The 228135-nt window shown below is 71.3% G+C and carries 195 protein-coding genes, 6 tRNA genes, 1 other RNA gene, 2 pseudogenes and 3 riboswitches (1 of these 207 only partly in view); of the genes and pseudogenes, 86 read left to right on the top strand and 118 right to left on the bottom strand.

All coding sequences use genetic code 11. The features are described 5' to 3' along the window. On the top strand, positions 1 to 351 hold the final stretch of the coding sequence (locus HNQ79_RS17295; protein ID WP_185032155.1) for a siderophore-interacting protein. The gene continues 480 nt to the left of window position 1, outside the view; only the last 351 of its 831 coding nucleotides appear in the window; the start codon falls outside the window, past its left edge; the stop codon is at positions 349 to 351. A 72-nt stretch (positions 352 to 423) separates the two neighbouring features. Here HNQ79_RS17295 and HNQ79_RS17290 read toward each other — a convergent pair whose 3' ends face one another. Further along, complete coding sequence (locus HNQ79_RS17290; RefSeq protein ID WP_229923125.1) at positions 424 to 2031, bottom strand: beta-N-acetylhexosaminidase; 1608 nt, start codon at positions 2029 to 2031, stop codon at positions 424 to 426. Between the two features lie 179 nt (positions 2032 to 2210). On the opposite strand from HNQ79_RS17290, the gene HNQ79_RS17285 reads away from it, so the two are divergent. From HNQ79_RS17285 to glmS, 3 genes are all read left to right on the top strand, one after another. After that, entirely contained in the window at positions 2211 to 3083 is an 873-nt protein-coding gene (locus HNQ79_RS17285; protein WP_185031958.1) for a DUF4429 domain-containing protein, read from the top strand. 98 nt (positions 3084 to 3181) lie between these two features. Continuing rightward, positions 3182 to 3469: a hypothetical protein gene (locus HNQ79_RS17280; protein WP_185031956.1), complete on the top strand. Its 288-nt coding sequence runs from the start codon at positions 3182 to 3184 to the stop codon at positions 3467 to 3469. A 55-nt stretch (positions 3470 to 3524) separates the two neighbouring features. Then, a complete protein-coding gene (glmS, locus tag HNQ79_RS17275) occupies positions 3525 to 5342 on the top strand; it encodes a glutamine--fructose-6-phosphate transaminase (isomerizing) (protein WP_185031954.1) in 1818 nt (605 codons plus the stop codon). Positions 5343 to 5532: 190 nt separating this feature from the next. On the opposite strand, the gene HNQ79_RS17270 is transcribed toward glmS, so the two are convergent. Next, complete coding sequence (locus tag HNQ79_RS17270; RefSeq protein WP_185031951.1) at positions 5533 to 6078, bottom strand: universal stress protein; 546 nt, start codon at positions 6076 to 6078, stop codon at positions 5533 to 5535. A gap of 706 nt (positions 6079 to 6784) precedes the next feature. Between HNQ79_RS17270 and HNQ79_RS17265 the strand changes: the two genes are divergently transcribed. From HNQ79_RS17265 to HNQ79_RS17230, 8 genes are all read left to right on the top strand, one after another. After that, a complete protein-coding gene (locus HNQ79_RS17265) occupies positions 6785 to 7060 on the top strand; it encodes a hypothetical protein (protein WP_185031950.1) in 276 nt (91 codons plus the stop codon). A 537-nt stretch (positions 7061 to 7597) separates the two neighbouring features. Continuing rightward, positions 7598 to 8788: a helix-turn-helix domain-containing protein gene (locus HNQ79_RS17260; protein ID WP_185031947.1), complete on the top strand. Its 1191-nt coding sequence runs from the start codon at positions 7598 to 7600 to the stop codon at positions 8786 to 8788. Between the two features lie 265 nt (positions 8789 to 9053). Continuing rightward, entirely contained in the window at positions 9054 to 9665 is a 612-nt protein-coding gene (gene orn, locus HNQ79_RS17255; RefSeq protein WP_185031945.1) for an oligoribonuclease, read from the top strand. A 104-nt stretch (positions 9666 to 9769) separates the two neighbouring features. After that, positions 9770 to 9842 (top strand) — tRNA-His (locus HNQ79_RS17250). 206 nt (positions 9843 to 10048) lie between these two features. Continuing rightward, positions 10049 to 11233: a helix-turn-helix domain-containing protein gene (locus HNQ79_RS17245; protein ID WP_185031944.1), complete on the top strand. Its 1185-nt coding sequence runs from the start codon at positions 10049 to 10051 to the stop codon at positions 11231 to 11233. A gap of 103 nt (positions 11234 to 11336) precedes the next feature. Continuing rightward, the gene (locus tag HNQ79_RS17240; protein WP_185031942.1) at positions 11337 to 11822 is read left to right on the top strand and encodes a hypothetical protein; all 486 of its coding nucleotides are present in this window, start codon (positions 11337 to 11339) and stop codon (positions 11820 to 11822) included. Further along, complete coding sequence (locus HNQ79_RS17235) at positions 11822 to 12031, top strand: hypothetical protein (RefSeq protein WP_185031940.1); 210 nt, start codon at positions 11822 to 11824, stop codon at positions 12029 to 12031. Before HNQ79_RS17240 ends, HNQ79_RS17235 begins: the two co-directional genes overlap by 1 nt. Next, positions 12028 to 12186 carry a hypothetical protein gene (locus HNQ79_RS17230; protein WP_185031938.1) on the top strand — a complete coding sequence of 53 codons (159 nt, stop codon included), beginning with the start codon at positions 12028 to 12030 and terminating at the stop codon, positions 12184 to 12186. The genes HNQ79_RS17235 and HNQ79_RS17230 overlap by 4 nt, the downstream gene beginning before the upstream one ends. 135 nt (positions 12187 to 12321) lie before the next feature. On the opposite strand, the gene HNQ79_RS17225 is transcribed toward HNQ79_RS17230, so the two are convergent. Further along, positions 12322 to 13395, bottom strand: a complete 1074-nt coding sequence (locus HNQ79_RS17225; RefSeq protein ID WP_185032152.1) for a LacI family DNA-binding transcriptional regulator — start codon at positions 13393 to 13395, stop codon at positions 12322 to 12324. Positions 13396 to 13568: 173 nt separating this feature from the next. On the opposite strand from HNQ79_RS17225, the gene HNQ79_RS17220 reads away from it, so the two are divergent. From HNQ79_RS17220 to HNQ79_RS17205, 4 genes are all read left to right on the top strand, one after another. Further along, positions 13569 to 14912 carry an ABC transporter substrate-binding protein gene (locus HNQ79_RS17220; RefSeq protein ID WP_185031936.1) on the top strand — a complete coding sequence of 448 codons (1344 nt, stop codon included), beginning with the start codon at positions 13569 to 13571 and terminating at the stop codon, positions 14910 to 14912. Positions 14913 to 14925: 13 nt separating this feature from the next. Continuing rightward, the gene (locus tag HNQ79_RS17215) at positions 14926 to 15957 is read left to right on the top strand and encodes a carbohydrate ABC transporter permease (RefSeq protein WP_185031934.1); all 1032 of its coding nucleotides are present in this window, start codon (positions 14926 to 14928) and stop codon (positions 15955 to 15957) included. Beyond that, positions 15954 to 16859, top strand: coding sequence for a carbohydrate ABC transporter permease (locus HNQ79_RS17210; protein WP_185031931.1), 906 nt, complete (start codon positions 15954 to 15956; stop codon positions 16857 to 16859). The genes HNQ79_RS17215 and HNQ79_RS17210 overlap by 4 nt, the downstream gene beginning before the upstream one ends. 89 nt (positions 16860 to 16948) lie before the next feature. Continuing rightward, entirely contained in the window at positions 16949 to 18373 is a 1425-nt protein-coding gene (locus HNQ79_RS17205) for a GH1 family beta-glucosidase (RefSeq protein ID WP_185031929.1), read from the top strand. A gap of 33 nt (positions 18374 to 18406) precedes the next feature. Here the strand turns inward: HNQ79_RS17205 and HNQ79_RS17200 are convergent, their stop codons facing one another. After that, a complete protein-coding gene (locus HNQ79_RS17200) occupies positions 18407 to 19294 on the bottom strand; it encodes an SCO4651 family lipoprotein (RefSeq protein WP_185031927.1) in 888 nt (295 codons plus the stop codon). Positions 19295 to 19486: 192 nt separating this feature from the next. Between HNQ79_RS17200 and HNQ79_RS17195 the strand changes: the two genes are divergently transcribed. After that, complete coding sequence (locus tag HNQ79_RS17195; RefSeq protein ID WP_185031924.1) at positions 19487 to 19924, top strand: SRPBCC family protein; 438 nt, start codon at positions 19487 to 19489, stop codon at positions 19922 to 19924. 16 nt (positions 19925 to 19940) lie between these two features. On the opposite strand, the gene HNQ79_RS17190 is transcribed toward HNQ79_RS17195, so the two are convergent. The 3 genes from HNQ79_RS17190 to HNQ79_RS17180 form a co-directional block, all read right to left on the bottom strand. Further along, positions 19941 to 20783, bottom strand: coding sequence for an alpha/beta fold hydrolase (locus HNQ79_RS17190; RefSeq protein ID WP_185031922.1), 843 nt, complete (start codon positions 20781 to 20783; stop codon positions 19941 to 19943). Between the two features lie 137 nt (positions 20784 to 20920). Further along, on the bottom strand, positions 20921 to 22348 hold the full coding sequence (locus tag HNQ79_RS17185) for a HAMP domain-containing sensor histidine kinase (RefSeq protein ID WP_185031920.1): 1428 nt from the start codon (positions 22346 to 22348) through the stop codon (positions 20921 to 20923). Further along, positions 22345 to 23040, bottom strand: a complete 696-nt coding sequence (locus HNQ79_RS17180) for a response regulator transcription factor (RefSeq protein ID WP_185031919.1) — start codon at positions 23038 to 23040, stop codon at positions 22345 to 22347. The genes HNQ79_RS17185 and HNQ79_RS17180 overlap by 4 nt, the downstream gene beginning before the upstream one ends. A 111-nt stretch (positions 23041 to 23151) precedes the next feature. Between HNQ79_RS17180 and HNQ79_RS17175 the strand changes: the two genes are divergently transcribed. Further along, positions 23152 to 23703 carry a hypothetical protein gene (locus HNQ79_RS17175; protein ID WP_185031917.1) on the top strand — a complete coding sequence of 184 codons (552 nt, stop codon included), beginning with the start codon at positions 23152 to 23154 and terminating at the stop codon, positions 23701 to 23703. Positions 23704 to 23739: 36 nt separating this feature from the next. On the opposite strand, the gene HNQ79_RS17170 is transcribed toward HNQ79_RS17175, so the two are convergent. Beyond that, positions 23740 to 24558 (bottom strand): spermidine synthase, encoded by an 819-nt coding sequence (locus HNQ79_RS17170; protein ID WP_229923173.1) that lies wholly within the window; start codon positions 24556 to 24558, stop codon positions 23740 to 23742. Between the two features lie 174 nt (positions 24559 to 24732). Next, positions 24733 to 25188: pseudogene (locus tag HNQ79_RS34960) on the bottom strand (hypothetical protein); the annotation flags it as partial. 560 nt (positions 25189 to 25748) lie between these two features. On the opposite strand from HNQ79_RS34960, the gene HNQ79_RS17160 reads away from it, so the two are divergent. Further along, on the top strand, positions 25749 to 27179 hold the full coding sequence (locus HNQ79_RS17160; protein WP_185031915.1) for an NsdA family TPR-like regulatory protein: 1431 nt from the start codon (positions 25749 to 25751) through the stop codon (positions 27177 to 27179). A 6-nt stretch (positions 27180 to 27185) separates the two neighbouring features. Here HNQ79_RS17160 and HNQ79_RS17155 read toward each other — a convergent pair whose 3' ends face one another. Further along, positions 27186 to 27788: a histidine phosphatase family protein gene (locus HNQ79_RS17155; protein ID WP_185031914.1), complete on the bottom strand. Its 603-nt coding sequence runs from the start codon at positions 27786 to 27788 to the stop codon at positions 27186 to 27188. A 144-nt stretch (positions 27789 to 27932) separates the two neighbouring features. Between HNQ79_RS17155 and HNQ79_RS17150 the strand changes: the two genes are divergently transcribed. The 6 genes from HNQ79_RS17150 (at position 27933) to HNQ79_RS17125 (ending at position 33518) form a co-directional block, all read left to right on the top strand. Beyond that, on the top strand, positions 27933 to 29072 hold the full coding sequence (locus HNQ79_RS17150; RefSeq protein ID WP_373312397.1) for a hypothetical protein: 1140 nt from the start codon (positions 27933 to 27935) through the stop codon (positions 29070 to 29072). Positions 29073 to 29137: 65 nt separating this feature from the next. Further along, positions 29138 to 30745, top strand: a complete 1608-nt coding sequence (locus HNQ79_RS17145) for a hypothetical protein (RefSeq protein WP_185031913.1) — start codon at positions 29138 to 29140, stop codon at positions 30743 to 30745. A gap of 166 nt (positions 30746 to 30911) precedes the next feature. Next, positions 30912 to 32270, top strand: a complete 1359-nt coding sequence (locus tag HNQ79_RS17140) for an AAA family ATPase (protein ID WP_185031912.1) — start codon at positions 30912 to 30914, stop codon at positions 32268 to 32270. A gap of 117 nt (positions 32271 to 32387) precedes the next feature. Beyond that, on the top strand, positions 32388 to 32729 hold the full coding sequence (locus HNQ79_RS17135; protein ID WP_185031911.1) for a DUF8844 domain-containing protein: 342 nt from the start codon (positions 32388 to 32390) through the stop codon (positions 32727 to 32729). 161 nt (positions 32730 to 32890) lie between these two features. Beyond that, positions 32891 to 33454 (top strand): bifunctional DNA primase/polymerase, encoded by a 564-nt coding sequence (locus HNQ79_RS17130; protein ID WP_185031910.1) that lies wholly within the window; start codon positions 32891 to 32893, stop codon positions 33452 to 33454. Continuing rightward, a tRNA-Lys gene (locus HNQ79_RS17125) sits at positions 33445 to 33518 on the top strand. Before HNQ79_RS17130 ends, HNQ79_RS17125 begins: the two co-directional genes overlap by 10 nt. Before the next feature lie 141 nt (positions 33519 to 33659). Here the strand turns inward: HNQ79_RS17125 and HNQ79_RS17120 are convergent. After that, complete coding sequence (locus HNQ79_RS17120) at positions 33660 to 35006, bottom strand: M6 family metalloprotease domain-containing protein (protein ID WP_373312396.1); 1347 nt, start codon at positions 35004 to 35006, stop codon at positions 33660 to 33662. A gap of 429 nt (positions 35007 to 35435) precedes the next feature. On the opposite strand from HNQ79_RS17120, the gene HNQ79_RS17115 reads away from it, so the two are divergent. Then, the gene (locus tag HNQ79_RS17115; RefSeq protein ID WP_185031908.1) at positions 35436 to 37274 is read left to right on the top strand and encodes a putative bifunctional diguanylate cyclase/phosphodiesterase; all 1839 of its coding nucleotides are present in this window, start codon (positions 35436 to 35438) and stop codon (positions 37272 to 37274) included. A 33-nt stretch (positions 37275 to 37307) separates the two neighbouring features. Here HNQ79_RS17115 and HNQ79_RS17110 read toward each other — a convergent pair whose 3' ends face one another. The 3 genes from HNQ79_RS17110 to HNQ79_RS17100 all read right to left on the bottom strand — a co-directional run bounded on the left by HNQ79_RS17110 (position 37308) and on the right by HNQ79_RS17100 (position 40169). Next, positions 37308 to 38396, bottom strand: a complete 1089-nt coding sequence (locus HNQ79_RS17110; protein ID WP_185031906.1) for an LLM class flavin-dependent oxidoreductase — start codon at positions 38394 to 38396, stop codon at positions 37308 to 37310. A gap of 161 nt (positions 38397 to 38557) precedes the next feature. Next, positions 38558 to 39277: a maleate cis-trans isomerase family protein gene (locus tag HNQ79_RS17105; protein WP_185031904.1), complete on the bottom strand. Its 720-nt coding sequence runs from the start codon at positions 39275 to 39277 to the stop codon at positions 38558 to 38560. Position 39278: 1 nt separating this feature from the next. Then, on the bottom strand, positions 39279 to 40169 hold the full coding sequence (locus HNQ79_RS17100) for a maleate cis-trans isomerase family protein (protein ID WP_185031902.1): 891 nt from the start codon (positions 40167 to 40169) through the stop codon (positions 39279 to 39281). Positions 40170 to 40263: 94 nt separating this feature from the next. Here HNQ79_RS17100 and HNQ79_RS17095 point away from each other — a divergent pair, with 94 nt between their 5' ends. Beyond that, a complete protein-coding gene (locus tag HNQ79_RS17095; RefSeq protein ID WP_185031900.1) occupies positions 40264 to 41262 on the top strand; it encodes a D-2-hydroxyacid dehydrogenase in 999 nt (332 codons plus the stop codon). Next, positions 41243 to 42682, top strand: a complete 1440-nt coding sequence (locus tag HNQ79_RS17090) for an amidase (protein WP_185031898.1) — start codon at positions 41243 to 41245, stop codon at positions 42680 to 42682. Before HNQ79_RS17095 ends, HNQ79_RS17090 begins: the two co-directional genes overlap by 20 nt. Positions 42683 to 42750: 68 nt before the next feature. Here the strand turns inward: HNQ79_RS17090 and HNQ79_RS17085 are convergent, their stop codons facing one another. The 3 genes from HNQ79_RS17085 to HNQ79_RS17075 form a co-directional block, all read right to left on the bottom strand. Continuing rightward, on the bottom strand, positions 42751 to 43719 hold the full coding sequence (locus HNQ79_RS17085) for a D-alanyl-D-alanine carboxypeptidase family protein (RefSeq protein WP_185031896.1): 969 nt from the start codon (positions 43717 to 43719) through the stop codon (positions 42751 to 42753). A 274-nt stretch (positions 43720 to 43993) separates the two neighbouring features. Then, a complete protein-coding gene (locus tag HNQ79_RS17080) occupies positions 43994 to 44659 on the bottom strand; it encodes a hypothetical protein (protein ID WP_185031894.1) in 666 nt (221 codons plus the stop codon). A 74-nt stretch (positions 44660 to 44733) separates the two neighbouring features. Next, a complete protein-coding gene (locus HNQ79_RS17075) occupies positions 44734 to 45240 on the bottom strand; it encodes a DUF3830 family protein (protein ID WP_185031892.1) in 507 nt (168 codons plus the stop codon). A gap of 105 nt (positions 45241 to 45345) precedes the next feature. Here HNQ79_RS17075 and ehuB point away from each other — a divergent pair, with 105 nt between their 5' ends. The 6 genes from ehuB to HNQ79_RS17045 all read left to right on the top strand — a co-directional run bounded on the left by ehuB (position 45346) and on the right by HNQ79_RS17045 (position 49531). Next, positions 45346 to 46239, top strand: coding sequence for an ectoine/hydroxyectoine ABC transporter substrate-binding protein EhuB (gene ehuB / locus HNQ79_RS17070; protein WP_185031890.1), 894 nt, complete (start codon positions 45346 to 45348; stop codon positions 46237 to 46239). Beyond that, positions 46236 to 46919, top strand: a complete 684-nt coding sequence (gene ehuC / locus HNQ79_RS17065) for an ectoine/hydroxyectoine ABC transporter permease subunit EhuC (protein WP_185031888.1) — start codon at positions 46236 to 46238, stop codon at positions 46917 to 46919. The genes ehuB and ehuC overlap by 4 nt, the downstream gene beginning before the upstream one ends. After that, positions 46916 to 47569, top strand: coding sequence for an ectoine/hydroxyectoine ABC transporter permease subunit EhuD (gene ehuD / locus HNQ79_RS17060; RefSeq protein ID WP_185031886.1), 654 nt, complete (start codon positions 46916 to 46918; stop codon positions 47567 to 47569). The genes ehuC and ehuD overlap by 4 nt, the downstream gene beginning before the upstream one ends. Next, positions 47559 to 48341 (top strand): ectoine/hydroxyectoine ABC transporter ATP-binding protein EhuA, encoded by a 783-nt coding sequence (gene ehuA, locus HNQ79_RS17055; protein ID WP_185031884.1) that lies wholly within the window; start codon positions 47559 to 47561, stop codon positions 48339 to 48341. The genes ehuD and ehuA overlap by 11 nt, the downstream gene beginning before the upstream one ends. A 250-nt stretch (positions 48342 to 48591) precedes the next feature. Continuing rightward, positions 48592 to 49362: an IclR family transcriptional regulator gene (locus HNQ79_RS17050; protein WP_185031882.1), complete on the top strand. Its 771-nt coding sequence runs from the start codon at positions 48592 to 48594 to the stop codon at positions 49360 to 49362. Positions 49363 to 49457: 95 nt separating this feature from the next. Continuing rightward, positions 49458 to 49531: transfer RNA gene (locus tag HNQ79_RS17045), tRNA-Lys, on the top strand. A gap of 67 nt (positions 49532 to 49598) precedes the next feature. Here HNQ79_RS17045 and rfbB read toward each other — a convergent pair. The 4 genes from rfbB to HNQ79_RS33805 all read right to left on the bottom strand — a co-directional run bounded on the left by rfbB (position 49599) and on the right by HNQ79_RS33805 (position 53849). After that, positions 49599 to 50558, bottom strand: a complete 960-nt coding sequence (gene rfbB / locus HNQ79_RS17040) for a dTDP-glucose 4,6-dehydratase (RefSeq protein ID WP_185031879.1) — start codon at positions 50556 to 50558, stop codon at positions 49599 to 49601. A gap of 272 nt (positions 50559 to 50830) precedes the next feature. Continuing rightward, positions 50831 to 51424, bottom strand: coding sequence for a lytic polysaccharide monooxygenase auxiliary activity family 9 protein (locus HNQ79_RS17035; protein ID WP_185031877.1), 594 nt, complete (start codon positions 51422 to 51424; stop codon positions 50831 to 50833). A gap of 299 nt (positions 51425 to 51723) precedes the next feature. After that, complete coding sequence (locus HNQ79_RS17030) at positions 51724 to 52785, bottom strand: SPFH domain-containing protein (RefSeq protein WP_185031875.1); 1062 nt, start codon at positions 52783 to 52785, stop codon at positions 51724 to 51726. Then, the gene (locus HNQ79_RS33805; protein ID WP_373312395.1) at positions 52782 to 53849 is read right to left on the bottom strand and encodes a peptidoglycan-binding protein; all 1068 of its coding nucleotides are present in this window, start codon (positions 53847 to 53849) and stop codon (positions 52782 to 52784) included. Before HNQ79_RS33805 ends, HNQ79_RS17030 begins: the two co-directional genes overlap by 4 nt. 269 nt (positions 53850 to 54118) lie before the next feature. On the opposite strand from HNQ79_RS33805, the gene HNQ79_RS17015 reads away from it, so the two are divergent. The 3 genes from HNQ79_RS17015 (at position 54119) to glxA (ending at position 58554) form a co-directional block, all read left to right on the top strand. After that, positions 54119 to 54192, top strand: a tRNA-Lys gene (locus HNQ79_RS17015). A 439-nt stretch (positions 54193 to 54631) separates the two neighbouring features. Continuing rightward, entirely contained in the window at positions 54632 to 56614 is a 1983-nt protein-coding gene (locus HNQ79_RS17010) for a glycosyltransferase family 2 protein (RefSeq protein ID WP_185031873.1), read from the top strand. Then, entirely contained in the window at positions 56611 to 58554 is a 1944-nt protein-coding gene (glxA, locus tag HNQ79_RS17005; protein ID WP_185031871.1) for a radical copper oxidase GlxA, read from the top strand. Before HNQ79_RS17010 ends, glxA begins: the two co-directional genes overlap by 4 nt. 83 nt (positions 58555 to 58637) lie before the next feature. Here the strand turns inward: glxA and HNQ79_RS17000 are convergent, their stop codons facing one another. Next, positions 58638 to 59657 carry a glycoside hydrolase family 6 protein gene (locus HNQ79_RS17000; RefSeq protein ID WP_185031869.1) on the bottom strand — a complete coding sequence of 340 codons (1020 nt, stop codon included), beginning with the start codon at positions 59655 to 59657 and terminating at the stop codon, positions 58638 to 58640. Between the two features lie 682 nt (positions 59658 to 60339). Then, a riboswitch (cobalamin riboswitch) is annotated at positions 60340 to 60458 on the top strand. Positions 60459 to 60493: 35 nt separating this feature from the next. Here HNQ79_RS17000 and HNQ79_RS16995 point away from each other — a divergent pair. Further along, a complete protein-coding gene (locus HNQ79_RS16995) occupies positions 60494 to 60712 on the top strand; it encodes a CbtB domain-containing protein (protein WP_185031867.1) in 219 nt (72 codons plus the stop codon). A gap of 17 nt (positions 60713 to 60729) precedes the next feature. Beyond that, a complete protein-coding gene (locus tag HNQ79_RS16990; RefSeq protein ID WP_185031865.1) occupies positions 60730 to 61524 on the top strand; it encodes a CbtA family protein in 795 nt (264 codons plus the stop codon). On the opposite strand, the gene HNQ79_RS16985 is transcribed toward HNQ79_RS16990, so the two are convergent. The 11 genes from HNQ79_RS16985 to HNQ79_RS16935 form a co-directional block, all read right to left on the bottom strand. Further along, positions 61479 to 62165, bottom strand: coding sequence for a class F sortase (locus HNQ79_RS16985; RefSeq protein ID WP_185031863.1), 687 nt, complete (start codon positions 62163 to 62165; stop codon positions 61479 to 61481). The two genes, HNQ79_RS16990 and HNQ79_RS16985, sit on opposite strands and share 46 nt — an antisense overlap. Before the next feature lie 42 nt (positions 62166 to 62207). After that, positions 62208 to 62771: a hypothetical protein gene (locus HNQ79_RS16980; protein ID WP_185031861.1), complete on the bottom strand. Its 564-nt coding sequence runs from the start codon at positions 62769 to 62771 to the stop codon at positions 62208 to 62210. 105 nt (positions 62772 to 62876) lie between these two features. Further along, positions 62877 to 63656 (bottom strand): HAD-IIA family hydrolase, encoded by a 780-nt coding sequence (locus HNQ79_RS16975; RefSeq protein WP_185031859.1) that lies wholly within the window; start codon positions 63654 to 63656, stop codon positions 62877 to 62879. A 177-nt stretch (positions 63657 to 63833) separates the two neighbouring features. Then, positions 63834 to 64895 (bottom strand): 2-aminoethylphosphonate ABC transporter substrate-binding protein, encoded by a 1062-nt coding sequence (locus HNQ79_RS16970; protein ID WP_185031858.1) that lies wholly within the window; start codon positions 64893 to 64895, stop codon positions 63834 to 63836. Positions 64896 to 64927: 32 nt separating this feature from the next. Then, on the bottom strand, positions 64928 to 65725 hold the full coding sequence (locus HNQ79_RS16965; RefSeq protein ID WP_185031857.1) for an ABC transporter permease: 798 nt from the start codon (positions 65723 to 65725) through the stop codon (positions 64928 to 64930). Continuing rightward, a complete protein-coding gene (locus tag HNQ79_RS16960) occupies positions 65712 to 66527 on the bottom strand; it encodes a 2-aminoethylphosphonate ABC transporter permease subunit (RefSeq protein WP_229923171.1) in 816 nt (271 codons plus the stop codon). The genes HNQ79_RS16965 and HNQ79_RS16960 overlap by 14 nt, the downstream gene beginning before the upstream one ends. Before the next feature lie 193 nt (positions 66528 to 66720). Further along, the gene (locus HNQ79_RS16955) at positions 66721 to 67782 is read right to left on the bottom strand and encodes an ABC transporter ATP-binding protein (protein ID WP_185031856.1); all 1062 of its coding nucleotides are present in this window, start codon (positions 67780 to 67782) and stop codon (positions 66721 to 66723) included. Further along, positions 67779 to 68495 carry an HAD family hydrolase gene (locus HNQ79_RS16950; RefSeq protein ID WP_185032143.1) on the bottom strand — a complete coding sequence of 239 codons (717 nt, stop codon included), beginning with the start codon at positions 68493 to 68495 and terminating at the stop codon, positions 67779 to 67781. The genes HNQ79_RS16955 and HNQ79_RS16950 overlap by 4 nt, the downstream gene beginning before the upstream one ends. A gap of 8 nt (positions 68496 to 68503) precedes the next feature. Continuing rightward, positions 68504 to 69625, bottom strand: a complete 1122-nt coding sequence (locus HNQ79_RS16945) for a TIGR03364 family FAD-dependent oxidoreductase (protein WP_185031855.1) — start codon at positions 69623 to 69625, stop codon at positions 68504 to 68506. Between the two features lie 143 nt (positions 69626 to 69768). Continuing rightward, the gene (locus tag HNQ79_RS16940) at positions 69769 to 70533 is read right to left on the bottom strand and encodes a GntR family transcriptional regulator (RefSeq protein WP_185031854.1); all 765 of its coding nucleotides are present in this window, start codon (positions 70531 to 70533) and stop codon (positions 69769 to 69771) included. A gap of 150 nt (positions 70534 to 70683) precedes the next feature. Continuing rightward, entirely contained in the window at positions 70684 to 71430 is a 747-nt protein-coding gene (locus HNQ79_RS16935; protein ID WP_185031853.1) for a hypothetical protein, read from the bottom strand. A gap of 284 nt (positions 71431 to 71714) precedes the next feature. On the opposite strand from HNQ79_RS16935, the gene HNQ79_RS16930 reads away from it, so the two are divergent. Continuing rightward, positions 71715 to 72827, top strand: a complete 1113-nt coding sequence (locus HNQ79_RS16930; RefSeq protein WP_185031852.1) for a Gfo/Idh/MocA family oxidoreductase — start codon at positions 71715 to 71717, stop codon at positions 72825 to 72827. A 148-nt stretch (positions 72828 to 72975) separates the two neighbouring features. On the opposite strand, the gene HNQ79_RS16925 is transcribed toward HNQ79_RS16930, so the two are convergent. From HNQ79_RS16925 to HNQ79_RS16915, 3 genes are all read right to left on the bottom strand, one after another. Next, positions 72976 to 73836 carry a fumarylacetoacetate hydrolase family protein gene (locus tag HNQ79_RS16925; RefSeq protein WP_185031851.1) on the bottom strand — a complete coding sequence of 287 codons (861 nt, stop codon included), beginning with the start codon at positions 73834 to 73836 and terminating at the stop codon, positions 72976 to 72978. 116 nt (positions 73837 to 73952) lie between these two features. Next, complete coding sequence (locus tag HNQ79_RS16920) at positions 73953 to 74747, bottom strand: YidC/Oxa1 family membrane protein insertase (RefSeq protein WP_229923123.1); 795 nt, start codon at positions 74745 to 74747, stop codon at positions 73953 to 73955. 150 nt (positions 74748 to 74897) lie between these two features. Continuing rightward, the gene (locus tag HNQ79_RS16915; protein ID WP_373312394.1) at positions 74898 to 75209 is read right to left on the bottom strand and encodes a DUF6412 domain-containing protein; all 312 of its coding nucleotides are present in this window, start codon (positions 75207 to 75209) and stop codon (positions 74898 to 74900) included. A 497-nt stretch (positions 75210 to 75706) separates the two neighbouring features. On the opposite strand from HNQ79_RS16915, the gene HNQ79_RS16910 reads away from it, so the two are divergent. The 4 genes from HNQ79_RS16910 (at position 75707) to HNQ79_RS16895 (ending at position 79402) form a co-directional block, all read left to right on the top strand. Further along, a complete protein-coding gene (locus HNQ79_RS16910) occupies positions 75707 to 76738 on the top strand; it encodes an SEC-C metal-binding domain-containing protein (protein ID WP_185032141.1) in 1032 nt (343 codons plus the stop codon). A 79-nt stretch (positions 76739 to 76817) separates the two neighbouring features. After that, complete coding sequence (locus HNQ79_RS16905) at positions 76818 to 77255, top strand: very short patch repair endonuclease (RefSeq protein ID WP_185032139.1); 438 nt, start codon at positions 76818 to 76820, stop codon at positions 77253 to 77255. A gap of 129 nt (positions 77256 to 77384) precedes the next feature. Further along, entirely contained in the window at positions 77385 to 78167 is a 783-nt protein-coding gene (locus tag HNQ79_RS16900; protein WP_229923122.1) for an NgoMIV family type II restriction endonuclease, read from the top strand. Between the two features lie 116 nt (positions 78168 to 78283). Beyond that, on the top strand, positions 78284 to 79402 hold the full coding sequence (locus HNQ79_RS16895) for a DNA cytosine methyltransferase (RefSeq protein ID WP_185031845.1): 1119 nt from the start codon (positions 78284 to 78286) through the stop codon (positions 79400 to 79402). Here HNQ79_RS16895 and HNQ79_RS16890 read toward each other — a convergent pair. From HNQ79_RS16890 to HNQ79_RS16880, 3 genes are read right to left on the bottom strand one after another with little or no spacing between them, the layout of a single operon-like run. Next, positions 79396 to 80361, bottom strand: a complete 966-nt coding sequence (locus HNQ79_RS16890; RefSeq protein WP_185031843.1) for a NaeI family type II restriction endonuclease — start codon at positions 80359 to 80361, stop codon at positions 79396 to 79398. The two genes, HNQ79_RS16895 and HNQ79_RS16890, sit on opposite strands and share 7 nt — an antisense overlap. Positions 80362 to 80407: 46 nt before the next feature. Then, positions 80408 to 80830 carry a hypothetical protein gene (locus HNQ79_RS16885; RefSeq protein ID WP_185031841.1) on the bottom strand — a complete coding sequence of 141 codons (423 nt, stop codon included), beginning with the start codon at positions 80828 to 80830 and terminating at the stop codon, positions 80408 to 80410. Next, positions 80827 to 81492, bottom strand: coding sequence for an ATP-binding protein (locus HNQ79_RS16880; RefSeq protein WP_308437311.1), 666 nt, complete (start codon positions 81490 to 81492; stop codon positions 80827 to 80829). The genes HNQ79_RS16885 and HNQ79_RS16880 overlap by 4 nt, the downstream gene beginning before the upstream one ends. Before the next feature lie 191 nt (positions 81493 to 81683). Here HNQ79_RS16880 and HNQ79_RS16875 point away from each other — a divergent pair, with 191 nt between their 5' ends. The 4 genes from HNQ79_RS16875 (at position 81684) to HNQ79_RS16860 (ending at position 84470) form a co-directional block, all read left to right on the top strand. Beyond that, positions 81684 to 82529: a helix-turn-helix domain-containing protein gene (locus tag HNQ79_RS16875; RefSeq protein ID WP_185032132.1), complete on the top strand. Its 846-nt coding sequence runs from the start codon at positions 81684 to 81686 to the stop codon at positions 82527 to 82529. Continuing rightward, the gene (locus tag HNQ79_RS16870) at positions 82529 to 82771 is read left to right on the top strand and encodes a DUF397 domain-containing protein (protein WP_185031839.1); all 243 of its coding nucleotides are present in this window, start codon (positions 82529 to 82531) and stop codon (positions 82769 to 82771) included. Before HNQ79_RS16875 ends, HNQ79_RS16870 begins: the two co-directional genes overlap by 1 nt. A 157-nt stretch (positions 82772 to 82928) precedes the next feature. Continuing rightward, positions 82929 to 83804, top strand: a complete 876-nt coding sequence (locus HNQ79_RS16865; protein ID WP_229923121.1) for an excalibur calcium-binding domain-containing protein — start codon at positions 82929 to 82931, stop codon at positions 83802 to 83804. A 345-nt stretch (positions 83805 to 84149) separates the two neighbouring features. Then, the gene (locus tag HNQ79_RS16860; protein WP_185031835.1) at positions 84150 to 84470 is read left to right on the top strand and encodes a hypothetical protein; all 321 of its coding nucleotides are present in this window, start codon (positions 84150 to 84152) and stop codon (positions 84468 to 84470) included. A 317-nt stretch (positions 84471 to 84787) separates the two neighbouring features. On the opposite strand, the gene HNQ79_RS16855 is transcribed toward HNQ79_RS16860, so the two are convergent. Then, positions 84788 to 86329 (bottom strand): DUF445 domain-containing protein, encoded by a 1542-nt coding sequence (locus tag HNQ79_RS16855; RefSeq protein WP_229923120.1) that lies wholly within the window; start codon positions 86327 to 86329, stop codon positions 84788 to 84790. 359 nt (positions 86330 to 86688) lie between these two features. On the opposite strand from HNQ79_RS16855, the gene HNQ79_RS16850 reads away from it, so the two are divergent. Continuing rightward, positions 86689 to 88077: an SGNH/GDSL hydrolase family protein gene (locus tag HNQ79_RS16850; protein WP_185031833.1), complete on the top strand. Its 1389-nt coding sequence runs from the start codon at positions 86689 to 86691 to the stop codon at positions 88075 to 88077. A 244-nt stretch (positions 88078 to 88321) separates the two neighbouring features. On the opposite strand, the gene HNQ79_RS16845 is transcribed toward HNQ79_RS16850, so the two are convergent. From HNQ79_RS16845 to HNQ79_RS16830, 4 genes are all read right to left on the bottom strand, one after another. Further along, positions 88322 to 88954 carry a DUF1707 SHOCT-like domain-containing protein gene (locus HNQ79_RS16845; RefSeq protein WP_185032127.1) on the bottom strand — a complete coding sequence of 211 codons (633 nt, stop codon included), beginning with the start codon at positions 88952 to 88954 and terminating at the stop codon, positions 88322 to 88324. A gap of 52 nt (positions 88955 to 89006) precedes the next feature. Continuing rightward, positions 89007 to 90026: an ABC transporter ATP-binding protein gene (locus HNQ79_RS16840; RefSeq protein ID WP_185031831.1), complete on the bottom strand. Its 1020-nt coding sequence runs from the start codon at positions 90024 to 90026 to the stop codon at positions 89007 to 89009. Positions 90027 to 90051: 25 nt separating this feature from the next. Beyond that, entirely contained in the window at positions 90052 to 90903 is an 852-nt protein-coding gene (locus HNQ79_RS16835; RefSeq protein WP_229923169.1) for an ABC transporter permease, read from the bottom strand. A 118-nt stretch (positions 90904 to 91021) separates the two neighbouring features. Next, positions 91022 to 91843, bottom strand: coding sequence for an ABC transporter permease (locus tag HNQ79_RS16830; RefSeq protein WP_185031829.1), 822 nt, complete (start codon positions 91841 to 91843; stop codon positions 91022 to 91024). A 260-nt stretch (positions 91844 to 92103) separates the two neighbouring features. On the opposite strand from HNQ79_RS16830, the gene HNQ79_RS16825 reads away from it, so the two are divergent. After that, positions 92104 to 94575 carry a transglycosylase domain-containing protein gene (locus HNQ79_RS16825; protein WP_185031827.1) on the top strand — a complete coding sequence of 824 codons (2472 nt, stop codon included), beginning with the start codon at positions 92104 to 92106 and terminating at the stop codon, positions 94573 to 94575. Between the two features lie 40 nt (positions 94576 to 94615). Here HNQ79_RS16825 and HNQ79_RS16820 read toward each other — a convergent pair whose 3' ends face one another. The 3 genes from HNQ79_RS16820 to HNQ79_RS16810 form a co-directional block, all read right to left on the bottom strand. Further along, positions 94616 to 94936, bottom strand: a complete 321-nt coding sequence (locus tag HNQ79_RS16820; protein ID WP_185031825.1) for a DMT family transporter — start codon at positions 94934 to 94936, stop codon at positions 94616 to 94618. A gap of 38 nt (positions 94937 to 94974) precedes the next feature. Further along, a riboswitch (guanidine-III (ykkC-III) riboswitch) is annotated at positions 94975 to 95061 on the bottom strand. A gap of 125 nt (positions 95062 to 95186) precedes the next feature. Continuing rightward, entirely contained in the window at positions 95187 to 95528 is a 342-nt protein-coding gene (locus HNQ79_RS16815) for a GroES family chaperonin (RefSeq protein ID WP_185031823.1), read from the bottom strand. A 194-nt stretch (positions 95529 to 95722) separates the two neighbouring features. Further along, entirely contained in the window at positions 95723 to 96043 is a 321-nt protein-coding gene (locus tag HNQ79_RS16810) for a DUF3618 domain-containing protein (protein ID WP_185031821.1), read from the bottom strand. A gap of 142 nt (positions 96044 to 96185) precedes the next feature. Here HNQ79_RS16810 and bcp point away from each other — a divergent pair, with 142 nt between their 5' ends. The 4 genes from bcp (at position 96186) to HNQ79_RS16795 (ending at position 99107) form a co-directional block, all read left to right on the top strand. Further along, positions 96186 to 96653 (top strand): thioredoxin-dependent thiol peroxidase, encoded by a 468-nt coding sequence (bcp, locus tag HNQ79_RS16805; RefSeq protein ID WP_185031819.1) that lies wholly within the window; start codon positions 96186 to 96188, stop codon positions 96651 to 96653. Between the two features lie 248 nt (positions 96654 to 96901). Continuing rightward, positions 96902 to 98398, top strand: a complete 1497-nt coding sequence (gene proP, locus HNQ79_RS16800; RefSeq protein ID WP_185031817.1) for a glycine betaine/L-proline transporter ProP — start codon at positions 96902 to 96904, stop codon at positions 98396 to 98398. Between the two features lie 316 nt (positions 98399 to 98714). Further along, positions 98715 to 98969 (top strand): zinc finger domain-containing protein, encoded by a 255-nt coding sequence (locus tag HNQ79_RS34955; protein WP_446560379.1) that lies wholly within the window; start codon positions 98715 to 98717, stop codon positions 98967 to 98969. A gap of 51 nt (positions 98970 to 99020) precedes the next feature. Further along, positions 99021 to 99107, top strand: a tRNA-Leu gene (locus HNQ79_RS16795). Positions 99108 to 99165: 58 nt separating this feature from the next. Here the strand turns inward: HNQ79_RS16795 and rdgB are convergent. From rdgB to HNQ79_RS16775, 4 genes are all read right to left on the bottom strand, one after another. Continuing rightward, entirely contained in the window at positions 99166 to 99768 is a 603-nt protein-coding gene (rdgB, locus tag HNQ79_RS16790) for an RdgB/HAM1 family non-canonical purine NTP pyrophosphatase (RefSeq protein ID WP_185031815.1), read from the bottom strand. Positions 99769 to 99881: 113 nt separating this feature from the next. Continuing rightward, positions 99882 to 100268, bottom strand: coding sequence for a hypothetical protein (locus tag HNQ79_RS16785; RefSeq protein WP_185031813.1), 387 nt, complete (start codon positions 100266 to 100268; stop codon positions 99882 to 99884). 71 nt (positions 100269 to 100339) lie between these two features. Then, the gene (rph, locus tag HNQ79_RS16780; protein ID WP_185031811.1) at positions 100340 to 101086 is read right to left on the bottom strand and encodes a ribonuclease PH; all 747 of its coding nucleotides are present in this window, start codon (positions 101084 to 101086) and stop codon (positions 100340 to 100342) included. 116 nt (positions 101087 to 101202) lie between these two features. Then, positions 101203 to 101436, bottom strand: a complete 234-nt coding sequence (locus HNQ79_RS16775) for a PTS sugar transporter subunit IIB (protein ID WP_185031809.1) — start codon at positions 101434 to 101436, stop codon at positions 101203 to 101205. A gap of 233 nt (positions 101437 to 101669) precedes the next feature. Between HNQ79_RS16775 and HNQ79_RS16770 the strand changes: the two genes are divergently transcribed. Both HNQ79_RS16770 and HNQ79_RS16765 read left to right on the top strand, forming a co-directional pair. After that, entirely contained in the window at positions 101670 to 102965 is a 1296-nt protein-coding gene (locus HNQ79_RS16770) for a PTS transporter subunit EIIC (protein ID WP_185031807.1), read from the top strand. Positions 102966 to 103256: 291 nt separating this feature from the next. Next, positions 103257 to 104537 carry a PTS transporter subunit EIIC gene (locus tag HNQ79_RS16765; RefSeq protein ID WP_185031805.1) on the top strand — a complete coding sequence of 427 codons (1281 nt, stop codon included), beginning with the start codon at positions 103257 to 103259 and terminating at the stop codon, positions 104535 to 104537. A 123-nt stretch (positions 104538 to 104660) separates the two neighbouring features. Here HNQ79_RS16765 and HNQ79_RS16760 read toward each other — a convergent pair whose 3' ends face one another. Then, a complete protein-coding gene (locus tag HNQ79_RS16760) occupies positions 104661 to 105413 on the bottom strand; it encodes an MBL fold metallo-hydrolase (protein ID WP_185031804.1) in 753 nt (250 codons plus the stop codon). Positions 105414 to 105818: 405 nt separating this feature from the next. On the opposite strand from HNQ79_RS16760, the gene HNQ79_RS16755 reads away from it, so the two are divergent. After that, on the top strand, positions 105819 to 106331 hold the full coding sequence (locus HNQ79_RS16755) for a type II toxin-antitoxin system PemK/MazF family toxin (protein WP_185031802.1): 513 nt from the start codon (positions 105819 to 105821) through the stop codon (positions 106329 to 106331). A 327-nt stretch (positions 106332 to 106658) separates the two neighbouring features. Then, complete coding sequence (locus HNQ79_RS16750; protein ID WP_185031800.1) at positions 106659 to 107888, top strand: acyltransferase family protein; 1230 nt, start codon at positions 106659 to 106661, stop codon at positions 107886 to 107888. Positions 107889 to 107968: 80 nt separating this feature from the next. Here HNQ79_RS16750 and HNQ79_RS16745 read toward each other — a convergent pair whose 3' ends face one another. The 10 genes from HNQ79_RS16745 to clpS form a co-directional block, all read right to left on the bottom strand. Then, a complete protein-coding gene (locus tag HNQ79_RS16745; protein ID WP_185031798.1) occupies positions 107969 to 108919 on the bottom strand; it encodes a PLP-dependent cysteine synthase family protein in 951 nt (316 codons plus the stop codon). Between the two features lies 1 nt (position 108920). Further along, the gene (locus HNQ79_RS16740) at positions 108921 to 109205 is read right to left on the bottom strand and encodes a MoaD/ThiS family protein (protein WP_185031796.1); all 285 of its coding nucleotides are present in this window, start codon (positions 109203 to 109205) and stop codon (positions 108921 to 108923) included. Positions 109206 to 109305: 100 nt separating this feature from the next. Next, positions 109306 to 109416 carry a putative leader peptide gene (locus tag HNQ79_RS34535; RefSeq protein ID WP_311772298.1) on the bottom strand — a complete coding sequence of 37 codons (111 nt, stop codon included), beginning with the start codon at positions 109414 to 109416 and terminating at the stop codon, positions 109306 to 109308. Positions 109417 to 109485: 69 nt separating this feature from the next. After that, positions 109486 to 110259, bottom strand: coding sequence for an ABC transporter ATP-binding protein (locus HNQ79_RS16735; protein ID WP_185031795.1), 774 nt, complete (start codon positions 110257 to 110259; stop codon positions 109486 to 109488). A gap of 28 nt (positions 110260 to 110287) precedes the next feature. Further along, entirely contained in the window at positions 110288 to 111334 is a 1047-nt protein-coding gene (locus HNQ79_RS16730; RefSeq protein ID WP_185031793.1) for a FecCD family ABC transporter permease, read from the bottom strand. A 6-nt stretch (positions 111335 to 111340) separates the two neighbouring features. Further along, complete coding sequence (locus HNQ79_RS16725) at positions 111341 to 112342, bottom strand: ABC transporter substrate-binding protein (RefSeq protein WP_185031791.1); 1002 nt, start codon at positions 112340 to 112342, stop codon at positions 111341 to 111343. 37 nt (positions 112343 to 112379) lie between these two features. Continuing rightward, a riboswitch (cobalamin riboswitch) is annotated at positions 112380 to 112494 on the bottom strand. Positions 112495 to 112653: 159 nt separating this feature from the next. After that, positions 112654 to 113070, bottom strand: coding sequence for a M67 family metallopeptidase (locus tag HNQ79_RS16720; RefSeq protein ID WP_185031789.1), 417 nt, complete (start codon positions 113068 to 113070; stop codon positions 112654 to 112656). An 89-nt stretch (positions 113071 to 113159) separates the two neighbouring features. Beyond that, positions 113160 to 114680: an alanine/glycine:cation symporter family protein gene (locus HNQ79_RS16715; RefSeq protein WP_185031787.1), complete on the bottom strand. Its 1521-nt coding sequence runs from the start codon at positions 114678 to 114680 to the stop codon at positions 113160 to 113162. Between the two features lie 417 nt (positions 114681 to 115097). Then, positions 115098 to 115697: a DUF2017 domain-containing protein gene (locus tag HNQ79_RS16710; RefSeq protein ID WP_185031785.1), complete on the bottom strand. Its 600-nt coding sequence runs from the start codon at positions 115695 to 115697 to the stop codon at positions 115098 to 115100. Continuing rightward, the gene (clpS, locus tag HNQ79_RS16705) at positions 115697 to 116011 is read right to left on the bottom strand and encodes an ATP-dependent Clp protease adapter ClpS (RefSeq protein WP_185031783.1); all 315 of its coding nucleotides are present in this window, start codon (positions 116009 to 116011) and stop codon (positions 115697 to 115699) included. The genes HNQ79_RS16710 and clpS overlap by 1 nt, the downstream gene beginning before the upstream one ends. A gap of 107 nt (positions 116012 to 116118) precedes the next feature. Between clpS and HNQ79_RS16700 the strand changes: the two genes are divergently transcribed. Next, the gene (locus HNQ79_RS16700) at positions 116119 to 117498 is read left to right on the top strand and encodes a nicotinate phosphoribosyltransferase (RefSeq protein WP_185031781.1); all 1380 of its coding nucleotides are present in this window, start codon (positions 116119 to 116121) and stop codon (positions 117496 to 117498) included. A gap of 158 nt (positions 117499 to 117656) precedes the next feature. Beyond that, positions 117657 to 118241 carry an isochorismatase family protein gene (locus HNQ79_RS16695; protein ID WP_185031779.1) on the top strand — a complete coding sequence of 195 codons (585 nt, stop codon included), beginning with the start codon at positions 117657 to 117659 and terminating at the stop codon, positions 118239 to 118241. A 74-nt stretch (positions 118242 to 118315) separates the two neighbouring features. Here the strand turns inward: HNQ79_RS16695 and HNQ79_RS16690 are convergent, their stop codons facing one another. Continuing rightward, the gene (locus HNQ79_RS16690) at positions 118316 to 118624 is read right to left on the bottom strand and encodes a hypothetical protein (protein WP_185031777.1); all 309 of its coding nucleotides are present in this window, start codon (positions 118622 to 118624) and stop codon (positions 118316 to 118318) included. Between the two features lie 156 nt (positions 118625 to 118780). After that, positions 118781 to 121261 (bottom strand): immune inhibitor A domain-containing protein, encoded by a 2481-nt coding sequence (locus HNQ79_RS16685; protein ID WP_185031774.1) that lies wholly within the window; start codon positions 121259 to 121261, stop codon positions 118781 to 118783. 394 nt (positions 121262 to 121655) lie between these two features. Between HNQ79_RS16685 and HNQ79_RS16680 the strand changes: the two genes are divergently transcribed. Next, positions 121656 to 122015: a hypothetical protein gene (locus HNQ79_RS16680; protein ID WP_185031772.1), complete on the top strand. Its 360-nt coding sequence runs from the start codon at positions 121656 to 121658 to the stop codon at positions 122013 to 122015. 23 nt (positions 122016 to 122038) lie between these two features. On the opposite strand, the gene HNQ79_RS16675 is transcribed toward HNQ79_RS16680, so the two are convergent. Beyond that, entirely contained in the window at positions 122039 to 122728 is a 690-nt protein-coding gene (locus HNQ79_RS16675; RefSeq protein WP_185031770.1) for an RDD family protein, read from the bottom strand. Between the two features lie 185 nt (positions 122729 to 122913). Further along, positions 122914 to 124593, bottom strand: a complete 1680-nt coding sequence (locus HNQ79_RS16670; RefSeq protein WP_185031768.1) for an RDD family protein — start codon at positions 124591 to 124593, stop codon at positions 122914 to 122916. 225 nt (positions 124594 to 124818) lie between these two features. On the opposite strand from HNQ79_RS16670, the gene HNQ79_RS16665 reads away from it, so the two are divergent. Then, the gene (locus HNQ79_RS16665; RefSeq protein ID WP_185031766.1) at positions 124819 to 125250 is read left to right on the top strand and encodes an SsgA family sporulation/cell division regulator; all 432 of its coding nucleotides are present in this window, start codon (positions 124819 to 124821) and stop codon (positions 125248 to 125250) included. Here HNQ79_RS16665 and HNQ79_RS16660 read toward each other — a convergent pair. Further along, positions 125247 to 125630: a VOC family protein gene (locus tag HNQ79_RS16660; protein WP_185031764.1), complete on the bottom strand. Its 384-nt coding sequence runs from the start codon at positions 125628 to 125630 to the stop codon at positions 125247 to 125249. The two genes, HNQ79_RS16665 and HNQ79_RS16660, sit on opposite strands and share 4 nt — an antisense overlap. 128 nt (positions 125631 to 125758) lie before the next feature. Continuing rightward, entirely contained in the window at positions 125759 to 127126 is a 1368-nt protein-coding gene (locus tag HNQ79_RS16655; RefSeq protein ID WP_185031762.1) for an FAD-binding oxidoreductase, read from the bottom strand. A gap of 355 nt (positions 127127 to 127481) precedes the next feature. On the opposite strand from HNQ79_RS16655, the gene HNQ79_RS16650 reads away from it, so the two are divergent. Further along, entirely contained in the window at positions 127482 to 128873 is a 1392-nt protein-coding gene (locus HNQ79_RS16650; protein ID WP_185031760.1) for a tetratricopeptide repeat protein, read from the top strand. 287 nt (positions 128874 to 129160) lie between these two features. Here HNQ79_RS16650 and hppD read toward each other — a convergent pair whose 3' ends face one another. Next, positions 129161 to 130321 carry a 4-hydroxyphenylpyruvate dioxygenase gene (gene hppD, locus HNQ79_RS16645; RefSeq protein WP_185031758.1) on the bottom strand — a complete coding sequence of 387 codons (1161 nt, stop codon included), beginning with the start codon at positions 130319 to 130321 and terminating at the stop codon, positions 129161 to 129163. Between the two features lie 122 nt (positions 130322 to 130443). Here hppD and HNQ79_RS16640 point away from each other — a divergent pair, with 122 nt between their 5' ends. The 3 genes from HNQ79_RS16640 (at position 130444) to HNQ79_RS16630 (ending at position 132069) form a co-directional block, all read left to right on the top strand. Further along, positions 130444 to 130914 (top strand): Lrp/AsnC family transcriptional regulator, encoded by a 471-nt coding sequence (locus HNQ79_RS16640; RefSeq protein WP_229923118.1) that lies wholly within the window; start codon positions 130444 to 130446, stop codon positions 130912 to 130914. A gap of 196 nt (positions 130915 to 131110) precedes the next feature. Then, positions 131111 to 131767: a helix-turn-helix domain-containing protein gene (locus tag HNQ79_RS16635; protein ID WP_185031755.1), complete on the top strand. Its 657-nt coding sequence runs from the start codon at positions 131111 to 131113 to the stop codon at positions 131765 to 131767. 77 nt (positions 131768 to 131844) lie between these two features. Then, positions 131845 to 132069: a hypothetical protein gene (locus tag HNQ79_RS16630; protein ID WP_185031753.1), complete on the top strand. Its 225-nt coding sequence runs from the start codon at positions 131845 to 131847 to the stop codon at positions 132067 to 132069. 84 nt (positions 132070 to 132153) lie between these two features. On the opposite strand, the gene HNQ79_RS16625 is transcribed toward HNQ79_RS16630, so the two are convergent. From HNQ79_RS16625 to HNQ79_RS16610, 4 genes are all read right to left on the bottom strand, one after another. Continuing rightward, positions 132154 to 132963, bottom strand: a complete 810-nt coding sequence (locus HNQ79_RS16625; RefSeq protein ID WP_185031751.1) for a hypothetical protein — start codon at positions 132961 to 132963, stop codon at positions 132154 to 132156. A gap of 278 nt (positions 132964 to 133241) precedes the next feature. Then, the gene (locus HNQ79_RS16620; protein WP_185031750.1) at positions 133242 to 133883 is read right to left on the bottom strand and encodes an IclR family transcriptional regulator; all 642 of its coding nucleotides are present in this window, start codon (positions 133881 to 133883) and stop codon (positions 133242 to 133244) included. A gap of 825 nt (positions 133884 to 134708) precedes the next feature. Further along, on the bottom strand, positions 134709 to 136490 hold the full coding sequence (locus HNQ79_RS16615) for a DEAD/DEAH box helicase (RefSeq protein ID WP_185031749.1): 1782 nt from the start codon (positions 136488 to 136490) through the stop codon (positions 134709 to 134711). Between the two features lie 207 nt (positions 136491 to 136697). Continuing rightward, positions 136698 to 138269 carry an MFS transporter gene (locus HNQ79_RS16610; protein WP_185031748.1) on the bottom strand — a complete coding sequence of 524 codons (1572 nt, stop codon included), beginning with the start codon at positions 138267 to 138269 and terminating at the stop codon, positions 136698 to 136700. Between the two features lie 128 nt (positions 138270 to 138397). Between HNQ79_RS16610 and HNQ79_RS16605 the strand changes: the two genes are divergently transcribed. Together HNQ79_RS16605 and HNQ79_RS16600 are read left to right on the top strand one after the other, a co-directional pair. After that, entirely contained in the window at positions 138398 to 139261 is an 864-nt protein-coding gene (locus HNQ79_RS16605; RefSeq protein ID WP_185031747.1) for an alpha/beta fold hydrolase, read from the top strand. 126 nt (positions 139262 to 139387) lie between these two features. Next, a tRNA-Cys gene (locus tag HNQ79_RS16600) sits at positions 139388 to 139459 on the top strand. A 197-nt stretch (positions 139460 to 139656) separates the two neighbouring features. Here the strand turns inward: HNQ79_RS16600 and HNQ79_RS16595 are convergent. From HNQ79_RS16595 to HNQ79_RS16545, 11 genes are all read right to left on the bottom strand, one after another. After that, complete coding sequence (locus tag HNQ79_RS16595) at positions 139657 to 140799, bottom strand: lactonase family protein (RefSeq protein WP_229923117.1); 1143 nt, start codon at positions 140797 to 140799, stop codon at positions 139657 to 139659. A 480-nt stretch (positions 140800 to 141279) separates the two neighbouring features. Then, positions 141280 to 141849: an AAA family ATPase gene (locus tag HNQ79_RS16590; RefSeq protein WP_185031745.1), complete on the bottom strand. Its 570-nt coding sequence runs from the start codon at positions 141847 to 141849 to the stop codon at positions 141280 to 141282. A 385-nt stretch (positions 141850 to 142234) separates the two neighbouring features. Further along, positions 142235 to 144538 carry a xanthine dehydrogenase family protein molybdopterin-binding subunit gene (locus HNQ79_RS16585; protein WP_185031744.1) on the bottom strand — a complete coding sequence of 768 codons (2304 nt, stop codon included), beginning with the start codon at positions 144536 to 144538 and terminating at the stop codon, positions 142235 to 142237. After that, positions 144535 to 147348: a 2Fe-2S iron-sulfur cluster-binding protein gene (locus HNQ79_RS16580; RefSeq protein ID WP_185031742.1), complete on the bottom strand. Its 2814-nt coding sequence runs from the start codon at positions 147346 to 147348 to the stop codon at positions 144535 to 144537. Before HNQ79_RS16580 ends, HNQ79_RS16585 begins: the two co-directional genes overlap by 4 nt. After that, complete coding sequence (locus HNQ79_RS16575; RefSeq protein WP_185031740.1) at positions 147345 to 148238, bottom strand: FAD binding domain-containing protein; 894 nt, start codon at positions 148236 to 148238, stop codon at positions 147345 to 147347. Before HNQ79_RS16575 ends, HNQ79_RS16580 begins: the two co-directional genes overlap by 4 nt. A gap of 451 nt (positions 148239 to 148689) precedes the next feature. Continuing rightward, the gene (locus tag HNQ79_RS16570; protein ID WP_185031737.1) at positions 148690 to 150339 is read right to left on the bottom strand and encodes a beta-N-acetylhexosaminidase; all 1650 of its coding nucleotides are present in this window, start codon (positions 150337 to 150339) and stop codon (positions 148690 to 148692) included. A gap of 4 nt (positions 150340 to 150343) precedes the next feature. Continuing rightward, complete coding sequence (locus HNQ79_RS16565) at positions 150344 to 151231, bottom strand: carbohydrate ABC transporter permease (RefSeq protein ID WP_373312389.1); 888 nt, start codon at positions 151229 to 151231, stop codon at positions 150344 to 150346. After that, complete coding sequence (locus HNQ79_RS16560) at positions 151228 to 152202, bottom strand: carbohydrate ABC transporter permease (RefSeq protein WP_373312387.1); 975 nt, start codon at positions 152200 to 152202, stop codon at positions 151228 to 151230. The genes HNQ79_RS16565 and HNQ79_RS16560 overlap by 4 nt, the downstream gene beginning before the upstream one ends. Before the next feature lie 232 nt (positions 152203 to 152434). Then, entirely contained in the window at positions 152435 to 153745 is a 1311-nt protein-coding gene (locus tag HNQ79_RS16555) for an extracellular solute-binding protein (protein WP_185031736.1), read from the bottom strand. A 290-nt stretch (positions 153746 to 154035) separates the two neighbouring features. Next, positions 154036 to 154335 carry a DUF3039 domain-containing protein gene (locus tag HNQ79_RS16550; RefSeq protein WP_185031735.1) on the bottom strand — a complete coding sequence of 100 codons (300 nt, stop codon included), beginning with the start codon at positions 154333 to 154335 and terminating at the stop codon, positions 154036 to 154038. A 40-nt stretch (positions 154336 to 154375) separates the two neighbouring features. Beyond that, a complete protein-coding gene (locus HNQ79_RS16545; RefSeq protein ID WP_185031734.1) occupies positions 154376 to 154972 on the bottom strand; it encodes a YqgE/AlgH family protein in 597 nt (198 codons plus the stop codon). Between the two features lie 263 nt (positions 154973 to 155235). On the opposite strand from HNQ79_RS16545, the gene murA reads away from it, so the two are divergent. After that, on the top strand, positions 155236 to 156576 hold the full coding sequence (gene murA, locus HNQ79_RS16540) for a UDP-N-acetylglucosamine 1-carboxyvinyltransferase (protein WP_185031733.1): 1341 nt from the start codon (positions 155236 to 155238) through the stop codon (positions 156574 to 156576). Positions 156577 to 156656: 80 nt separating this feature from the next. Here the strand turns inward: murA and HNQ79_RS33800 are convergent, their stop codons facing one another. The 16 genes from HNQ79_RS33800 to ftsE form a co-directional block, all read right to left on the bottom strand. Further along, on the bottom strand, positions 156657 to 157499 hold the full coding sequence (locus tag HNQ79_RS33800; protein ID WP_229923116.1) for a hypothetical protein: 843 nt from the start codon (positions 157497 to 157499) through the stop codon (positions 156657 to 156659). A gap of 1472 nt (positions 157500 to 158971) precedes the next feature. Beyond that, entirely contained in the window at positions 158972 to 159253 is a 282-nt protein-coding gene (locus HNQ79_RS16530) for an HU family DNA-binding protein (RefSeq protein WP_003954777.1), read from the bottom strand. A gap of 385 nt (positions 159254 to 159638) precedes the next feature. After that, a complete protein-coding gene (locus HNQ79_RS16525; protein ID WP_185031731.1) occupies positions 159639 to 161072 on the bottom strand; it encodes an NAD-dependent malic enzyme in 1434 nt (477 codons plus the stop codon). Positions 161073 to 161476: 404 nt separating this feature from the next. After that, entirely contained in the window at positions 161477 to 163855 is a 2379-nt protein-coding gene (locus HNQ79_RS16520) for a HelD family protein (protein ID WP_185031729.1), read from the bottom strand. Between the two features lie 61 nt (positions 163856 to 163916). Then, positions 163917 to 164705, bottom strand: coding sequence for an anti-sigma factor family protein (locus tag HNQ79_RS16515; protein ID WP_308437310.1), 789 nt, complete (start codon positions 164703 to 164705; stop codon positions 163917 to 163919). Further along, a complete protein-coding gene (locus HNQ79_RS16510; RefSeq protein WP_185031726.1) occupies positions 164702 to 165289 on the bottom strand; it encodes a sigma-70 family RNA polymerase sigma factor in 588 nt (195 codons plus the stop codon). The genes HNQ79_RS16515 and HNQ79_RS16510 overlap by 4 nt, the downstream gene beginning before the upstream one ends. Before the next feature lie 176 nt (positions 165290 to 165465). After that, the gene (locus HNQ79_RS16505) at positions 165466 to 166050 is read right to left on the bottom strand and encodes a CGNR zinc finger domain-containing protein (protein ID WP_185031724.1); all 585 of its coding nucleotides are present in this window, start codon (positions 166048 to 166050) and stop codon (positions 165466 to 165468) included. Between the two features lie 292 nt (positions 166051 to 166342). Beyond that, complete coding sequence (locus HNQ79_RS16500; protein WP_185031722.1) at positions 166343 to 166906, bottom strand: GNAT family N-acetyltransferase; 564 nt, start codon at positions 166904 to 166906, stop codon at positions 166343 to 166345. A 131-nt stretch (positions 166907 to 167037) separates the two neighbouring features. After that, positions 167038 to 168876: an acyltransferase family protein gene (locus tag HNQ79_RS16495; RefSeq protein ID WP_229923115.1), complete on the bottom strand. Its 1839-nt coding sequence runs from the start codon at positions 168874 to 168876 to the stop codon at positions 167038 to 167040. Beyond that, positions 168873 to 171098, bottom strand: coding sequence for a bifunctional polysaccharide deacetylase/glycosyltransferase family 2 protein (locus HNQ79_RS16490; RefSeq protein WP_185031721.1), 2226 nt, complete (start codon positions 171096 to 171098; stop codon positions 168873 to 168875). The genes HNQ79_RS16495 and HNQ79_RS16490 overlap by 4 nt, the downstream gene beginning before the upstream one ends. A gap of 16 nt (positions 171099 to 171114) precedes the next feature. After that, positions 171115 to 172011 carry a hypothetical protein gene (locus HNQ79_RS16485; RefSeq protein WP_185031718.1) on the bottom strand — a complete coding sequence of 299 codons (897 nt, stop codon included), beginning with the start codon at positions 172009 to 172011 and terminating at the stop codon, positions 171115 to 171117. Between the two features lie 365 nt (positions 172012 to 172376). Next, positions 172377 to 172746, bottom strand: a transfer-messenger RNA (tmRNA) gene (gene ssrA, locus HNQ79_RS16480). A 162-nt stretch (positions 172747 to 172908) separates the two neighbouring features. Continuing rightward, a complete protein-coding gene (gene smpB / locus HNQ79_RS16475) occupies positions 172909 to 173400 on the bottom strand; it encodes an SsrA-binding protein SmpB (RefSeq protein ID WP_185031716.1) in 492 nt (163 codons plus the stop codon). 18 nt (positions 173401 to 173418) lie between these two features. Further along, positions 173419 to 174585 carry a S41 family peptidase gene (locus HNQ79_RS16470; RefSeq protein ID WP_185031713.1) on the bottom strand — a complete coding sequence of 389 codons (1167 nt, stop codon included), beginning with the start codon at positions 174583 to 174585 and terminating at the stop codon, positions 173419 to 173421. A 98-nt stretch (positions 174586 to 174683) separates the two neighbouring features. Next, complete coding sequence (gene ftsX / locus HNQ79_RS16465) at positions 174684 to 175604, bottom strand: permease-like cell division protein FtsX (protein WP_185031710.1); 921 nt, start codon at positions 175602 to 175604, stop codon at positions 174684 to 174686. Between the two features lie 10 nt (positions 175605 to 175614). After that, positions 175615 to 176304 (bottom strand): cell division ATP-binding protein FtsE, encoded by a 690-nt coding sequence (gene ftsE, locus HNQ79_RS16460; protein WP_185031708.1) that lies wholly within the window; start codon positions 176302 to 176304, stop codon positions 175615 to 175617. Between the two features lie 266 nt (positions 176305 to 176570). Between ftsE and HNQ79_RS16455 the strand changes: the two genes are divergently transcribed. Beyond that, on the top strand, positions 176571 to 176765 hold the full coding sequence (locus tag HNQ79_RS16455; protein WP_185031706.1) for a hypothetical protein: 195 nt from the start codon (positions 176571 to 176573) through the stop codon (positions 176763 to 176765). Between the two features lie 195 nt (positions 176766 to 176960). Here the strand turns inward: HNQ79_RS16455 and HNQ79_RS16450 are convergent, their stop codons facing one another. The 4 genes from HNQ79_RS16450 to HNQ79_RS16435 all read right to left on the bottom strand — a co-directional run bounded on the left by HNQ79_RS16450 (position 176961) and on the right by HNQ79_RS16435 (position 182713). After that, the gene (locus tag HNQ79_RS16450) at positions 176961 to 177992 is read right to left on the bottom strand and encodes a hypothetical protein (protein ID WP_185031704.1); all 1032 of its coding nucleotides are present in this window, start codon (positions 177990 to 177992) and stop codon (positions 176961 to 176963) included. A gap of 372 nt (positions 177993 to 178364) precedes the next feature. Continuing rightward, on the bottom strand, positions 178365 to 179471 hold the full coding sequence (prfB, locus tag HNQ79_RS16445; RefSeq protein ID WP_185031702.1) for a peptide chain release factor 2: 1107 nt from the start codon (positions 179469 to 179471) through the stop codon (positions 178365 to 178367). 154 nt (positions 179472 to 179625) lie between these two features. After that, positions 179626 to 180882 (bottom strand): serine/threonine-protein kinase, encoded by a 1257-nt coding sequence (locus HNQ79_RS16440; protein ID WP_185031700.1) that lies wholly within the window; start codon positions 180880 to 180882, stop codon positions 179626 to 179628. Positions 180883 to 181054: 172 nt separating this feature from the next. Next, positions 181055 to 182713, bottom strand: coding sequence for a serine/threonine-protein kinase (locus tag HNQ79_RS16435; RefSeq protein ID WP_185031697.1), 1659 nt, complete (start codon positions 182711 to 182713; stop codon positions 181055 to 181057). Between the two features lie 490 nt (positions 182714 to 183203). On the opposite strand from HNQ79_RS16435, the gene HNQ79_RS16430 reads away from it, so the two are divergent. The 5 genes from HNQ79_RS16430 to HNQ79_RS33795 all read left to right on the top strand — a co-directional run bounded on the left by HNQ79_RS16430 (position 183204) and on the right by HNQ79_RS33795 (position 193838). Then, complete coding sequence (locus tag HNQ79_RS16430) at positions 183204 to 186965, top strand: FHA domain-containing protein (protein WP_185031695.1); 3762 nt, start codon at positions 183204 to 183206, stop codon at positions 186963 to 186965. Positions 186966 to 187153: 188 nt separating this feature from the next. Beyond that, on the top strand, positions 187154 to 188587 hold the full coding sequence (locus tag HNQ79_RS16425) for an ABC transporter substrate-binding protein (protein WP_185031693.1): 1434 nt from the start codon (positions 187154 to 187156) through the stop codon (positions 188585 to 188587). Between the two features lie 37 nt (positions 188588 to 188624). Next, positions 188625 to 189947 carry a carbohydrate ABC transporter permease gene (locus tag HNQ79_RS16420; RefSeq protein WP_229923167.1) on the top strand — a complete coding sequence of 441 codons (1323 nt, stop codon included), beginning with the start codon at positions 188625 to 188627 and terminating at the stop codon, positions 189945 to 189947. Continuing rightward, positions 189944 to 190825, top strand: coding sequence for a carbohydrate ABC transporter permease (locus tag HNQ79_RS16415; protein ID WP_185031689.1), 882 nt, complete (start codon positions 189944 to 189946; stop codon positions 190823 to 190825). The genes HNQ79_RS16420 and HNQ79_RS16415 overlap by 4 nt, the downstream gene beginning before the upstream one ends. A gap of 214 nt (positions 190826 to 191039) precedes the next feature. Continuing rightward, positions 191040 to 193838 (top strand): bifunctional glycosyltransferase/CDP-glycerol:glycerophosphate glycerophosphotransferase, encoded by a 2799-nt coding sequence (locus HNQ79_RS33795; protein WP_229923114.1) that lies wholly within the window; start codon positions 191040 to 191042, stop codon positions 193836 to 193838. Positions 193839 to 193945: 107 nt separating this feature from the next. Here the strand turns inward: HNQ79_RS33795 and HNQ79_RS16400 are convergent, their stop codons facing one another. The 3 genes from HNQ79_RS16400 to HNQ79_RS16390 form a co-directional block, all read right to left on the bottom strand. Next, positions 193946 to 194782, bottom strand: a complete 837-nt coding sequence (locus HNQ79_RS16400) for a TylF/MycF/NovP-related O-methyltransferase (protein WP_185031687.1) — start codon at positions 194780 to 194782, stop codon at positions 193946 to 193948. A gap of 516 nt (positions 194783 to 195298) precedes the next feature. After that, the gene (locus tag HNQ79_RS16395) at positions 195299 to 196027 is read right to left on the bottom strand and encodes a methyltransferase domain-containing protein (protein WP_185031685.1); all 729 of its coding nucleotides are present in this window, start codon (positions 196025 to 196027) and stop codon (positions 195299 to 195301) included. 93 nt (positions 196028 to 196120) lie between these two features. Further along, positions 196121 to 196756 (bottom strand): TetR/AcrR family transcriptional regulator, encoded by a 636-nt coding sequence (locus HNQ79_RS16390; protein ID WP_185031683.1) that lies wholly within the window; start codon positions 196754 to 196756, stop codon positions 196121 to 196123. Between the two features lie 138 nt (positions 196757 to 196894). Here HNQ79_RS16390 and HNQ79_RS16385 point away from each other — a divergent pair, with 138 nt between their 5' ends. The 3 genes from HNQ79_RS16385 to HNQ79_RS16375 all read left to right on the top strand — a co-directional run bounded on the left by HNQ79_RS16385 (position 196895) and on the right by HNQ79_RS16375 (position 200102). Continuing rightward, complete coding sequence (locus tag HNQ79_RS16385) at positions 196895 to 197848, top strand: ABC transporter permease (RefSeq protein WP_185031682.1); 954 nt, start codon at positions 196895 to 196897, stop codon at positions 197846 to 197848. Positions 197849 to 197962: 114 nt separating this feature from the next. After that, positions 197963 to 198676, top strand: a complete 714-nt coding sequence (locus HNQ79_RS16380; protein WP_185031680.1) for an ABC transporter ATP-binding protein — start codon at positions 197963 to 197965, stop codon at positions 198674 to 198676. 139 nt (positions 198677 to 198815) lie between these two features. Then, positions 198816 to 200102 carry a glycosyltransferase 87 family protein gene (locus HNQ79_RS16375; protein ID WP_185031678.1) on the top strand — a complete coding sequence of 429 codons (1287 nt, stop codon included), beginning with the start codon at positions 198816 to 198818 and terminating at the stop codon, positions 200100 to 200102. Between the two features lie 231 nt (positions 200103 to 200333). Here HNQ79_RS16375 and HNQ79_RS16370 read toward each other — a convergent pair whose 3' ends face one another. The 3 genes and pseudogenes from HNQ79_RS16370 to HNQ79_RS16360 all read right to left on the bottom strand — a co-directional run bounded on the left by HNQ79_RS16370 (position 200334) and on the right by HNQ79_RS16360 (position 207046). Continuing rightward, complete coding sequence (locus HNQ79_RS16370) at positions 200334 to 205277, bottom strand: NAD-glutamate dehydrogenase (RefSeq protein ID WP_185031676.1); 4944 nt, start codon at positions 205275 to 205277, stop codon at positions 200334 to 200336. A 451-nt stretch (positions 205278 to 205728) separates the two neighbouring features. Beyond that, positions 205729 to 206376 (bottom strand): annotated as a pseudogene (locus tag HNQ79_RS16365) (HAD family hydrolase); the annotation flags it as partial. Between the two features lie 160 nt (positions 206377 to 206536). Further along, positions 206537 to 207046: a DUF6912 family protein gene (locus HNQ79_RS16360; protein ID WP_185031672.1), complete on the bottom strand. Its 510-nt coding sequence runs from the start codon at positions 207044 to 207046 to the stop codon at positions 206537 to 206539. Positions 207047 to 207347: 301 nt separating this feature from the next. Here HNQ79_RS16360 and HNQ79_RS16355 point away from each other — a divergent pair, with 301 nt between their 5' ends. Continuing rightward, positions 207348 to 207857: an Rv3235 family protein gene (locus HNQ79_RS16355; protein WP_185031670.1), complete on the top strand. Its 510-nt coding sequence runs from the start codon at positions 207348 to 207350 to the stop codon at positions 207855 to 207857. A gap of 311 nt (positions 207858 to 208168) precedes the next feature. Here HNQ79_RS16355 and secA read toward each other — a convergent pair whose 3' ends face one another. Next, on the bottom strand, positions 208169 to 210988 hold the full coding sequence (gene secA, locus HNQ79_RS16350) for a preprotein translocase subunit SecA (RefSeq protein ID WP_185031668.1): 2820 nt from the start codon (positions 210986 to 210988) through the stop codon (positions 208169 to 208171). 275 nt (positions 210989 to 211263) lie between these two features. Here secA and HNQ79_RS16345 point away from each other — a divergent pair, with 275 nt between their 5' ends. Both HNQ79_RS16345 and HNQ79_RS16340 read left to right on the top strand, forming a co-directional pair. Further along, positions 211264 to 211899, top strand: a complete 636-nt coding sequence (locus tag HNQ79_RS16345; RefSeq protein WP_185031666.1) for a GNAT family N-acetyltransferase — start codon at positions 211264 to 211266, stop codon at positions 211897 to 211899. Further along, positions 211896 to 213080, top strand: coding sequence for a winged helix-turn-helix domain-containing protein (locus HNQ79_RS16340; protein WP_185031664.1), 1185 nt, complete (start codon positions 211896 to 211898; stop codon positions 213078 to 213080). Before HNQ79_RS16345 ends, HNQ79_RS16340 begins: the two co-directional genes overlap by 4 nt. Positions 213081 to 213139: 59 nt before the next feature. Here HNQ79_RS16340 and HNQ79_RS16335 read toward each other — a convergent pair whose 3' ends face one another. The 7 genes from HNQ79_RS16335 to mtnA all read right to left on the bottom strand — a co-directional run bounded on the left by HNQ79_RS16335 (position 213140) and on the right by mtnA (position 222274). Continuing rightward, positions 213140 to 213901: a response regulator gene (locus HNQ79_RS16335; RefSeq protein ID WP_185031662.1), complete on the bottom strand. Its 762-nt coding sequence runs from the start codon at positions 213899 to 213901 to the stop codon at positions 213140 to 213142. A 212-nt stretch (positions 213902 to 214113) separates the two neighbouring features. Beyond that, the gene (gene hpf, locus HNQ79_RS34530) at positions 214114 to 214809 is read right to left on the bottom strand and encodes a ribosome hibernation-promoting factor, HPF/YfiA family (protein WP_185031660.1); all 696 of its coding nucleotides are present in this window, start codon (positions 214807 to 214809) and stop codon (positions 214114 to 214116) included. Positions 214810 to 215122: 313 nt separating this feature from the next. Further along, the gene (locus HNQ79_RS16325) at positions 215123 to 215941 is read right to left on the bottom strand and encodes a ComF family protein (RefSeq protein ID WP_185032114.1); all 819 of its coding nucleotides are present in this window, start codon (positions 215939 to 215941) and stop codon (positions 215123 to 215125) included. A 165-nt stretch (positions 215942 to 216106) separates the two neighbouring features. After that, entirely contained in the window at positions 216107 to 218035 is a 1929-nt protein-coding gene (locus HNQ79_RS16320) for an LpqB family beta-propeller domain-containing protein (protein WP_308437309.1), read from the bottom strand. 106 nt (positions 218036 to 218141) lie between these two features. Then, positions 218142 to 220433: an MtrAB system histidine kinase MtrB gene (gene mtrB, locus HNQ79_RS16315; RefSeq protein WP_185031658.1), complete on the bottom strand. Its 2292-nt coding sequence runs from the start codon at positions 220431 to 220433 to the stop codon at positions 218142 to 218144. A 1-nt stretch (position 220434) separates the two neighbouring features. After that, positions 220435 to 221124: a two-component system response regulator MtrA gene (mtrA, locus tag HNQ79_RS16310; RefSeq protein ID WP_190012324.1), complete on the bottom strand. Its 690-nt coding sequence runs from the start codon at positions 221122 to 221124 to the stop codon at positions 220435 to 220437. Positions 221125 to 221128: 4 nt separating this feature from the next. After that, entirely contained in the window at positions 221129 to 222274 is a 1146-nt protein-coding gene (gene mtnA / locus HNQ79_RS16305) for an S-methyl-5-thioribose-1-phosphate isomerase (RefSeq protein ID WP_185031654.1), read from the bottom strand. A 149-nt stretch (positions 222275 to 222423) separates the two neighbouring features. Here mtnA and HNQ79_RS16300 point away from each other — a divergent pair, with 149 nt between their 5' ends. From HNQ79_RS16300 to HNQ79_RS16280, 5 genes are read left to right on the top strand one after another with little or no spacing between them, the layout of a single operon-like run. Beyond that, positions 222424 to 223701 carry a DUF7847 domain-containing protein gene (locus HNQ79_RS16300; RefSeq protein ID WP_185031652.1) on the top strand — a complete coding sequence of 426 codons (1278 nt, stop codon included), beginning with the start codon at positions 222424 to 222426 and terminating at the stop codon, positions 223699 to 223701. Positions 223702 to 223708: 7 nt separating this feature from the next. Beyond that, a complete protein-coding gene (locus HNQ79_RS16295) occupies positions 223709 to 224410 on the top strand; it encodes a DUF4129 domain-containing protein (protein WP_373312385.1) in 702 nt (233 codons plus the stop codon). Then, positions 224407 to 225663 carry a DUF4350 domain-containing protein gene (locus HNQ79_RS16290; RefSeq protein ID WP_185031650.1) on the top strand — a complete coding sequence of 419 codons (1257 nt, stop codon included), beginning with the start codon at positions 224407 to 224409 and terminating at the stop codon, positions 225661 to 225663. Before HNQ79_RS16295 ends, HNQ79_RS16290 begins: the two co-directional genes overlap by 4 nt. Further along, positions 225660 to 226658 carry an AAA family ATPase gene (locus HNQ79_RS16285; protein WP_185031648.1) on the top strand — a complete coding sequence of 333 codons (999 nt, stop codon included), beginning with the start codon at positions 225660 to 225662 and terminating at the stop codon, positions 226656 to 226658. Before HNQ79_RS16290 ends, HNQ79_RS16285 begins: the two co-directional genes overlap by 4 nt. 10 nt (positions 226659 to 226668) lie before the next feature. Beyond that, positions 226669 to 227985: a DUF58 domain-containing protein gene (locus HNQ79_RS16280; protein ID WP_185031646.1), complete on the top strand. Its 1317-nt coding sequence runs from the start codon at positions 226669 to 226671 to the stop codon at positions 227983 to 227985. Positions 227986 to 228135: the final 150 nt, after the last annotated feature.

Genomic DNA, 228135 nt, shown 5'->3' with positions numbered 1-228135 from the left:
GCCGCCCTGGAGCAGCTCCCCGCCGACATGCCCGTCACGGCGTGGATCACCGTGCAGCACGCGCAGGACGCGCTCGCACTGAAGGCCCCGGCAGGCGCCCGGATCACCTATCTCGTACGGGACGAGCAGGCACCCGGCCCCGCCGAGGCGCTCGCCGCCGCCGAACTCCCGGACGCGGTGGCCCCGTACGTCTGGATCGCGGGCGAGGCCTCCTGCGTCCGTGCGCTGCGCCGCCACTTCGTGAACGACCGCGGCTACGACCGCCGCCGCGTCACCTTCACCGGCTACTGGCGGCAGGGGCTGACCGAGGACGGCCTGCGCGAGGCCACCTCGGAGCACGAGGTCTCGTAGCCCGCGCCCGCCCCACGAGCAGGAGGGGGCGCGCCGACGGTCCCGGCGCGCCCCCTCCCCCCACGGGTTCGGCTACTCCTTCGCCCAGGGCACCTGCGGCGACCGGTAGAAGTCGATGCCCAGCGCGGTGAGCCGCGGCCCCTGCTGTGCGAGCCGCGTCCGGTACCCCTCCCAGTTGTGCGCGGACTCCGGGGACCAGCCCAGTTCCGCGATGCCCGGCAGGCGCGGGAAGGCCATGTACTCGATGTCCGCGGACGTCTTGAGCGTCTCGGACCAGACCGGGGCCTCGACGCCGATGACGGAGCCGGGGGCGGCGTTCTCGAAGTAGGCGCCCGGGTTCCAGTCGTACGACTTCTGCACCTCGACGAGGCCGGCCCACTTCAGGCCCAGCGAGGTGTCCTTGGTGTACTTCATGTCGAGGTAGCTGCGGTCGGCCGGGGAGACGACGACCTTCGCTCCGTTGCGGTGCGTGGCGTCGGCGACCTTCTTGCGCTCGCCGGCCTCCTTGTCGGTGCCCCAGTACTGCAGGACCGAGCCCGGGGCCGGGTCGGCGGTGGCGAGCTGGTGCCAGCCCATCACCGTCTTGCCGTACTTGCCGACGATGGCCTGCGCCCTCGCCATGAACTTCGCGTAGTCCTCGTGCGGCGTGGCGTGGGCCTCGTCGCCGCCGATGTGGATGACCTGGCCGGGCGTCATCCGGGCGATCTCGCCGATCACGTCGTCCAGGAACTTGTACGTGAGGGGCTTGTCGACGCACAGCGAACTGAAGCCGACCTCGATGCCGGTGTAGAGCGGCGGGGCGACGCCGTCGCAGTTCAGTTCGGCGTACGAGGCGAGGGCGGCGTTGGTGTGGCCCGGGACGTCGATCTCCGGGATCACTTCCATGTGGCGGTCGGCCGCGTACCGGAGGATCTCCTTGTACTGGGCCTTGGTGTAGTAGCCGCCCGGACCGCCGCCGACCTGGGTGGAGCCGCCGTACGTGGCGAGTCGGGGCCAGGAGTCGACGGCGATGCGCCAGCCCTGGTCGTCGGACAGGTGCAGATGCAGCCTGTTGATCTTGTAGAGCGCCAGCTGGTCCATGTAGCGCTTGAGCTGGCCGACGGCGAAGAAGTGGCGGGAGACGTCGACCATCGCGCCGCGGTACCCGAAGCGCGGTACGTCCTTGATCGTGCCGCCGGCGATGCGCCAGGGGCCGGGCTGCCGGGTCGTCCGCTCGACGGAGGCCGGGAGCTGCTGACGCAGGGTCTGGATGCCGTGGAAGAGACCGGCGGGCCTGCGGGCGGTGACGGTGACCCCGTGGCGGTCGGACTCCAGCTTGTAGCCCTCCTCGCCGAGGGAGGCGTCCCGGTGCTTGAGCTTGAGCCGGATGCCGTCGCGGCCGTCGGACGCGGTGACGGGCAACGCGAACCCGGTGGAGGGCCGCAGCACCTTCGCGAGCGCGTCGCCGACCTTCTTCGCGTCGGCCTGGTGGCCGACCCGGATCGCGGTGCGGGGCGTGATCGTGTAGCCGGGCCCGCTGGCGGCGACGGACGCCGGGGCGGGGACGACCTGCCCCAGCGGCCGGGGGGCGGGGGCGGGCGCGGCTTCGGGCGCGGGGGCCGCGCCGACGCCCGACACACCCACGGCGGCGACGAGGAGCAGCGGGGCGAGCAGGCGCGGAATCGTACGACGGTGTCTCACAAGCGGGTCCCTTCGAAGGGGCGGCGCAACTGTGGCGTGTACTCGGCACGTACGTGGCAGACACATGCGTACCGCCCAAGTCGCAGCGGGGTCAAGGGTGTAGACCAATCCCCCGTGCGTCCCACAGCGTCTCCCCGACGCCCCTCGATCGCACCCATCCCGGTGGGAGAATCCCCCGTATGGCGGAAATTCTCCAGAAGGACGGCACCTGGACCTTCGACGGGGAGACGGTGCGCATCGTCCCCGGCCGCGGCAGCAAGGTGCACCCCCTGCGGCAGGCGCTGGGCGAACTGGAAGTACCCCTGAGCGCGTTGGCGGGGGTGGCGTACGAGCCCGGCCGCAAGGGCGGTGGACTGCGGCTGCGCCTGCGGGAAGGGGCATGTCCCCTGCTGCTCGCCGCCAACGGCCGGCTCGGCGACAGCGCGGACCCCTACCGGCTCGCGGTCGAGCCGGACCGTACGGGCGTCGCCGAGTACTTCGTGGACGAGGTCCGCAACGCCCTGCTCCTGGACCAGGTGCCCGCCGACCCGGTGGACCGCTTCCTGCTGCCGGGGCCCTCGGTGCCGGTCTCGGGCGGCGGCGGGGACGGGACGGCCTCCTTCGACGGGGAGGCGGTGCGGCTGACGTGGAACTGGAAGGCCGAGGAGTCCAAGTCCTCGGGCGGGCCGTCCACCGTGCCGCTGTCGGACATCACCGGTGTGGAGTGGCTGCCCGCGATGGGCCTGGAGAACGGCTACCTCCGCTTCCGCACCGGCCGGCCCACCGGCAAGGTCCCGGCACCCAAGTACGACCCGTGCGCGGTGGACCTGTGGGGGCTGTCGAAGAAGGAGTACACGGCCGCACTGGTGGCCGCCGCCGTGCTCGTCCGCCTCCCGCACCCGGCGGCGCCGACCGGATCCGTACCAGTACTGGACAAGCACTCCGCCCCGGCCGCCGACGACCACGACGCGCTGCTGCGACGGCTGCGCGAGCTGGGCGAGCTGCACCGGGCGGGGGTCCTCACCGACGAGGAGTTCACGCTCGCCAAGCAGGCGGTACTGAAGCGGCTTTAGTCCAGACCAACGGCCATTCGTGGGGCGATCAAGGAGAATCCTGCCCGATATCGGGCAGGATTCTTGCATAGAGTCGCCGTCTGCCCCAGTATCAACGGGTGCTCGAACGCCGTACGTCTCCCACGTCGTCCCACGACGACCTCGTCGACCATCTGGTCCGCTCCACCGCGCTGCCGCGCGGCGAGGCGGCCCGGGTCGTGCTCGACGTACTGGCCTACTTCGACGAGACGACCGAGGACTTCGTCCGGCGCCGCCACCGCGAGCTGCAGGCCGGCGGCGCCGTGAACACGGAGATCTTCGAGCGGATCGCGGCCGAACTGCCGCACCGCGCGGTCGCACCGCCGGAGCTCTCGCTCCGGCAGCTGCGCCGCATCGTCTACGGCTGAACCTGCCGCGGTCAGGCAGCAGGCAGCACCCCACACCACTCGGAGGACAGTCTTTATGTGCGGAATCGTCGGTTACATCGGCAAGCGGGACGTCGCCCCCCTGCTCCTGGAAGGCCTCCAGCGCCTGGAGTACCGGGGATACGACTCGGCGGGCATCGTCATCACCAGCCCCAAGGCCGCCGGTCTGCGCATGGTCAAGGCCAAGGGACGGGTCCGCGACCTGGAGGCCAGGGTCCCCAAGCGTTTCGCGGGCACCACCGGCATCGCGCACACCCGCTGGGCCACCCACGGCGCCCCCTCCGACGACAACTCGCACCCGCACCTGGACACCGAGGGCAAGGTCGCCGTCGTCCACAACGGCATCATCGACAACGCCGACGACCTGCGCGCCAAGCTGACCGCCGACGGCGTCGTCTTCGCCTCCGAGACCGACACCGAGACGGTCGTCCACCTGATCGCCCGCGCCCAGGCCGAGACGCTGGAGGAGAAGGTCCGCGAGGCCCTCCGCCACGTCGAGGGCACGTACGGCCTGGCCGTCATGCACGCCGACTTCCCCGACCGCATCGTGGTCGCGCGCAACGGCTCCCCGGTCGTCCTGGGCATCGGCGAGAAGGAGATGTTCGTCGCCTCCGACGTCGCCGCGCTCGTCTCGCACACCCGCCAGATCGTCACCCTCGACGACGGCGAGATGGCCACGCTGAAGGCCGACGACTTCCGCACGTACACCACCGAGGGCTCGACCACCTCGGCGACGCCGACCACCGTGGAGTGGGAGGCCGAGTCGTACGACATGGGCGGCCACGACACGTACATGCACAAGGAGATCAGCGAGCAGGCCGACGCCGTGGACCGCGTGCTGCGCGGCCGGATCGACGACCGCTTCTCCACCGTGCACCTGGGGGGTCTCAACCTGGACGCCCGCGAGGCCCGCGGCGTGCGCCGGATCAAGATCCTGGGCTGCGGCACCTCGTACCACGCGGGTCTGATCGGCGCCGGGCTCATCGAGTCCCTGGCCCGCATCCCCGCCGACGCCGAGCCCGCCTCGGAGTTCCGCTACCGCAACCCGGTCGTGGACCCCGACACCCTGTACATCGCCGTCTCCCAGTCCGGTGAGACGTACGACGTGCTCGCCGCCGTGCAGGAGCTGAAGCGCAAGGGCGCCCGGGTGCTGGGCGTCGTCAACGTGGTCGGCTCCGCCATCGCCCGCGAGGCCGACGGCGGCGTGTACGTGCACGCGGGCCCCGAGGTCTGCGTCGTCTCCACCAAGTGCTTCACCAACACCGTCGTCGCCTTCGCGCTCCTCGCCCTGCACCTGGGCCGCATCCGCGACCTGTCCGTCTCCGACGGCAAGCGGATCATCGAGGGCCTGCGCAAGCTGCCCGAGCAGATCGCCGAGATCCTGCGGACCGAGGACCGGATCAAGGAGGTCGCGGAGGCCTACGCGGGTGCCCAGTCGATGATGTTCATCGGGCGCGTGCGCGGCTACCCGGTCGCCCTGGAGGCCTCCCTGAAGCTCAAGGAGATCTCCTACATCCACGCCGAGGCCTACCCGGCCTCCGAGCTCAAGCACGGCCCGCTGGCCCTCATCGAGCCCGCCCTGCCGACCGTGGCGATCGTCCCGGACGACGACCTGCTGGAGAAGAACCGCGCCGCCCTCGAAGAGATCAAGGCCCGCAGCGGCCGGATCCTGGCGGTCGCCCACCGCGAGCAGGAGAAGGCCGACCACACCCTCGTGGTGCCCAAGAACGAGCCGGAACTGGACCCGATCCTGATGGGCATCCCGCTCCAGCTCCTGGCCTACCACACCGCGCTGGCGATGGGCCGCGACATCGACAAGCCGCGCAACCTGGCGAAGTCCGTCACGGTCGAATAGCCCCGGGTCCCGCACCCCCGCACACGAGCAGGGCCCCGCACCGCCGCCACGGCGTGCGGGGCCCGTTCGGGCGTCAGAACATCCTTGAGGGCGCTACGGGCGCACCGGAGCGCATGACGAAACCTTGGGGGCGGCACGGAAACCCGGGCGCGTCACGGAGGCCAGGGGCCGTCGCGCCATCCCGTGGGCGTTACGGAATGACCACGACCGGGCGCTGGGCCCGCTTCGCCAGCCGGCCCGCCACCGAGCCGAAGAGCCGCCCCACGAGGCCGTGCGTGGAACCCACCACGATCGCGTCGGCCTCGTACTCCCGGCCGACCTCCTCCAGCTCGTGGCAGATGTCGCCGCCGCGCTCGACCAGGATCCAGGGCACCTCGGCGAGGTAGTCCGCGCAGGCGAGTTCGAGCCCGAGCACCTCGGTGCGGTGGTCCGGCACGTCGACGAAGACCGGCGGCTCGCAGCCCGCCCACACGGTCGTCGGCAGCCGGTTGGCGACGTGCACGATGATCAGGCCCTGACCGAGCCGCCTGGCCATGCCGATCGCGTACGCGAGGGCCCGCTCGCTGGACGTGGAGCCGTCGAAACCGACGACGACACCGTGCCGGAAGGCGGGATCGCAGGCGTGCCGCGGCTCCGGCAGCGCGTAGAGGTCGCCGCTCGGCTCGGCGCCGCGTTCGGCGCGCGGATCGGCGACCTGCTTGCGGTCCGCGGGTTCGGGAATTTCGTGACCGGCCATCGGTGTCTCGGCGTCTGGATCCTCAGAGGGCTACAACAGTGGACGTACGAACAACTGGTTGGCTTGCCCGACGACAACCCGGCGGCGGTGGAGCTGTCCGGGAATCATCTTCCCAAGGCCATACCCCCAAGGGTACGGCGGCACTCCTCCCCTGCCCAGTCCCCGCGAGCCGGTACCCGCGAACGGCGGGTTGAGGTGTGCGGGTTCCAGGGAGCATGCACGACACCGGCCCGTATCGCAATGCCCGCTGGCCTGTACAGCGGTTTTCACCTCCGCGCCACCGGACGGGCGAGCGCCGCGTGCACCACTCCCGCACGGGCTGTCGCGGCCGGCACCGAGGGGCTGCTTCCGGTGGCTCCGAACCGTCGCCACGGGGCTGCTTCGCGGCCGTCTCCGGAGGGACAGCCGGCCGTCCCTCGTGACCGTCCGGCCCGCCCGTTCGTTGATCAGGTTCCGTTCCCCGTCCGCCCCCGCCACCTCCGTCCTCCCGGGCCCGCCCGGCCGGCGTCCAGCAGGAAGGGAGAGTGCCGTGCACGGCCCCTCGCACTTCTCGTCGCCCTGCGGTGACGAGCCCCCTCAGGAACTCCAAGGCTCCCGTCCGCACCAGCAATCCCCGACGCCCCACCCGTACCAGGGCGCCCACAGGCACCACGCACCCCACGGCCACCACCGCAGCCCCTCCCTCCCGTCGCCCGCCCCTGGACCGGTGTCCGGATCGGCCGGGGACGTGGTGCGCTGGGCGGCATTCAGCTGCCTGCTCGTCCCGGGCGTCCTGATCGCCTACGGGGGCTCCCCGGGTGGCGCGGCGGTGGCGGCCGCCGGGCTGGCCGCCGTCACCGTCGTCTGCCGTCTGCTGCTGCGCCAGTCCGAGCGCACGGCCGCCCGAGACCTTCCCGAGGAACTCCGGGGCGGCGTCCACCGCGGCCGGCACAGTCGCACAGGCTCCAGGACGCACCGCGGCGGACACAGGGCGGACTCCTAGGACGGACCGGGCTCCCGGCAGGCTCCGGGCGCGTTCGCGATTCCACCCATTGCGCTCGCACGGCACTTGAACACCGCACGAACTTTGCTTGAGCCCGATCACTCACCGCAGGGTCGTGCGCCGGGTGAGTGACGGTTTCGCACACGCGCGCCCGTAGCTTTTCAGCCAACTTCCGGCTTGGCTCCGACCCTTGGGGGGTTCCCCCGCCAACCCCCCTGCCACCTGGGAAGAAAGGACCGCTCGCCGCCCGCGCACCCTACGGGGACGGGCCATGAGCGAGAGGCGCACTTCCCTGCGGGGCCCCGGAGTGGAACGCTTCCTGATCGAATGCTTCGCGCCAAGTTGCCATGTCGACATAGCGCCGGTTCCGGAACTTGTCACGGCGGCGCCACGCGACACAGTAGATTCGATCATGGGGTTATTCGACGGCGGGGGAACCGTGCAGGACCTAGGGACTGCGACTTCGAGGAGCAGTGTGCAGGAGCGACAGGCCCGTCACGAACAGGGAGCCGCGACCACCGAGGGGGGCTTAGCGCCATGAGCCAGGACTTGGCCGCACCGCCGGAGGCTGCCCGGAAGCTGTCCGGGCGACGCCGCCGGGAAATCGTAGCGGTGCTGCTTTTCAGCGGGGGACCCATTTTTGAGAGCTCCATCCCGCTCTCCGTCTTTGGTATCGACCGCCAGGACGCCGGGGTTCCGCGCTATCGACTGCTGGTGTGCGCAGGCGAGGAAGGACCACTCCGTACCACCGGAGGCCTCGAACTGACCGCACCGTACGGCCTGGAGGCGATGAGCCGCGCCGGGACGGTAGTAGTACCGGCCTGGCGGTCCATCACCTCCCCACCGCCCGCGGAGGCGTTGGACGCGCTGCGGCGCGCGCACGAGGAGGGGGCGAGGATCGTCGGACTGTGCACGGGGGCCTTCGTGCTCGCCGCCGCCGGTCTGCTCGACGGCCGGCCGGCCACCACCCACTGGATGTACGCGCCGACGCTCGCCAAGCGTTATCCGTCGGTGCACGTCGATCCGCGGGAGCTCTTCGTCGACGACGTCGACGTGCTCACGTCGGCGGGAACGGCCGCCGGGATCGACCTGTGCCTGCACATCGTGCGCACCGACCACGGCACGGAGGCGGCGGGGGCACTGGCCCGGCGGCTCGTCGTGCCGCCGCGCCGCAGCGGCGGACAGGAGCGTTATCTCGACAGGTCTTTACCTGAGGAGATCGGCGCGGATCCGCTCGCGGAGGTCGTCGCGTGGGCCCTGGAGCACCTCCACGAGCAGTTCGACGTGGAGACGCTGGCGGCGAGGGCCTACATGAGCCGCCGCACATTCGACCGCCGTTTCAGAACGCTGACTGGGAGCGCTCCACTCCAGTGGCTGATCACCCAGCGGGTGCTGCAGGCGCAGCGGCTGCTGGAGACGTCGGACTACTCGGTGGACGAGGTGGCCGGCCGGTGCGGCTTCCGCTCCCCCGTCGCGCTGCGCGGGCACTTCCGGCGGCAGCTCGGGTCGTCGCCCGCCGCCTACCGGGCGGCGTACCGCGCCCGGCGGCCCTCCGGCGACCCGGTCACCGTCGGCTCGTCCTCCGCGACCTCCCTCACGGAGGCGGTACCGCAGCAGGTACGCAGAGCGGCGGCGGCGAGTATGCCCGGGGCGGGGAGCGCGTCGGCGGCGATCCAGCCGGAGAACGGACGGCTGGGCTCGGACTACGTGCCGGGCCGGATGAGGTAGACGGTACGGGGGGCGGCGTACCGGGGGGGGCGGCGAGCCGCAAGCAGGGGCGCGGCGTCCGCCGGGGGCCGCCCCCCTGCCCGCCCCCGCCATCCCCGTGGCCGAAGAGGCTGACGTGGGGCTACGGAGCTGCCCACTCAGGGGCGCGCGGAACTGCGCGGCCAGCCGCCCCGCACCCGCAGCGACCGCACCCGGCCGGCCACCCACTCACCCACCCCCGGGACCGCAAGCTCCCAAGCGCCCCCGCACCCCATAGGGTGACCGCATGAACGATCGCATGGTGTGGATCGACTGCGAGATGACCGGGCTCTCGCTGACGGACGACGCACTTATCGAGGTGGCCGCACTGGTCACCGACTCGGAGCTCAACGTGCTCGGCGAAGGCGTGGACATCGTGATCCGCCCGCCCGACGCCGCCCTGGAGACCATGCCGGAGATCGTGCGCCAGATGCACACCTCCTCCGGCCTCCTCGACGAACTCGCGCGGGGCACGACCCTCGCCGACGCCGAGGCGCAGGTCATGGCATACATCAAGGAGCACGTGAAGGAGCCGCGGAAGGCCCCGCTGTGCGGGAACTCCGTCGGCACCGACCGCGGTTTCCTCGCCCGCGACATGCGGGAGCTGGAGAGCTATCTGCACTACCGGATCGTGGACGTGTCGTCCGTGAAGGAACTGGCCAGGCGCTGGTTCCCGCGGGCGTACTTCAACAGCCCGGACAAGAACGGCAACCACCGCGCCCTCGCCGACATCCGCGACTCGATCACCGAGCTGCGCTACTACCGCGAGGCCGTGTTCGTACCGCAGCCGGGGCCGGATTCGGAGACCGCGAAGAAGATCGCCGCCAAGCACGTCGCCCCAGCTGAGGGGGCTGATTAGCGGTCCGTCACAGGCCCTGGAGAGGCCGGCGGAAACCCTGGCGCGAGCACCCTCGCGAACCCTGTACACTTTTTCTCAGCCGGTCACGAAAAAGACCGGTCACGGTGGGTGTAGCTCAGTTGGTAGAGCACCTGGTTGTGGTCCAGGTGGCCGCGGGTTCAAGTCCCGTCACTCACCCTGAATGATCGAGGCCCGATCTGCGAAAGCAGGTCGGGCCTCGATCTGTTTCCGGACGGCTCCGACCGGCCGCCGCAGTGGACGACGGACCGACTTCCGCGCCCTGCGGGGTGCAGTTTCCGGCTCCCCGGGCCGAGTATCCAGCCGTGTACTCCCGGAGCCGCCCACGGTTACCGTTCTGCTGTCGAGTCAGAACGGAGTTCGGTATGCACGCTCTGCCCCATGACCACACCGGCGCACGCATCAAGCGGTTGCGCCTGGAACGGCACCTCACCCAGAGAGCCCTCAGCGATCTGTCGCAGGTGGCGTACAGCACCCTCACCAAGACCGAGCAAGGCGTCATCCCTGCCTCGCCCCACGTCATCGCGTCCGTCGCCCGCGCCCTTCGCGTCGACGTCGCCACGGTCACCGGCCAGCCCTACGCCACCGAGCTGCGCGCCGATGAGCTGGACATACTGATCAGGCCCATCCGGCAGTCGCTGGACGTGTATGACCTCGGTGCGGACCCGGACATCACCCCGCGCGCACATCGCCTACTCGCCGACGATGCGGAGGCGATGCTCGTCTCCGTCCGGGCGGGCGAGATCAAGCAAGTGGCCGCACAACTGCCCGGCCTAATCCTTGAGTCGACGACCGCAGCTCACACTGCACCGTGCCGGGATTCCTGGCTCCTGCTGGCCAGTACCTACCGCACGGCGTACGACGTCGCGTCCAAACTCGGATACGCGGACCTGGCCGCCATCGCACTGTCCCGCATGGACTGGGCCGCACAGCGCGGATCGGACGCAGCAGTGGGCGGCATGTACCGGTACATGCGTGCGCTCACCTACCTGCGCGAAGGCGAGTACCGGACCGGGGAGCGGCTGGTACAGCTCGGTCTTCGCACTCTGGAACAGGCCGACGCGGGACGCGAGCGCGAGGTGGTCACCGGTCAGCTGCACCTCGGTGCTGCGGTGATGGCCGGCCGGTCGAAGGACAAGGACCGCGCGGACGGGCACCTCGGTGAGGCCGAGCGCATCGCGGCCGGGACCGGCGAGGCTATCGAAGTGCACTGGCTCGCCTTCGGGCCGACGAACGTGAAGGTGCACCAGGTTTCGGTCCTCGCCGAGTTGGACGAATATGGCGCGGCGGCCGCGAAGGGGACCGGCCTCCAGCTTCCGAAATCCTGGCCGGCCTCCCGCCGCTCGCACCACTTCGCGGAGCTGGCCCGTGCGCAGATGTGGACGGGCGACATCGAGACGTCATACCGGAATCTGCTGTCGGCACGGAGGGCAGCGCCCCAGCAGGCGAGGTACCACCCGACTGTGCGGGAGACGTACGCGGGGCTGGAGGCCGCGAAGCGCCAGCTGCCGGACAGCTTCCTCTCCTTCGGCTCCTGGCTGCACGTCTGACAGGCAGTCACCCATTGGCCCCGGCTATCAACATCTGTTGATAGCCGGGGCCTGGCCGTGCGCCCACCATGTCCTCATCAGCCTCGATGACATGGAGCCGACCATGATCACACGCCTCACGGCCGGGGACGCCGCTCGCGCTGACGCAGCGAACTGGCTCGCCCATGCCCACGCCGACCCACCCACCGCCCACCACGACTGGCAAGCCCGCACCCTCACCGTGCTCCCGCTCGGCGTCCGCTTCGACGCGGTCCGTATCCCGGCCGATGTCCTGTACGCGGCGATCCTCAACGTCCGCCCGGCGGGAGTGAGCCGGCTCCTTGACCAGCTGCTCGGCGGGCCCGTGGTCCAGGACGCGGACCGCTGGTTCTACCCGCTGGTCCCGGTCGGCCGGGCGGACCGCTGGCAGTCCCGGGCAGCCAGGTACCTGGGCCGGGGCGCCTGGCTCGGCGTCCCCCAGGTGGACCAGGTCGCACCACCGGGCGCGTACTGGGCCGTCCCCATGCAGGAACCCGGCCGCCTCTGCGACCTGGCCCGGGTGGCCGAGTTGGTCGCGGTCGGCGCCGCCCGACTGACGGGGAGGCCGTGATGTTCACCGGGTTGGCGTCACCCGCGCCCGCCACCGGTCACGGGACACGATGGCCGACCGTACGGCCGACTCACGAGCAGGAGGCCGCGCACACCGCCGCGTACAGCGCGTACCTGGCCCACCTCTGGCCGTGTGCCGCCTGCATGGGGGACCGGGAGTGCGAGACCGGCAAGGGCCTGCGCCGGGCGCTGCGGGAGGCCGGCCGATGATGTGGTGCATCCACGGCGACACCGAGCACGAGCTCCCCGACGAGGGCCTGGCGTACTGCGCCGAGCGGGGCGTGACGCTGCTGTGGCACGGACCGCCGATCACCCCGGAGGACCTCACTCCCGCCACTCCCCTCCCGGTCGAGCCGGAGAAGTAGCGTTTCCTGCGCGCCCCTCAGGGGACGTCTGGCGTCCTACGGGGTCGCCGGGGTCCGCCCGCCCGCCGGGTCCGCCGGGTCCGCTGAGCCCGTCCCGTCCGCCGGGTCCGCCGGGTTCACCCGCTCCGCCCGCCGTCACGAGGACGACCGCGCCACCAGTTCCGTCGGCAGCATCAGCCGGGGCTGCGGCGGGCGCGGGATGCCCACCGGGAGGGTGGGGCGGGCGATCTCGGTGAGCAGGGTCTGGGCCATCACCCGGCCCATTTCCTCGATGGGCTGGCGGACGCTGGTGAGCGGGGGCTCCATGTGGCGGGCGATGGCGGAGTCGTCGAAGCCGACCATGGCGATGTCCTCGGGAACCCGGATGCCGCGTTCGCGCAGTACCTGGCGGGCGCCGGCGGCCATCACGTCGGAGGCGACGAACACGGCGTCGGGCAGCGGGTCCCTGGTGAGCAGGGACTCCATGGCGGCCCGGCCGCTCGCCTCGGTGAAGTCGCCGGGCACGACGAGGCTCTCGTCGACGGGCAGGCCGGCCTCGGCGAGGCCGGCGCGGTAGCCGTCCAGGCGGCACTGGGCGCCGTAGACGTCGAGGGCGCCGGTGATGGTGGCTATCCGGCGGCGGCCCCGCGCCACGAGGTGGGCGACGGCCTCGCGGGCGCCGGCCACGTTGTCGGCGTCGACCCAGGGAAGGGGTTCGTCGGCGGAGCGGCGGCCGGAGATGACGGCGGGGATGCCCAGTCCGGTGAGCAGGTCGGGGAGCGGGTCGTCGGCGCGCAGGGAGACGACGAGGACGCCGTCGACGCGGTGGCCGGCCAGGTAGTGGGCGAGACGGCCGCGTTCGCGGTCGTTGCCGACGATGGTGAGCAGGAGCTGCATGTCGGTGTCGTCGAGGGCGGCGCCCACGCCCCGCAGGATGTCGGAGAAGTACGGCTCGACGAAGAAACGGTGCTCGACCTCGGGGACGACGAGGGCTATCGCGTCCGTGCGGTTGGCGGCCAGCGCGCGAGCCGCCCGGTTGGGCACGTAGCCGAGTTCGGCCACCGCCGCCTCCACGGCGGCCCTGGTGCTCTCGCTGACTCTGGGCGAGCCGTTGACGACCCGGGACACCGTGCCCCGGCCGACGCCCGCCCGGGCGGCCACCTCTTCGAGGGTGGGGCGGCCCGCGCCGCGTCCCCCGCGGATTGGGCCCCGGCCGCCTGTTTCCCGTATCGCCAATTGAATCGACTCCTCCCAGCGCGTCCGCGCGTACGTAATCACGCTTGTGACGCCAAGTCTCGCCGTCCAGTGCCTTGACACCCCAGCGGCGAGCCGCGAACCTTCAACACATCACTCGTGGGAGCGCTCCCACCGTACCTGACCCATCGGGCTTCAGGAGAGCCGCTATGCAGATCTTCGCAGTACGCAAGACCGCAATCGCTCTGTCCACCGCTGCCGCTCTGCTGGGCGGTGCCGTTCTCTCGGGCTGTGCCTCGGACGACGCACCGGCCGGCAGCAGCAGTCCTGGGACGGACAAGACGGACGCGGACAAGAAGGGGAAGACCGTTCTCCGGATCGGCGTCTTCGGCGCCTTCGGCCTGAAGGAGGCCGGACTGTACGACGACTACATGAAGGCCAACCCGGATGTCGTCATCGAGCAGAACTCGATCGAACGCAACGAGAACTATTATCCTCAGCTGCTGAATCACCTGACCAGCGGTAGCGGCCTGTCCGACATCCAGGCCGTCGAGGTGAACAACATCGCCGAGATCACGGCCACCCAGTCGGCCCGGCTGATGGACCTGGGGAAGGCCGAGGGGGTGCAGAAGGACGCGTTCCTGCCGTGGAAGTGGGCGCAGGGCACGAGCAAGGACGGCAAGACCGTCGGCCTCGGCACGGACGTCGGGCCGATGGGCATCTGCTACCGCAAGGACCTCTTCCAGAAGGCCGGGCTGCCCACGGACCGCGAGGCGGTCGGCAAGCTGTGGGCCGGCGACTGGCGCAAGTACCTGGAGGTCGGCAAGCAGTACAAGGCGAAGGCACCCGGGGACACCAAGTTCCTCGATTCGGCGTCCGGGCTGATGGCCGCGGTCACCGGCGGAGACGAGAAGCGGTACTACGACACCGACGGCAAGGTCATCTACAAGTCGAACCCAGCGGTGAAGGAGGCCTGGGACATCGCCGCGGAGTCGGCGGCGGCCGGGCTGACGGCCAAGCACCAGCAGTTCCAGAAGGGCTGGGACCAGGGCTTCGCCAACGGTCAGTTCGCGACCGTGTCCTGTCCGCCGTGGATGCTCGGCTACATCCAGGACAAGGCCGGTGACGCGGGCAAGGGCAAGTGGGACGTGGCCGCCGCGCCGAAGCCCAGCAACTGGGGCGGGGCGTTCCTGACCGTGCCCGAGGCGGGCAAGAACAAGGAGGCCGCGGCGAAGCTGGCCGCCTGGCTGACCGCTCCGGCGCAGCAGGCGAAGCTCTTCGCCAAGCGCGGCAGCTTCCCGAGCGCCCAGGCCGCCTACTCGCTGCCCGAGGTGGCCGGGGCCAAGCACGAGTACTTCAACAACGCGCCCATCGGGACGATCTTCTCGCAGGCCGCGAAGGGGGTTCCGGTCCAGATCATCGGCCCGAAGGACCTCGTCATCGCGCAGAACCTCGCGGACATCGGGATGCTGCAGGTCGACCAGAAGGGCCGCTCCTCCGAGGAGGGCTGGAACGCGGCGGTGAAGGCGATCGACAACGCACTCGACCAGTGAGCGGACACCTCTGATGAGCAGCCCGAGCAGTCAGTCCGTCAAGGTCCCGCCCTCCCCCTCCGTCGAGGGGGCGGAGGGCGGGACCGCCGGGCCCGGCGCCGAGCCGGCCCGCAGGCCGAGCGCGTGGCGCAGCCGCCGTTACCGCTGGGACACGAAGTTCAGCCCGTACGCCTATGTCGCGCCGTTCTTCGTGTTCTTCGTCGCCTTCGGTCTCTTCCCGCTCCTGTACACCGGCTGGGCGTCCCTCCACCAGGTGGAGCTGACCGCGCCGACCGACATGAACTGGGTGGGGTTGCGCAACTTCAGCCGGCTGATGAGCGACGAGTTCTTCTGGAACGCGCTGCGCAACACCGTCACCATCGGCATCCTGTCCACCGTTCCGCAGTTGGTGATCGCCCTGGGCATCGCCCATCTGCTGCACTACAAGCTGCGCGGCTCGTCGTTCTTCCGGGTCGCCGTCCTCACCCCGTACGCCACGTCCGTGGCGGCGGCCACCCTGGTCTTCGTGCTGCTCTTCGGGCGCGACTACGGAATGTTCAACTGGGCGCTGGGGATGCTCGGCGTCGACCCGGTCGACTGGCAGAACGGCACCTTGACCTCGCAGTTCGCCGTCTCCACGATCGTCATCTGGCGCTGGACGGGTTACAACGCGCTGATCTACCTGGCAGCCATGCAGGCCATCTCCCCCGACCTGTACGAGTCGGCGGAGCTGGACGGGGCGTCGCGCTGGCAGCAGTTCCGGCACGTGACGGTCCCGTCGCTGCGGCCCACGATCCTGTTCACGGTGGTCGTCTCCACGATCGGCGCGACGCAGCTCTTCGGTGAGCCGCTGCTGTTCAGCGGCAGCGCGGGTGCCACCGGCGGCTCCGACCACCAGTTCCAGACGCTGGGGCTGTATCTGTACGAGCAGGGGTGGGTGAACCTGCACCTGGGGCGGGCCTCGGCCATCGCCTGGACGATGTTCCTGATCCTGGTGCTGATCGGGCTGGTCAACTGGCTGATCTCGCGACGGCTGACCAAGAGCGAGAAGGGGTCCCGGTCATGAGCACGACGGCCGTACGAGACGAGGTGCGGGCACCGCGGGACCTCAAGCCGGAACGTACCCGGGGGGTGCGCAAGGCGGGCCGGCAGCGGCACGCCGGGAAACTGACGTACGCGATCCTGATCGTCTTCACGGTCGGTTCGCTCTTCCCGCTGGTGTGGACGGCGATCGCCGCGTCCCGCAACAACACCCGGCTCGCGCAGACCCCGCCGCCGTTCTGGTTCGGCGGGAACCTGTTCAAGAACCTCGAAATCGCGTGGACCGACGCCAACATGGGGACGGCGCTGCTCAACACCGCGGTGGTGGCGGGCTCGGTCGCGGCGGGCACGGTGCTCTTCTCGACCTTCGCCGGGTTCGCCTTCGCCAAGCTGCGGTTCCGCTTCAAGAACCTGCTGCTCCTGCTGGTGATCGGCACGATGATGGTGCCGCCGCAGCTGAGCGTGGTGCCGCTGTACATGATGGTCGCCAAGCTCCAGTGGACCGATCAGCTGCAGTCCGTGATCCTGCCGACGCTGGTGAGCGCCTTCGGGGTGTTCTTCATGCGGCAGTACCTGATGGAGGCCCTGCCGATCGAGCTGATCGAGGCGGCGCGGATGGACGGGGCGAGCAGTATCCGGGTGATGTGGCACATCGTCTTCCCGGCGGCCCGGCCGGCGATGGCGGTCCTCGGGATGCTGACCTTCGTGATGGCCTGGAACGACTTCTTCTGGCCGATCATCGCCCTCACCCAGAACGGCAGTCCGACCGTGCAGGTGGCGCTGACCGGGCTCGGCCGGGGATTCATCCCCGACCAGTCCGTGATCATGGCGGGCGCGCTGCTGGGCACGCTGCCGCTGCTGATCGCCTTCGTGCTCTTCGGCAAGCAGATCGTCGGCGGCATCATGCAGGGCGCGGTCAAGGGCTGAGCCCTCCGCGGTCCGGGGCCGGGCCTTCCACCGGCCCCGCCCCTGCCTCCTCCCCGCCCAACAACCGATCCTTCATACGGAGTTGATCCATGCCTTCCGCCACTTCGTCCTCCGGCAGCTTTCCGCCCGGATTCCTCTGGGGCTCCGCGACCGCCGCCTACCAGATCGAGGGCGCGACCGCCGAGGACGGCCGTACGCCGTCCATCTGGGACACCTTCAGCCACACGCCGGGCCGTGTCGAGAACGGCGACACCGGCGACGTGGCCTGCGACCACTACCACCGCCGCGCCGACGACGTGCGGCTGATGGCGGACCTGAACCTGAACGCGTACCGCTTCTCGGTGTCCTGGTCGCGGGTGCAGCCGACCGGCCGGGGTCCGGCCGTGCAGCGCGGCCTGGACTTCTACCGCGGCCTCGTCGACGACCTCCTGGCGAAGGGCATCACGCCGTCGCTGACCCTCTACCACTGGGACCTCCCGCAGGAGCTGGAGGACGCGGGCGGCTGGCCGGAGCGGGACACCGCGTACCGGTTCGCCGAGTATGCGGGCATCGTCGCCGAGGCGCTCGGCGACCGCGTCGAGATGTGGACGACCTTCAACGAGCCCTGGTGCAGCGCCTTCCTGGGGTACGGGTCGGGGGTGCACGCCCCGGGCCGCACGGACCCGGTGGCCGCCCTGCGCGCCGCCCACCACCTCAACCTGGCGCACGGTCTGGGTACGCAGGCGCTGCGGTCGGCGCTGCCCGCCAGGGCCCGGATCGGCATCAGCCTCAACCCGAGCGTGGTGCGCCCGCTGACCCCGTCCGCCGAGGACGTGGACGCCGCGCGGCGCATCGACGCGCTCGCCAACCGGGTGTTCAGCGGGCCGCTGCTGCACGGCGGCTACCCGGCGGACCTGCTCGCCGACACCGCGGCGCTCACCGACTGGTCGTTCGTCGAGAGCGGTGACGAGGCGCTCGCCCACCAGCGGCTCGACTTCCTGGGCATCAACTACTACACCCCGGCCGTCGTCTCGCACACCACGGAGCCGGACGCCCCGCGCACGGACGGGCACGGCGCCAGCGCACACTCCCCCTGGCCGGGGGCGGACGCGGTGGCCTTCCACCAGCCCCCGGGCGAACGCACCGAGATGGGCTGGTCCGTCGACCCGTCCGGACTGTACGAACTCCTCGTCAGGTACGGGCGGGAGGCCCCCGGCGCCGCCCTGTACGTCACCGAGAACGGGGCCGCGTACGACGACAAGCCGGGCGCCGACGGTACGGTCCACGACCCGGAGCGGATCGCCTACCTGCACGCCCACCTCGATGCCGTGCAGCGGGCGGTCCAGGTGGGGGCCGACGTGCGCGGCTACTTCCTGTGGTCGCTGCTGGACAACTTCGAGTGGGCGTACGGGTACGGCAAGCGGTTCGGTGCGGTGTACGTCGACTTCGAGACGCAGACCCGCACACCGAAGTCGAGTGCCCGGTGGTATGCGGAGGTGGCCGGCACGGGCGCGCTGCCCGGCCTGCCGGCCTGAACCTCCGTACTCCCCCGTCCCCTCGTCGGGACGTCAGGCCTTCGTATTGGCCCCCCGGCCCGTCTTGCCCGTCATGTCGGCGGTCTCGGCGGCCGGCGGGGCCTTCGCGTCGACCTCCGTGCCGAAGTCGGACAGCTCGAAGACCGTACGGACCTTGACCTTCTTCGGGGTGCTGGAGTCCGCGCCGGTGCCCTGAGGGGCGGAGATCGTCATGTCGACCTGCTGGCGGCGCAGCCGGCCGTCGTCGTCGAGCCAGATGTCCATGGGCATCGTCGGGCCGAGCTGCTTCTTGAGCTGCTCGCCGTTGGCGAGCTTGGCGACGTCGACGGTCACCCGGTAGCGGGTGGTGTCGTCCCCGCCGACCTGCTCCTCGCCGAGCTTCTTGACGTCCTTGTCGTTGATGCCCTTGAGGTAGGCCGTGTTGTCGGCGGGGTTGGCCGCCTGGGCGTTGCCGCCCTGCTGCTGCGCGGCCTTCTTGAGGTCGATCTTGACCCAGGGCTTGTTACCGGGGACGCCGGAGCGCTGCTTGGGCGGGAGCTTCTGGTACAGCACCTGGTCGACGATGCGCTGTTCCATCTTCTCGCCCTCGGCGGACAGGTTCATGACGCTGTTGCCGCCGGCGAGGTCGATGACTCCCTCGCCGTCCACGGCGGCGGACTTGCCGTCGGCGGTGGATTGGGTGCGGAGCACCATCCGGGCGGTCTTCGCCTCGGTGGTCTTCTGGTTGACGTTGCGCACGGCCGCCGCACCGTCGTCACCCTCGGGTGCCGGCGTGTTCGCCGCTCCCGCCGCCGGGGTCTTGTCCGCCGTGCCGCCGTCCTTGTTTCCGCTATCGCTTCCGCAGGCGGTCAGCGTCGTACAGGCGAGCACTCCGGCAACGCCGACGGCAGCAACACGAAGACCGCTCTTTAAACGCAACACGTCAAATCCCTCCGCATACATGGATGTTCATGGACTTCCGGTGTACGACACAGTCACGTCTGCCCCGGGTCATTCGGATTACGCGCAGGTAATTGCCGAGGGGGTTTCGGGTAGGCGGCCCCACGACAGCAACGCGCGGAACACGCCATCCGCCGGACAAGGCCGCACGAGGCCGCAAGGAGGATCCGCACCATGTCGTCTTCGATCGTCGAGACCATTGACGTCAATGCCCCGGTGGCGGACAGCTGGGCACTGTGGAGCGACGTCACGAAGTGGCCGACCTTCCTCTCGCACGTACAGCGGGTGGACCCGGTCGACGAGCGCACCTTCACCTGGTGGCTGTCGCTGCCGGGCGCGGACAAGGCCTTCACCGCCGAACTCACCGAAGTCATGGCGGAGGAACGCATCGCGTGGAGGACGACGGCCGGGGTGCGCCACGCCGGGGTCGTGACGTTCCACCGGCTGAGCGACACCACCAGCCGGGTCGCACTGCAGATCGAGTACGAACCGCAGGGATTCGTGGAACGCCTCGGGGCGCTCACCAATCTCGACAAGACGCTGACCAATTACGACCTGGGCCAGTTCCAGCGCCTGGTCGAGGAAAACGCCGCGAACCGTCTCGCGCCCTGAGCCGTGGCGCCGTGCGTCACGACGCGAGGAATTCCAGGAGTGCCCCGGTCAGTTCGGCCGGGGCGTCTTCCTGTACGAGATGGCCCGCGCCCGGAATCGGAATGAAGGCGGCGCCCGGAATGCGGGCGGTGAGCGCGCGCCCCCGCTCAAGCGGAATCCATGTGTCGTCCTCGCCCCAGCAGACGAGCACGGGCAGGTCGAGTTCCCCGTACCGTCCCTCGATCTCGTCGGTCCACCTCTGGTCGGACTGGGCGATCTGCCGGTAGAAGGCGCCCTGCCCGGCGGGGCCGAGCCAGGGCGCGGCGAGTTCCTCCGCGACGGCGGGGTGCAGGCCGCGTGCGGACGCCGTGCCGATGTACTCGCGCACCAGGGCGGCGTGCAGATGCGGGGGAAGCTGCTCGAAGACCTCGGCGTGCTGCCCGACCAGCCGGAAGAAGGACGTCCCCCACGGGGCGAGGGCGACCGGGTCCACGAGGGCCAGCCGGTGGTAGCGGGCGCCGTGCAGCAGGTGGGCGCGCAGTGCGGTCGTGCCGCCGAAGTCGTGGGCGACGACGGCGGGCGGGGTCCTGGGCGCCCAGTGCGCGAGGAGTTCCGCGAACACCGTCCCCTGCGCACCGAGCGAGACGTCCTGCCCCTCGCGCTTCTCCGACTGCCCGTAGCCGGGCATGTCCCACACGTACACCTGGTGGCCGCGGGCGGCGAGGGTGCGGGCGACGGCCCGCCACACGTACGAGGAGAACGGCGTGCCGTGCAGCAGGACGACCGGCGGCGCCCCGGAATCCCCGAGGCGGTCCCAGCGGACTTCGCCTGCGGAGCTGGGGAAGGTGCGGGTGAGGTGCCAGTGGCCGGTGGAGGTCATGCGGGGACCCTACGTCGCCGGCATACGGGCGCAGTGACGCAGATCTCTTACGCCTGCCCGTCAAGTGGCTTTCCGGCCGGTCAACAGGACACCCCACGGGCCGCATCCCTATGGACCGGGGCGCCGGGGGCACGGCGTCAGGCCGGGCCCCCCGGGGCGGTCCGGTGCCGCGGGGGGCCGCCGGGGGCGACCGCGTCCCGCCGGCCCTTGCGGCGGCGTACGACCCGGTGGCCGCGGCGTTCCCAGCGTCCAGCGCCGTGCAGCGCCAGCCAGATCCGGACCTCCGTGCCGCCGAGCACCGAGTAGCCGATCCGCACGTCGCCGCCCGTCGACTCCGCGACGCGCCGCACGATGTCCAGGCCGAGCCCCGTCGAGCCGGTCCGCTCACCACTGTTGCCGCGTGCCATCGCCGCCTCCGGGTCCGCGATGCCCGGACCCGCGTCGGAGACGAGGACGATCACCGCGTCCTCGCCGTTGTGCACGTCCACGGAGAAGGGCGTGCCCTCCGGGGTGTGCCGGAAGACGTTCCCCAGCAACGCGTCCAGAGCAGCCGCCAGTTCGGGCCGCGCGACCGGGATCCGGACCGGCCGGTCCACTCCGGCGAGCCGTACCTCCCGCCCCTCGTCCTCGGCGAGCGCCGACCAGAACTCCATCCGTTCCCGGATGACCTCCGACGCGTCGCAGCCCGCCCCGGTGGCCGGCTGGGTCTGCGGGCGCTGCTCCCGCGCCGTCCGGATGATGGTGTCGACCTCGCGCTCCAGCTGTTCGACCGCCGCCCGGGTCTGGTCGGCGGCGGGCCCCTCCCCCAGCGAGGCGGCGTTGAGCCGCAGCACGGTCAGCGGGGTGCGCAGCCGGTGGGAGAGGTCCGCGGCCAGCTCCCTCTCGTTGGCGAGCAGTTGGACGACCTGGTCGGCCATCGAGTTGAAGGCGACGGCCGCGGACTTCAGCTCCGGCGGACCCTCCTCGGCGACCCGCACCCCGAGCTTCCCGTCCCCCAGGTCCTGCGCGGCTCCCGCCAGCCGCTGGGCGGGCTGGACCATCCGTACGCCCAGCCGGTCGGCCACCGCGACGGATCCGACGATCAGCGCCAGGCCGACCCCCGCCAGCACCAGCCAGGCCGTCGCGACGCCGTTGCTGACGTCCTCCTCGGGGACGAAGACCTCGACGATGGCGATGGCTCCGCTGCCCAGGGCGGTGGGCTGGAGGATCACGGAACCGCCGGCCGCCTGCGCGGTGTAGGCGCGGCCGATCCGCCGGGTGGCCTCCACGTCCGCGCGCGAGGCCCGTCGGGTGCCGACCTCCTGGGCGTCCTGTCCGCCGGTGCCCGGGATGTGGATGGCCATCCACCCCTTGCTGCCCGGCTCGGTGATCGCCATCGCGCGCAGGAGCTGTTCGCGGTCGGTGGTGATGGACAGCGTGGGTCCGATGGACGCCGCCTGCCGTTCCGCGCCCGAGAAGGCGCGGTCGCCGGCCATCTCCCGTATGACCAGCCCGAGCGGCACCGCGAACGCCACCACGACCATCGCCGTGACGGCCAGACAGACCTTGACCAGGGCCCATCTCATTGCTGCGGCCCCGGAGGTTCGAGCTTCACCCCGACACCCCGCAGGGTGTGCAGGTAGCGGGGACGGGCGGCGGTCTCGCCCAGTTTGCGGCGGAGCCAGGACAGATGCACGTCGATGGTCTGGTCGTCGCCGTAGCTCTGCTGCCAGACCTCGGCGAGGAGTTCCTTGCGCGGGACCACCACACCGGGCCGTCCCGCGAGGAAGGCCAGCAGGTCGAACTCCCGCCGGGTCAGGTCCAGCCGCTTCCCGTCCAGCTCGGCCTGGCGCCGCAGCGGGTCGATGGCCAGGGCGCCGACCCGCAGGACGCGCGGGGGCGGCTCCGCCCCCGCGGCGCGCGAGCGGCGCAGGACGGCGGCCATCCGGGCCGACAGGTGCTCCACCGAGAAGGGTTTCGTCAGGTAGTCGTCGGCGCCGTCGTTCAACAGCCGTACGATCTCCGCCTCGTCGTCCCGGGCAGTGGCGATGATCACCGGTACGTCGGTGATCGAGCGCAGCATCTTGAGCGCTTCGGCCCCGTCCAGGTCGGGCAGACCGAGGTCCAGGATGACCACGTCGAAGCGGAAATGGGCGACCTCGCGCAACGCCTCCAGGGCCGTACCGACGCTCCGCACGGTGTGGGAGGCCTCGGTCAGGTGCCGGATGAGGGCGGAGCGTACGAACTGGTCGTCCTCGACCACGAGCACACTTGCCATGGAACGGCACCGTACGCCATTCGGCGCATCCCCATCCCGCGGGGACCGCCCTCCGGCCTCCCCGGCAGCCCCCCGGAACGGCCGCGACGCGCGTGGGGCAGGATGACATGAATGCGACGAGGACTCATACATGCCGGGGCGTGGCTGCTGGCCACCGGCGCGGCCGTCACCCTCTCGTGGTGGGGCGTGCACACGGTGATGTCCGGGACGGTGTACGACCCGCCGCGCGCCCTGCCGATCCCGCACGTGAGCGGCGCGAGCGCCGGCCCCGCCCCGTCGGCCCGCCCGATGTCCTCCTCGACCCACCGTCCCCCGCAGGCCCCGACGCCCGCCCGCGCCCCCACGCCGGAACGGGAACCGGAACGCGGCACGAGCAGCCCCGGCAGGCCCTCGGCCTCCGCCGTCTCCCGTACCCCGGCCCGGCCCCCGCAGCCGCCCGGCGAGCTCAAGGTGGTCAACACGGACGCGGGCCGAGTCGTCCTCTCGCTGGGGAAGGACTCGGCGAAGCTGGTGTCGGCGACGCCCGCCTCCGGCTGGGCGATGCAGGTGTGGAAGGACCCGTCGTGGATCCGCGTCGAGTTCTCGGGCGGCGCGGCCAAGAAGCTGACGGTCTTCTGCACCTGGCACAACCACCCGCCGCTGGTCGAGACCGTCAAGACCTGAGCCGGACGGCCGGGCCCGGCTCCGCCGCGCCGGGACTCACTTGAACACGGCGGCCGGGGGAACCGGCGAGGGCTGCGCGTGCGCGTCCGTCACCGCCGCCGCGCCCCCGGTGAAGTCCGCCAGGTCGCGCCCGTGCTCGACCCGGCCCGGGTGCGGGTCGGTCGCCACCCGCCGGGTCCACTCGGCGACCGGCAGGGCCGCCCGCGATCCGAGCAGGACGGCGTTCCCGAAGCGCTTGCCGCGCAGTACGGCCGGATCGGCGGCGAGCGCGAGGTGCGGGAAGACGGCGGCGGCCGTGGCGATCTGCCCCCGCAGGTGCGCGAGCGGCGGCCCGTCGGCCAGGTTGGCCGCGTAGTGCCCGGCCGGCTTCAGCACCCGCCGTACGTCGGCGAGGAACTCGGCGCTGGTGAGGTGGGCCGGGGTCCTGGCACCGCTGAACACGTCGGCGATCACCAGGTCGGCCCACTCCCCGGGCAGTTTCGCGAGCCCTTCACGGGCGTCCACGCCGCGCACCCGTATCCGCGCGCCGGGGTCCAGCGGAAGCTCCCGGCGCACCAGTTGGGCGAGCGCGACGTCGATCTCGACGACCTGCTGGGTGGAGCGGGGGCGGGTGGCGGCGACGTACCGAGCCATCGTGAACGCGCCGCCGCCCAGGTGCAGCACCTGGAGCGGCTGCTTGGGCGGGGCGATCAGGTCGACGATGTGGCCGAGCCTGCGCTGGTACGCGAAGTCGAGGTGTGCGGGGTCGTCCAGGTCGACGTGCGACTGGGGTGCGCCGTCGAGGAGGAGGGTCCAGCCGCGCGGGCGGTCCCGGTCGGGAATCAGCTCGGCGAGCCCGCCGTCGACCTTCTCCACGACGGCCTCGGGGGCCGCGCTTCGCTCGCGCCGCCGGCCGCTGGTGCTTCTGGCCGCTGTCTCTGAGGTCGCCGTCCGGGATTTCTTCGCCACCTGGCCAGTATCGGGCCGTGCGGCCGGGCCGGCCCAGCGGGGCCGGGGCCGGCGCGACGGGGAGCCGGGCGGGGGGCCGGTTCAGCGGCAGCGGTCCGCCGCTTCGATCAGGCGGGCCGCCTGATCGAGGGCCCGGCGCAGTATCGCCGGGTCGGTGACCGGGCCGGTGTCGGTGGGCGGCAGCAGCCAGCCGGTGCCGGTGACGGGCGGTTGCGGCACGACGCGGGCCGCGGTCTCCCGGGAGGGCAGGGTGGTGACCGGGTCGTACTCGGGCAGGTCCGGGGCGTCGGCCGCGAAACTCGTTCCGCGCCCCAGCGTCTGCGTACAGGCGCTGCCCGGCAGGTCCCAGCAGTCGGCGGTGCCGGGCGGAACCAGGAAGCCCAGGGTGTCGCACGGGCCGTCGTGCAGGACCGGGCCGACGCCGGCCGGGGGCGCTCCCGGCGTCCCGGACCCGGCGGCTCCGGCGGCCGCCCGGCGCAGGATGTCCACCGCCTCCAGGCCCTGGCGGGCGGGGACGGTGACGAGGTCGAGCGGTTCGGCGGACCCCCCGGCGACCGGGCCCCAGGGGAGGGCGTGCGCCGGGTCGGCGTGCGCGGCGGAGACGGGCGCCGACGCGGCGGGAGCGGCGGCGGGCTCGTGGGCGGACCTGAACCGGGGGGCCGGGCTGCACTCGGGGGTCGGCCGGTGCTGGGCCGTCGTGTGCGAGGCGGCGCGGACGGGACACGCGGCCGGGGCCGACGGGGGGACGGGCGTCGTGCGTGCTGCGGACTCGTGGGCTGCGCAGGTCACTGCGGTCCCGGGAACAGCTTCCACGGTCTCCATGCCGGCCTCCAACAAGGGAACGCTCCTCGCTCGGGAGAGGGCCGCACCCCCTCCGTTCCCTGTCAACGCGCGGACGCCGTCATCGGCTACGGCTGCACACCGCCGCAAAGGATGGCAGTTCATGGCGGATCGCGGGTGGGATTTCCGTTTTGTAGGCAAACTCCGCGTGTCGGCCCCGTTACAGCCGGTACGTTTCGTGCCCGTCCGGGGTGAGAACATCCGTCCCGGCGGGAACCACGGGCACGACAGCACCACCCGCCAGAGAGGGCTCGGCCATGGCGTCGTCATCAGCTGCATTCCGGCCGTCCGGCCCGAACCTCGCCTTCCGGGCGTTGCGGGGGCACCGCTCACCGGGGGAGTTCGCGGCGGCGGTGCGCAGGGCGGCGCGCGAGATCGGTGAGCAGGTCGCCTGCGACGCCCGGTACATCGGACGGGTGGAGGCGGGCGAGATCCGCTGCCCCAACTACGCCTACGAACGGGTGTTCCTGCACATGTTCCCCGGCCGGTCCCTGCCGGACCTGGGGTTCGCCACCCGCGAGGCGGTACGGGGACGGTCGGCGCGCACCGGTGCCGACGCGCCCGCACCGCACCTCGGTACGCCCGCTCCCGCCGCGTGCGGTGCGCCCGATCGAACCATGTCCCACAGCGACGAGGAGAGCGACGTGCTGCGTCGCGCGTTCATGACGAGCGGCTCCGCCACCATGGCGACCGCTGCCACTCTCGGCACCCTGGGGGCGCTCGGCCCGCTGGGCGCCGCCTGGGCGAGCACGCCCGTCCTGCCCGGCGGCGCCCCCGTCGGGCGCGTCGGGGCGAGCGAGGCCGCCGCGGTCGAGGAAGCCGTACGGCGGATCCGGCTGCTCGACGACCGGTACGGCGCCGACGCCCTGCACCGGCACGCCGACAAGCCGCTCCAGGCCGCGTACGCCCTGCTCGACGCCGGGACGGTGCGCCGCGCGGTGTCCGACCGGCTGCACTCGGGGGCCGGCGAACTCGCCCTGTCGGTGGGCTGGCTGGCACACGACTCGGGCCACTACGAGGAGGCCCGCTCGCACTACGCGGAGGCGCTGGCCACCGCCCGGGTCTCCGCAGACGCGGGGCTGGAGGCGCACGCCTTCTGCAACACGGCGTTCCTGGCCAGGGACGCGGGCCGGCCGCGCGAGGCGCTGCGTGCGGCGCAGGCGGGGCAGCGGGCGGCCCGGGGGCTGGGGTCCATGCGGCTGATGTCGCTGCTGACCCTGCGGGAGGCGGGCGGCTGGGCGGCGCTGGGCGACCGCACGGGCTGCAGCGAGGCGCTCGTTCGGGCCAAGTCCCTGTTCCAGTGCGGGGCGTGCGACGACGACCCGGAGTGGATGTCCTTCTTCGGGCCCGCCGAGATCGCCGGGCTGGAGGCGCAGTGCTGGTCGGCGCTGGGGGACTGGCGGCGGGCCGTCCGGTACGCGCACCGCGCCGCCTCCCTCCAGGACCCGCACTTCGCCCGCAACCTGGCGCTCTACCACGCCGAACTGGCGGACGACCTGGCCCGCTCCGGCGTGCCGGACGAGGCGGCGGCGGCCGGCCAGCGGGTACTGGACCTGCTCGAACAGGTCCAGTCGTCGCGGATCCACACGATGCTCGCCGGGACGATCCGCACCCTGCTGCCGCACCGGCGCTCACCGGAGGTCGGCGCGTTCCTGGCGCGGCACGCGAACACGGTGCGGCGGCGCTGAGCGCCGTTACGGCCGGGCGTCCAGGTGGCCGGTGTCGTTCCAGCGCTCGACGGCGGGCTCGCCGTACGCCCAGCCCAGGACCGACAGCGAGGTCGGGTCGAGCCGGAGGTGGGCGCCGAAGCCGATGTCCAGGCCCAGCCAGCGGGCGCCCAGCGAACGCAGGATGTGGCCGTGCGCGAAGACGAGCACGTCGCGGTCCTCGGAGCGGACCCACTCGACGACCTCGTCGACGCGGGCGGTGACGTCCGCGAGGGTCTCGCCGTCGCGGGCTCCGTTGCGCCAGACCATCCAGCCGGGCTCCTGCGCGTGGATCTCGTCCGGCTTCAGCCCCTCGTACGCGCCGTAGTCCCACTCCATGAGGGCGTCCCAGTTCCGGGCGCGGTCGCCGAAACCGGCCAGGTCGCAGGTCTCGCGGGCGCGGCGCAGCGGGCTGGAGCGGACCTCGACGCCGGGCAGGCCGTTCCACGGGGCGCGGTGCAGTCGCTCGCCGAGCACCTTCGCGCCGTGCCGGCCCTCGTCGAGCAGCGGGATGTCCGTCCGGCCGGTGTGCCTGCCGGACAGCGACCACTCCGTCTGACCGTGCCGCGCCAGCAGGATGCGGGGTGCCATGGCGTTCTCTCCCTGGGAGCTGGGCTGTGATGTGCATATGGGGCGTTGGGCCCGGAATGGGACCGGACCGCTTTCCATCATCACCCACCGGCCGAAAGAGCGGTGACGGGGGTGTTGTCAGTGGCGGATGCGAGACTTCCGAGGGTGAACGCATCCCTGGGCAGCGGACCCGACCCCACGCCCCCGACCGCACGTGCCGACGCCGGTGTTCCGGTCCGGCAGCGGCTCGCCGAGCTGCGCGGCCCGACGCGCCCGCCGCACCCGCTGGACGCCCGCGCGCTGGCGGCGCTGGCGGCCAACCCGGGGTGCGAGCGGCGGACCCTGCTGGACGGGGCGGGCGTGGACAAGGCGGCGCTGGCGGCGGCGCTCGGCTCCCCCGCCCCGTACGGCCAGTCCCAGTTCGCGTTCATGCGCGGCAACGCCTTCGAGGCCCGGGTGAAGTCCGACGGGGGTACGGAGCTGCTGCGCCTGCTGGGCGTAGCGGACCCGGAGGCGGCGCTGACCCCGGATGTGTCGGCGGCCGGACCCGAGGGGCGCACGGCGCGCACGGCCCTGGCGCTGCGCGAGGCGACGACGGCGAAGGCGTGGACGCTGCTGGACCACCCGATGCTGGCCCTGGAGGTGGCGGGCACTCCCGCCTACCTGGAGCCCGACGCGGTGGTGGTGCACCCGGACGGGCACTGGACGGTCGTCGAGATCAAGTCCTTCCCGATGCTGGACGGTTCGGCCGACCCCGCGAAGGTGGGGGCGGCGGCCCGGCAGGCGGCGGTGTACGTGCTGGCGCTGGAGCGGGTCGCGGCGCGGGTACCGGGCGCGGAGGTCGGCCACCATGTGCTGCTGGTGTGCCCGAAGGACTTCTCGAACCTGCCGACGGGTTCGGTGGTGGACGTGCGCAAGCAACTGTCGGTTACGCGCAGGCAGTTGGCGCGGATGCGGCGGGTGGAGGAACTGGCCGCCGCGCTGCCCGGGGGGACGTCGTTCGACCCGTCGGGCAGCACCGAGGAGCTGCTGGCGTCGGTCGAGGCGGTCGGCGCGGCGTACGCGCCGGAGTGCCTGGCCGCCTGTGAACTGGCCTTCCACTGCCGGGGGAGGGCGCGCGAGGCGGGCGCCGTCGAGGCGCTCGGCCGCAGTGTCCGGGGCGAACTGGGCGGCCTGAGCACGGTCGCGGAGGTGCTCGACGCGGCGCACGGGCGGGCGGGCGACCCCGCCGACCCTGCGGTCGCGGCACTGCGGAGGGCTGCGGCGCTGCGGGCCGAGGCGCTGGCCGCGCGGGGCGGCGGGTAGGAAGGCGGCCACCGGCCCGTACACCCTCTCCGTGCACGCCCCGCCCGAAAGGCACCCGGACCCCCATGTCGCTCATCAACACCCTCGCCCGGCTGGAAGCCACCCGGTCCGGACATGCCCAGCCCCTCGCCACCACTCGCCACCGCCACCTCTCCGACCGCCCGCTGGTGCTCGTGCCGCTCACCACCGCCGGTGAGGCCGGCGCGCCGCTGGGCGCGCTCGTCGGGACGGACCGCGAGGCTCCCCGCCTCCTGGTCGTCCCCCAGCCCCGCGACCGCGACCTCCGGTTCGCCTTCCTCGCCGACCTCGCCGAGACCGTCCTGCCCCACCTGGACTCGTACGCCGACGACACCGAGCCCGCGGAACGCAACGAGACCGACCCGGAGACCGGCAAGCGCGTCAAGGTCGAGGTCGAACTGTGCCGCGACGCACCCCAGTTGATCGTCCCCAGCCGTTCCGGCATCGACTACGTACGCCTGCTCGGCCGCTCCATGCGCTTCCGCCGCACGGCCGAGCAGGACCCCGACGCCCCGTACCCGGCGCCGCCGCACATTCCGCTGCTCGGCCGCTGGCTCACCCACTACGGCGAACGCGTCCGCACTCCCGGCGCCGCCCTCCTCCTGTGCGCCACCGACCTTCTCTCCCGGCACTGGGCGACCGGTCAGAGCAGCCTCGAAGACCTGCACCTGGGCGCCCTGCTCGCCTGGATCGATCCGCCGGAGGGCGAGAGCGGGGCCGAGGCCGCGCGGCGCGCCGAGACCGGACGGGACGCGCGGGGCCAGCTGCTGTGCCCGCCCGCGGGCCCGGCCACCGATCCCGCCTTCGACAACGCGCTCCTCGCCCCGGCCATCGACGCGTACGACCTGGCCCGCAAGAATTTCGCCGGCGCCGAGGACGGCGGGAGCGCCGACGCCCGGCTCGGGGAACTCGCCGCCGCCGAGCGGCACGTCCGCGACCTGCTGTCCGCCCAGCTCCTGCCCGCCTGGCACGCCACCTGGCGCGCCCTGGACCTGGTGCGCGCCCTGCCCGAGGGGCCGCGGGCCGCCGAGCGCTGGACCCGGGACCGCTGGTCGTACACCGGCCACCGGGACCGCGTACGGGCGGGCGAGCCTCCGCAGCCGCGCCGCGACAGCGCGGTCGGCGCCGCCCAGAAGCTCGCCTCCCGGGAGACGGAGCAGGCCCGGCTCGAAGCCCAGGAAGCGCTGGACGACCCGCTGGTGATGGCGGCCCGCAGGCTGACCGGCGAGGCGTTCACGAGCGAGGTGACCGGTGTCGAGCCGGCCTGGACGGAGACCAAGCGACCAACCCCCCGCCCCCTGGTGACCGTGCGCACCGCCGATCTGCCGCAGCTCGGCGGGGGCGACGAGCAGGTCAAGGTGTACCGCTCGCTGGACGGCGGGTCGCAGAGCGCCGAGTTCGTGCGGTGGGAGGCGGCGGGCGTGCTCACGCTGCGCCTGCTCAACGCGATGGGCCGCGCCAAGGATCCCGCGCCCGGCACCGTCCCCGAGGTGGGCGACCGCATCTGCTGGACCCTCTTCCCCCACGAACAGCGCGGCGGGGCAAAACTCCCCGACCCCGAGGACACCCCGTGGACCCACGGCGGCCCCCCGGCCGTGGACGGCGACGACGCACACGAACGCCCGGACCCGATCACCCCCGACGACCTCCTGTGACCGGACGCCGCACCCCCGCACCGGTACCGCGCCCAGCACTGCGGGAGACCCCGTCCTCGCGTCGCGCCGCCGTGCCCGTACGCCCCCGGCGACCACTCGTGTCCCGTCCGTCCACCGTGCCCCCGCCGCCGCCCCGCCCGCACCCGTACTCCCCCGAGGACCGCACGTGACCCGTCCGCCCGCCGACCGCCCGGGGTTCGATCCCGGCGCCGAAGCCGCCCGCGCCACCGCCGGGATCCTGCACGACACCCTGCACGGCACGCACCGCGGAGTCGTCGTCGACTCACCGCCCGGCGCGGGCAAGTCCACCCTCGTCGTACGGGCCGCGCTCGAACTCGCTTCCGCAGGACGTCCGTTGATGGTCGTCGCGCAGACCAACGCCCAGGTGGACGACCTCGTCCTACGGCTCGCGGAGAAGCAGCCGGACCTGCCCGTCGGCCGCCTGCACAGCTCCGAGTCCGATCCGTACGACAAGGCCCTGGACGACCTCCCGCAGGTCAGGAAGTCCGCGAAGGCCGCCGACCTGGCGGGGATCGACGTCGTCCTGTCCACCGCCGCGAAGTGGGCGCACGTCAAGGGCGTCGAACCGTGGCGGCACGCGATCGTCGACGAGGCGTACCAGATGCGCTCGGACTCGCTGCTGGCCGTGGCGAGCCTCTTCGAGCAGGCGCTCTTCGTGGGCGACCCCGGCCAGCTCGACCCGTTCTCGATCGTCGGCGCGGACCAGTGGGCGGGACTGTCGTACGACCCTTCCGCGAGTGCCGTCTCCACGCTCCTGGCCCACAACCCGCAGCTGCCCCAGCACCGGCTGCCCGTGTCGTGGCGGCTCCCGGCGTCGGCGGCGCCGCTGGTCTCCGACGCGTTCTACCCGTACACGCCCTTCCGCAGCGGTACGGGCCCGGAGGACCGGCGGCTGTCCTTCGGCGTCCCCTCCTCCGGTTCGGCCCCCGACCGCGTCATCGACGAGGCCGCGGAGAGCGGCTGGGGACTGCTCGAACTGCCCGCCCGGCACACCCCCCGTACCGATCCGGAGGCGGTAGGAGCGCTCGCCCAGGTCGTCCGGCGCCTGCTCGACCGGGGAGGCGCCGCGCTCAGCGAGCGTTCCCCCGACCCCACGCCGCTGACCGCCGACCGCGTCGCGGTGGGCACCGCGCACCGCGACCAGGCGGCGGCGGTCCGGGCGGCGCTGGCCGCGCTGGGGGTGACGGGCGTCGCGGTGGACACCGCGAACCGGCTCCAGGGCCGCGAGTTCGACGTCACGGTCGTCCTGCACCCGCTCTCCGGCCGCCCCGACGCGACCGCCTTCCACCTGGAGACCGGCCGCCTCTGCGTCCTGGCCTCCCGCCACCGGCACGCGTGCATCGTCATCTGCCGGGAAGGCGTCACCGGCCTCCTCGACGAACACCCCTCGACGGAACCGGTGCAGCTGGGCGTGACGGTGAAGTTCCCGGACGGGTGGGAGGCCAATCACTCGGTGCTGGCACACCTGGCGGAACACCGGGTGCGGTGGGTACCGGGACGGTGACCACGGGGCGCGCCGGGTGGGCGCGGGCGCCGGGCAGGCCCGGATGCCCACTTGCGCGCACCCGGACAATGGAGGGTGGCCGCCTGTCCCCCGGGGGCCGTGAAAGGGAGGAAACACATGGCGGAGACCGAGCGGCCCGAGCGGCGGCTGCGCCCCGCACCGCTGCTTTTCGAGCCCGCCGAGGCGGCCGCCGACGACGAGCACTTCTTCGACCTGGAGAAGATCGAGGACCCGCGGGAGCTGCTGTCCCGGGCCACCGATCTGACGCTGGCCTTCCGGGCGGCGACGGACCGGGCGGTGGAGTTCCAGGCCCTCGCGGCGGCCCAGCTCGCGGATCCGAAGCGGTTCGACCGGCTGACGGCTGCGGACATCGCGGAGCGGGCGGCGTGGACCGAGGACTACGCGAAGAAGATGGTCGACTTCGGGCGGGACCTGCTGCGCAGCCAGCCCCCGAAGTAGCGCGCGGGGAGGGTGCCGGGGCCGGCCGTGCGTACGGCCCGTGCACCCCGGGTTCGCTGCTGGCATATGCGAGGGCCGCACGATACTCCCCAGCCACCCGATCTGTCCGCGTTTCCGGCAACACACAGAAACGGAACCCTTACCCCCCGTACACCTGGGGTATGACCACTCACGCGCCCGCCCCCCACCACACCCACTCGCTCGACCGCGTCACCCCCGCGGGCGCGGCCTGGCTCGTCTCCGCGTCCACGCACCCCCGCAGCACTCTCTCCGCGTGGGAGTCGCGTCCCGGCGCACCCGCCGTGCTCCCCTGCGGGTCGGCCTTCGACGTGGTCAACGTGCCCGCCGTCTTCGGCCGCCGGATGCTCGACGCGCTGTGGGCGCAGGGGCCGGGGTCGGGTCCGGTGGCCGGTCAGCGCGGCCGGACGCTGCTGTTCGCCGCCCCCGGTACCGCCCAGCGGCTGCCCGCCCTGCTGGCGTGGGACGCCCGCGCCGGGCAGGTGCCGCCGCTGCTGTGCCACGGCACGGGCGACGCGGTGACGGTGCCCGCGCTCGTCCCCGGGACCGGGGAGGGACCGCGCTGGGTGGTGGCGCCCGACGTGCGGCATCCCTGGCTGCCGGGGCCCGAGGTGCTGTTCTGGGCGTGCGTGCGGGCGTCCCGGTTATCGATTTTTCCTCCCGCCGATCAGGGTGCTAATGTCTACGACGTCAGCAGGCGCCGCTAGCTCAGTTGGTTAGAGCAGCTGACTCTTAATCAGCGGGTCCGGGGTTCGAGTCCCTGGCGGCGCACAGACGGAAAAGGCCCCCGAGCTTCGGCTCGGGGGCCTTTTCGTGCGGCGCCGCCCCGGTGCCCTTCCCCCGCGGGGGTGTCTTTCCCGCGGGCGCTCCGTCGGCGTCTCCGCGTGCGTGCGGGCCCGCCCGTGGGCCCCCTCAGCCCGTGGTGATCTCGACGGTCCAGCCGCCCGAGCGGGTCCGGTCGGCGACCCGTACCCGGGTCTTCTCGTCCGCCACCGTGAACGTCTCGCCGACGCCGAGCGGGGCGTCCGCGAGGGGCGGGTAGACGGAGCGGTCCGCGCAGGCCCCGGTGCGCGGGTGGGTGTCGACGACTTCGATGGGTCCGCCGCCGGAGGCCGACCCTGCCTGCACCCGGTAGATGAGGACGCCCCGCACGCAGGCGTCGCGGTCGTTGCCGTGATCGCCGCGCGCCTCGATGGCGAGGGCCGTGTGCTCCCCGGTGCGGACGACGGCGAGGCGGGTGCCGCCGCGCCGGCCGTCGCGCGGGGGCGGGGCGGCGAGGGGGCCCAGGGTGAGGCGGGTGGTGGCGCCCCAGGGCACGCAGGCGACCTGGTCGCGCTCCAGCCAGCCCAGCTTCCACTTGTGCCAGCCGAAGGGCTCGGGGGCCAGCCCGAACTGGCTGCCCATGACGTCCCAGTCGCCGACGTGGGTGTCCCAGTCCCCCTTGCCGTCGGTGGGCCGGCGGTAGAGGTCGGGCAGGTCGAAGACGTGCCCGGTCTCGTGGGCGAGAACGTTGCGGTCCGGCGGGTGCTTCTCGAAGACGGTGACGATGCGTCGGATGTCGGTGTTGTCGGCGCGCAGCGGGGTGTCGAAGTTGACGACCTTGGTGGCGTCGGAGTCGACGCCGGGCGCGTCCGGGTCCGCGACCAGGTAGACGATGTCGTACCGGGAGAAGTCCACCCGGCGGTCGGCGGCGGCCACCGCGTCGCGCAGATAGGCGCCGCGCCGCTCGGCGCTCCAGTCGCGCTGTATGGCGTACGAGGTGGAGTCGGCCGGCATTTCGATCCACTCGGGCACGGGGTGCGGCCTGAGGCGGAACTTCCCGTAGCTCGCGCGGTGGAAGAAGTCGGAGGTGGCGGGGAAGTAGTCGGCGGTCAGCTCCCGGGGCGTGGTGAGCGGCTCGGCGTCCGGGAAGGAGAGGAAGACCATGACGGCGTTCAGGGTCTTCAGCGGGCGGGGGTAGTGCCCGTTCCAGGTGTCGAGGCCCAGTGAGTGGTGGGCGGCCGTACGGGGCAGGGCGCACCGGCCGGCCGGGGACTCGTCGGCGACGGCCGGACCCGCCACGAGGCCGGCCGCGGCGAGCGCGGTCAGCGCGGTGAGCAGGGCGGCCGTGCTGCGCAGTCGCAGCAGCGAGCGGTCGGTGGCGCCGAGCGCGCCGGACTCGGGCACGCCGTTCTCCGCCGCCATTCCTCCGGGCGTCAACTGACCCTGCACTTCGACCTCCGGGTCCTCCCGGTCCTCCGGGCGCGGAATTCGGAACACCTCACCCACATTGTTCTGTTTTACATAGATATGCCCTGTTCCAGTGCGCCACTCGGGTACCCGGGGCGACACTCCGTAAGGTCACAGAAAGTCACAAGCGGTCAGGGGGAAGACAGGTCAAGGCACACCCGTGCAGAAACGATCGCTCGGGAGGAGCGGGGGCGTGCGGGACCGGCGCCGGAGCGGGGTTCCGCGGTGACGAAGCTGGATCGGCCGTCGCGGCAGCCTCTATGATCGGCACACTTTCTCGCGCGGATTCCGCCCCAGGGCAGCGGATTTCGCCCCCGTCTCCCTCCGATTCCCCGGGTTCTCCCCCGACCGGCCGACCCCCTCGTCCCTTGCCCGCCCCGACCTCAGGACCGCCAGACAGCAGGACCCGAACATCGCCCGACGACACCTGTACGACTCAATCGCCCGCGGGAGCACACGGTGAGCGGAATCCCCGAAGAGTCCGGTTCAGGCACCGACGACGTCCCAGCCGCGCCTCGCCTTCCGGCGTTCATCACGCAGCGTCATCCCGGGGGTCCCCTCCCCGCGGAGCTGCGCACCTGCGAGGGCGCGGACGCCCGCGACTACCGGGCCGCCTTCCACGCGGGCGCCCTCCCGATGGCGCTGGTCACCCCGGGCGGCACCGTGATCGCCGCGAACACCGCGCTCGGCACGCTGCTCGGCGCCGACCCGGCGCAGCTGCCCGGCGCGGAGGCCGCCCAGCTGGTGGACCTGGCCACCGACGCCCGTACCTGGAACGCGTACCGGGAGGTCCTGGACCGTCGTCGCACCCGCTTCCGCTGCACCCGCCGCCTCAAGCACCGCGACGGGCACGCCCTGTGGGTCGAGGTCTCCGTGGCCCCCGTGGCGGACAGCGAGAACGTGCTGCTGTCCGTCGCCGACATCAGCGACTGGCGGGAGCTCCAGGCCCGGCTGCGGCACCTCCAGATGCACGACCCGGTGACCCGGCTGCCCAACCGGGCGCTCTTCTTCGAGCGGCTGTCGGCCGCGCTGGAGACCTCCACGTACGAGCGGGGCGGGACCGGCCGGATCGGGCTCTGCTACCTGGACCTGGACGGCTTCAAGGCCGTCAACGACACGCTGGGCCACCGCGTCGGCGACCGGCTGCTGGCGGCGGTGGCGACCCGGCTGACCCGGTGCGCGGACCAGAGCGGGTACGGGCCGGGCGGCGGTCACCTGGTGGCGCGGCTCGGCGGTGACGAGTTCGCGCTGCTGGTGGAGGACTCGACCGGCACCGAGCAGCTCACGGAACTGGCGCAGACGGTGCTGACCGCGCTCCAGCAGCCCTTCGACCTGGCGGGGCAGCGGCTGTCCGTGTCGGCGTCGATCGGCGTGCTGGAGCGGTCGGCGGCGGGCACGACGGCGACCGGGCTGATGCAGGCCGCCGACACCACGCTGTACTGGGCGAAGGCGGACGGCAAGGGCCGCTGGACCCTCTTCGACCCGGAGCGCAACGCCCACCGGATGACCCGTCAGGCGCTGTCCTCGACGCTGCGTCCTGCGCTGGAGCGGGGCGAGTTCGTGCTGGAGTACCAGCCGTTGGTGGACCTGGAGGGCGGCCTGGTGCGCGGGGTGGAGGCCCTGGTGCGGTGGCGTCATCCGCAGTTCGGGACGCTCGCGCCGAATCGGTTCATCGGCATCGCGGAGGAGGACGGCTCCATCGTGCACCTCGGGCGGTGGGTGCTGCGCACGGCCTGCGAGCAGGCGCGCCGGTGGCAGCTGCAGCACCCGCAGGCGGAACCGCTGTTCGTATCGGTGAACGTGGCGGTGCGGCAGGTCTGGGACTCCGACCTGGTGGCCGACGTCGCCGACATCCTCGAAGAGACCGGGCTGGCCCCCGGGCTGCTGCAACTGGAGCTGACCGAGTCGGCGGTGATGGGCTCGGCGGGCCGTCCCCTGCAGGCGCTCCAGGCGCTCAGCGACATGGGGGTGCACATCGCGATCGACGACTTCGGGACCGGGTATTCGAACCTCGCCTACCTGAGCCGGCTCCCGGTGTCCGTACTGAAGCTGGACGGTTCGTTCGTACGGGGCTTCCAGGACGAGGCGCATCCCAATCCGGCCGACGAGACGATCGTCGAGGCGCTGGTGCAGCTCGCGCACCGCCTGGGCCTGACCGTCACCGCGGAGTGCGTGGAGACGGCCGGCCAGGCGGCGCGGCTGCGGCGCATCGGCTGCGACACGGGCCAGGGCTGGCTGTACTCACGGCCCGTGTCGCCGGACCGGATCTCGGTGATGCTCGGCGAACGGAGCGGCTAGCCGCAGTCGTGGGGCCGCCCGCCGCGGAGCCCGCTAGCCGCGGCGGACGGGCGTGGCGGGCAGCTCGTACGCGTCGGCGATCAGCTCGTACGAGCGGACCCGGACCGCGCCGGAGTGCGCGTTCGCGGTGAGCATCAGCTCGTCGGCGCCGGTGCGCTTGGCCAGGTCGTCCAGGCCGGTGCGGACGGCGTCGGGGGTGCCGTGCACGACGTTGGCCAGCCAGCCGTCGACGAACTCCCGCTCCAGCGAACTGAACGGGTACGCCTCCGCCTCCTCCGGCGTCGGGATGAGGCCGGGGCGCCCGCTGCGCAACCGCAGCATGTTGAGGGCGCCGGTGAGGACCTGGCGGCGGGCCTCCCCCTCGTCCTCGGTGGCCAGCGCGGAGACGCCGATGACGGCGTACGGGGCGTCGAGGGTCTCGGAGGGCCGGAAGGACTCCCGGTACAGGTCGAGCGCGGGGATCGTGTTCCGGGCGGAGAAGTGGTGCGCGAACGCGAAGGGCAGGCCGAGGGTTCCGGCGAGCCGGGCGCTGAAGCCCGAGCTGCCGAGCAGCCATACCTGGGGGGTGTTCCGGTGGCCCTGGACCGGGCCGGGAACGGCGTGGATGCGGGAGTACGGGTGGCCGTCCGGGAAGTCGTCCTCCAGGAAGCGGGTCAGCTCCGCGAGCTGGCGCGGGAACTCGTCCGCGCCCTCGTGGGGGTTGTCGCCGCGCCGCAGGGCGGCCGCCGTCGCGCCGTCGGTGCCGGGGGCGCGGCCCAGGCCGAGGTCGACGCGGCCGGGGGCCATGGCTTCCAGGGTGCCGAACTGTTCCGCGATGACGAGCGGGGCGTGGTTGGGCAGCATGACGCCGCCGGAGCCGAGACGGATGCGCTCGGTGTGCGCGGCGAGGTGCGCCAGGATCACGGCCGGGGAGGAGCTGGCCACACCGGGCATGGAGTGGTGCTCGGCCACCCAGTAGCGGTGGAAGCCGCGGGACTCGGCGAGCCGGGCGATGTCGACGCTGGTGCGCAGGGCGTCGGTGGGGGTCGCGCCGACACCGACGGTGGCCAGGTCGAGGACGGAGAGAGGGGTGGGGGCGAGGCCGGTGGCACGGGCGCGAACGGGGTGGGGGGTGGGTTCCACCGGGGGTCCTCCTGAGGGTGGGGCGTTTGATCATCCGTACGTCCCCGTAGCAACAGGAGGGACACTCCGGTTATTCCCGGCGGGGTACGGAAGCGGGGGCGGCGCCGGCACGTGGTGCGGGGGCGTGCGGCGGGTGCGGGAGGCGTGGCCCGGCCCTCCTGTCACGCCCTGTCGAACAGCGCGCCCAGCCCCTTCGCCCGCACCCGCCTGCCGGTCAGCCGCAGGCCTTCCCAGACGGTGACCTGGTTGGCGGTCAGGACGGGTTTGCCCACCTCCCGTTCCAGGTCAGGGAGGTGCGCCGCCGTGTGCAGTGCGGTGTCCGGCAGCAGGAGCGCTTCCGCCTCCGGGTGGTCACCGGCGCGGGCCAGGGCGAGGACCTCGGTGCGGCCCCAGGTGCCCACCTCGGCGGCCGTGACGATGCCGCTTCCCCGGGTCGCGACGACCTCCGCACCGGACGCCTTGAGGAAGTCGCGGAAGAGTTCCGCGACGTCCGGCGGGTAGGTGGCGGCGACCGCGACGCGGCTCGCGCCCAGCGCCCGTACCGCGCGGGCGAAGGCGAGGGACGTGGAGGAGGCGGGCAGCCCCGCGTCCCGGGCCAGCCTGCGGACCTGGTCGTGGGCGCCGTCCCAGCCGTACACGAAGCTGGCGCTCGTACAGGCCCAGACGACCGCCTCCGCGCCGGCGAGGCGCAGCTCCTCGATACCGGCGGCGAGGCGGGCCCCGGCGCCCATTTCCAGGAGGGCCTCGACCCGGTGCGCGTCGGTGCCGATGTCGGTGTGGGCCAGCGGCAACCGTACGTCGGCGCCCGCGAGCAGTGCTTCCATCCGGGGGTAGTCGTCCTCGGCGGAGTGGCCGGGGTAGAGGAATCCGATCGCCGTCATGTCAGGTCTGGCCTTTCTGCTCGGGGAACGGAGGCGGGTCCTGGAGCACCGGCGGGAGGACCGGCGGCCCGCCGGGCGGGAGCGCCTCCGAGAGGGCCCCCGACAGCACCTCCGGCAGCACCGCGTCGGCCGCCGGCTGGGGCTGCGCCGCCATCAGCAGCCGCTGGTACGGGCCGACCGCCCGCGCTCCCAGGCGGCGCAGCGCGGCCCACATGGTGACCTGGTTCGCGGAGATGACGGGCATCCGCAGCTCCGCCTCCAGTTGGGGGATCACGTCGTAGGTGGGGAGGTTGGTGCAGCTGATGAACAGGCAGTCGGCGGCGCCGGCCACCGCCTGCCGCGCCAGGTCCACCACGTCCCGGTAGGGCACCTTCCAGATGTGCCGGGTGAGGCCGAGGAACTCCCGTCCGGTGACCGCGATCCCGGCCTCGCCGAGGTAGCCCTCCAGAGCCCGGGTGACCGATTCGGTGTACGGGGTGACCAGCGCGAGGCGCCGTGCGCCCAGTTCGGCGAGGGCTTCGAGCAGGGCACCCGAGGTGGTGACCGCGGGCAGGGCGCCCGCTTCGGTCTCCCCCGCCCGGGACATCGCCTCGCACATGGCGCGTTCCCCCGCGGTGCCGTCGACGAAGCTGCCCGACGTGCAGGCGTACGCGACGACCTGCGGTCCGACGGCGATCAGCGCCCGGACCGCCTCGCGCAGCGTCTGGTGTTCGCTGATCAGCCGGGCGAGGTCGAGGCTGACCTCGACGGGGACGAAGGGCGTGCGGGTGAGGTGGAGGGAGACGCCGTCCGGCACCCAGCGCCACAGTTCCCGGTCGAGAGCGAAGTCGAAGGGGGCCACGACCCCTACGCCGCGCTGCGGCTGTGGCCCCCCGAGGAATGCGATGTCCAATGCGGCCCCCAGGGACGGGTATTGACGACCGTGGGGTGCGGGTACGAGCGTGGTCGATCCGCACCTCTGCGACGTCTCGAAACGGTTCCTCACCATGACCGACGCACACGAAGCACTGGCAGCCCCCGGGGACGACGGAATCACCCTCCTCGTGCTCGACGCCGACCCGCCGCCCCGGCTCGGCAGCCTGACCGGACGCGCCCGCATTCTGCACGGTGACGACTCGACGATCGCCCGTCAACTGCCTGTGGCAGATGTTCTGCTGGTGTGGGACTTCCTTTCGGACGCGGTACGGCGCGCCTGGCCGGGCGAGGGTGCGCGGCCGCGCTGGGTGCACACCGCGAGCGCCGGCGTGGACCACTTGATGTGCCCGGAGCTGGCCGCTTCGGACACGGTCGTCACCAACGCCAGGGGCATCTTCGAGACACCGATCGCGGAGTACGTCGCCGGGCTGGTGATCGCTTGGGCGAAGGACTTCGCGGGCACCAACGAGCTCCAGCGGCAGCGGCGTTGGCGACACCGCGAGACGCGGCGGGTGGCCGGTACGCGGGCCGTGGTGGTCGGATCGGGGCCGATCGGGCGGGCGATCGCGCGGACCCTGGAGGCGCTGGGGGTCCGGGTGGCGGTGACCGGGCGCACCGCCCGGCCCGGGGTGCACGGCCCGCAGGACCTGTTGGCGCTGGTGGCGCGGGCGGACTGGGTGGTGTGCGCGGCGCCGCTGACCGACGCGACGCGGGGCATGTTCGACGCGCGGACCTTCGACGCGATGAGCCCGGCCGCGTACTTCATCAACGTCGGCCGCGGGCAGCTCGTCGTCGAGGAGGACCTTCTGGCGGCACTGGCGAAACGCTGGATCGCCGGCGCCGCGCTCGACGTCTTCGCCCACGAACCCCTCCCGCCCGAGAGCCCCCTGTGGGACGTCCCCGGCCTGACCGTCTCGCCCCACATGAGCGGCGACGTGATCGGCTGGCGCGACGAACTGGGCTCGCAGTTCCTTGAGTTGTTCGGCATCTGGGCAAGCGGGAAGCCGCTGCCGAATGTAGTCGACAAGAATGTTGGGTACGTCCCCTCCCATGACCTCACACAGGACTGAACCCGGGACCGGACCCACCTCCCTCACCGGCTTCACCGCCCGCGGGCTGCTCGCCGCGTACGAGAAGGGCGAGGTCTCGCCCGTGGAGGCGACCCGGGCCGTACTGGAGCGGGCCGAGGCCGTGCAGGGCGCGCTCAACTGTTTCGTCCGGACGGCGGGCGAGGAGGCGCTGGCCCAGGCCGCCGCCTCGGAGGAACGGTGGCGGCGCAAGGAGCCCCGGGGGCTGCTGGACGGCGTGCCGGTGACGGTGAAGGACCTGCTGCAGACGGCCGGGATGCCGACCCTGCGCGGCTCCAGGACGGTGGTGGAAGCGGGCAGCTGGGCGGAGGACGCGCCGTCCGTGGCCAGGCTCCGCGAGCACGGCGCGGTCCTGATCGGCAAGACCACCACGCCCGAGTTCGGCTGGAAGGGGGTGACCGACTCGCCCCGCCACGGGGTGACGCGCAACCCCCACGACCCGTCGCGCACCGCGGGCGGTTCCAGCGGCGGCAGCGCGGCGGCCGTCGCGGCGGGGGCCGGGCCGCTGTCGGTCGGTACCGACGGGGGCGGCTCGGTCCGCATCCCCGCCTCCTTCTGCGGCGTCTTCGGCATGAAACCCACTTACGGCCGGATACCGCTCTACCCCTCCAGTCCCTTCGGCACCCTCGCGCACGCGGGCCCGATGGCGCGGGACGCCGCGGACGCCGCCCTGATGCTGGACGTGATGGCAGGGGAGGCGGACTGGCGGGACTGGTCGCAGTCCGCCCCGGACGACGGGACCCGGGCCGGGCTCTTCGACGGGGTGCGGGGGCTGCGCGTCGCGTACTCGCCGACGCTCGGCGGACAGGTGAAGGTCGCCCCGGACGTCGCGGCGGCGGTACGCGGCGCGGTGCAGTGCCTGGCCGAACAGGGCGCCTACGTGGAGGAGGCCGACCCGGACTTCGCGGACCCGGTGGAGGCCTTCCACACCCTGTGGTTCAGCGGGGCGGCACGGGTCGCGCAGGGGTTCGGGCGGACGCAGCGGGAGGCACTCGACCCCGGGCTGCGGGAGATCTGCGGCATCGGCGCCCGGTACGGCGCGCTGGACTACCTCGCGGCGGTCGACGCCCGGATGGCACTGGGCCGGCGGATGGGGCGCTTCCACACCGTGTACGACCTCCTGGTGACCCCGGCCCTGCCGGTCACCGCCTTCGCGGCGGGCGTCGAGACTCCCTCGGGCGCCGGCTCGGGCACGCGCCGGTGGACGGGGTGGACCCCGTTCACCTACCCCTTCAACCTCACCCAGCAGCCGGCCGCGACGCTGCCGTGCGGGACGGACCGGGCGGGACTGCCGGTCGGCGTTCAGCTGGTCGCCGCGCGGCACCGTGACGGGCTGGTGCTGCGGGCGGCGCAGGCGCTGTACGGGGCGGGCGTCCGGGGCCCGGCCCACCCCACCGGCTGAGCACCTCGGCGGTGCGGAGTCGCGGGTCGGCGCACCGGGGCCGCCGGTGCGCCGACCCGCGCGGGTGCCTACCGCTTGAACCCGTGGTCGAGCAGCCTGCCCGCGTCCTTCGCCCGGTTCACGTCCGAGGACGAGGCGAGCACGGTGCCGTACAGGGTCTTGGTGCCGCGTTTGGTGGCGAAGACCAGGCAGTACTTGGCGTTCGGGCCCGAGCCGGTCTTGATGCCGAGGGTGCCCCGGTAGCTGTTGAGCAGCGGGTTGGTGTTGGTCCACTGCATGTTCCGGTGGCCGCCCCCTTTGGTGAGCGTGCGCTGCGTGGTCGCCTTGGTGGCGACGACCTTGCGGAAGGTGTCGTTCCTCATCGCACTGACGGCGAGCCTCGTGAGGTCGCGTGCGGTGGAGTAGTTGCCGTTGCCGCCGGTTCCGTCGAACGAGTCGAAGTGGGTGTTCTTCAGGCCGAGCGAGCGCGCGGTGGCGTTCATTTTGCCGATGAAGGACTTCACGCGCGCTTCCCGCGTCGAGCCCGTGCCGAACTTGTCCGCGAGGGCGTACGCCGCGTCGCAGCCCGACGGCAGCATCATCCCGTACAGGAGCGTGCGGACGGTGACCTGGTCGCCGACGATCAGGCGGGCGGAGGACGCCGTGTTCCGCACGATGTAGTCGCTGTAGGCCTTCTGGACGGTGACCTTGGCGTCGAGGTTCAGGCCCTTGCTGTCCAGGACCACCTTCGCGGTCATGATCTTGGTGGTGGAGCCGGTGGGGAGGCGGGTGTCGGCCGCCTTGGCGAAGAGGGGCTTCCCGGCGGCGTTCATCAGGAAGGCGCCCCTGGCGGTCACGGCCGGCCCCTTGGGTGCGGCTGCCGGCGCCGAAGGGGCCGCGGCGGCGGGACGGGACGGGGCGAGCGCCTGGGCCGGACCTGCCAGGCTTCCGGCCGCCAGGACCGACCCCGCGGTGGCGGCGGTGACGGCGACCGCCGATACGCGGCGCAGATGGATGTTCTGCCTGATTCCGGCGAGTGCGTGCGTTCCGTTCTTCATGGCACATGCTCCAAATGCTCATATTCCGGTGGCCACTGTGAGAGTTGCCTACTCTCGTGACGACCGGGACGGGCAAAGGGGCACGGCCTGCGCCGAGAAATCCCACCACGCCGTCATCTTCGAGCCACCTTTCGCCGGCCGTCTTCTCCGCGGGCCCGGCGCGTGTTCCGCTGGGGCGCATGGATGACATCGGGCGGGAGGGATACGGCGGGAGCGGGCCGGGGGCGATCACCCCGGGCGGGTGCGCGGTGGAGCTGTAACGGGCCGTGCGGGCTCAGGCGTCGCCCCGCCGCGGGCCGGAGGGCGCTTCGGGACCGGCCGGACCGGGCGTCGTTTCCCCGCAGGCCGGGTCCGGCGTCCCTTCGATGCGGTCCAGGACACGCACCGCGCGGTCCCGGTTGCGCCGTACGAGGAACCCACTCGCGGTGAAACACCCGGCGGCCACGCAGTACAGGGCGGCGGCCCACCAGTTTCCTTCCACCGCCTCCATGACGACGATGAGCAGCATGACTCCGGGCACCACGAAGTACATCCACAGCGGCATGGTGTAGGACACCTGCCGACGGGCCAGGACGGCCATCGCCCTGCGGTGCCGGGGGTCCCACGGCAGCCGTTCGGCACGGATGCGCCGTACCAGCACGGGGAACCGGTCCGGCGGGATACCGGTCTCGGCGGCGAGCTTGCGCCGTACGCGGGCGCCGAACCAGATGCACCCGGCCAGGACCACCGCGTACACCGGAGCGGACCACAGGACGAATTCCAGGTCGAAGACGATCCACCAGCCGACCAGGACCAGGAGGAACGCCACGACGCCCCACACGAAGGCCAGCCACGGCGCGTCGGTCGGCTTCCGCTCCCCCGCCCAGTCCACCTCGTCGCCCAGGGCCCACTCTGCGCCGCCCGCCCAACTCCCTTGCGCGTTCTGTACGTTGTCCGCCATGCGGGCCGGGTTCCCCCACCCCCCGTACCGCATGCGCCGGGTACGGGGCTGCGGCGGTGCCGACACTACGGCCCTCAGCCCGCCGACCGCCGGAAGCTCAGCGTCTCCCCCACCGCGCCCGCCCGCCACAGGTCCTGGCAGGCGTCCGCCATGCGGTCCAGGCCGTCGACGACGGTGCCCCAGACGATGCCGGGGACCCAGCCCTGGTCGCCGTTGAGGAGGAGGTTGTTGCGTTCGTAGAAGAGGGCGAGGTCGACGATGGTGGGGCGGTCGGGGCGGACGTGGTCGGCGGAGTAGCCGTGCGAGCCGGTGGCCAGTTCCGTACCGGCGAAGGAGAAGTAGCAGAGATCGCCGGGGATGGGGGTGACGGTGGGGTTCTCCAGGGGAGGCTCGGCGGGGGCGAAGGACGGGAAGAGGGCGTAGATCTCGTTGCGGGCGTACTTCGCGTGGTAGACGTCGCCGCCGAGCGGGAGGGCGTCCCAGAGGGCGCGGCAGGTGATCGGGGCCTTGTCGTCGAGGAGCCGGGCGGTGCAGCGCACACCGCGCTTGTCGAGCGATACGTCCACGAATCGGTCGGTCATTCTCCCATCGTGCGGCGGCAGTCGCGGGCGTCAAGGCGGCATCTGTCGTGACGGCGTCCGGAATTGGCTGGAGTAGATGTGCGGCACCTGGGTAGCCGCGCGCCCATGGCTCCCACGAGAAGTGCAAGAAGTCCGAATATTGCGAGGCGCTCCCTCCTCAGAGGCGGGGCGGCACTGGGCGCGGCGGGGGCGCTCGGGGCCGCCGCGACCGGGTGCAGCAAGGTGCCGACCGGGGACACACTGGCCCGGCTGAAGTCCCAGGGAACCGTCCGGCTGGGGATCGCGGGCGAGGCGCCGTACGGCTACATCGACGACCAGGGGAACTTCACCGGGGAGGCCGTCGAACTCGCGAAGGTGATCTTCAAGCGGCTCGGCGTCGGCAAGGTGCAGCCGGTCGCGACGGACTTCTCCTCCCTGATCCCGGGCCTCAACTCCCAGCAGTTCGACGTCGTGTCGGCGGGGATGTACATCAACAAGGACCGGTGCGCGCAGGTCGTCTTCGCCGACCCCGAGTACCAGATGCTGGACTCCTTCATCGTGAAGAAGGGGAACCCGAAGAACCTCACCTCCTACGCGGACATCAAGAGGACCGGCGCCAAAATGGCCACCGGCACCGGGTACGCGGAGATCGACTACGCGATCGGCAACGGCATCCCGGAGAAGGAGATCGTGATCCTCCAGGACCCGGTGGCCGGCCTGAACGCCGTGGAGTCGGGGCGCGTCGACGTGTTCGCCGGGACCGCGCTGACCGGTCGCGAGGTCGTCCGGAAGAGCACGAAGGCGGAGGCCACCGAGCCGTTCGCGCCGCTCGTCAACGGTGAGAAGAAGGTCGACGGCGGCGGCTTCGCGTTCCGCAAGCTGGACACCGGGCTGCGCGACGCCTTCAACGTGGAGATCCACAAGATGAAGAAGAGCGGTGAACTCTTCCGGATCCTTGAGCCGTTCGGCTTCACGAAGTCGGAGATGACGACGCTCACGGCCGAGGAGTTGTGCCGATGACCGCCGGTCTGTGGCAGCACTGGATCCTGCCGGGGATCTGGACGACGCTCCAGCTCACCCTCTACAGCGCCGTGCTGGCGACCGTCGTCGCCTTCGGCATCGGCATGGCCCGCACCCATCGGCTGTGGATCGTGCGTTTCCTGGCGGGCGTCTACACGGAGGTGTTCCGGGGGACGTCCGCGCTGGTGCTGATGTTCTGGCTGTTCTTCGTGGTGCCGGGGCTGATCGGCTGGGCGTTCGTGCCCATGTGGGCGGCCGTGCTCGCGCTCGGGCTCTCCTACGGTGCGTACGGTGCGGAGGTCGTGCGCGGCGCGCTCGCCTCGGTCACTCCCGCGCAGCGCGAGGCGGGCATCGCCCTGAACTTCACCCCCTGGCAGCGGATGCGGCTGATCCTGCTGCCGCAGGCGGTGCCCGAGATGATCCCGCCGTTCAACAACCTGCTGATCGAGCTGCTGAAGGGCACCGCGCTGGTGTCGCTGCTGGGCATCGGTGACGTGTCGTTCGCCGCGTACCTGGTGCGGCTCGCCACCCAGGAAAGCGCGCAGATCTACTCCATCACCCTCGTCATCTACTTCGTGATCGCGTTCCTGCTGACGCGCGGCATGAAGGTCGTGGAGCGCAGGACCAAGGCCGGGATCGGCATCGACGTCAAGGCCCAGGCCGCCGGGGGTACGCGATGAGCAACTGGGACTGGTCCGCCGTGGCGGACTTCATGCCGCGCTTCTGGGACGGGGTGCAGCTCACCCTGCAGATCCTGGCACTCGGCTCGCTGCTGTCGTTCTCGCTGGGTCTGGTGTGGGCCTTCGGTCTGCTGTCGGCCAGCAGGTTCGTGCGGTGGCCGGTGAACGTGGTCACCGAGTTCATCCGCAACACCCCGCTGCTGGTGCAGCTGTTCTTCCTGTTTTTCGTGCTGCCGGAGTTCGGTGTGCAGTTCTCGGCGGTCACCACCGGCACGGTGGCGATCGGGCTGCACTACTCGACGTACACCGCACAGGTCTACAAGGCGGGCATCGACGCCGTACCCCTCGGGCAGTGGGAGGCGGCGACCGCGCTCAGCCTGCCCAGGCACCGCACCTGGTTCGCGGTGATCCTCCCGCAGGCGATCCGGCGCATCGTGCCGGCCCTCGGCAACTACGTCGTCTCGATGCTGAAGGACACCCCGCTGCTGGCCGGCATCAGCGTGCTGGAGCTGCTCCAGCAGGCGCGGCTGGAGAGTGCGGCCACCTTCCAGTACACCGAGCCGCTGACGGTCGTCGGCATCGCCTTCATCCTCATCGCCTACCCGGCGTCCCTTCTGCTGCGAGTCCTGGAGCGTCGTCTTGTCCGCTGAGACCGTCAAGCCCGCCGAAACACCCTCCCCCACCGCCGACCTGATCAGGTTCGACAAGGTCACGAAGCGGTTCGGGGACAACACCGTGCTGGACGACCTGTGCTTCTCGGTGAAGCCGGGCAAGCACGTGACCCTGATCGGGCCCTCCGGGTCGGGCAAGACCACCATCCTGCGGCTGCTGATGACGCTGATGAAGCCCGAGGAGGGGACGATCCACGTCAACGGGCAGCAGCTCTTCCCCTCCCGGGGCGAGAAGCAGCTGCGCGAGGTCCGCAAGAACATCGGGATGGTGTTCCAGCAGTTCAACCTCTTCCCCAACATGACCGTGCTGCGCAACATCACCGAGGCCCCGGTGCGGGTCCTGGGCCTGTCCCGCGACGAGGCCGACGAGCGGGCCCGCGAACTGCTGGACATGGTGGGCCTCGGCGAGCGCGCCGACGCCAAGCCCACCCAGCTCTCCGGCGGGCAGCAGCAGCGCGTGGCCATCGCGCGGGCGCTGGCCATGCGGCCGCAGGTGCTGCTGCTCGACGAGGTGACCTCGGCGCTGGACCCGGAGCTGGTGGCCGGTGTGCTGGACGTGCTGCGCGACATCGCCCGCACCACCGACATCACGATGCTCTGCGTGACACACGAGATGAACTTCGCCCGGGACATCTCGGACGACGTCCTGATGTTCGACGCGGGCCGGGTCATCGAGTCGGGCCCGCCGGAGAAGATCTTCGGGGATCCCGAGCACGAGCGGACCCGGGAATTCCTCGGCGCGGTGCTCTGAGGCCGCGTACGAAAGTGTGATCTGACCCTGGCATGTGCCACAGGTGGTGCGTCCCAGGTCACGGGGTCCCGGCAGGCACACCCCGGGAAGCCTTTTTTCAACCCCCGTCCCGGTGGCGGGGGTTGACGGCTATCGTGGCAGAGCGACGCACGAACGATGCAAGCCGTCACGATCCGAACCGGTCGACGCAGCCGCACGACGCAGGCCGGCCGGGGCACACCGGACGGCTCCAACCTTGCTAGGGGGACCCGTGGTGCTGAAGCCCGAACCGACCACACCGCAGCAGCCGCAGCAGTCCGTGCGGTACGCGCTGCGCGTGCTGGAGTCGGTTTCCCGGCACGCGGACGGCGTCACCGACGTCACCCTCGCCCGCGAGACCGGACTGCCCGCACACGAACTGGGCCCCCTGCTGCTGATGCTGCGCCGCGAGGGGTACGTCGCCCAGGTCGCCGACGGCGCGTACGTGGCGGGCGAGTCGCTCGACCTGGTCGGCGCCCCCGGCAGCACCCGCCGCGAACTCGTCGAGCTGCGCCTCCAGCGGACCCTGGACCAGCTGCGCGACTCGGTCGGCGCGGCGATCTACCTCAGCCGGTACGTCGACGGCGAGATCAAGGTGACCCAGGTCGCCGAGGGCCCGCTCACGCCCAAGGTCAACGAGTGGGTCGACTTCCGTTCCTCGGCGCACGCCAGCGCCATCGGCAAGTGCCTGCTCACCCAGCTCGACCGGGACGGCCGCCGCGACCACCTCTCGCGGCACAAGACCGCCCGGCTGACCTCGCGCACGATCACCAACGAGCGGGTCCTGTTCACCAAGCTGGACAGCCAGCCGCCGACGGTCCCGGTACTGGACCTCCAGGAGTACGCGCTGGGGACCGTCTGCGCCGCCGTACCGCTCACCGCGGGCGCGGCCGTCGGCTGTCTCGCCCTGTCGCTGCCCGTCGAGCAGGCGCACCGGCTGCGCCGGGCGGCGGACGCGCTGAACCGGCGGGCGACACCGATGGCCCTGTCGCTGTCCCTGTGACCGAGCCGCCGCGGGCGGACCACCCGTGAGCGGGCCGCGACCGTCCGTACCCGGTCGCGAGCACCCCCTCGGACCAGGTACGATTTACGAGTCAAGCGCCGCTAGCTCAGTTGGTTAGAGCAGCTGACTCTTAATCAGCGGGTCCGGGGTTCGAGTCCCTGGCGGCGCACTTGATGAAAGCGAAAGGGCGGCACCGGTTCACCGGTGCCGCCCTTCGTCGTGTTCGGCCCGGACGCTCAGCGGGCCTTCCACCACCGGGGGTTGTCCCGGTACCAGGCCACGGTCGCGGCCAGCCCCTCGTCGAAGGGCACCGCGGGCGCGTAGCCGAGTTCCTCGCGGATGCGGGTGTCGTCGAGCGCGTACCGCAGGTCGTGGCCCTTGCGGTCGGCGACGTGCGTCACCAGGGACGCCGGGGCGCCCGCCAGCTCCAGGAGGAGCGAGGTGAGCGCGGCGTTGGTGAGCGCGGTGCCGCCACCCACGTGGTACACGGAGCCCGCCGTCCCCTTGGTCAGGACCAGGTGCACGGCCCGGCAGTGGTCCTCCACGTGCAGCCACTCGCGGACGTTCCCGCCGGTGCCGAACAGGGGGACGCTCTCGCCCGACAGGAGCCGGGTGGTGAAGCGCGGAATCAGCTTCTCGGGGTGCTGGCGGGGACCGTAGTTGTTGGAACAGCGGGTGGTGCGGACGTCGAGGCCGTGGGTACGCCAGTAGGAGCGGGCGATCAGGTCGCCGCCCGCCTTGGACGCGGCGTACGGGGAATTGGGGGCGAGCGGAGCGTCCTCGGTCCAGGTGCCCCGCGCGATCGAGCCGTAGACCTCGTCGGTGGAGACGTTGACGACCGTGGTGACGCCGGTGCGCAGGCACGCCTCCAGGAGGGTCTGGGTGCCCACCACGTTGGTGGTGACGAACGCGTCGGCGCCCTCGATGGAACGGTCGACGTGGGACTCGGCGGCGAAGTGCACGACCGCGTCGTGGCCTGGCAGCAGGTCCAGGAGGAGTGGCAGGTCGCGGACGTCACCGCGGACGAGGTCCAGCCGGGGGTGGCCCACCGGCAGGTTGTCGGTGTTTCCGGCGTAGGTGAGGAGGTCCACCACGGTCACCCGGGCGTCTTCGTGTCCGGTCAGGCTGCCGTCCAGGAGCATCCGGACGTAGGCCGAGCCGATGAATCCGGCGCCACCGGTCACGAGGATCTTCACGCTGCACTCCGCTCGGGTGTGGTCTCCGACGACGGGCCGGTGCCGCTGCGGCACCGCGCCGACGCCGAGCCCGCGGCCCACCGCCGCTCCCGGCCGATGACCGGGCCGGCATCGAGCGTACCTCCGGCCCGCCCCGGCCGGGCCGCGGCCGGGAACCGGGCGCGCGGAACCGGGTGCTCGGACAACTGGTACCCGGTTCCGGACGCCCGGAGCCACGCGCAGGGCCTCTTCTCAGAACCCCTTTCTCAAGCCGATTGCTTGCGGCCGCGCCCTCAGAACTGCACGTCCGAGCACGCGTAGAACGCGTTGGCCGTGTCGTGCACGTTCCACACCGCCAGCACGATGTGCTTGCCGGACTTTCCGCCGGGGATCGTTCCCTGGTGGGTCAGCGTCGCGGGCGGCTGCTGGCCGCCGTACGGCACGTTCAGGAACGGCTGCGGATCGAGCGCGGCCCGGGTGAGCGGCTTGGACGGGTCCCAGCCCTGCTTGGTGATGTAGTACCGGAAGTCGGTCGTACGGTGGCGGGCGGTGAACTGCCAGCGGAACGGGTAGCTCTGTCCCGCGCTCACCTTGGTGGCCGGCCAGTTGCCGCCGCGCGGGTCGTCCAGCTGCGCGAACGGCCCGTTGCCGCCGGCACAGATACGGCCGTCGGCGGGCCCGGAGGTGGGGAATCCCTTCGGGCCCTCGACGCTCTGCGGCTCCCACTGGATGTTTCCGCAGCCGGTGACGGTGCCGTTGGCGCACAGCTTCTGCCGGCTGATCGGGGAATCGGTGTAGCCGTGGCTGCTGGCACTGCCGGTCGCGAGCACGGTGGTGCCCGCCACCGCCAGCCCGAGGACGGCAGCGCTCATTGCCTTTTTTCGCATGGCTTCGCTCCAGAGGACGTGGGGGGGATCTTCGATCTGTGAGCTGTGCTGCACGCGCGCGTGGGGAAGTACTGGGGATGTCGGTCTAGACCAACTCCCAATGTATGGACGCCGATTGAACATGTCCAGACCAATGTCCAACGTGATGGAGAGAGTGCGGGAAACCCGTACGTCCACCGCGCACCCGCCCCGCCGGTGCGGCGCCCCACCGGCACGGACCCCCGCGCCCGTCATTCCCCCCCCCCCCCCCCCCGTCTCACCCCGTCACCTCCGTCGGCGCGCGGGCCGGCCCCCCGGGGTCACGACCCGCCGAGGTAGGCCACCGTCAGCTCGCGCACCAGCGCCTTGCGCTCGTAGTCGTCCAGTTCTCCCGTCAGGCCCCGGGCCGCCAGTCGCGTCACCGTGTCCTCGACCGCGTCCACCACCGAGGCCAGAGCCTTCTCCCGCTCGCCGGCATCCAGTGCGGCGATCCGGCGCCGCCGCATGGCCTCGGCGACCTCGGGCGCGTACTCGGTGCGCACCGGCTGCACCGAGTACACCTCGATGCCCGCCCGTGCCGTCCGTGCGGCCAGCCCGCGGGTCAGCATGTCGCCGACGGTCGCCGCGTCCCGCACCGCGTCGGGCGGCACCTGCGCGAACACCCGGGCGAGCTCCGCCTCCACCTGGCCGCGCAGGTACCCCTGTGAGTCGGCCACCGCCAGCGCCGCCCGCGCGGTGTCCGCGACCCGCCACACCACGAGGACCACCACCCGCAGCGGAATCCCGTTGCGGTCCACGGCGGGCAGCGGTTCGCTCCGCCAGTGCTTCAGCCGTACGTCCACCCGGCGGCGCACCTGCAGCGGGCTCAGCCACACGAGGCCGGTGCGCCGTACGCTCCCCCGGTACGCCCCGAAGCGGACCAGCACCGACGCGTACCCCTCGCGCCCGCGCGTCAGCCCGCCGAACGCGCACAGCACGGCCGACGCCAGCAGCGCGAGCACGCTCCAGTCCACCACCCCCAGTCCGTCGTACGTCCGCAACGGCAGCCACGGCCGCGCCGGCCCGGGCAGCAGACCCGCCCGCCACAGCACCGCCCCGCACCCGGCGAGCGCCCCGAGACCGACGGTCACCGCCGCCCACCCGGCGCGCACGGCCCCGGGCCGCTCGGCGGGACCCGACGCCTCCCGGTGCACGGCGGCGAGCGGCTCCTCCACCGCACGCTCCGTCACCTTCGGCTGCTCGCCCGTCCCCCGGCGGCGCGCCACCACGGTCGTCCCGGACGGCACCGGCAACGCCCCGGCCCCGCCTCCGGCCTCGTCGCGGAACAACAGATGCACGGGGATCTCCGTCGTCGACGCGCTGCCGATCACCGGGTCCCTCATCGCCGCACCCCGTCCCCGGTCGTCGAGAACAGCCGCCGCCAGGTCTCCGGCCCCGGGTATCCGTCGGCCGCGGCGCCCCGCCAGCCCTGCGCCCGCTGGAAGTCCTCCACGTTGCGCCGGTCCGCCTCGCTCCAGCGCGGACCCGGTCCGACCTTGTAGTGCTTGCCGAATCCCCGGCTCACCAGCTGCTTGCCGAGCCTCTCCACGTGCGGTCCCGACAGGCCGGGCCGGAAGTGCCGCGCCCCCGGGAACGCGGGCACCCCGGCCGCACCCTGTGGCGCGGTGCCCTCGACCAGGCCCTTGTAGCGGTAGGCCAGGTAGCGGTCCGCGTTGTTCCAGTAGCCCGACGGGGTTGCCTGCTTGCGGGTGGTGGGGCGGGTCTGCTCGTACGCGAGGTAGTGGCTGTGCGTGTAGTCCGTCCAGCCGCCGAAGATCGTGACGTGCGAGCCGTTGTGCGGATCGGCGGTGTTGTGGAAGAGGAGGATGTCGCCCGGCTGGAGCCGGTCGCGCGGCACCTGCACGCCGAACCCGGCGAGGCTGCCCGTCCACTCGTTCCCGGCCAGGCCCCAGGCCATCGAGACGTAACCCGAGCAGTCCTGCCGGTAGCCGTCGCTCCAGTACTTGTCCATGCTGTACGGAACCTTGGCCTCGACCCACGTCTGGGCCCGCTTCACGATGTCCGCCCTGGTGGCGGGCTTGAGCTCCGGCGCGGCCGCGACGCCGGGCGGACGCACGGTCCCGGGCGCACCGGAGCCCGGAGCGGAGGAGGCCCGGCCGTACAGGGGGGCGGCCCGGCCCTGCGGGGTGGGCGCGTCCCCGTCGGCACGGTCCTCCCGCACCCGGCCTCGTACGTTGCCGCGGCCCTCCCGTGCCTGGGCACGGCTCCCCCTCCCCTCACCGCGTCCTTCACCGACGTCACCGCGGCCGTCCCGGACCTCGCCGCGGCCGTCCCCCCGCGTCTCCCGGGCCTTCTCCCTTCCGTGGTGCGCGCCGGGTACGTCGTGGTCCCCGGCCGCGGCGACTCCCCCGCCGCCCAGCACCACCCCGGCGGCGGTGACCAGCACCCACGCCCGTCGTGCGCCGCGCGCCGCGGGGTGAGCCCCGTCACGTACCGGAAGAGATCTCGTCCTGCGGGTACGACGCCGATCGGCACATCCGGCGCAGGGACAGTCGGCTGCGGGCTGAATCTCCTCGAACTGGATCACCGCCCCAGTGTCCCAACTGCCCGGACATAACGCACCTTGACGGTACGAAATATAACCAAACGGTCATGCCGGGCGACCGCTGGTTCAAACCACTCCGGGACATCCGGTAGAGTTCTCCGAGTCAGCAGGCGCCGCTAGCTCAGTTGGTTAGAGCAGCTGACTCTTAATCAGCGGGTCCGGGGTTCGAGTCCCTGGCGGCGCACGCGCAACCGAGACCCTTCCACCACCGGTGGGAGGGTCTCGGTCGTTCCCAGGTCGTCCCACGGGTCCGGGCCCTCCCCGGAACCGCCCGGGACACCCGGCAGCCTGCGATCGTCGACCCTTGCGATCATATGGCGAGTCGGGGAACCTATCCTGGAGCCAGAGGCTCCAATGGGGCGGGCGGTTCGAAGAGTTGCGGCTCGGAAAGCCGACGGGGAGACGGCCGGGCCGACAGGGTGCGCACCGCACCCCATGCGGGTGGGGGCCCCTTTCACGCACGGATGTCGGGACGGGCATCATGCAACCGGAAGGTTGTCGTCCTGTGTCTGTGCTGATGGCGGCCCGATCAAAGTTGCGTTCGAGACGGTCGAGGGGGACCGCCAGCGAGCGATTAGACCTACGAACTCACGCAGCCAGCTTTGCGTGCGGGGGGATGACTCATGACGTCGACGCCGAGCGGCGCCGGGCAGTACCACGACCCAACCCACGACCCCACCCAGACGACGCAGCTGCGGGTCCCCCCGCAGATGGCATCGGAGGGCCCGGGCCGCCGAAAGCAGAAGGCGCTGCCGAGGTACGACTACGAGCACTACAGCCGGCTGGCCGGCCCGCTGACCCAGCCGGACCCCGCGAAGCCCTACAAGGTCCAGTACCGGTCGCTGATCTCCCAGGAACCGCACCGCATCCGGGCGGCCCTGCTGCTCGGCGCGGCCCCGGTGCTCTCGCTGGCGCTGTTCATCTGGCTCATGCAGCCGGCCCACTGGACCGACCGCGACCCGAACCTGCAGGACGACCTCCTGCGCGCGCTCGACGTCGTGATGCTCGTCTCCATCGGTCTGATCGAGCTGTTCCGCACCATGAACGTGCTCTCCAACGCGCACGCCACCCTGGTCGCCCGTGACCCGATCCCGGTGGTGCCCGAGACCGGCACCAGGGTCGCCTTCATGACCTCCTTCGTGCCCGGCAAGGAGCCGCTGGAGATGGTCACCAAGACCCTGGAGGCGGCGGTCAGGATCCGCCACCGGGGCCTGCTGCACATCTGGCTGCTCGACGAGGGCGACGACCCGGCCGTGAAGGCGGTCTGCGAGCGCCTGGGCGTGCACCACTTCTCCCGCAAGGGCATCGCGAAGTGGAACCAGGCCAAGGGCCCGCACCGCGCGAAGACCAAGCACGGCAACTACAACGCGTGGCTGGACGCGCACGGCGACGACTACGACTACTTCGCCTCGGTCGACACCGACCACATTCCGCTCCCGAACTACCTGGAGCGCATGCTCGGCTACTTCCGCGACCCGGACGTCGGCTTCGTCATCGGCCCCCAGGTCTACGGCAACTACGACACCTTCGTCACGAAGGCCGCCGAGTCGCAGCAGTTCCTCTTCCACGCCCTGATCCAGCGCGCGGGCAACCGCTACGGCGCCCCGATGTTCGTCGGCACCTCCAACGCGGTCCGCATCCGCACCCTGAAGCAGATCGGCGGTCTGTACGACTCGATCACCGAGGACATGGCGACGGGCTTCGAGATCCACCGCGCCAAGAACCCGGCGACGGGCAAGAAGTGGCGTTCGGTCTACACACCGGACGTGCTGGCCGTCGGCGAGGGCCCCACCGCCTGGACCGACTTCTTCACCCAGCAGCTCCGCTGGTCGCGCGGCACCTACGAGACGATCCTCAAGCAGTACTGGAAGGGCTGGGGCACGCTGCCCCCCGGCAAGCTCTTCAACTACACGATGATGATCATCTTCTACCCGATGTCCGCCATGAACTGGATCCTGGCCGCGCTCTCCTGCGCGCTGTTCCTGGGCATGGGCGCCTCGGGTGTCCAGATCGACCCGGTCATCTGGATGATGCTGTACGGCAACGCCTCCGCGCTCCAGATCGGCCTCTACATCTGGAACCGCCGCCACAACGTCTCCCCGCACGAGCCCGAGGGCTCCGGCGGTCTGGCCGGCATGGCCATGTCCGCACTGTCCGCGCCGATCTACGCGCGCTCGCTGATGGACGCCGTACTGCGCCGCAAGTCCAGCTTCGTCGTGACGCCGAAGGGCGACTCGTCCAGCCCGGACACGCTCTTCGGGACCTTCCGGATCCACCTGTTCTTCATCGTGGTCTTCGGCGGTTCCATCACGGTTTCGTTCTTCCTCGGGCACTCGCACCCCGCGATGGTCGTCTGGGCGACGCTCGCACTGCTGATCACGGCGGCGCCGATCATCGCCTGGCGCCTGGGCATGCGCAACGAGAAGAAGAACGGCAAGCCGGCCCCGCAGCAGGGACCAGGCTCCGCGGGCGGCGGCCCGGAGTACGACGAGCAGGCCGGCCACCCCGGGCAGTACGCCGGGGACCACGCCCCGCAGGCGAGGCCGAGCTGGGCCCCGGCCGACCAGACCATGCAGATTTCATCCCTTGGGGGACGTAAGAAATGAGTTTCCGTCTGAGCCGCCGGGCCCGACGACTGTCGATCACGGGCGCGGTGGTGGTTGCTCTGGCGGCGTTCAACGGGCCTTGGCTGTACCGCTTCGGTACGGAGCAGTACCACGAGTACAAGATCAACCGGCCCGAGTACAAGGCAGAGAACGGCCACTGGGACTTCCTGAACGTCCCCTCCCAGTACAAGATCAACACGATTCACCAGGCCCTGCTGCACACCGGCAAGGTCCTGATGATCGCGGGCTCCGGCAACAACCAGAAGAACTTCGACGCGGGCAAGTTCGAGTCGATCCTCTGGGACCCGAAGACCAACGACTACAAGCTGATCCCGACGCCGAAGGACATGTTCTGCTCGGGTCACACACAGCTGGCCGACGGCAAGCTGCTGGTCGCGGGCGGCACCAAGCGGTACGAGAAGCTGGAGGGTGACGTCACCAAGGCCGGCGGCCTGATGGTGGTGCACAACGAGAACCCGGACAAGCCGATAACCCTGCCCGCGGGCACGGTCTTCAAGGGCAAGAAGAACGGCAAGACGTACGTCTCCAAGGACCCGGTCCTGGTGGAGAAGGCCAAGAAGGTCTTCGCGAAGACCGGACCCAACAAGGGTCAGTTCCTGCGCACCGAGGCCGGCCTCGGCCGCATCTACGTCGAGGCCAAGGAGTCCGGCAAACAGTACGAGTCGGGCGCCCAGGACAACTACGCCATCCCCGCGCTGACCGGCGCCGACGCCCGCAACACGTACGGCGTCGCGGAGAAGCTCGCCCTGGACAAGAAGGACTTCCAGGGCATCCGGGAGGCGTACGAGTTCGACCCGGTCGCGGAGAAGTACATCACCGTCGACCCGATGAACGAGGCCCGCTGGTACCCGTCGCTGACCACCCTCAAGGACGGCAAGGTCCTGGCGACGTCCGGTCTCGACGACATCGGCCAGATCGTCCCGGGCAAGGACGAGATCTACGACCCGAAGAAGAAGACCTGGAAGTACACGGGCTTCGAGCGGCGGCTGCCGACGTACCCGTCGCTGTTCACGCTGAACAGCGGCAAGCTCTTCTACTCCGGCTCCAACGCCGGTTACGGACCGGCCGACGTCGGCCGCGATCCCGGCATCTGGGACCTGAAGGACAACAGCTTCAAGAAGATCCCCGGGATGAGCGACCCGGACCAGCTGGAGACCTCGGCGACGGTCATGCTGCCGCCCGCCCAGGAGCAGAAGTTCCTGGTCATCGGCGGCGGTGGGGTCGGCGAGTCGGAGAAGTCGACGGAGAAGACCCGCCTCGTCGACGCCAAGCTCCCCAACCCGGTCTTCAAGGACGGTCCCTCGCTCGACAAGGGCACCCGCTACCCGAGCGCCTCGCTGCTGCCGGACGACTCCGTCCTGGTCAGCGGCGGTTCCGAGGACTACCGGGGCCGCAGCGACTCCAACATCCTGGAGGCGCGCAAGTACGACCCGAAGACGAACACCTTCAAGCGGCTCGCCGACCCGAACGTGGGGCGCAACTACCACTCGGGCACGGTGCTGCTGCCGGACGGGCGGGTGCTGAGCGCCGGTTCCGACTCGCTGTACGCGGACAAGGCCAACACCCGGCCGGGCGTCTTCGAGCAGCGCATCGAGATCTACACCCCGCCCTACCTCTACCGCGACTCGCGGCCCAAGCTCGTCGACGGGCCGAAGAAGATCGCCCGGGGCACCTCGGGCACGTTCAAGTCGCAGCAGGCCTCGTCGATCACGACGGCGCGGCTGATGCGGCCCAGCGCGGTGACGCACATGACGGACATGGACCAGCGCAGCATCGCGCTGGACCTGAAGAAGACGGCCGACGGCATCACGGTCACCGTCCCGGAGAACCAGGCGCTGGTTCCCTCCGGTTACTACATGCTCTTTGTGACGGACGATCAGGGGACGCCTTCCGAGGCGGTCTGGGTCGAGGTCCCGTAAGGGTCCCGCGTACAGCATGAGTAAGGGGCGCCCTCCTGGAGGGCGCCCCTTACTCATTTCTCATGCCGTGACTCGTGCCGGGCCTACTGCGCGTTCTTCGCCAGCTCCAGCGCGTACTCCGCGAACCACTCCCCGGCCTTGGGCTGGCCCTTGTTGCAGTCGCCGTCGGACTCACCGGGGCGCTTGACCCACAGCAGGGCGTGCACCTGCGGGTCGCCGGTCTTGGTGGTGGGCGGCTCACCGAGGGCGCGGCCGGGCGGATTGCACCAGCGCATGTCGGCCGGGCCTTCCTTCCAGGGGCCGTTGCCGTTGCGACTGGTGTCGATCACGAAGGGCTTGTTGCCGACCTTCGCGGAAAGCTCCTTGCCGTACTTCTTGCTGTCCTCGGTGGAGTAGAAGTTGGAGACGTTCACCGAGAAGCCGTCCGCCTGGTCGACTCCCGACCGCTTCAGGGGCTCGAAGATCTCGTCCGTCCTGCCCCAGCCCGCGTTGCCCGCGTCCAGGTAGACCTTGGTCGCCGGCTGCTGCTTCAGCGTCTTGATGGCGCCCTTGAGGAGGTCGTAGCGCTCCTCGTGGAACTTGTCGGGCGTGCACTTGTCGACCAGGTGCAGCACCGCGTCCGGTTCCAGGATCACCGTGGCCGGGCGGTCGCCGATGCCCTCGGCGACCTGCTGGATGAAGGCGCGGTAGGCGTTGCCGTCGGCGGCGCCGCCGGAGGAGAACTGGCCGCAGTCGCGGTGCGGGATGTTGTAGACCACCAGCAGCGCCTCGCGGTCGGCCTTGGCGGCGGCCTCGGTGAAGCCCTGGGCCTGCTCCTTGGCGTTCTCCGGGACGATCCACTCACCGGCCGGCTGCTGGGCGATCTTCTTGATCAGCTCCTGCTGCGCGCCGTCCGCCCCTTCGAGCGCCTTGGCCGCCTTGGCCTGCGGGTTGACCCAGTACGGGTCGTTGTCCTTGGGCAGCTGGGAGATCGGCGGGTTGCCTCCCGTGCCTCCGCCGGAACCGTCCCCGCCGCCGTCCGACGAGCAGCCCGACAGCAGCAGCGCGGCCCCCACCGCGACCGCTCCCACCGCACGCACACGTCCCCTGTCACTGCCGTACATCGACTCCCCCTTGGGCGCCTTGCCGAAGACCAGCCGTCGTGGCCGTCCCGAATGAGATGAGAAATTCGAGGCAGCCCCCCAGCCGCCCCTGCCCGGACACAACCGGTCGAATCCATCCTGACACACGGAACCCCGGCCCCCGTAGGCACGCCGCACTCGTCGCGAGGCCGTTGCACCGCGTACAACCTGGTCATTCGCCGACGGGAGGCCGGGAGGGGGGCTGTGCTGGTCACTGTCACGGGGCCTTTGGCACGCCCCCGGCACCCGTCGCGGACCTTTGCGGCGGAAGCGGCCGTGACGGGAGACCTTGCGGCGAGGTCGCTCCGGCCCGCGGGGAGGTCCGCGGGAAGGCCCGCGGGCACGCAACGGAAACGCGTAGCGACTTTGCTGTGACTTTCCGTCAAATGCCCTCTGGAGAACGGGGCTTGACCCCTCTACAGTGTTCTTGCGGCCCCAGCCCCCGGTTCGCGTGCCGAGTTGATTTTCCAGAGCCTCCCGCACAGACGCCGGGCTTCTCCCGCAGTCCGAGCGCGTGCGGTCGAGGACCAGCCCGGTCGGCCGCTCCGGGGGGAGCGAGCAGCCGGCCGGGCCAGGTTCCCCCGGGCGCCCCTCTTCCCGCGCGTCCGCCGCACGGGGGCCCATTGACAGTGTGTGATCAAGCTGGGACTCTCCCGGGGACAACTGCACACTTCGAGGCGACGGTGAACAGGAACTCCGGTGCGATTCCGGGACGGTCCCGCCACTGTGACCACACCGTTTGCGGTGCGGAAGTCAGGAACTGACCGTCGTCCTCCTCTTCGACGGGGCGTGGAAACCCCAGAAGGAGGCTCACCGACATGTCTTCCCATGCCGACCGGCACACGACGGCGTCGCCGTCCGCCGCCGCGACGAACCACGGCCGTGACGTGCTGATCCTGGCCGCCGCTGCGATCGTCGCCCTCATCGCGCTGTACGCCGTGTTCATGGACAACGGCCAGATCGTCGCCGCGACCGGCGACTACCTGCACGAGTTCTCGCACGACGGCCGGCACCTCTTCGGTGCCCCGTGCCACTGATCGGGGCCGTCGCCACCATGAGCGATGCGACCTCTCCCCTGCCCCTGCTCGGCCGCGCCGTCACGGCGGGCGGGGCGGCCGGTCTCGCCACCGGCCTGTTCTCCCTGCTCCTCGCCGAACCCCTGATGGACCGGGCGATCGTCCTCGAAGAGGCGCGCTCGGCGGCCGAGGAGAACGCGCACCAGGCCGCGGCGGGCGCCGCGGCCCACCACGAGGAACTGTTCTCCCGTTCCGCCCAGCACTTCGGGCTCGTCGTCACCGCGGTGGTCGCCGGTCTCGCGCTCGGCGTGCTGTTCGCGGTGGCGTACGCCCTGGTCCACCGGCGCACCGGCTACCTCGTGCGGGCCTGGCCGCGTGCGCTGGCGTTCTGTGCGGCGGCGTTCGTCGCCGTCTCGCTGCTGCCCGCGCTGCGGTATCCGGCGGCCCCGCCCGGTGTCGGCGACTCGGCGACCGTCGCGAACCGCCAGTCGCTGTGGCTGGCCGCCGTGGTCATCGGCGTCCTGGGCATGGTCCTGGCGTGGCAGGTGTACGTACGGCTGGCCGGGCGGCCGGACCCGGTGCGGCACGGCGCGGTGTTCCTGACCGGGGCGGCGACGCTCGCGGTGCTGTTCCTGCTGCCGGGCAACCCGGACGAGGTCCCCGTGCCGGCGACCCTGCTGTGGGACTTCAGGGTGGTGTCGCTGGGCTCGCACCTGCTGTGGTGGGTGGTCTTCGCGGCGGTCTTCGGCGGGCTCGGGCTGCGGGCCGCGCGCGGCCCGGCCGGGGCTCAGGACCTGGCGGTCGGCGGGCTTCCCGTGGCGCCCGTCAGGTAGGCGGAGACGACCACGTTGGCCGTGTAGGCGCGGGCTTCGTGGTCGTACGTGCCGCCGCAGGTGATCAGTCGCAGTTCGGCGCGGCCTGCCACGCGCGGGCCGTACACCTTCTTCGCGTCGAACTTGTCGCGGCTGAAGACCTGTACGTCGTCGATGGTGAACTCGGTGACCGAGCCGTCCGCCCCGGTGATCCTGATCTGCTCGCCGGGCCGGGCGGAACTCAGTCCGTAGAAGACCGCCGGTTTGCTGCGGGTGTCGACGTGCCCGACGAGCAGGGCGACGCCGCTCGCTCCGGGGCGGGCCCCGTCGCGGTACCAGCCGACGGTCCTCGGCTGTTCGTAGGGCGGCGGGTCGACGGCGCCGAAGCTGTCGAGGCCGCGCGGGCTGACGGGCGCCGCGACGCCGAGCGAGGGCACTTCGACCCGTCGGGGCCTGGCGCCCGCGACCGGGTCGTGCGCGTCGGGCAGTTCGACCTGCAGAAGCGGGCGTCCCACCGCGGCCACGTCCCCGGTGGTCGGTGCGGCGCTGCCGCCCGGCCCGTCGGTTATCTCGCGGCCCCACAGCCACAGTCCGAGGAGCAGCACCGCCCAGGCGATGCCGGTGAGCATCCGGCCCCTGCCGGACGCGTGGTCGGCGCTCATCCCCGCTCCTCCTGCCGTTGGTCCCTCGGTCGTGTGGCGGTGTCAGTGCGTGGTGCCCCGGCGTTTGCGCACGGACCGTCCGGCGATGGCGACCGCCGCGACGCCCGCGAGGCCCAGCCCGATGAGGGTGTACGGGGTGCCGGGGCCCTCGGTGTCCGCGGCCAGCGCCGCGGTGCCGCCGCCGCCCGCGCGGACGGGGGCGGTGGGCTCGACCCGGTGGTGGACGACGGTGACGTTGCCGTCGGCGCTGCCGGAGCCGTCCTCGCACTTGACGTGGATGCCGTAGTCGCGGCCCTCGGCGTCGGAGCGGATGCGGGCCTCGGCGAACATGACGCCGTCGGCGGCCGGGTGGAAGTGAGCCGGTGAGGAGAACGCCTCCGAGTGGCCGATGGCCTTCTTGCCGCCGCAGATGCCGATCCGCAGGTCCACCTCCCCGCCGGCCGCGATGGTGGACGGGGTGACGGTGACGCTGCCGTGGGACTCTTCGTTGTCCCTCACGGCACCCGGCGCGAGTGCGGCCGGGGCGAGGGCGAGGGCGGTGGGCGCGGGGACGATTACCGCCGCGAGCACCACTCCCGCACACAGAGTGAGCTGTGCTGAGCGCATTGTGAACCTCCTGGTACTTCGAAGATTCACCTGCGCGGGCGTTTTCGCATCCGCAGGGGCCCGGCACTGCGCCGTACGGGCCCCCGCGGCGATGTTGCGGACGGCTCAGATGCGGTCCACGAGGTCCGCGATGGAGTCGACGACCGACGAGGGCCGGAACGGGTACCGGTCGATGTCGTCCTTGCCGGTGAGCCCGGTGAGCACGAGGAACGTCTCCATGCCCGCCTCCAGGCCGGCCAGCACGTCGGTGTCCATCCGGTCGCCGATCATGGCGCTGGACTCGGAGTGCGCGCCGATGGCGTTGAGGCCGGTGCGCATCATCAGCGGGTTGGGCTTGCCCGCGAAGTACGGGTCCTTGCCGGTCGCCTTGGTGATCAGCGCGGCGACCGCGCCGGTCGCGGGCAGCGGGCCCTCGGCGGAGGGGCCGGTCTCGTCGGGGTTGGTGCAGATGAAGCGGGCGCCGCCGTTGATCAGACGGATCGCCTTGGTGAGGGACTCGAAGCTGTACGTGCGGGTCTCGCCGAGGACCACGTAGTCGGGCTCGTGGTCGGTGAGGACGTACCCGATGTCGTGCAGGGCGGTGGTGAGCCCGGCCTCTCCGATGACGTACGCGGTGCCGCCGGGGCGCTGGTCGTCGAGGAAGCGGGCGGTGGCGAGGGCCGAGGTCCAGATGTTCTCGACCGGCACGTCCAGGCCCATCCTGCGCAGGCGTGCGTGCAGGTCGCGGGCGGTGTAGATGGAGTTGTTGGTCAGCACCAGGAAGGGCTTCTCCGTGTCGCGGAGCTTCCTGATGAAGGCGTCGGCGCCGGGGATCGGAACGCCCTCGTGGATGAGGACTCCGTCCATGTCGGTGAGCCAGGATTCGATCGGCTTGCGCTCTGCCATCTGGTGGGACTCCCGCCGTACGTACACATGCAGCCAAAGGGGCGCGCACGACCTTGTGCGCGCCCCCAGCCTAGTCTCCGGCGGTGCGGACGACGGCGTCGCGCCTCCGGCACCGGGTGCGGTGACCGGTGGGGCGAAAGCAGCAGGGCCCGCCCGCACCGCGCCCCGGGGCGCTGGTCAGCTGCCGGTGGCGGTCTTCCAGGCGTCGACGTACTCCTTGAGGTTCTTGCCGATGTCGGCCCAGTCCGGCTCGAAGACCTCGACGCCGCTCATCAGCTTCGTGAGCGCGCGCGCGTTCGCGTCGGTCGCCTCGACGTCGGTGCGGGCGGGGAAGCCGCCGCCCACCGAACTGACCTCCCGCTGTGCTTCCTCGGCCAGCATGAAGTCGAGGAGCTTCTTGCCGTTCTCGGCGTGCGGGGCCTTGCTGACGAGCCCGGCGGCGTACGGGAGGGCGAAGGTGGTGGGCCGGCCGCCGGCCTTCGCGGGGAACCAGATGGCGAGGTTCGGGGCGGACTTGGACTGGGCGAAGTTCATCTGCACGTCGCCGTTGGCGACGAGGATCTCGCCCTTGTCGACCTTCGGCGCGAGCTTGGAGGTAGAGGAGGACGGCCCGACGTTGTTGACCTGGAGCTTCTTCAGGTACGCCATCGCCGCTTCCTTCCCGCCGAAGTCGTGCATCGCCTTGATGACGACGGCGGTGCCGTCACCGGCGACGCCCGGGGTGGAGTACTGCACCTTTCCCTTGTACGTGTCGTCCAGCAGTTCCTCCCACGTCCGGGGAGCGTCCCCGGACAGCTCCTTCTTGTTCTTGATGAAGCCGAAGTAGTTGTTGACGACCGGCGTCCACGTGCCGTCGGCGGACTTGTCGCCGCCCCGGACCTTGTCGGAGCCCTTGGGCGCGTACTTCTGGAGCAGGCCCTTGGAGTCGGCCTGCTGGATGAACGGCGGCAGCGTGACGAGGACGTCGGCCTGCGTGTGGGACTTCTCGCGGACGGCGCGCTGCACCATCTCCCCGGAACCGCCCTCCACGTACTTGACCTCGATGCCGGTCTTCGCCTCGAAGTCCTTGAAGACCTTGTCGTACCAGCCGTCTCCCTTCTCCCCCTTGAGGCCGTCGGCGCTGTAGACGGTGACGATCTTCTCGTCGGAGGAGGCGGCCGAGGAACCGCAGGCGGTGAGGGAGACGGTGAGGGCGAGGCAGCCGGTGGCGGCGGCGATCGGCTTGAGGGTGCGCTGCATGACGTTTCGTATCCCCATCTGTGGAAGGACGTTCAGCGGAAGGACGCTCTGGTGCGCAGGCGGGAGACCGCGAGCAGGACGAGCAGGGTCGTGCCCATGAGGACGACCGCGACGGCGGACCCGGTGAAGAGGGATCCCCGGTCGGTGGCGGTGAAGATCTGCACCGGAAGCGGCATCCAGTCCGGCGGGTAGAGCATCATCGTGGCGCTCAACTCGCCCATGGACAGGGCGAAGCAGAGCCCGGCGGCCGCGTTCAGGGACGGCAGCAGCAGAGGCAGCCTGACCCGCCACAGGACGTACGCGGGCCGCGCGCCGAGCGAGGCCGCGGCCTGCTCGTACACCGGGTCCAGACGTACGATCGCGGCCGACACGGACTGGTGGGCGAAGGCCGTGACGAGGACGGTGTGCGCGAGCACGACGATCCACGGCGTTCCGTTGAGGAGGAACGGCGGCCGGCTGAACGCGACGAGCACCGCCAGGCCCACCACCACCGACGGCACGGCCACCGGCAACATGAACAGCGCGTCCAGTGCCCGCTTGCCGCGCTTCCTCAGCGCGGCGGCGGCGAGCGCGGCCCAGCTCCCGAAGAGGAGCGCGAAGACACTGGCCGCGACGGCGGTGACGAGGCTGGTGGTGAGCGCCTGGAGCGACTCGCCGCGCACCGCCGCCCCGTAGTTGGCGACGGTCGGCCCGGACGGGAACACCCCGGACCAGTTCGTCGAGAACGAGGCGGCCACGATCACCAGCAGCGGAACGGCGAACAGCGGCACGAAGAGCAGAAGGAACCCCGCCCAGGTCGCCCACCTGCCTGCCCGGCTATGCACCAGCACGACGGCTCACCACCCGGTAGATCCCGTAGAGCCCGACCGAGATCGCGACGTTGACGACGGCCACCACACAGGCCGCCGGATAGTCCGACTCCAGGATCGCCTTGCTGTAGACGAGCATCGGCAGCGTCGTCACACCCTTGGCCCCGGTGAACAGCACGATCCCGAACTCGTTCAGGCACAGGACGAGCACGAGCGATCCGCCGGCGGCCAGCGCGGGCAGCGCCTCCGGGAGGATCACCTGGCGCACGATCCGCCCGGTCCGCGCCCCCAGCGAGGAGGCCACCTCCAGCTGGGAGGTGTCGATCTGCGAGAACGCGGCGAGCAGCGGCCGCATCACGAACGGCGTGAAGTACGTGATCTCCGCGAGCAGTACGCCCCACGGCGTCGTCAGGAAGTCGAACGGCCCCTCCGAGGCGCCCGTGACACCCGTCCACATCCCGTTCGCCATGCCCACGCTCCCGTAGACGAACAGCAGCGCGAGTGTGATGAGGAACGAGGGGAAGGACAGGAACACGTCGATGAACTTCGCGACGGCCTTCCCCCCGGGAAACGGCACGAACGCGATGACCAGCGCCAGCGCGAACCCCAGCACCAGACACCCGGCGGTCGCCCCCAGCGCCAGCCACACGGTGGTGCCCAGCGCCGACCGGAAAGCCTCCGAGGCGAAGACGTCCCCGTACGGCGCGAGAGAGACGTCACCGCTGTCGGTCGTGAACGACTGCTGCACGACCAGGGCGAGCGGATACAGGAACACCAGCGCGAGCACCGCCACCGGAGGCAGCGCCCACACCCACGCGGGCACCCCACGGGGCCGCGGCCCCTGCCCGGAGAACCCGCGCCCCGGGGCCGCGACCGTGCCGGCCTGACTGGTGGCCCGGTCCGTGCCCGCGGACCCGCTTTCCAGCTCTGTGGGCACGGCTTTCGGGTCCGCGCCCGTCGACGGCACGTCCTCCCTTGGCACCGTGCCTCGCGTCGCGCCTTGCGCCGCCGCCGTCTCAGCCACCGGAGCCCACCCCCGCGCCCAGCAGCACCGCGTCCTGGGACGCGAAGTGCAGCGTGACCGGGGCGCCGAGCACCGGCGTCTCCCGCAGTTCGCGGACGTCCGCCTTGACGGGGCGGCCGTCCACCTCCACGTACAGGCGGTGCGTGGAGCCTCTCCACTGCACTTCCCGGATCGTTCCGCGCAGCGCGTTGGGGCCTTCGCCGAGCCCGACCAGGTGCGGCCGTACGCACAGCGTGGCCGCGGATCCGGCCGCCGCGTCACCGGTGTCGACCTTCAGCACGGCTTCGCCGAAGCGGACGCCGCCGCCCGTTCGGACCTCCACCGGGAGCAGGTTCGCGTTGCCGACGAAGGACGCCGTGAACTCGTTCCGGGGCCGCCGGTAGAGTTCCTGCGGCGTCCCGCAGTCCTGCAGCCGCGCCTTGTCCATGACCGCGATCCGGTCCGCCAGCGTCAGCGCCTCCACCTGGTCGTGCGTGACGTAGAGCATGGACACGTCCGGCAGTTCCCGGTGCAGTCGAGCCAGTTCGGCCAGCATTCCGGACCGCAACTGGGCGTCCAGTGCCGACAACGGCTCGTCCAGCAGCAGAACGCTCGGACGTATCGCCAAAGCCCGCGCGATGGCCACCCGTTGCTGCTGTCCGCCGGACAGTTCCCGCGGATAGCGCCCCGCGTAGGCCGCCATCCCGGTCATGTCGAGCGCTTCGGCGACCCGCCCCGGGATCTCCGCCCTGGGCACGGCCTTCTGCGCCTTCAGCCCGAAAGCGACGTTCTCGGCCACCTTCAGATGCGGAAACAGCGCGTACTGCTGCACCACCATCCCGATGCCCCGCCGGTAGGGCGGCAGCTCGGTCACGTCGCGGCCCCCGAGGAACACGCGCCCGGAGACCGGCCGCACGAAACCCGCCACCGCCCGCAGTGCGGTGGTCTTGCCCGACCCGGAGGGCCCGAGGAGCGCCATCACCTCGCCGGGCTCCACCGTCAGGTCCAGCGAGTCGAGCACGACGTTCCCGCCGTACGCCACGGACACCGCGTCGAAGCGTATGCCGCTGTTCATCGGCCCAACTCCGCCAGCAGAGCGGGAAGTCCGACGACGGACTCCAGCACGTGGGTGGCTCCGTGCGCGAGCAGGGCGTCCGGCCCGTGCGCCCCGGTCCTGACCCCCGCCACCACGCCCGCGCCGGCCCGTACGCCGCTGAGCATGTCGTACGAGGTGTCGCCGACGACCGCGACGTCCTGCACTCCCGCCACCGCGCCCGTCCGCAGGAACGCGGTCAGCACCATGTCCGGGTACGGCCGCCCCCGGCCCCCCGCGTCGGCGGGGCACAGCGTCGAGGCGGCGAGCCCCTGCCACCCGAGCGCGGCGAGGATCGCGTCCTGGGTGATGCGGGCGAAGCCGGTGGTCAGCACCACCGTGCGCTCCTGCGCGGCGAGTTCCTCGATCGTCTCGCGGGCCCCCGGCACCTCCTCGATCGCACCCGCCTGGACGAGCTGTCCGTACGACTCCTCGAAGGCGGCGTTGGCGCGCTGCGCGAGGCCCTCCTCGCCGAAGAGGTGCCGGAAGACGGAGATCTTCGATTCGCCCATGGTGGCCCGGACGTAACGCAGCTTCTCCTCGTAGTCCGCGCTCCCCGCCCGTACGCCCAGCCGCTCGGCCGCGGCGGCGAAGGCCTGCTCGACGAGGCCGCCGTCGGCGACGGTGGTGCCCGCCATGTCGAGAACGACGAGTTCGATCCTGTTGTCGGTTGAGGTCCTGTTGTAGGCGCCCATGTCGGCGTTCACCAGCCCAGTTCGTTCGCGGTCTGCTCGGCTATGGCGGGCGAGCAGGTCATGCCCCGCCCACCGGGCCCGGTCACCAGCCACACGCCACCGCGCACCTGCTCGCGGTGCACCACGCGGCTCTTGTCGGTGCACTGGGCGTACACCCCGGCCCAGCGCTGCCTGATCTTCGGCAGCGGACGGCCCAAGAAGCTTTCCGCCACGGCCGCCACGTGCTCGTACGGTTCCTCCTCCACGTCGAAGCGGAACGGGTGCTCGTACTCGTGGGTGTCGCCGATGGTCAGGCCGCCGTCGTGCCGCTGCACCATCAGGAGCTGCATCTTGTGGGCGGCGGCGGTGGGGGTCTGGTCCTGTCCCGCGTTGAGTGCGTCCAGGGCCTCGCCGGCGTAGGCCGGGTAGTAGCGGAAGCTGTCGGCGTCGGCCACCGAGGTGGCCAGGGTCTCCCCGAGGGGCGCGGTCTGCATCATCTGCAACCGGACGCGCCGGACGGGGAGCCGGGGTGCCAGCTCCCGTACGAGTCCGCCCAGCCAGGCCCCTGTGCACAGCACCACGAAGTCCCCGCGGTGCACGACGCCGTGGTCGTCGCGGACTGCTCCCTCGCCGATCACCTCGCGGACTTCGCGCCCGCCGACGAAGGTGTACCGCCCGGACGACAACAGCGCTTTCTTGAGGGCGAGTTGCGCGGTCCTGGGCTCGACGGCGGCGTCCCGCTCGCACCACAGCGCGCCGAGGAACCCGCCGCGCAGCGCCGGGTTGACGGCGCGCGCCTCGTCCGCCGTCAGCAGCTTGTACCCGCGTGCGGCGGCGTCGTCGCGCGCCAACGCGGCCTCGGCGACGCCGAGTTCCAGCGCGGTGCGGACCGGGGTCAGCGACCCGTTGGCGCGGAAGCCCAGGGCCGGGACGCGCCCCGCGATGCCCTCCCACAGTTCGCGGGCCCGCAGGGCGGTGTCGAGCTCGTCGCCGCCCGCGCGCCCGCTGACCCATATCTGACCGAAGTTGCGCAGGCTTGCCCCGCGCGCCTCGTCCTCGCGCTCGATCTGTACGACCTCGTGGCCGCGTTCCACTGCCTGCCAGGCGTGCATGGTTCCCACCACGCCGGCTCCCACCACTATGACTCTCACGGCGGCCACACTTCTGGGACCGGGTGACGCGGCCGGATCCGCACAGCAACGGTGTGGTGAACAGCCCCGCAAGCCTGGCCCAGACCCGTTACGTTCTCGTGATCATAGTGCGTCGCCCGCTTCCCCGCCCTCCTGCCGCCGGCCTAGCTGTTGAGCTGCGTCGTGAAGCTGAACCTGTCCCCCCGGAACAGCATCCGCACCCGCTCCAGCGGCCGCCCCGCCACATCGTGCGACCACCGGTGCAGCAGCAGCATCGGCAGCGCGGGCGGCGTACCGATGAGCAGCGCCTCGCGCGGCGTGGCGAGCACCGTCTCGATCCGCTCCCCCGCCCGCCCGAGGCCGATTCCCACCTCTTCGCGCAGGTACGCGTAGAACGAGGAATCGGGTTCGAAGTCCACGTCGAGCCGCGGGACCCGCTCCACCGCGACGTAACTGCTCTCCAGCCCCACCCGCTCGTCGTCCGCGAGCAGCACCCGCTCCAGGTGCCATACGGGGTCACCGGCGCGCACTCCCACCTCCGGCGCGAGCCGCTCCGGGCACGGGAACCGTTCCAGGCCGATCAGGGTCCGCCCCGGGCGCCGCCCCTGTCGCCGAACGCCTTCTGTATAACTGGCCAACGCCAGGGGCTGTTCGAGCTTGGGCCCGGCCGCGACGGTCGCCCTGCCCTGCCGTCGCACCCGCCCCTCCAGGAGCAGTTCACGGATCGCCTGGCGGACGGTGTCCCGTGCGACCTCGTACCGCAGCGCGAGGTCCCGTTCCGTCGGCAGCGCCTCTCCCTCGGCCAACTCCGTCACGAGCGCGGAGAGCCGGGCCTTGACGGCGTAGTACTTCGGGATGCGGCCGTGCTCCGGAATGCCGGACCGGACGGGCGCCGAGGGGTCCTGGTGGTGCGTGTCGGGGTAGTCCACGACAGGGATCGTCGCAGATGAGCCGATACGGGTGGGGCCGCGCCCGCATGGCGGCGGAATTCCCGTCCGGGATGGTCCCGGGCCGACCGTGGCGACGCGCCCGGATGTTCCTGCCGGGTCCTCCCCCGTAGTCGCCGGTCCGTACGAAGGTCAGCGCTTCGGCAACGGCCGCAGCCTGCGCGAACCCACCACGAGAGATCCGCCGCCGAGGAGGAGCGCGACGGCGCCGGCCCCGAACCCGAGCAGCGGCCCCTGCCCCGTCCGGGCAAGCTCCAGACCTCCGGCCCCCTCCGAGTGGGCGCGCCCCCCGGTGACCTCGTCCGGGTCGACGGCGAACCGGTAGTCGCCGGACTCGCCCACCCACTCCCCGTCGTCGCCCTTGCGGTGCACGACGGCCGCGTTGGCGACGACGGTGTTGGCGCGGGCGTCCCCGGTGAATCCGAGCCGCACCTTCACGGAGAGGGTCCTGCCCGGCCCGACGGTGAACCCCGGCGTCGTCTCCTCGAAGACGCCGACGAGTTCGTCGCGGTCCGTGTGGTGGAAGCGCAGGGCGTGCCAGGCGCCGGTGCCCGCGTCCTGGAACTCGGCGCGCACGTGCTCGGGCCGGAGATGGCGGCCGTCGTCGACGAGGACGAGCACCGGGTGGATGTCGTGGCAGGCCGCGCCGGTGGTGTTGGTGAGGTCGACGTACCACTCACCGCTGTCGCCGCCCGGCTGATAGGTGTACGGCCCGCCGTGGAGACGGGTACCGAGGGGGAAGTCCGCACTGTGCGGGTCGCCGCAGGTCGGCTGCTGCTGGTCGGCGGCGACCGGGCGGGGCACCGAGGCGACGGCGGCCGGTGCGGGAGCGAGCGTGGCGACGGTGACACCCAGCACGAGTGCACGGCGAAGACGCATGGGTTGGCCTCTCCGGTCCGCGGACGGCAGCCCGACCAGCCGGACGCGATGACGGGGGACACGGTGGGACGGACGCGGGGCGACGGGGACCCGGTACGCGGACGCAACCGGCACAGCGACGGGCCGCCCGCTCCCGCCGCGGCCACGGTCCGTGACCCTGCCACGCACACCGCCGCCGACGACCGCGCCACGACGACGTACGGCCGGACAGCTCCCGAAGTCCCCCCTGTCGGCCGAGCCCCCCGCTTTTGCACTTCGCCACCTGCGTTGTTTAAGTGGCAACCATGACGCCCACAGCACCTGCAGCCGCATCAGCCCGCACTCCCGCCGCACCCCTCCGGGTAGCCCTCATCGGCTACGGACTGGCGGGTTCCGTCTTCCACGCCCCGATGATCGCCGCGACCGGGGGCCTGGTGCTCGACACGGTCGTCACGTCGAACCCGGAGCGCCGGGAGCAGGCTCTGGCCGAGTTCCCCGACGTACGGTTCGCGGACTCGCCGGACGAGGTGTGGGCACGGGCGGACGAGCTGGAACTGGTCGTCATCGCCTCCCCGAACAAGACCCACGTGGCCCTCGCCACCGCCGCCCTCGAAGCGGGCCTTGCCGTGGTCGTGGACAAGCCCCTCGCGGCGACCGCGGCCGAGGCCCGCGACCTCGCGGCCCTCGCCGCGGACCGGGGCCTGCTGCTGTCCGTCTTCCAGAACCGCCGCTGGGACAACGACTTCCTCACTCTGCGCGCACTCCTCGCCGACGGTGAGCTGGGCGACGTACAGCGTTTCGAGTCCCGTTTCGAGCGGTGGCGTCCGCAGCCGAAGGGCGGCTGGCGCGAGTCCGGCGACCCGGCGGAGATCGGCGGGCTCCTGTACGACCTGGGCAGCCACGTCGTCGACCAGGCGCTGACCCTCTTCGGCCCGGTGACGCACGTGTACGCGGAGTCCGACGTCCGCCGTCCGGGGGCCGCGGCCGACGACGACACGTTCCTCGCCCTCACGCACGCGAACGGCGTCCGCTCCCACCTCTACGTCAGCGCGACCACCGCACAGCTCGGCCCCCGCTTCCGCGTCCTGGGTTCCCGCGCGGGCTACGTGAAGTACGGCCTCGACCCGCAGGAGGCGGCCTTGCGCGAAGGCAGGCGCCCGGGGGACCCGGACACCACGTGGGGCGAGGAGCCGAAGGAGATGTGGGGCCGCCTCGGGGCCGGCGAGTCCCCCCTCTCGGGCGGCGGCACGCCCGTACCCACCCTCCACGGGGACTACCCCGCGTACTACGCCGCCGTCGCCCGGTCGCTGCGCGACGGTACGGAGCCCCCCGTCACCGCCCTCCAGGCCGCCGACGCCCTGGCCGTACTGGAGGCAGCCCGCGAGTCCGCCGCCCAGTCCACCACGATCGCCCTCTGAGCCCGACGGGCCCAGCCGTCCGCCCCCTGGGCGCAGGCATGTTCCAGGGGGCGGGCGTGGTGGTCTCCCCGCTCGGACGAAGCGAAGGGCCGGGGAGGGGGAAGCGTGGGGGTCACGCGGCGGTCCGGCTCCGAAGGCGTCCTCTCCCCTACGCCCCCTTCAGCACCTGCCGCTGCCGCCCCAAGCCCTCCACCTCCAGCTCCACCACGTCGCCCACCCGCAGGTAGGGCTTCGGCTCCGGCTGTCCCATGGCCACCCCCGCCGGCGTCCCCGTGTTGATCACGTCGCCGGGGTAGAGCGTCATGAACTGGGAGACGTACCGCACCACCTCGCCCACGCCGAAGATCTGCTGCGCGGTGGTTCCGTCCTGCTTCAGCTCCCCGTTCACCCACAGCCGCAGGCCCAGCGCCTGCGGATCGGGCACCTCGTCCGCCGTCACCAGCCACGGGCCGAGCGGGTTGAAGGTCTCGCAGTTCTTCCCCTTGTCCCAGGTGCCGCCGCGCTCGATCTGGAACGCGCGCTCGGAGACGTCGTGCGAGGTGGCGTAGCCCGCCACGCAGGCGAGTCCCTCCTCCGCGCTCCCCAGGTACCGGGCGGTCCGCCCGATGACGACGGCCAGCTCGACCTCCCAGTCCGTCTTCTCGCTGCCCCGGGGCACGAGCACGGTGTCGTGCGGCCCGACCACCGTGTCCGGCGCCTTGAAGAACAGGATCGGCTCCTCGGGCAGGGGCGCGCCGATCTCCGCCGCGTGGTCGTGGTAGTTCAGCCCGATGCACACGATCTTGCCGATCCGGCCGAGCGGCGGACCCACCCGCAGCCCGCCCGCGTCCAGCGCGGGCAGCGTTCCGGCCGCCGCGGCCTCCCGTATCCGCTCAAGAGCGGCCGGATCGGCCAGCAGGGCGCCATCGACGTCACCCACCACTCCCGACAGGTCCCGTACGGTCACCCCGTCGTCGTCGAGCAGTGCGGGACGTTCCGAACCGGCATCTCCTACACGCAGCAACTTCACAGCGATCGATCTCCTCGTGGTCGAAGGTCGCGCCCAACCCGGCCGATCGTTCGCGGCCCGGCCACCGGAGAATTGTCCGATCCTCCAAGTTCGGCGCCCGCTTCGCAAGTGCGCGTTCACTGCGTGGACGTGCGGCGCCCCAGCCATCCGCGCCCGGCACCGGCCGTCCCCTCCTCCCTGACCTCGCGGTTCCGGTGCAGCCAGGCCCGTTCCGCGACGGTCCAGGCGGTGGTGGTCGCGACGTAGAGACCGGCGGCCAGCGGCACCACGGCCGCGGTGATCAGCGTCCCGAACGACAACAGCGGCAGCCACTTCAGCAGCGCGGCCCCGGGTGCGCCCGCACCGGCCCCCGCCCCGCCGACGCCGGCACCGCCGGTCCCGGCCCACTGCGCCGTCTCCGCCACCGCCGGATTCCTGCGCGCCCGCAGGAACGACCAGGTGGCCACCCCCGCGATGACGGCGAACAACCCGAGGTAGACGATTCCCTGCGCCCCCAGGAATCCCCCCTGCCCCAGAGCGTCCGTCCACCGCGATCCCAGGGGCGCAGCGAACAGCTTGTGCCCGAGCAGTTCATTCGCCCGGCCTGCGACCTCCGCCGAGGAGAAGACGTGGTACATCACGAAAAAGACTGGCAGCTGCACCAGCATCGGCAGCATGCCCGCGAAGGGCGAGACCTTCTCCTTCGCGTGCAGCGCCAGAATCTCCTCCTTCATCCGCTCCGGCCGCTTCGCGTACTTCCTGCGCACGGCGGCGAGCTGCGGCGCCAGCGTGGCGCGGGCCTTCTCACCCCGTACGGCGGCTCGGGCCAGCGGGTGCAGGGCGACACGTACCAGCATCGTGAAGAGGACCACGGCGGCGGCGGTGGCCGAAGCGGCGAACAAGGGGTCCAGAACGGCGGAAAGCCGTTCCACCAGGGAAGCGAAAAGCGCGTACACGAAAGAGCCCTCCGAGGGTCTCGTCGTACCGAAGGAAAGAAGAAGACATCGGTATGACGACCCACGCAGGGCTGAAAACGCTCGGAGAAGAGGGTCGGGAGACTTACAGCAACCCCGGTCGTTCCCCTACGCGGCCGTCGGAGAGAGACGGCCCGGGGCTCGCGGACGGGGCCTGCCCGCCGCATCGGGATCACGCTGCGCGAGGAAGGCGGTACGCCGTTCCCGGTCGCGGATGGCTGTGCGCACCTTCGTGCGCGGTACGGCGGGGGCGGTACGTCCGCTGCTCAGCGCGCAGGCGATGAGTGCGGCACCGACGGTGGCGGTGGCGGCGAGGGCGACAGCACCGGCGAAACCGAAGCCGCCGACATCGAAGAGGACATGGGCCACCAGGAAGAACACTGCCAGCGCACAACGCGCCCGCACGACGTTCCCGATCACTCCCACTCCTCCTCCGCTGCGCTCGCCGGACTCACCGCTCTTACCCGTTCAAGGCTGAACAAACCTCAGCCTGCCACGAGTTCCCCGTTCTTGACCAGGGGACTCCCGGCCAGGGACTCGCGTCGTACCTCTCGCGGCCGAGCCGCCCCTCGTAGTCACGCGACCCACTGAAGAAGACGGTGACCGGCCCCAGAAGGTTGACCGCCAAACCAAACTTCCCCGCACGCTCTCCCCGCAACCCCTCACTCCACAACCCACCGCACCCGCACCCGCACTCGCGCACTCGCACTCGCACTCGCACTCGCACTCGCACCCGCACCCGCACCCGCACCCGCACCCACCCTGAGCGCACCCACCCTCCCCCACCACCCCCCGGTGGACGTTCCGCCCGCCGCCGACCGGGGAACGCTCCTCCCATGCAGCCCCCCGCCCCCACTCCCGCCGCGGCCGTCCCGCCCCCTCTCGCCCCCGCCCGGTCCGGCAGTACGGTGTCCACCATGCGCCCCGACACGCCTTCGCCCGCCGACCACACGACCGAAGCCGAGCGTCTGCTGCGCACCGCGGCGCAGTACCCGGAGGACCGGGAGCCCCTGCTCCTCCAGGCGGCGGCCCACCTGGAACTCGCCGGTGACCGCGCCCGAGCGGCCACCCTCTACGACCAGCTCCTCAACCACCCCGCCCCCGACAGCCCCCACCTCATCAAGGCCCTCAAGGCCGCGAACCTCTGGGAGTTCGGCCACGAGGCCGAAGCCCGCGCGATCATCGACGGCATCCGCGCGGCCGCCCCGCGCACCGCCCAGCCGTGGGCGGTCGTCGCCGAGGCCCTGGAGAACCACGACGAACTCCAGCAGGCCCACGAGGCGTACACCACCGCCCTCACCCTCCTGGTGAACCCCTCGGACTCCGAGGTCCCGTACGCCACCCGCCCGCTCCTCACCGGCCGGCACCGCGTCCGCCGGATGCTGGGCAAGGCGCACGACAGCTGGGACGCGCTCGCGGACACGGTGAACCCGGGCCCGGTCCCGCTGGACGAACTGCACGACCCGAAGCGCCTGTGGGCCCTCGGCTCCTCGGACCCCACCGAACTGCGCGCCGAAATCGAGCGGCTCCAAGCGGAGTTGGGCTCCTACCGCGCGGCCCTCTCCCGCCCGTTCCCGGTCGCCCTGCTGCACTGGCCGGCCGGGGAGTACGAGGAACTCCGCGCCACCCACCCCACCCTCGCCGCCGAGTACCCGCCCACCCACGCGGAGCACCTGGCCACGGTGGAGTCCTCCCTGCGCGAACTGGCCTCGGCGGGCACCCTGAACCTGGGCGTCGTCACCGGCTCCATCCCCTCCTACGAAGCGTTCGCCGCCTCGGAACACACCACCCCGGACTCCACGTCCCTCCTCGCCGAATACGCCACCACCCTGGCCGCCCGAGGCCGCGCCACCTTCTGGCCGCCTTCGGCCTCGGCGGCGTGCTGGTGCGGCTCGGAGGAGGCTTACCGCGACTGCCACGGTGGGGCGGCGGCCCCGACGGGGGGCTGAGCCGGTCCCGAGCGGTGCCGCGCCCCCGGACCCGGACGCCGCACCGCTCCGGCACTCGCGTCACAATTGCCGTGTGCCGATGCCCAAGCCCTCCTCCGCCTCCGTGTCCGCCCGCATGAGCCGCCAGGGCTCCCGCGACACGACTCCGGAGATGGCGGTACGGAAGCTGCTTCACGCGGCGGGCCTGCGCTACCGCGTGAACACCCGCGTGCCCGGAATGTCCCGCCGCACCATCGACATCGCCTTCGGCCCGGCCAAGGTCGCGATCTTCCTGGACGGCTGCTTCTGGCACGGCTGTCCCGAGCACGCCACCCGCCCGAAGTCCAACGCGGAATGGTGGCGCACCAAGTTGGACAGGAACATGGCGCGGGACCTCGAGACGACCGCGCATCTGGAGGCGCAGGGTTGGACGGTGCTGCGGTTCTGGGAACATCAGCTTCCGGAAGTTGTTTCGCAAACCATTATGACGAATGTCCGAAGAGGACGATCTGATCCAGCTTCGGAGTCAAAGATTTGAGCCGATGGAGAACTGTCTGTGCCTGCCCCTTTTGTTGACCAGGTCTGCGGATACCGAGAAGGCCGACCTAACACATCCGACTCCAACGACACGCAATCCAAAGAATTAGGAAAAATATTCTTCGACGCCATGGGCATCCAGGCAGATGCCCAGCCTCCGAAGGAGGCGATAGGCACCCACATGGCCAGATTGATGGTCGAGGACCTACGAACGAATTATGACGTATCGGCTCCACACCTGGTTGTACAGCCAGAGAAGCCATTCACGAGCTTCGAACAGTTCTCACACCTCAACGCCACCAAAGAGCTCGGCACAAACATGGCCAAGGAAGTAACGCGCACAGTCGACGCCCTCCGCAAGTTCTCCGCAGCGACCTCGCTTGAGGAGGAGTTCCGGGACGCTCTGGCGGAGCACTTGGACAACATCCACAGGGAGGTGCAGGTTGCGGAAAGCCGTCGCAGGGACCTACTGGACTTGCTGGGCGAGGAATCCCTCCTGAAGCTCGACGTAACCGTATCGAAGTCGATCGTCAATTCCATCAAACCGAACACGCCCCTCCAGCACCTGGTGGCAGGCTTCTCCCTGAAGTGGACGCTTCGGACGGACAGAGCCCAGGACTGCCGTAGCCAGGGGTCGAAGATGGCGGCCCTACGACGAGGTCGCATGCCGCACTTCGCCACCGTCACGATGGAGCCACGCCCCTCCATGTTGGCGCTTTTGGCCCGGGGGTCGGGTGACGTGGACTGCGTGTACCACCTGCATCTACCGGCGTTGAGCACAGCACTGGACGACTACTGCTCCGGCACCAACCGCAAGGCACGCCTGAACATCCGCGACACCTTCAGGCGCCTCTGTGACCAGCGACGCATCCGTGACTACGACGAACTACGCGATTACGTAGCGACACTGTGAGCTGTGCGGCGCCGGGTCCCGAGGGCCGGTGACAAGCCCTCGGGGCCAATCGCCGGCCACGGGCGCCCCACCGCCCTCAAGGACAACTGTCAGTCCCTCCCATTAACCTGTCGAACATGGCTAAACGCATCTCCATGATCGACCTGTTCGCAGGCTGTGGCGGCATGACTTCGGGCTTCGTGGCTGCCAAGGGTTACAAACCGGTCATGGCCGTCGAGTGGGACCTCCACGCCGCAGCAACCTATGCCGCGAACTTCGGCGAGTCCCACATGCGTTGGGGCGACATCGCGCTTGTACCGGACGACGACATCCCTCCGGCAGACGTGATCATTGGCGGGCCGCCATGCCAAGGGTTCTCCAACCTCGGCACTCGCGACGTCAACGATCCCCGCAACAAGCTCTGGAAGGAATACATCCGCTTCGTACGGCACGCCCGGCCCAAAGTCTTCGTAATCGAAAACGTCGACCGCTTCCTCACCTCTTCTGAATTCGAACTGCTGCAGCAGGAAGTACGCGAAGGGGGACTTCTCGAAGAGTACGATCTTTCCAGCGGCTTGCTGCTGGCAGCAGACTACGGCGCGCCTCAGCGCCGCAAGCGGGCCATCGTTATCGGATCTCGAATCGGAAAAATCCCCCTCCCTGAACCGACTCATGGACGTGGCAACCCCATGGGGCTTAAAACTTGGCGCAACGTGCGTGACGCGTTCAGTGGAAAGAATATCTCCGACAGGCCCGAAACCACCTCACTACCGGAATCCAAGGTCATCTACTTCGATAAGGAAGTCCCCGGACCTTTCAAGAGCGAGGATCTGCACATCGGCCGTACGCCGACAGCATTGTCGCTGCTTCGTTACTCCCACATCCCTCCGGGGGGCGGCAGATTCAACCTCCCGGAAGAACTCCTTCCGAACTGTTGGAAGAAAAAAAAGACCGGCACGACCGACGTCATGGGGCGCATGCGCTGGGAGGAACCATCCGTCACGATCCGGACGGAATTCTACAAGCCAGAGAAGGGGCAGTATCTGCACCCGCAGTGGGAGCCAGGCCCCGACGGCTACCGCGTCGACCGCCCCATCACTCATCGCGAAGCTGCCCTCCTGCAGACTTTCCCCGAGCACTTCGTATGGTGTGGCACCAAAATTCAAATTGCAAAGCAGATCGGAAACGCAGTGCCGCCGGTGCTTGCCGAGTCCATCGCCAAGCACATCAAGCCCTACATCTACAGGAGTCAGTGATTGATGGCGGGTGCCGGGCACTCGGGTTCGCCCGGCACCGCGACTGCGAAGTGGACTCCGTCGACAAGGGCGCACCGCCTACTTGAACTGTCCGAAACCGGAACAACTCTCGCCGCCACCCAAGTTCCTTTCTTCGGAACAGGGAGGCCCAGTGAAAACGCAATACGCGGACCCTCTTTTTGATGACCCAAAATAACAATCCCGGCTCCCCGCAGCCTGGAGCGCGCGTCCCGCACGCGTTTTGCAGAATCCAATTGCTTCGCAGTCGTAACCACTGCGTTCCGGTCAACAATCCGTCCGTGAACATGCCGAAACAACATATCCACTCGCCCCTGCCCAGGGGGAACCGCCATAAGAGCCCTGCGAGTGACCTCGTCCAACTCCAGCAAGAGATTGGCATCCAAGTTCCCCGCCCGGACGAGCCACTTGATGGCCGAGCGTCCCTCCCGGGAGATCCTTCGTTTCTGGTCCTGGTTGCCTCTGCCAGTAAGGAGTTCCTCCCTGATACGCACGAGCCCGACTCCGTAGGTCGCTTTCCGGTCATTCGCCGCCATGACGAGACAGATATGCCCCATCGCCTCGCGTGGGATCATCCAATCCCCAGTCAGGGAGAACTTCGAATCGACTTCGACCCCGGAGACTTGGTAGTCCATCCTGCTACCAGGGGAAAAACCAAATTCCGTACGGCAAACGATCTCTACCTTTGTCCCTAGGTATGTTTTCTCCGTTTTCTCAAGATCGTTCACGTCGTAGCGCCCCGTACGCTGACCGTCAAGCACTTCGTCGATCGACTGCCTAAAGACCCCTGAGAACCTCTGCTCCATGCGAGGCTGATCCATGAACCATTGAGCAACCTTCGCGAGATCTCGGTCACCGGACGCGGATTCATTGGCCTCAATGGCGCTTACGGCAGAAATGTCACGAAAGAGCATATCTTCTGGTGCGTCCTCTGTAGGCATGGCTACAGGATATGGATATCGCCCCAACCGCTCCAGGCCTTGGCGATCACCGACTTTCCTCTGTGCCCGTTCCTGCCTCCTGACTCTCCAGGAGCTTACGGATCTTGGACAGCTCTCCTGCAACACCGCCCCAGCCGCACACCGACACGGCTGCGCGCAGGACATGCACGCGAGCGTCGACCAGAGTCAGCACCCAGCTCACTGCGTCCTCACCCCTGACAGAGCCAGGAGGGACGAAATCGCACCGCTGGAGAACGCCCGAACTGATCGCCAAGCCTGCGTCTGCCTCCAATGTCAGCAGGAACGGCTCATCGTGCGGACCGTCAGGCGCCAGGCTGTGAAAGGCGACGCCCTGCAACAACCCGTAGCCCTGTGCGACTCGAACGAGGCGGCGGAGTTCGCTCAAATCATTGAACCCGCAGTCGTCGAACTCACGCGCGAGAGCAGAAACACCGCCAAGCCCTGTCATACGTCCTGCCCCCACTCAGCCTCGGCCTCGAAGCAGATCTGAGCCTTGTCCAGCGCTTCGTCGGGGTCACAGCCGTGCGCACGGAGCCAGTGAAGAAGATCTGCAATGAGTGCGACTGCCGAATCCCTGGCCGCTTCAGCTCCTGGCAGTCCAGAGGGACTGTGTCCAGGAACGCGCTCATACAGAGCGAGATGACTCTCCGCTCGCGTCACTTCCTCCCCGCCAACATGCCCAGTAGACGTAGTCAGTTCCGTGTCCAACTCGCACCAAACGGACTTCGCGCCCTCACGAGGTTCGACTCCCCAACGCTTCGCCAGGGCGTCGATCAGCATGATCCCGCGCCCGGACTCCGCATCGCCCATGGCCGCAAGCAACGTGGGGAGTGCCCGTCCGTCCGGGTCGCGCATTTCAATGCGGAGGTTCGTTCCCCTCATCGCAACCGCCAGCGTTGCGGGGGTTCCTGTGCCCACATGGGCAACGACGTTCGCAGCAAGTTCTGTTACGCAGGCCTGCGCAACCTCGATCAACTTCGGCAGTCCCCACATCGTGAGGTGAAGACGCATCACGCGTCGCAGACCCGCCAGCTCGCACGGTTCCGCCAGAAACGGCAACTCCCATGGCCGCCTCGTGACTTCATATCGACACCCATCCATGTCAGCCATCCCTTCAGTCACTCGAACACCGTCCTTGTATGGCGTTCCTCACACAGCCTGGCAGTGGAACTCTCGTTTTGGAACTCTCACATAGGCCGAGCGGTAGCCCGCTCGCGCGAGTGCGCCCCCGGCGTACGCGTCCTTGCTCACGCAAGTGCACGCCGTGCAGGCTCTGAGCATCAACATGAAAGGTCATGAATATGGCGATTGGGCCGACAACTCGCAGGCGACAGTTGGGGGCGGACTTGCGTCGCTTGAGGGAACGGAAAGGTTTCACGCTGGAGGATGCGGGCGCTGCCGTCGGCATCTCCAAGGCAACGCTGAGTCGCTACGAGACCAAAGAGGGCACCGTCAAATGGCCTGCGGTGGACGCCCTGTGTCGTACCTACGGTGCCTCCGCGCAGGAGCGGGAAAGCCTCGTCGAGTTGGCGAAAGGGGCGAAGATCCAGGGCTGGTGGCGCTCGCTCGCGGACCCGATTCCCGAGTCCATGAACCTCATGCTGACCCTTGAGGACGAGGTGGTGCGCGAGGACCACTACGCGTGCATGTACGTCCCCGGACTGCTCCAGACCCGCGCATACGCCGAAGCGGTTCACCGGGCGTCCGAGATGCGCTGCACCGAGCACGAGATCGCCCACATGGTGGACATCCGCATGAAGCGCCAGGAACTCCTTTCCCGGGAGGATCCGCCACACCTCTGGGCGGTGATCGACGAGGCGGTACTCCGCCGCGTCGTGGGCGGCCCCGACGTCATGCGTGAGCAGTTGCGACACCTCGCCGGCCGCGCGGAAAGTCCTCATGTGACGCTGCAGGTACTGCCGTTCGCCGGAGGGGCGCACGCGGCGGCAGTGGGAAGCTTCGTCATTCTGGGAGGACCGACCCCCGAACTCGACGTCGTCTACGTCGATCTCATCAGCGGCGGCCTCTTCATGGAGAAGCCCGCAGAACTCACGCGCTATAAGTTGGCGTTCGAATATTTGCGAGCGCAGGCGTTGAGCATTCCCGCTTCGACCGCGCTCCTGGATCGAGTCGCCAAGGAGCTTTGATGGACCACCACGACGCCCACTGGTTCAAGTCCTCGCACAGCGGCGGAAGCGGAACCGAGTGCCTGGAGGCAGCGCACCTTTCCCTCTCGACCGCGGTCCGCGACTCCAAGGCTCTCGACGGTCCTTCGATCGACGTGCCTCACGCCGCCTGGGCCGACTTCGTCCGCGCGATTCAGGACGAGGGCTTCGCTTCGAACGCGCGTATACGTCTCCCCGCGGGACAGACGTCGACCCGGAGGTAAACGGTCACTTTCGGCCAATTGCTTACTTGTTCAGTTCTGGACCTTCACAGGACTGCCATCATCAGCCCCCTCAGTTCACATTGATGCCTTGGGGGGACACATGCGGAAGAGCAGTGCGGCGCGGCGGCGGGTTGGAGTAGTGGGTGGGGCCGGGGTGATGGTGGTCGTGCTTGCCGGGTGCGGGGGGAGCGCCGTCGGGGACGGAAAGGTCGGGGACGCCAAGCCGGTCGGGGCGGGGGTAACCGGGTCGGCGTCGCCGTCCCCCACCCTCCTGGCCGGGCCGGAGCTCGTGGATGACGAGGCGAGCGGGCGGGGCGCGAAGCAGATCATCGTTGCCGCTCTGGCCAACGACAGCGTGGTCGGAGCGGGTGGTCAGGACGAAGACGCGACCCGGGCGGTCGGGGCCGGGACGTACGCGATGAGCGTGTCCGTCCAGCCGCAGCACGGGCGGGCCACCGTCAGTGGGACGAACCTCGTGTACACGCCCACCGCCGGGTACACGGGCCCGGACGAGTTCACGTACCAGGTGGCGGGGAAGGGCACCGGGGCCCTCAGTGACACGGCTGTCGTGCGGATATCCGTCAGCGCGCCGGTGCCCGTGAGCACGCCCAAGGTGCCTGCCGTACCCAAGCCCCCGAAGTCCGCCAAGCCCGCCAAGCCCGCCAAGCCTCCGGTCAGCTACGCCAACTGCTCCGCGGTACGCGCCGCGGGTGCCGCCCCCATTCGCAGCGGCCAGCCCGGGTACGGGCGCCACCTCGACCGGGACGGGGACGGGGTCGCGTGCGAGTCCTCCTCGCGGCGGTCGTCCACCGGGGGATCCACGGGAGGTTCTACGGGCGGGACGTCCGGCGGTTCCAGCGGAGGTACGAGCGGGGGCGGCAGCAGTGCGTCCGGGGGGACCTCCGGGGGCGGCAGCGTTTCCTACGCCAACTGTTCCGCCGTACGCGCCGCAGGTGCCGCGCCCATTCGCAGCGGCCAGCCCGGGTACGGACGTCACCTGGACCGGGACGGGGACGGGGTGGCCTGCGAGTAGGCCGACGGCCCGCCCGGTGCGGCGTACGTCGCTTCCCGGATGAGTGGGCCCCGGGAGCGGGAGGGGGCGGGGACGAGGGCGGGGACGGGTTCGTTTCCCCGCCCTCGTCCGTGGGTCGGCAGGGTGGGGTCCGCGACGGGGGCGGGGCCCGGGAGGCCCGGACATCGCCGTTCCTGCGGGAGGCCGATGCGGCCACATCCCGTTACCGAATGGGGACTCGGTCGGTACTCACCGTGACAGAGGGGTGCGGGTTCGTGGGTTCGAGGGGCCCGTTAGCCTCGCATCGCAGACGTACGTGCGAAACAGGATGAGTCGTACGCCGGATCTCAGCAGGAGGCAGTTGTCATGGCGAAGGTGCCCGCGTCCGTAGTCGCCGCAGCAGGGCTTGTCGGGGGGTACGGGGTGGCTCGGTGGACGGGGAAGCGTCCGCTGGGCGGGGTGGCGCTGGCGGCGGCCGGGGCCGTCGCGGCCCGGCAGTGGCAGCAGGAGGCCGGGGGGAAGGTCGCGGCCGGGCTGACCGGGCTGTACGTCGCCGGGTTCGCGGGATCGCACCCGTTGGCGAAGAAGGTCGGGGCCTGGCCCGCGGTGTTCGCGGTGGCGGGCGGGGTCGCGGCGGCTTCCTGGGCGGCCAGCGGGTGCGGCGGGCGGCGGGGCTGCTCGAAGTAGTCACTGGGGAGGCGGGCGGGGCGCGTCTGTCGGCCCGCCTTCGGAGGCGGGGGCCGTTCGAGGGAACGGCCCTCGCCTCGACCCGGGGCGCGGGACTGCGGGGCGCGGGGCCGGGGCCGCGGGTTCGTCGGGGCCTGGTCGTACGGTGACCCGCGTCCCTCTCGGCGACGGCTTCCCCTTGGTCGCCGCACGGACACCCACCTCTGGGCGGCGCCCTCCGCGCGTTCGCACGGTTCCCCCGAGCGACAACCTCCTCGGGGACGCACGTACACGCGCGTCCCGGGGCGACGGCTTCCCCCGCGCGTCCCTCGTACCGCCTACGCCCCGAACGCCTTCGACACCGTGTAGATCAGCAGGCCCACGAGCGCACCCACCACCGTTCCGTTGATGCGGATGAACTGGAGGTCGCGGCCGATGTTGGCCTCGATCTTCTTGGACGTGTGGTCGGCGTCCCAGCCGGCGACCGTGTCCGTGATCAGGGACGTGATCTCGGTGCGGTAGGTGGTGATGACGTAGACGGCCGCGCCTTCGACCCAGCCTTCGAGCTTGCGCTGGAGGCGGCCGTCGGTGGCCAGGCGGGTGCCGAGGGAGACGAGGGAGGCCCGCACGCGGAGGCGCAGTTCGGACCGGTCGTCGTCCGCGGCGGCCAGGATCATCGAGCGGACCGCCGACCAGGCGGAGGCGATGACGTCCTGGACCTCGGGGCGGTTGAGGATGTCGGACTTGAGGCGTTCGGTGCGGGCCCGCGTCTCGGAGTCGGACTGCAGATCGGTCGCGAAGTCGCTCAGGAAGCGGTCGATGGCGCCGCGGGCGGGGTGGGTGGGCATGTCGCGGATCTCGGTGACGAAGCGCAGGAGTTCCTTGTAGACGCGGTCGCCGATCTTGCGGTCCACGAAGCGCGGGGTCCAGCCGGGGGCGCCGCCCTGGACCGCGTCCATGACGGAGTCGCCGTGTTCGACGAGCCAGTCGTGGGCGCGGGTGCAGATCAGGTCCACGGCGCGGTGGTGGGCGCCGTCCGAGACCACCTTGCTGAGGGCCTTGCCGAGACCGGGAGCGATCTCGGCCGCGTCGGCGCGGCGGGTGATGGCTTCGCCGACGACCGCCTGTACGTCGGAGTCGCGCAGGACGGTGAGGGCACCTCGAAGCGCGGTGGCGAGTTCCTCGGTGACGCGGTCGGCGTGGGCGGGGTCGGCCAGCCAGGTACCCAGTCGGCCGCCCATGTTCAGCGGGGCCAGGCGGGCCTTGATGACGTCCTCGGACAGGAAGTTCTCGCCCACGAAGGCGCCCAGGGTGACGCCCAGCTGGTCCTTCTTGGTGGGAATGATCGCGGTGTGCGGGATCGGGATGCCCAACGGGTGCTTGAAGAGGGCGGTGACGGCGAACCAGTCGGCCATCGCGCCCACCATGCCCGCCTCCGCCGCTGCCGCCACGTACCCCGGCCAGCCGGTGAACCCGCTGTGCTGGGCCCATTTGGCGAGTACGTAGACGAGTGCGACGAAGAGGAGCAGCCCGGTGGCCGTCGCCTTCATCCGGCGCACGCCGCGCTGCTTCTCCTCGTCGGCCGCGCTGAAGGTGAAGGGAAGGCGCTTGGCGGCCGGTGCGGTGGGGGTGCCGGGGGCGGACTCCCGCGTGCGGGGGCCGGGGGCGGCCTTCTGCGCACCCGGGCCGTCGTCCGGGTCGGAGGCCGCCTCTCGCGTGCGGAAGGCGTCGCCCGTGCCCGGGGTCCCGTCGGGGGTTGGGGTGCTGTCCGGAGCCGGGGTGCCGTCCGGGGACGAGGTGCCGTCCGCGGCGCGGAGCCCGTCCGGGCCCGGGGTGCCCTGCCCGGCTGCCGCCGCTGCCCTGTCGTTCGTACGTTCCATCCGCTCCGCCCACTCCGTCGTTCACGTCGTTCACCCGTGCCGGTTCCGCCCCGGGTACCCGTACCCGAGCCGTTTCCCCTGCTGTGCGTGCGGTCGCCCGCGTACGGAAAGACCCGTACACCGAGTGTCCACCTGACCGTCCCGTCACCGGTCGCCGCCGTCCGGCGACCGGCCGTCGGCCGCGCTCCGGTTCGGCGCCGCTGCTCCGTTCGGGCCCTGCCTGACCTACTCCCGGAACGCGCCTGGAGTTCCCTGCGTCTCCCAAGTGAACGTCATGCCCCATCATGGTGATCAGTTCGACGTTCGTATTTCGAACGGGAGCCACCCGCTCCCCAGCGCACCGAGGAGCCCCGCACCGCATGCCCAGGCGCCATGGTTACGCCCTGCTTGCCGCTCTGGCCGCAGTGGTCGTACTGATCTCCAGCGGCATCTTCGCCCTCACAGGACCCGCGGGGCGGGACGGTACCGCGCGCAACGGGAGCGCTACGCACACCGCCGACAAGGGCGGCCGGTCCGGGAGCGGCGGTACGGGGCTGCGGCCGGCCGCGAGCGCGCAGTGGATCGGGACCTGGTCCGCGTCGCCCGTCGGGCCCGAGCCGCGCTCCGGGAAGGGGCTGGCGGGGCAGTCCATCCGCAACGTCGTACACACCAGCATCGGCGGCACCCGCGCCCGCATCACCCTCTCCAACCTCTTCGGAAACAAGCCGCTGCACATCTCCCACGCGTCGATCGCCGTCGCCGCCGCCGCCGGAGCACCGGCGGCCGAACCCGGAACCATGCGTCCCGTCACCTTCCGGGGCCGGCCGACGGTGGTCGTGCCGCCCGGCGGCCAGGCCGTCAGCGACGGAACGGCGATCAGGGTGCCGTACGACGGGGACCTCCTCGTCAGCGTCTTCTCGCAGTCGCCGAGCGGCTCGGTCACCCACCACCCGTTCTCCCGCCAGACCGGGTACAGCGCGGCCGGCGACCACACCGAGGACGTGTCCGGCGGTGCGTACAAGGCCCGTACGAAGAGCTGGCGCTACCTGACCCGGGTGGACGTCCTGAACCCCCACGCGGAGGGGGCCGTCGTCCTGTTCGGCGACTCGATCACGGACGGCATCTCCTCCAGCCTGGACGCCAACCGGCGCTGGCCCGACGTCCTCTCCGACCGGTTGCGCGCGGAACCGGGCGCGCCCCGCTACGGCGTCCTCAACCAGGGCATCAGCGGAAACCGGCTGCTCAACGACCACCGGGGGCCCAGCGGGCTCTCCCGGTTCCAGCGGGACGCGGTGAAGCAGCCGGGGGCCAGGACGATCGTGGTCCTGCTGGGGATCAACGACATCATCGCGCCGCCGAACGAGCGGGACGCCAAGCGGATCACGGACGGGCTGCGCGAGCTCGTACGGCAGGGACACGCGCGCCAGCAGCGGGTCATCGGGTCGACGCTGCTGCCGTTCGGCGGGCACCCGACGTGGACGGCGGAGCTGGAGGCGGTACGGGAACGGGTGAACACGGAGATCCGGGCGGGACGGGTGTTCGACGCGGTCATCGACTTTGACCGGGCGGTCCGGGACCCGTACGCGCCCGTGCGGATGCTGCCGGCGTACGACTCGGGCGACCACCTGCACCCCAGTGACGAGGGGTACCGGCGGATGGGGCAGTGGGTGGACCTGGGGATGCTGCGGGCGGGCGACCCGGGGGCGGCGGCCGGGGCGGCGGGATTCGCGGGGCGGGAGGGGGCGGTGGCGGCGCCGGTGCGGTTCTGAGGGGGGTCGGGGGTTGAGGTTCGGGGCGGGGCGCGGGCCCTCTCGCGGGGGTGCGGAAGTGGGTGGCGTCCGGGGCTCTGGTTAGGGCGGGGGTGGGCGTACCGGTGGGGGTGCACCTCTGGTGGGGGCCGCCCCTTGCCCACCCGTGCCGCCCCTTGGGCGGCCCTCTGCCCAAGGGGCGGGGCGTGAGGGGGCGGGCGGCCGTCTGCCCGAGGGCTGACGATGGACGGGCGGTGGGCCGGGGTCAGTCGAGTTCTTTGAGGTTTTTCAGGCGCTTCTTGTCTGCTTTGCGGAGTTTGCGTTCGACGCCCACGCCGCCCATCAGGGCGAAGCCGGTGACCCTGACGCGGGGGGAGCCCGGGGTGCCCTCGCCGGTGGCCTTGTCGTCGAAGTCGCCCATGACCCCGATGCCGGAGACCTGGACCGTCAGCTCCGGGGGGACCTTCACCACGATGCCCCCCATGATCGTGAAGCAGCGGATCACCACCTCGCGGTCCTCGAACCGTGCCTCGCGCAGGTCGATCTCGCCGCCGCCCCACATCGCGAACGCGGTGAAGTCCCGCGCCACGCTCCACGTCCCCCACCGCTTGAAGCCGCCCCAGAAGGCGAACGCCCCCCTGGAGGTCGCGGGGACGCCCACCCGGCCCGCCCAGGTGGCCGCCTGGGCGCCGGCCCCCGACCCCGCCACCGGCAGCACCGGAGGCGCCGTGCCGTGCACGGGCAGGTCTCTCACGAGCAGTTGGAGTTCACCCTGGGTGCGGGACGTGTAGGCCGCGCCCAGACGTTCGTCGAACTCCTCCATGTCGAGCCGCCCCTCGGCGACGGCGTCGCGCAGCACTTCCACGACGCGCTCACGGTCGGCGTCCGACGCCCGCAGCTCGGGAAAACTCCCGCCGCCGGCCCCCGGTCCTGGTCACTGGTCATACAACTCAGCCTATCCGCGCACCCGTTCCAGCGTCCGCCCCACCGGCGTACATCTTCGCGATCACCGCCTCGATGTCCGGCTCCCGGACCGAGAGATCCAACAGCGGGTACGCGGAGGCGAGTTCGGCCACCAGGGGCGCCGCCGACACCGACGCGGGGAAGGCGAGCCACTGACGGGGCCCCTCCACCTTGACGTTACGGGCCAACGGGGTGCGGATCGGCGGCAGTTCACGTTCGAGGTCGACGACGAGGGTGCGTTCGCTCTCGCCCACCTCGTGCAGCCCGGCGAGCGCGCCGTCGTACACGAGCCGCCCGTGGTCGATGACCATGACCCGCTTGCAGAGCTGCTCGATGTCGGTGAGGTCGTGGGTGGTGAGCAGGACGGTGGTGCCGCGTTCCGCGTTCAGATCGCGGAGGAACTCCCGGACCTTGGACTTCGACACGACGTCGAGGCCGATCGTCGGCTCGTCCAGATAGAGGACCTCGGGGTCGTGGAGCAGGGCGGCGGCGATGTCGCCGCGCATCCGCTGGCCGAGCGAGAGCTGCCGTACGGGGACGTCCAACAGCTCGCCCAGGTCCAGGAGTTCGGTGCAGCGGGCCATGTTCGCGGCGTACCGGTCGTCGGGGATGCGGTACATGCGGCGCATCAGGCGGTACGAGTCCTTGAGCGGCAGGTCCCACCACAGGGTGGTGCGCTGGCCGAACACGACACCGATGCGCTGGGCGAGCCGGGTGCGCTCCTTCGAGGGGTCGATGCCGGCGACGCGCAGCCGTCCGCCGCTGGGGGTGAGGATGCCCGTCAGCATCTTGATGGTGGTGGACTTGCCCGCACCGTTGGGCCCGATGTAGCCGACCATCTCGCCGCGCGGCACCCGGAAACTGATCCCGTCGACGGCCCTGACCTGCCGTTTCTCCCGACGCAGAAAACCCGTCTTGCGGCGCACGTCGAAGACCTTCTCGACGCCGTCCAGCTCGATGAAGTCCGCCGCGCCCCACGCCGCGTCCCCGTCGTCCGCCGTACTCATGAACTCCTCCGCTCCCATTGTCCGTTCAGCTCCCCGTGCTGCGGTACGACCGCACACCGACCCGCCACAGCAACCCCGCCACCACCCAGAACCCCACCGCCACCACCGGCGACAGGAACGCGAACCACTCGGGCACGGCGAGCGGATACGGGCGCCCCAGTACGTACATCGCCGGAATCCAGTTCACGAAGGCCAGGGGGACGAGGAAGGTCACTCCCCGCACCAGGTCCTTCGCGAACACCGTCGGCGGGTACTGCAGCAGCGCGTTCCCGCCGAACGTGAACGCCGACTGCACCTCGGCGGCGTCCTGCGCCCAGAACTGGAACGCCCCGCCCATCGTGAACACCGCCGCGAAGATCGCCCCGCCGCTCAGCAGCATCACGGGCACCATCAGCACCTTCAGCGGCGTCCACACCACCCCGTCCAACTGCACGAGGGCGTACGTGAGCACCGCCAGGCCCTGCGTGGTCCGCCCCAGCCTGCGCAGCGCGAACCGGTCCGCCGCCACCTGCGCCAGCACCGGCGCGGGACGCACCAGCAACGTGTCCAGCGTCCCGTCCCGCACCTTCTGACCCAGCCGCCCCATGGTCCCCATCGCGAGGTCGCCCAGTCCCAGGGCCGCGCCCGCCAGGCCGTACAGGAACGCCACCTCGCCCAGCGAGAACCCGCCGAGCCTCTCCACATGCTGGAACATCAGCAGCACCGCGACGAAGTCCAGGCCGGTCGCCGCGAAGCTGCCGAGCGTGGTCATCACGAACGAGGTCCGGTACGCCATCGTCGCCCGGATCCACATCGCCGCGATCAGCCCGTACGCGCGGAACCCGTCCCGCGCGAGCCGCAGCCGCCCGCCCGGCCCCCGGTCCCGTACGGACAGCAGGTCCTCCGCTGCGCGGTGCGCGTCCTCCCGTACGGGCCGCCGGTCACCCTCCGTCGCCGGCCGGCCCTCCCGTACGCCGCGCGCCCCCGAACCCGCCTCGTCCACCCGCTTCCGCGCCTCAGCCACCCTGGACCACCACCCGCCGCGTAGCGGCTCCCTGCACCAGCCGTCCCAGCGTCAACAGCGCGACCGCCCACCCCGCCTGAAAGGCGTACGCCGCCACCAGGTCCCAGCCCGTCCGCTTGCCCAGGTACACGTCCACCGGCACCTGGAGCAGCGACGACCACGGCATCGCCCGCGCCACCTCCCCCAGCAGCCCCGGGAAGAGCGTCAGCGGCAGCAGCATCCCGGAGAAGAACATCGCGGCCAGCCACGACATCTGCGCCACCCCTGTCCCGTCCATCAGCCAGAACGCGCTCAGCCCCACCATGAACCGCAGCGCGAAACTCACCACAAGCCCCAGTAGCACCGAGGCGAGGAACGCCGCCCACATCCACCACTCGGGCGGCAGCGCCACGTCGAAGGCGAGGATCCCCGCCGCCATCGGTGCCACCCCACGCCCGAGGAGGAGATACGCGCCCCGCCCCAAGTCGGCCGCGAGCCACCACAGTTGCAGGTCGGCCGGGCGGTAGAGGTCAGTGACGACCGCGCCCGTGCGGATGCGCTCCATCAGCTCGTCCTCGAAGCCGCCGCCCATCAACGAGGCGGCGGCGAGCAGGGCTTGGCCCAGCCAGACATACGCGAGGGCCTGCGCCAGGTCGTAGCCGCCGAGCCCGGGACGCTGGTCCCACAGGGCCGTGTAGGCGTACGCCAGGATGAAACCGAAGACGGTGTTGGTGAACACCCCGGCGGCCGTGGCCACCCGGTAGGTGGCGTACCGGCGGAAGCTCCCGGCCGCCACAAGTGCGTACAACCGCCAGCGCACCCGCACCCCCCGCATCCCCTCGTTCGTTGTGCCACTTGGTCCGCGGTCCACTCCGGTCCACGGCCCACGTCGGTCACGCGACGCTTCAGGCACCAAAGCGCCCGACCCTAGTCCAACCAGGTCACCATCCGCGAGCGATTACTCGCCGACCGTGAGACCGGATGAGGACAGCGGCGGAGCACGGTGTTTCATGGGGTAACAAGCGAATGCGCCCGATACGACACCGTTATGCCGGAGAGTGAACCTCTGGCCGCGTCCGAGGAGTCTCCACAGGCATGAGCGACGAGCCACAGCAGCAGCCGGGCTGGTCCCCCCGCGACCCCTCCGTCCCGGCCCCGGACCCGGCCTCCCACCCCGACGACTCCGAAGCCACCGACGAGGCGGCCGGCACCGGCAAGAAGAACAAGGAGAAGCGCCCCGGGCGCACCGGCTGGCGACGGCTCGTCCCCACCTGGCGGATGCTCCTCGGCGCCTTCCTGCTCGTCGCCCTCCTGCTCTGCGGCGCGTTCGTCGCCGGCTACACCATGGTCAAGATCCCCGCCGCGAACGACACCGCGACCGCCCAGTCCAACGTCTACCTGTACGCCGACGGCACCCCCCTCGCCCGCGACGGCGAGGTCAACCGGCAGAACGTCAGACTCGACCAGATCCCCAAGCCCGTCCAGCGCGCCGTCCTCGCCGCCGAGGACCGCGGCTTCTACGGCGAACCCGCCGTGGATCCCCAGGCCATGGTCCGCGCCGCCTGGAACACCCTCACCGGCAAGGGCAAGCAGTCCGGCTCCACCATCACCCAGCAGTACGTGAAGAACTACTACCTGGGCCAGGAACAGACCATCACCCGCAAGGTGAAGGAGTTCTTCATCGCGATCAAGCTCAACCGCGAGTCGTCCAAGGACGACATCCTGGAGGGCTACCTCAACACCAGCTACTTCGGCCGCAACGCATACGGCATCCAGGCCGCCGCCCAGGCCTACTACGGCAAGGACATCGAAGCCCTGGGCGCCCCCGAGGGGGCCTACCTCGCCTCCCTGCTCAACTCCCCCAACGCCTACGACGTCGCCACCCACCCCGAAAACCGCGGCCAGGCCCTCGCCCGCTGGAACTACGTCCTGGACGGCATGGTCAAGGAGGGCTGGCTCAAGCAGGCCGACCGCGCCAAGATCAAGTTCCCGCAGCCGCAGCAGGCCAAGCCCGCCTCCGGCCTCTCCGGCCAGCGCGGCTACATCGTCCAAGCCGTCGAGGACTACCTCACCGACAGAAACGTCATCGACGAGAAAACCCTCAGCACCGGCGGGTACCGCATCACCACCACCCTGGAGAAGCCCCGCCAGGACGCCTTCGTCAAAGCCGTCACCGACAAGGTCATGAAGAAGACCGACAAGGACAACAAGGCTGACCGCAACGTCCGCGTCGGCGGCGCCTCCATCGACCCGGCCACCGGCAACGTCGTCGCCCTGTACGGCGGCATCGACTACACCAAGCAGTACGTCTCCAACGCCACCCGCCGCGACTTCCAGGTCGGCTCCACCTTCAAGCCGTTCGTCTTCACCGCCGCGGTCGAGAACGGCTCCACCACCCAGGCCGGCGCCCCCATCACCCCCAACACCATGTACGACGGCACCAACAAGCGCCCCGTCGAAGGCTCCGCCATCCCCTTCGCCCCAGAGAACGAGGACGACCGCTCCTACGGACAGATCACCGTACGCACCGCCACGGACAGGTCCGTCAACACCGTGTACGCACAGATGGCCGTCGACGTCGGCCCGAAGAAGGTCAAGGACACCGCCGTCGCCCTCGGCATCCCCGAGAACACCCCGGAACTGAACGCCTACCCCTCGATCTCCCTGGGCGTCGCCACCGCCAGCGTCCTCGACATGACCGAGGCGTACGCCACCCTCGCCAACCACGGCAAACGCGGCGCCCACTCCCTCGTCACCAAGATCTCCAAGAACGGCACCGACCTCGCCCTCCCCCGGCAGGAGACCAAGCAGGTCGTCTCCCGCACCGCGGCCGACACCACCACCTCCATCCTCCAGAGCGTCGTCGACGGCGGCACCGGAGCCGCCGCCAAGGCGGTCGGCCGCCCCGCCGCAGGCAAGACCGGCACCGCCGAGGAGGACAAGGCCGCCTGGTTCGCCGGCTACACCCCCGACCTCGCCACCGTCGTCGCCGTCATGGGCGCCGACCCCGACACCGCCGTACAGAAACCGCTGTACGGAGCCCTGGGCCAGCGACGCGTCAACGGCGGCGGCGCACCCGCCGAAACCTGGGCCCAGTACACGGCCGACGCCCTCAAGGGCACCGAGGCCAAGACCTTCGACCTGGAAATCGAAGCGGGCGCCGAAGCCCCCGTCGACCCCCCGCCCAGCCGGGAACAGCCCGCCACCCCGCCGCAGGACGGCGCCACCGGCGGCGACCAGGACCCCGACGGCGACAACGGCGGCACGGCGACCGACGGCGGCCAACAGCAGGGCGGCCAGGCCAACACCGGCGGCACCGACACCACCGGCGGCAACCCCGCGGGCGGAACCACCGGCGACGACGCCACCACAGGCGACGCCACCACGGGCGCCACCACCGACGGCGGCGCCGACGCCACGGGAGGCACCGCCACCGGCGGCGCCGACACCACCGGCGGCATCGACAACCCCGTCGGCGGCCTCCTCGGCGGAGGCGACGGCGGGGACGGCAACACCGGAGGCGGCAACCGGCGCCCGGCGGGCAACGGAAACGCCCCGCCGAACTAGCACCCGCCGTCCCGCCGCCCGCCGTTCAGTGGGCCGACGTCTAGTGACCCGACGTCGCCTTCAGCCCCACCACGGCCACCAGCAGCAGACACACGAAGAAGATCCGGGCGGCGGTGACCGGCTCGTTCAGCACGAGCATGCCGACCACCGCCGCCCCCGCCGCACCGATACCGACCCACACGCCGTACGCCGTACCGATAGGCAGCGTCTTCGCGGCATGCGAAAGCAACAGCATGCTGGCCACGATCCCCAGACCCGTGAACACACTCGGCCACAGCCGGGTGAACCCCTCGGTGAACTTCATCCCGATCGACCAGCCGACCTCAAGCAGACCGGCCACGACCAGCAGAACCCATGCCACGACGGCACCTCCGAAACGAGAAACGCGGAATCTCACGGGGTGCGTCGTCTTTGCGAAAGGGCCCACAAGGGACCCGGAGCCCGGTACGGCGCGTCTCGTCGGGGTGCCCTCCACGGTAGCAAAGCGCACACGGAAGGGCCCGGTGACAACGGTCACCAGGCCCTTCACACACTCACCGACGCAGACTCACGGAGGCGGGAGCACCGAGGCGGGTACACGATGGGGCGGCCTCGAAGACACCGAGGCAGGCTCAGAGATACAGCCCCGTCGCGTCCTCCGACACCCGCTCCGAGGCCACCGCGTGCAGGTCCCGCTCACGCATCAGCACGTACGCGGTACCCCGCACCTCGACCTCCGCCCGGTCCTCCGGGTCGTACAGCACCCGGTCACCGGGCACCACGGACCGCACGTTCTGCCCGACCGCGACCACCTCGGCCCAGGCGAGACGCTTGCCGACGGCGGCCGTCGCCGGAATCAGGATGCCGCCGCCGGAACGGCGCTCGCCCTCCGGAGTGTCGGACCTGACCAGCACACGGTCGTGCAGCATTCGGATCGGCAGCTTGTCGTCGTGGGAATGGGTCTTTTCGCTCACGCCACGCAACCTACCCGCCCGGACCCGCGCCGCCCACGAGAGGGGTCACGGACAAGAGCGCCGGCACACTTCAGCACTCGGCCCGCAGCCGTTCGGGCTTTCAGCGCCCGGACTTCAGCGCTCGCGACGACGCGTCGAGAGCACGCCGGCCCGCTCGCACACCCGCGACGACGCGTCGACGGCACACCAGCCGCTCAGCGCCCGCGACGACGCGTCGAGAACACCAGCAGCCCCACGACCGCCACCGCCACCACGGCCACCGGCACCAGCCGCTCCATCCGCGGCGCCCCGTCCGCGTCCACGAACTGCGCCCGTACGTCCGTGACCTTGCGGTTGACGGCCACGAACGCCCGCCCGGCGGTCTCGTCCACGGCCGACTTCGCCTTGGCCTTCGCATCGCCGACGATCGTCCTCGGGTGCAGCCGCACACCGATCTCGTCCAGTGTCACCGCGAGCTGGTCGCGCCTGCGGACGATGTCCGCCTCGATCTGCGCAGGGGTCCTGGCTTCCGACACTGCGCCGCCTCCGTGGTCCGGTCCGGTAATCCGTCGTGAGCAGTCTGTCAGCTCCTGCCCGCCCACACCCATCGGCACCCCCCATTACGCTCAATGCGCACCCAGCCGCACGACCAGCGGACCGTACGCACGAAGGAGCCCCATGAGCGAGCGACTCGCCCCCGGCGACACCGCCCCCGACTTCACCCTCCCCGACGCCGACGGCAACGACGTCTCCCTCGCCTCCCACAAGGGCCGCAAGGTCATCGTCTACTTCTACCCGGCCGCCCTCACCCCCGGCTGCACCAAGCAGGCCTGCGACTTCACCGACAACCTCGACGTCCTCGCCGCCGCCGGATACGACGTCATCGGCATCTCCCCCGACAAGCCCGAGAAGCTCGCCAAGTTCCGCGAGAAGGAGTCCCTGAAGGTCACCCTCGTCGGCGACCCCGACAAGAGCGTGCTGGAGGCGTACGGCGCCTTCGGCGAGAAGAAGCTGTACGGCAAGACCGTCACCGGCGTCATCCGCTCCACGGTCGTGGTCGACGAGGACGGCAAGGTCGAGCACGCCTTCTACAACGTCAAGGCGACGGGGCACGTCGCGAAGATCATCAAGGACCTGAAGATCTGAGACCGGCCGGGCCCGGACGCAGAACGCTGGACGGCCCGGACCGGGCGCGGGACGGCCCGGACCGGGCGCGGGCTCATCCGCCGCGGATCAACCCGGTCCGGCCAGGACCGGAGCCCGGCCCTCCAGAAAGGGCCGTCCGGCCCCCGGCCACGTGACGGAAGTCCCGAATCCGCAGGACTTCCGTTTGCAACCGCCACCACGGTGCAGACGTAACCCTTGGATACGTGTCCGAGGAAAGGAACTGCACCATGGCGCCCACCGGCCCCGAGAGACTGGACGATCCCGAGGCGGTCAAGCGTCATCGCACCCTCTTCCGCACCATCCAGCGCCGCAAGAACCCGCCCCTGCGCCGCTCCGACATCACCGTCACCGACGATGCCGCGGTCAAGCGGGCCGTGAAGGCCGCCTCCCTGGGCAACGCCATGGAGTGGTTCGACTTCGGCATCTACAGCTACCTCGCCGTCACCCTCGGCCACGTCTTCTTCCCGTCCGGGAACGAAACCGCCCAGCTCCTCTCCTCCTTCGCGACCTTCGCGGTGGCCTTCCTCGTACGGCCCCTCGGCGGCATGTTCTTCGGCCCCATGGGCGACAAGATCGGCCGCAAGAAGGTCCTCGCCCTCACGATGATCCTGATGTCGATAGGCACCCTCGCCATCGGCCTCATCCCGTCGTGGGACTCCATCGGCATATGGGCCCCGATCCTGCTGATCCTTTTCCGGATGCTCCAGGGCTTCTCCACCGGAGGCGAGTACGGCGGCGCGTCCACCTTCATCGCCGAGTACGCCCCCGACAAGCGGCGCGGGTTCTTCGGCAGCTTCCTCGAATTCGGCACCCTCGCCGGTTACGTCGGCGCGGCCGGTCTCGTCACCGCACTCACCGCGTTCCTCGGCAACGATGTCATGCGCGAGTGGGGCTGGCGCATCCCCTTCCTCGTCGCCGCCCCGATGGGCCTGATCGGCCTCTACCTGCGCCTCAAGCTCGACGAGACCCCGGCCTTCCAGAAGATGGAGTCGCAGAACGCACGCGCCTCGGAGGCCGCCGACGCCGTCGAGAAGTCCACCAAGGGCGACCTCGGCCGCATCTTCCGCGACTACTGGCCGGCCCTCATCCTCTGCATCTGCCTGGTCGGCGCGTACAACATCACCGACTACATGCTGCTCTCCTACATGCCGACGTACCTCTCCAAGGAACTCGGCTACTCGGAGACCCACGGCCTCCTGATCCTCCTGGCCGTGATGGCCTTCCTGATGGTGATCATCAGCCAGGTGGGCCGCATGAGCGACCGCTACGGCCGCAAGCCCCTGCTGATGACCGGCATGGTCGGCTTCTTCGTGCTCTCCCTCCCGGCCTTCCTCCTCCTGGGCCAGGGCAGCATCCCGGCGGTCATCGCGGGCCTGCTGATGCTCGGCCTCTCCCTGGTCTGCCTGCTTGGCACGATGTCGGCGGCCCTCCCGGCCCTCTTCCCGACCTCGGTCCGGTACGGGTCGCTGTCCGTCGGCTACAACCTCTCGGCGTCGATCTTCGGCGGCACGACCCCGCTGGTCGTCACCGGCCTGATCGCCTGGACCGGCAACAACCTCATGCCGGCCTACTACTCGATGGCCGCCGCCCTGGTCGGCATCATCGCGGTCGCGTGCATGAAGGAGACGGCCCAGCAGCCCCTGGAAGGCTCGCCCCCGTCCGTCGAGACGAAGGAAGAGGCCGCCGAACTGGTCGGGGCCCAGGCCCGCGAACCGAAGTTCTGATCCCGGCTGCTTCGCGCCGTATCCGGAATGCCGTGCCCCACTCCAAGTAGGGCACGGCATTCCGTATTTCGGACGTGACTGTCCGACAACCGGTTCCTTTCTCCGTACGAGGCTGCGAACGGGCGGCCGGGAAGGGGAGAACGAACATGGCGGTCCGGTACACGCCCGAGCTGCTGGAGCGTGCGGCGCGGGAGGCGAAAAGCTGGGGTGCAAGATACGCCAACTGGACCTGGACACAACCCACTTCGCGCGACGGCCCTGGACCAAGGAGACGGTGTACAAGCCTCAGCCCGTGTCGCGCAAAATACTGGTGGTGATGCCCGGAGGCTCCGGGCGCACGAACCGCTCCCGGCTGCACCGCGCCTTACCGGAAATCGACGTTCCCTATGCATGCGCATCCTGCGGCAACTCGGGCCACTGGCTCGGCAAACCGATCACCCTCCAGATCGACCACATCGACGGCAACTGGCTCGCCAACCGCGCCGAGAACTTGCGCCACCCGTGTCCGAATTGCCACGCCCTGACGGAGACCTGGTGCCGTAGAGGCGGAGGGAGTCGAGCCGCTTCGTAGTCGTCGCACTGCCCGCCCAGCCGTCAGCCGAGTAACATGGCTGACGGCTGGGCGGCCTTGGCGCAGTTGGTTGACGCGATCGGTTTAGGTCCGATTTGTCCGTTATGGACTAGGTGGGTTCGAGTCCCACAGGCCGCACCCAGAGAAGGGCCGCCCCGGGGTCGGGGCGGCCCTTCGACGTTCATGGACGCACCTCTCAGCCCAACAGCTCCCGCAGCACCGGCACCAGCCCCCTGAACGCCTTCCCCCGGTGCGAGATCGCGTTCTTCTCGGCCGGGGACAGTTCCGCGCACGTCACCTCGTGCCCCTCCGGCTGGAGGATCGGGTCGTAGCCGAAGCCGTTGGTGCCGGCCGGGGCGTAGCGGAGGGTGCCAGGCATGGTGCCCTCGACCACGCGTTCCGTGCCGTCCGGGAGGGCGAGCGCTGCGGCGCAGGCGAAGTGGGCGGCGCGGTGTTCGGGGCCGATGTCGGCGAGTTGGGCGAGGAGCAGGTCCAGGTTGGCCTGGTCGTCGCCGTGGGTGCCGGACCAGCGGGCGGAGAAGATGCCGGGGGCGCCGTGCAGGACGTCGACGGCGAGGCCGGAGTCGTCGGCGATGGCGGGCAGGCCCGTGGCGCGTGCCATGGCGTGGGCCTTGAGGAGGGCGTTTTCGGCGAAGGTGACGCCGGTTTCCTTGACGTCGGGGATTTCCGGGTAGGCGTCGGTGCCGACCAGTTCGTAGGGGAGGTCGGCGTCGGCCAGGATCGTGCGGAGTTCGGTGATCTTGCCGGCGTTGCGGGTGGCGAGGATGAGGCGGGTCATGCCGTCCAAATTACGGGGGTGCGGGCCTCGCCGTATTGCGGGGTCCGGGCCTCGCCGGACTTACGGGGATCCCGCCGGAGTGCGGAGTGCGGACCTCGCCGGACTTGCCGGGCCTACGGGGTGCAGACCTTGCCGATCTCGCCGGCCGCGTCGGTGACGGGCGTGAGGTCGGGGTTGGGGTCGCCCGAGTCGATGGCCTTGCGGACGTTGTCGACGCCGGCGCCGAGGTCCTTGACCGCCTTGGAGAGGTCGGCGTTGTCCGTTGTGTCGTCGAGGGTCTTGAGTTCGCGGTCGATGTCGTTCAGGGCCTGTTGGGAGGCGAGGGGGTCGTTCGCGGCGTCGGAGGCCGCGGTCTGGAGGCGGTTGACGCTCGCGGCGATGGTGGTGGCGGTGCGGCCGCAGTCCATGGCCTTGTCGAGGGCTCCGCAGCCGGCGAGGGCGGTGGCGGTGAGTGCGGTGACCGCGAGGGCGAGGGCGGTGCGGCGTGCGTACGACGGCATGGTGCGGGTCCTCCCCGGGGAGCGGCGACGGTGGCCGGGCGTACGGGTGGTGTTCCGTACGCCCGTGCCCGTCAGGACGCGTCGGGGGTGTCCACGGTTGCCAGGGCGCGGGCCTGGAGGGCGGAGAGGTCGGCGCAGCCGCCGGCGGCGAGGTCGAGGAGGGCGTTGAGTTCCTTGCGGTCGAAGGGCTGGGCCTCGGCGGTGCCCTGGACTTCGACGAAGCGGCCGTCACCGGTGCAGACGACGTTCATGTCGGTGTCGGCGCGGACGTCTTCCTCGTAGCAGAGGTCGAGGAGGGGGGTGCCGTCGACGATGCCGACGGAGACGGCGGAGACGGTGCCGGTGAGGGGTTCGCGGTTGGCCTTGATGAGTTTCTTGGACTTGCCCCAGGCGATGGCGTCGGCGAGGGCGACGTAGGCGCCGGTGATGGCGGCGGTGCGGGTGCCGCCGTCGGCCTGGAGGACGTCGCAGTCCAGGACGATGGTGTTCTCGCCGAGGGCTTTGTAGTCGATGACGGCGCGGAGGGAACGGCCGATGAGGCGGCTGATTTCGTGGGTGCGGCCGCCGATCTTGCCGCGGACGGATTCGCGGTCGCCGCGGGTGTTGGTGGCGCGCGGGAGCATGGAGTACTCGCCGGTGACCCAGCCCTGGCCGCTGCCCTTGCGCCAGCGGGGGACGCCTTCGGTGAAGGAAGCGGTGCAGAAGACTTTGGTGTCGCCGAAGGAGACGAGGACGGAGCCTTCGGCGTGCTTGCTCCATCCGCGTTCGATGGTGACGGGGCGGAGCTGTTCGGGGGTGCGGCCGTCGATACGAGACATGGGTCGAGCGTAGTGGGTGGGGGGTGGGCGGTCGGCCGGGGAAGGGGTGAGGGCCCTGTTCCGGCCACGGGTGTGGCGGGTACAGGGCCCTCGGGGCCTTCGGGTGGGGCGCGTGGCTACATCATGTCTTCGATTTCGCCGGCGATGGGGTCGGCGTCGGTGCCGATGACGACCTGGATGGCGGTGCCCATCTTGACGACGCCGTGGGCGCCGGCGGCCTTGAGGGCGGCTTCGTCGACGAGGTCGGGGTTGACGACCTCGGTGCGCAGGCGCGTGATGCAGCCTTCGACCTCTTCGATGTTGTCGAGCCCGCCGAGCCCGGCGACGATCTTCTCAGCCTTGGTGGCCATGTGTTTCTCCCTGAATGTTCAAAGGTCGCTGCGTCACGCCGCGTCGGCCCAGCGTTGGCCGCTTCGTCACGTTAACCCACGGTTGGCCCATCTTCTCGGGCGCGTGGGGTGGGTGTGACGAAAGATGACGATCACCGGTAGTGCGTGGTCGTTCGTGCTCCGGGACCGTATCGCAACTGGTCTACACCAGTGTGCAACACCCGTGCCGGTCGGCTTGTTCCGGGAGGACGTCCATGAGTGTGCAGAGTTCGGCGAAGCCGTCGCCGAAGTGGTGGAACGGCCTGTTCCAGGGGCTCCAGAAGATGGGGCGGAGTCTGCAGCTGCCGATCGCGGTGCTGCCTGCCGCGGGCATCCTGAACCGGTTGGGTCAGCCGGATGTTTTCGGCAAGGACGGGCTCGGGTGGGAGAACGTCGCCAAGGTGATGTCGGGGGCGGGCGGTGCGCTGCTCGATCCGAACATCGGGTTGCCGCTGCTGTTCTGCGTGGGTGTCGCGATCGGCATGGCCAAGAAGGCGGACGGCTCGACGGCGCTGGCGGCGGTGGCGGGTTTCCTCGTGTACTTCAACGTGCTGCGCCAGTTCCCCAAGGACTGCGAGGGCGGTGGGACGCCGGTGCTGACCGGCTGCCGGGCGGCGGACGGTACGGTCTCGGCCTTCGCGTACCAGAATCCGGGCGTGTTCGGCGGCATCGTGATGGGGTTGCTGGCCGCGTACTTCTGGCAGAAGTACCACCGCACGAAGCTGGTGGACTGGCTCGGTTTCTTCAACGGCCGCCGGCTGGTGCCGATCATCATGTCGTTCGTGGCGATCGCGTTCGCGGCCCTGTGCCTGTGGGTGTGGCCGCCGGTCGGCAACGCACTGGAGAGCTTCAGTGACTGGCTGATCGGCCTGGGCGCTCTGGGGGCGGGGATCTTCGGTATCGCCAACCGCGGTCTGCTGGTGATCGGCCTGCACCAGTTCCTGAACGTGCCGATCTGGTTCCAGTTCGGCAGCTTCACCAGGCCCGACGGCACGGTGGTGCACGGTGACATCAACCGTTTCCTGGCGGGCGACCCGACGGCGGGGCAGTTCACCACCGGCTTCTTCCCGATCATGATGTTCGCGCTGCCGGCCGCGGCGCTCGCGATCACGCACTGTGCGAAGCCGCACCGGCGGAAGGCGGTGGGCGGTCTGATGCTGTCGGTGGGTCTGACGTCGTTCGTCACCGGCATCACGGAGCCGCTGGAGTACTCGTTCCTGTTCATCGCGCCGGTGCTGTACGTGATCCACGCGGTGCTGACGGGTGTCTCGATGGCGGTGACGTGGGGGCTGGGTGTCAAGGACGGCTTCAGCTTCTCGGCCGGTCTGATCGACTACGTCATCAACTGGGGGCTGGCGACGAAGCCCTGGTTGATCATTCCGATCGGGCTGTGCTTCGCGCTGGTGTACTACGTGCTGTTCCGGTTCGCGATCACCCGCTTCAACCTGCCGACTCCGGGGCGTGAGCCGGAGGAGCTGGAGGAGGAGATCGAGCGGGAGAACGTGAAGTAGCCGCCCGCCGCAACCAGCTGTATACGGCAACGGGTTAGGGGCCTCCACCCCTCCCCCGCAGGCCCTCGGACCCATGCGGTCCGGGGGCCTTTGTCCGTTGTGGGGCGCTATGTCCCGCACCACCGTTTTCGCGGGTTCCTTATCCCGCCCTCACCGTGTTACAACTGGTCTACACCACTGAGTGGTGTAGACCACGCGGGCCCGATCGTACGGCCGTGTGAACCCCCGGAGACGCCGCCGTCCCCCTCTTTTCCATGTCCTTGGCGGCGCCTTGCCCCCATGGAGGATCAGATGTCCCAGGCCAGCGCTGCCGCACCCGCGGCCGACAAGAAGAAGGGCGCAGGCGTGATGGCTGTCATGCAGCGCATCGGCCGCAGCCTGATGCTGCCGGTCGCCGTGCTGCCGGCGGGGGCGCTGCTCATCCGCCTCGGCCAGAACGACATGCTCGGCCGGGAGAACTTCCCGACGTTCATCACCAAGATCGCCGGATACATGGCGGCCGGTGGTGACGCGATCATCGGCAACATGGCGATCCTGTTCGCCGTGGGCATCGCGATCGGCTTCGCCAAGAAGTCGGACGGCTCGACGGCCCTGGCCGCCGTCACGGGTTACCTGGTCTTCCAGAAGGTGCTCGCCACCTTCACCGACAGCAACCTGCCGAAGGTCGCCGCGGTCGTCGACGGCAAGATCGTCATGAACGACGCACCGGTCAACGCCGGCGTGCTCGGTGGTGTGGTGATGGGCATCATCGTCGCCCTGCTGTACCAGAAGTTCTACCGGACGAAGCTGCCCGACTGGGCGGGCTTCTTCGGTGGCCGCCGCCTGGTCCCGATCCTCTCCGCCTTCGCGGGTCTGCTCACCGGCATCGTCTTCGGCTTCATCTGGCCGGTCCTCGGTACGGGTCTGCACAACTTCGGTGAATGGCTGGTCGGTTCGGGCGCGGTCGGCGCCGGCATCTTCGGCGTCGCCAACCGTGCGCTGATCCCCATCGGCATGCACCACCTGCTGAACTCCTTCCCCTGGTTCCAGGCGGGTTCGTGGCAGGCCGACGGCGCCACCCACTCCGGCGACATCGCGCGCTTCCTGCACGGTGACCCGAGCGCGGGTCAGTTCATGACCGGCTTCTTCCCGATCATGATGTTCGCCCTCCCGGCGGCCTGCCTCGCCATCGTTCACTGCGCCCGCCCGGAGCGTCGCAAGGTCGTCGGCGGCATGATGTTCTCGCTGGCGCTGACCGCCTTCGTGACGGGTGTGACCGAGCCCATCGAGTTCACCTTCATGTTCCTGGCCCCGGCCCTGTACGCGGTCCACGCGGTACTGACCGGTGTCTCCATGGCCCTGACCTGGGCCCTCGGCATGAAGGACGGCTTCGGCTTCTCGGCCGGCCTGATCGACTACCTGCTGAACCTCGGCAAGGCGACCAACCCGCTGGGGCTGGCGCTGGTCGGTCTCTGCTTCGCGGTGATCTACTACGTCGTCTTCCGGTTCGCCATCACCAAGTTCAACATCCCCACGCCGGGCCGCGAGTCCGACGAGGAGCTGGCCGAGCTGCAGAAGGCCGAGGCCAAGTAGGCTTCGCCGACTGACTGTTGTTTACGGGAAGGCCCCCGGAACCCTTGGGTTCCGGGGGCCTTCCCGTGTTCCGTGGCACGGGTCCTGCCGTGGGATGCGTCCTGTCGGACCGCGGTGTGCGGGTCAGACCTCGTAGACCGCGCCCCGGGCGGCCACGTCCACCGGCCCGTCGTACACCTCGCGGGCGTCGTGCACGTTGCGCTGCGCGTCGGTCCACGGCGGGATATGGGTGAGGACGAGGCGGCCGGCCTCCGCACGGGCCGCGTGCTCGCCCGCCTCGCGGCCGTTCAGGTGGAGGTCGGGCAGCTCCTCCTTGCCGTGCAGGAACGATGCCTCGCACAGAAGGAGGTCGACGTCCTGGGCGAGGGTGTGCAGGGCCTCGCAGGGGCCGGTGTCCGCGGAGTACGCGAGGGTGCGGCCCTCGTGTTCCAGGCGGATGCCGTACGTCTCGACGGGGTGGCGCATCCGCTCCGTCGTGACGGAGAAGGGGCCGATCTCGAAGGTCCCGGACTTCAGCGTGTGGAAGTCGAAGACTTTGCTCATCGAGTCGGAAGTGGGGGTGGAGCCGTGCGCCGCGGTGAGGCGTTCCTCCGTGCCCTCCGGGCCGTAGACGGGGATCGTGGGGGCCATGCCGCCGTCGTGGCGGTAGTAGCGGGTGACGAAGTAGGCCGTCATGTCGATGCAGTGGTCGGCGTGCAGGTGGCTGAGGAAGATCGCGTCCAGGTCGTACAGACCGGTGTGGCGCTGCAGCTCGCCGAGGGCGCCGTTGCCCATGTCGAGGAGCAGCCGGAAGTCGTCGGCCTCGACGAGGTAGCTCGAACAGGCCGATTCCACGGACGGGAACGACCCCGAGCAGCCGACGACGGTGAGCTTCATTGAGCGGTGACCTCCGAGTGCGGGTGCGGGGAGGGGGTGGCGTGCGCGCGGCGCGGGGCGGGGAGCGCACGGATGGGTCGAGCGTAAGGCGCGGCAGGGCCCGCCGCTCCTCGGCGGTGTGCGGTTGTGGGGGAACTCACCTGGGGTGTCACCGGATCGGGGGGCGTGCGGTGGGGCGTGAACTGGAGGTGGGGGGTGTGGGGTTGGGAGGACGAGGGGGCGGCCCGGGGTGGGGGTGCGGTGGGTGGGGCGGGAGGGCGGTTGGGGGGCGTGGGGTGCACCGTGCGGTGGGGGCCGCCCCCATGCCCGCCCGTTCCCCCCCGGGGGGCGGCCCCGCCGCCCAAGGGGGCTACGGGGGCGGGGTGCGTGGTGCTGCGGGGGTGGGGCGCCGGTACCGTCGGGCGCATGGATACCTCGTGGTGGTTGGCGCTGCTCGGTGTGGTGGTGCTGGCTCTGGTGGCGGCGCTGGCCGACGGATGGGGGCGCGGGAACCGGGCCGGGCGTACCCGTCCCTGGGGACGTACTCGCCCGCCGGGGCGGCCGACCGGTCCGCGGCGCAGGCCCGGGAGGGCGGGGAAGCCGGGGCGGGCGGGGAAGCCGTCCGGGCGTTTGCCGCAGGCCGGGGAGATCTGGTGGGCTGATGTTCCGTTCGAGGACGGGCCCGGGTCGAAGGACCGGCCGTGTCTGGTGTTGTCGGTACGTGGGGACAGTGCGCTCGTCGCGAAGATCACGAGCAAGGACCATCACGACCGTTCGCGTGTGATCGCGCTGCCGCCGGGTTCGGTGGGGGACGCCGAGGGGCGGCCGAGCTTCCTGGAGACGGACGAGTTGCGGGACGTGGCGGTGGAGGAGTTCCGCCGTCGGGTGGGGGTCGCGGATCCGACGGTGTGGGACAAGGTGCGGCATTTGGCTCAGTAAAAGCTGTCGGGGGCGGCCACTGCGGGCTGTGCGACGTGTGGGGCGCGGGTGTGTTCGTCCGCGCACTCTCCCGGGTGACGCAGGGGTACGGGGGATGCGTTGGCGCGGTGACTGAACAGCGGGATGCCGAAGCGGGGGGGTACCCCGGTGGCGGCACAGATCAAGACGGGTGCGCGGCGGGGGCCTTGGGGGCGTTAGCCTGGTGCGCCATCGGACCAGAGGGCGCTTTCAGCCCGTCAACACAACCGTTCATTCCTGGTCACGACAGAGCACGACTTGCGCACAACTTTTGCTCCTCCCCCATGTCCCCGACGTACTGAGAAGCCTGTGACTGCGACGCTCACCGCTCCCCGTCCTAGCCTCGTCCCGCCCTTTCGGTCCTCCGCGTCCCCCACGGCGCTGCCGAATCGGCTCGACTCACTCACCAGTCTGAGATTCTTCGCCGCCTTCGCGGTCTTCGCCCATCACTTCTCCGGGCACGGCAAGGGCACGGGCTACGGAACCGCGCCCGCGCTCTTCCCGTACTCGATGATCGGCGGGCACGGAGTCACCTTCTTCTTCGTGCTCTCCGGCTTCCTGCTGACCTGGGTCTTCAAGCCGCAGGAGCACCCGCTCGCGTTCTACTGGCGGCGTATGGCGCGGATCTGGCCGGCTTCCCTGGTAGCCGCCGTCCTCGGTGTGTACGCGTACTACATCGCCGCGCACGAGCACATCGACTGGCCGAGCCTGCTGGCCTCGCTGTTCCTCGTGCAGACCTGGTTCCCGGGCGTGACGCCGACGCTGCCGGGCAACGAGGTGACCTGGACGCTCAGCGTCGAGCTGCTTTTCTACGCCCTGTTCCCGCTGGCCGCGCGCATCGCGGTGCGGTACCGCACCCGGACGCTGGCGCTGGCGACCGCGGCCGGTCTGGTCGGCATGTGGGCGGTGAACTGGTGGGCGGCGGCCAACTTCTCCGGTCCCGGCGAGGGCTGGATCATGCGCAACCCGCTGGTCTACCTGCCGCAGTTCCTGCTCGGCATGACCGTCGCGCTGGCGGTGCGACGCGGCTGGCGGCTGCCGATGCGCCCCATCGTGCCGGTGCTGCTGCTCGGGGTGTTCGTGTACGGGTACTACCAGGGTCGGGCGTCGCTGCCGGATGCGGTCGTGGCGCAGCTGGACTACACGGTGCGGCCGGTGATGGCGCTGCTGTCGATGCTGATCATCGTGGCGTTCGTCCAGCGGGAGATCAACGGTCACCGGGGCGTCCTGAACCAGCCGGTACTGATCCTGCTGGGCGCCTGGAGCTACGGCTTCTACCTGCTGCACCACTCGGTGTCCCGGCTCGCGACGTACGCGTGGGGCCGGGCCGGGGACGACAACAGTGTGCTGTTCGACCTGCTGGGTGTGGGTCTGGTGGTAACCGCGATGTCCTGGGCGCTGTTCCACTACGTGGAGGAGCCCGCCGCGCAGTGGCTGAACCGGAAGCTGCCGCAGCGGCTGCGCCGCAGGTGGAACGCGTCGCCGGACGTGCCGCCGTCGGTCGAGGTGGCGGGGGCGCGGGTGCCGTCCGCGCGCTGAGTCCTGCCGTACGTGCGTGAAGGGGTCCGGCACACCGTGTGGTGTGCCGGACCCCTTCTCGTGTGCATGGCTGCCGGGGCCTAGGCCCAGAGCTGGCCCTGCAGGGTGTCGATGGCGGCCTCGGTGGTGGGGGCGGTGTAGACGCCGGTGGAGAGGTACTTCCAGCCGCCGTCGGCGACGACGAAGACGATGTCGGCGCTCTCCCCCGCCTTGAGCGCCTTCTTCCCGACGCCGATCGCCGCGTGCAGGGCGGCTCCCGTGGAGACGCCCGCGAAGATGCCCTCCTGCTGGAGGAGTTCGCGGGTGCGGGTGACGGCGTCGGCGGAGCCGACGGAGAAGCGGGTGGTGAGGACGGAGGCGTCGTACAGCTCGGGGACGAAGCCCTCGTCGAGGTTGCGCAGGCCGTACACGAGGTCGTCGTAGCGCGGTTCGGCGGCGACGATCTTCACGTCGGGCTTGTGCTCGCGGAGGTAGCGGCCGACGCCCATGAGGGTGCCGGTGGTGCCCAGGCCCGCGACGAAGTGGGTGATCGCGGGGAGGTCGGTGAGGATCTCGGGGCCGGTGGTGGCGTAGTGGGCGCCGGCGTTGTCGGGGTTGCCGTACTGGTAGAGCATCACCCAGTCGGGGTTCTTCGCGCCGAGTTCCTTGGCGACCCGTACGGCCGTGTTGGAGCCGCCCGCCGCGGGGGACGGGATGATTTCCGCACCCCACATGGTGAGCAGGTCGCGGCGTTCCCGGGAGGTGTTCTCGGGCATGACGCAGACGATGCGGTAGCCCTTGAGCCGGGCGGCCATGGCCAGGGAGATGCCGGTGTTGCCGCTGGTCGGCTCCAGGATGGTGCAGCCGGGTGTCAGCCGCCCGTCCTTCTCGGCCTGTTCGACCATGTGGAGCGCGGGGCGGTCCTTGATGGAGCCGGTCGGGTTGCGGTCCTCCAGCTTCGCCCAGATCCGTACGTCGTCGGAGGGCGAGAGGCGGGGCAGCCGTACGAGGGGGGTGTTGCCCACGGCGGCGAGCGGGGAGTCGTAGCGCATGTCAGCGGGAGCCGCCCGCGACGGCGGGCAGGATCGTCACGCTGTCGCCGTCGGCGAGCTTGGTGGAGATGCCGTCGAGGAAGCGGACGTCCTCGTCGTTGAGGTAGACGTTGACGAAGCGGCGCAGCTGGCCCTTGTCCTTCTCCACGATGCGCTCCTGGATGCCGGCGTGGCGGGTCTCCAGGTCGGCGAAGAGGTCGGCGAGGGTGTCGCCGCTGCCTTCGACGGCCTTCGCGCCGTCGGTGTGGGTGCGGAGGATGGTGGGGATGCGGACCTCGATGGCCATGGCGTGGGCTCCTGTCGGGAGGGCGTTGTACGTGCGTGAAGGGCGCGCGGCGGCTCGTCCCCCCGCGCGGGGGCATGCGTGTTCGCAGACGTGCGGTGCTTCAGGCCGTACAGATGGCGCTGTCGAGCCTGCACAGGTCGACGTGCAGGCGCGCAACAAGCAGCACGGTGCTGCTCGGCGTCGTCTTCGCTGTCACGTCATGGGCAACCATGCGGTCATCGTATAGATTCCCGGCCCGTTTCCCGGCATGTGGTCTCACATGCCGAGCAGGATGCTTCCGTTATGCGGACGGCGGGAGGTAGACGACGGTCGGCGCACCGGTCGTCGGGTGGCTGCCGACCTCGGCGTCCACGCCGTAGACCTGCCGGAGGAGGCCGGGTGTGAGGACTTCCTTGGGGGTGCCGGAGGCGACGATCCGGCCGCTGTCGAGGACGTAGAGGCGGTCGCAGTAGTACGCGGCGAGGTTGAGGTCGTGCAGGGCGAGGAGGTTGGTGGTGCCCAGGTCGCGTACGAGGGTGAGGACTTCGAGCTGGTAGCGGATGTCGAGGTGGTTGGTGGGCTCGTCGAGGACGACGAGGGCGGGTTGCTGCACCAATGCCCGCGCCACGAGGGCGCGTTGGCGTTCACCGCCGGAGAGGGAGGGGAAGGCTCGGTCGGCGAGGCCGCCGATTCCGACCCGCTCCAGGGCGTCCCGTACGAGGACCGCGTCGGCGGCGGTGTCGGCCTCCCAGAACTTCTTGTGCGGGGAGCGGCCCATCGCGACGACTTCCCGCACGGTCAGTTCGAAGACCGCCTGCCCGTCCTGCGGGACGGTCGCCAGGCGCTGGGCGCGCTTCTTGGCGCCCATGGCGTGCAGGTCCTCGCCGTCGAGGAGGGCGCGGCCGTGGGTGGGGGCGAGGGTGCCGTAGACGCAGCGCAGGAGGGTGGTCTTGCCGCTGCCGTTGGGGCCGACGAGTCCGACGGTCTCGCCCTCGCCGGCCTCGATGTCTACGGCGTCGACGAGGTGGCGGCCGTCGGTGCCGTAGCTCAGCCCTTCTGTGCGCAGGACGCTCACGCCGGTGCTCCTTCGGTGCGCAGGACGCTCATGCCGGTGCTCCTTCGGGGCGGCGGCGCAGCAGCCACAGGAAGAACGGGCCGCCGACGAGGGCGGTGAGGATGCCGACGGGGATGTCCTGGGGTTCGGCGATGACGCGGGCGCCGAGGTCGGCGAGGACGAGGAAGGCGGCTCCGGCGAGCGCGACGACGGGCAGCAGGGTGCGGTGGGAGGCGCCGACGAGCATGCGGGCGGCGTGCGGGACGAGCAGGCCGATGAAGCCGATGGCGCCGGAGACGGCGACGAGGACGCCGGTGACGAGGGAGGTGAGTACGAAGACCCAGGCCCGGAAGCGGGAGGTGTCGAGTCCGAGGACCGTCGCTCCCTCCTCTCCCACCAGCATCAGGTCCAGCGGCCTGGCGAGGGCGACGAGCAGCGCGGTTCCGGCGGCGAGGACGACGGCGGGCAGCGGCAGCATGTCCCAGCGGGCGCTGCCGAGACCGCCGAGGGTCCAGTACATGGCCTCCTGGAAGTGCTCGCGCTTCGCGGAGGTGACCATGACGAGGCTGGTGAGGGCGGACAGGATGTACGCGACGGCGACGCCGGCGAGGACGAGGCGGGTGCCGGTCATCTGTCCGCCGCGGCGGGCCAGGGTGTAAACGAGGACGAGGGCGAGCAGTGATCCGGCGAAGGCTCCGGCGGGCATGGTGACGGTGGTGGCCAGTCCCAGGGAGCTGCCGAGGCCGAAGACGATGACGAGCACGACGCCCGCCGACGCGCCGGAGGAGATGCCGAGCAGGTACGGGTCGGCGAGCGGGTTGCGTACGAGGGCCTGGAGAACCGTGCCGACGACCGCGAGTCCGGCCCCGACGACCGCTGCGAGAAGGACGCGTGGCATCCGCACGTCGAGCACGATCGTGCGGAAGGGGCTGGGTTCGGCGCCGCCGGTGACGATGCCGAGGACCTGGGCCGCGGGTATCCGGACCTGCCCGAGGGCGAGTCCGGCGACCATCGCCGCCGCGAGGGCGGCGGCGAGGACGGTGAGGACGAGGGTGTAGCGCAGCGGCCCGCGGGCGGGCGGGGTCTTGCAGCTCACGGCCGGTTACTTCTTGAGTTCGGGGTGGAGCTGGTGGGCGAGGCGTTCGATGGCGGCGGGTGCGCGGACGCCCACGACGAGTTCGGACAGGGGCATGACGGCGAACTTCTTGTTCTTGATCGCCGGGACGTCCTTGAGGGCGGGGTCGTCGAGGAGGCGCTTCTTTTTCTGCTCGACGGTCGTCGACCCGTAGTCGATGATCATGATGACGTCGGGCTTGCGGGTGACGACCTGTTCCCAGGAGGCGTCGGCGAAGGGTTTGGGGACGTCCGCCATGACGTTGGTGCCGCCCGCCCGGGTGATCATCTCGTTGGCGATGCCCTTGCCGCCGGCGGTGGAGGCGGTCTTGTCGCCGCTGTCGTAGGCGAAGACGCTGACCGGCTCGACGCCCTTGAGTGCGGCGGCGGTGTCGTCGACGGTCTTCTTCGCGGCGGCGACCCAGCTGTCGGCGCGGGCGCCGACGCCGAAGGTGCGGCCGACCTCGGTGACCTCGCGGTAGATGTCGTCGACGGCGCTGGAGCCCTCGGTGCAGTACTCGATGTTCAGCCGGGAGTCGATGCCGGACTTCTTGAGATCCTCGCGGCCGCGGCCCTGCTTGGGGTCGAAGGCGGAGGCGTAACCGCCGTACACGAAGTCGGGGTTGGCCGCCAGGAGCTTCTCCTTGGAGGGGTACTCCTTGGCGACGACGGGGATCTTCGCGTAGTCCTTCTCGTACTTCGGCAGGACCTTGTCGTCGAGGTAGGCGCTGCCGGTGACGGAGGAGGCCAGGCCCAGCTCCAGGAGGATCTCGGTGGCGTGCTGGTTCATCGCCAGGGCGCGCGCGGGGGGCTTGGTGAAGGTGGTCCTCACGCCGCAGTTCTCGACGGTGTACGGGAAGCCGGGGGCGGCCTTGGCGTCGTCCTTGGTGCCGGTGGCGTCCTGTGTGCCGCCCGCGCAGGCGGTGAGCGGGAGCAGGGTGGCGGCTGCGGCGGTCAGGACGAGCGCGGTGCGGGTACGGCGAACGGGCATGCGGGGGCCTCCTTGGGGGATGTCCTCGTCCCCTGGTGCGGATGGGAGGCGGCAGGTCAGTTCCTGGCTGGCAGACGCTCGCGTCTGGTCACAGTGGCGGGACCGCACCGGATTCGCACCGGCTTCCTGGGTCCTGCCGCCCAAGTCGGCCACAGTGTCTCACCCGGGACGTGGGCGGTCCGCACCGGCCGCGGCGGGGGGCCGGCGCGGCCAGCGCGGTCCGGTGCGGTCCGGTGCGGTCCGGGTACCGTCGTCGCGGGTCCGGGCGGGAAGGGCGCGGTGGTTGCGGGAGGGATGTCCGTGTCCGGCCGCTAGCCCACGACCTGGACCTCCTCCTCCGTGATCACTCCGTCCACGATCCGGTACGAACGGAACTGGAAGTCGCCGAGGCCGTCGGTGTCCGCGGTGGAGACCAGGACGTAGTGCGCGCCGGGCTCGTTCGCGTAGGTGACGTCCGTGCGGGAGGGGTAGGCCTCGGTCGCGGTGTGCGAGTGGTAGACGATCACCGGTTCCTCGTCCCGGTCGTCCATCTCGCGGTAGAGCTTCAGCAGGTCGCCGGAGTCGAACTCGTAGAAGGTGGGCGAGCGGGCCGCGTTGAGCATGGGGATGAACCGCTCGGGGCGGCCGGTGCCCTCGGGGCCCGCGACCATGCCGCACGCCTCGTCGGGGTGGTCGGCGCGCGCGTGGGCGACGATCTGGTCGTACAGGGTGCGGGAAAGGGTCAGCATGCGGGCCAGGATATGCAAAGGGTCCCGCCCGTACCGAGGGATGGTACGGGCGGGACCGCATGCTGGACGGCCGGGGTGCCGGCGGCGGGTTATTCGACCGGTTCGGCCGTCTTCCGCAGCGCGTCGGCCTTGCGGCCCTTCGCGTACTCCAGGAAGGAGGCCAGCTCGCGCTTGACGACCGGGGCGAGCAGGTAGAGCCCGATGATGTTGAACACGGCGAGCATGAAGAGCACCGCGTCGGCCATGTCGAACAGGGTCGACAGCGAGAGCATCGCACCGGAGGCGGCGCCGATGCTGTAGAGGACCTTGAAGGTGATCTCGCTGGCCTTGCTGCGGCCGAAGAGGTACGACCAGGCCTTGAGACCGTAGTAGCCCCAGGTGAGCACCGTGGAGAAGGCGAACAGCAGGACCGCGACGGTCAGCAGCATGGGGAACCAGGGCATCACGGTGGCGAAGGCGTCGGAGGTGATGGTGACGCCGCCGATGTCCTCCTTCGTCTCGCGGGCCTTCAGCCAGCTCGCCGGGTTGGCGACGACGATGGTCAGCGCGGTCATGGTGCAGATGACGACCGTGTCGATGAACGGCTCCAGCAGGGCGACCAGGCCCTCGCTCGCCGGGTGCTTGGTCTTTACCGCGGAGTGGGCGATCGGCGCGGAGCCGAGACCGGCCTCGTTGGAGAACGCGGCCCGCTTGAAGCCGACGATCAGTGCGCCGATGAGGCCGCCCGCGACGCCCTGGGGGTTGAACGCCTCGGTGAAGATCGTGCCGATGGCGGCGGGCACCGCGGTGACGTTGACGAGGATGACGGTCAGGCAGGCGAGCACGTACATGATCGCCATGGCGGGGACCAGGCGGCTGGTGACGGAGGCGATGGAGCGGATGCCGCCGATCAGTACGATGCCGACGAGGGCGGCGATCAGCAGGCCGAAGAAGAGGGCGCCGCTGGAGGAGCCGATGAAGCCGTCGTCGCCGCCGGTGACGGAGGCGAGCTGGGCGTAGCTCTGGTTGACCTGCAGCAGGTTGCCGCCGAAGAGACCGAAGAAGAGGATCATCACCGAGGCGAGCACGGCGAGGACCTTGCCGAGTCGGTGTCCGCCGTTGCCGAAGCGCTCCTTGAGGCCCTTGGGCAGGTAGTGCATGGGGCCGCCGGAGACGGTGCCGTCCTCGTGCACCTCGCGGTACTTCACACCGAGGGTGACCTCGACGAACTTGGTGGCCATGCCGAGCAGGCCGCAGAGGATCATCCAGAACGTCGCGCCGGGGCCGCCGATGGTGACGGCGACGGCGACACCCGCGATGTTGCCGAGGCCGACGGTGCCGGAGACGGCGGCGGTGAGCGCCTGGAAGTGGTTGACCTCGCCGGCCGAGTCCGCGTCGTCGTACTTCCCGCGCACCACGTCGAGGGCCAGCTTGAACTTGCGGAGCTGGACGAAGCCGAACCAGAACGTGAAGACCAGCCCGGCGACGACGAGCCAGGCCACGATGAGCGGCAGTTCGGTCCCGGCGACGGGCACGGAGTAGAAGACGACTTCGGTGAGCCAGGTGGAGATCGGCTCGAAGAAGCCGTTGACGGCTTTGTTGACGTCGCTGGTGATGGAGTCAAGTGACATGGGTGCTACCTCGGTGGCGCAGGACAGCCACGCTGTAGGGCGCGGCGTGCGGAAATACGGGCTTGAGCGAACGCCGTTGTCCGATCGGCGATGTCAGGGCGTACGGGAGTCCGTGGACGTCCGTGGACGTGGACAGGGGACGTCTGCGATTGCGTGGAATCCGTGCTGCCTCGGCCGTGCGCGCTGGCGGTCTGCCAGTCCTGTTCCGTCCCGGCGGGGGGTGGTGCCGGGGGCGGAGTTGTGCAGTCTTACCACGCGTTACGGCCCCGGTAATGTGACCCAGGTCACTCACTCATCGGGCGAAGGCCGTAAACGGCGCATCTCGGCTCATACGGTAATAGGATCGTTATCCGCATTTGAGCGTCCGCTGAGCGAACGCTCATATCCCAAGGGGTGGACAAGAGCAGTCGGCGTCCGCTACGGCAGCAGGGTGTCGACCAGGGTCTCCTGCAGACCGCCCAGCCACAGGTACGCCATCACCATCGGCTTGCGCGGATCGTCGTCGGGCAGCGAGTACAGCTCGTCGCTGCCGTCCTCGTCCGTGATCTCCAGCCGGGAGGCGATCGTCAGACGCAGATCGTTGAGGGTGCCGAGCCAGCGCCGCGACGCGTCCGCGTCCAGCTTCAGTACGAGACCGGGCCCGGCGCCCGCGGCGGCCGGGGCGAGTGCGTCCAGTGAGCGTACGACGGACAGCGCGTCCTCGCGCTTCCTGGTCCGCAGGTCGTTCTCCGTGAAGCGGCGGAACTCGGCGGAGGCGGCGAGCAGCTCCGCGTCCGGCTCCGAGCGGGGATCGACGTACGCCTCGGGGAAGAGGCGGGCGAGCGCGGGGTCGGCGGGCGCTTCGCTGGGCCCCTCGGCGAACAGCGCGGCGAGCGGGTCCTCGCCCTCGACCGGCTCGTCGCCCGGACCGATCATCTCCAGCAGCTGCACGGCCAGGGAGCGCAGGATGGACGTCTCGACCGGGTCCAGGGCGACGGCCGCGCCGCCGCCGGGGACGGCCTCGAAGTAGCCCGGCATCAGGTGCGGTCCTGGGAGAGGGTCGCCCACAGTCCGTACCCGTGCATCGCCTGCACGTCGCGTTCCATCTCCTCGCGGCTGCCCGCGGAGACGACCGCCCGGCCCTTGTGGTGGACGTCGAGCATCAGCTTGTTCGCCTTCTCCTTGGAGTATCCGAAGTACGTCTGGAAGACGTAGCTCACGTAACTCATGAGGTTGACCGGGTCGTTGTGGACCAGGGTCACCCAGGGGGTGTCCGGCTCCGGGACGACGGACGTCTCCTCGGCCGACTCGGGGCGTTCGATCTCTACGGGGGCGACACTCACGCTTCCCATGCTGCCACCGCAGGGGGCCGGTCGCACAAACGGCCCCCGGCCGACCGTGACCCCGACGGCCCACTAGATTTCGTCACTCTGACGAGATAGGGGGTAGCATCCGTCGTATGAACACAGCGGATCCCGGGCTGCGGGAAGAAGAAGAGGGCGAAGCTTCTGGGCAGGGCGGCGGGGGTGGGCGACGGGTAGGTGTTCCCTCGACGGCTCTCTTCACCGACCAGTACGAACTGACGATGCTCCAGGCGGCGCTGCGCGGCGGCACCGCCGACCGGCGCTCCGTCTTCGAGGTCTTCACCCGCCGCCTGCCCTCCGGGCGGCGCTACGGCGTCGTCGGCGGCACCGGGAGGGTCCTGGACGCGGTGGAGAACTTCCGCTTCGACGCGGACGTTCTCGCCTTCCTCCGCGAGCAGGGCATCGTCGACGAACCCACGCTGGAATGGCTCGCCTCCTACCGCTTCGGCGGCGACATCTGGGGCTACCCGGAGGGCGAGGTGTACTTCCCCGGTTCCCCGATCCTGCGCGTCGAGGGCAGCTTCGCGGAGTGCGTGCTGCTGGAGACGGTGATCCTCTCCATCCTCAACCACGACTCGGCGATCGCCGCCGCCGCCTCCCGCATGGCGGCCTCGGCGGGCGGCCGCCCGCTGATCGAGATGGGCGCCCGGCGCACCCACGAGCTGAGCGCGGTGGCCTCGGCCCGCGCCGCGTACGTCGGCGGTTTCGCCTCCACCTCCGACCTGGCGGCGGGCTTCCGCTACGGCATCCCCACCGTCGGCACCTCCGCCCACGCCTTCACCCTGCTGCACGACAGCGAGCGCGACGCCTTCCGGGCCCAGGTGGACTCGCTGGGCAGCGGCACCACCCTGCTCGTCGACACCTACGACGTGGCCGAGGCCGTCCGCACCGCCGTCGAGGTCGCGGGCCCGGACCTCGGAGCGGTACGGATCGACTCCGGCGACCTCCTGCTGGTCGCCCACCGGGTCCGTCAGCAGCTCGACGAGCTGGGCGCCACCAGCACGCGGATCGTCGTCACCTCCGACCTCGACGAGTACGCCATCGCCTCCCTCGCGGCCGCCCCGGTGGACGCGTACGGCGTCGGCACCCAGCTGGTCACCGGCAGCGGCCACCCCACCTGCTCGATGGTCTACAAGCTGGTGGCCCGCGCGCAGTCCGCCGACCCGAAGGCCCCGCTGGTCCCCGTCGCGAAGAAGTCGCTGGGCGCGAAGTCCTCGCGCGGCGGCCGCAAGTGGGCGGCCCGCAGGCCCGACGCGTACGGGATCGCGGAGGCGGAGGTGGTCGGCACCGGTCAGGTCCCCGCCGAACTCGCCGACCACCTGCTCCAGACCGAGCTGGTCAAGGGCGGCGAGGTCGTGGCCCACGAGCCGCTGGACGTCGCCCGCGCCCGGCACGTCCGCGCCCGCGGCGCGCTCCCGATGTCCTCGGTGCAGCTCTCCCGGGGCGAGCCGGTCATCCCGACCGAGTACGTGTGACCCACGGTCACCCCGGCCGGGTACGCGCGCCGCACCCGCACCCGTGGCCCCGCATGCCCACTCCCCCCAGGCCGCCGGAGTCTCTACCCTCGTAGGGGACGAACGGCTTCCACCGGACCGGGCCCCCTCGACGGGGCCCAGTGATTGAGGACCATGCCATGCACCGCGCCCTGATCGTCGTCGACGTGCAGAACGACTTCTGCGAAGGCGGCAGCCTCGCGGTCGCGGGCGGGGCCGACGTCGCCGCCGCGATCACCGAACTGATCGGCGACTCCCAGGCCGGCTACCGGCACGTCGTCGCCACCCGCGACCACCACATCGACCCCGGCGACCACTTCTCGCCGAACCCCGACTACGTCCGGTCCTGGCCGGTGCACTGCGTCGCCGGGACGGAGGGCGTGGGCTTCCATCCGAACTTCGCCCCGGTGGTCGCCTCCGGCGCGATCGCCGCCGTCTTCGACAAGGGCGCCCACTCGGCCGCGTACAGCGGTTTCGAGGGCTTCGACGAGAACGGCGTCACCCTCGCCGACTGGCTCCGCGCCCGGGACGTCACCGAGGTCGACGTCGTCGGTATCGCCACCGACCACTGCGTGCGCGCCACCGCACTGGACGCGGCCCGCGAGGGCCTGACCACACACGTCCTGCTGGACCTGACGGCGGGTGTCGCCGCGCCCACCACGGAGGCCGCGCTGGAGGAGCTCCGGGCGGCGGGCGTGCGGCTGAGCGGCAAGCCGGTCGTGTGAGCCGGCCCCGCGCGCAGCCGGGTGTGCGGGACCGCCCGTGGGCCGGGCGGCCGGAAGCCTTGCGGGGCGCCCGGTCAGCCCGCGGGCCGCAGGAGGGCGCGTATCGGGTGCCAGAGTTCCTGGCGGCACTGCGGGGCCGCGCGCCACAGCAGGCCGTCGGGGTGGTGCAGTACGGCGGTGATCTCGTCCGGGGTGGGCGGCTCGGCGTTCCCGCGGAGGTAGACCGCGCGCAGCCCCAGGTTCCGCAGCCTGGTCAGGGCGCGGGAGCGGTTCGCGGCGTGCACCAGGATGCGGACCCGGTCGCCCGAGGGACCGGGACGCGGCAGGTTCAGGGCCACGACGACACTCCCGTTCGGGAGCCTGTTGAAACCTCCGGCGGACATGCCTGTCACTCCCCCGTCCGACGTCCCGGATCTCCCCGTGAGACATCGCGTCAATAGCGGTTACGTAAGAGGCATCTAAACGCGATCGGCCGCCGCCCGCTAGAGGGACGACGGCCGATCATGCTCTGACCTGCAACTATGGCGGGAAAGTGACCTTTAGCGGCCGGACTTTCCGACCAGGATCGTCATCGTCCGGCCGTCCGGCGGCTGGCTCACGAGGGAGATCCGGGTGTTGGTGTCAGTTGTCTGGACGCTGCCCGTGGGGTTGTCCTTCGACCAGTAGGTGTTCTTGCGGTCGTCGAAGTACGGGACGCCGAGCCGGCCCGGGATGCGGGTGGGTTTGCCGTCCTTGTGGAGGGTGAAGCCCGGGTTCGGGTACCAGCTGAAGGCGGCGTCGTACGGCTGGATCTTGTTGGAGATCAGCTTGCCGTCGTGCGCCCACTTCAGCGGCTCGTGGTGGGCGTCGACCGGCAGCAGCAGGCCCTTGCCCGGGTGCTCGCTGACGTTGTTGTTGCGCTGCGAGGTGTCCCACTGCCAGATCATCAGGCCGGGCCGGTACGCGTAGTGCTCCACCCAGTCGGGGCGGTCGGTGCCCCGGAACCCGAAGTTGTACGGGCCTGCCTTGAGGGTCTTGTCGTACGACACGTACTGGCGGTTCTCCGCGAGGTAGTACTGCGGGAAGTCGCCGACGACCGACTCGCCGACGCGCGAGAAGCCTCGCGCGGTCCAGCCGTTGTCGCCGCCCTCGGCGTTGTCGGTGAACAGAGCGGTGCCGTCCGCCTTGACGGTGATCGCGTCCGCCGTAAAGCCCTTGCCGCCCGCGCCGCCGTCCGTCTTGTAGCGGAACCGGACGCCGATCTTCTTCCCCGCGTAGGCGTCCAGCGGGTAGACGAGCTGCTTGTGGGTGCCGGAGACACCGGTCAGGGCGGGCTTGTCGCCGCCGTCGCGGCTGATCGTCTCGCCGTCGGCGGTGCCGTCGATGGTCTGCCAGCTCGCGCCGCCGTCCGTGGACACCTGCGTGTACAGGTAGTCGTAGTCGGCCTCGATGTCCCACCAGCCGGTGAGCTCCAGGGACGCCTTGGTCCGGCCGGTGAGGTCGACGTCGCGCTCCAGCGTGGTCGACAGGTCGTCGCCGTAATCGCTCCACCACTGCTTGGTGCCCTCGGCGGGCTTCACGACCGAGGTGGCGACGTTCTTCTTGGGCGGCAGCTCGACGACAACGGCCTGCGGGTTGCGGGTGTTGTACGCCGAGACGCCCAGCTTGTGCAGGGAGGTCGTGCCCGCCTTCGCCTTCTCGTAGTCGAGCCAGCCGAGCTGGAGTTTGTCCCAGGCGGTCATGTCGCCGGGAAGGTCACCGATCTCGTTCCGGCCGGTGCCCAGCCAGGAGCCCGCCGACATCAGCGACCAGAAGCCGACCGAGTTCTCGGCGCCGTTCGTGGTGTCGTACAGGTCCGGCAGGCCCAGGTCGTGGCCGTACTCGTGGGCGAAGACGCCCAGGCCGCCGTTCTCCGGCTGCGCCGTGTAGTCGCCGACCCAGATGCCGGTGTTGCCGATCGGGGTGCCGCCGGCCTTGAAGCCCGCCGGGCCCGTGTCGCCGTCGTCGCGCGAGAAGGCGTAGCCCCGGTGCGCCCAGACCGCGTCGGTGCCCTGCGCGCCGCCGCCCGCCGAGCCGTCCTCGCCGGCGTGCACGACCTGGAAGTGGTCGATGTAGCCGTCGGGCTCGTTGAAGTTGCCGTCGTTGTCGTGGTCGGTGCGGTCCCACACGTCGTACTTCGACATGTCGGCCTTGATGTCGGCGTCGGACCTGCCGGCCGCCTTCTGCTGCGCGACCCACGCGTTGACGCCGTCGCGGACCAGGTCCTCGACGTTGGGGCAGTTGTTGCTGCCGCAGTAGTCCGAGCCGTAACGGGCCTCGTTGTACTCGACCTTGACCCAGTCGGAGACGTTGCCGGCCACCGAGTAGCGGCCGGAGGAGGTCTTCTCGAAGTACGTCTTGAGGGACTCGACGGGCTTGCCGTCCGGGCCCTTTCCGGTGCCGAAGTACAGCTGCTGGAAGTGCGCCCGGTCGTAGTCCTTCTTCCAGGCGGTGGAGTTGTTCTTCGTACGGTCCGGTTCGGCTATCCGATTGTGCAGGGGGCCGGGGGTGCCGCCGTACTTCTTGATGGGCGGCTTGGGGCCCGCGCCGTCCGGGTCGTACATGGTGGTGTCGTCGACCTTGTCGCCGAACTCGACCAGGATCGTGAAGATCTGGTCGGTGCGCTCGCGGCCGAGCTCCACGTACTTCTTGTCGTCGAGCTTGACGACCTTCGAGGAGCCGCGCTTCTCGGCCTTCTTGGTCCCCTTGAGGACCTCCTCCAGAGCGCTCTGGCGCTGCTGGGCCTGCTGGGCGCTGTGCGGGCCGTCGATGACGTGGCCCTTGTCCGCCTTGCCGTTCGGCCCGGTCGCACCGTGGACGTGGCCGGCGTGCGCGGCCCCGGGGCCGCCCGCCGGGTCCTGGTGGCCGGCCGCCGCCGGGGCCTGGTGGCCGACCGGGCCGGGGGCCGCCTGCGCGGTGGCGAAGGTCGAGGCGGCGGCAGCGGTCGCGGCGAGCGCCACGAGCACGGCCGTACCTCTGAAGGCACGTCTGTTGCTGGTCACTTGGTGGTGTCCTCCCCCGCGGCCGCCGGCCCGAAAGGTGGGGGGTCCGTCGTACGGCACGCGTCACAAGTGACGTCATTCGACCGGAGATGCAACAGAAAAGACAGACCTTGACATGAACTTGTCGTGCACGCTAGGCAGTTCATCAACTCCGCTATCCGGACTTCCTGTAGGTCACAACTTCCTTGTGGAGGCCGGGGAGCACCCACCGGGCCGCCCCCTGAGGGCGCTCGCGTCTCAAGGCGCGGACGGCGCGATGACGCCGTGCGCCCCCCATGCATCGGTACCGCGTGTGAGGTCACGCTTACCGGGCGTTCCGTGCGGGAAGCTCATGGTCGTAGGGTTCAGCCGAGACCCCGCGACCCCACCCCCGTGCTCCGAGGACGGAACTGCCATGCAGCGGACGCCCCAGACTCCGAACCGGATCCCGATCCCGGCCCCCAGCGCCGCCCAGTGCGGGTACGGGGCGGCGACCGTGGTCCTCGCCACCGTCGCCATGCTGCTGCTCTCGCAGACCGCCTCACCGGTCTGGATCGCGCTCATCGCGTGCGCGGGGCTGGCACTCGGGCTGCTGGTGGCCATGGCGGTGCCGGCGCCGCGCGTGCGCCCGGCCCCCGGGACGGCCCGCGAGACTCCCGCGGGTCCCACGCCCGTCGCCGCGCCCGCCACCGGGACGCACGACGGACTCCGGGTGCCCGGACCCCGCGCGCGTCCCTCGGCGGCCTCGGCGGGCCGGCACTCACTGCACGGCTAGCACCGGGGGGCGGCGGACCGCTGCTAGGCGACGGTGACCACGACGGTCTTCGCCGCCTTGTCGTGCACACCCTGGTGGTAGGGCTTGTCCACGGCGATCATCACCAGCGTGACGACCCACCACAGGCAGGGGCAGCAGAGCAGGGCGGGCAGCAACAGGACCGCGGCGCGTACCAGAGCGGTGTTGGCCGGCGGCAGGCTGCCGTCGTTGAGCATCGCGACCCGCAGGCCCATCAGGCGCTTGCCGAGGGTCTGGCCGGTCTTCTTCGTCATCAGCGTGTCGTAGGCGATGTAGACGACGATGGACAGCACCTGGAAGAGCAGGCTCTTGCCGCTGCTGAACTGGGTGACCGTGTCGCCGAAGTCGTCGGTCGTCTCGGTGACCTCGCGGTACGTCCCGAACGGGATGCTCAGGATCGCCAGCGGGATGCCCACCACGAGCAGGTCGATGAGCCGGGCGAGGAACCGCTTGCCGGTCGAGGCGAGCGGCGGCATACCGGCGAGCGGGTCGTTCCCGCCGAAACCGCCCGTGCCGCCGCTTCCGTAGCCGCCGTCGTACGGGCCTCCGCCGTAAGGGGGCAGCGAGCCACCGGCCCCCGCACCGCCCGGAGGCTGGTCGTAGGGGCTGCCGGCACCGCCCTGCGGGGGCGGCGGGTACTTGCGGAACGGGTCGTTCTCGGGCGGCATGCCGGGCGGCGGCTGATCGGTGCTCATACCGGGAAGTCGACTCCCGGCACCCGGGGCCCGCAAGGGCTCGGGCGCCGTTCGGGGGACGGCGGGGGCCAAGCCGGTGAACGGGCGGCGAGGACTGACTGCCGATCAGGTGACGGACCGTGGGGTCTGCGGGCGTCCGCTCCGTCGTACGCGTCCGCCGTCGGCCACCGTGAGGCGTGCGGGGCTCAGCACTTCCCCGCGACGAAGGTGCGCGCCGCCTTGTCGTGCCAGCACTGCCGCCACGGCCGGTCGAACAGGCACCACAGGACGTTGAGCACCCCGATGCCGAGGATGCCGAGCACCCCGTACACCAGCCAGCGGCGCATCGCCCCGCCGAACCCGGGCGGCTCGTGCTCCTCGATGTCGCGGACCTGGAGCCGCAGGAGCTTCTTGCCGAGGGTGCGGCCCCACTTGGCGGTCGGCACCGCCTCGTACAGGACGCCCAGGACCAGGAACGCGCCCAGGACGGCGGCGAGGATCCCGACCGTGGTGCTGTCCAGCAGGTAGACCGTCACCGTGGTACCGGACAGCTTCGCCGCGCGGATCTTCGCGTCGATGTGGTCGACGGCCCGCATGACGAGCGGCACCGCGACGGCGCCGACCGCCGCGCCCAGTACGAGGGTGTCGATCAGCCGTGCGGCGAGACGACGGCCGAGTCCGGCGGGGCGGGCGGCGGCCTGCTCGCGGGCGGCCTTGGTGAAGTGGTCCTCGACGGGCGGCTTCCACGGGGTGACGGGGCCGTCCGCGGGGACGGGGGCGGGGGCCGGCGCTGCGGTACGGGCCGGGGCCGGCACCGGGGTGCGGGCCGGGGCGGGGGGCTGAGTTGCCGCGGAGGCCCGGGCCGGGGCGGGGTTCTGCGCCGAGGCGGGCGCGGACGGGGCTTCCTGGGAGGGGAGTTGGGTGCGGGGGGCGGAGGGGGTGCGGGGTGCGGGTTTGACCGTACGGATGGACATCGTGCCGTCCGCGGGTGCCGGAGCGGAGGCGGCGACGGGTGCTGGGGCGGAGGACGCGGCCGGTGCCCGTACCGGGGAGGGGGAGCGCACGGGACCTGAGGCGCCGGGCGCCGCTCCGCGGGGGTGGCCCGGCCGGCCGTTGGGCTGGGGGGCCGGGGATTCCAGGGCCGGACGTTCACCGCGAGGGGGCAGCGCGGCGGAGCCGCCGGGCGAACGGGGGTCGGCGCTGCGGGAAGCACCCGCGCGGGTGCCGGGCGTGCGGGTGTCGGCGGACGGGGTGCGGGGCTGGGGCGGGGTGCGGCCGTGCGGCGGGGCCGGGGAGAGGGCGCCCGGGGTCGCGGCGGGCGGGGTGTGCGGCGGTGCGGGGTCGGGCGGGGAGCCGGGGGACGCCGGGGAGCCCCAGGAGACGCGGCGGTCGCGGTCGCCGCCGAAGCCGTCCTGCCGGGAGGTGTCGGCCTGCCAGGCGGGGGAGGCGGGCGCGGGGTCGGCGCGGCGGCGTACCTCCACCTCTGCTCCGGCGTGCTGCGCGCGCGCCCGCTCGGCCTCCTGCGCCCGTTCCTCCTCGTCGAAAAAGAACGGACCGGTCTCCTCCACAGGGGCGAACGGACCCGTCTCCTCCACCGGCGCGAACGGACCGGTCTCCTCCACCGGCGCGGGGGCGGGCGTGGGGGCCGGCACGGGTGCGCGGGCCGGTACGGAAGCCAGGTTCGGAAGGCCCGCGTGGGGAGTGACGACCGGGACCGCGCCGGGGGGCGGGGTGGGCATGGGCTCGCCGGGCGCGGGGGCGGGGCGGCTGGTGCCGGGCACCCACGAACTGCCGTTCCAGTACCGGACATAGCCCGGAATGGACGGATCGGGATAGAAGCCGTGGCTGGTCGCGTGGTCACCGTTGGCCGGTGTGGGGGCGCTCATCACCGTGTCCCGTATCTGTTGGGGGCCTCGTTGTCTGGATTTCCGGGGACCACATCTACCAGACGGCCGCCCACCACCGGGCCGGTCCGGCCGGATGCACCACTTTCCGGTCAATGCGGTGACGTTCGCAGAACTTCTTCGTAAGTCGCGTAATGGATTGCGACCGGCGCGCTCTCTCCTGGTACGGCCCGCCGTCGGGCCCCGTACCGGAAAGGAAGTGCAGTCATGGAGCACACCGTTGTGGAGCGCGAGCTGGAGCTCGACCTGGTCCTGTCCCCCGAGCGCGCCATCCCGGTGCCCGCCCGGTTGGTGTACCGGACCGACGACCCGTTCGCGGTGCATATCACCTTCCACATCGGCTCGGACTACCCGGTCTGCTGGACGTTCGCACGGGAACTGCTGATCGACGGGGTGTTCCGTCCGTGCGGGCACGGGGACGTCCGGATCTGGCCGACGAAGGTCGAGGGCGGTTCGGTCGTATGTGTGGCACTGACCTCGCCGGAGGGCGACGCGCTTCTGGAGGCGTCGTCGCCGGTGGTGTCGGCGTGGCTGGAGCGGACCCTGGCGATGGTGCCTCCGGGCACGGAGAGCGAGCGGCTCGGCCTGGACGACGCGCTGGCCGAGCTGCTCGCGACCTCGCAGGACGGCGAGGGCTAGTCGGTCACGTAGGTGTGCGTGAGGAATTCGAGGTTGTGGCCGTCCGGGTCGCTGAAGTAGAAGCCGCGGCCCTTGTGCTCGTGGTTGATCTGCTGGGGCGTGCGGTGGTAGGGGTCGGCCCAGTAGGGGATGGAGCGTTCCTGGATGCGGGCGAGGATCTCGTCGAACTCGGCGTCGGTGACCAGGAACGCGAAGTGCTGCGAGACGATGCGGTCGCTGTCGGCGTCCACGTAGTCGAGCGTGACGCCGTTCTCCAGCAGGACGCTCGCGAACGGTCCGAAGGGCTTGGGGTCGGGGGCGCCCATGAGTTCGGTGAGGAAGCGGGCGGAGGTGAAGCGGTCGCGGCTGTGAACGATGGTGTGGTCGAGGCGTGCGGGCACGAGTGCTCCTCGTCGGTACGGTCGGCAACTGGCCTGTGTCCGCACGCTATGCGCTCCCCGCGCCTTCGCGCATCGGACCATCGGCCCACTCCCCCGCCGACCCTGGACCTACACCGCGGGCCTCGTCCTCAGAACAGCTTGCCGGGATTGAGGATCCCCAGCGGATCGAAGGCCGCCTTGACCGAGCGCTGCAACTCCATGCCCACCGGGCCGAGTTCACGGGCCAGCCAGTCCTTTTTCAGTACGCCGACGCCGTGTTCGCCGGTGATCGTGCCGCCCAGTTCGAGCCCCAGTGCCATGATCTCGTCGAAGGACGCGCGGGCGCGCCGCGACTCGTCCTCGTCGGCGGAGTCGAAGCAGACCACCGGGTGGGTGTTGCCGTCGCCGGCGTGGGCGCAGACTCCGATGGTGAGCCCGTGCTTGGCGGCGATGGCGGCGGTGCCCCCGATCATCGCGCCGAGTTTCGAGCGGGGCACGCACACGTCGTCGATCATCGTGGCGGACTTGACCGCTTCGAGGGCGGTGAGCGACAAACGCCGCGCTTGGAGCAGGAGTTCCGACTCCGCGAAGGTCTCCGACGGCACGACCTGGGTGGCGCCGAACTCGGCGCAGACCTCGCCGACGGCGGCCAGGTCGGCCACGGGGTCCGGGGTGTCGAAAGCGGCGAGGAGCAGGGCCTCGGTCGATTCCGGGAGGCCCATCCGGGCCAGGGCGTTGACCGCGCGCAGCGTGGTGCGGTCCATGATTTCGAGCAGGGACGGGGCGTGTCCGCGTTCCATGATCGCGCAGACCGCCTCGCAGGCGGCGTCGGCGGACGGGAACTCGGCGGCCAGGGACAGTTGCTGGGGCGGCGCTGGCCGAAGGGCGAGTACGGCGCGGACGACGACGCCGAGGCTGCCTTCGGAGCCGACGAAGAGACGGGTCAGGTCGTAACCGGCGACGCCCTTGGCGGTGCGGCGGCCGGTGGTGAGGAGGCGGCCGTCCGCGAGGACGACGTCGAGCCCCAGTACGTACTCCGCCGTCACCCCGTACTTCACGCAGCACAGCCCGCCGGAGGCGGTGCCGATGTTGCCTCCGATGGTGCACGTCTCCCAGCTGGAGGGGTCCGGCGGGTAGAAGAGACCCTGCTCGGCGACGGCGCGGGAGAGGACGGCGTTGATCACGCCGGGTTCGACGACGGCGATGCGGTCGACGGTGTTGATCTCCAGGATGCGGTCCATGGCGACGAGGGACAGGACGATGCAGCCGTCCGTGGCGTTGGCGGCGCCCGACAGTCCGGTACGGGCGCCCTGCGGGACGACGGGAACGCGCAGCGCGGTGGCGGTGCGCATGACGTGCTGGACCTGCTCGACGGTGCGCGGCAGGACGACCGCGGCGGGCGCTCCGGCCGCACAGAAGCCGGCCATGTCCCGGGAGTACGCGGCCATGACGTCGGGGTCGGTGATCAGCGCCTCGTCGGGGAGGCCGGCGCGCAGCAGTTCCGCAAGATCGTCCATGGGTTCAGCCTGGCACCCGGGGGCCATCTGTGTGAACCCGTCTGCGTTCCGGATCGCGGCAGGCGGGTGTGCTCGTCGTACCGGCTCGCGCTGGCGCACAGTGAGCGCCATGGACCCCATGGAGCCCTTGCCCCCTTCCGCCGCGAAGCCGCCGGGCCCCCCGGCCGAGCCGCCGCGGCCTCCGAAGACGCCCGCGGACGGGACGGGTCCTGCGGACGGGGAGTGGGCCGGCGGGGGGCGCGGGGGCTGGAGGCGGGCAGGTGGGAAGAGGGTGGGCGGGGTGTCGCCTGCGGAGGGGATGCGGGTGGTCGGGATGCGGGCGAGCCGGAAGCGGGCGGTTCGTCGGGGGGGCCTCGTGCCGGCGGTCGCGGTGGCGGTGCTGGCCGCCGGTTCGCTGGTACTGCTGACGCGGGACGCGGACGGTGGGCGGCCCGCGGCGAAACCGGCGGCAGGGGCTCCGGGGACGGCGACCTCACTGGCCGCCCTGAACGCCCGGGTGCGGGCGAGCCCCCGGGACGACGGTGCGTGGACGGCCCTCGGGGCGGCCTTGGTCGAGCGGGGCGCGCGGGCGGCCGACTCGACGTACTACCCGAAGGCGGAAACGGCGCTGCGCCGTTCGCTGACGCTGCGGGCGGCCGGGAAGGGGAACCTGGCGGCGACGGTGGGCATGGCCCGGCTCTCGCACGCGCGCGGGGACTTCGCGGCAACCCGGCGATGGGGCGAGACCGCGCGACGGCAGGCGCCGAAGGAGTGGGCGGCGTACCCGGTCCTGATCGACGCGTACGGGCGGCTCGGCGACGCGAAGGCGGCGGGGCGGGCCGCCGAGGAGCTGCTGGAGAGGCGCGGCGGGGCGACGGCGCTGGGGTGGACCGCGCAGACGTACCGGGACAAGGGGTGGCGCGAGGACGCGGCCGCGCTGGCCGGGGAGGCCGTGGCGACCGCGGTGACCTCGGTGGAGAAGACGGAACAGTTGAACCGGGCGGCTGAACTCGCCTGGGAACGAGGTGACCTGAAGGACGCCCTGGGCTACTTCGACGCCTCGCTGTCCCTGGACCGCAGGCAGGGTGCGGCGGTCGCGGGCCGGGCCCGGGTGCTGGCGGGGGCGGGCCGCACGGCGGAGGCCGTCAAGGCGTACCGGGCGGCCCTCACCCTCGCCCCGCGTCCCGAGTACGCGGTGGAACTGGGCGAACTGATCGAGGCCGGCGGCGGCAGCGGGGAACCCCACTACCGCGTGGCCCGTGCGCGGCTCGCGCACGACGGCCGTCAGGGCGTACGCGGCGACCTCGTCCTCGGCCGGCTGGAGAGCGACCACGGCGACGCGGAAACGGCCGTGGCACTGCTGCGCGCTGAGTTCGCACGCCACCCGGGCCCGGAGGTCGCGGACGCGCTCGGCTGGGCACTGCACCGTACGGGCGACGACGAGGCCGCGTTGGAGTACGCGCGGAAGGCGACGAAGGAGGGCGCGCGGAACGCGATGTTCCTCTATCACCGGGGCGAGATCGAACGGGCCACCGGCGCCTACGGCGCGGCCCGCCGGCACCTCGCGGAGGCCTTGCGGGTCAACCCGGTGTTCTCCCCGCTGTGGGCACCGCGCGCCGACGCCTCCCTCGCCCGCCTGGGCGAACCGCCGGAGGGCGGCCCCCGCCAGGTCCGGGAACCCCGGCCCCAGAGGTCCGCGCCACGGGCGGCACCACCACGCCCCCGCGCGCACGGCCCCGTCGGCACAGCGCCGCGGAAGCGGGGGTGACACGAGCACGGCACGGAGGACGGAAAGGCCTCGTGGAGGGGGCGGGGTGCACTGCGGCCCCACGGAGCAGGTCCGTGGGGCCGCAGCGAGGAAGGGGGCGTCGGCGGGGAGGTCGCCTGCCCCGGGCGGGGCGCGGGAGGCGTGAGCGGCCTGCTCCTGAGGGCTGGAAGCGGCGTGGCAGCTCGCCCCGGAGGGGGTGGATACGGCGGCGGCTCGTCCCGGTGGGGCCGAGGTGGCCTGGCGGCCTGCCGGAGGGGAAGGCGTGAGCCGACTGCCGCCGTCGAGAATTACAGGTTTCCGCGCTTCTCCTGCTCACGCTCGATCGCCTCGAAGAGGGCCTTGAAATTGCCCTTGCCGAAGCCCATCGAACCGTGCCGCTCGATCATCTCGAAGAAGACGGTCGGGCGGTCCTGGACCGGCTTGGTGAAGATCTGCAGCAGGTAGCCGTCCTCGTCGCGGTCGACGAGGATCTTCAGCTCGCGCAGCGTCTCGACGGGCACGCGGGTCTCGCCCGCCCACTCGCCGAGGGTGTCGTAGTACGAGTCGGGGGTGTCGAGGAACTGGACTCCGGCGGCGCGCATGGTGCGTACCGTCGAGACGATGTCGTTCGTGGCGAGCGCGATGTGCTGGACGCCGGCGCCGCCGTAGAACTCCAGGTACTCGTCGATCTGCGACTTCTTCTTCGCGATGGCGGGCTCGTTGATCGGGAACTTGACCTTGAGCGTGCCGTCGGCGACCACCTTCGACATGAGGGCGGAGTACTCGGTGGCGATGTCGTCGCCCACGAACTCCTTCATGTTGGTGAAGCCCATGACCTTGTTGTAGAAGCCGACCCAGTCGTTCATCCTGCCGAGTTCGACGTTGCCGACGCAGTGGTCGATGGCCTGGAAGGTGCGCTTGGCCGGGGGCGCGACCATCGGCGACGCCGCGACGAAGCCGGGCAGGTACGGGCCGTCGTAGCCCTTGCGCTCGACGAGGGTGTGCCGGGTCTTGCCGTACGTGGCGATGGCGGCCAGGACCACGGTGCCGTGCTCGTCCTTCAGCTCGTACGGCTCGGTGAGGCCGGTGGCGCCCTGCGCGGTGGCGTACTCGTACGCGGCGCGCGCGTCCGGGACCTCGATCGCGAGGTCGACGACGCCGTCGCCGTGCTCGGCGACGTGGTCGGCGAGGAAACGGCCGCGCTCGGTGGACGGCTTGATGACGGAGGTGAGGACGAAACGGGCCCCGCCGCTGGTGAGGACGTAACTGGCGGTCTCCCGGCTGCCGTTCTCCGGTCCGGAGTAGGCGACGAGGTTCATGCCGAAGGCCGTCGAGTAGTAGTGGGCGGCCTGCTTGGCGTTGCCGACGGCGAAGACGACCGCGTCCATGCCCTTGACCGGGAAGGGGTCGGCCTTGCGCGCGGTGTCGGGGATGACGGGCTCAGTGGTCTCAGTCGTGGTCTCAGTCATATGGGGAGCGTCCCGCCACATCGCAAGGTGCGCAATAGTTCGCACATTCACTGGGCAATGCGACCAGTCGAGAGCGAGTATGGGCACGCTATCTGTACAGGATGACTACCCGGGGAGCGGCTGTGGCAGTGGACGAGCTGGACGGGCGGCTGATCGTGCTGCTGGCCCGGGAGCCCCGGATCGGGGTGCTGGAGGCGTCGCGGCGCCTCGGCGTGGCGCGCGGGACCGTACAGGCGCGGATGGACCGGCTGCAGTCGAACGGGGTCATCCGGGGCTTCGGGCCGGACGTGGATCCGGCGGCGCTCGGGTATCCGGTGACGGCGTTCGCGACGCTGGAGATCAAGCAGGGGCAGGGGGCGGACGTACGGGCACACCTGGCGACGGTGCCCGAGGTGCTGGAGCTGCACACGACGACCGGGCACGGGGACATGCTGTGCCGGCTGGTCGCCCGCTCCAACGCCGATCTGCAACGGGTGATCGACCTGGTGGTGGGTTTCGAGGGCATCGTCCGGGCCTCCACGGCGATCGTCATGGAGAACCCCGTTCCGCTGCGGATCATCCCTCTGGTGGAACAGGCGTCCGGGCTGACGTGACGGAGTGACCGGGTCGGCCGATGGGCAGCAGGGGTTCGGCCTGACAGATGTCCGGAGGTTCAGGCAGGGGGCTGGGCTCCGATGGCGGGTCGGCCTGACGGCTTTCCGGGGTCCGGCAGGGGCGAGCCGTTGCTTGCAAAGAAGTAGTTGCAAAAGAACCCTTGCAACGTTCTCTTTGCAACTCTACGATGGGGGCATGCCCGAACCCGACGCGCCGAGCCAGCCGCCCTCCGCTCCCGTGGAGGAATCCACTCCACCGACCGCGCAGGACGAGACGTCCGAGCGGTCCGTCCAGCATCTCGACGCCCGCACCCTGCGCGGACTCGCCCACCCGCTGCGCGTGCAACTCCTGCGCGCACTGCGGCGCCACGGTCCCGCCACCGCCTCCCAACTGGCGGACCGGCTCGGCGAGTCCAGCGGGGCGACCAGCTACCACCTGCGGCAGCTCGCGACCCACGGCTTCGTCGAGGACGCCCCCGAGCACGGCAAGGGCAGGGAACGCTGGTGGCGGTCGGTCCACCAGGGAACGCAACTCGGCAACTGGCTCGTCGACCATGCCGACCCGACGGTCCGCGGCGCCGCGGACCTGCTGATGCACGAGGCGGCCACGGAGCACACCCGAGAGCTCAGCACCTGGCTCGGCACCCGACGCGACTGGTCCGAGGAGTGGCGCGAGTCCTCCGAACTAAGTGACTACACCCTCACCATGACGCCGGAAATGGCCCACGAAATGATCGGCCGCGTCGAGGAACTGATCGAGGCCTACCGAGTCAAGGGCGAGGCCGTGAAGTCCGCCGACACCGCCGAGGAATACCGCGTCCACCTGCACGGATTCCCCCTCGCCAGGGACTGACGCGCCCCGGCCGCCGACAGCACGCAGTCCGTCCCCCGCCCAGGTACGAAGGACACCGACCGAGAGGAAGCACTGCCATGCCCTCCGAGCTCCACCTCCACCTGCACGCGACCCGTTCCGGCGAACTACGCGCCGAAGCCGCCGCCCACCGACTGGCCCGCTCCTCGGCCCACCGGACCGCTGCCCATCACCTCGTACGCACGCAACTCGGCTGGACACTCGTGGAGTTGGGCCTGCGCCTCATCCGCACCGCCGCCCCCGGCCCGCACGACCACCGGTTCCGCACGGTCGGCGCCCGATGAGTGGCCCGAACTCGCCGGTAGCACGCGGCAGCTCCCCAGTGGCCCGCGGCTCCACCGACCCCCTGTCGCTCCCGCCCCCCCACGTCAGCAGCTCGGGACCTTGCCTCCCCCGCCCTTCTTTCCCAGCTCGGAGAGTGCCGAGACCGCATCGGTCAGCGTGCCGACGGGAATCAGCCGCATACCGTCCGGCAGCCCGCTCTTGGCCTGCGAACACTCGTTCTTCGGTACGAGGAAGACGGTGGCCCCGTCCGCTCTCGCGCCCTTGATCTTCAGGGGCACGCCACCGACCTGACCTACGGTGCCGTCCGCGTCGATCGTCCCCGTGCCGGCGACGTCGAGACCGCCGGTCAGATCACCGCCCGCACCGTTGCCGTCGATCTTGTCGATGATCCCGAGAGTGAAGAGCAGGCCGGCGCTCGGGCCGCCGATGTCGGAGAGATGCAGGTCCACCTTGGCGCCCTTGCCCTTGTCGCCGAGGTAACCGAGGGCGGCGGAGACTGCGGCGTTCTGCGACTTGAGCATCTCCCCCTTGTTGTACTCGGAGACCTCCTTGTCGTCGCCGCCGGTCGGGTAGACGACGTCGTGCGGCATGACCGCCCGGTCCTCCCGGAACCACGCATCGGCCAGGTCGCCCACCCGATGGTCGATCGAAGGGCCCGTGGCGACGATCGTCGTCATCCGCAGCCGTCCCGTGGTCTCCCTGGTCGGCACCCCGGACACGCTGATCACCGGTTTGCCCTCCTTGTCCTTGCCGAGGACATCGGTCGCCGACCCCGGCTGGGCCACCGCGTACGGCAACGGCACGGCAGCGGCCACCCCGAACAGCGCGACGACGGGCAGGGCGCAGACGGCGATACGGCTGTTGCGGGAGAGCCTGGAGAAAAGAAGGGGCACGCCCCCAATCTAACGGCCCCCTCCACAGACCCGGCCCCTGCCACAGCCGGACCTGTCCGGGCCGCCCCGGCCGAGCACGAGCACCACCCTCCCGGACGCTCGGAACAGCTCCCGCGCCCCAGCTCCGTCCGCACAGATCCGGAGCCCTTCGGCTACCCCAGCGCGTCGACTACCGGAGCGCGTCGACCACCGCAGCGCCCTGGCACCCCAGCCGCCTCCACCCCTTCAGAACGCCGGCCGCCCTGGCTACCGGAGCGTCGGCTACCGGAGCGCTGCGGCTACCGCAGCGCGTCGGCGACCTCGCGGGCCGCGTCGACGACCCGCTGCCCCACCCGCTCGGGAACCGAGTCGGACAACATGACGACCCCCACGCTGCCCTCCACCCCGGTCACCCCTATCAGCGGTGCGGCGGCCCCGCTCGCCCCGGCCTCCAGCTCACCGTGGGTGAGGGTGTACCCGGGCTCGGCCAGCACGCTCTGCCGCGCGGCGAGGATCGCCCGGCCCGCGGCGCCACGGTCGAGCGGGTGACGGAACCCCGCCCGATACGCCACGTGGTAGTCCGTCCAGGTCGGCTCCACCACCGCGACAGCGAGGGCTTCGGCCCCGTCGACAAGCGTGAGGTGCGCCGTGGCCCCTATGTCCTCGGCAAGGGAACGGAGGGCGGGCAGCGCGGCCTCCCGCACCAGGGGGTGAACCTGGCGCCCCAGGCGCAGCACCCCGAGCCCGACCCGGGCACGACCTCCGAGGTCCCGGCGGACAAGGGCGTGCTGTTCGAGCGTGGCGAGCAGCCGGTACACCACCGTCCTGTTGACGCCGAGCTTGTTGGACAGTTCGGTGACGGTGAGGCCGTGGTCGGTATCGGCGAGCAGCTTGAGGACGCGCAGTCCTCTGTCGAGCGTCTGGGAAGTCTCCGCGGTCACGACGCCCACTCCTTGGTGGTGAGTGCCGGCGGTCCTCCTGCGCATCGTGCACGTCACCGGTTCCGTCGGTGACGCGCGCAGAGGCCGCCGGCGGGTCCTGGCACCGGCTGCGCTCCGAGGCGACGCTGCCACGGGGCGTATGCGTTGCCGGAAAGGTAGCGATCCACTCCGCTCAGCGGAAGACCTCGTCCAGAATCCGGGCGCAGACGAGAAGTTGTTCCTTCCGCAGCCGCCCGCCCCCTGCGTCGGGGCTCGGATCACGACGGGACAAAACTTCTGGGCATATGCCCGCACCCCGGCCCTCGCTGCCGTCCTGACGACGACAGTCGATCGTGGAAGCCCGCCTTCACCTGGGCTCCCGGCTGCGGACCCGTTTCCGTCCTGCCGCACACGTTCCCTTCCTGGCGCACAACCCGCCTCAGGGAGGCGGCGGGAGCCGAAGGAGGCAAGTGGGCGGCGGGCGCCGGACGGGGCCGAGCGGCTGCGTGCGCCGGTAGGGGCAGGGCGGTGGCCCCCGAAGGGGGCAAGGCGGTTGCGCGCGCCGGAGGGGCAGAGGGGCAGAGGAACCGTAAAGCTGAGCGAGCGGTGGGACGGAGGTGCGGTTCGCGGGTCCCCCGGGTCTCGGCCGGCGACCCGGGCGATCCGGGCAACCCGGGCGACCCACTGCCGAGCGGTGCCGCGCCCCGGGGCTGCCCCTCCTCGCACCCTCTCGCCGACCGACCGCCCCCGCCCGCCGGCCCGCCGGCTCCCCCACCGGCCGGCCCCGACTGTTTTTCCCTGCCCGGGGCCACCCTCGGCCCCGGGCGCCCCTTCACCGCCGTGCGCTCACCGCATCCGGGTGGCCCACTCCTGCACCTTTTTGATCCGCTCCTTGAGCTGCCCGGCCGTCGCCTCCGCGCTGGGAGGTCCGCCGCAGACGCGACGCAGCTCGGTGTGGATGACGCCGTGCGGCTTCCCGCTCTGGTGGACGTACGCGCCGACCATCGTGTTCAGCGACTTGCGCAGCTCCAGCAGCTGTTTGTGCGTGACGACCGGCCGGGCCTCCGCGGCCTTCTCCAGCAGGTCCGCCTCGGAGGCGGGCTTCTGGCGACTGTGCGCGATCTGCCGGGTCTGCCGCTTCTGGAGGAGCAACTGCACCTGGTCGGGCTCAAGGAGTCCGGGAATCCCCAGGTAGTCCTGCTCCTCCTCGCTTCCCGGGTGCGCCTGCATCCCGAACTCGGCGCCGTCGTACAGCACCCGGTCGAAGACGGCGTCGGACTCCAGCGCCTCGAACGGCAACTGGTCCTCGGTCTCCTCGTCCTCCAGCCGCTCCGCGTCCGCGAGGAGCTTGTCCTCCTCGGAGAACGGGTTCTCGTCCTCGCCGCCCTTCTTCGGCTTGTCGAGCACGTGGTCCCGTTCGACCTCCATCTCGTTCGCGAAATCGAGCAGCATCGGGATCGTGGGCACGAACACCGATGCCGTCTCGCCCCGCCGCCGCGACCGTACGAAGCGCCCGACGGCCTGTGCGAAGAACAGCGGCGTCGAGATCGTGGTCGCATACACCCCGACCGCGAGCCGGGGCACATCGACACCCTCCGACACCATTCGGACCGCCACCATCCAGCGGGAGCTGTCCGCCGCGAACTGGTCGATCCTCTTCGATGCCGCCTTCTCGTCGGAGAGGACGACGGTCGCCTTCTGCCCGGTGACCTTCTTCAGGATCTTGGCGTATTCGCGGGCCGAGTCCTGATCGGTGGCGATCACCAGCCCGCCGGCGTCCGGAATACCCTTCCGAACCTCGGTCAGCCGCTTGTCGGCGGCCGCCAGCACATTCGGAATCCACTCGCCGGTCGGCGCCAGGGCGGTCCGCCACGCCTGACCGATCGCGTCCTTGGTCATCGGCTCACCGAGCCGGGCGGCGATCTCGTCGCCCGCCTTGGTGCGCCACCGCATGTTGCCGCTGTAGCTGAGGAAGATCACCGGCCGGACGACCCCGTCGGCCAGGGCGTTGCCGTATCCGTAGGTGTAGTCGGCGGACGAACGCCGGATCCCGTCGTTCCCCTCCTCGTACTGCACGAAGGGGATCGGGTTCGTGTCGGACCGGAAGGGCGTGCCGGTCAGCGCGAGGCGGCGCGTCGCCGGATCGAAGGCCTCCTGGCAGGCCTCGCCCCACGACTTCGAGTCACCGGCGTGGTGGATCTCGTCGAGGATCACCAGCGTCTTGCGCTGTTCGCACCGGTTGCGGTGCAGCATCGGGCGCACGCCCACACCGGCGTACGTCACCGCGACGCCCTGGTACTCCTTGCTCAGCGGCCCTGCGCTGTACTCCGGGTCGAGCTTGATCCCTATCCGGGCAGCGGCCTCCGCCCACTGTTTCTTCAGGTGCTCGGTCGGCGCGACCACCGTGACCTGCTGGACCACGTGGTGGTGCAGCAGCCACGAGGCGAGCGTCAGCGCGAAGGTCGTCTTGCCCGCGCCTGGCGTCGCCACCGCGAGGAAATCGCGCGGCTGGTCCTGGATGTACTTCTCCAGCGCCCCCTGCTGCCAGGCTCGCAGCTTGTTGGCGGTGCCCCAGGGGGCACGGCCGGGGAAGGCGGGTGAGAGGTGGTGGGAGGTGGTGGTAGTCACGGTCTCCGGTCGCAGCGTCGGGTACGTGGCAGTCGCCGACAGGGCCGGCCGGGGACTCCGGCCGAGGTCTGTAGGACAACCGGGCCACCTTACCGGCGCCCCGCCCGTAACGCGGGCCGAGCACGTCCGGTCGGGCCCCGGTTGGGACCCAGCTCACAGTCGCCCGGTCGGCACCGGCAGCCGGTGCCCGGCCCGGTGCCGTTCGTCTCACCGCTCGCGCAGCCGCGTGGCCACCCAGGCCCCCGCCAGCGCCACGCACGCCATCGGCAGGAACACCGCTGCGAACGCCGCCGAGTGGGAGCCGCCGCCTGCCCCCGCGACCGTGGAGTGCGCGGCGACCGAACCGCCCCCGAGGGCCGCGAAGACCGCGCCGCCGATCGCCAGCAGCATCACGTTGGAGAGGCCGTCGGAGATCTGGAGGGCAGCGGAATTGTTGCCCGCTTCCTCCGGGGCGGAGAGCTTCAGCAGCATGACGCTGGTCGACGCGATGACCATGCCCATCCCGAAGCATCCGAAGCCCCACGCGACGCCCACCACCCATACCGGTACCGACGGCAGCAGCACGGTCGGCACCGCCGCGATGGCCGCCGCGACCAGCACCATGCCGAAGGAGACAAGGCGCTCCCGGTAGGGCTCCATGCGGGGCCTCGACTGCACGAACGACCCGAACGCCCATGTGCCTCCGCCGACCGCGAGGGAGAGTCCCGCCATCGTCGGCGACAACCCACGCTCGGTGACGAGCATCAGCGGTACGAACGACTCCGCCGCGATGAACGACCCGGCCGCCACGCCCCGCAGCAGCACCACCGACGGCAGCCCCCGCGCCGCCCGGTACGTCCCCCTGGGCAGCAGCCCGAGCACCGCCGGCACCAGCAGCGCCCCTCCCGCCACCGCGGGCAGCAGGGACAGCCAGCGCAGGTCCTGGCCCGCGTACTGGAGGAGTCCGGCGCCCAGGGAGATCGCCAGGGCCAGACGGATCCGCCTTCGGTCGAAAGGGGGTATCGGCGCGTCCGGGTCTGCCGGGCCGGACGCCATCCGCCGGATCGCCGGCAGGGCGAGCGCCAGCGGGAAGACCACCAGGACCGGGATGCCGACGAACACCCAACGCCAGCCCAGGTTCTCGGTGATGGCCCCGGAGGCAAGCGGCCCCACCACCGACGGGACCACCCAGCTCGCGGCGAACGCGGCCAGAATCGCCGGCCGGTTCTGTTCCGAGTACGCCCGGCTGATCACCACGTAGAGCGCGACGATCACCAGTCCCCCGCCGAGCCCCTGGACGGCCCTGCCGAGGATGAACAGCAGCATCGTGCTCGCCGTGCCCGAGAGCACCAGACCGGCGGCAAAGGCCACGATGCCGGCGGTGAGGGGGGCGAGAGGGCCCCGCCGGTCGGCCCACTGACCGGACAGCACCATCGCGAAGAGGCTGGTGGTGAAGTACGCCGAGAAGGCGAAGGCGTAGAGCGGGATTCCGTGCAGCTCGCGTGCGGCGACCGGCATCGCCGTGCCTACGGCCGTGGCCTCGAAGGCGATCAGCAGGACGACCGAGACGATGCCGATACTCAGGGCCCGGTGCGTCCTGCCCAGCACACCCTCCCGGGCGGGCTGGGCCTCCCCCGGTTCCGCAGCGGCCATGGACTCCGGGGCAGCCTCGGAAGCGTGCGACGCCGAGGAGACCGGGGCACCTGAACCGTCCAACGCCGCAGTGCAGCCCTTCGGCGAAGGGGGGACGGGGTTGTCGGGCGCGGCGGCATCGGGCTCGCGGGGCTCCAGGGCGGTCATGCCCTCAGAGTAAGGGGCGTTTCTCGTGTTGAACCCTGTCTCTCGACGGGCCCGGCCTCCGTCCTTGGTCGTACGCCCCGTGCAGGGTGCAACCGGTGCCCCGGCCTGTTCGGGGCAGGCGTACAGCCATGCCTCACTACCGCTCGTACGACGACGCCGCCCTCTCCTTCCGGTTGCTGGGCCCCGCCAGCAGCCCGCTGATCTGCCTGGCCGGCGGCCCCGGCCGGGATGCCGCCTACCTCGGCGGGCTGGGGGGCCTCGACCGCTCGTACCGCCTGGTGATCCCCGACGCGCGGGGAACCGGCAACTCGCCGCCGTCCGACGACCCCGACCGGTATGCGTTTCCCGCCCTGGCCCAGGACCTGGAAACGCTGCGTGCCCACCTCTGTCTGGACCGGTTCGCCCTTCTCGCCCACGGAGCGGCATCCGCCACGGCCCAGGTGTACGCGGCCTCGTACCCCGAGCGGCTGAGCCACCTCGTTCTCGTCTGTCCGGAGGGCCGCATCCAGCGTGCGCAGGGAGAGCTCCCGGACGACGCGCGGGAGATCTTCGAGTCGCGCAGCAGCGAACCGTGGTGGCCGGACGCCGCGGCAGCCGTGCGACGCCTGGCCACGGCCTCGGAGCCGGAGGAGGTTCGGACCCTGCTGGCGCAGGCCGCACCGATGGCCTACGCCCGATGGGACGCCCCGCAGCGCAGCCATGCGGCGAAGAAACACAGCCAGAACAACCCGGTTCCACGAGCGGGATTTCCGCAGGGCGTCGACGACCTGGCCCGGCTGTCCGTCCTCGACAACCTGCGAGAGGTGCTCTGTCCGGTCCTCGTGGTGACGGGTGAACTGGACACGATCACAGGTGTGCGTGTGGGGCAGACGGTCGCCGACTCCTTCCCCCGGGGCGAATGGCGGCGACTTTCCGGAGTGGGCCACTACCCGTGGGTCGACGACCCCGACCTCTTCCGGGCGTCGGTCACCTCGTTCCTCGGAGCGCTGTGAGGTTCTCCGTACCGGCGCTCTGTTAACGGGGCATGGCAGTCGTGTGGCGGGGCCCCCGGGAGCCTTGAGGGGGTCTTCCCTTTCGTTCTACCGTTTCTGGAGTTGTCAAAGACCGGACAGGTACACGGCCGTGTACCCGAGTGGTTCAGGGCCTCGCCTGCAAAGCGAGTTACGTCGGTTCGATTCCGATCACGGCCTCTTGCCTCCTTCCTTTCCCGCCTTCCACGCGGTTGCTCGAACTCCGTGCGGCCCCTTCCTCTTCCTGTGCGGCGCCCGTGCGGCTTTCCGTGCGGCTTTCCGTGCGGCTTTCCGTGCGAAAAGCTTCACGGATCGACGTACGAAAAAGACTAGACCCGACCACTGACAATCGACTTCGAGCGACTCAAATCCCCTGCTCAGAGCGGTAGTACACACATCGGGGACGGGGCCGCCAGAGCCGCTTCCACCCGTGCGAGCCGACCGGTACGGCAGTCCACGCGGAAGGTCGACACGGATCCCGACTTCTGGTTGGCGGCGAAGAGCAGCGTGCCGGTCGGGTCGAATGCGATGTGCCGCGGGTACGCACCACCCGACGGCGTCACGCCGAGCAGCCTGAGCCCAGCCCCACCGCGCCGCACGGCGAAGGCCGCGATGCTGTCGTGGCCGCGGTTGGACACGTAAACGAAGCGCCCGTCGGCCGAAACGAGGACGCTCGCGGGGTAATTGCGCTCGCCGAGGCGGACCCCCGGAGGCAGCGTGGCCTGCGGAGTCCCTGGTTCCAGCGTGCCGGTACCCGGCTGATAGCCGCACACCACCAGCGTGTTGTCCAATTCGTTGACCAGGTAGGCATACTCCCCCGACGGGTGGAAGGCCAAATGGCGCGGTCCCGCACCGGGACGGGTTGGGGCCCTTCCGCGCTCCCGGAGGATTCCCCTCCGCTCGTCCAGCCAGTAGGTGTGCACGGAGTCGGTGCCGAGGTCGACGGCCAGGACGTACCGCCCCGCCGGATCACTGATCACCATGTGGGCGTGCGGCGCCCCCTGCCGCTCCGGGTCCGGCCCCGACCCCTGGTGCCGGACGACATCCGTGGCCGCGCCGAGCGAGCCGTCGCGCCCGATGGGGTGCACGGCGATGCTGCCGCCTGTGTAGTTGGCGCTCAGCAGGAACCTTTCGCCCGGGTGCACCGAGAGGTGGCACGGATCTGCTCCGCCCGTGCTGCGACTGCCCAGCACCCTCGGCGGCCCGCCTGCGCGCAACCGGACGGCGGTGACTGCGCCTTCGGCCTGCTCGTTGACGGCGTACAGCATCCGACGGCTCGGAGAGAGCGCGAGGTACGAGGGGTTGGCGATCCCTTCGAGCACTCCGGCCACAGTGATCTCCCCGCTGCCGGGCCGGTACGAAGCGAGGCCGAGCCCCGCCCCGCCGCCCGGCCGAGAGGTGTACGTTCCGAGAAATGCGGGACGCGGCGCCGCCGACTCGGACGGGGCTCCGGGCTGCCGGGCCCTGGACCGATGGGCCGGGCGCTGGGCGGCTGCGGCGGTGGAGCCGGGGGCGATCATCGCCGCGACTCCCGCGCCTGCGAGGGCTGTGAATCTCCGGCGGGTCGTCCCGGCAGTGCTTTCCGTGGCCACGGAAGTCCCGTGCGCCTCGTCCGTCCCTTGTGTGTCACGCGTCGCGCCCATGGAGTCCCTCGCGCCTCTTCTGTCCGCTCACCAGCCGTACGGAGCTTCGCATGGTGGCCTCGAGCACTGTCCGGGGCAAGGGGGCGCGAGTGGCCGACCGGGGGACCCTGCTCGGGCCGACCGGAGGATGCCGTTCCGGCTGACCGGAGGATGCCGTTCCGGCTGACTCAACTCCTTGCGGCAGCCGGGCGGGCGCCGATTGTCAGACCCGCCTGCCACACTCTGTTCCACTCGCGGATTTCGTTTTCGCGAGCAAGTCGCGACGACGACCTGTTCCTTGGGAACTGCATAGGGATGTCAGAGCCGAGCGCCCGCAGCCCGCGCGCCCGGCCCGCACTGCCCCGAGCGCGCCCGTCCTCACACCCCGGCCGGCAGCTGACGGGCCTCGACCAGCCGCGCAAGGATTTCCGCCACGGTTTGCTCCGGGGACTGCCCCGAGGAATCCAGCCACAGCCCCGCCCTCGGAGTTTCCCGGCGCATGCCCCGGTCCATGATCTCCGGGGTCCAGCCGCCGCCGTACCCGGTCTTCGCCCGGCCGGCGTCCCTGGCGGCCAGGGTCGCGGGGTCCGGGGCGAGGACGACGACGTACATCGGTCTCGTCTGCACCAGAGCGATGTAGTCCTCCAGTTCCCTGCCGATGACGGTGTCCTGCACGACCGCGGTGAATCCCTCGGCGGCGTAGGCGTCGGCGGCAGCGGCGGAAAGCCGGTAACGGAGGGCCAGCTGGGCACGCGCGTCCTGACCCGCGTCGGGCGTCATGTCCACCCGGCCGGACACGACCATACGGCGGAAGACGTCACCCCTGACATGAGCGGCACGCGGCAGCCGCTCGGCGAGGGCCTGCGCCACGGTGGATTTCCCGGACGCCATCGCCCCTGTCACGAGCACGACGGCGGAGTCCAGTTCTGCGATTCTGGAGTCGACCATAACTGGAGTCGACCATAAAAGGACGATATCGAGAACTTCCTTATCCGGCGCAGGAGTTAGGGGGCCTGCAGCACAGGGGTTGCAGGGCCCGCAGCACAGGGGTTACGGAGCCTCTGCAACTCGGCCGAGGTGCCTGCGGGCCCGGAGCGGCGGGCCGGGTTGCCGCCGCGCTCCCGGGAATCGCGCTCCCGGGACAGCTCCGTGCGGCCCGCGGACCCTGCCGACACCCCTGTGACGCGCCTCGTGTTCTCCGTGATGTTCCGCGTGCTCCGCCAGGTACACCAGGCCCCGGAACGGATCTGGTACGGCCGCGCCGACGGCCTCGGGGCCAGCCCGCCGCCCCCCGGGCGGGGAGACTAGCTGTCCCTACGGAGCGCTCCGTACGTCAGGGGTTGCTGACGGCCGCCTGTGGTCGGATGGGCAGCCGGTTGACCGGACGTCCGGTGGCGGCCCGCACTGCCGAGGCCACCGCCGCCGGCGACGTGACGACCGGTACCGCGCTCGCCGCCTTCGCACCGAAGGGGGCGACCACGTCGCGCTCCTCCACCAGCTTGACGATGCGGATGTCGGGGGCGTCCAGCGCCGTCGGCAGGGCGTAGTGCGTCAGGTTGGGGTGGCGGACCAGACCGCGCGGGGTGCGCAGGTTCTCCGTGAGAGCCGCCCCGACGCCCTGGGTGACACCCGCCTCGATGCGGGCGGCGAGCTGGGCCGGGTTGAGGACGCGGCCGACGTCCTGGGCGACAGCCATTTCCACGACCCGGATGGAACCCAGTTCGATGTCGACGTCGACCACCGCACGGACCGCGCAGAAGGCGAGTCCCACGAAGGCGTCGCCCTGCCCGGTCTCGTCCAGGGGCTCGGTCGGGTGCGGGCGGCACTGCGCGGTGGCCCACAGTTCCTTGCCGTCCAGCGCTTCGGTGACCGTGGTGCTCAGGACGCCGTCGTAGGAAGTGATCTTGCCGTCGGCGATGGAGAGCAGTTCGGTGGACATGCCGAACTTGTGGGCCAACGGCTGGAGAAGCTGGGTGCGGACCATTTTCGCGGCCCGTTCGACCGCGCCGCCCGAGACCCAGGTGTGACGACCGTGGGTGGCCGCACCGGCGGGCGGCTGGTCGGTGTCGACCGCGGCGACGTGCACCTCGTCGATACCGAGGGTCTCCTGGACGATCTGGCGGGCGAGCGTCGAGAATCCCTGGCCGGTCTCAACCGCCGCGCAGATGACCGTGGCGACGCCGTCGTGGACCTTCACCGTGGCGGTGGACACCTCGTCGGTGCCTTCCGCACCGAGCATGTGCACCATGCCCAGGGCGTAGCCGACGCCCCGGCGCACCGCGCTGGGCTCGCCGGCGCCCTCCGGGCCGCCGGGCAGCAGCCAGCCCTCTTCCGGCGAGTCCTTCGGAAGCGTGGGAAGGGGGAAGTCCCGCACCGCGCGCAGGAGTTCGGCGACCGGTGCCGGGCAGGTGACGGTCTGGCCGGTGGGCAGCAGGTCACCGGTGGCCAGCACGTTGCGCATGCGCAACTCGGCGGGTTCCAGGCCGAGTTTGGCGGCCAGTTTGTCCATCTGCCCCTCGTAGGCAGCGCACACCTGGAGGGCGCCTTCGCCTCGGACGTGTCCGGAAGGGGGGTTGTTGGTGCGGACCGCCCAGCCCTCGATGAAGGCGTGCGGGACGACGTAGGGGCCGCACGCGAAGGAGACGGCGGCGGCGAGCGACTCGGACGAGTCGTCGGCGTAGGCGCCGGCGTCGAGAAGGATCTGGGCCTCGACCTTGACCAGGCGGCCCTCGGCGTCCGCGTGGTGGCGGTAGCGCAGCAGCGTGGGGTGGCGGTGGGCGTGCCCGAGGAAGGACTCCTCGCGGTTCGCGGCGAGCTTGACCGGGCAGCCGGTGCGCAGGGCCAGGAGACCGAGCGGGAGTTGGAAGCCCGCGTCCTCGCGGTCACCCATGGCGCCGGGCACGCCGGTGACGACGACCTTCACGCGTTCACGTTCCAGACCGAGGCTGGCAGCGGCCAGGTCGCGGTCGGTGTGCGGGTCCGTGGAAGCGGTGTAGATCTCGACGCCGCCGTCCGGGCGGGGCACGGCGAGGCCCGCTTCGGCTCCGATGGGGGCCGGGTCCTGGCGGCCGATCCGGTACAGGCCCTCGACGACGACCTCGCCGGTGACGTCGGGGTCGCCGAAGCTGAGCGGGATGTGCCGGATCAGGTTGCCGTCGGGGTGGAGGGGTTCCGCGGCGAAGGCCTGCTCCGGGTCGGTGACCGGTTCGAGGACCTCGTACTCGACGGTGATCGCGGCGGTGGCCAGCCGGGCGGTGTCCGGGTGATCGGCTGCCACTGCGGCGACCGGTTCGCCGTGGTGGCGCACCAGGCCCGAGGCGAACACCGGACGGTCGACGACTTTGCGGCCGTAGTTCGGGTCGCCGGGGACGTCGGCATGGGTGACGACGGCCCGCACGCCCGGCATGGCCTCCGCGGCGCTGGTGTCGATGGAGACGATCCGGGCGTGGGCGTGTGGGGAGCGCAGGATGGCGGCCCACAGGAGGCCTTCGGCCCAGAGATCGGCGGCGTAGGGGAAGGTGCCCTCGGTCTTGGCGCGGGTGTCGGCTGCGGGGAGTGAAGCGCCGAGGCCGTGGGCGGGCTGCTCCTGCTCCGTGCCGCCGACCGCTGCGGCGGCGGTGGCCGCGTCGTTGCTCACGCCATGCCTCCGTCGTGCGGGTGGTGGGGGGTGTGCTGGGCGCCGCCCGCGCCGGGGGGTGCCTGGTGCGGGATACGGGCCTCGTCGTGCGGAACGTGATGGGCGGTCGTGGCGTCGGCGGCGGCCTCGCGTTCGGCGACGACCTCGCGGACGGCTGCGAGTACGCCGTGGTAGCCGGAGCAGCGGCAGAGGTTGCCGCACAGGGCCTGCCGGGTCTCCAGCTCGGACGGCGCGTGGTTGCCTTCGAGGAGGTCATGGACGGTCATCGCCATACCGGGGATGCAGAAGCCGCACTGGACGGCTCCGCAGCCCGCGAGGGCGCGCTGCACGTCCGAGGGCTCCCCGTCGGTAGCGAGGCCCTCGACCGTACGGACCTCGGACCCTGCGGTGGTCGCGGCGGGAACCAGGCAGGAGGCGACGAGTCGGCCGTCGACCTGGACTGCACAGGCTCCGCATTCGCCCTGCGAGCAGCCGTCCTTGGCGCCGGCGAGGCCGAGGCGCTCGCGCAGGACGTAGAGGAGCGACTCTCCGATCCAGGCCTCGGTGACCGGCCGGTCGGCGCCGTTGACCCGCAACACGTAGGAGGCGTGCGGGTGTTCGCTCGGCTCGTCGCGGTACGGCGGAGGCTCGTGGGGAGCGGCGTACGACGGTTCGATGTCGGCCACGGCACCGGCAGCGGCCACGCCTCCGGCACCGGCACCGGCCACAACTACGGCTTCGGGGTGGAGTCCGTGCCCTTGGTCGGCTCCGTGCTCAGGTTCGAGTTCGTGTGCCGGGTCGAGTTCTTGGCCCGGGCCGGTGCCGGGGGCCGCGTCGGTATCCGGGACCCGGTCGGTGCCGGGGCCCGGGTGCGAGGCGGTGTGCGGGTCCGGGTCCGGGTGCGTGTCGGCGTCGTCGCCGCCGTCAGCTCCGTGCGTGCCGCCGACGAGCGGACCGGTCGCGGCGGCCTGGCCGGTGGAGGGCTCGGGTACGTCGGCTCGGACATCGGCCCGGACCTCGGCGGGCGGGGCAGCGGCCGCGCCGTCGGCCGGCCCTGCGGTCCCGGCTTCGTCTGACGGATTGCCGACGGGCCGGACGCCGTCGGCCGGGGCACCGGGGGACGGGTTCCCCGCGGTCGGGGTGCCGGAAACCGACGCTTCGGTGGTCGGGGCGCCATCGGGCCCGCCGTCGGCGGCCTGGGGCGCTTCGGGGTGGAGGCCGCCGACCCGCGGTGCCTCGGGGCGGAACCCGGTGGGCGGGGCCGCCGCCGTCGGGGCTTCGTCGTCGCGGGCAGCAGGGATGCCGGGCGCCTCGTCCCGGTCGCCGTCCGTTTCCGGGGCGGGGGGGGCGCTCACGTCTTCGTCGGCGTCCACGGCCGCAGCTGCCGCGGGATTCGGCTCCGGGGCGGAATCCGTGCCGGGCCCCGGTGCGCCGGCCGGGTCCTGGTACGAGCCGTCGCCCTCCGCGAAGGCAGGCCCACCCTGGCGGGGGATGCCGTTCTCCGCCCCGCCCGGGTGGGAGCCGTCACCCGACGCCAAGGCTGCCCCGCCCTGGCGGGGGCTGCCGTCGTGCGCCGGAGGTTCGACGCCGACCTCCGCAACGGGAGACGGGTGCGCGCCGCCGTCCTCGGACGGGCCGGGCTGCGGCCGCTGAGACTCAGCGCCGTCGGTGGAGTCGGTATCCATCGGCGCGGCGCCGGTGGTTACCGCGTCGCTGGACGGCGCGTCGTTGGACGAGGCGCCGGGGGCCTCTGTGGGGGCCGTGGGCTGCTCGGGCGGGAGGGCCCAGGGGGCGGAAGCGCCGCCCGGCAGGGTCGTCGGAGTTCCCGGGGCGTGCCAGGGTGCGGCCGTAGCGACGGGGAACTCACCGGAGTCGTCCGGGGACTCGTCCTCGGCGGCCGGGATCGTCCACTGCCCGGTGAGCTGGTGGGCGTGAGCGGAATCCTGCGAGGACGTGGTGGCGGCATCGGACGCGGAGGGGGCAGCGCCGAAGGCATCGGTGAAGTTCCACTGGCTCGTGGTACCCGCGTCGTGCCCTGCGACCGGCCATCCCGACGAGGACTGCTGCGGCTCGTAGGGCTGGTGCTGCTCGTGCGGCTGCTGCGCTGTTGGCTGCGGTCCGTGGCGGGGGAAGTCGTGCTGCTGCGACCCGTGCTGCGGGCCCTCGTGGGGCTGCGGCTGGTACGGCAGGGGCTGGTAGGGCTGCGGGGCCGTGTGGAGGTGAACGTTCCAGGTCCCGGTCTCCAGCGGAGCCGTGATGTGCGGGGGGACGTAGTCGTGGCCGGGGGCGGCGAGCGGGTCGCCGGTGCCGGAGAGGTCCAGGCCCTCGGGCAGCTGGACGAACGCCGTGGCGTCGGCGTCGTATTCACCGCTCTGCGGCGTCGGCCGCCAGCCGGACGGCCCGAGTCCGGAAGCCGGGCCGTACGCGGAGGGGTGGGCCGGGCCGGGGCCATGGCTGGAAGTGTGGTGGGACGCGGGGGCGCCGAAGACGGTGCCCTCGAGATGGCCGGTTTGACCGTGGTGGTCCGGGTGGCCGGACTGACCCGAGTGGCCGAAGGGGTCGGGGTGGCCGGTCTGGTCCGAGTGACCGAAGTGACCTGAATGACCTGAGGCGCCCGAGTAGTCCGCCGGCTCCGAGGGGCCGGCGGGACCGCCCTGATCCGGGCGGCGCACGCCCTCGGGGCCGACCGCGCCTCCAGGACCGCTGTCGCTGTCGGGCCCGACGGTGTCGTTGGAACCAACCGCGTTGCCGGAGCCGACCGCGCCGTCGGAATCAACCGTGTTGTCAGGGCCACCCGTGTTGTCGGTGTTGTCCATGGTGGGGTCCGTCACGACAGCGCCCTCCCCAGTGCTCGTCGGGCCAGCGCGGCGACCGTGCGCCGCAGGTGCAGTACGCCGGGGGCCAGCGCCGGGGCCTCCCCCCCGTCGTCGGGCCGGGGCGGGTCCGGGATGCAGGCGGCGGCGACGTACTCGCCGAAGGCCTCGCAGGCCTCCGGGGCGAGCCGGCGCTCTCCGTCCCAGTCGACCAGCGACGCGATCCAGGCCTCGGCCTCCAGCGGTCGCAGCGGCATCTGCGCGATCGCCCCCACCGCGCAGCGCACCGCACGCCGGGCCGGGTCCAGGACGAGGGCGACGGAGGCCGTGGCGCGGCCGGGCCCGGTGCGGCCGGTGGCCTTGAAGAAGACCTGCGGGGCGTGCAGCAGCGGGGCGCGGACGAAGGCGATGAGTTCGCCGGGCTCCAGCATCGCGCGGCCCGCGAGGAGGTGGGAGACCGGAATGTCGCGCTGCCCGCCGGGCCCGGCGACGACGAGGGTGGCTTCTAGGGCGGCCAGGACCGGCAGGGAGTCGCCGGTGGGGGCCGCGGTGACGATGTTGCCGCCGAGGGTTCCCGCGTTGCGGATCTGGGGCGGGCCGGCCGCGCGGGAGGCCGCGGCCAGGGCGGGGATGAGCGCCGCGAAGTCGGGGCGGCCCATCCGGGCGTGGGTGAGGCCGGCGCCGAGCAGGGCGTGACCGTCCTGGTACTGCCATCCACGGATCTCGCTGATCCGGCCGAGGCCGACGAGTCCGGCGGGCCTGAGGTGCCCGGAGTTCACGGCGGCCATCAAGTCGGTGCCGCCCGCGACGGGCACGGCGGCGGGCATGGCGGTCAGTGCCGCCACGGCCTCCTCCAGCGAGGCAGGCAGCGTCACGGCCTGCGCCGCCTGCGTTGCGTGCGTGGTCAACCCAGCTGCCCCTTCCCGGCGTCCCGCCCTGTTGCGCCGTACGCTACGTGCTCCCGGCCCGGACGTGGCAACTCTGGCACATCTTCGGATCCGCCCGACGCGAGGGTCCGCACCGGGACTTCCCGCTCCGGCCCGGAGGCATGAACCCACTTTCGGACTTCCTCCACGATGGGCAGCAAATGACCGGATTGCAGGCCTTTGAGTCCTTGCGACGCTGCGCGCCGACCAGGTGGTTGCTCGTGGCCGAGCGGCCCGGTCGAGGATGTTGTCCAACTTTGCACAGGACGAGGCGGCGGGGTGTGCCGGGTCGGCCACCGGCAGCCGCACCGAACCGGCATATCCCGTACATCCGGCACAGTTCCACCCGGAAAGCCCCTCCCGTCCGCCCCCGTCCGAACCGGCCCGGGGGCCGGTCACGAGCCGGGACGGCGACCCCATGTCACCGCGCGACTCACACGTTTGGGGGCAATCCCTCGATCGGGCGTCCGATCACTCCGGGTCGCCGCTGCCGCGGCAACGGGCCGCCGGGCGGCCGGTAGTCGACGCCGAGTGCGTCAAGTCGGCGGTAGTGGGACGTCATTCGGGAGGCGAAGGAGCCGAAGTCCCGTTCGGCGGGGGCGGCCAGCGTCGACCAGGCGACCTCGGCGAAGGCGGCGAGGCGCGGGAAGACCTGGTAGTCGACGCGGTCACGGTTCTCCATGACCTCGGTCCATACGTTCGCCTGGGTGCCCAGCACGTGCCGGGATTCCGCTTCCGTCAGTTCCGCGGGCACCGGTTCGAAGCGGTAGACGTCCTCCAGCGTGCGGACGTAGCCGATGGGCACCGGTTCGTCGGGGCCGCCGTGCTGACGGTGATCCAGGTACACCTGCTGCTCGGGGCACATGACGACGTCGTGGCCCGCCCGGGCGGCGGCGATGCCGCCCGCGTAGCCCCGCCAGGAGGACACGGCGGCGCCGGGTGCGAGGCCGCCCTCCAGGATCTCGTCCCAGCCGATCAGGCGCCGTCCCCGTTCGCCGAGCCAGGTGTCGAAGTGCCGGACGAACCAGGCCTGGAGCTCGTCCTCGCCCGACAGGCCGAGTTCGGCGATACGGGCCTGCGCGGCCGCGGACTGCTTCCACTGGTCCTTGGGGGCCTCGTCGCCGCCGATGTGCACGAAGCGGGACGGGAAGAGGTCGAGGACCTCCTCGAAGACCCCTTCGTAGAAGCGCAGGACGTGCTCGGCCGGGGCGAGGATGTTCGGGTTGACGCCCCAGGTGTCCCACACGCCGAGGGTGGCGGTGTCGACGACGTCGGTGTTGCCGAGTTCGGGGTACGCGGCGATGGCGGCCTGCGAGTGGCCGGGAATGTCGATCTCGGGGACGACGGTGATGTGCCGGGCAGTGGCGTACGCGACGATCTCGCGGATGTCGTCCTGGGTGTAGAAGCCGCCGTGCGGGGTGTCGTTCCACCGGTCGGACGCCCGATGGCCCCACTTGGTGCGCGGGCGCCAGGAGCCGATACCGGTGAGCCGGGGGTGGCGCTTGATCTCGATGCGCCAGCCCTGGTCGTCGGTGAGGTGGAAGTGGAAGACGTTCAGCTTGTGGGCGGCGAGCAGGTCGAGGTAGCGCAGGACGTCGGCCTTGGGCAGGAAGTGCCGGGCCACGTCGAGCATGAGGCCGCGCCAGCCGAAGCGGGGCGCGTCCTGGATCCGTACGGCGGGCAGCCGCCAGGTCCTCCCCGGCAGCGGCGCGTCGCGGTAGGCGTCGGGCCCGAGCAGTTGCCGCAGGGTTTGCACGCCCCAGAACACGCCGGCGGGCCCCCCGCCGACGACGTGCACGCCGGGCTCGTCGCCCGGCGCGGGCACGACGTCCAGCCGATACCCCTCCTCGCCGAGGTCCTCGGTCGCCGCGGGGTCCACGGAGAGCCGTACGGCGCCTGCGGCAGGGGTCCCGGCGGGCGGAAACGACAGGCCGGTGGCCGCCCCCAGCGTGCCGCGCAGCCAGTGCGCCGCCCGCTCGGTGCCGTCGCCCACCACGAGTCCGGTGGCGGCCCCGAGTTCCACGAACTCGCCGCCGTCGCCGTCGTGGCGGCTCACGTGCCGGGGTGCGGGAATCAGGTCCATGGGATCAGTCCTTGACCGCTCCGCCCAGTCCCGAGACCAGGCGTCGCTGTACGAGTACGAAGAACACCAGCACCGGAAGAGTCATCACCGTCGAGGCGGCCATGATCCCGCCCCAGTCGTTCTCGTCCGGTTTGAAGAAGACCAGCAGCGCCATGGGCAGCGTCGACTGGGAGATGTCGCTGATGATGAAGGTCTTCGCGAAGAGGAAGTCGTTCCAGGTCGAGATGAACGAGAAGACGCTCGTCGCGACCAGCCCCGGGAAGACCAGCGGGAAGAGGATCTGCCACAGGAAGCGGGTGCGTGACGCCCCGTCGATGCAGGCGGCCTCCTCCAGCGCCTCCGGGACGGCTTTCACGAACCCCCGCAGCATCCACACCGCGAAAGGCAGGGAGAAGGCGAGGTGCGGGAGGATCAGCGAGCCCAGCGTGTTGAGCTGGCCGAAGTCCCGCATCAGGAAGAACAGCGGAATCGTCAGCGCCTCCACCGGCACCATCTGCGCCACCAGGAACATGATCAGCAGCGTGGTGCGGAACTTGAACCGGAAGCGGGTCACCGCCGTCGCGGCGAGGAACGCAATCAGCGCGGACGCCACGACCACGGTCCCCGCCACCAGAAGGCTGTTGAGGAAGTAGCGCCCGAAGTCCTGCTGTTCGAAGACCCGCCGGAAGGAGTCGAGCGAGGGGGACAGCGTCCACGGCCTGGCGTCCGTCGACTGCACCTCCCCTGCCGGCTTGAAGGCGGACAGCACCATCCAGTACAGCGGGAAGGCGACCACGACCGCGACCAGCAGCGCCGACGCCTCCGCCGCCAGCCGCCACGGCCGCCGCACCCGGAGGCGCCCTGCCCGTGGCAGCGGGGAACGTACGCGCTCCGTCGTTCCGAGTGTGCTCACAGCTCTTCCCCCTGACGTCGCATCAACCGCAGGTACACGAGCGTCACCGCCAGCAGGATGAGCAGCATCACCACGCCGATCGCCGCACCGAGGCTGTACTGCGAGGAAGCGAAGGCCTGTTGGTAGGCGTACACGTTCAGCACCAGGTTCTGTCCGGCGATCCCGCCGCCGCCCGTCATGACGTAGATCTGGGTGAAGACCTTGAAGTCCCAGATGATCGACTGGATGGTGACGACGATCAGGATGGGCCGCAGCATCGGTGCCATGACCGACCGCCAGATCCGCCACTGCGAGGCCCCGTCCAGTGAGGCCGCCTCCAGCACCTCGCCCGGGATGGCCCGGATCCCGGCGTACACCGTGACCATCACGAACGGGAAGGAGCACCACACCACTTCCAGGAGTACGAGCGCGAACGCGCTGTAGCGGCCGTACGTCCAGGAGAAGTCGCCCAGCCCCAGCAGCCGGTTGACCGGCCCGTAGTCCGGGTCGAAGAGGAACACCCAGACGGTCGACCCGGTGATCGCGGGCGTCGCCCACGCACCGAGCGCCGCCATCATCAGCGCGAGCCGCGGCAGCGCCCGTATCCGCGTCAGGAGTACGGCCAGGGCGCAGCCGACCGCCAGCGTCGTGACGACGCACGCCGCGGCGAAGCAGACCGTGGCGCCCAGCACCTGCCAGAACTGCGGGTCGCCGAAGAGCGTCGCGTAGTTGCCCAGCCCTTGGAAGCTGGTGGGTTCACCACCGCTGACCTGGGCCTGGGTGTACTCCAGGAAGGAGATGAGGCCGAGTTGGTAGATGGGGTAGAGGAGCAGCGCGGCAAGGACGACGAGGGCGGGGGCGAGGTAGAGCCAGGGCGTCCAGCCGGCCCGGGAGCGCGGGGCGACACCCCGGCGACGCGCCGGCTGCCTCCCCGTGGCGGGCCGCTGCGCGCGGGGCGGCGCCGCACGGGTCTTCAGGGGTACGGAGCTCACGCCGCCTCCCCGGCGGGGGCGGGCACGGGCACGCGACGGGACGGGGACGGGCGGCCGGAGTCGGGCACGCGGCCGAATACGGGCGTGCGACCGGGGTTGGGCACGCGGGCCGGGCCGGGCACCCGGCCAGGCGCAGGCACGAGGCAAGGCACGGGCACTCGGCCGAGCACGCGCAGGCGGCCCGGTGCGGGCACGCGGCGCAGCGGCGGACAGGCGGGTGCGGGCAGGTGGCTCACTTCCCGAACGCCTCGTCCATCTTCTTCGCCGCCTCGTCGGACGCCGCCGCCACGTCCTTCTTGCCGCTGACGATCTGCTGGAACATCGTCGGCAGCACCAGCGAGGCGTCGATCTTGCCCCAGCCGGGCGACGCGGGAACGAACTCGGTGCCCGAGGCGAGCGTCTTCACGAACGGTTCGACGAAGGGTTCCTTCTTGGCGGCCGCGGCCCGCACGTCGCCGTACGTCGGCAGAAAGCCCATCGCGTCGAAGAGTTCGCCCTGCGTCTTCTTGGCCGTCAGCGACTTCATCAGTTCCACGGCGAGCGTGCGGCGCGGCGTGCTCTTCAGTACGCCGATGTTGTTGCCGCCCGCGAAGGCCGGTGCCACCGAGCCCTTCGCCACGCCGGGCAGCGGCACCACCGCGTACTTGCCCTTGACCTTGCCCGCCTCGACGGCCGCGTGGCTGAAGTCGCCGCCGATCGCCATCGCCGCCTTGCCGGACGCGAAAGCCGTGACGGTGTCGTTGCCGCCCATCTTGGCGCACTTCTGCGCGGGGCAGTTGTCGTCGCCGAACAGCGAGGTGTACGCGGCGATGCCCTTGCGGGAGGCCTCGGTGTTGATGGCGGACTTGTACGAGGAGCCGCCGCCGGTGGCGAGTTCGCCGCCGTGCGCCCACACGAAGGGCATCGCCCCGTAGGTGTAGGCGCCGCCCACGGCGAGTCCGTACAGGTCCGGCTTCGCCTTGCGCACGGCCTTCGCCGCCGCGATCAGTTCCGCCTGCGACGTGGGCACTTGGACCCCGGCGTCCTTCAGTACGTCCGTGCGGTAGTACAGCGCGCGCACGCCGACGAAGAACGGGGCCCCGTACACCTTGCCGTCGACCGTGACGGACTGCTTGGCCGTCGGGTCGGTGTCCTTCGCCTCGTTCCACGCCGCGAACTCCGCGCTGACGTCGGCGAGTCCGCCGTCCTTGACGTAGCCGGCGGTGTCGGTGTTGCCGTACTCGATCAGGTCGGGGGCGCTCGACGGGTCGTTGAACGCGGCCTTGATGCGCTGCGCCCTGGTGTCGACGGGTATGTACTCGACCTCGACCTTCGCACCCGCGTGGGCCTTCTCGAAGGCGGCGACGGCCCGGTCGACAACCTGCTCCTTGGGCTTGTTGGCCACTTCCTGGAAAAGCCACACCCGCAGCGTGCCGCTCTTCTCGTCGCCCTTGGCACCCCCGCCCCCGCCGGAGGTCTGCGGAGCGCACGAGGCGACGGCGAGGGAGGCGAACACCAGGGCCGTCACGGGCAGTCGGGTCCGAGCGAGGGCGGTGCGCTTCATGTACGGGTACCCCTGTCGAGTCAGTGCCGTTGCAACACGCGCAACGAACGTTTCGTACTGCACAACACAACAGGCAGGAGACTAGAGCCGCGCCCGCACCCGAACAAGACCCGGACGGGTCCGAAACGCGAAAGGGCCCCGCGGCACGCCGGAAACGCACCACGGGGCCCACCGCCCCGGAATCGCCCTCGCAAGGCCCTCCCGCGCGGCCGTCCACGCGAAACGGCCCCCGCGACACGCCGAAGCGCACCGCGGGGGCCGTCGCCGGACCACCCGTCAAAGGCGGAGAACTACTTCTTGTCGCCCTTGCCGTCCTTACCGCCCTTGCCACCCTTGTCGCCAAGGGATTCGAAGATCTCCTTGCACATCGGGCAGACCGGGTACTTCTTCGGGTCGCGCCCCGGCACCCACACCTTGCCGCAGAGCGCCACAACGGGAGTGCCCTCCAGGGCACTCGCCATGATCTTGTCCTTCTGGACGTAATGGGCGTACCGCTCGTGGTCCCCGTCGCCTCGCGACGTCTGAGGAACCGGCTCTACAAGTGTCCCCGTACCTGCCCCGCGCTCGGGCTCGGGCTCAAGAGTGCTCATACGAGCCAAGGGTACAAGGGACGTACGCCGACGACCTCGCCTAGTTCAGCGAAGGATCGTCCGGATAAGTCGCGATCATCGCCAGCCCGCTCCGCTGCCTGCGCAGCACCGCCCGCCACAGCCCTTCCGGCTCGGGCGAGGACACGTCCCCGGGCTCAGAATCCACGGCGTACCAGGCCCCTTCGCCCAGTTCCTCCTCCAGTTGCCCGGGGCCCCACCCGGCGTATCCGGCGAAGATCCGCAGCGAGCCGAGGGCCGCCGCCAGCAGTTCGGGCGGCGCGTCCAGGTCCACCAGCCCGATCGACCCGTGCACTCTCCGCCATCCGACGGGCTCCGCCCCGCCCGCGCCCGTCCGGGACCCGGGCGGCCGGCAGGCCCCCGGGACCACCGCCACGCCCAGCGCCGAGTCCTGCGCGACCGGCCCGCCCCGGAAGACCACCCCGGGCGCGCCCGCCAGGTCCGCCCACGGGGCGAGGATCCGGTCGACGCCGACCGCGGTGGGCCGGTTGAGCACCACGCCGAGCGAACCGGCCTCGTCGTGGTCGATGACCAGCACCACGGCCCGGTCGAAGTTCGGGTCCGCGAGTGCCGGCGTGGCGACCAGCAGCCGCCCTGTGAGCGAGGACACCTCCGTCATGCGCGACATGATCCCGCAGTTCCGTACCCGGCGGCGAGTGGGCAGGGGCGGGAAAAGGCCCCCAGCTCAGGGCGCACGGCAGCAGCGGGAGCGCGCAGAACACCACAGAAACTGACGGTAACGCTCCGCTTATACGCGCCGACCAGAGCGTGTTGTGGCGAATTCTGAACGTACGTCCACCGCGTTCTCACTTACGGAACGGGGGTACCTGCCCCTTACCCTTTCCCTTGCCCCCTGTCCGACGATTCCGGAACGCGAGATACATGACCGGCACAGACGATGTACTGCTTGTCCACGGCGGCACCCCGCTGGAGGGCGAGATCCGCGTTCGCGGCGCCAAGAACCTCGTCCCCAAGGCGATGGTCGCGGCCCTCCTCGGCAGCGGTCCGAGCAGACTGCGCAATGTGCCCGACATCCGCGACGTGCGCGTCGTACGCGGGCTCCTGCAACTGCACGGGGTGACCGTCCGTCCCGGCGACGAGCCGGGCGAGCTGATCCTCGACCCCTCGCACGTCGAGTCCGCGAACGTCGCCGACATCGACGCGCACGCGGGGTCCTCCCGCATCCCGATCCTCTTCTGCGGCCCGCTGCTGCACCGCCTCGGGCACGCCTTCATCCCCGGCCTCGGCGGCTGCGACATCGGTGGCCGCCCCATCGACTTCCACTTCGAGGTGCTGCGCAAGTTCGGCGCGACCATCGAGAAGCGCGAGGACGGCCAGTACCTGGAGGCCCCTCAGCGGCTGCGCGGCTGCAAGATCCGTCTGCCGTACCCCTCGGTCGGCTCCACCGAACAGGTGCTGCTCACCGCCGTCCTCGCCGAGGGCGTCACCGAGCTGTCCAACGCGGCCGTCGAGCCGGAGATCGAAGACCTGATCTGCGTCCTGCAGAAAATGGGCGCGATCATCTCCATGGACACCGACCGCACGATCCGCGTCACCGGCGTCGACCGGCTCGACGGCTACACGCACCGCGCGCTCCCGGACCGCCTCGAAGCGGCCTCCTGGGCCTCGGCCGCGCTCGCCACCGAGGGCAACATCTACGTGCGCGGCGCCCAGCAGCGCTCGATGATGACCTTCCTCAACACCTACCGCAAGGTCGGCGGCGCCTTCGAGATCGACGACGAGGGCATCCGGTTCTGGCACCCGGGCGGCGCGCTGAAGTCCATCGCCCTGGAGACGGACGTCCACCCCGGCTTCCAGACCGACTGGCAGCAGCCGCTGGTCGTCGCCCTCACCCAGGCGACGGGCCTGTCCATCGTCCACGAGACGGTGTACGAGTCGCGCCTCGGCTTCACCTCCGCGCTGAACCAGATGGGCGCGCAGATCCAGCTCTACCGCGAGTGCCTGGGCGGCTCCGACTGCCGGTTCGGCCAGCGCAACTTCCTGCACTCGGCCGTCGTTTCGGGCCCGACCAAGCTTGAGGGCGCCGACCTGGTCATCCCCGACCTGCGCGGCGGCTTCTCGTACCTGATCGCGGCTCTGGCCGCCCAGGGCACGAGCCGGGTGCACGGCATCGACCTGATCAACCGGGGCTACGAGAACTTCATGGAGAAGCTGGAGAAGCTCGGTGCGAAGGTCGAGCTGCCGGGCGGCGCGCTCGTCTGACCGCCGCCCCTCCCCCATGGCCCGCATGTCGCCGGGGGCGGTCACCGCACTTTCCGGTGGCCGCCCCCGGCGTCGCCGTGTCAGGGCACCCGCCCCGCTCCGGTCCCCGTCGGCCCGGGAAGCTCCGGCAGCCCCGGGAAGGTCCGCGGGGTGACGTAGGTGCACAGCGTGTAGGTGTATCCGGGCCTGACCTGCGACTCGGTGCTCGCCTCGCGGGTCACCGGCCGGCCCTGCGACTTGGACGCGAAGTAGTACGTCCCCGCGGGCAGCGACAGCGTGCGCTTCGGGTAGTTCCTGCTGCTGTCCTTGCAGGTGTTCCTGCTCGGCGTGCCACGCGGGTACGGTGCGCAGCCGGCGCACGCGGGGAGCGTGAAGGTCCCGGTGACCGGGCCCGTGTACAGCACGACGGTCTCGCGGGACGAGTCGTTGGACACGACGTAGGACATCCGCCCGCCGCCCGGTGTCCCGGTCGCGGGCAGTGCGCGCCCGGCACCCGGCTGGGCGGTCGCGATCTCCGCGGCGACGGCGACGGAACGGGCGCGCGCCGCGTTCCCGTTGCCGCCGTACCTGGCGGCGAAGGCGGACAGGGTCGCGCGCGCCTCGCCGAACTTCTTGTCGCGGAACTGGTCGAGACCGCAGGAGTACGTCCCGTTCTCGACCGCCGTGCCGGTCTCCGTGCGCAGTCCCTCGGCGTCCGCGCCGTCCCACGCCCCGACGGTGTCGCCGATCCGGCCGAGCTCGGCGACCGCCGGGCAGGGGTCCTCGCCGCCGAGCGCCTGCCGGTGCGCGCCGACCCTGGTGCGGATCGCGGGCACGACCCGCGAGGCCTGTTCGGAGTCGGGGAACGTCCTGCGCAGTTCGGCCAGTTCGCCGCCGGTGCCCGCCGAACCGCCCTGCGCCGTGCCGAGCTTGCCCAATCGCACTCGTAGAGCGACGTCGCCAGCGGCGCGTCCGGCCAGCCGGCCAGCTTGGCCGGCAGCGTCCCGCCGACCTTGTCCGGCACCGTCCGCAGGTACTGCAACGGCCGTACCGAGGCGCAGTATTCACGCTTGGCGTACGGGGCGGCCACCGCCCGGTAGAACGCGTCGAGCCGGTCCGGGACCAGTTTGGCGGCACGCGACCCGCCGTGCTCCGCGGCGAGCTGGCGGTACGCGCCCAGGGCTCTGCCGTAGCGCTCCTCGTCCTGGCTCCCGTACGACGTGCCGTCGGCCGGGAGCACCAGCGCGTCGGCCGCCGCGAGCCGGGCGAGCAGCATCTCCTCGACGGCCTCGGCCTGCGCCCCGCGGTACAGCACGACCCCGCTCGCGGGCACGGCCAGCAGGGCCACGCCCGCCACCACGGCGACGGCCGGCCGCACCGCGAGGGCCGTGCGGGCACGCAGTCCTCTCCGCGCCCCGTCGGCGGCGGCGAGCAGGAGCAGCACGGCGTAGCAGGCGACCGCCCAGCCGGGTACGCCGCGCACGTCGGCGGGCAGCGCGAGGGCGAGCAGTGCGGCGGTCGCGGCGACGCACACGGCGGCCCCGGCCCACTGGCGCAGCAGTACGTACCCGAGCCCCAGCCCGGACAGGTTCAGCAGTCCGGCGGCGACCGCCCGGCCAGGATCCGCCTCGGGCGGCGGCCCGGCGGTGGGTGGCCGTCCGGGAGGCGGCGGAGCCCCGTACGCCCCGTACGGCGGCGCACCCGTCCCCGGCGCGGTGTGCCCGCCGTGTCCCGATGTCGGCGCCGCGGGAGGTGCGGAGGGCGGCGGCCCGAAATCGAGCGGCGGGACCACGGCAGCCGGAGGAGTTGTGGGCGGCGGCGGGGTGTGGGGAGGCGGCGGCGGTCCTGGGGCGTCCGACGGCTGTTGCCGCCCCCTCTCGGCACCGGACGGCTCCTGCGCTGCGTCTCTTCGGTCGTCCGTTCCCATGCTGCCCCCCGGCCACTCCAGCACGCCCGTCCCCGCCGGTGCGTCCGTCCCGCTCGGAACGTCCCGGCCGGGTGCGGCCCGTCCCCACCTACGATCCGACACCCCGTCAGGGCCGTCAACGCCCGTGACCGCGTGCGCCACGGCGGCATCGCCGTTGATGCGGCCCGCACGCCTCCGGTGTCCCTGCGGCACCGGAGGCCCCAGGGGCCCGTTCCGCCGGTGTCGCCCCGCGGCTCTGACGGCCCCTCTGACGAGCCCGGAGCCCTCTCGGTCGCCCGAGGGGCCCCGCGGCCCGTGCGCGCGGCTTGTACGGCCGTACGGAGGTGATCACTCCGGTTCCGGACGGGAAGCCTCCGGCCCGTACCGGGAGGGATCGCGGGTTCCGGGGCGCAAAAGCCCCGGGACATGCCACAGGGGGCGGCCGCCCGGCGTGTTCCGGACGGTCGCCCCCTGTGGTTCCACCGAGGCACCTGAACGCCTCGGCGGGTGTTACTTGCCCTTGGCGGCTTCCTTGAGCTTGGAGCCCGCGGAGACCTTCACGCTGTAGCCGGCCGGGATCTGGATCGGGTCGCCGGTCTGCGGGTTACGAGCGGTACGAGCGGCACGGTGGGTGCGCTCGAAGGTCAGGAAGCCGGGGATGGTGACCTTCTCGTCGCCCTTGGCGACGATCTCGCCGACGGTCTCGGCGAGCGCGGCCAGCACGGCGTCGGCGTCCTTGCGGGTCACCTCGGCGCGGTCGGCCAGGGCGGCCACCAGCTCACTGCGGTTCATGTTGTTACTCCCGTGTTCTTCTTGCCTGTGAGGCGTGCCACGCGGCGGAGCCGCATGTTGGGCACAGCGAAGCCGATGCTGCCAGGGCTCTAGGACAGTCCCCGGACCCGGGTCTGGTGTCAGACCCTCGCGCCCGGTTACGCATCCTGCCCCCACCAGCGGCGGGAAAGCCAATCCGGCACCCGCCGGAGTCACCCGAAGGCCACTTGGAAGGCCCCTGGAGAGCGCCACTGCCTCGCCTGTGGTGGCGCTCCGTCGACTCGCTGTGTCGGACTGTTCACGGGCCGCAGCTGACCGGCGCCCCGGGGGCGCCGGGGGCTGCCGACTCATTGCCCGCCACCCTAGATGTGCCCCGGATACGCCGCGAACCGCGACGCGCCGTGCGTCAGACGGACGTGGAACCCGTCACAGTCGTCCCGGCGGCCTTCGCGGCGGTGCGCACGGCGTCCGCGACGGCTCCGGCGACCTTGTCGTTGAAGACCGAGGGGACGATGTAGTTCGGGTTCAGCTCGTCCTCGGAGACGACGTTCGCGAGGGCCGTCGCGGCGGCCAGCATCATCTCCGTGTTGACGGTGCGGGACTGCGCGTCGAGCAGGCCGCGGAAGACGCCGGGGAAGACCAGCACGTTGTTGATCTGGTTCGGGAAGTCGGAGCGGCCGGTGGCCACGACCGCCGCCGTCTGACGGGCGACCGACGGCTCGACCTCGGGGTCGGGGTTCGCGAGCGCGAACACGATCGCGCCGTCCGCCATGGCCGCCACGTCGTCCCCGTTCAGGACGTTCGGAGCGGACACGCCGATGAAGACGTCCGCACCGACGACAGCCTGCTTGAGGGTGCCCGTCATCCCTTCGGGGTTGGTGTTGTCGGCGATCCAGCGCAGCGGGGACTCGGGGTCGGCGGCCACCAGGTCCTCGCGGCCGGCGTGCACCACGCCCTGGATGTCGGCGACGACGGCGTGCTTGACGCCCGCGGCGATCAGCAGCTTGAGGATGGCCGTACCGGCCGCGCCGGCGCCGGACATGACCACCCGCACGTCACCGACGGACTTGCCCACCACCCGCAGCGCGTTCGTCAGCGCGGCGAGCACCACGATGGCCGTGCCGTGCTGGTCGTCGTGGAAGACCGGAATGTCCAGCGCCTCGCGCAGCCGGGCCTCGATCTCGAAGCAGCGGGGCGCGGAGATGTCCTCCAGGTTGATGCCCGCGAAGCCGGGGGCGATGGCCTTGACGACCTCGACGATGGCGTCGGTGTCCTGGGTGTCCAGGCAGATCGGCCAGGCGTCGATGTCGGCGAACCGCTTGAACAGGGCCGCCTTGCCCTCCATGACCGGCATGGCCGCCATCGGGCCGATGTTGCCGAGGCCGAGCACCGCGGAGCCGTCGGTGACGACCGCGACGGTGTTGCGCTTGATGGTGAGGCGGCGCGCGTCCTCGGGGTTCTCCGCGATGGCCGTGCAGACGCGGGCGACGCCCGGGGTGTAGATCATCGAGAGGTCGTCGCGGTTGCGGATGGGATGCTTGGACGACATCTCGATCTTGCCGCCGAGGTGCATCAGGAAGGTACGGTCGCTGACCTTCCCGAGCACGACTCCGTCGACGCCGCGCAGCTTCTCGACGATCTCGTCCGCGTGCGAGGTCGAGGAGGCGGCGATCGTGACGTCGATCCGCAGCTTCTCGTGCCCGGATGCGGTGACGTCGAGGCCGGTCACGGAGCCGCCGGAGGCTTCGACGGCCGAGGTGAGCTGGCTGACCGAGGTCCCGCTGGCGGGGACCTCCAGTCGGACCGTCATCGAGTACGAGACGCTGGGCGCCGTTGCCATGGCCGACTTCCTCTGCTTTCACTGGCTTCTTTGCTGCCCCGCCGTGGCCGACAGGCCCGCGGGGCAGTCCGATCGTCGCACCTACCGGCGGGTAGCAGGTAATAAGAGCCCCGCTTTTGGAAACTCTTTTCCACCATACGAGAAACCCATGGTGGAGCGGTAGCCCCGCGGAGGCCCAAACGAACAGGTCCGGAGCGCTGGGGGAGCGCTCCGGACCTGTTCGTCTTCACGTGTGGGCGACACCGGCCCGCCATGCTCGCCTCGCGGCAAGTGGTCGCTCGAAGCGACTAAGGTTGGGCCCGGGGGCTTGGATCGAGCCGGTGTCACGTTCGAGCCTAACAAACCCTCCACGGAAGTGCCCGTACTCCCTTGAAGTGACATCCGTGCGGGGAGTTGACCCGGCTTCAGTCCCGCAGCAGCGCCGGGACCCCCTGTCCGTCCGGGTCGTCCCGCTTGCCCGACACCACCGTGAGCTGCTGCGTCGCCCGCGTCAGCGCCACGTACAGCACCCGCAGTCCCGCCGGTGACTCCTCGGCGATCTCCGCCGGGGAGACGACGACCGTCGCGTCGTACTCCAGCCCCTTGGCCTCCAGGCTGCCGAGCGCCACCACCCGGTCCCCCAGCTCCGCGAGCCAGCGCGCGGCCTGAGCGCGGCGGTTCATGGCGACGACGACGCCGACGGTGCCGTCCACCCGCTCCAGGAGCCGCCGGGCCTCCTCGCGTACGGAGGACTCCAGGTCCCCGGCAGTCACGAAGCGGGGCACCACGCCCGTCGACCGCACCGCCCGCGGCGACCGCATCCCGGGAGCGGCCAGGGCCAGCACCTTGGCGGCGAGCTCGGCGATCTCGGCGGGGTTGCGGTAGTTGACCGTCAGCTCGAACTTGCGGCGGGGGCGGGAGCCCAGCGCCTCGTTGCGTGCCTCGGCGGCCTCCTCGGGGTCCGTCCAGGAGGACTGGGCGGCGTCGCCGACGATCGTCCAGGTGGCGGTGCGTCCGCGTCGGCCGACCATCCGCCACTGCATGGGCGTGAGGTCCTGCGCCTCGTCGACGATGACGTGCGCGTACTCGGTGCGCTCCGCCGCCAGCCGTTCCGCGCGCTCCCACTGGGTCTCCTCGCGCTGCGGCATCAGCTCTTCGAGCCCGGTCAGGGCGTCCAGCGGGTCGTACTCGCGCTTCTTCTTGGGGCGGGCGGGTGTGCCCAGCAGGAGCTGGAGTTCGTCGAGCAGGGCCACGTCGTGGACGGACAGCTCCTCGCGCCCCAGGGAGCGGGCCAGCTGGCGCACCTCGCGCGGGGTCAGGATGCGCCGTGCCCAGCGTCCCAGGCGCTTCTCGTCACCCATCGCGGCGAGGACGCCCCGCGGCGTCAGCTCGGGCCACCAGGCGTTCAGGAAGGCCAGGAAGGAGTCCTCGGAGGAGACGTCCTCGTCGAAGGAGGAGCGCAGCTCGGCGGCGAGTTCCGGGTCGGTGTGCCGGCCCCGGCCGCCGGACTTCGACCAGAGGGCGTCCAGCAGGAGCTTGCGGGCGCGCGGGCGCAGCAGGTTGACGGGGGCGGTGCCGCTGAGGGCGTTCTCCCGGATGCGCTGGAGCTCGGCGGCCTCCAGCTCCAGGCGGGAGCCGAAGGCGACGACGCGCAGCATGTCGGTGCGGACGGCGGGCCGGGCGCCGGGCTCGTCTCCGGGCTCGTCGAAGTCGTCGAAGTCCCCGAAGGACAGCTGCCCCTCCTCCTGCGCCACAGCCGTCACGGGTGCCTCCAGGGCCCCCCGGGCGGCCTTGCGCAGCACCTTGAGCATCCGCGAGGAGCCCTTGATGCGGGCGATGTGCGGTTCGTCGTACGAGGTGGCCTCGGCGCCGTCGACCAGCGAGCCCAGCGCACGGATCGCCACCTGGCCCTCCTCGCCGAGCGAGGGCAGCACGCCCTCGGTGTACGAGACGAGCAGCGGCGTCGGCGAGACGATCAGGATGCCGCCCGCGTACCGCCGCCGGTCCTGGTAGAGCAGGTAGGCGGCGCGGTGCAGGGCGACGGCGGTCTTGCCGGTGCCGGGGCCGCCCGCGACCTCGGTGACGGAGGCGGCGGGCGCCCGGATCACCATGTCCTGCTCAGCCTGGATGGAGGAGACGATGTCGCGCATGGTGTGGCTGCGGGCCTGCCCGAGGGCGGCCATCAGCGCGCCGTCGCCGATCACGGCGAGCTTCTCGCCGTCGAGGTGCGCGGTCAGCTCGGGCCGCATCAGGTCGTCCTCGACGCCCAGCACCTGTCTGCCCTTGGACCGGATGACCCGGCGTCGCACGACCCGGCCCGGGTCCTTGGGCGTGGAGCGGTAGAACGGCGCGGCGGCCGGGGCGCGCCAGTCGATGACCAGCGGGGCGTAGTCGGAGTCGAGCACGCCGATCCGGCCGATGTGCAGCGTCTCGCCGATCTCGGCGACCGGGGCGCCCTCCGCGTCCTCCCGTACGGCGTCGTCGGCGGGCTCCACGGAGGTGAACGCGCCGTCCGGGCCCTTCTTGCCGTCCTTGCCGTGCAGCAGGTCGATCCGGCCGAAGAGGAAGTCCTCGAACTCGTTGTTGAGACGGTTGAGGTGCACCCCCGCCCGGAAGACCTGCGCGTCGCGCTCGGCGAGCGCGCCGGGCGTACCGACCTGACCCCGCTTGGCGGCGTCGTTCATCAGGAACTCGGCCTCGTGGATCTTCTCCTCAAGACGGCGGTACACCTGATCCAGATGATCCTGTTCCACGCCGATTTCCCGGTCGCGGACCGAATCGACAGCGGCATCCTGCGCGGCCACCGAGGCCCCCTTCTGACGTGCACTGGGCAGCCGTCAACCGTACGCGAAGGGGGCGGCTATGTCAGGCGTCGACTTTCACCAGCGGTTTGCCGTCGAATGTCCGGACCTCGAACCTGTCGATGTCGCCGCGGTCCATCGCGGCGCCGCCGTGGACGTACAGCGGCTTCCTGGCTCCGCTGTGGGTGCTGCCTGGGATTCCGTACCCCCACTTCGGGACCGTCCAGCTGGTCACGACCTCCTCGTCGCCGTTCTTGGCGACGGCGATCAGGCTGCACTTCAGCGGGCCCCTGACGTTCCTCAGTTCCAGGACGGCGTGGGTGCCCCAGCCCTTGGCCTCCGTGCCGACCGCGGCGCCGACCCCGGTCGCCGGGTCGGTGGCCTCCGTTTTCCTGGTCATGTGGTGGAAGAAGGCGTCCTCGGCGGGGCTGGTGGGGCGGGGTGCGGGGAGGGCGCGGGCGGGCGGTGCGGCGCCGTCGTGCGCCGCCGCGACGACGGCCGCGCCGGAGCCGCCGATCACCACCGCCGCGGCGGCCGCGGCCAGGCGCAGACCGCGTCGCCTGCGGCGGGCGGCCCGGTCGCGCTGGGCGGCCACCTCGTCGACGAGCCCCGCGAGCAGCGCAGGTCCGGGCTTCGTCAGCGCCCGCGGCGGGCCCGGCGGTTCGGCGAGGGCGGCCAGTACGGACGCCATGCCGGCCAGGTCGTCGAGCTGGGCGGCGCAGTAGCCGCAGCCCGCGAGGTGGGTCTCGAAGGCGGCGGCCTCGTACTCGTCCAGAACGCCGAGCGAGTAGGCGGCGACGGCGTCGTGGACGGACTCCCCCTCGGGGACGTTCATGCCGTCACTCCTGCTCATGCCGTCACTCCTCGTTCCTCGAGCGCCAGCTTCATCGAGCGCAGTGCGTAGAAGACCCGGGACCGCACCGTCCCGCTGGGTACGCCGAGCACCTCGGCCGCCTCGCCGACCGTACGTCCTCTGAAGTAGGTCTCGACGAGCGCTTCCCGGTGCGCCGGGGTCAGGTCGTCCAGTGCATCGCTGAGGGTCATCAGCCACAACGCCTTGTCGATCTCGTCCTCCGCGGGCATGACCTCCAGCGGCGACGGTTCGACTTCCTGCGGCCGGGCCTGCCGGCTGCGGTGGTTGTCGATGACGATGCGACGGGCGACCGTCACCAGCCAGGGTCGGACGGAGCCGGTGGCCCGGTTGAGCGAACCGGCGTTCTTCCAGGCACGGATGAGCGTCTCCTGCACGACGTCCTCGGCGCGCTGGCGGTCACCGGCGACCAGCCGCAGCACGAAGGCGAGCAGCGGGCCCGCGTGCTCGCGGTACAGGGCCCGCATCAACTCCTCCTCCTTCGAGGGGGTTTGGGACGAACCTCGCGTGCTGCGATGCCGGGCCCTGGGCGGACGGTCATCGGCCACGGCGGCATCCTCGCGCACGGTGAACCTCCCGGTCGAGACCTTCGCGGTCTTCCTCGACCTCCCATACGCGGCGGCGGGTGCACACGACTCAGCGGGGGCGCAAGATTCTTTCCGTACGAGGTGTACGCACGCCTCGCGCGCCCGCCGCGAGCGGGTCTCCGCACCTGGTCCCGTACGCCTGTCCGGTGCCTCCGTCAGGGCTGTGCCGCCACGGCCGCGCGCCGACGGTGCCTGGCCACGCGTTCGCGGTTGCCGCACACCTCGCTGGAGCACCAGCGGCGACGGCGTCCGCGGGACGAATCGAGGTACAGGCGGCCGCAGTTGTCGCCCTCGCAGCGGCGCAGGGCGGCGCGGGCGGCGGAATCGGTCAGCAGGCTCACGGCGTCCCGGGCGACGGCGGCGAGGAGTTGCTCGCAGCGGGGCTCGCCGACCAGGACGCAGGTCAGCGAACCGTCGGGCGCGCGGACGGCGCGGGGCGCGGGCGGGGCGGCGGCGGCGAGCGCGTTCACCTGTTCCAGAGCGCCGTCCGGGCAGCGCTCCGTCTCCGTCAACTCGCGTACGCCCTCACGGAGTCGGCAGAAGCGCACCACCCATTCGGCGTCGACGCCCCGCAGCGGGGTGCCGGCCGGGGCCAGCCCCGCGCCGGTCAGCCACCCGACCAGCCGGGCCGGGCCGGTCAGCCGCTCCTCACCTCCGGTGCGCGTCGCGAGCAGGTCCAGGCAGACCCGCCCGGAGTCGAACCACCAGGTGTACGTGCCGCCCACACCGCCCGCGCCCATGCCGATGCCCTCCGGAATCGCCCTGCCCCCAGAGTGCCCGCCCCCACCCCATCCCGTAACCCCTCCACCCCCCGCCAGACCCCCGTAGCCTCCTCGGACGACGAGGCCACCCCTACGCCAGCCCCTCGGGCGGCAAGGCCACCCCTACGCCAGCCTCCTCGGGCGGCGGGGCCGCCCCCCGGGGGCGGAACGGGCGGGCAAGGGGGCGGACCCACCGGACGGTGCTCCCCCGGCCCTACGCCCCGCCACCCGCACCCCGCACACCGCACCCGCACCCGCACCCGCACCCGCCCTACTCCCCCGCACCCCCCACCAGCCCCTCCCCTTCGAAAAGCACCCGCTGGAACACCCGGTGGTCCCGCCACTCCCCGTCGATGTGCAGGTACCGCCCCGCCACCCCGATCTCCTCGAACCCGCTCTTCTCCAGCACCCGCTGCGAGGCCGCGTTGGTCAGCAGCGTGGCCGCCTCGATCCGGTGCAGCCCCGTCTCCTCCCGGGCCGCGTCGCAGACCCGCCGGACGGCGGCCGTCGCGAGACCGCGCCCCGTGCAGGATCCGTCGACCCAGTAGCCCAGGTTCGCGCTGCGGAACGGGCCGAGCACCACGTTGGTCAGGGTGAACGCGCCGACCAGGAGCCCCCGTTCGGCGTCCACGAGGACCCACGGCACCGCCCGCCCCGCGTCCCGGTCCGCGAGCAGGGACCCCAGACGGCGCGCCTGGCCCTCCTCGGTGAAGAAGGACTCGGGGCGTCGCGGCTCCCACGGCCGCAGGTGGTCGCGATTGCGCCGGAACGCCGCGGCGAGGGCGGGTACGTCGGCGGCGGTCGGGGTGCGCATCTCGATGCCGGCGGGGATCATCCCCGTACCGTACGAGAAACGCCCGTTCGCCCCGGATCCGGGGCGAACGGGCGTTTGCGCGTTGCCGGGGCCGACAGGCACCGCGGGTGCCCCGGGGACGTTGCGTTCCCGAGGTTCCCGCGAGCGCCCCGCTAGCCGCTCTTGGCCGCCGCGCTCTTCTTCTTCGCGCCGTTCGGCCAGAGCCTCGGCCTGCGTTTCGCCGCGACGTCCTCCGCCCAGCCGAACGTCGCGATCGCCACCGCGATCAGCGGCCACGCGAGGACGAACATCAGGACCTGGTACAGCTTCCCGAGGTTCGAGTTGATCATCTCGCCGATCACCGGGACCGTCCCGAGCTCCCACATCCGGTCGATGACCGGGATGGCGAGCATGATCGCCATCTCGTGCCAGAGATAGATCGTCACGGCCCGGTTGTTGGCCAGGGTGATCGGGGTGTCGAAGCCCTTGAGCTTTCCGGGGAGTTCCTGCCAGGACGGCGAGTAGTGCAGCAGGATCGCGCAGAAGCCGAGCGACCACAGGGCGTTGGCCGGGGCGATCTCGTCGAAGTTCCAGGGCACTTCGCCCGGGTGCGTGCCCGCCCACCACAGGCCGAGGGCCATCAGGACCGCCGCGAACGACGGAATCATGTACGCCTTCAGCTTCTTGAGCGTGCCCTCGTTGTGGGCGAAGCCGAGCATCCAGCAGGACGCGAAGGTGGAGAAGTCCTTGATCGCGTTGCCGGTCTCGCCGGGGATCTTGACCAGTTCCAGGCCGATGACGAGGGAGAGGCCGAGCGGTGCCAGCATCGACACCCACGGCAGCTTCTTGAACGCCTTGAGCATCAGCGGCGACAGCACCACGAACCACAGGTACGCGCGGATGTACCAGAGCGGACCCGAGGTCTGCTCCGCCCAGCCGAGGCCCAGCAGTCCGCCGTCCGAACCGACCTCGGACGGCCCGGACGGGGCGCCCACCGGCACGAACCACCAGGCGAGCTTGATCCACCACCAGATGATCGAGTCGCCGTCCTCGCCGGCGCCGGGCCTCCAGCCGCCGTTGAAGATCAGCGCGAGGGTGACGATCGAGAACACCCACACCGGCACCATCAGGCGCCGTATTCGGCTCTTGATGACGCTGCCCGCGGACCTGGCGCCGAGCGAACGTGCCATCAGCGAGCCGGCCAGGGCGAACATCACGCCCATGGACGGGAAGACGACGGTCATCCACGCCTGGTTGTAGACGTGGAAGAGCACGACGCGGACCAGCGCGATGGAACGCAGCAGGTCGAGGTAGCGGTCGCGGCCGGGCTTCTTCGGCGGGGCCTCGGCCGCCGACTCGGCGGCGGGCGCGTCGGGACCCTCGGGACCGTCCGGCCTCTCCAGTACACCGACGCCGCCCGAGGGGTCGATGAACGACATCTCGTCGTCCGCGCCGCGCCCCCAGGCGGGCTGCTGGCGGGTCGCCGCGCCGACCGCGGCACGGGCGAAGGCGGGAGTCTCCTCCTGCTGCCCGGACGGCGGCTCGTACCGTGCGGGACCGCTGTCGGGGTACGTGTCGGGGTAGCCGGAGTCGGCGTTCTGCGGGAACGCCGCGGTCGCGTCCACCGGCGGGGTGGCGTAGCCGGACTCGGCGTAGCCGCCCTGTGCGCCGTACCCCTGGCTGCCGTACGCCTGTCCGTTGTGGCCCTGCTCGGCGTACCCCGCGTTGCTCTGGCGGGGCCAGCCGCCCTGGGTGGTCTGCGGGGCGTAGCCGCCCTGCTGGGGGCCGCCCGCCTGCGGGTACTGGCTCGCCTGCGGGTAGCCGTTGCCCGGCCGGCCCTGGCCGTACATCGAGGGGCCGGGGTTGTTGCGCACCTGCGGCCAGCCCCCGCCGCCCTGCTGGGGCGCCGGCGGGACCGGGCGGCCGTCCAGGTTGCGCGGGAACCCGTCCGCGTCGTACTCGTCGTCCTCGGGGCGGCCTTCGCCGTACGCACCCGGCTGTCCGTGGCTCATCCGACGGGCCACCTCTCCTGCTCGTGCGGGACGTGGGCGTCGTTCCGCTGGCCCGGCAGGGCCCCCGGCGCCTCGACCACACCGGTCCTGCGCAGCTTCTGCCAGCGCAGGCGTCCGCCGGTCAGGGCGGTGATCCAGGACTGGAGCAGTACGACGTACATCACCTGCCGGTAAAGGATCTGCTGGAGCGGGAAGGTCAGCAGGTGCGTCATCTTCTCCTTGTCCAGCCGGAACGCGTAGGCCGCGCAGACCACTTGGAGCATCAGCACACCGAACCACGCGATGATCGTCTTCTGGGTCGGGCCGAAGACCAGACCGTAGATCAGGAAGATGTCGATCAGCGGGGCGAGCAGCGGGAAGACGATCATGAAGAGCGAGACGATCGGCAGGCCGATCCGGCCGAAGCGGCCCGAGGGGCCCTTCTCGATGAACGCGCGGCGGTGCTTCCAGATCGCCTGCATGGTGCCGTACGACCACCGGTAGCGCTGCGACCACAGCTGCTGCACGGACTCCGGCGCCTCGGTCCAGGCGCGCGCGTCCTCCGCGTAGACGACCTTCCAGCCTTCGCGGTGGAACGCCATCGTGATGTCGGTGTCCTCGGCGAGGGTGTCCTCGCTCATGCCGCCGACCCGGTGCAGGGCGTCGGCGCGGAACGCGCCGATCGCGCCGGGGATGGTCGGCATGATGCCGAGCATGTCGTACAGCCGGCGGTCCAGGTTGAAGCCCATCACGTACTCGATGTGCTGCCAGGCGCCGATCAGCGAGTCGCGGTTGCCGACCTTGGCGTTGCCCGCGACCGCGCCGACGCGCGGGTCGCCGAACGGCTGGACCAGCTCGCGCACGGTGGACGGCTCGAAGACGGTGTCGCCGTCCATCATCACGATGATGTCGTAACGGGCGTGCCGGATGCCGTTGTTGAGCGCGGCGGGCTTGCCCGAGTTCTGCTGGCGGACCACCCGGACATTGGGGATCCGCATCTGCTCGACGATGTCGGCGGTGCCGTCCGTCGAGCCGTCGTCGATGACGATGACCTCGATCGGATGGTCGCTGGACATCAGCGAGCGGACGGTGTTGGCGATGCACTCGCGCTCGTTGTACGCGGGCACCAGTACCGTGACCGGCCTGGTGATCTGCGGCCCCCAGCGGAAGTTGCGCTTCCTGACCTTGCGGGCGTGCGCGAAGGAGAGGATCAGCATCAGTCCGAAGCGGGCGATGACGAGCGAGCCGACGATGGCGAGCCCGACCGTCAGGACCTCGGTGACGTGGTCGGAGACGTAGATCGCGGCGATGAACGCCTTGGACTTCCACAGTTCGAGCCCGGTGACCGGGGTGTGCGCGGTCGGTGCGCCGAGCGCCTCGGTCAGGTTGGTGAACTTGAAGCCGCGCTTCTGCATGTCCGGCAGGAACTGGTCCAGCGCCGCCACGGTCTGCGAGCGGTCGCCGCCGGAGTCGTGCATCAGGACGACGGTGCCCTTGGTGCCCTTGGGCGTGGCCCGCTTGAGGATCTCCTTGACCCCGGGGCGCTTCCAGTCCTCGGAGTCGGTGTCGTTGACCACGGTGAGGTAACCGAGCTCGCCGACGTACTGGGCGACCGGCCAGTTGGCGTCGTCGAAGGCGCTGGCGGTGGAGGAGTACGGCGGACGGAACAGCGAGCTGTGCACACCTGCCGCTCCGGCCAGGGCGAGCTGGTTCTGGGAGAACTGCCAGTCGATGCCGTTCCTGGTCTTGTACGAGAGGTCCGGGTGGTTGAACGTGTGCAGCCCCACCTCGTGGCCCTCGTCCACCATCCGCTTGACCAGATCGGGGTAGCGGGTGGTCATGGTGCCGGTGACGAAGAAGACGCCGCGGGCGTTGTGCTCCTTCAGCTTGTCCAGGACACGCGGGGTCCACGTCGGGTCCGGGCCGTCGTCGAAGGTGATGACGATGTGCTTGTCGCGGACGTGCCGGGCGACGGGCGGCTTCTCCTTGGGCTTCGTCGCGTCGATGACGGGGCCGCCCTTGAGGATTTCCTTGGGCACCGTGAAGGAGTCGATCGCCTGGCGGACCCGCTGGTCCGAGTCGAATTCGCTGTGGACATAGCCGCGCAGCATCAGCATCGCCATCATGGCGACGAGCAGCAGCGAAGGCAGCAGGTACCGCATGGGGAACCAGCGCCGCCGCGTACGCGTACGCGCGGCAGCGCGGCGGGCGCCCTTCGAGGAACGCCTGCGAGGGTTGGACATCTACGTGCCGTGCCTTCTACTGAACCGGAGGAATGGGAGGGTCGATCGGGGTCTCGCCGCCGTCCGCGGCTCCGCTGTCCGCAGCGCCGCCGGGTGTACCGGCATCACCGGCGCCACCGGGTGTGCCCGCGTCCGCGTCACCGGCGCCACCGGGCGTGCCCGCGTCCGCGTCACCGGCGCCACCGGGCGTGCCCGCGTCTCCGGCACCGGCGCCACCGGGAGTACCCCCGCCGGGAGTACCGCCACCGGGTGTACCGCCCGGGGTGCCCGCGCCGCCGCCGGGCGCACCGCCCGCCGCGGCGCCACCGGCCGCGGCACCACCGGCCGCTGCCGCACCGGCTCCGCCCGCCGCGACGGCCCCGCCCGCGGCCTTGCCGGGGACGGTGGGGGGCTTCGTGCCGGCCGGGGAGTCCTTGGGGTCGGGCTTCTCGGCGTCGCCCGCGGGGACCTTGTCGTTGGTCCCGGGCACCAGTGCGCCGCCGGGGTCGGGCTGCTGGTCGCCGGAGACCGGGGGAATGCTGTCGGGCTTCGGTACGGACGGGTCGGGGGTGGGCTCCGACTTCACCTTGTCCGCCTTCTCCTCGGCCGTCGGTACGCCGGGGAGGAACAGTCCGGGGGCGATGGAACTGCCCCCGATCAGGGAGGCGACGAGCATCGCCGCGTAACAGGCGCAGACGGCGCCCAGAACCCAGCCGAGCCTGCGGAACTTCTTGCCGCGGCGGCCGCTCTCGTCGACGAACACGGGGCCGTCGCCGCCTTCGGCGGGCAGCTCCGGCATGACGGGCGCGTTGCCGGGGCCCTTTCCGAACTGCGGCCCGACGGAATCGAGCTGCATCGTGCGGTCGTCCGTGTCACGTATCTGGCGTATCTGGCGGGTCTGCCCGGTCTGGGCGCCCTTTTGCGTGTTGTTCACAGCTGTTCGCACATCCCCCACTGACGAATTGCATCGGTGGGCGCGCGCGACTCGCTGGACACTGCCGTCGGCCCGGGCCCCCACCCGTCCAAGCGTCCCTATCACACCGCACCCGGACGACGAATGTAGCGCACGCGGGTCGCACTGCTTCGCTTGAGTGCTCGGTTGTCACACAGCAATGACATAGCGCGCCCCGGAACCGATCATTCCGCGCCCGACTTGCCCTATTTACCCTCTATTTTTAGGGCACATAAGACGTCACGTGACGCATACGACAGTCACTGCCCCGGACGCGGACACGACGCCGCGGACACGACGAAGGCCCGACCGCCAGAGGCGGTCGGGCCTTCGCTCAACCATGGGAATTGTGGAGATGGCGGGAATCGAACCCGCGTCCAACGGTGCAGAATCAGGGCTTCTCCGTGTGCAGTCTGCTGCGATTTTCTCGGCCCCGGAGATCACGCAGACAAGTCTCCGACGGGCTCAGTCACTGTTTGATTTCCTCCCAGGTCCCGTGACCGGGCCTAGGAGTTTAGATCCCTTGATGATGCCAGGATCCGGGTCGGGATCACCCCCGGGCTGACACTTCGCAAGTCGCTACTTAGGCAGCGAGGGCGAAGGAATCGCGCTTGGTGTTGGCGATTATTGGTTGCGACATATGGTTAACGAGATCATTGCCGCTTCCTCGACACGCTTCCCCTGCTTCGACATCCGCTGTCGAAACCGATCATCCCCATGTTGATTTTTCAAAGCGGACCTGGCGGCTCACGCTGCCCTGTCCCGTGTGACCCCATCACCATGTGGGGTGCAGTAGCCATCGTACGTGACCGACGTCCGACGATGCCAACCCATTTACCCGCGGACCTCGAAACCGCCCCACGGGTACCCGCGCCCGGCCTACAGCTGCCCGCGTTCCTTGCGCTTCACCGCCGCGATCGCGCGGTTCGTCTCCCTGGTGTCCTGCTTCTCGCGGAGCGTCTGACGCTTGTCGTACTCCTTCTTGCCCTTGGCGAGCGCGATCTCGCACTTGACCCGGCCGTCCTTGAAGTACAGCGCGAGCGGCACGATGGTGTGGCCGCTCTCGTTGGACTTGGACTCCAGCTTGTCGATCTCGGCCCGGTGCATCAGCAGCTTGCGCTTGCGCCTGGCCGCGTGGTTGGTCCAGGTGCCCTGCGAGTACAGCGGCACGTGGATGTTGTGCAGCCACGCCTCGCCGCCGTCGATCTGCACGAAGCCGTCCACCAGCGACGCCCGGCCGAGCCGCAGGGACTTCACCTCGGTACCCATCAGCACCACGCCGCACTCGATGGTGTCGAGCACGGTGTAGTCGTGGCGGGCCTTCTTGTTCTGCGCGATGATCTTGCGCTTGGGGTCCTTTTCCTTAGCCATAGTGCGGTCATTTTCGCACTACGAGCCCCCCTGAAGGCCACTCAATACCGACTGGGCCCGCTCCCGGGCCCGCTGGGTGACGGCGAGGTCGGGCGTGATGCCCCGGCCGTCGAGGCTGTGCCCGGCGGGAGTGCGGTAGTGGCCGACCGTCAGCTCGGCCACCGAACCGTCGGGCAGCCGGCTCGGCTTCTGCACCGAGCCCTTGCCGAAGGTGCGCGATCCGACGGTCAGCGCCCGGCCCCGGTCCTGGAGCGCGCCCACCGCCAGCTCGGCGGCGCTCATCGTGCCGCCGTCGACGAGTGCCACCACGGGTCTCGCCGTGTCACCGCCCCTCCTGGCGTGCAGCGCCCGCTGCCTGCCCCGGTCGTCGTACGTCGCCACCAGGCCGCCGTCGAGGAACGCCGAGGTGGCGGTGACCGCCTCGCCGACCAGACCGCCCGGGTTGCCGCGCAGGTCGAGCAGGACGCCCTTGCCCTCGGGGGCCGCGCGGACCGCCCGGCGCACCTGCTCCCCGGAGCCTCTGGTGAAGGACGCCACCCGGATCAGCAGCGCCCCGCCGGCGAGGTGCTCGACGTGGACGGCCTGGGTGGCGAGGGTGGCGCGGCGCAGCGTCACGGTCCACACGCGCGTGCCGCGCTGGAGGCCGAGAGCGACCGGCGTACCCGCGCCGTCGCCCTCGCGGCCGCCGCGCAGCAGGGCGACCACCTCGGTGACCGGCCGGCCCTCGACGCGCGTGCCGTCGATGCTGCGGAGCCGGTCCCCGCGCCGCAGACCGGCCTTCGCGGCGGGCGAGCCCGGCTGCACCCTGGCGACCTGCACGCGGCCGTCGGCGGCCCCCTCGACCCACAGGCCGACACCGGTGTACCGGCCGTCCAGGGACTGGGCGAACTCCCGGTACTCGGCCGGGCCGTAGACCGCGCCCCACCGGTCGCCGCTGCGGCTGACGGCCTCCCGGGCCGCCTCCTTGCCGGACTTGCCGTCGGCGACCGCCTGGGCGGCGGCTCTGGCCGCCTCGTCGGCGGGGACGCTACGGGCCGCGGGCCGCGCGGCCGGCGGGGGCGGCTTCGCCGTGTACGAGAAGGGGTCTGTCACCGAGACGGTGGCCAGCGCCCCCGCGAAGGCCAATGTCAGGGCCGCCCCGCGACACAGCCCGCGGGGCCCGATTCCGCATACCGGACCTGGCATGGCGACGAGTGTAGGACAAAATCGTGCCCCGTACGGATGACTGCCGTACGGGGCACGGGGGGCGCGGGAGGCACGAGCGGCGCTCCGTGGGGGCGTAGCTACACCTTCAAGTACTTGCGCAGGGCGAAGAAGGCGGCCAGCGCGGGCATCAGGAGGCTGATCGCGAGGACCAGCGGAAGCTTGGTGAGGACCGCGTCCCAGCCGATGAACTGCACCAGCTCCATCTTGTCCGCCAGCGCGAGGCCGTGGTCGATGAGGAAGTACCGGCCGACGACCAGCAGCACGCAGGCGAACGCGCCGCCGATGAGTCCGGCGACCGCGGCCTCCATGATGAAGGGCGCCTGGATGTAGAAGCTCGACGCGCCCACCAGCCGCATGATGCCGGTCTCCCGCCGCCGGCTGAACGCGGACACCCGCACGGTGTTCACGATCAGCATCAGCGCAATGACGAGCATCAGGCCCATCAGGAAGAGCGCGGCGATGTTCATGCCGTCCATCAGCTCGAAGAGCTGGTCGAGGATGGAGCGCTGGTCCTCGACGGACTGCACCCCGTCACGGCCCGCGAAGGCGGTGGCCACCACCTTGTACTTCTGCGGGTCCTTGAGCTTGACGCGGAAGGACTCCTGCATCTGGTCCGGCGTGATGACGTTCGCCATCGCGGTGTCGCCGAACTGCTCCTTGTAGTGCTTGAACGCCTGGTCCGCGTCCTCGTAGAAGACGCTCTCGACGACGTCCATCTTCTTCAGGTCGGTCTCGACCTGCTTCTTCTGGTCGGCGGTGACCGCTCCCTTGCCGCACTGCGGGACGCCGGTCTCCGCGTCGTTCTTGTTGCAGAAGTAGATCGAGATGTTGACCTTGTCGTACCAGAAGCTCTTCATCTCGCTGGCCTGGTCGCGCATCAGGAGCGCGCCGCCGAACAGGGCGAGGGAGAGGGCCACGGAGACGATGACGGCAAAGGTCATCGTGAGATTCCGGCGGAGACCGACACCGATCTCCGACAGGACGAACTGGGCGCGCATCGGCGTCCTTTCAGTGCTGGTAGCCGTAGACGCCGCGAGACTGGTCGCGTACGAGACGGCCCTTCTCGAGTTCGATGACGCGCTTGCGCATCTGGTCGACGATCTGCTGGTCGTGGGTCGCCATCACCACAGTGGTGCCGGTGCGGTTGATGCGGTCCAGCAGCTTCATGATGCCGACGGAGGTCTGGGGGTCGAGGTTGCCGGTCGGCTCGTCCGCGATCAGCAGCATCGGGCGGTTGACGAAGGCCCGCGCGATGGCCACGCGCTGCTGCTCACCGCCGGAGAGCTCGCCGGGCATCCGGTCCTCCTTGCCGCCCAGGCCGACCAGGTCGAGCACCTGGGGGACGGCCTTGCGGATCTCGCCGCGCGGCTTGCCGATGACCTCCTGCGCGAAGGCGACGTTCTCGGCCACGGTCTTGTTGGGCAGCAGCCGGAAGTCCTGGAAGACGCAGCCGAGCTGGCGGCGCATCTGCGGCACTTTCCAGTTGGACAGGCGCGCGAGGTCCTTGCCCAGGACGTGCACCTGCCCCTGACTGGCGCGCTCCTCGCGCAGCAGCAGCCGGAGGAAGGTGGATTTACCGGAGCCGGAGGATCCGACCAGGAAGACGAACTCGCCCTTTTCGACCTCCAGGGAGACGTCCCGCAGCGCGGGACGGTTCTGCTTCGGGTAGGACTTGGACACGTTGTCGAATCGGATCACAGGTGCACCACGGTCGCCGGGAGTAGGTGAGCGTGACCATACGCGACCCGGCCCGGCGCCCGCAGGCGGCTGCCCTCCGGTGAGGTGTTTGCTCCGGTTTGCGGGGTGGCCGGGGGTGACGGTCCGGCCCGGCCCGCGCCGATCGGGCGGCCGGCTGGCACAGTGGAGGGGAACGGATGCGTTTCCCTCGACGTTATGGGGAGAGAACGCGAAGTGTCGAGGGCGTTGCCCGGAGTGTGCGGCCGGTGACCGGAGAAGGAGAGCGCATGACCTATGACCGGTTGGTGTGCGCGAACTGCGCGGGACCGGTGGCCGAGGGCCGCTGCCCGACGTGCCGGGCGAGCAGACAGCGCCTTGAGCAGCAGCAGAACCCGTTCTCCCAGCTCAGCCCGGCGGCACTGGTGTCGCTGCTGCTGATACTGGTGGCGGCGATGACCCTGGTGGCCCACCAGGCCGCCTAGCAGGCCTTGAGGTGTGATCACCCGGGGTTACGGGTGTACGCGGGCGGCACGGGGAGCGCGGGAACGTACGAAGAGGGGCCCGGAGCGCTGGAATGCGCTCCGGGCCCCTCCCGTCGTGCCGTGGCACTTGTCGTGCGGGTGTGCTCGCCGGACCGGGTGCCCTGAAACGGGCGCCCGGCGGGCAGATCGGGCCGGTCAGGCCGCGTTGCCGCCCCGGCCGCCCAGGAGGGGCAGGAAGCGGAAGGCGATGCCACCGGCGATCATCGTCGCGGCGCCGACCATCAGGAGCGTGGTGTCGCCCGCGCCGGTCGCGGCCAGCTCGTCCTTGGGCTTGGCCTGCTCGACGGGGCGGTTGGCGACGCTGTCGACGTCGGTGTTGTTACCACCGCCGACGGTGCCGCCGGCCAGGGCCACGTCGCCGCTTCCGCCGGAGGTTCCGGGCGTCGACGGGTCGACGGCGGGCGGCGTGGAGGGGTCGGTGCCGCCACCGGTGGCGGCACCGGCGTTCGCGGCACCACCGTTCGTGGCACCACCGTCAGCAGCGCCACCGTTCGTGGCACCACCGTCGGCAGCGCCACCGTTCGTGGCACCACCGTTCGTGGCACCACCGTCGGCAGCGCCGCCGGCCGCAGCCGCGCCACCGCCCACAGCACCACCCGTGGCGTCCGAACCACCGGCCACAGCACCACCAGTCGCAGCGCCACCACCAGTCGCAGCACCAGCGGCAGCGGCACCACCAGCGACAGCCGCACCACCAGTCGCAGCACCACCAGTCGCGGCACCACCAGCGGCGGCCGCACCACCGGCCACAGCACCGCCGGCGCCGGCCGCGCCACCAGTCGCAGCACCACCGGCGGCAGCCGCCCCGCCGCTGGTGGCCGCGCCACCGGTCTCGGCACCGCCGGCGGCAGCGGACGCGCCACCGGCCCCGGCACCACCGGCAGCAGCCGCGCCACCAGCGCCGCCGTTCACGCCGCCCGGGTCCGCGCCGCCGATTTCGCCGCCCCCGGCAGCAGCAGCGGCACCACCGGTGGCGGCGGCCCCGCCCGTCGGGTCGCCGTCCGCGACATCGATTCCGGCCTCCACCTGAACCGCGCCGAGGTCGGCCTGCACACTTCCGTCGTTGCCGACGGCCTGGGCGACGCCCGCTGCGGTCAGCGACGCTCCTGCGGCGATCACCGCTCCCGCGGCTATGCGCGCGACGCGGACCCGCATCTTGTTGGTCATCTGGTTGCTACCCCCAGTAGCTGGCTGAGCTTTCGAAAACTCGTCATTGGAGCAGCAATGCAGGGGCAACGGTCTTGGCGGGGATGTCAGTTCACGGGACCGCCTCGTCAAGAGGCCGCCCACCGGCCCCCGTTCACACCCGCCCCAGACATACGCATGCTGCCCGCCACACTCCCCCAGCCATAAGAATGACGTCAAGGTCGTTCCGACCGTGATGCCGGATTTACGATCACTTGCCCGCCCGATGTGCACAGCCTTGTGACATGTCCGATGGCCGCTCCTGGAACGGGAGCGCGCCGACGCCCCTCGGGGGGACGCCGGCGCGCTCGTCGTTGTGGGCCGCCGAACGGCGGCCGCGTGGTGCGGTCGGTCCTACTTCGCCTGCTGCTTGCGCCAGCGGATGCCGGCCTCCAGGAAGCCGTCGATCTCTCCGTCGAGGACCGACTGGGGGTTGCCGACCTCGAACTCCGTACGCAGGTCCTTGACCATCTGGTACGGGTGCAGGACGTACGAACGCATCTGGTTGCCCCAGGAGTTGCCGCCGTCGCCCTTGAGGGCGTCCATCTCGGCCTGCTCCTCCTGGCGGCGGCGCTCCAGGAGCTTCGCCTGGAGGACGTTCATGGCGCTCGCCTTGTTCTGGATCTGGGAGCGCTCGTTCTGGCAGGAGACGACGATGCCGGTCGGGATGTGCGTCAGGCGCACCGCCGAGTCGGTCGTGTTGACGCCCTGGCCACCGGGACCGGACGCGCGGTACACGTCGACCCGCAGCTCCGTCTCGTCGATGTCGATGTGGTCGGTCTTCTCGACGACCGGGAGGACCTCGACGCCCGCGAAGGACGTCTGACGGCGGCCCTGGTTGTCGAACGGCGAGATGCGCACCAGGCGGTGCGTGCCCTGCTCGACGGAGAGGGTGCCGTAGGCGTACGGGGCTTTGACGACGAACGTGGTCGACTTGATGCCGGCCTCTTCGGCGTACGACGTCTCGTAGACCTCGGTGGAGTAGTTGTGCCGCTCCGCCCAGCGGAGGTACATGCGCTGGAGGCGCTCGGCGAAGTCGGAGGCGTCGACGCCGCCCGCTTCGGCGCGGATGTTGACGAGGGCCTCGCGCTCGTCGTACTCGCCGGAGAGGAGGGTACGAACCTCCATCTCGTCCAGCGCCTTGCGTACCGAGACGAGCTCGGACTCGGCCTCGGCGAGGGCGTCCGCGTCGTCCTCGTCGGCGGCGAGCTCGAACATGAGCGCGACGTCGTCGATCCTGCCGCGCAGGGTCTCGGTCTTGCGGAGCTCGGCCTGCAGGTGGGAGAGCTTGCTGGTGATCTTCTGGGCGGCGTCGGGATCGTCCCACAGGGACGGCGCCGCGGCCTGCTCTTCGAGCACGGCGATGTCGGCCCTCATCCTGTCGAGGTCCAGGACGGCCTCGATCGACCCCATGGTCGAGGAGAGGGACTTCAGCTCTTCGGATACATCGACGACTGCCACGTGCACCAGCGTAACCGGTACGGGATCCCACCCCACCCGGGCGGTAGCCCCTGGGCAGCGGGGCCGCCCGCACGTCAGCACCTCGGGCGGCGAAGCGGCCCCGCCCCCGGTGGCCCCCTATGCCCGCCCCCGCCCCCGTACACCCGCCCGCACCTTACGGCCGCACCGGCGCCGTCCGACTCGTCCCCGGCCCCGGCTCCTGCCCGTCCTCCCCGGAGGACGACGCCACCAGCCATCCGCCCACGCCCACCGCGGCGAGCAGCCCGACTGCCAGGGTCGTCATGACCAGCCGTCGCCTGCGCACCTCGGACCGGTGCCGGGCGGACCCCGGCCGCCGGTCGTTCGGGCTGCGCGGCACCCGCGCCGTCCCCAGCGGTCCGCCGGCCAGTTCGTCCGGTGCCGGCACCCGCATCGAGGTGTGGGTGTCCCGGTTGGAGTCGGCGGTGGAGCCGGGGACGAGCGGCACGGCCCCCCGCCGCGGGGGCGCGGGCATCCCCCGGCCCTCGTCGTACGCGGGCGCCTCCTCCGGCGCGGAGCTCTCGGATCCGTTCCCGGTGTCCGGCTCGTCCACGTCCAGCGGCGGCATGCCGGCCAGCGACGGCAGCTGCTCCCGCAGTCCGGCGGCAAGCTCGGAGGCCCGCAGCCGTGACGCAGGGGCCTTGGCGAGGCACTGCACTATGAGCTGCCACAGCTCCTCCGGGATGCCCGGCAGCGGAACGACCGTCTCCGTGACGTGCCTGCGCAGCACCGCACCCGGGTGCCCCCCGCCGAACGGGGTGAACCCCGCCAACAGCTCGTACAGCACGGTCGCCAGGGCGTAGATGTCCACGGCGGCGCGCGGCGGCAGCCCCTCGACGATCTCCGGGGCCAGGTAGTCGGGCGTACCGATGATCTTCGTGGCCTTGGTGCGGCGCGGGGTGTCGATCAGCTTGGCGACGCCGAAGTCGGTGAGGAGGGCGGGGTGGGCGCCGCCGGGACCGAGCGGGCCCTGCATGTCCAGCAGGACGTTCTCGGGCTTGACGTCGCGGTGCACGATCTGGGCGGCGTGTGCCGCGGCCAGACCGTCGGCGATGTCGGCGGCGATGGCGACGGCCGCCTCGGGGGCGAGGCGGCGCTCGCGGTCGAGGCGGGTGCGCAGGTCGGTGCCCCGCACCAGGTCCATGACGAGGGCGAGGTCGTTGCCGTCGACGACGAGGTCGCGGACGGAGACGACGTGCGGGTGGTCGAGTTTGAGAAGTGCGGTGCGCTCCTGGACGAACCGTCCGACCAGTTCCTGGTCGGACGAGAGGTCCTCGCGCAGCATCTTGATGGCGACGGGGCCCTCGGGTCCCTCGCCCAGCCACACCGTGCCCGCGCTGCCTCGCCCGAGGATCTGGTGGGCGGTGTACCGGCTGCCGATTTTCCGTGCCAAGACTGCTCCCTCAGCGGCTGGCGTCGGCCCTCAAAGTACGCCGCCGACGGAGCGTTGAATGCCCAGGATGGCCCGTGCACGGCGTCATCCCGTACTTCTGGGGGCGAAATCCGTGCGGATTTCGCCCCCAGAAGTCGACTTATCGGTCTTACGGCGTACTGGCCGGAGCCGGTTAAGGGTTGGAGCCGCCCAGCCCTTCCACGAAGTTCTTGATGTCGGTGAACCAGTCGCCGATCTGCTCGAAGAAGCCCTTGGTGGTGCCGATCCACTCCTGAAGCGGCGTCAGCTCCCAGATCAGCCAGCCCGCGACGAACAGCAGAACGAGGGTGAACAGACAGCCCTTGAGGCAGCCGAGGCCGGGGATCCGCATCGGGTTGGCGCTGCGGCGGCGCGGCTCGCGGGGCGGCCGGGGCTCGCGCGGAGCGGGCGCCTGGGGCTGCGGCGGCGGGGGTGCGTACCGCTGCTGCGGGGGCGGCGGCTGCGGCCGGCGGTGCTCGGGTGCGTACTGCTGCTGCTGCCGCTGGGGCGGTCGCTGCGGCTGGGGCTGCTGGGACGGCTGCTGCGGCTGGCGCTGCGGGCGGCGGCGCAGCGGGTCCTGGCTCGGGTCCAGGTACTGCACCTGCGTCTGCTCGTTGCGGTCACGGACCTGGCGCAGTTGGTTCTGCCAGGGGTGCGGGTCCTCGGGTCCGGCCCCGGTGGGCGAGCCCGCGGGCGTGCCGGCCGGGCGCGGGGGCACCGGCGGCAGGACCGCGGTGGGATCGGCCGCGCCGTGCGGGCCGTGCCCGCCCCGGCCCTGGCCCGCGCCGGTCTGCGGCAGCACGCTGGTGGGGGCGCCCGGGTCGTACGAGCCGGCGTTGCTCGGCAGCACCTGCGTGGGGTCGGCGTCGCCGGACGCGCCGGTGTCGGGCACGGGTGCGGGAGCCGGGTCGGGGGCGAGCAGCGCGCCCACCCCCAGGGCGGCCTCGACCTGGGCGGACGTGGAGTGCACGCCGATGCCGGCGGCGACGGTGCGCAGCGCGCGGGCCAGGTTCTCGGCGCTGGGCCGCTCGTCGGGCTCCTTGCGCAGGCAGCGCTCGATGACCGTCCACAGCGGTTCGGGGACGGTGGTGGGCCGGCGCGGCTCCTCGCTGAGGTGGCGGTGCAGCACTTCGAGCGCGGTGCCGCCCGCGAACGGAGGCCTGCCGGTGAGCAGTTCGTACAGCAGGATGCCCGCGCCGTAGATGTCGACGGCGGAGGTCTGCGGCCGGCCCTCGGCGGACTCCGGCGCGACGTAGGCCGGCGTGCCGACGAACTCGTGGGTACGGGTGAGGCCCGGGGAGTCCGCGAGGCGGGCGATGCCGAAGTCGGTGAGCATCGGGTGCATCGCGCCGTCGCGCTCGTCGAGCAGGACGTTCGCGGGCTTGAGGTCGCGGTGCACGACGCCGTCCGCGTGGCTCGCGGCGAGGGCGTCGGCGATCTGCGCGGTGAGCAGGGAGGCGGCGACGGGGGTGAGGGGGCCGTTCTCGCGGAGGTAGCGGTGCAGGTCGGGGCCGTCGATCAGGTCCATGACGAGGGCGAGCAGGTCGCCCTCGACGACGAGGTCGCGGGTGCGCACGATGTTGGGGTGCGTCAGGCGCAGCAGGACGGAGCGCTCGCGCAGGAAGCGCATCACCACGTCCGCGTCGTTCGCCAGCTCCTCCTTGAGGACCTTGATCGCGACGGTCTCGCCGGGCTGTCCCGCCACGGCCGCTTCGGCTCCCGCGGTCTCCCGCTGGCGGGCGCGCCAGACGGTGCCCGTGGCTCCGCGCCCGAGCGGCTGCTCAAGCAGGTACTTGCTGCCTACCGGCCGCACGTCTGCACTCCCTGCTGGTCGGTGACTGACCCTGATCGGTGATTCTCGTTCCGGTCCGTTCCGGGGTGCCGGCCCCGGACGCTTCCGGCTGGTCGCCCAACTGTAGTGCGCCGAACGGGGCACGGGGCGGACGCGCTTCCGGGGGAAGACGCATGCCTCGTACGGATGGTTGCCGCACACCCGTGCGCGATACGTCACGGTTGTCCGCCCGTGCCCCAACCAGGCACTTTTTACGCCCATCGCCGATCATTCAAGATCACTTCATGCCGGGCGGCGGGTGAATTGTCAGTGGCAGGTGCGAGGATGCCCTCAGCACAGAACCATGGGGCGGGCGAGGCGGCTGAATTCCTCGACCCCCGCGGCGAGTGCCGACCTGTACCGGACGACGCGTCCGTGCCGGGTGGGGGGACATCGCGGGGGCGGCGGGCAGGCCGGCTCCTCCTCGGGACCCCTCCGCCGGGCGCCTCGCGCAGAAGGGACCGCTGACGCGATGCAGATCCGGCTGACCGTCCTCGCGCCGCGCAGCGGCCAGAGCAGAGGCGCCGCCCCGGGCGCGCCCGCGCCCGGAGCCACCGCGGGTACGCCCCCGGCCACTTCCGTGGTGTGCGACGTGCTCGTCACCGCCCCCGCCGGAACACCACTGGCCGCGGTCTCCTCGGGCCTGGCCGCCGCGGCCCAGGGCAAGGGCAGCCCGGAGATCACGGGCACGGTGGTGGTGTACGCCGGGCGCGAGCGCCTCGACGCACAGCGGTGCGCCCTGGGCGAGCCCCCGCTGGTGGACGGGGCGGTGCTCTCCCTCCAGCATCCGGCGGACGAGGAGGCTCCCGAGCTGTCCGACCGGGCGCAGCTCCAGGTGGTGGCGGGACCCGACGCGGGCGGTGTGCACCTGCTGCACGGCGGCCGGATCCGGATCGGGCGCTCCGCCGAGGCGGAGGTCCCGCTGGACGACCCCGACGTGTCCCGGCTGCACTGCACGGTGACGCTCACCGAGGACGGCCGGGTCACCGTCGCCGACCCCGGCTCCACGAACGGCACGACGCTGGACGGCCAGGACGTCGGCCCCCACGAGGTCCGCCTCACCCCGGGCGCACTGCTGCGGGTCGGCGAATCCGCCCTGCGCCTCACGCACCCGGGCGCGCACGAGAGCGCCCTGGCCACCGCGCCGGACGGGGAGGGGCACCTGCGGGTGAGCAGGACGCCGGCCGTGCCCGCGCCCGCCGGACGTTTCGGGGGCAGCGCCCCGCACCACCGGGTGAGCGGCCGGGCGGTCGCGGCGGGGTCCGCGCAGGGCCCCGGGACGGACCCGTCGCACGGCGGGCCGGGCCCGGCTTCGTACGGCAGCGGCGGCGCGGTGCACGGCCGTATCCCGTTGGGGCACGGAACCGGCGGTCAGCCGCCCTTCGCCGGGACCGCCGACCGCACCCACGCAGCGGGGCAGTCCTTCGGCACGGACGGCCTCGGCGGCGACGGGACCGCTCCCGGCGCGCATCCTGGCGGGCGGGGGACGGACGCCGGGCTTCCCGGCGCCACGGACACGGGCACCACCGCGCCGGAAGCGGCCAAACGGCGCAGTGGCATAGGGGGTTGGGCGCGTCGCCTGGCCGGCGGCCGGACCGGGACGACGCACGACTGCGCGGACCGGGGCACGGAGCCGCCGACCGCCCACGCCGGGAACGCCGGTCCACGCGCCGACCCACCGGCCGCTGCGCACGCGTCCCTGACGCCCCACGGGCAGGCGACCTCACCGTCGGCCGTCGCCCCGGACGCCTGGCCGGACGCGGCGACGCTGCTGCTCACCGCGCTGCTGCCGGGCCCCCGCCTGTGGGAGCGCGGCCCCGACCACCCGGAGTCCCTGGTACTGCGGCTCGGCACCGCCGACCGTCCCACACCGGACGGCGCGGGGCTGCTGCCCGCCGTGCCGGTGACGGTGGGGCTGCGCGAGGCCGGTTCGCTGGGTCTCGCCGGTCCGCGCGCCCGGCTGGCCGGACTGGCGCGTTCCGTGGTGGCGCAGCTCGCCGCCCTGCACTCCCCCACCGACCTGGAAATCGTCCTGATCAGCGCGGACCGCGCACGTCCTGTCGAGGACCGGATCCGGGAGTGGGGCTGGCTCGGCTGGCTGCCGCACCTGCGTCCGGCGCACGGCCAGGACTGCCGGCTGCTCCTCGCCCATGACCGGGAGCAGGCGTCCGCGCGCGTGGCGGAGCTGCTGCGGCGTACGGAGGAGGGCCCGCTGGAGCCGGGCGGGCCGCGCACGGTGGTGATCGTCGACGGCGACCCCGGCTCGGCGGGCCTGCGCGAGTCGGTTGCCCGCCTGGCGGCGCACGGTGCGGCACACGGCATCCACCTGCTCTGCCTCGCCGAGACGGCCGCCGCCTCCCCGCTCTCCCCGGTGGAGGCGACGTACGGAGCGGCCTGCGCGGCGGCTCCCGCGTTCCGCGAGTGCGGGGCAGCGGCGCTGCTGAGCGGTGACGTGGCCACCGCGGTACGGGTGCTGCGCACATCGGGCGGCCACAGCGCGGGGCACGGCACGCTCGCCGCGGTGGACGCGGTGTCGGCCGCGTGGGCGGAGCGCTTCGCGCGGGCGCTGGCTCCGTTGCGTACGGACGCGGCGGACGCCGGGGCCGGCATCGGTGCGGACGGCAGCCGTGCGGGTACGAGGCCGGGTCGGCTGTCGGCCGCGGTCCTGCCCCCGACGGCCCGGCTCCTGGACGAGCTGGGTCTGGCGAGGGCCACCCCCGCCTCGCTGATGGCCCGTTGGGCGGCCGCGGCCGACGACGAGCAGGTGCCGGGCGCCACGCGCGCGTGGGCCGTGCTCGGCGCGGGCCCACGCGGTCCGGTCTGCGCGGACCTGGCGACCGACGGGCCGCACCTGCTGATCGAGGGCCCCGCGGGCAGTGGCCGCACGGAACTGCTGCGTACGGCGGCGGCCTCGCTGTCCGCGGCGGCACGCCCGGACCGGCTCGGCCTGGTCCTGGTCGACGGCGCGGGCGGCGAACGCGGCGACGGGCTGCGCGCCTGCACCGAACTGCCGCACGCGTCCACCCACCTGGTGGCGTCCGACCCGGTCCGCATGCGGGAGTTCGCGCAGGCGCTGGGAGCCGAGCTGAAGCGCCGCGACGAACTTCTGGGCGGCCTGCACTTCGCCGACTGGCACGCGGGCCGCCCGGAGGACGCGGTCGCCTCCGGCGGTGCCGAGGAGGTCGCGGAACGCCTGGTGACCCAGCGCCGGGCCCCCTCCTCCGACGCCCGCCGGGCGGACGTCCCGGCGGCCCGCAGCGCCCACCCGCGCACGGGGTACGGCCCCCAGGGCACTTCGCGGACGGACCAGGCCTCCGGCGCACACCTCCTCGACAGCCCGAGCAGCAGCGCCCGCTCGGTCAACGGTGGTCACGCTGCCGGCGCCCCTGCCGCCGGGCGGCCCGGCCCGGGACAGCACCCCGCCGCCGATCCCCGGAGCCCCGAGCCCGCGGCCACCCCGTACGGGCAGAGCGGCGATCCGTACGCCGCCATCGGGACCCGGCGCGGGGAGGCACGGGAGGGCGCGGCCGGCCGCGAGAGCGGCCCGGACCGCGCCACCGGAAGCCTCCCCCGGCCCCGCACGGACCCTCGGGCCGACATCGAGGCCCCGGGCACCGGCACGCTGCGGCTGCGTCCCGCCGCCGCCCGCGAGCGGGAGCGGCAGGCAGCCGCACAGGCCGGCAGCGGACCGTCGCCGCTGCCCCGGCTGGTGGTCCTCGTCGACGACCTCGACGCGCTGGTGGCCCCGGCCCTGGGCAGTCCTGGCCGGCCCTCGGCGGGTTCGGTCGTACGGGCGCTGGAGGCCGTGGCCCGGCACGGCGAGCGGCTGGGGGTGCACCTGGTGGCCGCCTCCGCACGCCCGGACCGTACGGCCGACACCGAACTGGCACGAGGGGAGAGGCTGTTGCGGGTGGTACTCGACCCGCAGCCCGTCGCCCCCGCGCCGGAGGAGCCCGCCCCCGGCCGGGGCCGGCTGCTGCACCCGGACGGCACGGTGACGCCGTTCCAGGGCGGCCGGGTCACCGGGCGCATCCCCCGCACGGCAACCCAGCGGCCCACCGTCGTCCCGCTGGAGTGGGAGCGGATGGGCGATCCGCCGACCCGCCGTCCGGTGCGCGAGCTGGGCAACGGGCCGACCGACCTCGCCCTGCTGGCCAGCGCCCTGGACCGCGCGGCCCGTACGGTCAACGCCGCGCCCCTGCCCCCGCTCCTGACCCCGCAGGAGGTCCGCTGAGCGCGGCACGTACGGACGGTGCGGCCTTGACCCGACGTCACGAGCCCATCACAAAAGACGAGTTGACACCGAAGGCCCTATTGCGGGCCACCACCGCCGGGCATAGGACTGACCCACGGAAGGTATACGGGACAGCAAGAAGCGGCGGTCGGGCCGGTCCGTACGCGCACAGGAGAGACGGGGCAGGGATGCGCACAACTCTTCACCACCGGAGGACGTCCAACGGGAGCAGCGGGGCCGCGAGCGGCACCGGCTGGGCGGGCAGGCGGGCACGCCGGACGGCAGTCGCCTTCGCCGCGGCGGGCGCGCTCGCGCTCACCGGCTGCGGGGGCGAGGAGAAACCGGGCGGCGCCAAGGAGACGGGCGGCGCATCGGGCGCGACCAAGGCTCCCGCCGATGCCCTCCCCCTCCCCAAGCTGGACGGGGAGAGCCTCCAGGTCATCGCTGTCTGGACCGGCGCGGAGGCCGAGAACTTCAAGAAGGTGCTCAAGGAGTTCGAGAACCGCACGGGGGCCAAGGTCACCTACGTGCCGACCCAGGACGCCATGCTGACGTACCTCGGCTCGAAGATCTCCGGCGGCACCCCGCCGGACGTGGCGCTTCTTCAGCAGCCCGGCGCGCTCAAGCAGGCCGTGGCGAAGAAGTGGCTCAAGCCGCTCGACAGCACCACCCAGGCCCAGTTGGACAAGAACTACACCAAGGGCTGGAAGGACATCGCGGCCGTCGACGGCACCCAGTACGGGGTGTATTACAAGGCCGCCAACAAGTCGCTGATCTGGTACAACACCAAGGTCTTCGAGAACGCGGGCGCCACCGAGCCGAAGACCTGGCCGGAGTTCCTGAAGACCGCGGAGACGATCTCCCAGTCCGGCGTCACCCCGGTCTCGGTCGGCGGTTCGGACGGCTGGACGCTCACCGACTGGTTCGAGAACGTCTACCTCTCGCAGGCGGGGCCGGAGAAGTACGACCAGCTCGCCCAGCACAAAATCAAATGGACGGACCCCTCCGTGAAGGAGGCGCTGACCACGCTCGGCCAGCTCTTCGGCAAGGAGAACTACCTGGTCGGCGGCGCGAAGGGCGCGGTCGGCACGCCGTTCCCGAAGTCCGTGGAACAGGTCTTCACCGGTGGCGAGACCCCCAAGGGCGCCATGGTGTTCGAGGGTGACTTCGTCGCGGTGAACATCGGCCAGACCAAGGCCGAACTCGGCACCGACGCCAAGGTCTTCCCGTTCCCGGCGGTCGGCGCGGAGTCCCCGGTGGTGACCGGCGGCGACGTCGCGGTGGCGCTGAAGGACACCAAGGCGGCCAAGGCCCTGATGACGTTCCTGGCGTCGACCGACGCGGCGAAGATCTCCGCAGGGGCCGGCGGGTTCCTCTCGCCGAACAAGTCCGTGGACCCGTCCGCGTACCCCAACGACACGCTGCGCGACATCGCCAAGTCCTTGATCGACGCGGGGGACGACTTCCGTTTCGACATGTCGGACCAGGCGCCGCAGTCGTTCGGCGGGACGCCCGGCAAGGGCGAGTGGAAGATCCTCCAGGACTTCGTGCGCAACCCGAAGGACGTCGCGGGCACGCAGCAGAAGCTGGAGACCGAAGCGGCCGCGGCGTACAAGAACTGACGCCGTGAGTTCAGCGACCGCGGGGGGTGCGGCGAGCGTGACGCCGCCCCCCGCCGCACCGGAGAAACGCAAGAGCGTGACAGGCACACGCAAACTGGTCGCGATCAGCTTCCTGCTGCCCGCGCTGGTCCTGCTGGGCGCGCTCGTGGTCTACCCGATCGGGTACTCGGTCTACCGCAGCCTCTTCGACAAGTCGGGCGCGGGCTTCGTGGGCCTCGACAACTACCTCACGCTCTTCAGCGACCCCACCATCTTCACCGCCATCAAGAACAACCTGATCTGGGTGGTCGTCGCCCCGACCGTCTCCACCGCACTGGGACTGATCTTCGCCGTGCTCACCGAACGGGTGCGCTGGGGAACCGCGTTCAAGCTGATCGTGTTCATGCCGATGGCGATCTCGATGCTCGCTTCGGGCATCATCTTCCGGCTGGTGTACGAGCAGGACCCGGACCGGGGCGTGGCCAACGCGGCCTGGGTGACCGTGCACGACACGTTCGCCGAGTCCTCCGGCTTTCCCAGGGCCCGGCCGCTGCCGGTGCACCCGCTGAAGCCGGCGGGCGGCGGCGCGTACGTGACCAAGGAGCCCGTGCGGGCCGGAACCCCGGTCAGCCTGCCGCTGATCGGCGTCCCGCCCGCGCAGATGCCGAAGGACGCCGCTGTCGCCAAGGCTCCGGCCCCCGCCGCCGACCGGATCACCGGAACGGCCTGGCTGGACTTCACCAAGGGCGGCGGCGGCAAGCCGAACGCCATCGACAGCAAGGAGTCCGGACTCAAGGGCCTTGAGATCGAGGCGGTCAGGGACGGTCAGGTCGTCGAGTCCACGAAGGCGGCGGCGGACGGCACCTTCTCTTTCTCCTCGAAGGCGGAAGGGGCCGAACTGAGGCTGCCCGCGAGCAACTTCCGCGAGCAGTACAACGGCGTCAACTGGCTGGGGCCCAACGTGGTGACCCCGGCCATCATCGGCTCGTACGTCTGGATGTGGGCAGGGTTCGCGATGGTGCTGATCGCGGCGGGGCTGGCGAGCCTGCCGCGTGAACTCCTGGAGGCGGCCCGGGTGGACGGTGCCAACGAGTGGCAGGTCTTCCGCCGGATCACCGTGCCCATGCTGGCGCCGGTCCTCGCGGTCGTGACGGTCACCCTGATGATCAACGTGCTGAAGATCTTCGACCTGGTGTTCATCATCGCGCCGGGCGACTCGCTGGACGACGCGAACGTCCTCGCGCTCCAGCTCTACCAGTCGTCGTTCGGCAGCGACGCCGATCTGGGCCTCGGCAGCGCCATCGCGGTGTTCCTGCTGCTCCTGGTGATTCCGGTGATGCTCTTCAATATCCGGCGCATGCGGAAGGAGCAGGGCCGATGACATCCGCCGCCGAAACCGTGAAGGCGAAACCGTCCCTTCCCGCACGCATCGCGGCCATGGCGGGCGGCGGGCTGCTGCGGGTCGTCCTGGTCCTCGTCGGGCTGTTCTGGCTGATGCCGACCGTCGGGCTGCTGATCTCCTCGCTGCGCGACGCGTCCGACATCGCGGCGACCGGCTGGTGGAAGGTCTTCACCGCGCCCGCGGAGCTGACCGTCAAGAACTACGAGGCCGTCCTCCAGAACGACACCGTGATCAACTCCCTGCTGAGCACCGCCCTGATCACCGTGCCCGCGACGGTGCTGGTCGTGGTGATCGGCTCGCTCGCCGGGTACGCCTTCGCGTGGATGGACTTTCCGGGCCGCGACTGGTGGTTCATGGTGGTCGTGGGGCTGCTGGTGGTGCCGGTGCAGGTGGCGCTCGTGCCGGTGGCGAAGATGTTCGGCGTCATCGGCATCTTCGAGACCACGATGGGTGTGGTCCTCTTCCATGTCGCCTTCGGCCTGCCCTTCGCGATCTTCCTCCTGCGCAACTTCTTCGCGGAGATCCCCCGCGAACTCCTGGAGGCGGCCCGGCTCGACGGAGCGGGCGAGATACGCCTGTTCACCCGGGTCGTCATGCCGCTGGGCGGTCCGGCTATCGCCTCGCTGGGCATCTTCCAGTTCCTGTGGGTCTGGAACGACATGCTGATCGCGCTGATCTTCGCGGACGCCACCAGTCCGCCGATCACGGTGGCGCTCCAGCAGCAGGTCCGCCAGTTCGGCAACAACATCGACGTGCTCGCGCCGGGCGCGTTCGTGTCGATGGTGATCCCGCTGATCGTGTTCTTCGCGTTCCAGAAGCAGTTCGTGTCGGGCGTGATGGCGGGCGCGGTGAAGTAGCCGCGGCGGTGACCCGGCAACGCGGATGTGCGTGAGGGTGGTTCGGCCCGGGGCGACCGAACCACCCTTTCGTGTCGACTCTTTGACGAACTTCCCCCGTATGCCGCATTCCGCGTAACCGACTGCGCCCGCGGCCCGTTGCCGGGCATACGGCTCACCCGCCTGCCCGGTGGAGCGCCGTCACTGTCCGCGCCGACGACCCCATGGATGTGCCGTGCCCCGGTTCAGCGTGATCGTGCCCGCTTACCAGGTCCAGGAATACCTGGAGCAGTGCCTGGACTCGGTGCTGTCCCAGTCCTTCGACGACTTCGAGCTGATCGCGGTGGACGACTGTTCGCCGGACGCGTGCGGCGACCTCATCGACGAGTACGCCTCCCGGGACCCCCGTGTGCGCCCCGTGCACCTGCCGGAGAACGCCGGTCCCGGGCACGCCCGCAACCACGGCACGGGCCACGCCCGCGGCGACTACCTGCTCTTCCTGGACGGCGACGACACCCTGGCCCCCGGGGCGCTCCAATCCGTCTCCGACCGGCTCAAGGAGACGGACTCGCCGGACGTCCTGCTCTTCGACCACGTCCGTACGTTCTGGACGGGCGAGAGCGAACGCAACCGGTTCGCCGGCGAGCTGCACGAGGAAGGGCCCGCCTCCTTCACCCTCGCCGACCGGCCGGGCCTGCTGCGCGTCCCGATGGTCGCCTGGAACAAGGCATACAGCAGGGAGTTCGTCGAACGGCACGGCTTCGCCTTCCCGTCCGGCTCCTACGAGGACGCCCCCTGGACGTACTCCGTCCTGATGTCTGCGGCCTCCCTCGCCACGCTCGACGAGGTCTGCGTCCGCCACCGGCAGCGCCGCCCGGGCAACACCCTCTCCACCATCTCGCTCCAGCACTTCGATCTCTTCGACCAGTACGGCCGGGTCTTCGCCTTCCTCGACTCCCGCCCGGAGCTCGCCGGGTGGCGCCCGGTCGTCTACCGCCGGATGCTGGACCACTTCGGCACCGTCCTCACCCGTCCCGGCCGCCTCCCCCGCGGCAGCCGCGCCGAGTTCTTCCGCCGCGCCCGCGCGCACTGCCGCCAGTACCGCACCCTGGACGCGGCAGGAGCCCGCAGCCGGCTGTCCGACCACCGGCGGCGCGACGCCCCCCGCGGCGCGGCGGACACCACACCCGCCGACAGCTCCCGCACGTCCCCACAGGCCCCGGCGGGAACGCTCCCGGGGCCCTCCGGCCAGCACTCCCCCCTCGGCACACCCGTCGCCACGCCCGCCGACAGCGCCGCCGCACCCGCCGACACCACGGGCACGTCCGCCCTCCCCACCGGCGCGACCGCCGACACCGCTGAGGCGTCGGCCGTCGCCACCGCCCGCCAGGCCGCCGACACCGACCCCGGCGCCGCACGCCCCGGACGCCTGTTCCGTACCACCCGCGGTTCCCGGGGGCCCCGCCCCTCCCGGACCGCCGCACGCACCGTTCCCGGCACCGCGGCGGGCGACGCCGCCGCCCTGCGCGCCGGGGCCGCCGCCGACGCCGTTCTGCGCGCCCAGGGCCTGCTGGGCGACCCCGGCCCTCCCGCGCCCTTCGGTACGCCCGGCGCACCCGCCGTGCCCCGCTTCGCGGCGCCCTCGCCCCGCACCCGGCTGCGGCACGCCCTCGTACGGTTCGGCGGCCACCGCACGTACCGCGTTCTGGCCGCCGGTCAGGTGGGGCGCCGCGCGGTCACCCGGCGGGCCCTGGCCGCCCTGCGTACCCTGCGCGCCGCTGTCCTGCAGCTGCACTACCGCGTCCAGCGGCAGTTTCCGGTGCGCGAGGACCAGGCCGTCTTCGCCGCGTACGGGGACCGGGGGTACTCCTGCAACCCGGCCGCCATCGAGGCGAAGGTCCGCGATCTCGCCCCGCACGTCCGCACCGCGTGGATCGCCGCACCCGCCCACCAGCACACCGTCCCCCTCGGCACCCGCCGCCTGCGCCCCGGCTCGGCCGCGTACTGGAGCGCGCTGGCACGCGCCAAGTACCTGGTGAACAACGGGGACTTCGACCACCGGCTCGTCAAGCGCCCCGGCCAGGTCTTCCTCCAGACCCAGCACGGCACCCCGCTGAAGTCGATGGGCCTCGACCTCCAGGACCGCCCCGCAGCGGACACGGACTTCGAGAAGCTGCTCGCGAACACCGACAAGTGGGACTACCTGCTGTCCTCCAACCGCCACTCCTCGCTCGTCTGGGGAAGGGCCTACCCCGCCGACTACACCACCCTCGACCTCGGCTACCCGCGCAACGACGTCTTCCAGAACGCCACCGCCCAGGACGTCGCCCGCATCCGTGACGCGCTCCGCATCCCCGAAGGCACCACCGCCGTCCTCTACGCTCCGACGCACCGCGACTACCGGCGGACCCAGCGGCTCACGCTCGACCTCGAACGCCTCGCCCGGTCCCTCGGGCCGCGGCACGTGATCCTCACCCGTGCCCACTACTCCGCCAACGGCCCGCTGTACCGGCCGGGTTCCCACAGCAGCGCCCGAATCGTCGATGTGAGCGAACATCACTCGGTCGAGTCGCTCTGTCTCGCGTCCGACGCCCTGGTCACCGACTACTCGTCGCTGATGTTCGACTACGCCAACCTCGACCGCCCGATCGTCCTGCACATCGACGACTGGGAGGCCTACGAGGCGGCCCGCGGCACCTACTTCGACATCCGGAGCTTCCCGCCCGGCGCGATCGCCCGCAACGACGACGAACTGATCGACATCTTCCGCACCGGCCACTGGCGGGGTTCGCGTTCCGCGCAGTTGCGCGCCGCCTTCCGCGCCCGGTTCTGTCCGTACGACGACGGGCAGGCGGCCGAGCGGGTCGTGCGCCGCGTCTTCCTCGGCCAGACCGAGGGCCTGCCCCGCTTCGTACCCCTGGAGGACCGCACGCCGGCTCCCGCGCCCGGCCCGGCGCACGACGACGCCCACGACGGTGCCGTGTTCCCGCACCAGCAGGCGATCTCGGACCTGCTGCCGGCCGAACTGCGCTGAGGGCAGGCGCACGACGAAGGAGGGGCCCCGCGGCTGCCCGCGGGACCCCTCCTCGTACTTCACGACCGCGTGCTACGGCCCCGTATTCACGACCGCCTCGCCACGTACTACGGCTTGACCGCGATGCGCCCCTCGTCCATGCGCAGCAGCAGCAACTGCTCGCCGGTCTCTTCAAGGAACTCGTCGACGGCCTGGCGCGAACCCTGCCAGTACCCGTAGTCGTCGATGAGGAGCACACCGCCGCTCACCAGGCGCGAGTACAGGTGCTGCAGCTCATGCTTGGTGGAGGCGTACCAGTCGGTGTCCAGGCGGAGGATCGCGATCTGCTCCGGGGCCTCGCCCGGAACGGTGTCCTCGACCTTGCCCTGCACGTAGTGGACGCGCTTCTCGGGATAGGGCACCTTCTCGAACCCGGACTTGACGTCGTCGAGGGTCGCGACGGCCCAGATCGGCCGGTCCTTGCCCTGGATGTCGAGGAGCTCCTGGGCGGACTTGCCGTCCAGGCGCTTGTCCTCGTCGGTGGGCGGCGTCATGCCCTCGAAGGTGTCGAAGAGGTACAGCTCACGGTCGTCGACACCCTCCGCGAGCAGGGTCTTCGCACAGGCCTGCATGCTGCCGCCGCGCCACACACCGCACTCCACGACCGCGCCGGGAATGTTGTGCTTCACGATGTGCCGCGTGGCCAGGATGAACGCGTTGAGCCGCTCGGGCGAGGTCATCGAGTACGGCTTCACCGCACGGATGATGTCCTTGGCCCCCTCGTCGTAGTCCGCGGGGAACTTGATCCCGGGACTGGGCTTGGGCTTGGGTGCTGCGGCGGGGGCAGGAACGACGGGCGCGGGGCGCGCCGCCTGACGTGGCCGTTGGCCGGGAACCGGGACGCGTCGCAGCTGGTAGCCGGTCAGTTGCTGAAGGACGCCATTCACGGCGTTACGCCATACCATGCGCACGGACAGTACGCGTTAAACCGCCTCCACGCCTATATCTCGACAACATCGAGTTTCGTGGTTTATCGCGGACGCCTCCGGCCGAGCAGGCACATCGGGGATGCTTTGTCCGGACGTGAGCTCACGATAAGGGCCATGAGGGCACCGGAAGTTGCCTGTTCGACGCTCGGATCGAGCCAATTAATTCCGGCGGCAGAGAACCTGGCGGCCCTGCTCATCGGGGCCCGCAGGCCTACCACCAGCCCCGTTGCACTCCTCCTTCCGGTCCCGCACACCTCACCCGTACAGCGGATGAGCACGACCCATGCATTCCGGCCACCGTTGGATGAATTGGCGCAAGGGTGGCCGGAAGTCGATTCCTGAGACAGCGGTCCGGCGCGATATCAGCGGCGGCGTTACGGAGACGAATGCCCCGTAACGCCGCCGCGCCGCTTCCTGGCCGCTCGCCGCCGCCGTTTCACGGCCACCCGCCTGTCCCGCGACCCATTTCCTGCGGTCGCCCCTGCGTCGTGGCTACTTCTCTCCGGCCACCGCCGGCGCCGGCACCTGCTTCGGGCGGCCCGCCAGCTCGCGCCCGGCGATCGCGCCCGGCACCGGGATGCCCTCGACGCCGCCGATGTGGTTCGCCCAGCGGATCGTCACCTCGCGGACGATGGCACGGGAGATGCGGTACGGCAGGTGGGGGGCGAGGCGCGGCTTGCGGAAGACGCCGACGGAGTCGCCCCAGTAGGCGTGCTTGGCGTCGATGGCCTCGTAGTCGTGCCGGATGCCCTTCTTGGGCGGGAAGTCGGTGAACGCCTCGCGCAGTTCGAGCCCGCAGTACGCGGCCATCGCCCGGAAGCCGTCCGGGTAGTAGCGCCAGCAGTCCTGTGCGTCGTGCGGGTTGCCGCGCGAGGGCGCGGTGATGAAGGCGTGCCCGCCGGGCCGCAGCACCCGGCCGATCTCCATGATCGAGGCCCAGAAGAACGGGATGTGCTCGAAGGCCTGGCCGGAGAGCACGACGTCGGCGCTCCGGGACTTCAGCGGGATGCGGTACGGATCGCTCATCACCCGGTCCACGTTCGGCCCGTCCAGCACGTCGACGCCCACGTAGTCGATCTTGTGGTTGGCGAGCAGCGCGCGGTGGGTCAGGCTCTGACCAGGCGAGATGCGCGAACCGAGGTCGACGACGCGGTGTCGCTTCGATACGGGCATGTACTCCTTCACGCAGAGGGCCATCTGGTCGTAAGCGGACTGGTGCATGTTCTCTCCCTGTGACGTCAGCCCAAGGAGGATCTCTCAAGAGCGCTGCTTAATCACCCTCGTTGTCAACATTGAGCCACACCAGCCACACTTTCAGGCGGTGAGGGCGGCCACTGCGGCGACCGCGAGCGCGTCGAGGTGGGCACTGAGCCCGGCGGGCGGCTCGGCGCGGACGACGACCAGACGCCAGTACAGCGGCCCCACGACGAGATCCAGGACCCGGTTCGGGTCGGTCCCCTCGGGCAGTTCGCCGCGCGCGACGGCGTCCCGCACGATTCCGGCCGCGATCCCGTGCTGCGGGTCGAGCAGGGCGGACCTGATGGCGTCGCTGATCTCGGGATTGCGCGCGGCTTCGACCAGCAGCTCGGGAACGACCTGCGAGGCCACCGGGTGGCGCAGCGCCTGCGCGGCCGCCTCCAGGAGGGCGCGGACGTCGCCGTGGAGCGAACCGGTGGCGGGAGCGGGCAGCCCTTCGGCGGCGAAGGCGGACACCAGGTCGAGCACGAGGTGCAGCTTGGAGCGCCAGCGCCGGTAGACGGCCGTCTTCCCGACGCCCGCCCGGCGGGCGATGCCCTCGATGGACATGCGCGCGTAACCGACAGCAGCCAGCTCGGCGAAGACCGCACCCCGGATGGCGTCGGTGACGTCCTCGCGAAGCACCGCGGCTCCGGCCGGCTGTCTCTTCGGGGTGGCGGGAGCGGGGGCGGAACGGGTCTCGTCTGTCGGCATGCCGCACATCCTAGCGTCGGGACGGGACGGTTGCGTTTCGACGTCGACGCGCCCTACTCTCCTCGTCACGACGATACGGTCCCGTCCCGACGCATTTCGTGGGCACGTCGTCCCCCAGCCCCGGCGAAAGCAGCCCCTATGAGCCTCCCCATTCCTCCAGCGAGCCCCTCGGCGAGCAGCGCAGGCCCCCCGGCGGGGCACCCGCCGGGTCTCCCCGTCCTCCCGTCCGACCTGGGCGCGTACGCGGCGCGGCACGGCCTCACGGTGAGCGGAGCACGCCCACGGCTGGTCCCCTACGCCCGTCGGCTGTGGTCGCGCCGCCATTTCGTCACCGCCTTCGCCACCGCCCGGCTCACCGCGCAGTACAGCCGGTCGCGGCTCGGACAGCTCTGGCAGGTGCTGACCCCACTGCTGAACGCGGCCGTCTACTACCTGGTCTTCGGTGAGTTGATGAACACCAAGGACGGAGTGGACGACTACGTCCCGTTCCTGGTCACCGGCGTCTTCGTCTGGTCGTTCACGCAGAACACCCTCATGACGGGCGCACGCGCGATCAGCGGCAACCTGGGCCTGGTACGCGCCCTGCACTTCCCCCGTGCCGCGCTGCCCGTCTCGTACGCCCTGCTCCAGCTCCAGCAACTGCTGGCCTCGCTCGGCGTGCTGGCCGCGATCCTCCTGTGCTGCGGTCAGCCACCGCGGCTCTCCTGGCTGCTGGCGGCCCCCGCGCTGGCCCTCCAGACCGTCTTCGCCACCGGCCTCTCACTGGTCCTGGCCCGACTGGCGGCACGGACCCCGGACCTGGCGCAGTTGCTGCCGTTCGTGCTGCGTACGTGGATGTACGCGTCGGGCGTGATGTGGAGCATGGCGCACCTTTTGAGGGACGACAGCGTTCCCGCGGGCGTACGCGTGCTCCTCGAAGCCAATCCGGCTGCCGTTCACCTCTCCCTGATGCGGTACGCCCTGATCGACGGATACGGCACGGCAGGGCTGCCGCCGCACGCCTGGGCGCTGGCCGCCGGCTGGGCGCTCGCCGCGGGGCTGGGCGGCTTCGTGTACTTCTGGCAGGCGGAGGAGCGGTACGGACGTGGCTGAACAGCAGAAGGATCTCCAGGACCCCCGTACCGCACCCGAGAGGACCGCCCCGGCGGGCCGGGCGCGGTTCCCACGGTCGTCGTCGACGGACTGCACGTCGTCCACCGGGTGCACATGGCCGGTTTCCGGCGCGGGGGCGCCGTCGCCGCGCTCCGCCGGATCGCCTCCCGTGCGCCTTCGCCGTCCGTGCGCGAGGTGCACGCCGTGCAGGGCGTCAGTTTCGTCGCGCACAGGGGCGAGGCGATCGGCCTGATCGGCTCCAACGGCTCCGGCAAGTCCACCCTCCTCCAGGCGGTGGCGGGCCTCCTCCCCGCAGACCGGGGCCGGGTGTTCACCCGGGGGCAGCCCTCGCTGCTCGGCGTGAACGCCGCGCTGCTGAACGATCTGACGGGCGAACGGAACGTCGTCCTGGGCGCGCTCGCGATGGGAATGACCCGTCACGAGGTCCGGCGGCGGTACGACTCCATCATCGACTTCTCCGGCATCAACGAGAAGGGCGACTTCGCCTCCCTCCCGCTGCGGACGTACTCCTCGGGCATGGCGGCCCGGCTGAAGTTCGCCATCGCCTCCGCCAGGCCGCACGAGGTGCTGCTGATCGACGAGGCCCTGTCCACCGGCGACGCACGGTTCCAGCGCCGCAGCCGGCAGCGCATGGCCGAGCTGCGCGCGGCGGCGGGCACGGTCTTCCTGGTCAGCCACCACCACCGGACGATCACCGACACCTGCGACCGGGCCCTGTGGCTGGAATCGGGGACGCTGCGGATGGACGGTCCCGCGGCCGAGGTGGTCGCGGCGTACGAGGAGTCGACCGCCGGAAAGGGCCGCTGACCGGCCGAACCGATCGCGGACGGAGGGCTGCCGTCCACCGTCGGGGGCGACCGTCGGGGAGGGCGCCGACCCGGCGAAACGGATGGCGCGAAGGGGCGCGGCCACCTGTCCCGGGGACGGACGTTCTAAGATCCCCGCGATGACGCCCCCGCACCTCGCCCCCAGCACCCCGGCCGCCTCCCCGGCCCCCGGGGCCGCCGTTCCCGTCCACGCGCTGCGGCGCTCCGCCGTGCGGCTCGGTGCCGTCTGGGGCCTCACCCGGCTTCTCCAAGTGGCTCTGGTGGCCGGCCTGTTCGGGCGGGTCGGCGAGGAGATCAACGGCGAGGTCCACCGGATCTACTTCCACTGGTACGGGCAGTTGGTCACCGGTTCCTTCCCCCTCGACGACGTCATGTGGCAGTACCCGCCGGGTGCGGCGCTGGTCATCCTCTCCCCGGCGCTGCTCCCTGGCCTCAGCTACTTCCAGGCGTTCGTCGCCCTGACCCTTGTGGTCGACGCCGTCGTCGCCGTCGCGCTGGCCCGTGCCGGAGGTCCCGCGAGCGGCACGCGCACCCGCGCGGGCGCGTGGGTGTGGGTGGCCGGGCTGCCGCTGCTGATGCACCTGCCCCTGGTGCGCTACGACGTCCAGGTCACCGCGCTGGCGGTCCTCTCGCTGCTCGCCCTGCTGGCGTCCCGCGGGCGTCCGGTGCTGGGCGGGGCGCTGGCCGCGGTCGGCGCGCTGGTGAAGGTGTGGCCGGCACTGGCCCTGCTGGGCACGCCCCGGGGACGTACCACCAGGGCCGCCTGGGGGTCCGCCGTCGCGTCCGCCGCCGTCCTGCTGGGCGTCCTCGCGCTGGCGTTCTCGCACACCTTCGACTTCCTGCGCCAGCAGGGCAACCGGGGGGTGCAGATCGAGTCCTTGGGCGGCACGCTGCTCGCGCTCGCCCGGCTGACGGGACTGCCGCGGGAGGGCGCCTACCGGGTCGAATACCGGTACGGGGCCATAGAGTTCGTCGGTCCGCACGTCTCGACCGTCGCGCAGGCCTCGCTGCTGCTGACGGCGTTCGCCTTCTGCTGGCTGCTGCTCTGGCGGGTGCGTGCACGGCGGTGGCACGCGGCGACCGTCTGCGACGCCGCCCTGTGCGCGGTGCAGCTCTTCGTCGTGACCAGCCGGGTGATCAGCCCGCAGTACATGATCTGGCTGATCGGCCTGGCCGCGGTCTGCCTCACCGTGCGGCAGACCACGCAACGCCCCGTCGCGCTACTCCTGCTGGCGGCCGCCGCCGTCAGCACCCTGGCGTACCCGTTGGCGTACGGGGAGGTCAGCGCGAGCACCGCGTACGGCTGCCTGCTCATGGTCGTGCGCAACGGGCTCCTGCTGGCCGCCGCGCTGTACTCGTGCCGCCGCCTCTGGCGTTCCTCCGTCGGCGCCCCCGCGGTCCCGTAGCCTCCGTCGCTCGCAGGGCCACGGGGCTTCCGTGGCCCTGGCGGCTCCACTCGGGCCCGGGAGAACGTCGTGCCCTCCCAGGGACCCGGAACGCACCGGTGAGCGCCCCCGGGCGCCCACGCCCCGCCCGGTGCGCCGTCCGCCCCCTCGGGAGCCGGCGGCGGACGGCAAGGGGGCGCCCCCACCGCCTTCACAGGTGGTGGGGGCGCCCCCTCGACCGCTTCTGCGTACTCAGACCCGGTTGCGCAGCAGCGTCCGCATCGTCCGCATCGCCACCGACAGGTTCGCCAGGTCGAAGTCGTCCGAGCCCTGGATCTCCTCCAGGGTGGTGCGCGCACGCCCCAGCAGGGCCGCGTTCCGCTCCTCCCACGCCTTGTAGCGCTGCTCCGGCGTGGAGGCGCCGTTGCCGGCGGACAGCACGTCCTGGGTCAGGCCGGCGTGCGCCGCGTACAGGTCCTCGCGGATCGACGCGCGGGCCATGGACTGCCAGCGGTCGGCGCGCGGCAGCTCGATGATGCGGTCCATGAGCTGCGTGATGCCCAGCCGGTCGCCCAGGTCGTAGTACACCTCGGCGACGTCCATCGGCGCCTTGTCGATGCGGTCGGCGATGGCCACCACGTCGAGGATCGGGAAGGCCGAGGAGAAGCCCGCCACGCGCAGTGCCAGCTTCTCCGGCACGCCCGCCTCGGTGAGCTCCTCCAGGATGCCCTGGTACCACTCCAGGTCGGCGCCGCGCAGCAGCCCCGGCAGGTCGTCCCAGACCTTCGCGACGCCCTCACTGAAGAAGGCGATGGTCTCGCCGATCTCCAGCGGCTGCGGACGGTTGCCGAGCAGCCAGCGGGTGCCGCGCTCCACCAGGCGCCGCGAGTGCAGCCGGATGCGGGTCTGGACGTCGGCGGCGACCTTGTTGTCGAGTGCCTCGACGGCGTTCCAGACGTCGCTCAGGCCGAAGATCGCGCGGGCCGCGAACTGTGCCCGTACGACTTCCTCGGTGGACGCGCCGGTCTCCTCGCGCAGCCGGTGCAGGAAGGTGGAGCCGCCGGTGTTCACGGTGTCGTTGACGAGCACCGTCGTGATGATCTCGCGGCGCAGCGCGTGCCCGTCGATCTGCTCGGCGAACTCCTCGCGCAGCGCGCGCGGGAAGTACTCGTGCAGCAGCACCCGCAGGTGCGGATCGTCCGGCAGCCCGGTGGAGATCAGCTCCTCGGCAACGGTGATCTTCGTGTACGCCAGCAGGACGGCCAGTTCCGGCTGCGTGAGGCCCCTCCCGTTGTTCAGCAGATCGCGGATCTGGCGGTCGTTGGGCAGGAACTCCAGCGCCCGGTCCAGGTGCCCGTCCCGCGACAGCCTGCGCATGAAGCGCTGGTGCGCGTGCAGCAGCGAGGACGACTGCGCGACGGCGTTGGACAGAGCGGTGTTCTGCGCGTAGTTGTTGCGCAGCACCAGCGCGCCGACCTCGTCGGTCATCTGCGCGAGCAGCTTGTTGCGCTGCTTGACGGTCATGTCGCCGTCGGTGACGAGCCCGTTGAGCAGGATCTTGATGTTCACCTCGTGGTCGGAGGTGTCCACACCGGCGCTGTTGTCGATGGCGTCGGTGTTGATCCGGCCGCCGGAGCGGGCGAACTCGATGCGGCCCAGCTGGGTGGCGCCCAGGTTGCCGCCCTCGCCGACGACCTTGACCCGCAGGTCCTCGCCGTTGACGCGGATCGCGTCGTTCGCCTTGTCGCCGACGTCGCTGTTGGACTCGACGGAGGACTTGACGTACGTGCCGATGCCGCCGTTCCACAGCAGGTCGACCGGGGCCTTGAGAATGGCCTGCATCAGGTCGGCCGGGGTCATCTTGGAGACGCCCGCCGCGAGGCCCAGCGCCTCGCGCATCGCCGCGTTGACCGGGATGGACTTGGCGCTGCGCGGGTGGATGCCGCCGCCGGACGACAGCAGTTCCTTGTTGTAGTCGGCCCATGAGCTGCGGGGCAGTTCGAACAGGCGGCGGCGTTCGGCGTACGAGAGCGCCGCGTCCGGGTTCGGGTCGATGAAGATGTGCCGGTGGTCGAAGGCGGCCACCAGGCGGATGTGCTCGCTCAGCAGCATGCCGTTGCCGAACACGTCACCGGACATGTCGCCGACGCCGACGACCGTGAAGTCCTCGCTCTGCGTGTCGTGCCCCAGCTCGCGGAAGTGCCGCTTGACGGACTCCCAGGCGCCCCGGGCGGTGATGCCCATGCCCTTGTGGTCGTACCCGACGGAGCCGCCGGACGCGAAGGCGTCACCGAGCCAGAAGTCGTACGCGACGGCGATCTCGTTGGCGATGTCGGAGAACGTCGCGGTGCCCTTGTCGGCGGCGACCACGAGGTACGTGTCGTCCCCGTCGTGCCGTACGACGTCCTTCGGCGGGACGACCTCACCGGCCACCATGTTGTCGGTGATGTCCAGCAGCGCCGAGATGAACGTCCGGTACGCGGCGATGCCCTCGGCCATCCACGCGTCGCGGTCCACCGAAGGATCGGGGAGGTTCTTCGCGACGAAGCCGCCCTTGGCGCCCACCGGCACGATGACGGTGTTCTTGACCATCTGCGCCTTGACGAGACCGAGCACCTCGGTACGGAAGTCCTCGCGCCGGTCCGACCAGCGCAGGCCGCCGCGTGCGACCTTGCCGAAGCGCAGGTGCACGCCCTCGACGCGCGGCGAGTACACCCAGATCTCGTACGCGGGGCGCGGCGCGGGCAGGTCGGGGATGGCCTGCGGGTCGAACTTCATGGAGACGTAGCTGTGCGGCACGCCGCTCTGCGTCTTCTGGAAGAAGTTCGTCCGCAGCGTCGCCTTGATGACCGTGAGGAACGACCTGAGGATCCGGTCCTCGTCGAGCGAGGCGACCTGGTCGAGCGCCCCGTCGAGCTCTTCGAGCAGCCCGTCGGTGAGTTCCGTGCCCGCCCTCTGGCGGTTCGGCGACATCCGCGCCTCGAAGAGGGAGACGAGCAGCCGGGTGGTGTGGACGTTGGTACGGAGGGTGTCCTCCATGTAGTCCTGGCTGAACATGGCACCGGCCTGACGCAGGTACTTCGCGTACGCGCGCAGCACCACCGCCTGCCGCCAGTTCAGCCCGGCGCCCAGCACCAGGGAGTTGAAGCCGTCGTTCTCGGCCGCGCCCGTCCAGACGGCCGCGAAGGCGTCCTGGAAGCGTTCGCGGGCGTCGTCGCCGAGGTAGTCCCCGGCGCCGTTGCCACCGAGGTTCTGCGGCATGCGCAGCCCGAAGTCGTAGATCCAGGCGTGCGAGCGGTCGGCGCAGCGCAGCTCGTACGGGCGCTCGTCGACGACCTCGACGCCGAGCCGCTGGAGCACCGGCAGCACGGCGGACAGGGAGACCTGGTCGCCCGTGCGGTAGATCTTGAACCGTCGCTCGCCGGGGCCGGCGCCCACCGGCTCGTACAGACTGAGGGCGAAGTCCTTGCCGTCCTTGCCGAGCTGCTCCAGGTGGACGAGGTCGGCGACGGCGGAGCGCGGCGAGTGGTCGGCCTTGTAGCCCTCGGGGAAGGCGTTTCCGTACCGGCGCAGCAGTTCGGCGGCGCGCTCCTCGCCCAGCTCGGCGTTCATGGCCTCGGCGAAGCCGTCGGCCCAGGAGCGGGCGGCCTCGGCGAGCCGGGACTCGATGCGCTCGACGTCGGTGTCGGTGAGCGCGGTCAGCTCCGTGCCCGGTTCGACGCGGACGACGAAGTGCAGCCGGGAGAGGATCGACTCGGTGTTCCACGCGGTGAAGTCGACGCTGGTGCCGCCGAGCTCCTCCTTGAGGATGTCGATGAGCCGCAGCCGTACAGCGGTGGTGTAGCGGTCGCGCGGCAGGTAGACGATCGCCGAGTAGTAGCGGCCGTAGTCGTCCTGGCGCAGGTACAGCCGCAGCCGGCGGCGCTCCTGGAGGTACAGCACGGAGGTGACGACGGAGCGCAGCTGGTCGACGGGGGTCTGGAACAGCTCGTCGCGCGGGTAGGTCTCCAGGATCTGGAGCAGGTCGCGGCCGTCGTGGCTGTTGGCCGTGAAACCGGCGCCCTGGAGGACCTCGGCGACCTTGCGCCGGATGACCGGGACCCGCCGTACCGACTCGGTGTACGCGGCCGAGGAGAACAGGCCGAGGAAGCGGCGCTCACCGACCACGTTGCCCTCGGCGTCGAACTTCTTCACGCCCACGTAGTCGAGGTACGAGGGACGGTGCACGGTGGCCCGGCTGTTGGCCTTCGTCAGGACGAGGAGCTTGTGCTCGCGCGCCTTTGCGCGGGCGTCGGCGGGCAGCCGGGAGAACGACGGGGAGACGGGGTGCGTCTCGTCGTCCTCGTGGTGCTGGGGGTCGGAGCGCAGGACGCCGAGGCCGGTGCCGGGGACTGCCGTCAGGGAGTCCTCGCCGGTCAGCTCGTACTCGCGGTAGCCGAGGAAGGTGAAGTGGTCGGCGGCGAGCCACCGGAGCAGCTCGCGGGCCTCCTCGACCTCCTGGTCGGGCAGGTCACTGGCCTTGGGCTCGGCGGACAGCCCGTCGGCGATGCGCAGCGCGCTGTCGCGCATCTTGCCCCAGTCCTCGACGGCCTCGCGGACGTCGGACAGGACGCGCAGCAGGTCGGCGGTGATCTGCTTGAGGTCGGCGCGGTCGGTCTCGCGGTCCATCTCGACGTGGATCCACGACTCGACGATCGCGTCGTGCGGCAGCTCGCCGGTGATCTGCTTGGAGAGCACCTCGATGAGCTTGCCGGTCACGTCGCGGCGCACCAGCACCTGCGGGTGGATCACGACGTGGATGCCGCGGCCCTGCCGGGACAGTTCGTTGGTGACCGAATCGACGAGGAAGGGCATGTCGTCGGTGACCACTTCGACGACGGAGTGGCTGCACGTCCAGCCGTTCTCCTCGACCGTCGGCGTGTGCACCCGTACGTTCGCCGTGCCCTGCGGCCGGTTCGTCGCGAGGCGGTAGTGCGACAGCGCCGCGCCGTAGACGTCGTCCGGCTCCCGGCCGGCGAGGTCCTCCGGGGCGGTATGCAGGTAGTAGCGCTGGAGGTACGCGAGTAGGGCCTCCTGGTCCGGCGCCCCGTCGCTCTGGGACCCAGTCGGAGTTAGTCCCCCCGCCGGGCTGTTCTCAGCAACCCGGGCGGCCCTTGCGAGCAGCTCGGCCTTGGCTTCGTCCAGCTTGGTCTGCATGTCCTCTGACTCCTGTCGCGCGCCGTTGCGTGACGTAGGTGAAGAAGGTGACACAACGCCACGACGCGGTGATTCCGGTCAGGGTCGACGTTATGCCGCGATGAGAGATCCCCGTGACGTCGTTGACGTTATCGGCCATTTTTGTCGGCTCGGCGTCGGTCGCGTCCGGGTTCGGAAGATCAGCGAGGGCCCGGGCACCGTGGTGCGCCGGGCGAAGGCCGGGGGCTGCACCGCCCCCGAGGCGTATCGCGCTGATCACGGGTCCAGGCTATCCCCCCGCGCAGGGCGGGCGACATTCGCCGTCGATTGGACAATGCGCGGAGGAGTTCGACGCTTTGTCCACTCCCGTCCCGGGACCCGCTGTGCGAACGGCGGCCGCCGCGCCGACTCCCCGCAGAGCCGCACCCGGGGGTGCCGACCGGCCGGATCCGTCCTGTCCGCGCGCGCAGCCGGACAGCTCCTCGGCGAGCCGCACCGCGTCCGCCAGCGAATCCACCACCGGCACCCCGGCCGCCGCCAGCGCCTTGCGGCTGTGCGAGCCGCCCGTGTAGAGCACCGCGCCCGCCCCGACGTGCGCGGCCGCCAGGGCGTCGTCGACGGCGTCGCCGATCACCATGATCGTCGAGGGGTCGACGCCGTCCAGGGCGGCCAGGTGGCGTGCCATGTGCGCCGCCTTGGAGCCGCCCGAGGGGCCGGTCCGGCCGTCGACCCGAACGAAGTGCCGCTCGATGCCGTACTGCCGTACCACCGGGACCAGTTCCTCGTGCCCGTACATGCTGAGCAACGACTGGGTGCGCCCGGCCGCCCCCCAGCCGGTGAGCAGTTCCTCCACGCCCTCGGTCAGTCCGCAGGCCGCACGCAGCTCCACGTAGTGCCGGTGGAAGGCGGCGTCCATGACGAGCCACTCGTCGTCCGTCGGCATACGTCCCATGAGGCGCTCGTAGAAGCGGGGGATCGGTATGCAGTACAGCTCGCGGTACTGCGCCAGGGTGACGGGCGGGAGCCCGATCTCCCGGAAGGCCGCGTTGGACGCCCCGATGACCGCGTGGATGTCGTCGAGCAGCGTGCCGTTCCAGTCCCAGACCAGGTGCGTCCTCATGGCAGAACGGTACCCAGCGGGTCCGACAACGAGGTCGCGCGGGCACAAGATCCCAGGCCGGCGGCGCTGCCCGAGCAGCCGAGCCGCCCGAGCGGCCGGGCACTTGGGATGCCGGGCACTCCGGGCAGCGGGACCGCCAGGCACCGGGCCACCGGCAGCGTCAGCCGATCAGGCCGGGGATCTCCTGCATGCCGAACCAGAGCAGCTCATGGTCCTCCGCGCCGTCCACCGTGAACTGCGCGTCGTCGTCCCCCTGGTCCGCCGCGCCCAGCGCGTCGGCGGCGGCCTTCACGTCCTCCAGGGCGTCGTCCGCGTCCGCGTGCACCGCCGCGGCCCTCTTCAGCGGTACGGCGCCCTCGACCCGCACCTCGCCGATGGCACCGGCGTCCATGCCCCGCCCGTCGGGGTCCGCGGTGACCGCGCCGTCCGCCACGTCGACGGCGAGGACCACCCGGCGGCGTTCGGCCGCGGGGTCCCCGGCGATCAGCCGCAGCGAGGCGGACGCCGCCCGGCCCAGGGCCGCGTACTCCAGTTCCTCGATGTCGTCCGAGACGTACCACTCGCGCAGTCCGGGCGTCACCGCGTACGCGACGAGCGGGCCGGGGCCCAGCTCACCGGCCTCGTGCGCCGCTGCGAGACCGGGCAGGGTCAGGGGAACGTAGACGCGCATGGATGCCGCTTTCCTCGTCGGGCTTCCTGGTCGAAAACGCCTCTCGACAGGGCCTCAAGGATACGTTCCGGGTCCCCCTTCGGGGCGGCGGTCCCCCTCCGCCGCCGTCCACCCGGCGCCGCGCGCCCCCCGCGCCCGCCGTCCGTGCTCGGGCTCCGGCCACCCTGATAGGTGATTCCGCGGCGCCCTCACCGGCGGGGTCGTCGCCGCTTGTCGGCGGGCGCGGCAACCCCGTACAAGAAAGCCCAACGGAAAGTTACCGCCCGGTATCCCACCGGCCAGGCAGAGCGGGGCGCACAGCATGCACAGGACCACGACCGGGCCCGTCACCACCCGCCGCGACTCCCGCGGCCCCGGCGCCGGACGGCCCGGCACGACCCGACCCGGCACCACCGGACCCAGCACGGCGCGAGCCGGCACGACGGGTCCGGGCGGCACGCACCCCTCCGCCGCCCGGACCCGGCGACACGGCCCCGCGACGCCCCAGCACCGGTTCGCCGAACTCCTGCTGGCCGTCCTCAGCGGGGAGCGCCCGGCACACAGCATGCTCAACCAGATGCTCGGGGAGGCGTACGACCAGCTGGTGGTGCTCGCTCCCGGGGCGCCATTCCGGACCAGGGGCGGACTACGCCCCGTCGTCCGCAAGTGCGGGGGCTTCGAACCCTGCCCCGGCGTGATCGAGGCGTTCGCCATGATCGGCGCGGGCCGGCAGCTGCGGGCCATGGCCTTCCGGCTGGAACAGAGCGCCGACCGGCGCTGGCGCTGCACCGCGGTGGAGCTCGGCGGCGAGCGGGTTCCGGCACGTATCTGAACCGGGCCTGGCTCTCTGTCCCGCCCCGGCCCCCTGCTGAGCCACGTCCGGGCCGGTCCTGAGCCACGTCCGGGCCGGTCCTGAGCCACGTCCGGGCCGGTCCTGAGCCACGTCCGGGCCGGTCCTGAGCCACGTCATCCGAGCCGGTCCGGTCCGAGTCCGGGGCGGGGCCGGGCCCGCGGTACCGCACCCGGCCCCGCGGCGCAGCACCATCCGCCCGTCCCGCGGCGCCCGGAACGCGCCCGCCCCACGCACACGGGCGCGCACCCCACGAGGGGTGCGCGCCCGAGGCCTACGGGTACTCCTGCCGCCTACTTCTTGCGGCGACGCCCGCCCGTGCTCTTCTGCGCCTTGCGCCGCTCGGCCCGGGTCATCCCGTCCGTCGACGAACGGGTCGGCCCGCCGGGCACGTTGTCGAAGTCGCCCTCGACGACGCCGCCCTCACCGTCGACGGTGGGCGCCGAGAAGTGCAGCCGGTCGGGACGCTGCGGCGCCTCCAGGCCCTTGGCGCGGATCTCGGGCCGTGCGACGCCCGCGGGCACCGCGTCCTCCTTGCTGAGCGAGGGACCCGCGTCCGACACCGGAACCTCCTCGACCTGCTGCTCGACCTGGACCTCCAGGTTGAACAGGTAGCCGACGGACTCCTCCTTGATGCCTTCCATCATGGCGTTGAACATGTCGAAGCCCTCGCGCTGGTACTCGACCAGCGGGTCCTTCTGCGCCATGGCACGCAGGCCGATGCCCTCCTGGAGGTAGTCCATCTCGTAGAGGTGCTCACGCCACTTGCGGTCCAGCACGGACAGCACCACGCGGCGCTCCAGCTCGCGCATGACCTCCGAGCCGAGCTGCTGCTCGCGGTCGGCGTACTGCTCGTAGATGTCGTCCTTGATGGACTCGGCGATGAACTCCGCGGTGATGCCCGCGCGGTCGCCCGCCGCCTCCTCCAGGTCCTCGACGGTGATCTTCACCGGGTAGAGCTGCCTGAAGGCGTTCCACAGCCGGTCCAGGTCCCACTCCTCGGCGAAGCCCTCGACGGTCTCCGCCTGGATGTAGGCGTCGATCGTGTCGTCCATGAAGTGCCGGATCTGCTCCTGGAGGTCCTCGCCCTCCAGGACGCGGCGGCGCTCACCGTAGATGACCTCGCGCTGCCGGTTGAGCACCTCGTCGTACTTCAGGACGTTCTTGCGGGTCTCGAAGTTCTGCTGCTCGACCTGCGACTGCGCGGAGGCGATGGCGCGGGTCACCATCTTGTTCTCGATCGGCACGTCGTCGGGAACGTTGGCCATCGCCATGACGCGCTCGACCATCGCCGCCTTGAACAGCCGCATCAGGTCATCGCCCAGCGACAGGTAGAAGCGGGACTCGCCCGGGTCGCCCTGACGGCCGGAACGGCCGCGCAGCTGGTTGTCGATACGACGCGACTCGTGCCGCTCGGTGCCCAGCACGTACAGCCCGCCGAGCGCCTTGACCTCGTCGTGCTCCGCCTTGACGGCCGCTTCGGCACGCTCCAGGGCTGCGGGCAGCGCGGCCGCCCACTCCTCGATGTGCTCCTCCGGGTCGAGGCCCTTCTGGCGCAGCTCGGCCTCGGCGAGGTCGTCCGGGTTGCCGCCGAGCTTGATGTCCGTGCCACGGCCGGCCATGTTCGTGGCGACGGTGACGGCGCCCTTGCGGCCGGCCTGCGCGATGATCGGCGCCTCACGGTCGTGCTGCTTGGCGTTGAGCACTTCGTGCTGGACGCCGCGCTTGGACAGCTGCTGCGAGAGGTACTCGGACTTCTCGACCGAGGTGGTGCCCACCAGGATCGGCTGGCCCTTGGCGTGCTTCTCGGCGATGTCGTCGACGACCGCGGCGAACTTGGCGACCTCGGTGCGGTAGATCAGGTCCGACTGGTCGATGCGGACCATGTCCCGGTTGGTCGGGATCGGCACGACGCCCAGCTTGTAGATCTGGTGGAACTCGGCGGCCTCGGTCATCGCCGTACCCGTCATGCCGGACAGGCCGTCGTACAGGCGGAAGAAGTTCTGCAGGGTGATCGTGGCGAGGGTCTGGTTCTCGTCCTTGATGTCCACCCCTTCCTTCGCCTCGATCGCCTGGTGCATGCCCTCGTTGTAACGGCGGCCGGCCAGCACGCGGCCGGTGTGCTCGTCGACGATCATGACTTCGCCGTCGATGACGACGTAGTCCTTGTCCTTCTTGAACAGTTCCTTCGCCTTGATGGCGTTGTTCAGGTAGCCCACCAGCGGCGTGTTGACCGACTCGTAGAGGTTGTCGATACCGAGCCAGTCCTCGACCTTGGCGACGCCCGACTCGTGGATGGCGACGGTGCGCTTCTTCTCGTCGACCTCGTAGTCGCCGGTCTCCTCGATGCCCTTGAGCGGGTTGCCGGGCTCGCCCTTCTTGAGGCGTACGACCAGCTTCGCGAAGTCGCCGTACCACTTGGTGGCCTGGTCGGCCGGGCCCGAGATGATCAGCGGCGTACGGGCCTCGTCGACGAGGATCGAGTCGACCTCGTCGACGATGGCGAAGTTGTGGCCGCGCTGGACGAGTTCGTCCTTCGACCACGCCATGTTGTCGCGGAGGTAGTCGAAGCCGAACTCGTTGTTCGTGCCGTAGGTGATGTCGCAGGCGTACTGCGCCCGGCGCTCGGCGGGCGACATGTTGGCGATGATGCAGCCGACCTCGAGACCGAGGAACTTGTGCACCCGGCCCATCAGCTCGGAGTCGCGCTCCGCCAGGTAGTCGTTGGTGGTGATCAGGTGCACGCCCTTGCCGGACAGTGCGTTGAGGTACGCGGGAAGCGTGCCGACGAGGGTCTTGCCCTCACCGGTCTTCATCTCCGCGACGTACCCGAGGTGCAGGGCGGCGCCGCCCATCATCTGTACGTCGTAGTGGCGCTGGCCGAGAACGCGCTTGGCCGCCTCGCGGACGGTCGCGAAGGCCTCGGGCATCAGGTCGTCGAGGCTCTCGCCGTCGGCGTACCGCTGCTTGTACTCATCGGTCAGGGCGCGCAACTCGGCGTCGGAGAGGTTGACGAAGTCCTCTTCGATGGAGTTGACCTGGTCCGCGATGCGGTGCAGTTTGCGCAGGATCTTGCCTTCGCCTGCACGCATGAGCTTGTTGAAGACGGACACTGAGGCTGGTCTCCTTGCCGGTCGGGCCTGTGCACTGGGTCGGTTGGATATGACGTCTGTGCGGCTTGGGCGACGTCTGTGTGACTTTGGCGCGGGCACGGCAGGCGGGCCCCACCGCAACGGCCATCGTAAGCGAGGACCCGGCCGCCTCGGGAGGTCCGTCGCGGGGAAGGCGCCCCGTCACCCGCAAGGTGAACGTCCGGCACGCGCCGAAGGTGCCGGGCGCCGCTCGAAATGTGTTCGTCCGCGACCCGTACCGCGACCACAATCCGTCCATGGAACCCTTCACTCTGCACACCGAGCGCCTCGCTCTGCGCCCCTTCGCGGCACCCGACACGGACGAGGTGTTCCACACGGTCCAGGACCCGGACATCCTGCGCTGGACGACTCTCCCCTCGCCGTACGCGCACGAGGACGCCGTCCACTTCGTCGAGCAGATCTCGGGCGAGGGCCTGCGCACCGGCACCGGTTTCCACTTCGCGGTCCGCCCGCGCGACGGCGGCCCGCTCCTCGGCGCCGTCGGCGTGGGCCTGCACCTGCTGCCGGGAACCTGGGAACTCGGCTACTGGACGGCGCGGCCGCACCGGGGCCGCGGCTACGTCACGGAAGCGGCGGGCGAGGTGATCCGCTGGGTGCTCACCACGCACGCCGTGGACCGGCTGATCTGGCGCGCCGAGGTGGGCAACGAACCCTCCCGCGCCGTCGCCCGGAAGCTCGGCTTCACCATGGAGGGCGTGCAGCGCGCCGGCCTGGTCAACCACGGCACCGCCCGCGACACCTGGACCGGCTCGCTGCTCCCCTCCGACCTGGGGCTGCCCGCGCTGCACCCGTACCTCCCGGCGCAGGCGGACCGGGACGCCTCGCCCGTCCCCGGTCGAATGTCAGTGCCGCCCTCTAGTCTTCCGTCATGACCTTCCAGCCGCCCGCCACCGTTGCTCTCTCCGCCGACGAGGCACGCCGAATCGCCCTGCGCGCACAGGGACTTCTGGGCGCCCCGGACCGCCGCGCCGGGGTCCGCGGGGTGCTGCGCCACCTGGGCGCGGTGCAACTGGACACGATCTCCGTACTGGCCCGCTCGCACGAACTCGTCCCCTACGCACGCCTGGGCGCGGTGGACCGCAGGACGGTCGAGGCGGCCTACTGGTCCTCCGACGCCGACGAGGCGCACGCCTTCGAGTACTGGTCGCACGCGGCGTGCATCCTGCCCGTGGAGGAGTGGCCGCACTTCGCCTTCCGCCGCCGCGCCTACCGCACACGTCCGCAGTGGCACCACGAGCTCACCGACGGGGCGTACGAGCGCGTCCTCAAGCAGCTCCGCGCCGAAGGCCCGCTGACGGCGACGGAACTGGGTGGCGCGAAGAACGGCGGCGAGTGGTGGGACTGGTCGGAGTCCAAGGTCGCCGTCGAGCGCGCCCTGATGTACGGCGACGTGGTCTGCACCCGGCGGCGCGGCTGGAAGCGGGTGTACGACCTGGCCGAGCGCGCGATCCCCACCCCCCTCCAGCACGACGACCTGTCCGACACCGAGTGTGTACGCCGCCTGGTCGCCCTCGCGGGCCGCTCCCTGGGCGTCGGTACCCGCGAAGACATCTCCGACTATCACCGGCTGAAAAACGCCCAGGTGGACGAGGTGATCGCGGATTCCGGCCTGGTTCCGGTCGAGGTGGAGGGCTGGGGGAAACCGGCCTGGGCGGATCCCCGGGCTCTGGCGACCGCGCCCCGCGGGCGGCACCGCACCACCCTGCTCTCGCCGTTCGACTCCCTGATCTGGGACCGTCCGCGCACCGAGCGCGTCTTCGGCTTCACCCACCGGCTGGAGGCGTACGTCCCCAAACCGAAGCGTGTGCACGGGTACTTCGCGATGCCGTTGCTGTCCGGCGGGCGTCTGCTCGGCCGCGTCGACCCCGCCCGCGAGGGGAGCACCCTGGTGGCCCGTCAGGTCTCGCTGGGTTCCCCGCGGTCGGCGCCTGCCATGGCAGAGGCCTTGTGGGAAGCGGCCTCCTGGGTGGGCTGTACGGATGTACGGGTGGACCGCACGATCCCCGCCGAGACGCACAAGCCTCTGCTGGCAGCCCTGCGGGCCGCGCGCTGACCGGCGCCGCGCGCTGACCGGCGCGCTTCCCCCGGTCGGCGTCGCGACCGGTCCTCGGCTCAGCGGATTTCGAGGATCTTTTCCCGCATCGCGTAGACGACGGCCTCCATCCGGGAGTGCAGCTGCAGCTTCTCCAGGATGTTGCGCACGTGGTTCTTCACGGTGTTCTCCGAGATGAACAGTTCCTTGGCGATGTCCCGGTTGTTCATCCCGGTGGCCACCAGCTTCAGCACTTCCAGCTCGCGGTCGGTCAGCCGGGGGGCGGGCACCAGTCGCCGTTCGTCGGAGCGCTGGATCATCGACTTGAACTCGGTGAGCAGCTTCGACGCCATCGAGGGGCTGATCTGCGACTGCCCGTCGGCCACCGCCCGGATCGCCGTGGACACCTCGTCCGTCGAGATCTCCTTCAGCAGGTATCCCGTCGCGCCCGCCTTGATCGCGTCATAGAGGTCGGCCTCCTCGTCGCTGATCGTCAGCATGATGATCTTCGCACTGGGGGCCACCTCCTTGATCGAGGTGCATGCCTCGATCCCGCCTCGCCGGGGCATCCGCACGTCCATCAGCACGATGTCCGGCAGCAGGTCGGCCGCCTTGTCCACGGCCTCCGCGCCGTCCGCGGCCTCGCCGACGACCTGGATGTCCTCCTCCTGCGCCAGGACGATCTCCAGCCCCCGGCGGAAGAGTGCGTGATCGTCCACCACCAGAACCCGGATCGGCTCCTTGCGGGACGCGCCCCCGTGCGTGCCGACGTCCGCGTCCACCGCGCGGCCGGCGTCCCGCGCACCGTCACCGCTGTGCACCGGACCGAAGCTGTCCGCCATCGTTCCTCCCCCTGAGGCCATGGCCCGGAGTTCATGTGCTGCGCCAACCACAGTCCGCAGAGCACCCCTTGACTTGCGGTGACATGATTCCATGCCCGGAAGACGGAGCGTTCGCTTCCGGCCGCACACACCGGTGCCCCCGGAAGGCGCGCACGCCCTCCGGGGGCACCACCCTCAGGTGGTACGGCGCGCGGGGCGCCGCCGTTCAGCGGTCATCCGCCGAGTGCGCCGCCACCGCCGCCGACCTCGGACTCGGCCAACGGGTCGGTGTTCAGGTGGATGACTCCGTAGTCGTACGCGTGCCGCCGGTAGACGACACTCGGTTCCTTCGTCTCGGCGTCGACGAAGAGGTAGAAGTCGTGTCCGACCAGTTCCATCTCGTAGAGCGCCTGGTCGAGCGACATGGGTGCGGCCACATGGGTCTTCTCCCGGACCACCAGCGGACCGTCGCCCTGCACCTCCAGCGAACCGACCTTCTTCGTGGGGACCCCCCCGTCGGACTCGGCGTGGTCCACGGCGAGTTGGCCGTCGCTGTCGAGCACCGCCGCGTCCGGCACGGTGTTCCCCACCTCGGCCGCCGACAGCCTGCCGTTGCCGCGACGGGTGTGGCGCTTGTCGTGCTGCTTGCGCAGCCGCGCCTCCAGCTTTCCGGTTGCCAGGTCGAGCGCCGCATACGGGTCGCCCGCCGATGCCTCCGCCCGGATGACGGGCCCGCGCCCGTGGACCGTGATCTCCACCCGGTCCGAGCGGTCGGCCTGCCGCGGGTTGGGCTCCTTGGACACCTCCACGTCGAGGCTGATCACTTTGCCGTCGAGCTTCTGGATCCTCTCCAGCTTGAGCTTTTCCGCCACGTGCTTGCGGAACCGCTCGGGTACTTCGGTCTTGCGGCCCTTGACGACGATGTCCACGCAGAACTCCGTTCCCGGATCACTCCGCTCATCGGCGGAGCATCTCCCTCTTGCACCAGACTCCGGTCAGTCCCGAAGTCTCGGACTTGGCGACTTCACCTCCTCCTCCCCCGTAGGGAAGATCCACACCCCCGAATTTCCGGGGTGCGAGGGAAAACCTGAAGCACGGCAGTGCAATAAGTGAGGCACAGCGGCTGCGATTCCTCACTTCCGAACATAGCTCGCTCGGACGGGGGTCGGCACCCGCTACCGCCACGTACCGCCATTCCGGTGTTTTTCCCCTCTCACTACCTGCAACGATGCAAGTAGGCGTTCAGTTCCAGTTTATTTCGAAAGATAACGGAGGGGCTGCGACAACCGCAGCGGTGCTCTCGCGCATTGCGGTATTTCCGGTGCCGGCCCCCGGGCCGGCACCAGGTGCGATCGCCCGCGCGGCCTCCGCCAGCGAGGCACCGGTGGTCATCAGGTCGTCCACCAGCACCACCTCTCCGCTCGCCAGCAGCCGGTGGCCGCCGGGCACCACCTCCAGCGCCCCGGCCAGGTTCGCCGACCGCTCCCGGGCACCCAGCCCCACCTGGTCGCCGACCGCCCGCCGGTGCCTCAGCACCGGTGCGACCCGCGCGCGCACCCCGCTCCGACGCAGCTCCGCAGCTGCCGCGTAGGCGATCCGCCGCACCGGATCGTGCCCCCGGGCGCCGACCGAACGGCGTACGGAGGGCACGGGCACCAGCACTGCTTCCCGTGTCTCTTCCACTGCCGGACCGTCTACCCAGCGGCCCGGCGTATACGCCCCTGGCGTTCCGGGAGTCGCCGCTCCCACCTGCGCCTCCGTCGCGGGCAGCGCGCCCGCCACCGCCCGTGCCAAGGCCGCCCCGAGCGGTTCCGCGAGCCCCAGCGCGCCCCGCTCCTTGTGCGCCAGCAGCACCGCTCGCGCGACGTCCTCGTACCGTGCCGCCGCGTGCACGACGGGGAGCCCCGGCGGCTCCGGCACCGGCCGCACCCGGGCCGGCCCCGCCCCGTACAGTTCCCCGGCGCACTCCTCGCAGACCCCGGACGGCGCCCGCGGCCGGCCGCAGCCCGCGCAGGCCACGGGCAGCACCAGCGCGGCCAGCTCAAGCCGCCATCCCCGCAGTCCCCGCATGCCCCCACTGTGCCCGCGGCTGCCGCACCCCGGCCACCCCTGTGGAAAACCCGCCGACCGCCCAGCCGCCTGTGGAAAACATGCTCGCGGACCGCCCCCTACCGGGCAGTCCGCGAGCATTCCGGTCCTCTGCGCCACTCCCGTCGCGCGGTTCGGCTACCCCGGGTAGAAGGGCATCGAGCCCTTCTGCACCACCGTCTTCCAGTTGGCCCCGGGCGGCAGCCGTACGATCCCGTCCTCCTGCGACTGCGCCAGCAACGGCAGATGCTCGGAATCGGCGGCCGCGACGGCAGTCACCTGGTTGGCGCCCGGCAGCAGCCCGGCGGCCGAGGTGGAGCCGTCCGTCTGCACGTACCGCATCTGCTGCACCCCACCGGCCTCCCGGCCCACCACGACCAGCCGGCTGTGTCCGGCCCAGGACATGGCGGTCACTTCCTCCATCTGCGGGGCGGCGGGCCGCAGTCCGCCCACCTCGACCTCGGGCTTCTCCCGCGTGCCGCTGTGTTCCACCCGGCCGATCTTCAGCGTCTTGCGCTCCTTCTCCACCACCAGCAGCGCGATCCGCACGCCGTCGGCGGACACCCGCAACGAGTCGACGTACCCGTCACCGAGTCCGTGGACCGTCACCTCCTGCGGCGGTTCCGTCCCGCCCACCGAACGCAGCAGTTTCGACGTCTTCCGGTCGCGGTCGCGGTCCGCGAACCACAGATTGCCCCGCCCGTCCCAACTCGGCACGGACAGCGGCTCCTCCGCCTCGTGATCACTGCGGTAGAGGGCCGAGTACTCGCCACCCGCCACGAGGGGGGCGACGAGCATGCGGCGCCCGTCCTCCGCCACTCCCGCCGCGTTCTCCTCGTCGCGCGAGACCCCCGCGGACTTCAGACGCAGCCCGTTCGCCCCCAGCGCCCCGGGCACCGCCTGCGCCTCCTCACCGTCCTCCTGTTCGCGCATCTGTACCAGCCGGTGCCTGCTGTTCAGGAAGTACTGATGGACCGGGCCGACGGAACCACCGGACTGCGGCGCGTACTTGTCCGACTGGGATTCAGTGAGCCTGCACAGGGAAGTGGCGTCCTCGCTCTGGATCTCCACCTCCTGGATCCGCGAAGTCGTCGTCAGGTCCCGCAAGGTGAACAGGAGTTGCGCCGCCATGTCCGTGCAGCGCTTGCGGTTGACGTTCGCCGCCTTGTCGCCGAGCGGCACGGTGAGGGAGTTGTTGTCCCCGAAGGCCAGGGTCTTGACGCCGCCCTTGAGCGTTGCGTCGCTCGGGAAGCCCGAACTGACCACGGACTTCAGCCAGGACGACGGCCCGTCCATCAGCGCCTTGACGGCCTGCGCCACGGGGTCGAGCCGGGTCTGCGGATCGGTCCGCTTGCGCACGTACACCGGGTCGGCGACGAGCCACGGCTGCCCGGAGTCGTCGTCCCCGTGGTTCGACGCGAAGTAGTACGTGTTGACGGAACGGAAGATGCGCTGGAAGTCGGACTCACCGAGCACCAGCCCCTTCGGCGGTGCGCCGATCCGCCACTCCCCGGGGTCCTGCTTGTTGTCCGGGTTCTTCTCGCGGACCAGGCCCAGCGCCTTGCTGTACGGCTCCGGCGCCGACCGGTAGGCGTTCTGCTTGTCGAGGTAGGCGACCTGCTTCCCGCTGAGCGCGTACGAAGGCGTCTCACTGCTGTGCCGGGCGGGGGTGACCTTCTGCGTCGGCCCCGCGGCCAGGACCGTGGTGACCTCGCTCGGATCCCAATCCTTGGCCGCGCCCTTGGTGAGGTACTTGCGCGCGGTGTCGAACCCCGGGTCGTCACTGGTCATCGCTTCGACGAAGCCTTCGACGATCTCCTCCGGCAGGGCTCCGGGACGCGGCGGCACGCTGTACACCCGTACCTGCGAATCGAACCGCGGGGACGCCTTGACCTCGCGCACATCTCCATCGTCGGGCATCGAGCCGCAGCCCACGGCGGTCAGCAGCAACGCCGCCCCCGTCACGAGCACCGTCGCCCGGCGCCCCCGCCCCCGACCGGTCCCGCGACGGCCGAATCCGCCGGCTCCGCGCGTACCGCCGTCGGCCGTGCCGTCGGATTGGCCCACGACGTCGCTCCCCCGCCTGTCCTTCGCGTCCCTCACCGCGGCGCCGACCGGCGCACCGCCCGTACGGTGTGTGCTCCCGCTGCGGTACCTGCCGCGGCCACGACCCTCAACGTCCACGCGGGGTGTCCTCCCGGTCCCTGTCCTGGCTCCGTCCCTGCGCCGGACGGCCCCCCGTACGGCCACCGGCGCCTTCTGTCGCACCGCCGCCGTCGGCCGCACTGCTTCCGTCGGCCGCACCGCCCCGCGCCGAGACGCGTCCGCCCTCGCCGGCACCGCCGTCGCCCCGGGGCTCGTCCTCGGCCCGACGGGACACCACTCTGGCGCCGCTGCCGGGCAGCGCGGTCGGGTCCGCGGACGGCACAGGTCCCGTGCCGAGTCCCGGTATCGGCCCGTTCCGCCGCTCGCCCGTCGGCTGTACGGGTACGGACGCGAGCCTGGTGTTCCCGCCGCCCGCGGCGTCGGACGGCTGCGTCCCCTGCGCCACGCGCGCGCGTGCCCGCCGCGAGTCCTCGGGCTCCAGCGGTATCGGCGAGCCGCGCAACGGCTCGTCGACCGTGCGCGGCAGGGTCAGCCGGAACTGCGACCCGCCGCCCGGTTCGCCCCACGCCTGAAGCCAGCCGCCGTGCAGCCGCGCGTCCTCGACCGCGATCGACAGACCCAGTCCGGTGCCGCCGGTGGTCCTGGCCCGTGCCGGGTCGGCCCGCCAGAAGCGGCTGAACACCCGGGTCGCCTCGCCCGGCTTGAGGCCGACGCCGTAGTCCCGGACCGCCACCGCCACCGCACCGCCCGCGGCCCCCAGACGTACCACCACGTCCTGGCCCTCGCCGTGCTCCACGGCGTTGACGACGAGGTTGCGCAGCACCCGCTCGACACGCCGGGCGTCCGCCTCGACCACCACGGGCTGCTCGTCCCCGACGACCCGGATCACCGTGCCCTTGCGCTCGGCGAGCGGCTCGGCCGCGTCGATGACCCGTCGTACGACCTCACGCAGATCTATCGGCTCGGCCTCCAGCGCGGCGGCGCCCGCGTCGAACCTGCTGATCTCCAGCAGATCCGCCAGCAGCGACTCGAACCGGTCGATCTGGCCGACCAGCAGCTCCGCGGATCGCTCCGTCACGGGGTCGAAATCGCTCTTCGCGTCATGGATGACATCGGCGGCCATCCGCACCGTCGTCAGGGGCGTGCGCAGCTCGTGCGACACGTCGGACACGAACCGCCGCTGCATCCGCGACAGGTCCTCCAGCTGCTGGATCTTCAGCTGCAAGTTCTGCGCCATCTTGTTGAAGGCCTCGCCGAGCCGCGCGATGTCGTCCTCGCCGGTCACCTTCATCCGTTCCTGGAGCCGCCCGGCGGACAGCCGCTCGGCAACCCCTGCGGCCATCCGCACGGGCGTGACCACCTGCCGCACCACCAGCCAGGCGATGGCGCCGAGCAGCACGACCACGAAGAGTCCCGCGGTCGTCAGCGTGTTCGTGACGACCTTGAGCGAGGCCTCCTCCTGCGTCAGCGGGAAGAGGTAGTAGAGCTGGTACGGCTGACCGCTCACGTCGTTGAGCCGCTTGCCCACGACCAGGCCGGGCTCGGACGGCTGCGCGTCGTTGCTGTAGACGATCCGTACGTACCGCTGGTACGCCTCGGCACCGTTGTCGACCCGGTCCCTGAGGTCCTGGGGGACGCTCGCCAGGGGGTCGACGCCCCCGGAGGCGCGGGGCCCGCGCTGACTCGTCGCCTCGTCCGAGACGGCGCTCAGGGCGACCACGTTGAAGGCCTTCTGTCCGCCGCTGGAAAGTTGTTCCACCAGGTCGGAACGCCAGTTGGCAGCGTTGCGGGCCGCCCGCCTGTCGGCGGTGTCGCCCTCCTGGCCGCCCTGGTCCACCGGGGTGCTGGCGCGTTCCTGGGCCGCGGCGAAACCGCCACGGGCCTGGTTCTGGGCGGCCTCCACCTTCGAGTTGAGCAGCCCGTTCTTGACTGCGCTGATCACCACGAAGCCCAGCAGCAGCACCACTCCGAGCGACATCAGCAAGGTGGTGGCAACCACCCGAAGCTGGATGTTGCGCCGCCACAGCCGCGCCGCCGGCAACAGGGGGCGCCGCACGAGACGTACGACCATACGCAGCACGGGACCACCGGGCGCTCCGTCCTGGAGCAGCCGGCCCACCCGGGACGCACCGCGCCCGGAACGGCCGGACGACCCCGATGCCCGCGAACCCCCGGACGCGCCCGCACCCACCGCGGCGCCCGGTTCCGCCGAAGTCCCGGAAGGGTCGGTGGTGCCGGTGCGGACCGTGGGGCCCGAAGAGCCGGCGCGGCCCGTGGGTGCGGGTCGCCCGGCGCCGGCAGTCCGCTCCGTACGGCTTCCCGGCTCCCCGGGTTTCGGAGCAGCACTGCCAGGCTTCATATCAGTTCGGTCCGGCCTTGTAGCCGACACCGCGCACCGTCACGACGATCTCCGGACGTTCCGGGTCCTTCTCGACCTTCGAGCGCAGCCGCTGGACGTGCACGTTGACCAGTCGGGTGTCCGCGGCGTGCCGGTACCCCCAGACCTGCTCCAGCAGCACCTCTCGGGTGAACACCTGCCAGGGCTTGCGGGCGAGCGCGACCAGCAGGTCGAACTCCAGCGGGGTCAGAGCGATCGACTGCCCCTCGCGCTTCACCGAGTGCCCGGCCACATCGATGACCAGGTCACCTATGGCCAGCTGCTCCGGCGCGGGTTCCTCCGACCTCCTCAGCCTCGCCCGGATCCGGGCGACGAGCTCCTTGGGCTTGAACGGCTTGACGATGTAGTCGTCGGCGCCGGACTCCAGCCCGACCACCACGTCCACGGTGTCGCTCTTCGCCGTAAGCATCACGATCGGCACTCCGGACTCGGCCCGGATCAGACGGCAGACCTCGATGCCGTCCCGTCCGGGCAGCATGAGGTCCAGCAGCACCAGGTCAGGCTTGGCCTCCCTGAACGCTGCGAGCGCCTTGTCGCCGTCCGCGACGAACGACGGTTCAAAACCTTCTCCACGCAACACAATGCCGAGCATCTCGGCCAGTGCGGTGTCATCGTCAACGACGAGAACGCGACCCTTCATAAACGCCATCATCCCATTAGCTCATCGTTACCCGTCGTGACCTGGCACACAGCTCGGCGAGACCGGTCCCGGTCACCGGAGAAACAGCCCCCTCCTCGGTGACGATCGCCGTCACCAATTCCGGCGGCGTCACGTCGAACGCCGGGTTGTACGCCTGGGTCCCGAGCGGTGCCACCGGCAGCCCGGAGCCCCCCTCGACGCCGGCGGCCGAGAACGCACCGGTGAGTTCCGTCACTTCCAGCCCGGAGCGCTGCTCCACCTCGATGGCCGCCCCGTCCGGCGTCCCCAGATCTACTGTGGTCAGCGGCGCGACCACGAGGAACGGCACGTGGTGGTACTTCGCGAGCACCGCGAGCGGATAGCTCCCCACCTTGTTCGCGACCGAACCGTCGGCCGCGATCCGGTCCGCCCCGATCAGCACGGCGTCCACCTCGCCCGCCGCGAACAGCGAGCCCGCCGCGTTGTCCGTGAGCAGCGTGTACGCCATCCCTCTGCGCGCCGCCTCGTACGCGGTCAGCCGGGAACCCTGCAGCAACGGACGCGTCTCGTCCACCCACAGCCGTCGCAGCCGGCCCACCCGGTGCGCCGCCAGCGCCACCGCGAACGCCGTGCCTTCACCACCGGACACCAGCGCCCCGGTGTTGCAGTGGGTCAGGATCCGGTGGCCCCCGCCGGGCAGCAGTTCGTCGAGCAGTGCCAGCCCGTGCCCGGCCATCGCCGCGCTCGCCGCGGCGTCCTGCCTGTGCAGTTCCCGAGCAGCCTCCAGCGCGGCGGCGGCAGCGCCTTCCTCGTCCGCCCCCTTCTCGCACGCGGTCCGGTGCGCCGCGGCGGCCCGGCGCACCCCGTACCCGAGGTTGACCGCGGTGGGCCGCGCGCCCGACAGCTGGGCCGCCGCCTCGTCGACGTCGAAGCCCCGCCTGGCGGCGAGTGCCACCCCGTACGCCCCGGCGAGGCCGAGAAGCGGAGCCCCCCGCACCGCCAGCGTCTGAATCGCCTGTACGAGCGCGGGCACGTCCGTACAGACCAGCTCGACCTCCTCCGTGGGCAGCCTGGTCTGGTCGAGGAGCACGAGTACCGGTCCTTCGGGCGGCTCCTCCCATCGCAGAGAGGGCAGCGCGGGCGGTTCTGCGCCCACCGTGTTGTGCGCGTCCTGATCAGCCATCCGCCCAGTCTGCCCCGTACCGCCCCGACTTTTGAAGGTGCCAACGACCACCGGGCTGCCCGGGGGCCGGTCCACCCGTGGACACCCCATGGCACGATGGCTGACAACCAGCCGCCGCACCCGCGGACGGGCACCGTGAAGGAGCGACGATGAACGACTCTCCGGGCTGGGCCTCGCCCGGACCCGCCCCCTCCGACGGCCGGCCGCCGGAGAACTCCGGCCACACCGATCCCACCGACCCGGCTGCCGGTTCCCCGGAGAGCGCCTCGAAGTGGTCGAAGGAACAGCCCCCCGCAGGCCAGTGGTCCGCTCCTGGCACCACCGAGCCGCGCAGACACGCCCAGTCCCCGCCCCGGCAAGGGTGGAACGGGCCGCAGCAAGGCGGCGGTTGGGGAGCACCCGGCCCCGGCGGATGGGGCGGTCCGCCGCCCGCGGCCAAGCCCGGCGTCATCCCGCTGCGCCCCCTCGGCGTCGGCGACATCCTGGACGGTGCGGTCTCCACCATGCGCGCCCACTGGCGCACGGTCCTCGCCATCACGGTCAGTATCGCCGTGCTCATGCAGATCGCGGACACTCTGATCCAGCGCTATCTGCTGCCCGCGCCGCTTGCCGTCGACCCGAACCCCGCCCCTTCCGAAGCCCTCGGCCAGCTCTCCGACTCCCTGCGGAACGCGCTGAGCAGCCAGGGTCCGTCCACGGGGATCGCCCTCATCGGCACCCTCTTCACCACCGCGCTGCTCACCATGGTGGTCAGTCGCTCCGTACTCGGCCGCCCGGTAACCCTCGCCGACGCGTGGCGCGAGGCGAAGCCCCAACTGCTCAGGCTGCTCGGCCTCACGCTGCTGATGGTGGTGGGCGCGGCTGCCATCACCGCGGTGGGCGTGTTCCCCGGAATCCTCGTCGCCCGGGTGGCGACTCCTGTCGCCGGAGCGCTGCTCAGCGCACTGGGCGGGCTCGCGGCGTTGACGGTCGTGATCTGGCTGTGGGTCCGGTTCTCCCTCGCCTCCCCGGCGCTGATGCTGGAACGGCAGTCCATCGCCCAGTCCGTGCGCCGCTCCGCGAAGCTGGTCAAGGGCTCCTGGTGGCGGATCTTCGGCATCACCCTGCTGACCCAGCTCCTGATCGTCCTCGTGTCGCTCCTGCTCATGATGGTCTTCTCCGTCATCGCCCTGCTGGTCGACGGTGAAGGTCTCAGCAACCTCCTGGAGGGATCCGCGCCGGACTTCGGCTGGACGTTCCTGATCATCGTCGGCATCGGCGCGGTCATCGCGACGGCCATCACCTACCCGATCTCCGCAGGCGTGACGGTCCTCCTCTACATCGACCAGCGCATCCGCCGCGAAGCCCTCGACCTGGACCTCGCGCGCGCGGCCGGCCTGAACGGATACGGCACCGACCAGCCGGCCGACGACACCCCAGGGAGCTGATGCGCCGGTGACAGTGACGGGGGCCACTGCCACGACCGGGCCACGGGTGCGCGCCGACGGCGACGTGCCCGTGGACACCCCACGCGTGCCGGCCCGCGAGGCCGCCGAGCGTGAACTGTCCGACCCGATGTACCACGCGAACGACCCGAACCTCCTCCAACGCGCCTTCGACAGCTTCTGGGACTGGATGGGCGGTCTCCTGGACGCCGCCTCCAGCGCAAGTCCCGGCGGCACGCTCGGCCTGGTCGCCGTCGGCGCGGTCGTCGCCCTCCTGATTCTCGGTCTCTGGTGGCGCCTGGGCACCCCGGTACGCACCGCTTCCTCCGCCTCCTCACTCTTCGGCGACAGCCCCCGCAGCGCCGCGGAACACCGCACCGCCGCCGAGGCCCACGCCGCGGCGAGCCGCTGGAACGCGGCCGTCCAGGAACGGATGCGAGCCCTCGTCCGCTCCCTCGAAGAACGCACCCTCCTGGACCACCGCCCCGGCCGCACCGCCGACGAGGCCGCCGCCGACGCCGGCCGCGTCCTGCCGGACCACGCCGCCCGCCTGCACGCCGCCGCCCGTTCCTTCGACGACGTCACATACGGCAACCGCACCGCGGACAAGTCCGCATACGAGCGCCTGCGCGCACTCGACCTGGACCTGGACACTACGAAGCCCTCCCTCACGGTCACGCCCACCGCCTCCCCCACCGGAGGCCCCCGATGACCACCGCGCCCCACCACCCCAGCACCTCCAATTCGCCCGGCCACCCCCACACCTCAAGCGCCGCTCACCCCTCGGGCACTTCGACCCCCACCCCTTCCCAGGTCTGGGAACGCGCCCGCGGCGTCCTGCTCGTCCTCGGCGTCCTCCTGCTGGCGGGCGTCGTCCTCGCCGCGCTCCAGTCCGGCGACCAGCACGGCCGTCTCGACCCCCGTTCGGCAGACCCCCAGGGATCCCGCGCCGTCGCCGAACTCCTCAAGGACCGCGGCGTCACCATCCGCGTCGTCACCACTCTCGCCGAGGCGACCGCCGCCACCGGCCCGAACTCCACCCTGCTGGTCACGTCCCCGAACCTCCTCACCCCCTCCCAACAGCGCTCCCTGTACACCGCCGCCTCTCCGTCCCGCGGCCGCACCGTCCTCGTCGCGCCAGGTCCCCTTTCTCTTCGCGCCCTCGCCCCGGGCGTCCGCGCCGACCTTCCGGCCGTCCCCATCACCCCCCGCGAGCCCGGCTGCGCCCTGTCCGCAGCCGCCACCGCAGGGAGAGTCGAACTCGGCGGCCTGCGCTACACCACCCGCGCCCCACACGACGCCTGCTACCCGGCGGAAGACCGTCCCTCCCTACTCCGCCTCACCACCTCCCACACCGGTGACACGGTCCTCCTCGGGGCCGCCGACCTCCTGCACAACGAGCGCCTCGCCCACCAAGGCAACGCCTCGCTCGCCCTCCAACTCCTGGGCTCCCGCCCCCAGCTCGTCTGGTACCTCCCCTCTCTCGACGACCCGACAGCCACCGATCCCGGTAGCGACGGCCCGGACGCCACCACCGGCTTCCTCTCCCATGTCCCTAGCGGCTGGATCTGGGGAACCTTCCAGCTCGCTCTCGCCGCCGTACTCGCCGCACTGTGGCGCGCCCGGCGACTCGGCCCCGTGGTGACCGAGCACCTCCCCGTCGTCATCCACGCCTCCGAGACCACCGAAGGCCGCGCCCGTCTCTACCTCAGGGCCAACGCCCGCGACCGTGCCGCCTCCACACTCCGCTCGGCCACCCGCGCCCGCCTCGCCTCCCTCCTCGGTGTCCCCGCGGCCCAGTGCGACTCCCCCACCGCGCTCCTCCCGGCCGTCTCCACACGTCTCCCCGGCACCGCCAGGGATCTCAACTCCCTTCTCTTCGGCCCCACTCCGTCTCACGACGCAGGCCTCATCGGCCTGGCCGACGAACTCGACGCCCTCGAAAGAGAGGTTCGCGCCTCATGAGCGCCCACCCCGCAGAGACCCCCCTCGACAACCGCGCGACGAGCCCCGACAGCGCCCGCGCTTCCCTCGAAGCCCTTCGCTCCGAGATCGCCAAGGCCGTGGTCGGCCAGGACCCGGCGGTCACCGGCCTCGTCGTGGCCCTCCTCTGCCGTGGGCACGTGCTCCTCGAAGGCGTCCCCGGCGTCGCCAAGACCCTCCTCGTCCGAGCCCTGGCCGCGTCCCTCGAACTCGACACCAAACGCGTCCAGTTCACACCCGACCTGATGCCCAGCGACGTCACCGGTTCCCTCGTCTACGACTCCCGCAGCGCCGCATTCTCCTTCCGGCCCGGCCCTGTCTTCACCAACCTCCTCCTCGCCGACGAAATCAATCGCACTCCGCCCAAGACCCAGTCCTCCCTCCTCGAAGCGATGGAGGAACGTCAGGTAACGGTCGACGGCGTCACCCGCTCCCTCCCCGACCCCTTCCTCGTCGCCGCCACGCAGAACCCCGTCGAGTACGAGGGCACCTATCCGCTGCCGGAAGCCCAGCTAGACCGCTTCCTCCTGAAACTCACGGTCCCCCTCCCCGGCCGACAGGACGAGATCGACGTGCTCACCCGCCACGCCGAAGGCTTCGACCCGCGAGACCTGAAGGCGGCGGGCGTACGCCCCGCCGCCGGTCCCTCGGACCTGGAAGCCGCCCGGTCAGCCGTTGCCATGACCTCGGTATCCCCCGAGATCACCGGCTATGTCGTCGACATCTGTCGCGCCACCCGCGAATCCCCCTCCCTGACTCTCGGCGTTTCCCCCAGAGGCGCCACTGCCCTGCTCTCCACCGCCCGCGCCTGGGCCTGGCTCACCGGCAGGGACTACGTCATCCCCGACGACGTCAAAGCCCTCGCCCTCCCCACGCTCCGGCATCGCATCCAACTCCGCCCCGCAGCAGAGATGGAGGGCGTCACCGCCGACTCCGTCATCACCTCCGTCCTCGCCCACGTACCCGTCCCTCGTTGAGACGGCGACCATGTCCCTCACCGTCACCGGCAGGACCGCCCTGCTCGCGGCCCTCGGAACCCTCCCCGTCGGCATCCTCGCGCCGAACTGGTCGGGGATCCTCGCGGTCAACGCGCCCCTCACACTCGCAATCCTGTGCGACTACGCCCTCGCCGCGCCAGTGCGAAAGCTCCAATTCACCCGATCTGGTGATACATCCGTTCGAATCGGCGAAACCGCCACCGTTCAACTGACCGTCACCAACCCGACGCCCCGCCGCCTGCGTGCCCGGCTCCGCGATGCCTGGCCGCCCAGCAGCTGGCAACCAGGCGCCGAGGTCACCGCCTCGCGGCACAAGCTCACGGTCCCCCCGGGCGAACGTCGCCGCCTCTCCACAGAGCTGCACCCGACCCGCCGCGGCGACCGCCAGGCACAGAGCCTCACGGTCCGCTCGTACGGCCCCATGGGTCTGGCCGCCCGCCAAGGCAGCCATCAAGTCCCATGGACCGTCCGCGTACTTCCCCCGTTCACCAGCCGCAAGCACCTCGCGTCCAAGCTCGCCCGCCTGCGCGAACTCGACGGCCGTACCAGCGTGTTGACCCGCGGCGAGGGCACCGAGTTCGACAGCCTCCGGGAGTACGTCCCCGGTGACGACACGCGCTCCATCGACTGGCGCGCCACTGCCCGCCAGAACTCCGTCGCCGTGCGCACATGGCGGCCGGAGCGCGATCGGCACCTCTTGGTGGTTCTGGACACCGGCCGCACCTCGGCCGGACGCGTCGGCGACATTCCCAAGCTGGACGCCTCCATGGACGCCGCCCTGCTTCTCGCAGCTCTCGCCTCGCGCGCCGGGGACCGCGTGGACCTCCTGGCGTACGACCGTCGCATTCGCGCCCAAGTGCAAGGCAGGTCTGCCGGAGATCTTCTCCCCGCACTGGTCAATGCCATGGCCCCGCTTGAGCCCGAACTCATCGAGACCGACGCTCGGGGCCTCAGCGCCACCGCCCTGCGCTGCGCTCCCCGTCGTTCCCTGCTCGTGCTTCTCAGCAGCCTGGAGGCAGCTGCCGTCGAGGAAGGCCTTCTTCCGGTGCTTCCACAACTCACTCAGCGGCACACGGTTCTCGTAGCCTCGGTGGCAGACCCCCGGACGGCAGAGATGGCCGGTGCCAGGGGGTCGGCCCAGTCCGTCTACGAGGCAGCAGCGGCCACTCAGTCCGAGGAACAGCGACGCGCTACGGCGGAAAAGCTTCGTCGGCAGGGACTCAGTGTCGTAGATGCCACTCCCGAATCCCTGGCTCCGGATCTCGCCGACGCCTACCTGACTCTGAAAGCATCCGGCCGTCTGTAGGCCACGGCACGTCGGGAAACCGACACCGGCCCGCTCCAGGGCCATTTCTCCGGTAAACGCAGAAAAGCCCCGTACCGGTATCCCCGGCACGGGGCTCTTCGCAATGATTGTTCGGCGGCGTCCTACTCTCCCACAGGGTCCCCCCTGCAG

The sequence above is a fragment of the Streptomyces candidus genome, from assembly GCF_014207445.1.
GTDB lineage: Bacteria > Actinomycetota > Actinomycetes > Streptomycetales > Streptomycetaceae > Streptomyces > Streptomyces candidus.
The sequence above is the reverse complement of the archived record's forward strand: the minus strand, read 5'-3'. Positions and strand labels throughout refer to the sequence as shown.

Excerpts from the sequence above, each read along its gene's own strand:
- HNQ79_RS17285 (WP_185031958.1), top strand. The coding sequence starts at position 2,211 with ATGGCGGAAATTCTCCAGAAGGACGGCACCTGGACCTTCGACGGGGAG.
- glmS (WP_185031954.1), top strand. The coding sequence starts at position 3,525 with ATGTGCGGAATCGTCGGTTACATCGGCAAGCGGGACGTCGCCCCCCTG.
- HNQ79_RS17270 (WP_185031951.1), bottom strand. The coding sequence starts at position 6,078 with ATGGCCGGTCACGAAATTCCCGAACCCGCGGACCGCAAGCAGGTCGCC.
- HNQ79_RS17260 (WP_185031947.1), top strand. The coding sequence starts at position 7,598 with ATGAGCCAGGACTTGGCCGCACCGCCGGAGGCTGCCCGGAAGCTGTCC.
- orn (WP_185031945.1), top strand. The coding sequence starts at position 9,054 with ATGAACGATCGCATGGTGTGGATCGACTGCGAGATGACCGGGCTCTCG.
- HNQ79_RS17245 (WP_185031944.1), top strand. The coding sequence starts at position 10,049 with ATGCACGCTCTGCCCCATGACCACACCGGCGCACGCATCAAGCGGTTG.
- HNQ79_RS17240 (WP_185031942.1), top strand. The coding sequence starts at position 11,337 with ATGATCACACGCCTCACGGCCGGGGACGCCGCTCGCGCTGACGCAGCG.
- HNQ79_RS17235 (WP_185031940.1), top strand. The coding sequence starts at position 11,822 with ATGTTCACCGGGTTGGCGTCACCCGCGCCCGCCACCGGTCACGGGACA.
- HNQ79_RS17230 (WP_185031938.1), top strand. The coding sequence starts at position 12,028 with ATGATGTGGTGCATCCACGGCGACACCGAGCACGAGCTCCCCGACGAG.
- HNQ79_RS17220 (WP_185031936.1), top strand. The coding sequence starts at position 13,569 with ATGCAGATCTTCGCAGTACGCAAGACCGCAATCGCTCTGTCCACCGCT.
- HNQ79_RS17215 (WP_185031934.1), top strand. The coding sequence starts at position 14,926 with ATGAGCAGCCCGAGCAGTCAGTCCGTCAAGGTCCCGCCCTCCCCCTCC.
- HNQ79_RS17210 (WP_185031931.1), top strand. The coding sequence starts at position 15,954 with ATGAGCACGACGGCCGTACGAGACGAGGTGCGGGCACCGCGGGACCTC.
- HNQ79_RS17205 (WP_185031929.1), top strand. The coding sequence starts at position 16,949 with ATGCCTTCCGCCACTTCGTCCTCCGGCAGCTTTCCGCCCGGATTCCTC.
- HNQ79_RS17195 (WP_185031924.1), top strand. The coding sequence starts at position 19,487 with ATGTCGTCTTCGATCGTCGAGACCATTGACGTCAATGCCCCGGTGGCG.
- HNQ79_RS17190 (WP_185031922.1), bottom strand. The coding sequence starts at position 20,783 with ATGACCTCCACCGGCCACTGGCACCTCACCCGCACCTTCCCCAGCTCC.
- HNQ79_RS17185 (WP_185031920.1), bottom strand. The coding sequence starts at position 22,348 with ATGAGATGGGCCCTGGTCAAGGTCTGTCTGGCCGTCACGGCGATGGTC.
- HNQ79_RS17180 (WP_185031919.1), bottom strand. The coding sequence starts at position 23,040 with ATGGCAAGTGTGCTCGTGGTCGAGGACGACCAGTTCGTACGCTCCGCC.
- HNQ79_RS17175 (WP_185031917.1), top strand. The coding sequence starts at position 23,152 with ATGCGACGAGGACTCATACATGCCGGGGCGTGGCTGCTGGCCACCGGC.
- HNQ79_RS17160 (WP_185031915.1), top strand. The coding sequence starts at position 25,749 with ATGGCGTCGTCATCAGCTGCATTCCGGCCGTCCGGCCCGAACCTCGCC.
- HNQ79_RS17155 (WP_185031914.1), bottom strand. The coding sequence starts at position 27,788 with ATGGCACCCCGCATCCTGCTGGCGCGGCACGGTCAGACGGAGTGGTCG.
- HNQ79_RS17145 (WP_185031913.1), top strand. The coding sequence starts at position 29,138 with ATGTCGCTCATCAACACCCTCGCCCGGCTGGAAGCCACCCGGTCCGGA.
- HNQ79_RS17135 (WP_185031911.1), top strand. The coding sequence starts at position 32,388 with ATGGCGGAGACCGAGCGGCCCGAGCGGCGGCTGCGCCCCGCACCGCTG.
- HNQ79_RS17130 (WP_185031910.1), top strand. The coding sequence starts at position 32,891 with ATGACCACTCACGCGCCCGCCCCCCACCACACCCACTCGCTCGACCGC.
- HNQ79_RS17105 (WP_185031904.1), bottom strand. The coding sequence starts at position 39,277 with ATGACGGCGATCGGATTCCTCTACCCCGGCCACTCCGCCGAGGACGAC.
- HNQ79_RS17095 (WP_185031900.1), top strand. The coding sequence starts at position 40,264 with ATGACCGACGCACACGAAGCACTGGCAGCCCCCGGGGACGACGGAATC.
- HNQ79_RS17090 (WP_185031898.1), top strand. The coding sequence starts at position 41,243 with ATGACCTCACACAGGACTGAACCCGGGACCGGACCCACCTCCCTCACC.
- HNQ79_RS17085 (WP_185031896.1), bottom strand. The coding sequence starts at position 43,719 with ATGAAGAACGGAACGCACGCACTCGCCGGAATCAGGCAGAACATCCAT.
- HNQ79_RS17080 (WP_185031894.1), bottom strand. The coding sequence starts at position 44,659 with ATGGCGGACAACGTACAGAACGCGCAAGGGAGTTGGGCGGGCGGCGCA.
- HNQ79_RS17075 (WP_185031892.1), bottom strand. The coding sequence starts at position 45,240 with ATGACCGACCGATTCGTGGACGTATCGCTCGACAAGCGCGGTGTGCGC.
- ehuB (WP_185031890.1), top strand. The coding sequence starts at position 45,346 with ATGGCTCCCACGAGAAGTGCAAGAAGTCCGAATATTGCGAGGCGCTCC.
- ehuC (WP_185031888.1), top strand. The coding sequence starts at position 46,236 with ATGACCGCCGGTCTGTGGCAGCACTGGATCCTGCCGGGGATCTGGACG.
- ehuD (WP_185031886.1), top strand. The coding sequence starts at position 46,916 with ATGAGCAACTGGGACTGGTCCGCCGTGGCGGACTTCATGCCGCGCTTC.
- HNQ79_RS17035 (WP_185031877.1), bottom strand. The coding sequence starts at position 51,424 with ATGCGAAAAAAGGCAATGAGCGCTGCCGTCCTCGGGCTGGCGGTGGCG.
- HNQ79_RS17030 (WP_185031875.1), bottom strand. The coding sequence starts at position 52,785 with ATGAGGGACCCGGTGATCGGCAGCGCGTCGACGACGGAGATCCCCGTG.
- HNQ79_RS17010 (WP_185031873.1), top strand. The coding sequence starts at position 54,632 with ATGACGTCGACGCCGAGCGGCGCCGGGCAGTACCACGACCCAACCCAC.
- glxA (WP_185031871.1), top strand. The coding sequence starts at position 56,611 with ATGAGTTTCCGTCTGAGCCGCCGGGCCCGACGACTGTCGATCACGGGC.
- HNQ79_RS17000 (WP_185031869.1), bottom strand. The coding sequence starts at position 59,657 with ATGTACGGCAGTGACAGGGGACGTGTGCGTGCGGTGGGAGCGGTCGCG.
- HNQ79_RS16995 (WP_185031867.1), top strand. The coding sequence starts at position 60,494 with ATGTCTTCCCATGCCGACCGGCACACGACGGCGTCGCCGTCCGCCGCC.
- HNQ79_RS16990 (WP_185031865.1), top strand. The coding sequence starts at position 60,730 with ATGAGCGATGCGACCTCTCCCCTGCCCCTGCTCGGCCGCGCCGTCACG.
- HNQ79_RS16985 (WP_185031863.1), bottom strand. The coding sequence starts at position 62,165 with ATGAGCGCCGACCACGCGTCCGGCAGGGGCCGGATGCTCACCGGCATC.
- HNQ79_RS16980 (WP_185031861.1), bottom strand. The coding sequence starts at position 62,771 with ATGCGCTCAGCACAGCTCACTCTGTGTGCGGGAGTGGTGCTCGCGGCG.
- HNQ79_RS16975 (WP_185031859.1), bottom strand. The coding sequence starts at position 63,656 with ATGGCAGAGCGCAAGCCGATCGAATCCTGGCTCACCGACATGGACGGA.
- HNQ79_RS16970 (WP_185031858.1), bottom strand. The coding sequence starts at position 64,895 with ATGCAGCGCACCCTCAAGCCGATCGCCGCCGCCACCGGCTGCCTCGCC.
- HNQ79_RS16955 (WP_185031856.1), bottom strand. The coding sequence starts at position 67,782 with ATGAACAGCGGCATACGCTTCGACGCGGTGTCCGTGGCGTACGGCGGG.
- HNQ79_RS16950 (WP_185032143.1), bottom strand. The coding sequence starts at position 68,495 with ATGGGCGCCTACAACAGGACCTCAACCGACAACAGGATCGAACTCGTC.
- HNQ79_RS16935 (WP_185031853.1), bottom strand. The coding sequence starts at position 71,430 with ATGCGTCTTCGCCGTGCACTCGTGCTGGGTGTCACCGTCGCCACGCTC.
- HNQ79_RS16930 (WP_185031852.1), top strand. The coding sequence starts at position 71,715 with ATGACGCCCACAGCACCTGCAGCCGCATCAGCCCGCACTCCCGCCGCA.
- HNQ79_RS16910 (WP_185032141.1), top strand. The coding sequence starts at position 75,707 with ATGCGCCCCGACACGCCTTCGCCCGCCGACCACACGACCGAAGCCGAG.
- HNQ79_RS16905 (WP_185032139.1), top strand. The coding sequence starts at position 76,818 with ATGCCCAAGCCCTCCTCCGCCTCCGTGTCCGCCCGCATGAGCCGCCAG.
- HNQ79_RS16900 (WP_229923122.1), top strand. The coding sequence starts at position 77,385 with ATGGGCATCCAGGCAGATGCCCAGCCTCCGAAGGAGGCGATAGGCACC.
- HNQ79_RS16895 (WP_185031845.1), top strand. The coding sequence starts at position 78,284 with ATGGCTAAACGCATCTCCATGATCGACCTGTTCGCAGGCTGTGGCGGC.
- HNQ79_RS16890 (WP_185031843.1), bottom strand. The coding sequence starts at position 80,361 with ATGCCTACAGAGGACGCACCAGAAGATATGCTCTTTCGTGACATTTCT.
- HNQ79_RS16885 (WP_185031841.1), bottom strand. The coding sequence starts at position 80,830 with ATGACAGGGCTTGGCGGTGTTTCTGCTCTCGCGCGTGAGTTCGACGAC.
- HNQ79_RS16880 (WP_308437311.1), bottom strand. The coding sequence starts at position 81,492 with ATGGCTGACATGGATGGGTGTCGATATGAAGTCACGAGGCGGCCATGG.
- HNQ79_RS16875 (WP_185032132.1), top strand. The coding sequence starts at position 81,684 with ATGGCGATTGGGCCGACAACTCGCAGGCGACAGTTGGGGGCGGACTTG.
- HNQ79_RS16870 (WP_185031839.1), top strand. The coding sequence starts at position 82,529 with ATGGACCACCACGACGCCCACTGGTTCAAGTCCTCGCACAGCGGCGGA.
- HNQ79_RS16865 (WP_229923121.1), top strand. The coding sequence starts at position 82,929 with ATGGTGGTCGTGCTTGCCGGGTGCGGGGGGAGCGCCGTCGGGGACGGA.
- HNQ79_RS16860 (WP_185031835.1), top strand. The coding sequence starts at position 84,150 with ATGGCGAAGGTGCCCGCGTCCGTAGTCGCCGCAGCAGGGCTTGTCGGG.
- HNQ79_RS16855 (WP_229923120.1), bottom strand. The coding sequence starts at position 86,329 with ATGGAACGTACGAACGACAGGGCAGCGGCGGCAGCCGGGCAGGGCACC.
- HNQ79_RS16850 (WP_185031833.1), top strand. The coding sequence starts at position 86,689 with ATGCCCAGGCGCCATGGTTACGCCCTGCTTGCCGCTCTGGCCGCAGTG.
- HNQ79_RS16840 (WP_185031831.1), bottom strand. The coding sequence starts at position 90,026 with ATGAGTACGGCGGACGACGGGGACGCGGCGTGGGGCGCGGCGGACTTC.
- HNQ79_RS16830 (WP_185031829.1), bottom strand. The coding sequence starts at position 91,843 with ATGCGGGGGGTGCGGGTGCGCTGGCGGTTGTACGCACTTGTGGCGGCC.
- HNQ79_RS16825 (WP_185031827.1), top strand. The coding sequence starts at position 92,104 with ATGAGCGACGAGCCACAGCAGCAGCCGGGCTGGTCCCCCCGCGACCCC.
- bcp (WP_185031819.1), top strand. The coding sequence starts at position 96,186 with ATGAGCGAGCGACTCGCCCCCGGCGACACCGCCCCCGACTTCACCCTC.
- proP (WP_185031817.1), top strand. The coding sequence starts at position 96,902 with ATGGCGCCCACCGGCCCCGAGAGACTGGACGATCCCGAGGCGGTCAAG.
- HNQ79_RS34955 (WP_446560379.1), top strand. The coding sequence starts at position 98,715 with ATGCCCGGAGGCTCCGGGCGCACGAACCGCTCCCGGCTGCACCGCGCC.
- rdgB (WP_185031815.1), bottom strand. The coding sequence starts at position 99,768 with ATGACCCGCCTCATCCTCGCCACCCGCAACGCCGGCAAGATCACCGAA.
- HNQ79_RS16785 (WP_185031813.1), bottom strand. The coding sequence starts at position 100,268 with ATGCCGTCGTACGCACGCCGCACCGCCCTCGCCCTCGCGGTCACCGCA.
- rph (WP_185031811.1), bottom strand. The coding sequence starts at position 101,086 with ATGTCTCGTATCGACGGCCGCACCCCCGAACAGCTCCGCCCCGTCACC.
- HNQ79_RS16775 (WP_185031809.1), bottom strand. The coding sequence starts at position 101,436 with ATGGCCACCAAGGCTGAGAAGATCGTCGCCGGGCTCGGCGGGCTCGAC.
- HNQ79_RS16770 (WP_185031807.1), top strand. The coding sequence starts at position 101,670 with ATGAGTGTGCAGAGTTCGGCGAAGCCGTCGCCGAAGTGGTGGAACGGC.
- HNQ79_RS16765 (WP_185031805.1), top strand. The coding sequence starts at position 103,257 with ATGTCCCAGGCCAGCGCTGCCGCACCCGCGGCCGACAAGAAGAAGGGC.
- HNQ79_RS16760 (WP_185031804.1), bottom strand. The coding sequence starts at position 105,413 with ATGAAGCTCACCGTCGTCGGCTGCTCGGGGTCGTTCCCGTCCGTGGAA.
- HNQ79_RS16755 (WP_185031802.1), top strand. The coding sequence starts at position 105,819 with ATGGATACCTCGTGGTGGTTGGCGCTGCTCGGTGTGGTGGTGCTGGCT.
- HNQ79_RS16745 (WP_185031798.1), bottom strand. The coding sequence starts at position 108,919 with ATGCGCTACGACTCCCCGCTCGCCGCCGTGGGCAACACCCCCCTCGTA.
- HNQ79_RS16740 (WP_185031796.1), bottom strand. The coding sequence starts at position 109,205 with ATGGCCATCGAGGTCCGCATCCCCACCATCCTCCGCACCCACACCGAC.
- HNQ79_RS34535 (WP_311772298.1), bottom strand. The coding sequence starts at position 109,416 with ATGGTTGCCCATGACGTGACAGCGAAGACGACGCCGAGCAGCACCGTG.
- HNQ79_RS16725 (WP_185031791.1), bottom strand. The coding sequence starts at position 112,342 with ATGCCCGTTCGCCGTACCCGCACCGCGCTCGTCCTGACCGCCGCAGCC.
- HNQ79_RS16720 (WP_185031789.1), bottom strand. The coding sequence starts at position 113,070 with ATGCTGACCCTTTCCCGCACCCTGTACGACCAGATCGTCGCCCACGCG.
- HNQ79_RS16715 (WP_185031787.1), bottom strand. The coding sequence starts at position 114,680 with ATGTCACTTGACTCCATCACCAGCGACGTCAACAAAGCCGTCAACGGC.
- HNQ79_RS16710 (WP_185031785.1), bottom strand. The coding sequence starts at position 115,697 with ATGCCGGGCTACTTCGAGGCCGTCCCCGGCGGCGGCGCGGCCGTCGCC.
- clpS (WP_185031783.1), bottom strand. The coding sequence starts at position 116,011 with ATGGGAAGCGTGAGTGTCGCCCCCGTAGAGATCGAACGCCCCGAGTCG.
- HNQ79_RS16700 (WP_185031781.1), top strand. The coding sequence starts at position 116,119 with ATGAACACAGCGGATCCCGGGCTGCGGGAAGAAGAAGAGGGCGAAGCT.
- HNQ79_RS16695 (WP_185031779.1), top strand. The coding sequence starts at position 117,657 with ATGCACCGCGCCCTGATCGTCGTCGACGTGCAGAACGACTTCTGCGAA.
- HNQ79_RS16690 (WP_185031777.1), bottom strand. The coding sequence starts at position 118,624 with ATGTCCGCCGGAGGTTTCAACAGGCTCCCGAACGGGAGTGTCGTCGTG.
- HNQ79_RS16680 (WP_185031772.1), top strand. The coding sequence starts at position 121,656 with ATGCAGCGGACGCCCCAGACTCCGAACCGGATCCCGATCCCGGCCCCC.
- HNQ79_RS16675 (WP_185031770.1), bottom strand. The coding sequence starts at position 122,728 with ATGAGCACCGATCAGCCGCCGCCCGGCATGCCGCCCGAGAACGACCCG.
- HNQ79_RS16670 (WP_185031768.1), bottom strand. The coding sequence starts at position 124,593 with ATGAGCGCCCCCACACCGGCCAACGGTGACCACGCGACCAGCCACGGC.
- HNQ79_RS16665 (WP_185031766.1), top strand. The coding sequence starts at position 124,819 with ATGGAGCACACCGTTGTGGAGCGCGAGCTGGAGCTCGACCTGGTCCTG.
- HNQ79_RS16655 (WP_185031762.1), bottom strand. The coding sequence starts at position 127,126 with ATGGACGATCTTGCGGAACTGCTGCGCGCCGGCCTCCCCGACGAGGCG.
- hppD (WP_185031758.1), bottom strand. The coding sequence starts at position 130,321 with ATGACTGAGACCACGACTGAGACCACTGAGCCCGTCATCCCCGACACC.
- HNQ79_RS16635 (WP_185031755.1), top strand. The coding sequence starts at position 131,111 with ATGCCCGAACCCGACGCGCCGAGCCAGCCGCCCTCCGCTCCCGTGGAG.
- HNQ79_RS16630 (WP_185031753.1), top strand. The coding sequence starts at position 131,845 with ATGCCCTCCGAGCTCCACCTCCACCTGCACGCGACCCGTTCCGGCGAA.
- HNQ79_RS16610 (WP_185031748.1), bottom strand. The coding sequence starts at position 138,269 with ATGACCGCCCTGGAGCCCCGCGAGCCCGATGCCGCCGCGCCCGACAAC.
- HNQ79_RS16605 (WP_185031747.1), top strand. The coding sequence starts at position 138,398 with ATGCCTCACTACCGCTCGTACGACGACGCCGCCCTCTCCTTCCGGTTG.
- HNQ79_RS16595 (WP_229923117.1), bottom strand. The coding sequence starts at position 140,799 with ATGATCGCCCCCGGCTCCACCGCCGCAGCCGCCCAGCGCCCGGCCCAT.
- HNQ79_RS16590 (WP_185031745.1), bottom strand. The coding sequence starts at position 141,849 with ATGGTCGACTCCAGAATCGCAGAACTGGACTCCGCCGTCGTGCTCGTG.
- HNQ79_RS16570 (WP_185031737.1), bottom strand. The coding sequence starts at position 150,339 with ATGGACCTGATTCCCGCACCCCGGCACGTGAGCCGCCACGACGGCGAC.
- HNQ79_RS16555 (WP_185031736.1), bottom strand. The coding sequence starts at position 153,745 with ATGAAGCGCACCGCCCTCGCTCGGACCCGACTGCCCGTGACGGCCCTG.
- HNQ79_RS16550 (WP_185031735.1), bottom strand. The coding sequence starts at position 154,335 with ATGAGCACTCTTGAGCCCGAGCCCGAGCGCGGGGCAGGTACGGGGACA.
- HNQ79_RS16545 (WP_185031734.1), bottom strand. The coding sequence starts at position 154,972 with ATGACGGAGGTGTCCTCGCTCACAGGGCGGCTGCTGGTCGCCACGCCG.
- murA (WP_185031733.1), top strand. The coding sequence starts at position 155,236 with ATGACCGGCACAGACGATGTACTGCTTGTCCACGGCGGCACCCCGCTG.
- HNQ79_RS16530 (WP_003954777.1), bottom strand. The coding sequence starts at position 159,253 with ATGAACCGCAGTGAGCTGGTGGCCGCCCTGGCCGACCGCGCCGAGGTG.
- HNQ79_RS16525 (WP_185031731.1), bottom strand. The coding sequence starts at position 161,072 with ATGGCAACGGCGCCCAGCGTCTCGTACTCGATGACGGTCCGACTGGAG.
- HNQ79_RS16515 (WP_308437310.1), bottom strand. The coding sequence starts at position 164,705 with ATGAGCAGGAGTGACGGCATGAACGTCCCCGAGGGGGAGTCCGTCCAC.
- HNQ79_RS16505 (WP_185031724.1), bottom strand. The coding sequence starts at position 166,050 with ATGGGCGCGGGCGGTGTGGGCGGCACGTACACCTGGTGGTTCGACTCC.
- HNQ79_RS16500 (WP_185031722.1), bottom strand. The coding sequence starts at position 166,906 with ATGATCCCCGCCGGCATCGAGATGCGCACCCCGACCGCCGCCGACGTA.
- HNQ79_RS16495 (WP_229923115.1), bottom strand. The coding sequence starts at position 168,876 with ATGAGCCACGGACAGCCGGGTGCGTACGGCGAAGGCCGCCCCGAGGAC.
- HNQ79_RS16490 (WP_185031721.1), bottom strand. The coding sequence starts at position 171,098 with ATGTCCAACCCTCGCAGGCGTTCCTCGAAGGGCGCCCGCCGCGCTGCC.
- smpB (WP_185031716.1), bottom strand. The coding sequence starts at position 173,400 with ATGGCTAAGGAAAAGGACCCCAAGCGCAAGATCATCGCGCAGAACAAG.
- HNQ79_RS16470 (WP_185031713.1), bottom strand. The coding sequence starts at position 174,585 with ATGCCAGGTCCGGTATGCGGAATCGGGCCCCGCGGGCTGTGTCGCGGG.
- ftsX (WP_185031710.1), bottom strand. The coding sequence starts at position 175,604 with ATGCGCGCCCAGTTCGTCCTGTCGGAGATCGGTGTCGGTCTCCGCCGG.
- HNQ79_RS16455 (WP_185031706.1), top strand. The coding sequence starts at position 176,571 with ATGACCTATGACCGGTTGGTGTGCGCGAACTGCGCGGGACCGGTGGCC.
- HNQ79_RS16450 (WP_185031704.1), bottom strand. The coding sequence starts at position 177,992 with ATGACCAACAAGATGCGGGTCCGCGTCGCGCGCATAGCCGCGGGAGCG.
- HNQ79_RS16430 (WP_185031695.1), top strand. The coding sequence starts at position 183,204 with ATGCAGATCCGGCTGACCGTCCTCGCGCCGCGCAGCGGCCAGAGCAGA.
- HNQ79_RS16425 (WP_185031693.1), top strand. The coding sequence starts at position 187,154 with ATGCGCACAACTCTTCACCACCGGAGGACGTCCAACGGGAGCAGCGGG.
- HNQ79_RS16415 (WP_185031689.1), top strand. The coding sequence starts at position 189,944 with ATGACATCCGCCGCCGAAACCGTGAAGGCGAAACCGTCCCTTCCCGCA.
- HNQ79_RS16400 (WP_185031687.1), bottom strand. The coding sequence starts at position 194,782 with ATGGTATGGCGTAACGCCGTGAATGGCGTCCTTCAGCAACTGACCGGC.
- HNQ79_RS16395 (WP_185031685.1), bottom strand. The coding sequence starts at position 196,027 with ATGCACCAGTCCGCTTACGACCAGATGGCCCTCTGCGTGAAGGAGTAC.
- HNQ79_RS16390 (WP_185031683.1), bottom strand. The coding sequence starts at position 196,756 with ATGCCGACAGACGAGACCCGTTCCGCCCCCGCTCCCGCCACCCCGAAG.
- HNQ79_RS16385 (WP_185031682.1), top strand. The coding sequence starts at position 196,895 with ATGAGCCTCCCCATTCCTCCAGCGAGCCCCTCGGCGAGCAGCGCAGGC.
- HNQ79_RS16380 (WP_185031680.1), top strand. The coding sequence starts at position 197,963 with ATGGCCGGTTTCCGGCGCGGGGGCGCCGTCGCCGCGCTCCGCCGGATC.
- HNQ79_RS16375 (WP_185031678.1), top strand. The coding sequence starts at position 198,816 with ATGACGCCCCCGCACCTCGCCCCCAGCACCCCGGCCGCCTCCCCGGCC.
- HNQ79_RS16370 (WP_185031676.1), bottom strand. The coding sequence starts at position 205,277 with ATGCAGACCAAGCTGGACGAAGCCAAGGCCGAGCTGCTCGCAAGGGCC.
- HNQ79_RS16360 (WP_185031672.1), bottom strand. The coding sequence starts at position 207,046 with ATGCGCGTCTACGTTCCCCTGACCCTGCCCGGTCTCGCAGCGGCGCAC.
- HNQ79_RS16355 (WP_185031670.1), top strand. The coding sequence starts at position 207,348 with ATGCACAGGACCACGACCGGGCCCGTCACCACCCGCCGCGACTCCCGC.
- HNQ79_RS16345 (WP_185031666.1), top strand. The coding sequence starts at position 211,264 with ATGGAACCCTTCACTCTGCACACCGAGCGCCTCGCTCTGCGCCCCTTC.
- HNQ79_RS16340 (WP_185031664.1), top strand. The coding sequence starts at position 211,896 with ATGACCTTCCAGCCGCCCGCCACCGTTGCTCTCTCCGCCGACGAGGCA.
- HNQ79_RS16335 (WP_185031662.1), bottom strand. The coding sequence starts at position 213,901 with ATGGCGGACAGCTTCGGTCCGGTGCACAGCGGTGACGGTGCGCGGGAC.
- mtrB (WP_185031658.1), bottom strand. The coding sequence starts at position 220,433 with ATGAAGCCTGGCAGTGCTGCTCCGAAACCCGGGGAGCCGGGAAGCCGT.
- mtrA (WP_190012324.1), bottom strand. The coding sequence starts at position 221,124 with ATGATGGCGTTTATGAAGGGTCGCGTTCTCGTCGTTGACGATGACACC.
- mtnA (WP_185031654.1), bottom strand. The coding sequence starts at position 222,274 with ATGGCTGATCAGGACGCGCACAACACGGTGGGCGCAGAACCGCCCGCG.
- HNQ79_RS16300 (WP_185031652.1), top strand. The coding sequence starts at position 222,424 with ATGAACGACTCTCCGGGCTGGGCCTCGCCCGGACCCGCCCCCTCCGAC.
- HNQ79_RS16290 (WP_185031650.1), top strand. The coding sequence starts at position 224,407 with ATGACCACCGCGCCCCACCACCCCAGCACCTCCAATTCGCCCGGCCAC.
- HNQ79_RS16285 (WP_185031648.1), top strand. The coding sequence starts at position 225,660 with ATGAGCGCCCACCCCGCAGAGACCCCCCTCGACAACCGCGCGACGAGC.
- HNQ79_RS16280 (WP_185031646.1), top strand. The coding sequence starts at position 226,669 with ATGTCCCTCACCGTCACCGGCAGGACCGCCCTGCTCGCGGCCCTCGGA.